Annotated in this window: 206 protein-coding genes, 2 tRNA genes and 1 other RNA gene (2 of these 209 running past the window's edge); 134 read left to right on the top strand and 75 right to left on the bottom strand. The window is 39.2% G+C overall.

The genetic code is table 11. From position 1 onward, the window contains the following. The 12 genes from ACO05G_RS10210 to ACO05G_RS10155 form a co-directional block, all read left to right on the top strand. On the top strand, positions 1-5 hold the final stretch of the coding sequence (locus ACO05G_RS10210) for a M13 family metallopeptidase (protein WP_421762695.1). It extends 2056 nt beyond the left edge of the window; the window shows 5 of its 2061 coding nt (coding positions 2057-2061); the start codon falls outside the window, past its left edge; the stop codon is at positions 3-5. Between the two features lie 109 nt (positions 6-114). Then, positions 115-342, top strand: coding sequence for a hypothetical protein (locus ACO05G_RS10205; protein ID WP_421762694.1), 228 nt, complete (start codon positions 115-117; stop codon positions 340-342). Between the two features lie 100 nt (positions 343-442). Further along, positions 443-514, top strand: a tRNA-Glu gene (locus tag ACO05G_RS10200). A gap of 471 nt (positions 515-985) precedes the next feature. Continuing rightward, complete coding sequence (locus ACO05G_RS10195) at positions 986-1606, top strand: hypothetical protein (RefSeq protein ID WP_421762693.1); 621 nt, start codon at positions 986-988, stop codon at positions 1604-1606. Between the two features lie 262 nt (positions 1607-1868). Beyond that, positions 1869-2606: a DUF4331 family protein gene (locus ACO05G_RS10190; RefSeq protein WP_348284298.1), complete on the top strand. Its 738-nt coding sequence runs from the start codon at positions 1869-1871 to the stop codon at positions 2604-2606. A gap of 13 nt (positions 2607-2619) precedes the next feature. Beyond that, a complete protein-coding gene (locus tag ACO05G_RS10185; protein ID WP_421762692.1) occupies positions 2620-3183 on the top strand; it encodes a DUF4331 family protein in 564 nt (187 codons plus the stop codon). A 66-nt stretch (positions 3184-3249) separates the two neighbouring features. Then, on the top strand, positions 3250-4521 hold the full coding sequence (locus ACO05G_RS10180; protein ID WP_421762691.1) for a tetratricopeptide repeat protein: 1272 nt from the start codon (positions 3250-3252) through the stop codon (positions 4519-4521). Positions 4522-4640: 119 nt separating this feature from the next. Further along, on the top strand, positions 4641-6461 hold the full coding sequence (locus tag ACO05G_RS10175) for a sigma 54-interacting transcriptional regulator (RefSeq protein WP_421762690.1): 1821 nt from the start codon (positions 4641-4643) through the stop codon (positions 6459-6461). Between the two features lie 130 nt (positions 6462-6591). Then, positions 6592-7776, top strand: a complete 1185-nt coding sequence (locus ACO05G_RS10170; protein WP_421762689.1) for an ATP-binding protein — start codon at positions 6592-6594, stop codon at positions 7774-7776. 14 nt (positions 7777-7790) lie between these two features. Continuing rightward, positions 7791-8180 (top strand): response regulator, encoded by a 390-nt coding sequence (locus tag ACO05G_RS10165; RefSeq protein WP_421762688.1) that lies wholly within the window; start codon positions 7791-7793, stop codon positions 8178-8180. Positions 8181-8335: 155 nt separating this feature from the next. Then, positions 8336-10177 carry a sensor histidine kinase gene (locus ACO05G_RS10160; RefSeq protein ID WP_421762687.1) on the top strand — a complete coding sequence of 614 codons (1842 nt, stop codon included), beginning with the start codon at positions 8336-8338 and terminating at the stop codon, positions 10175-10177. Positions 10178-10291: 114 nt separating this feature from the next. Beyond that, entirely contained in the window at positions 10292-10765 is a 474-nt protein-coding gene (locus tag ACO05G_RS10155) for a hypothetical protein (protein ID WP_421762686.1), read from the top strand. Between the two features lie 318 nt (positions 10766-11083). Here ACO05G_RS10155 and ACO05G_RS10150 read toward each other — a convergent pair whose 3' ends face one another. Beyond that, positions 11084-12361 (bottom strand): cation:proton antiporter, encoded by a 1278-nt coding sequence (locus ACO05G_RS10150; protein WP_421762685.1) that lies wholly within the window; start codon positions 12359-12361, stop codon positions 11084-11086. 126 nt (positions 12362-12487) lie between these two features. On the opposite strand from ACO05G_RS10150, the gene ACO05G_RS10145 reads away from it, so the two are divergent. From ACO05G_RS10145 to ACO05G_RS10135, 3 genes are read left to right on the top strand one after another with little or no spacing between them, the layout of a single operon-like run. Continuing rightward, positions 12488-17533 (top strand): amino acid permease, encoded by a 5046-nt coding sequence (locus ACO05G_RS10145; RefSeq protein ID WP_421762684.1) that lies wholly within the window; start codon positions 12488-12490, stop codon positions 17531-17533. Then, the gene (locus ACO05G_RS10140; protein WP_421762683.1) at positions 17530-17823 is read left to right on the top strand and encodes a hypothetical protein; all 294 of its coding nucleotides are present in this window, start codon (positions 17530-17532) and stop codon (positions 17821-17823) included. The genes ACO05G_RS10145 and ACO05G_RS10140 overlap by 4 nt, the downstream gene beginning before the upstream one ends. Continuing rightward, positions 17816-19108, top strand: a complete 1293-nt coding sequence (locus ACO05G_RS10135) for a hypothetical protein (RefSeq protein ID WP_421762682.1) — start codon at positions 17816-17818, stop codon at positions 19106-19108. Before ACO05G_RS10140 ends, ACO05G_RS10135 begins: the two co-directional genes overlap by 8 nt. On the opposite strand, the gene ACO05G_RS10130 is transcribed toward ACO05G_RS10135, so the two are convergent. Further along, positions 19105-19818: a DUF2490 domain-containing protein gene (locus ACO05G_RS10130; protein WP_421762681.1), complete on the bottom strand. Its 714-nt coding sequence runs from the start codon at positions 19816-19818 to the stop codon at positions 19105-19107. The genes ACO05G_RS10135 and ACO05G_RS10130 overlap by 4 nt on opposite strands. 98 nt (positions 19819-19916) lie before the next feature. Between ACO05G_RS10130 and ACO05G_RS10125 the strand changes: the two genes are divergently transcribed. The 32 genes from ACO05G_RS10125 to ACO05G_RS09970 all read left to right on the top strand — a co-directional run bounded on the left by ACO05G_RS10125 (position 19917) and on the right by ACO05G_RS09970 (position 56913). Further along, entirely contained in the window at positions 19917-20534 is a 618-nt protein-coding gene (locus ACO05G_RS10125) for a hypothetical protein (RefSeq protein ID WP_421762680.1), read from the top strand. A gap of 38 nt (positions 20535-20572) precedes the next feature. Next, positions 20573-20809: a hypothetical protein gene (locus ACO05G_RS10120; RefSeq protein WP_421762679.1), complete on the top strand. Its 237-nt coding sequence runs from the start codon at positions 20573-20575 to the stop codon at positions 20807-20809. A gap of 24 nt (positions 20810-20833) precedes the next feature. Further along, positions 20834-21658: a mechanosensitive ion channel family protein gene (locus tag ACO05G_RS10115; RefSeq protein WP_348284313.1), complete on the top strand. Its 825-nt coding sequence runs from the start codon at positions 20834-20836 to the stop codon at positions 21656-21658. A gap of 14 nt (positions 21659-21672) precedes the next feature. Beyond that, positions 21673-22527, top strand: a complete 855-nt coding sequence (locus tag ACO05G_RS10110) for a mechanosensitive ion channel family protein (RefSeq protein ID WP_348284314.1) — start codon at positions 21673-21675, stop codon at positions 22525-22527. Positions 22528-22672: 145 nt separating this feature from the next. Next, positions 22673-23293: an RNA polymerase sigma factor gene (locus ACO05G_RS10105; RefSeq protein WP_421762678.1), complete on the top strand. Its 621-nt coding sequence runs from the start codon at positions 22673-22675 to the stop codon at positions 23291-23293. Next, positions 23277-23495: a hypothetical protein gene (locus tag ACO05G_RS10100; protein ID WP_421762677.1), complete on the top strand. Its 219-nt coding sequence runs from the start codon at positions 23277-23279 to the stop codon at positions 23493-23495. Before ACO05G_RS10105 ends, ACO05G_RS10100 begins: the two co-directional genes overlap by 17 nt. A gap of 286 nt (positions 23496-23781) precedes the next feature. Continuing rightward, entirely contained in the window at positions 23782-24219 is a 438-nt protein-coding gene (locus ACO05G_RS10095) for a hypothetical protein (RefSeq protein WP_421762676.1), read from the top strand. 11 nt (positions 24220-24230) lie between these two features. Next, a complete protein-coding gene (locus tag ACO05G_RS10090; protein WP_421762675.1) occupies positions 24231-24488 on the top strand; it encodes a hypothetical protein in 258 nt (85 codons plus the stop codon). 25 nt (positions 24489-24513) lie between these two features. Beyond that, the gene (locus ACO05G_RS10085) at positions 24514-27471 is read left to right on the top strand and encodes a hypothetical protein (RefSeq protein ID WP_421762674.1); all 2958 of its coding nucleotides are present in this window, start codon (positions 24514-24516) and stop codon (positions 27469-27471) included. Beyond that, entirely contained in the window at positions 27471-28466 is a 996-nt protein-coding gene (locus tag ACO05G_RS10080) for a mechanosensitive ion channel family protein (RefSeq protein WP_421762673.1), read from the top strand. The genes ACO05G_RS10085 and ACO05G_RS10080 overlap by 1 nt, the downstream gene beginning before the upstream one ends. A 15-nt stretch (positions 28467-28481) precedes the next feature. Continuing rightward, on the top strand, positions 28482-29381 hold the full coding sequence (locus tag ACO05G_RS10075) for a mechanosensitive ion channel family protein (RefSeq protein WP_421762672.1): 900 nt from the start codon (positions 28482-28484) through the stop codon (positions 29379-29381). 263 nt (positions 29382-29644) lie between these two features. Then, complete coding sequence (locus ACO05G_RS10070; protein ID WP_421762671.1) at positions 29645-30337, top strand: hypothetical protein; 693 nt, start codon at positions 29645-29647, stop codon at positions 30335-30337. Next, a complete protein-coding gene (locus ACO05G_RS10065) occupies positions 30334-31668 on the top strand; it encodes a hemolysin family protein (protein ID WP_421762670.1) in 1335 nt (444 codons plus the stop codon). Before ACO05G_RS10070 ends, ACO05G_RS10065 begins: the two co-directional genes overlap by 4 nt. Next, the gene (gene corA / locus ACO05G_RS10060) at positions 31652-32806 is read left to right on the top strand and encodes a magnesium/cobalt transporter CorA (protein ID WP_421762669.1); all 1155 of its coding nucleotides are present in this window, start codon (positions 31652-31654) and stop codon (positions 32804-32806) included. Before ACO05G_RS10065 ends, corA begins: the two co-directional genes overlap by 17 nt. A 121-nt stretch (positions 32807-32927) precedes the next feature. Then, positions 32928-33389 (top strand): hypothetical protein, encoded by a 462-nt coding sequence (locus ACO05G_RS10055; protein ID WP_421762668.1) that lies wholly within the window; start codon positions 32928-32930, stop codon positions 33387-33389. A gap of 425 nt (positions 33390-33814) precedes the next feature. Then, positions 33815-34225 (top strand): VOC family protein, encoded by a 411-nt coding sequence (locus ACO05G_RS10050; RefSeq protein ID WP_421762667.1) that lies wholly within the window; start codon positions 33815-33817, stop codon positions 34223-34225. A 143-nt stretch (positions 34226-34368) separates the two neighbouring features. Then, a complete protein-coding gene (gene mgtE / locus ACO05G_RS10045; protein ID WP_421762666.1) occupies positions 34369-35721 on the top strand; it encodes a magnesium transporter in 1353 nt (450 codons plus the stop codon). A gap of 329 nt (positions 35722-36050) precedes the next feature. Beyond that, a complete protein-coding gene (locus tag ACO05G_RS10040; RefSeq protein ID WP_348284328.1) occupies positions 36051-36797 on the top strand; it encodes a FadR/GntR family transcriptional regulator in 747 nt (248 codons plus the stop codon). A 252-nt stretch (positions 36798-37049) separates the two neighbouring features. Further along, positions 37050-40178: a SusC/RagA family TonB-linked outer membrane protein gene (locus tag ACO05G_RS10035; protein ID WP_421762665.1), complete on the top strand. Its 3129-nt coding sequence runs from the start codon at positions 37050-37052 to the stop codon at positions 40176-40178. 19 nt (positions 40179-40197) lie between these two features. Next, positions 40198-41652, top strand: a complete 1455-nt coding sequence (locus ACO05G_RS10030; protein WP_421762664.1) for a RagB/SusD family nutrient uptake outer membrane protein — start codon at positions 40198-40200, stop codon at positions 41650-41652. A gap of 18 nt (positions 41653-41670) precedes the next feature. Further along, complete coding sequence (locus ACO05G_RS10025; RefSeq protein WP_421762663.1) at positions 41671-42672, top strand: hypothetical protein; 1002 nt, start codon at positions 41671-41673, stop codon at positions 42670-42672. 45 nt (positions 42673-42717) lie between these two features. After that, positions 42718-45117, top strand: coding sequence for a PKD domain-containing protein (locus ACO05G_RS10020; RefSeq protein ID WP_421762662.1), 2400 nt, complete (start codon positions 42718-42720; stop codon positions 45115-45117). Positions 45118-45260: 143 nt separating this feature from the next. Continuing rightward, positions 45261-45635, top strand: a complete 375-nt coding sequence (locus ACO05G_RS10015; RefSeq protein ID WP_348284333.1) for a cupin domain-containing protein — start codon at positions 45261-45263, stop codon at positions 45633-45635. 20 nt (positions 45636-45655) lie between these two features. Further along, entirely contained in the window at positions 45656-46918 is a 1263-nt protein-coding gene (locus ACO05G_RS10010; RefSeq protein ID WP_421762661.1) for an MFS transporter, read from the top strand. A gap of 26 nt (positions 46919-46944) precedes the next feature. Then, entirely contained in the window at positions 46945-47712 is a 768-nt protein-coding gene (locus ACO05G_RS10005; protein ID WP_348284335.1) for an SDR family NAD(P)-dependent oxidoreductase, read from the top strand. Between the two features lie 20 nt (positions 47713-47732). Continuing rightward, the gene (locus ACO05G_RS10000; protein ID WP_421762660.1) at positions 47733-48485 is read left to right on the top strand and encodes an SDR family NAD(P)-dependent oxidoreductase; all 753 of its coding nucleotides are present in this window, start codon (positions 47733-47735) and stop codon (positions 48483-48485) included. A gap of 58 nt (positions 48486-48543) precedes the next feature. Further along, the gene (locus ACO05G_RS09995; RefSeq protein WP_421762659.1) at positions 48544-50301 is read left to right on the top strand and encodes a polysaccharide lyase 6 family protein; all 1758 of its coding nucleotides are present in this window, start codon (positions 48544-48546) and stop codon (positions 50299-50301) included. A gap of 66 nt (positions 50302-50367) precedes the next feature. Beyond that, a complete protein-coding gene (locus ACO05G_RS09990; protein WP_421762658.1) occupies positions 50368-51447 on the top strand; it encodes a polysaccharide lyase family 7 protein in 1080 nt (359 codons plus the stop codon). Next, positions 51440-52495: a polysaccharide lyase family 7 protein gene (locus ACO05G_RS09985; RefSeq protein ID WP_421762657.1), complete on the top strand. Its 1056-nt coding sequence runs from the start codon at positions 51440-51442 to the stop codon at positions 52493-52495. Before ACO05G_RS09990 ends, ACO05G_RS09985 begins: the two co-directional genes overlap by 8 nt. 11 nt (positions 52496-52506) lie before the next feature. Further along, positions 52507-54807 (top strand): chondroitinase-B domain-containing protein, encoded by a 2301-nt coding sequence (locus ACO05G_RS09980; RefSeq protein ID WP_421762656.1) that lies wholly within the window; start codon positions 52507-52509, stop codon positions 54805-54807. A gap of 18 nt (positions 54808-54825) precedes the next feature. Beyond that, positions 54826-56064, top strand: coding sequence for an alginate lyase family protein (locus tag ACO05G_RS09975; protein WP_421762655.1), 1239 nt, complete (start codon positions 54826-54828; stop codon positions 56062-56064). A gap of 15 nt (positions 56065-56079) precedes the next feature. Continuing rightward, positions 56080-56913, top strand: coding sequence for a hypothetical protein (locus tag ACO05G_RS09970; protein ID WP_421762654.1), 834 nt, complete (start codon positions 56080-56082; stop codon positions 56911-56913). On the opposite strand, the gene ACO05G_RS09965 is transcribed toward ACO05G_RS09970, so the two are convergent. Continuing rightward, positions 56910-59762 (bottom strand): polysaccharide lyase family 7 protein, encoded by a 2853-nt coding sequence (locus ACO05G_RS09965; protein ID WP_421762653.1) that lies wholly within the window; start codon positions 59760-59762, stop codon positions 56910-56912. The two genes, ACO05G_RS09970 and ACO05G_RS09965, sit on opposite strands and share 4 nt — an antisense overlap. A 126-nt stretch (positions 59763-59888) precedes the next feature. Here ACO05G_RS09965 and ACO05G_RS09960 point away from each other — a divergent pair, with 126 nt between their 5' ends. From ACO05G_RS09960 to ACO05G_RS09880, 17 genes are all read left to right on the top strand, one after another. Further along, the gene (locus ACO05G_RS09960; protein ID WP_421762652.1) at positions 59889-62117 is read left to right on the top strand and encodes a heparinase II/III family protein; all 2229 of its coding nucleotides are present in this window, start codon (positions 59889-59891) and stop codon (positions 62115-62117) included. A 49-nt stretch (positions 62118-62166) separates the two neighbouring features. Further along, a complete protein-coding gene (locus ACO05G_RS09955; RefSeq protein WP_421762651.1) occupies positions 62167-63402 on the top strand; it encodes an NRAMP family divalent metal transporter in 1236 nt (411 codons plus the stop codon). Between the two features lie 34 nt (positions 63403-63436). Then, positions 63437-63901, top strand: a complete 465-nt coding sequence (locus tag ACO05G_RS09950) for a gluconokinase (RefSeq protein ID WP_421762650.1) — start codon at positions 63437-63439, stop codon at positions 63899-63901. Further along, entirely contained in the window at positions 63898-65289 is a 1392-nt protein-coding gene (gndA, locus tag ACO05G_RS09945) for an NADP-dependent phosphogluconate dehydrogenase (RefSeq protein WP_421762649.1), read from the top strand. Before ACO05G_RS09950 ends, gndA begins: the two co-directional genes overlap by 4 nt. Before the next feature lie 78 nt (positions 65290-65367). Beyond that, positions 65368-66033, top strand: a complete 666-nt coding sequence (locus ACO05G_RS09940) for an NUDIX hydrolase (RefSeq protein ID WP_421762648.1) — start codon at positions 65368-65370, stop codon at positions 66031-66033. 74 nt (positions 66034-66107) lie between these two features. Then, positions 66108-67157, top strand: coding sequence for a PfkB family carbohydrate kinase (locus tag ACO05G_RS09935; RefSeq protein WP_421762647.1), 1050 nt, complete (start codon positions 66108-66110; stop codon positions 67155-67157). A gap of 81 nt (positions 67158-67238) precedes the next feature. Then, complete coding sequence (locus ACO05G_RS09930) at positions 67239-68450, top strand: 6-phosphofructokinase (RefSeq protein WP_421762646.1); 1212 nt, start codon at positions 67239-67241, stop codon at positions 68448-68450. Continuing rightward, entirely contained in the window at positions 68447-69454 is a 1008-nt protein-coding gene (locus ACO05G_RS09925) for a PfkB family carbohydrate kinase (protein ID WP_421762645.1), read from the top strand. The genes ACO05G_RS09930 and ACO05G_RS09925 overlap by 4 nt, the downstream gene beginning before the upstream one ends. Positions 69455-69459: 5 nt before the next feature. Next, positions 69460-70134: a bifunctional 4-hydroxy-2-oxoglutarate aldolase/2-dehydro-3-deoxy-phosphogluconate aldolase gene (locus tag ACO05G_RS09920; protein WP_421762644.1), complete on the top strand. Its 675-nt coding sequence runs from the start codon at positions 69460-69462 to the stop codon at positions 70132-70134. A gap of 33 nt (positions 70135-70167) precedes the next feature. Continuing rightward, positions 70168-70539, top strand: a complete 372-nt coding sequence (locus tag ACO05G_RS09915; protein ID WP_421762643.1) for a methylglyoxal synthase — start codon at positions 70168-70170, stop codon at positions 70537-70539. Between the two features lie 170 nt (positions 70540-70709). Continuing rightward, complete coding sequence (locus tag ACO05G_RS09910) at positions 70710-71099, top strand: response regulator (RefSeq protein ID WP_421762642.1); 390 nt, start codon at positions 70710-70712, stop codon at positions 71097-71099. 275 nt (positions 71100-71374) lie between these two features. Further along, complete coding sequence (locus ACO05G_RS09905) at positions 71375-82771, top strand: gliding motility-associated C-terminal domain-containing protein (protein ID WP_421762641.1); 11397 nt, start codon at positions 71375-71377, stop codon at positions 82769-82771. A gap of 339 nt (positions 82772-83110) precedes the next feature. Continuing rightward, positions 83111-84028, top strand: a complete 918-nt coding sequence (locus ACO05G_RS09900; protein ID WP_421762640.1) for a type IX secretion system membrane protein PorP/SprF — start codon at positions 83111-83113, stop codon at positions 84026-84028. After that, complete coding sequence (locus tag ACO05G_RS09895; RefSeq protein WP_421762639.1) at positions 84025-86178, top strand: OmpA family protein; 2154 nt, start codon at positions 84025-84027, stop codon at positions 86176-86178. The genes ACO05G_RS09900 and ACO05G_RS09895 overlap by 4 nt, the downstream gene beginning before the upstream one ends. After that, positions 86159-87424 (top strand): PKD domain-containing protein, encoded by a 1266-nt coding sequence (locus tag ACO05G_RS09890; protein WP_421762638.1) that lies wholly within the window; start codon positions 86159-86161, stop codon positions 87422-87424. Before ACO05G_RS09895 ends, ACO05G_RS09890 begins: the two co-directional genes overlap by 20 nt. 1 nt (position 87425) lies before the next feature. Beyond that, entirely contained in the window at positions 87426-88403 is a 978-nt protein-coding gene (locus tag ACO05G_RS09885; protein ID WP_421762637.1) for a hypothetical protein, read from the top strand. After that, a complete protein-coding gene (locus ACO05G_RS09880; RefSeq protein WP_421762636.1) occupies positions 88390-91488 on the top strand; it encodes a ligand-binding sensor domain-containing protein in 3099 nt (1032 codons plus the stop codon). Before ACO05G_RS09885 ends, ACO05G_RS09880 begins: the two co-directional genes overlap by 14 nt. Positions 91489-91557: 69 nt before the next feature. On the opposite strand, the gene ACO05G_RS09875 is transcribed toward ACO05G_RS09880, so the two are convergent. Continuing rightward, a complete protein-coding gene (locus ACO05G_RS09875) occupies positions 91558-91797 on the bottom strand; it encodes a hypothetical protein (RefSeq protein ID WP_421762635.1) in 240 nt (79 codons plus the stop codon). Positions 91798-91987: 190 nt separating this feature from the next. Here ACO05G_RS09875 and ACO05G_RS09870 point away from each other — a divergent pair, with 190 nt between their 5' ends. Further along, positions 91988-92650, top strand: coding sequence for a hypothetical protein (locus ACO05G_RS09870; protein ID WP_421762634.1), 663 nt, complete (start codon positions 91988-91990; stop codon positions 92648-92650). Positions 92651-92668: 18 nt separating this feature from the next. On the opposite strand, the gene ACO05G_RS09865 is transcribed toward ACO05G_RS09870, so the two are convergent. After that, entirely contained in the window at positions 92669-93934 is a 1266-nt protein-coding gene (locus ACO05G_RS09865) for an FAD-dependent oxidoreductase (protein WP_421762633.1), read from the bottom strand. Positions 93935-93976: 42 nt separating this feature from the next. On the opposite strand from ACO05G_RS09865, the gene ACO05G_RS09860 reads away from it, so the two are divergent. The 6 genes from ACO05G_RS09860 (at position 93977) to ACO05G_RS09835 (ending at position 100088) form a co-directional block, all read left to right on the top strand. Beyond that, entirely contained in the window at positions 93977-95878 is a 1902-nt protein-coding gene (locus tag ACO05G_RS09860) for an AAA domain-containing protein (RefSeq protein WP_421762632.1), read from the top strand. 183 nt (positions 95879-96061) lie between these two features. Further along, entirely contained in the window at positions 96062-96991 is a 930-nt protein-coding gene (locus ACO05G_RS09855) for a mechanosensitive ion channel family protein (RefSeq protein WP_421762631.1), read from the top strand. A 39-nt stretch (positions 96992-97030) separates the two neighbouring features. Beyond that, positions 97031-97378 carry a hypothetical protein gene (locus tag ACO05G_RS09850; RefSeq protein ID WP_348284613.1) on the top strand — a complete coding sequence of 116 codons (348 nt, stop codon included), beginning with the start codon at positions 97031-97033 and terminating at the stop codon, positions 97376-97378. Positions 97379-97619: 241 nt separating this feature from the next. Then, positions 97620-99122, top strand: coding sequence for a 7TM diverse intracellular signaling domain-containing protein (locus ACO05G_RS09845; RefSeq protein WP_421762630.1), 1503 nt, complete (start codon positions 97620-97622; stop codon positions 99120-99122). Between the two features lie 98 nt (positions 99123-99220). Beyond that, positions 99221-99442 carry a response regulator transcription factor gene (locus ACO05G_RS09840; RefSeq protein WP_348284611.1) on the top strand — a complete coding sequence of 74 codons (222 nt, stop codon included), beginning with the start codon at positions 99221-99223 and terminating at the stop codon, positions 99440-99442. 160 nt (positions 99443-99602) lie between these two features. Next, on the top strand, positions 99603-100088 hold the full coding sequence (locus ACO05G_RS09835; RefSeq protein ID WP_348284610.1) for a hypothetical protein: 486 nt from the start codon (positions 99603-99605) through the stop codon (positions 100086-100088). A gap of 45 nt (positions 100089-100133) precedes the next feature. Here the strand turns inward: ACO05G_RS09835 and ACO05G_RS09830 are convergent, their stop codons facing one another. The 6 genes from ACO05G_RS09830 to ACO05G_RS09805 all read right to left on the bottom strand — a co-directional run bounded on the left by ACO05G_RS09830 (position 100134) and on the right by ACO05G_RS09805 (position 105982). Then, a complete protein-coding gene (locus ACO05G_RS09830; RefSeq protein ID WP_348284609.1) occupies positions 100134-100958 on the bottom strand; it encodes a CvfB family protein in 825 nt (274 codons plus the stop codon). A gap of 36 nt (positions 100959-100994) precedes the next feature. Beyond that, positions 100995-101648 carry a 3-oxoacid CoA-transferase subunit B gene (locus ACO05G_RS09825; RefSeq protein ID WP_348284626.1) on the bottom strand — a complete coding sequence of 218 codons (654 nt, stop codon included), beginning with the start codon at positions 101646-101648 and terminating at the stop codon, positions 100995-100997. 47 nt (positions 101649-101695) lie between these two features. Beyond that, positions 101696-102388 carry a CoA transferase subunit A gene (locus ACO05G_RS09820; protein ID WP_348284608.1) on the bottom strand — a complete coding sequence of 231 codons (693 nt, stop codon included), beginning with the start codon at positions 102386-102388 and terminating at the stop codon, positions 101696-101698. 80 nt (positions 102389-102468) lie between these two features. Continuing rightward, on the bottom strand, positions 102469-105156 hold the full coding sequence (locus ACO05G_RS09815; RefSeq protein ID WP_421762629.1) for an ABC transporter permease: 2688 nt from the start codon (positions 105154-105156) through the stop codon (positions 102469-102471). Continuing rightward, the gene (locus ACO05G_RS09810) at positions 105108-105491 is read right to left on the bottom strand and encodes a PadR family transcriptional regulator (RefSeq protein ID WP_348284606.1); all 384 of its coding nucleotides are present in this window, start codon (positions 105489-105491) and stop codon (positions 105108-105110) included. The genes ACO05G_RS09815 and ACO05G_RS09810 overlap by 49 nt, the downstream gene beginning before the upstream one ends. Positions 105492-105622: 131 nt before the next feature. Next, positions 105623-105982, bottom strand: coding sequence for an energy transducer TonB (locus ACO05G_RS09805; RefSeq protein WP_348284605.1), 360 nt, complete (start codon positions 105980-105982; stop codon positions 105623-105625). 176 nt (positions 105983-106158) lie between these two features. Here ACO05G_RS09805 and ACO05G_RS09800 point away from each other — a divergent pair, with 176 nt between their 5' ends. From ACO05G_RS09800 to ACO05G_RS09790, 3 genes are all read left to right on the top strand, one after another. Next, the gene (locus ACO05G_RS09800) at positions 106159-109281 is read left to right on the top strand and encodes a UvrD-helicase domain-containing protein (RefSeq protein WP_421762628.1); all 3123 of its coding nucleotides are present in this window, start codon (positions 106159-106161) and stop codon (positions 109279-109281) included. 158 nt (positions 109282-109439) lie between these two features. Further along, entirely contained in the window at positions 109440-110585 is a 1146-nt protein-coding gene (locus ACO05G_RS09795) for a T9SS type A sorting domain-containing protein (RefSeq protein WP_348284603.1), read from the top strand. Between the two features lie 108 nt (positions 110586-110693). Further along, positions 110694-113588, top strand: a complete 2895-nt coding sequence (locus ACO05G_RS09790; protein WP_421762627.1) for a PD-(D/E)XK nuclease family protein — start codon at positions 110694-110696, stop codon at positions 113586-113588. Here the strand turns inward: ACO05G_RS09790 and ACO05G_RS09785 are convergent, their stop codons facing one another. Beyond that, entirely contained in the window at positions 113589-114911 is a 1323-nt protein-coding gene (locus tag ACO05G_RS09785) for a sensor histidine kinase (RefSeq protein WP_421762626.1), read from the bottom strand. A gap of 179 nt (positions 114912-115090) precedes the next feature. On the opposite strand from ACO05G_RS09785, the gene ACO05G_RS09780 reads away from it, so the two are divergent. Both ACO05G_RS09780 and ACO05G_RS09775 read left to right on the top strand, forming a co-directional pair. Then, a complete protein-coding gene (locus tag ACO05G_RS09780) occupies positions 115091-115645 on the top strand; it encodes a DUF4251 domain-containing protein (RefSeq protein WP_421762625.1) in 555 nt (184 codons plus the stop codon). A 758-nt stretch (positions 115646-116403) separates the two neighbouring features. Beyond that, on the top strand, positions 116404-117141 hold the full coding sequence (locus ACO05G_RS09775) for a pentapeptide repeat-containing protein (protein ID WP_348284599.1): 738 nt from the start codon (positions 116404-116406) through the stop codon (positions 117139-117141). Between the two features lie 78 nt (positions 117142-117219). On the opposite strand, the gene ACO05G_RS09770 is transcribed toward ACO05G_RS09775, so the two are convergent. The 3 genes from ACO05G_RS09770 to ACO05G_RS09760 are packed head-to-tail and all read right to left on the bottom strand — an operon-like array spanning position 117220 to position 119469. After that, complete coding sequence (locus ACO05G_RS09770) at positions 117220-118083, bottom strand: ABC transporter substrate-binding protein (RefSeq protein WP_421762624.1); 864 nt, start codon at positions 118081-118083, stop codon at positions 117220-117222. A gap of 11 nt (positions 118084-118094) precedes the next feature. Beyond that, entirely contained in the window at positions 118095-119132 is a 1038-nt protein-coding gene (gene arsS / locus ACO05G_RS09765) for an arsenosugar biosynthesis radical SAM (seleno)protein ArsS (protein ID WP_348284597.1), read from the bottom strand. A 1-nt stretch (position 119133) separates the two neighbouring features. Continuing rightward, on the bottom strand, positions 119134-119469 hold the full coding sequence (locus tag ACO05G_RS09760; protein ID WP_348284596.1) for an arsenosugar biosynthesis-associated peroxidase-like protein: 336 nt from the start codon (positions 119467-119469) through the stop codon (positions 119134-119136). Positions 119470-119554: 85 nt separating this feature from the next. Between ACO05G_RS09760 and ACO05G_RS09755 the strand changes: the two genes are divergently transcribed. Both ACO05G_RS09755 and ACO05G_RS09750 read left to right on the top strand, forming a co-directional pair. Beyond that, a complete protein-coding gene (locus ACO05G_RS09755; RefSeq protein WP_421762623.1) occupies positions 119555-120562 on the top strand; it encodes a quinone oxidoreductase family protein in 1008 nt (335 codons plus the stop codon). A gap of 217 nt (positions 120563-120779) precedes the next feature. Continuing rightward, complete coding sequence (locus tag ACO05G_RS09750; protein WP_348284594.1) at positions 120780-121235, top strand: hypothetical protein; 456 nt, start codon at positions 120780-120782, stop codon at positions 121233-121235. On the opposite strand, the gene ACO05G_RS09745 is transcribed toward ACO05G_RS09750, so the two are convergent. Then, complete coding sequence (locus ACO05G_RS09745) at positions 121232-122479, bottom strand: tetratricopeptide repeat protein (protein ID WP_421762622.1); 1248 nt, start codon at positions 122477-122479, stop codon at positions 121232-121234. The two genes, ACO05G_RS09750 and ACO05G_RS09745, sit on opposite strands and share 4 nt — an antisense overlap. Positions 122480-122595: 116 nt before the next feature. Further along, entirely contained in the window at positions 122596-122760 is a 165-nt protein-coding gene (locus tag ACO05G_RS09740) for a hypothetical protein (protein WP_421762621.1), read from the bottom strand. A gap of 199 nt (positions 122761-122959) precedes the next feature. Between ACO05G_RS09740 and ACO05G_RS09735 the strand changes: the two genes are divergently transcribed. Further along, complete coding sequence (locus tag ACO05G_RS09735) at positions 122960-123391, top strand: DUF4920 domain-containing protein (protein ID WP_421762620.1); 432 nt, start codon at positions 122960-122962, stop codon at positions 123389-123391. On the opposite strand, the gene ACO05G_RS09730 is transcribed toward ACO05G_RS09735, so the two are convergent. Both ACO05G_RS09730 and ACO05G_RS09725 read right to left on the bottom strand, forming a co-directional pair. Continuing rightward, entirely contained in the window at positions 123392-123763 is a 372-nt protein-coding gene (locus ACO05G_RS09730) for a hypothetical protein (protein ID WP_421762619.1), read from the bottom strand. It abuts the gene before it with no gap. A 1-nt stretch (position 123764) separates the two neighbouring features. Then, positions 123765-126206 carry a penicillin acylase family protein gene (locus ACO05G_RS09725; RefSeq protein WP_421762618.1) on the bottom strand — a complete coding sequence of 814 codons (2442 nt, stop codon included), beginning with the start codon at positions 126204-126206 and terminating at the stop codon, positions 123765-123767. A 106-nt stretch (positions 126207-126312) separates the two neighbouring features. On the opposite strand from ACO05G_RS09725, the gene ACO05G_RS09720 reads away from it, so the two are divergent. Together ACO05G_RS09720 and ACO05G_RS09715 are read left to right on the top strand one after the other, a co-directional pair. After that, positions 126313-126915 carry a sugar transferase gene (locus ACO05G_RS09720; protein ID WP_421762617.1) on the top strand — a complete coding sequence of 201 codons (603 nt, stop codon included), beginning with the start codon at positions 126313-126315 and terminating at the stop codon, positions 126913-126915. After that, on the top strand, positions 126912-128015 hold the full coding sequence (locus ACO05G_RS09715) for an aminotransferase class I/II-fold pyridoxal phosphate-dependent enzyme (RefSeq protein ID WP_421762616.1): 1104 nt from the start codon (positions 126912-126914) through the stop codon (positions 128013-128015). Before ACO05G_RS09720 ends, ACO05G_RS09715 begins: the two co-directional genes overlap by 4 nt. On the opposite strand, the gene ACO05G_RS09710 is transcribed toward ACO05G_RS09715, so the two are convergent. Continuing rightward, complete coding sequence (locus tag ACO05G_RS09710; RefSeq protein WP_421762615.1) at positions 128012-128869, bottom strand: DUF6089 family protein; 858 nt, start codon at positions 128867-128869, stop codon at positions 128012-128014. The genes ACO05G_RS09715 and ACO05G_RS09710 overlap by 4 nt on opposite strands. 266 nt (positions 128870-129135) lie before the next feature. Beyond that, on the bottom strand, positions 129136-129543 hold the full coding sequence (arfB, locus tag ACO05G_RS09705; protein ID WP_421762614.1) for an alternative ribosome rescue aminoacyl-tRNA hydrolase ArfB: 408 nt from the start codon (positions 129541-129543) through the stop codon (positions 129136-129138). Between the two features lie 164 nt (positions 129544-129707). On the opposite strand from arfB, the gene ACO05G_RS09700 reads away from it, so the two are divergent. After that, entirely contained in the window at positions 129708-130046 is a 339-nt protein-coding gene (locus ACO05G_RS09700) for a PadR family transcriptional regulator (protein WP_421762613.1), read from the top strand. Further along, a complete protein-coding gene (locus ACO05G_RS09695) occupies positions 130039-132636 on the top strand; it encodes an ABC transporter permease (protein ID WP_421762612.1) in 2598 nt (865 codons plus the stop codon). The genes ACO05G_RS09700 and ACO05G_RS09695 overlap by 8 nt, the downstream gene beginning before the upstream one ends. A 39-nt stretch (positions 132637-132675) precedes the next feature. On the opposite strand, the gene ACO05G_RS09690 is transcribed toward ACO05G_RS09695, so the two are convergent. The 3 genes from ACO05G_RS09690 to ACO05G_RS09680 all read right to left on the bottom strand — a co-directional run bounded on the left by ACO05G_RS09690 (position 132676) and on the right by ACO05G_RS09680 (position 135467). Beyond that, positions 132676-132888 (bottom strand): DUF2892 domain-containing protein, encoded by a 213-nt coding sequence (locus ACO05G_RS09690; protein ID WP_348284582.1) that lies wholly within the window; start codon positions 132886-132888, stop codon positions 132676-132678. A gap of 154 nt (positions 132889-133042) precedes the next feature. Then, positions 133043-133666 (bottom strand): Crp/Fnr family transcriptional regulator, encoded by a 624-nt coding sequence (locus tag ACO05G_RS09685; RefSeq protein ID WP_348284581.1) that lies wholly within the window; start codon positions 133664-133666, stop codon positions 133043-133045. Between the two features lie 61 nt (positions 133667-133727). Further along, positions 133728-135467, bottom strand: a complete 1740-nt coding sequence (locus ACO05G_RS09680; RefSeq protein ID WP_421762611.1) for an ABC transporter ATP-binding protein — start codon at positions 135465-135467, stop codon at positions 133728-133730. Between the two features lie 65 nt (positions 135468-135532). Between ACO05G_RS09680 and ACO05G_RS09675 the strand changes: the two genes are divergently transcribed. After that, entirely contained in the window at positions 135533-136177 is a 645-nt protein-coding gene (locus tag ACO05G_RS09675) for a type II CAAX prenyl endopeptidase Rce1 family protein (RefSeq protein ID WP_421762610.1), read from the top strand. An 11-nt stretch (positions 136178-136188) separates the two neighbouring features. On the opposite strand, the gene ACO05G_RS09670 is transcribed toward ACO05G_RS09675, so the two are convergent. From ACO05G_RS09670 to ACO05G_RS09630, 9 genes are all read right to left on the bottom strand, one after another. Next, a complete protein-coding gene (locus tag ACO05G_RS09670) occupies positions 136189-136512 on the bottom strand; it encodes a TraR/DksA family transcriptional regulator (RefSeq protein WP_421762609.1) in 324 nt (107 codons plus the stop codon). Further along, positions 136505-136837 (bottom strand): cupin domain-containing protein, encoded by a 333-nt coding sequence (locus ACO05G_RS09665; RefSeq protein ID WP_421762608.1) that lies wholly within the window; start codon positions 136835-136837, stop codon positions 136505-136507. The genes ACO05G_RS09670 and ACO05G_RS09665 overlap by 8 nt, the downstream gene beginning before the upstream one ends. A gap of 2 nt (positions 136838-136839) precedes the next feature. Further along, positions 136840-137307: a YybH family protein gene (locus ACO05G_RS09660; protein WP_421762607.1), complete on the bottom strand. Its 468-nt coding sequence runs from the start codon at positions 137305-137307 to the stop codon at positions 136840-136842. After that, the gene (locus tag ACO05G_RS09655) at positions 137304-137654 is read right to left on the bottom strand and encodes a hypothetical protein (protein ID WP_421762606.1); all 351 of its coding nucleotides are present in this window, start codon (positions 137652-137654) and stop codon (positions 137304-137306) included. Before ACO05G_RS09655 ends, ACO05G_RS09660 begins: the two co-directional genes overlap by 4 nt. Before the next feature lie 22 nt (positions 137655-137676). Then, positions 137677-139890 (bottom strand): DUF5916 domain-containing protein, encoded by a 2214-nt coding sequence (locus tag ACO05G_RS09650; protein ID WP_421762605.1) that lies wholly within the window; start codon positions 139888-139890, stop codon positions 137677-137679. A 78-nt stretch (positions 139891-139968) separates the two neighbouring features. After that, positions 139969-140559: a 3'-5' exonuclease gene (locus ACO05G_RS09645; protein WP_348284573.1), complete on the bottom strand. Its 591-nt coding sequence runs from the start codon at positions 140557-140559 to the stop codon at positions 139969-139971. Further along, positions 140552-142042, bottom strand: coding sequence for a Na+/H+ antiporter NhaC (gene nhaC / locus ACO05G_RS09640; protein WP_421762604.1), 1491 nt, complete (start codon positions 142040-142042; stop codon positions 140552-140554). Before nhaC ends, ACO05G_RS09645 begins: the two co-directional genes overlap by 8 nt. Positions 142043-142307: 265 nt before the next feature. Then, the gene (locus ACO05G_RS09635; protein WP_421762603.1) at positions 142308-143624 is read right to left on the bottom strand and encodes an ABC1 kinase family protein; all 1317 of its coding nucleotides are present in this window, start codon (positions 143622-143624) and stop codon (positions 142308-142310) included. Next, positions 143624-144277, bottom strand: a complete 654-nt coding sequence (locus tag ACO05G_RS09630; protein WP_421762602.1) for a hypothetical protein — start codon at positions 144275-144277, stop codon at positions 143624-143626. Before ACO05G_RS09630 ends, ACO05G_RS09635 begins: the two co-directional genes overlap by 1 nt. 129 nt (positions 144278-144406) lie before the next feature. On the opposite strand from ACO05G_RS09630, the gene ACO05G_RS09625 reads away from it, so the two are divergent. Then, a complete protein-coding gene (locus ACO05G_RS09625; RefSeq protein WP_421762601.1) occupies positions 144407-146203 on the top strand; it encodes an ATP-binding protein in 1797 nt (598 codons plus the stop codon). Here the strand turns inward: ACO05G_RS09625 and ACO05G_RS09620 are convergent. After that, positions 146200-147315 (bottom strand): NAD(P)/FAD-dependent oxidoreductase, encoded by a 1116-nt coding sequence (locus ACO05G_RS09620; RefSeq protein ID WP_421762600.1) that lies wholly within the window; start codon positions 147313-147315, stop codon positions 146200-146202. The two genes, ACO05G_RS09625 and ACO05G_RS09620, sit on opposite strands and share 4 nt — an antisense overlap. A gap of 59 nt (positions 147316-147374) precedes the next feature. Here ACO05G_RS09620 and ACO05G_RS09615 point away from each other — a divergent pair, with 59 nt between their 5' ends. Continuing rightward, positions 147375-148046 carry a DUF4476 domain-containing protein gene (locus ACO05G_RS09615; protein WP_421762599.1) on the top strand — a complete coding sequence of 224 codons (672 nt, stop codon included), beginning with the start codon at positions 147375-147377 and terminating at the stop codon, positions 148044-148046. Here the strand turns inward: ACO05G_RS09615 and ACO05G_RS09610 are convergent. Then, a complete protein-coding gene (locus ACO05G_RS09610) occupies positions 148043-149656 on the bottom strand; it encodes a VRR-NUC domain-containing protein (protein WP_421762598.1) in 1614 nt (537 codons plus the stop codon). The genes ACO05G_RS09615 and ACO05G_RS09610 overlap by 4 nt on opposite strands. 20 nt (positions 149657-149676) lie before the next feature. Further along, the gene (locus ACO05G_RS09605; protein ID WP_421762597.1) at positions 149677-151947 is read right to left on the bottom strand and encodes an ATP-dependent helicase; all 2271 of its coding nucleotides are present in this window, start codon (positions 151945-151947) and stop codon (positions 149677-149679) included. 377 nt (positions 151948-152324) lie between these two features. Between ACO05G_RS09605 and ACO05G_RS09600 the strand changes: the two genes are divergently transcribed. Beyond that, complete coding sequence (locus tag ACO05G_RS09600) at positions 152325-152732, top strand: DUF1761 domain-containing protein (RefSeq protein WP_421762596.1); 408 nt, start codon at positions 152325-152327, stop codon at positions 152730-152732. A gap of 44 nt (positions 152733-152776) precedes the next feature. Here the strand turns inward: ACO05G_RS09600 and ACO05G_RS09595 are convergent, their stop codons facing one another. The 7 genes from ACO05G_RS09595 to ACO05G_RS09565 all read right to left on the bottom strand — a co-directional run bounded on the left by ACO05G_RS09595 (position 152777) and on the right by ACO05G_RS09565 (position 159626). Next, positions 152777-153832 carry a ligand-binding sensor domain-containing protein gene (locus tag ACO05G_RS09595; RefSeq protein WP_421762595.1) on the bottom strand — a complete coding sequence of 352 codons (1056 nt, stop codon included), beginning with the start codon at positions 153830-153832 and terminating at the stop codon, positions 152777-152779. Between the two features lie 59 nt (positions 153833-153891). After that, the gene (locus tag ACO05G_RS09590) at positions 153892-154857 is read right to left on the bottom strand and encodes a TolB family protein (protein WP_421762594.1); all 966 of its coding nucleotides are present in this window, start codon (positions 154855-154857) and stop codon (positions 153892-153894) included. Positions 154858-154859: 2 nt separating this feature from the next. Then, positions 154860-155750, bottom strand: a complete 891-nt coding sequence (locus tag ACO05G_RS09585) for a hypothetical protein (RefSeq protein WP_421762593.1) — start codon at positions 155748-155750, stop codon at positions 154860-154862. Between the two features lie 27 nt (positions 155751-155777). Then, positions 155778-156176, bottom strand: a complete 399-nt coding sequence (locus tag ACO05G_RS09580; RefSeq protein ID WP_421762592.1) for a DUF1761 domain-containing protein — start codon at positions 156174-156176, stop codon at positions 155778-155780. Positions 156177-156238: 62 nt separating this feature from the next. Further along, on the bottom strand, positions 156239-157051 hold the full coding sequence (locus tag ACO05G_RS09575; RefSeq protein WP_421762591.1) for an AraC family transcriptional regulator: 813 nt from the start codon (positions 157049-157051) through the stop codon (positions 156239-156241). After that, positions 157048-158400: a M24 family metallopeptidase gene (locus tag ACO05G_RS09570; protein ID WP_421762590.1), complete on the bottom strand. Its 1353-nt coding sequence runs from the start codon at positions 158398-158400 to the stop codon at positions 157048-157050. The genes ACO05G_RS09575 and ACO05G_RS09570 overlap by 4 nt, the downstream gene beginning before the upstream one ends. Positions 158401-158444: 44 nt before the next feature. After that, the gene (locus tag ACO05G_RS09565) at positions 158445-159626 is read right to left on the bottom strand and encodes a T9SS type A sorting domain-containing protein (protein WP_421762589.1); all 1182 of its coding nucleotides are present in this window, start codon (positions 159624-159626) and stop codon (positions 158445-158447) included. 149 nt (positions 159627-159775) lie between these two features. Here ACO05G_RS09565 and ACO05G_RS09560 point away from each other — a divergent pair, with 149 nt between their 5' ends. From ACO05G_RS09560 to ACO05G_RS09500, 13 genes are all read left to right on the top strand, one after another. Then, positions 159776-161149 carry a cystathionine beta-synthase gene (locus ACO05G_RS09560; protein ID WP_421762588.1) on the top strand — a complete coding sequence of 458 codons (1374 nt, stop codon included), beginning with the start codon at positions 159776-159778 and terminating at the stop codon, positions 161147-161149. A 305-nt stretch (positions 161150-161454) separates the two neighbouring features. Continuing rightward, positions 161455-162279 carry a glutamate racemase gene (murI, locus tag ACO05G_RS09555; RefSeq protein ID WP_421762587.1) on the top strand — a complete coding sequence of 275 codons (825 nt, stop codon included), beginning with the start codon at positions 161455-161457 and terminating at the stop codon, positions 162277-162279. A gap of 9 nt (positions 162280-162288) precedes the next feature. Further along, a complete protein-coding gene (locus ACO05G_RS09550) occupies positions 162289-162777 on the top strand; it encodes a hypothetical protein (protein WP_421762586.1) in 489 nt (162 codons plus the stop codon). A 48-nt stretch (positions 162778-162825) separates the two neighbouring features. Further along, positions 162826-163800, top strand: a complete 975-nt coding sequence (gene nuoH / locus ACO05G_RS09545) for an NADH-quinone oxidoreductase subunit NuoH (protein ID WP_421762585.1) — start codon at positions 162826-162828, stop codon at positions 163798-163800. Beyond that, entirely contained in the window at positions 163801-164451 is a 651-nt protein-coding gene (locus tag ACO05G_RS09540; RefSeq protein WP_421762584.1) for a 4Fe-4S binding protein, read from the top strand. After that, positions 164448-164942 carry an NADH-quinone oxidoreductase subunit J gene (locus ACO05G_RS09535; protein WP_421762583.1) on the top strand — a complete coding sequence of 165 codons (495 nt, stop codon included), beginning with the start codon at positions 164448-164450 and terminating at the stop codon, positions 164940-164942. The genes ACO05G_RS09540 and ACO05G_RS09535 overlap by 4 nt, the downstream gene beginning before the upstream one ends. Beyond that, a complete protein-coding gene (nuoK, locus tag ACO05G_RS09530) occupies positions 164935-165246 on the top strand; it encodes an NADH-quinone oxidoreductase subunit NuoK (RefSeq protein ID WP_421762582.1) in 312 nt (103 codons plus the stop codon). Before ACO05G_RS09535 ends, nuoK begins: the two co-directional genes overlap by 8 nt. After that, positions 165243-166073 carry a sulfurtransferase gene (locus ACO05G_RS09525; protein WP_421762581.1) on the top strand — a complete coding sequence of 277 codons (831 nt, stop codon included), beginning with the start codon at positions 165243-165245 and terminating at the stop codon, positions 166071-166073. Before nuoK ends, ACO05G_RS09525 begins: the two co-directional genes overlap by 4 nt. Beyond that, on the top strand, positions 166073-167962 hold the full coding sequence (locus tag ACO05G_RS09520; protein ID WP_421762580.1) for an NADH-quinone oxidoreductase subunit L: 1890 nt from the start codon (positions 166073-166075) through the stop codon (positions 167960-167962). Before ACO05G_RS09525 ends, ACO05G_RS09520 begins: the two co-directional genes overlap by 1 nt. 6 nt (positions 167963-167968) lie before the next feature. Next, on the top strand, positions 167969-169552 hold the full coding sequence (locus ACO05G_RS09515) for a complex I subunit 4 family protein (RefSeq protein WP_421762579.1): 1584 nt from the start codon (positions 167969-167971) through the stop codon (positions 169550-169552). Positions 169553-169602: 50 nt separating this feature from the next. After that, positions 169603-170982: an NADH-quinone oxidoreductase subunit N gene (locus ACO05G_RS09510; protein WP_421762578.1), complete on the top strand. Its 1380-nt coding sequence runs from the start codon at positions 169603-169605 to the stop codon at positions 170980-170982. Continuing rightward, positions 170975-172861, top strand: coding sequence for an amidophosphoribosyltransferase (locus tag ACO05G_RS09505; protein WP_421762577.1), 1887 nt, complete (start codon positions 170975-170977; stop codon positions 172859-172861). Before ACO05G_RS09510 ends, ACO05G_RS09505 begins: the two co-directional genes overlap by 8 nt. Before the next feature lie 31 nt (positions 172862-172892). Then, positions 172893-173264 (top strand): hypothetical protein, encoded by a 372-nt coding sequence (locus ACO05G_RS09500; RefSeq protein WP_421762576.1) that lies wholly within the window; start codon positions 172893-172895, stop codon positions 173262-173264. Positions 173265-173309: 45 nt separating this feature from the next. Here ACO05G_RS09500 and ACO05G_RS09495 read toward each other — a convergent pair whose 3' ends face one another. Then, positions 173310-173843, bottom strand: coding sequence for a hypothetical protein (locus ACO05G_RS09495; RefSeq protein ID WP_421762575.1), 534 nt, complete (start codon positions 173841-173843; stop codon positions 173310-173312). A 116-nt stretch (positions 173844-173959) separates the two neighbouring features. Between ACO05G_RS09495 and ACO05G_RS09490 the strand changes: the two genes are divergently transcribed. Further along, a complete protein-coding gene (locus ACO05G_RS09490) occupies positions 173960-175348 on the top strand; it encodes a sodium-dependent transporter (RefSeq protein WP_421762574.1) in 1389 nt (462 codons plus the stop codon). Here ACO05G_RS09490 and ACO05G_RS09485 read toward each other — a convergent pair. The 4 genes from ACO05G_RS09485 to ACO05G_RS09470 all read right to left on the bottom strand — a co-directional run bounded on the left by ACO05G_RS09485 (position 175345) and on the right by ACO05G_RS09470 (position 177278). Next, positions 175345-176055 (bottom strand): hypothetical protein, encoded by a 711-nt coding sequence (locus ACO05G_RS09485; RefSeq protein ID WP_421762573.1) that lies wholly within the window; start codon positions 176053-176055, stop codon positions 175345-175347. The two genes, ACO05G_RS09490 and ACO05G_RS09485, sit on opposite strands and share 4 nt — an antisense overlap. After that, positions 176052-176477, bottom strand: coding sequence for a MarR family winged helix-turn-helix transcriptional regulator (locus tag ACO05G_RS09480; protein ID WP_421762572.1), 426 nt, complete (start codon positions 176475-176477; stop codon positions 176052-176054). Before ACO05G_RS09480 ends, ACO05G_RS09485 begins: the two co-directional genes overlap by 4 nt. 67 nt (positions 176478-176544) lie before the next feature. Further along, positions 176545-176871, bottom strand: a complete 327-nt coding sequence (locus tag ACO05G_RS09475; RefSeq protein ID WP_421762571.1) for a HesB/IscA family protein — start codon at positions 176869-176871, stop codon at positions 176545-176547. Then, complete coding sequence (locus ACO05G_RS09470; protein ID WP_421762570.1) at positions 176871-177278, bottom strand: hypothetical protein; 408 nt, start codon at positions 177276-177278, stop codon at positions 176871-176873. The genes ACO05G_RS09475 and ACO05G_RS09470 overlap by 1 nt, the downstream gene beginning before the upstream one ends. A gap of 80 nt (positions 177279-177358) precedes the next feature. On the opposite strand from ACO05G_RS09470, the gene mce reads away from it, so the two are divergent. Together mce and thiL are read left to right on the top strand one after the other, a co-directional pair. Next, entirely contained in the window at positions 177359-177769 is a 411-nt protein-coding gene (gene mce / locus ACO05G_RS09465; protein ID WP_348284536.1) for a methylmalonyl-CoA epimerase, read from the top strand. Between the two features lie 81 nt (positions 177770-177850). Continuing rightward, positions 177851-178882 (top strand): thiamine-phosphate kinase, encoded by a 1032-nt coding sequence (gene thiL, locus ACO05G_RS09460; RefSeq protein ID WP_421762569.1) that lies wholly within the window; start codon positions 177851-177853, stop codon positions 178880-178882. A gap of 303 nt (positions 178883-179185) precedes the next feature. Here thiL and ACO05G_RS09455 read toward each other — a convergent pair whose 3' ends face one another. After that, positions 179186-179755, bottom strand: a complete 570-nt coding sequence (locus tag ACO05G_RS09455; RefSeq protein ID WP_348284534.1) for a YceI family protein — start codon at positions 179753-179755, stop codon at positions 179186-179188. Positions 179756-180042: 287 nt separating this feature from the next. Between ACO05G_RS09455 and ACO05G_RS09450 the strand changes: the two genes are divergently transcribed. After that, positions 180043-180606: a DUF3109 family protein gene (locus ACO05G_RS09450; RefSeq protein WP_421762568.1), complete on the top strand. Its 564-nt coding sequence runs from the start codon at positions 180043-180045 to the stop codon at positions 180604-180606. Positions 180607-180649: 43 nt separating this feature from the next. Here ACO05G_RS09450 and ACO05G_RS09445 read toward each other — a convergent pair whose 3' ends face one another. The 13 genes from ACO05G_RS09445 to pdxA all read right to left on the bottom strand — a co-directional run bounded on the left by ACO05G_RS09445 (position 180650) and on the right by pdxA (position 190443). After that, a complete protein-coding gene (locus ACO05G_RS09445; RefSeq protein ID WP_421762567.1) occupies positions 180650-181210 on the bottom strand; it encodes a VanZ family protein in 561 nt (186 codons plus the stop codon). 147 nt (positions 181211-181357) lie between these two features. Continuing rightward, a complete protein-coding gene (locus ACO05G_RS09440; RefSeq protein WP_421762566.1) occupies positions 181358-181756 on the bottom strand; it encodes a hypothetical protein in 399 nt (132 codons plus the stop codon). A gap of 106 nt (positions 181757-181862) precedes the next feature. Beyond that, entirely contained in the window at positions 181863-182192 is a 330-nt protein-coding gene (locus ACO05G_RS09435; protein ID WP_421762565.1) for a hypothetical protein, read from the bottom strand. A gap of 415 nt (positions 182193-182607) precedes the next feature. Further along, complete coding sequence (locus ACO05G_RS09430) at positions 182608-182952, bottom strand: hypothetical protein (RefSeq protein ID WP_421762564.1); 345 nt, start codon at positions 182950-182952, stop codon at positions 182608-182610. Positions 182953-182988: 36 nt separating this feature from the next. Then, positions 182989-183417 (bottom strand): hypothetical protein, encoded by a 429-nt coding sequence (locus ACO05G_RS09425; RefSeq protein ID WP_421762563.1) that lies wholly within the window; start codon positions 183415-183417, stop codon positions 182989-182991. A 10-nt stretch (positions 183418-183427) separates the two neighbouring features. Continuing rightward, a complete protein-coding gene (locus ACO05G_RS09420) occupies positions 183428-184897 on the bottom strand; it encodes a glycoside hydrolase family 19 protein (RefSeq protein WP_421762562.1) in 1470 nt (489 codons plus the stop codon). A 181-nt stretch (positions 184898-185078) separates the two neighbouring features. Beyond that, positions 185079-186425: an acetyl-CoA carboxylase biotin carboxylase subunit gene (gene accC / locus ACO05G_RS09415; RefSeq protein WP_421762561.1), complete on the bottom strand. Its 1347-nt coding sequence runs from the start codon at positions 186423-186425 to the stop codon at positions 185079-185081. A 12-nt stretch (positions 186426-186437) separates the two neighbouring features. Further along, positions 186438-186911, bottom strand: a complete 474-nt coding sequence (gene accB, locus ACO05G_RS09410) for an acetyl-CoA carboxylase biotin carboxyl carrier protein (protein WP_421762560.1) — start codon at positions 186909-186911, stop codon at positions 186438-186440. 96 nt (positions 186912-187007) lie between these two features. Further along, positions 187008-187571: an elongation factor P gene (gene efp / locus ACO05G_RS09405; RefSeq protein ID WP_348284525.1), complete on the bottom strand. Its 564-nt coding sequence runs from the start codon at positions 187569-187571 to the stop codon at positions 187008-187010. 22 nt (positions 187572-187593) lie between these two features. Continuing rightward, the gene (locus ACO05G_RS09400) at positions 187594-188592 is read right to left on the bottom strand and encodes a beta-ketoacyl-ACP synthase III (RefSeq protein ID WP_348284524.1); all 999 of its coding nucleotides are present in this window, start codon (positions 188590-188592) and stop codon (positions 187594-187596) included. Positions 188593-188602: 10 nt separating this feature from the next. Further along, positions 188603-188794 (bottom strand): 50S ribosomal protein L32, encoded by a 192-nt coding sequence (gene rpmF / locus ACO05G_RS09395; RefSeq protein WP_348284523.1) that lies wholly within the window; start codon positions 188792-188794, stop codon positions 188603-188605. A 24-nt stretch (positions 188795-188818) separates the two neighbouring features. Then, positions 188819-189361 carry a YceD family protein gene (locus ACO05G_RS09390; RefSeq protein WP_421762559.1) on the bottom strand — a complete coding sequence of 181 codons (543 nt, stop codon included), beginning with the start codon at positions 189359-189361 and terminating at the stop codon, positions 188819-188821. A gap of 38 nt (positions 189362-189399) precedes the next feature. Then, positions 189400-190443 carry a 4-hydroxythreonine-4-phosphate dehydrogenase PdxA gene (pdxA, locus tag ACO05G_RS09385; protein ID WP_421762558.1) on the bottom strand — a complete coding sequence of 348 codons (1044 nt, stop codon included), beginning with the start codon at positions 190441-190443 and terminating at the stop codon, positions 189400-189402. Positions 190444-190507: 64 nt separating this feature from the next. Between pdxA and rsmA the strand changes: the two genes are divergently transcribed. From rsmA to ACO05G_RS09370, 3 genes are read left to right on the top strand one after another with little or no spacing between them, the layout of a single operon-like run. After that, positions 190508-191302, top strand: coding sequence for a 16S rRNA (adenine(1518)-N(6)/adenine(1519)-N(6))-dimethyltransferase RsmA (gene rsmA, locus ACO05G_RS09380; protein ID WP_421762557.1), 795 nt, complete (start codon positions 190508-190510; stop codon positions 191300-191302). Continuing rightward, the gene (gene mgtE, locus ACO05G_RS09375; RefSeq protein ID WP_421762556.1) at positions 191280-192644 is read left to right on the top strand and encodes a magnesium transporter; all 1365 of its coding nucleotides are present in this window, start codon (positions 191280-191282) and stop codon (positions 192642-192644) included. Before rsmA ends, mgtE (ACO05G_RS09375) begins: the two co-directional genes overlap by 23 nt. Beyond that, positions 192641-193579, top strand: a complete 939-nt coding sequence (locus ACO05G_RS09370) for an NAD(P)-dependent oxidoreductase (RefSeq protein ID WP_421762555.1) — start codon at positions 192641-192643, stop codon at positions 193577-193579. The genes mgtE (ACO05G_RS09375) and ACO05G_RS09370 overlap by 4 nt, the downstream gene beginning before the upstream one ends. On the opposite strand, the gene ACO05G_RS09365 is transcribed toward ACO05G_RS09370, so the two are convergent. After that, positions 193580-194029 carry a hypothetical protein gene (locus ACO05G_RS09365; protein WP_421762554.1) on the bottom strand — a complete coding sequence of 150 codons (450 nt, stop codon included), beginning with the start codon at positions 194027-194029 and terminating at the stop codon, positions 193580-193582. Between the two features lie 347 nt (positions 194030-194376). Here ACO05G_RS09365 and greA point away from each other — a divergent pair, with 347 nt between their 5' ends. The 3 genes from greA to ACO05G_RS09350 all read left to right on the top strand — a co-directional run bounded on the left by greA (position 194377) and on the right by ACO05G_RS09350 (position 195511). Next, entirely contained in the window at positions 194377-194847 is a 471-nt protein-coding gene (gene greA, locus ACO05G_RS09360) for a transcription elongation factor GreA (RefSeq protein WP_421762553.1), read from the top strand. Then, positions 194847-195242 carry an HIT family protein gene (locus tag ACO05G_RS09355; RefSeq protein ID WP_348284516.1) on the top strand — a complete coding sequence of 132 codons (396 nt, stop codon included), beginning with the start codon at positions 194847-194849 and terminating at the stop codon, positions 195240-195242. The genes greA and ACO05G_RS09355 overlap by 1 nt, the downstream gene beginning before the upstream one ends. Before the next feature lie 86 nt (positions 195243-195328). Continuing rightward, positions 195329-195511 carry a hypothetical protein gene (locus ACO05G_RS09350; RefSeq protein ID WP_421765700.1) on the top strand — a complete coding sequence of 61 codons (183 nt, stop codon included), beginning with the start codon at positions 195329-195331 and terminating at the stop codon, positions 195509-195511. Positions 195512-195736: 225 nt separating this feature from the next. Here the strand turns inward: ACO05G_RS09350 and ruvC are convergent, their stop codons facing one another. Continuing rightward, positions 195737-196291 (bottom strand): crossover junction endodeoxyribonuclease RuvC, encoded by a 555-nt coding sequence (gene ruvC, locus ACO05G_RS09345; protein ID WP_421765699.1) that lies wholly within the window; start codon positions 196289-196291, stop codon positions 195737-195739. 2 nt (positions 196292-196293) lie between these two features. Here ruvC and ACO05G_RS09340 point away from each other — a divergent pair, with 2 nt between their 5' ends. The 12 genes from ACO05G_RS09340 (at position 196294) to ACO05G_RS09285 (ending at position 204819) form a co-directional block, all read left to right on the top strand. After that, the gene (locus ACO05G_RS09340; protein ID WP_421765698.1) at positions 196294-197193 is read left to right on the top strand and encodes a hypothetical protein; all 900 of its coding nucleotides are present in this window, start codon (positions 196294-196296) and stop codon (positions 197191-197193) included. 70 nt (positions 197194-197263) lie between these two features. Continuing rightward, entirely contained in the window at positions 197264-198373 is a 1110-nt protein-coding gene (locus ACO05G_RS09335; protein ID WP_421765697.1) for a glycosyltransferase, read from the top strand. Further along, positions 198370-198624 carry a hypothetical protein gene (locus ACO05G_RS09330; RefSeq protein WP_421765696.1) on the top strand — a complete coding sequence of 85 codons (255 nt, stop codon included), beginning with the start codon at positions 198370-198372 and terminating at the stop codon, positions 198622-198624. Before ACO05G_RS09335 ends, ACO05G_RS09330 begins: the two co-directional genes overlap by 4 nt. Next, positions 198621-199808, top strand: coding sequence for a PP2C family protein-serine/threonine phosphatase (locus ACO05G_RS09325; RefSeq protein WP_421765695.1), 1188 nt, complete (start codon positions 198621-198623; stop codon positions 199806-199808). Before ACO05G_RS09330 ends, ACO05G_RS09325 begins: the two co-directional genes overlap by 4 nt. Beyond that, positions 199805-200425, top strand: a complete 621-nt coding sequence (locus ACO05G_RS09320; protein WP_421765694.1) for a polysaccharide deacetylase family protein — start codon at positions 199805-199807, stop codon at positions 200423-200425. The genes ACO05G_RS09325 and ACO05G_RS09320 overlap by 4 nt, the downstream gene beginning before the upstream one ends. After that, on the top strand, positions 200422-201186 hold the full coding sequence (locus ACO05G_RS09315) for a TatD family hydrolase (protein WP_421765693.1): 765 nt from the start codon (positions 200422-200424) through the stop codon (positions 201184-201186). Before ACO05G_RS09320 ends, ACO05G_RS09315 begins: the two co-directional genes overlap by 4 nt. A gap of 11 nt (positions 201187-201197) precedes the next feature. After that, positions 201198-202262 (top strand): asparaginase, encoded by a 1065-nt coding sequence (locus tag ACO05G_RS09310; protein ID WP_421765692.1) that lies wholly within the window; start codon positions 201198-201200, stop codon positions 202260-202262. A gap of 90 nt (positions 202263-202352) precedes the next feature. After that, positions 202353-202440, top strand: a tRNA-Ser gene (locus ACO05G_RS09305). 141 nt (positions 202441-202581) lie between these two features. Next, a complete protein-coding gene (locus ACO05G_RS09300; RefSeq protein ID WP_348284506.1) occupies positions 202582-203406 on the top strand; it encodes a MotA/TolQ/ExbB proton channel family protein in 825 nt (274 codons plus the stop codon). A 19-nt stretch (positions 203407-203425) separates the two neighbouring features. Further along, positions 203426-203728: a hypothetical protein gene (locus tag ACO05G_RS09295; protein ID WP_348284505.1), complete on the top strand. Its 303-nt coding sequence runs from the start codon at positions 203426-203428 to the stop codon at positions 203726-203728. Continuing rightward, positions 203728-204348 (top strand): biopolymer transporter ExbD, encoded by a 621-nt coding sequence (locus ACO05G_RS09290; RefSeq protein WP_348284504.1) that lies wholly within the window; start codon positions 203728-203730, stop codon positions 204346-204348. Before ACO05G_RS09295 ends, ACO05G_RS09290 begins: the two co-directional genes overlap by 1 nt. Positions 204349-204357: 9 nt before the next feature. Further along, entirely contained in the window at positions 204358-204819 is a 462-nt protein-coding gene (locus ACO05G_RS09285) for a biopolymer transporter ExbD (RefSeq protein ID WP_348284503.1), read from the top strand. Positions 204820-204877: 58 nt separating this feature from the next. Here ACO05G_RS09285 and ACO05G_RS09280 read toward each other — a convergent pair whose 3' ends face one another. The 5 genes from ACO05G_RS09280 to ACO05G_RS09260 are packed head-to-tail and all read right to left on the bottom strand — an operon-like array spanning position 204878 to position 207432. Further along, positions 204878-205222, bottom strand: coding sequence for a hypothetical protein (locus ACO05G_RS09280; RefSeq protein WP_421765691.1), 345 nt, complete (start codon positions 205220-205222; stop codon positions 204878-204880). A gap of 12 nt (positions 205223-205234) precedes the next feature. Beyond that, positions 205235-205744, bottom strand: a complete 510-nt coding sequence (locus tag ACO05G_RS09275; RefSeq protein ID WP_421765690.1) for an HNH endonuclease — start codon at positions 205742-205744, stop codon at positions 205235-205237. Between the two features lie 2 nt (positions 205745-205746). After that, complete coding sequence (gene smpB / locus ACO05G_RS09270) at positions 205747-206214, bottom strand: SsrA-binding protein SmpB (RefSeq protein ID WP_421765689.1); 468 nt, start codon at positions 206212-206214, stop codon at positions 205747-205749. A gap of 23 nt (positions 206215-206237) precedes the next feature. Then, the gene (gene tsaD / locus ACO05G_RS09265) at positions 206238-207239 is read right to left on the bottom strand and encodes a tRNA (adenosine(37)-N6)-threonylcarbamoyltransferase complex transferase subunit TsaD (protein ID WP_421765688.1); all 1002 of its coding nucleotides are present in this window, start codon (positions 207237-207239) and stop codon (positions 206238-206240) included. Between the two features lie 22 nt (positions 207240-207261). After that, entirely contained in the window at positions 207262-207432 is a 171-nt protein-coding gene (locus ACO05G_RS09260; protein ID WP_348284498.1) for a hypothetical protein, read from the bottom strand. On the opposite strand from ACO05G_RS09260, the gene ACO05G_RS09255 reads away from it, so the two are divergent. The 4 genes from ACO05G_RS09255 (at position 207426) to ACO05G_RS09240 (ending at position 213758) form a co-directional block, all read left to right on the top strand. Beyond that, a complete protein-coding gene (locus ACO05G_RS09255) occupies positions 207426-211733 on the top strand; it encodes a translocation/assembly module TamB domain-containing protein (protein WP_421765687.1) in 4308 nt (1435 codons plus the stop codon). The genes ACO05G_RS09260 and ACO05G_RS09255 overlap by 7 nt on opposite strands. A gap of 66 nt (positions 211734-211799) precedes the next feature. Further along, positions 211800-212198 (top strand): hypothetical protein, encoded by a 399-nt coding sequence (locus ACO05G_RS09250; protein ID WP_348284496.1) that lies wholly within the window; start codon positions 211800-211802, stop codon positions 212196-212198. A gap of 9 nt (positions 212199-212207) precedes the next feature. Then, positions 212208-212571, top strand: an RNA gene (gene rnpB / locus ACO05G_RS09245) — RNase P RNA component class A. A 29-nt stretch (positions 212572-212600) separates the two neighbouring features. Further along, positions 212601-213758, top strand: a complete 1158-nt coding sequence (locus ACO05G_RS09240; RefSeq protein WP_348284495.1) for a sigma-54 dependent transcriptional regulator — start codon at positions 212601-212603, stop codon at positions 213756-213758. On the opposite strand, the gene ACO05G_RS09235 is transcribed toward ACO05G_RS09240, so the two are convergent. Together ACO05G_RS09235 and ACO05G_RS09230 are read right to left on the bottom strand one after the other, a co-directional pair. Beyond that, positions 213755-213883 (bottom strand): hypothetical protein, encoded by a 129-nt coding sequence (locus tag ACO05G_RS09235; RefSeq protein WP_348284494.1) that lies wholly within the window; start codon positions 213881-213883, stop codon positions 213755-213757. The genes ACO05G_RS09240 and ACO05G_RS09235 overlap by 4 nt on opposite strands. 106 nt (positions 213884-213989) lie before the next feature. Beyond that, on the bottom strand, positions 213990-214946 hold the full coding sequence (locus ACO05G_RS09230; RefSeq protein WP_421765686.1) for an acyl transferase: 957 nt from the start codon (positions 214944-214946) through the stop codon (positions 213990-213992). A gap of 47 nt (positions 214947-214993) precedes the next feature. Between ACO05G_RS09230 and ACO05G_RS09225 the strand changes: the two genes are divergently transcribed. Further along, positions 214994-215758 (top strand): hypothetical protein, encoded by a 765-nt coding sequence (locus ACO05G_RS09225; protein WP_421765685.1) that lies wholly within the window; start codon positions 214994-214996, stop codon positions 215756-215758. On the opposite strand, the gene ACO05G_RS09220 is transcribed toward ACO05G_RS09225, so the two are convergent. Further along, positions 215740-218145 (bottom strand): alpha-ketoacid dehydrogenase subunit alpha/beta, encoded by a 2406-nt coding sequence (locus tag ACO05G_RS09220; RefSeq protein ID WP_421765684.1) that lies wholly within the window; start codon positions 218143-218145, stop codon positions 215740-215742. The two genes, ACO05G_RS09225 and ACO05G_RS09220, sit on opposite strands and share 19 nt — an antisense overlap. Positions 218146-218409: 264 nt before the next feature. Between ACO05G_RS09220 and ald the strand changes: the two genes are divergently transcribed. From ald to ACO05G_RS09205, 3 genes are all read left to right on the top strand, one after another. Then, a complete protein-coding gene (ald, locus tag ACO05G_RS09215; RefSeq protein WP_348284490.1) occupies positions 218410-219522 on the top strand; it encodes an alanine dehydrogenase in 1113 nt (370 codons plus the stop codon). A gap of 148 nt (positions 219523-219670) precedes the next feature. After that, positions 219671-220702, top strand: coding sequence for a sensor histidine kinase (locus ACO05G_RS09210; protein ID WP_421765683.1), 1032 nt, complete (start codon positions 219671-219673; stop codon positions 220700-220702). Then, positions 220699-221409 carry a LytTR family DNA-binding domain-containing protein gene (locus ACO05G_RS09205; RefSeq protein WP_348284488.1) on the top strand — a complete coding sequence of 237 codons (711 nt, stop codon included), beginning with the start codon at positions 220699-220701 and terminating at the stop codon, positions 221407-221409. The genes ACO05G_RS09210 and ACO05G_RS09205 overlap by 4 nt, the downstream gene beginning before the upstream one ends. On the opposite strand, the gene ACO05G_RS09200 is transcribed toward ACO05G_RS09205, so the two are convergent. Together ACO05G_RS09200 and ACO05G_RS09195 are read right to left on the bottom strand one after the other, a co-directional pair. Further along, positions 221387-223654, bottom strand: a complete 2268-nt coding sequence (locus ACO05G_RS09200; protein WP_421765682.1) for a patatin-like phospholipase family protein — start codon at positions 223652-223654, stop codon at positions 221387-221389. The two genes, ACO05G_RS09205 and ACO05G_RS09200, sit on opposite strands and share 23 nt — an antisense overlap. A gap of 186 nt (positions 223655-223840) precedes the next feature. After that, positions 223841-224980 (bottom strand): cystathionine gamma-synthase, encoded by a 1140-nt coding sequence (locus tag ACO05G_RS09195; protein ID WP_421765681.1) that lies wholly within the window; start codon positions 224978-224980, stop codon positions 223841-223843. A 220-nt stretch (positions 224981-225200) separates the two neighbouring features. Here ACO05G_RS09195 and ACO05G_RS09190 point away from each other — a divergent pair, with 220 nt between their 5' ends. Next, positions 225201-225671: a hypothetical protein gene (locus ACO05G_RS09190; RefSeq protein ID WP_421765680.1), complete on the top strand. Its 471-nt coding sequence runs from the start codon at positions 225201-225203 to the stop codon at positions 225669-225671. 2 nt (positions 225672-225673) lie between these two features. On the opposite strand, the gene ACO05G_RS09185 is transcribed toward ACO05G_RS09190, so the two are convergent. Beyond that, a complete protein-coding gene (locus tag ACO05G_RS09185) occupies positions 225674-226153 on the bottom strand; it encodes a hypothetical protein (protein ID WP_421765679.1) in 480 nt (159 codons plus the stop codon). A gap of 74 nt (positions 226154-226227) precedes the next feature. On the opposite strand from ACO05G_RS09185, the gene ACO05G_RS09180 reads away from it, so the two are divergent. The 3 genes in view from ACO05G_RS09180 to ACO05G_RS09170 are tightly spaced (each overlapping or abutting the next) and all read left to right on the top strand, a layout consistent with a single transcriptional unit that may run on beyond the window. Further along, complete coding sequence (locus ACO05G_RS09180; protein WP_421765678.1) at positions 226228-227382, top strand: TIGR03032 family protein; 1155 nt, start codon at positions 226228-226230, stop codon at positions 227380-227382. Next, the gene (locus ACO05G_RS09175; RefSeq protein ID WP_421765677.1) at positions 227375-229792 is read left to right on the top strand and encodes a tetratricopeptide repeat protein; all 2418 of its coding nucleotides are present in this window, start codon (positions 227375-227377) and stop codon (positions 229790-229792) included. The genes ACO05G_RS09180 and ACO05G_RS09175 overlap by 8 nt, the downstream gene beginning before the upstream one ends. Further along, on the top strand, positions 229789-230686 hold the start of the coding sequence (locus tag ACO05G_RS09170) for a tetratricopeptide repeat protein (RefSeq protein ID WP_421765676.1). Its footprint extends 1220 nt past the window's final position; 898 of the gene's 2118 nt are visible here — the first part of the coding sequence; its start codon is at positions 229789-229791; the stop codon falls past the right edge of the window. The genes ACO05G_RS09175 and ACO05G_RS09170 overlap by 4 nt, the downstream gene beginning before the upstream one ends.

Genomic DNA, 230686 nt, shown 5'->3' with positions numbered 1-230686 from the left:
GGTAATGAACGTTTTTAAAGGAAAAAGACAAAAAGATCATCCATTGGATGATCTTTTTCGTTTTATTTGTAATAAATATCAATTGTTGGGTACTAATAAGTAAACAACTTGATCATGAAAAAGAATATCACCAAAAAAACCGGCTCACTTAAAGTACTTGCTCTCGTGCTGGGCTTTGCAGTAAGTGGCATCATCATCGGTCAGGGAGTCTCTCAGAATGACTCATTAATTTCTGAGGGTAGCTCATTAGATTCATTGAAAGAAACGATCAAAAGCAACAAAAACATGATCGTAAATACCTATCTGTTAGGTGTTTCTATTTACAAGGAAACAGTTGAATAATTCTCTTTAACTCTAGCTTTTAAAAATTCTTAGCTTTTTTTATTTCTCTTCTTTGCAAAACTGCATTGACATTCTATATTTGCACTCCCAAAACAAACACGGTCCGTTCGTCTAGGGGTTAGGACGCCAGGTTTTCATCCTGGTAACAGGGGTTCGATTCCCCTACGGACTGCATTCCAAAAGCCACTCAAACGAGTGGCTTTTTTCATTTTGTCCTTCTGGGGCTCACGCTACAGCCTGTCTTCTCACTAAATTGATCCACTGGATCAATTCTTCACGCTCGATCCTCCTACGGACTGCAAAAGGCTCAAGCACATTACAGTGTGAGTGCCTTTTATATTTCCACTCATTCCCAACATTTATATATCTGTATTTTTTGCAGTCCTTCGGGGGCTCACACTGCAGCCTGTCTCATGACTAAAACCATCCACCGGATGGTTTCTAAACGTCATGTCCTCCTACGGACTGCATTACCACTCATTGATTTGAGGGATTTTTTTTACATTCTAGGAGCTACATAGGGGTTACATTTCTATTTGGAAAGCTCTTGCAAACTATATTTGCTATTGCTTCGGTTTTGGAGAGTCTCACATTTACTAATTTATTTTACCTAAATTTTGAGTGCATTAAAAAAATCTTAGAAATGAAAAAATTACTTCTATTGTTTTTGTTCTTTGGTTTATTTTCTTGCATGGAAAGCGACAGAGAGCAATATGGGCCTGACCTGTCTGAAAGGTTTGAAGGGCAAAATATTGTAACGGATGCAAATGGAGTACACTATCCTGATCTGGATCCGCGGGAGGTATACTGTGGTCCGGGTTGGGGATCTAAGTTTTGTAAATTTTTACGCAAATATGATGGGACTATCTGGGCAGATTCAGAAAATTATTATAGCGACTTTTCAGACGTAAAATTTTCAAACTTTTTTGCCACTGAATATTTTATATCCTTCTTTAATCTTGATGGTGTTGCTTCATATTGTGAAGGATGGAAAGTAGGTGAAACAACTTACGATGGAAAAAAATGGAATATAGAAATCAAACAAAATGAGTGGGATGTTTTGTCGTTTGACTATTATTATTACGGGTCTGGTAAAGAAATTCAATATATTAAAAGTTATACATATGAAGTAATTGATGGTTTACTTCATTTTTCAAGTACTGACGGTGAAACATTTATTTTCCATCCTTCTGAAAAAAATTATTCAAAAGATTTTGTTGACACTGGCGAAATAATTGAATTGGAAGGATGTATGTTCTACTAATTTGTCCACTGTAATGGCTCATAATCCCTTTACAGGTGGATTAATAAAAGTCTCGTAATTTAACAGCAGAGCTTCAGTCAGTTTTATTCTTTATCACACCCGTACGGCACAAATTAAACCCTCCCCATATTTAATCAATCCCTTAAATAAAGGGAACAACTCATCTTTCAGAAAATTAATAACTATTTGATTTACAGAATTTTAAATGGTATGGCATGCCCTTTGATAATCGGAACGCCTAATATTTAAATTTAAAATTACTATGAAGAAAATGTTGTATTTATTGGTAGGTGTGACAACCCTATCATTAGGTGTGTTTTATCTGAAAGGAGCAGACCATGTTGATGCTCCAGCAGTTGGCTCACTAGCTGCCGGATCATCCGTATCGGATTTAGCAGATCTTTTTGCATTTGAAAGTCCATCTAATTCTAATAATTATGTATTCATTGGCACAGTCAATGGTCTATTATCACCATCGGCTACTGCGGAAGCACAATTTGATCAGGACGTAATGTATGAGTTCAATCTTGATACAGATGGTGACTTGGTAGAAGATCAGGTTATCCAAGTATTTTTTGAAGATGGGGACGCGGTGACTTATGGTCCTGTTACTCCATCAAGCACGGGACTTTCAAGTGTTATTGAAAAAGAAGGTACTGAAGTACGTGCTCAGATCGCTTCAACGAATGAAGGCGCAAATGGAATCAAATTATTCGCTGGCGCCACAGACGACCCCTTCTTCTTCGATCTTTTTCAATTTATTGGTATTGTAAATGGTCTTGGAGCGGCACTAAGTGATGATACAAATACAGGAGTATATAGTGCAGAACGATTAAATCCAGATACAAACGAGCCTTACCCTGCAGCATTTAATGATCCTGGTACTGATGCGTTAGCAGGCACCAATGTTTTATCATTCGTGGTTGAAGTCCCCAAATCAATGATTTCTACTTCTTCAACCTTTAATGTTTGGTTAGAAAGTAAAATGGTTCAACAATAAACTTCAAATGAAAATGGAAAATATAAGATTGATTTTTTTATTTATCTCTATAGTGTCTTTTTCATCATGTAGCAATGATGATGGGTCCAATGTTGTGGAGGAACAGAAAGTATACAATACAGTTGATCAGATGGGACGCCCAGCAATCAACACCGTATTTAATTTCTTTGGATCATCGGCAACAAAGAATTCTTTTAATGAAATACTTCCATCTGAAGGGAAAGTAGAAAGTTCAGACCATTTTAAAGGAATTTTGGAAGCTTTACAAGCATACATCTTCCTTGATCCTACATCATATGAAAATATTCTGGGGACAAATAATCAGACATTGGCTGAAATATTATCAGTAGATGTTTTGACTTGTGATCTTTCCAAAAGCCCCTCTTCATATGCGACTTTAAATGGAAGAGGATTAGGCGATGATGTGATTGATGTAACATTAGCGTTGGCTTTCGCAGATCAGTCAGCTGCGGGTGAAGATAATCCAGTAAAAGATGGTGTCTCAACTGACAATGTTGATAGCAACGACAAAAGTCATAGTAATAATTTTCCTTATATAGCTTCAGCTCATAGGTAGTTTTTTTGGTAATTAGTGCTGTCGAGATCAGTCATTACGACTGGTCTCGGCTTTTTACTTATTGATATGATACATTACTTTATCCTATTCCTTATTGTAATTCTTACTAGTTGTGACTTTGAAGAGTCTAAAAGAGAGTTTGTCGTAATTGATTCAGATTTACAAAACTTTCTAAAGCATAGCCCTCAAGATAGGCTGTTAAATGCTGAAGCGGATTATTATTTCTGGTTAAAAAAGTTAGATGAAATTCCGCAAGGATATATTTATTTACAAAAAGCTGCTAATGCATCATTAAAGCTTTTTGAAATTACTGGAAAACCTAAGTATTTAGAGCTTAATAAGGATCTTTTGCAAAAAGCCAGTTTATTAATCCAAGGTAAAAACCAAGTCAACAATCTTCTTCTTTTAAGTCATGCAGAAATGATGCTGCATAATTTTAAAGCCGCAGTTAATTATTCAGTTAAGGCCCGGTCATTGACTGATGAAAAGTTCGGGCCATTGATGATGCAATACGATGGAGAAATAGAACTTGGAAATTACCAAATTGCCTACCAACTTTTAAATAGAGCCAAGCAACCTGAATCAGTTGACTATTTAATTCGATTTGCAAAATTCAAAGACCATATTGGTCAGCTTGATTCAGCAATATATTACTGTGAAAAGGCCCTTAAATTTGTTGAATCTCCAGAAAAGAGAAATTGGATTGTTAGTAACCTGGGGGTTTTATATGGACATGCCGGACTTATAAAGAGATCATATAATAAGTACATTGAAGCCTTATCATATAATCCTAATGATTTTCATGCATTAAGGGGTATTATATGGATTGCTTTCTCATATGATCAAAATTATCCTTTAGCAAAAAAATTATGTCAGTACTTAATTAGCAATTCAGCGAATCCTGAATACTTATTGTTGCTTGCTGATATTAATGAGGCAATGGGCCAAATCGATTCAGCCACAATGCATAGAAATAGCTTTATAAATAAAGCGACTTTTCCTATATACAATAGTTATTTGATTCCTACTATGGCTGAAGTAGATAGTCAAAAAGCAGTTGAATTAGCACTTACTGAAGTTGACAGCAGGCCAACTCCCGAAATGTTCAGTTTGCTTGCCTGGGCTTATTTTAAAAATGGCGAAATTCAGAAGGCTATCTGGCTTTTAGAGGATGAAGTTAAAGGTCGAACACATGAGCCTCTTGCTATTTACAGAATGGCTATGATCTACAAAGAAGTAAAGGAGCATCAGAAATCGGATCTACTGTTTCAAGAAGTTATTGATGCCGAGTTCGAAGTTGGACCAAATATTATGCAGTATGTTCCCAAAGATTTATGAATAATAACTCAGAGGTAACTGGATTATTCGAATTCCGGTCTTAATGATTATAAGCCTCAGTGTAAAGCTGAGGCTATTTTTTGATAAATAATTACTAACTTAAATCAAAGGCTGAAAAAATGGGCGAACTGGATGCCATTGATCAAGAGGATTTGATCATCAAATTAAGAGAAGCAGAAAATCGTGTAAAAGAGTTAGAAGAGGCATTTCATCAAACAAAAACAGGTATATGGGAATATAATATTGACACAGAAGAAATAGTATGGTCTAAGGAAGTATATGAAATATATGGATTGGCGCAAGGTTTAACACCTCCCAGGCTCGAAGAGATCATAAGATATTCGTCACCAGAGGAGCAGAGTAAGGTTGAATTAATCATAATGTCAGCTATCGCTGAGGGAATTCCGTATTCGATCTTTTGTGAAATTGAAGATAATAATGGTAAACACAGATATGTCAGAGCAACAGGAGTCGCAACCAAGAATAATTTAGGCCAGGTTATACGGCTATCCGGAACAATTTGTGATTTGTCTGAGCATAATGAGAATCAGCAAAATCTTAAATTTTCTGATTTTACGATTGAGAGTATTTCGGATGGAATTTACTGGTTTGATGATGATCTCAGATTTGTTCGTGTCAATCAAGCAGCAGCAGATCTTTTGGATTATAAGAGAGAAGAATTGATTGGAAAAAAAGGTATTGATATAAATCCACGATTTTCCATGAAAAAATCTATTTCCTTATGGAAGGAAACTAAAGAAAAAGGTTCCCTGTCTTTTATTACGAATCATAGACGAAAAGATGGTTCTGAAATTCCAGTTGAGATAACCAATAACATTATTAATTGGAAAGGAAAGGAATTCAAATGTAGTGTCGTTAGAGACATCACGGAGAGAAAGAATAATGAAAAGATTTTACAGAGCGCACTAGATGAAATCAAAATACTTAAAAGCAAATTAGAAAAGGAAAACAAGTATTTGCGAGATGAAATTAATATAGAGTATAACTTCGATGAAATAGTTGCTGAAAACAAAAACTGTAAGAATCTACTGAAGAAAATTGAGCAGGTTAGCAGAACTTCAAGCACCGTATTAATTCTAGGTGAAACTGGAACAGGTAAAGAATTATTTGCAAGAGCAATCCATAATCTCAGCGATAGAAATAGCAACACTTTGATCAAAGTAAACTGTGCTGCTCTACCAATTCAATTAGCAGAAAGTGAATTATTTGGGCATGAAAAAGGATCTTTCACAGGGGCAGTTGGACGAAAAATAGGAAAATTTGAGGTTGCAGATAAGAGTTCTATTTTTTTAGATGAGGTTGGAGAGTTGCCTATGGAAGTTCAAGCTAAGCTCTTAAGAGTCCTGCAAGAAGGAGAGTTTGAACGTGTGGGAGGGAATGAAACTATTAAGGTGGATGTTAGAATCATAGCAGCAACAAACAAAAATTTAGAAGAAGCAATAAAGCAAAAAGAGTTCAGAGAAGATCTTTTTTATCGACTCAATGTGTTTCCTATCTATCCTTCTCCTCTCAGAAATAGAAAGAGTGATATACCAGCCCTCGTTGCACACTTCCTTAAGAAGTTTGAAAATAGAATGGGGAAAAAGATTTTTTCGATTCCCAATACAACAATGGAAAAGTTGCTTAAATATGATTGGCCTGGGAATATTAGAGAGCTTGAAAACATTATTGAAAGAGCTATGATTACTTCTGAAGAGGATTTAATAGTTGAAGATCCCTTGATACCAAAGTCCACTAGAAATTTTGAGAACAGCAAATTAGAAGACACTGAGAAGCAAACGATAATAGATGTTCTTATTGAAACTCAAGGCAAGGTCTCCGGACCAAGCGGAGCTGCAGAAAAATTAGGTGTCAATCCTAAAACACTTGAGTCTAAAATCAGAAAGTTCAATATCGATAAGAGGAAGATTTTCAATTGATTTATTTTAATCAATTGATTAAAATAAAGAAAAGACTATCTAGTAACTCATCTCATAAGTATCAGATTATCAAATAATTACATTCTTTGGCATCAATTTTATAAAGCATATGATATAACCCATATGCCTTATGCTTTTGCACACCATACCTGATACTGATAGAAACGAAGAAGCCAATAGAATAAAAGATCTAGATAGTTATGGAATTTTAGATTCTCTTCCGGAGAAAAAGTATGATGACATTACAAAATTGGCATCATTTATCTGCGGAACGGAAGTTTCTTTGATCACTCTGATGGATTCTGAGCGTAATTGGTTCAAATCCATTCAAGGCGATCCTTCCATAGAAGAGAAAGAAATACCACGAGATGTTTCCTTTTGCAAAGTAACAATTCAGGGGATTGGCTTATACGAAATCAAAGACGCCTCTGTAGATAAAGAATGGAAGAATAGTCCTATAGTTAAGGAGCATAATATTAAATATTATGCAGGGTATCCTCTTGTAAGTCCAAAGGGATACAAATTGGGAACACTTTGTGTAGTTGATCGTGAACCCAGACAGCTTACATTAGATCAAAAAAATGCATTAAGAACTCTTGCCAACTCAGTTGTTTCTGTTTTTGAGCTAGACAAAAACAAAGCAGAACTGCAAAGAAAGAATAAGGAGTTAGCTGAAGTAAATGCTCGTTTGTATCAATTCGGACGGATGATTGCTCATGATTTAAAAAGTCCTTTGCAAAGCATAAAATCTCTATATGAGCTCATGCGATATGATCAAGAAAATACCTCATTATATGAGGATAAAATGCAATCATACATTGATCGAATGGCTCAAATGATTGATGGTCTCCTGGCCTTTGCAAGAAACAATCTTAATTCATTAAAAAAAGAGAAAGTAGATGTCAAGAAACTCTTGGACGCTTTAATTGAAAGATTAGGGGTTAGAGAAATCAAATACACTTTGGATGATGAATTGCCGATAATTCAAACCGAAGGAGTCTTACTTGAAATTATTTTTCAAAACTTAATATCCAACGCTGTAAAATATTGCAACTGTGAATTTGCCAGAGTACGAATAGGAGTGTTCTGTTTAGAACCTCTAACCTTTTATGTTGCCGATAATGGTGTAGGAATCTCTAAAGAATCAGGTGAACGAATTTTTGATCCTTTCATACGACTGGAAAACAAGCAGGATGATGGATGTGGTATTGGACTTTATACGGTAAAAACCATTTTGCTACAGCGAGGAGGAAAGATATGGTATGATTCACAACCAGGAGAGGGTACAACATTCTATTTCGAATGGAAAATATAAACTATAAATCAACCATGAAAATATTTATTGTAGACGATGACGAGCTAGTACACAAGCTTTATGAGATGTACTTTAAAAAAGTAGTATCAATCACACATAAAGAATCTTTTTTCAATGGATTTGATGCGATTAAATTCATTGAAGATCACATTGATACGAATTTGAGTGTTGTAGACATAATTCTGTTAGACATCAATATGCCTATAATGGATGGGGTCGAATTTTTGGATCACTTCGAAAGAATTGCCCCCAGACTAAACAAAATCCCATCAATTTTCATTGTGTCATCCTGCCTTATTGAAAAGGACTTTTTAATGAGCAGAAAGTATGTAACGGGATTGCATGATAAACCACTATCAGAACTCATCCTAAAGAATATGATATTCAATCAAGTTTCAATATGATAATTCTTGATAATTATACCAAGATAGTTTGTGATCGGCAATTCCCTGATTGGCCAAAGAGAAGAGTTCTTGTTCAGACATTAACCCTCTCATTGTTGTTTCTTCTTGTCACTAGCCTGAGCTTTTATTTTATTGATTTCAAAATAGCCTCATTAATGGGGCTGTTTGGTTCACTTGGGACGATTCATGTAGCAATTAATCTCATGGTTAGAAAGAGATTGGTAGAATCGGTTAATCTACTTGCAGTATATGCAAATATCATGTTTCTTGTTGAGGTGATTTTCAGTGGAGGAATTTCTTCACCCGCACTTTATTGGTTGATGCTCTCACCATTTTATGTGCTCACTTTTTCTGATTATGAGGTTAATAAAATTAGTATTGTTTGGATTATAGTTTCGTTTACTGAGTTTATTGCACTCTATGTAGCAGATGTTCTAGTTGGTCCTCTGGAGGTCAGTTATCCACCACAGTGGCATGAAGCACTCGTATTATTATTTGCAATCACATTTATGTGCTATTGTTCTGTGGTTATTTTATTGGACGTCAAAGCCAGAAGGGAAGCTGGTAGATGGAAGGCATCCAATAAATCTAATATAGATATTGAACAATCACCCCTTGAAAACCAAAATGTAAAAGAGGTTTCTAAAACAGCCAATAAGCTACACCGTCGGATGGTTTGGATTGCTATTATATTAATGCCAATATTCCCCGATTACCTCTTTTTTGAAGATCAATGGATGTCGATTTTCTCAATGAGAATTGGTATAGTACTCTATTTAATAATGGTAGTTTATGCCAATACAGTTGGTAAGTTATCTTTTAGATCCATGGCATATGCTTGCTTACTTCCATTGGTGATTTTTTTATCATATGCAACATCTCAGGTCCCTTTGCAAAATGCGTTAGTTTATAATATTAATTATTCTGCCGTATTTATAATTTCTTCATTTTTCCTTTTATGGGAATGGAGGCATTCGCTTGTAATTCTAATAGCCTCATTGCTATCGTATTTAATTTTTGCGTATTTTTTTAACAGGCTAGATTTAGAATGCTTTATTGAGGATGGTGCATGGCTTTTATTTTCTATAGGTTTTGCAAGTATTTTTCTTACAAGGTTTAGATATATATACCACTTGAAAGAGTTGTCATTTAAAAACAACTTGGAGAAAAAGAATAAGAAATTATCCTATCAGAATAATCAGCTAAAGCAACTAAATAAAAAACTATCAAGGTCAGAGGAAAAGCTTAAGGAGTCATCTCTGATAAAGGACAAATTCTTTTCAATAATCTCACATGATTTAAGGTCTCCAATTGGAACTGTGAGCAACTTTATTAAGCTAATCAATGATGATGCCATTGAGCTCACTAAGGAAAAAGAAAAAGAGATTTTTAATCGACTAGAGTCATCATTAAAGAACGTGGAGATGTTGATTGATAATCTACTTAACTGGGCCAAATCCCAAATGGGAATTCTCAAATTGAAGTATGATTATTTTGAGATCAGTGAAGTAGCAAATAGGTGTATTGAGTTGTTTAACGAAGAATTGAATGCAAAAAGCATTATTTCGAATATTCAATTATATACAAAATCAATTGCGTATGGAGATGAGCGGATTGTTGAATTTGTAATTAGAAATCTATTAGCAAATGCTATTAAATATAGTAATGAAGGAGGTGTTATTTCAATTGAATGTATTGCTAAGAATGATTACTTACATGTGTCAGTTACGGATAGTGGGGTTGGAATGTCTGATGAGGATATAAAAAGCTTACTTGATCCTAATACACATTTTACAAAACCTGGAACAAACAAAGAGATGGGTACAGGTTTGGGAATGCAACTATGCATTGATTTTGTTAAAAAAAATAAGGGTAAGCTACTTATTGAGTCAAAAATAGGGCATGGATCCAGATTCACTTTCACACTACCATTATTTAAGGAAGATAATCGCTTAATAAAGCTCTCTGATCCATTCTTCGATATAAGCCATAATTAATAGTGAGAGTACTGTTCTTTGCTTTAGTAATTTGTAGGGGACAAAACTCATGTCAATATCCCCGCTCATATGCGAATTAGTAATGTAATCAGTAGATATTAAAAAATTCTCGGAATGATACAAGTAATGCTAAAAAAAACTCAGAATTATAAGGTGATTGCAAGATCTGCGGCAGTTTTGTTTCTGCTTGGGCTATTAACTGGAATCTACGTCACTTTTGTGGCAATAGGTCAAATTGATGGTAATTTAGGAGCAAGTGTGGCAGCCCATCTCAATGGAATTATTGGAGCTCTTATCATATTAAGTCTTCACCTTATTTTACCAATTATCAAATTCGACCATTTGTATAAGGTAAATATGATTCGGTTGTTCATCCTTGCTAATTATAGCAACTGGTTTCTTACGCTAGTAAAATCTTTTTTGGATGTAGATGGGCTAGAGATCATTCAAAAATCTCTTGCTAATAATGTAATCCATATAGCATTGGTCATGCTTGCTGTTATTCCATCATTAGTAGGAGGGGGGATGTGGGTATTTGGGATTGGAATATTAAATAACGGGAAAAGTCAAGACAAATTGAAAATATGAAAAAGCTCCGATTTTGAAGCTCAATAATTAAAAAGTAATTTGAATCTTATTCTTAAAACCAGGATATACCCTTGTTTTGATTATTTGCTATAACAAATTAAGCATCAATCAATTGACTTAATTATAGAAATTCTCCTACGGACTGCAATATTAGTCTCTCAGATATCTGAAAGGCATTTTTGGTTTTTATGTCGAGTTACTGACTAAATTCTTGCTGATCCTTCTTACCAAAGTTCGGGTGACTTTTTAAAGGCATAGAAGTCAATTAATCCAAAAACATGGCCTAAGTCAGAGAAATTTTCGGTTTTCAATCTCTGGCTACATTTCTACTCTTTCTTTTTCTCGCATCTCCGCAATCTCCTTATCTAACTCCTCCCAATCTGTAAATGATAGTTCATCCACTTCTTCAATATCTTCTTTCTTAGAAATTAAACCTGTTGTCATGATGATACTAGTTGCTAGTATTACAATGAGCAAAATAGATGGATTGAAACGATCATCAATAAACTGGATAGGAATGGAAAAGAAAAGTAGTACAGTAATCAAACCTCTTGGAGCAATCCAAAGCTGTGGTGTGATGCTCTTCCTGATGATAACCTTGAGAAGGATAAAACGAAGAACGTAAGTGATTCCAAGAACAGCCAGTGCAATATATAAAGAGGGTAAATCAGAAAGTCCCGAAAAGTCCAAGGTCATTCCAAAAATGACGAAGAAAAATGTGCGAACAACGAATGCCGTTTCCATAGTCACCACATGAAAGTCTTCTGTGATATGATCCAATGCATCGGGATTAGCCCATTTTTTCAACTTTCCACGAAAGAATAATTTGTAATTATTCAATACCAATCCAAATACCATAATGATGAGAAGAGAAGACAAATGGAACATCTTACCAGTGGAGTAGAGTAGTACCAGAATAGCTATAAGAAAAAAGAGCTTTACCTTAGATTCTAACTTCTGAAGCAGAATTACCATTAAATAGCTAATTAGTATAGAAAGTATAATCGTAATTGCAATGCTGCCAGATACTTCCATCACAATATCACTGGTTCGACTAGCTTCTGAACCACTTAGCACAAAATAAAAAAACATAATTCCGAGGATATCAGAGAATGTACTTTCGTAAATCATGAATTCTCTTTTTTTATCTAATAGCGAACTGACGCTAGGTATAATGATAGCACTGCTTAAAATGGATAATGGTATTGCATAAATTAGTGATGTTAGGAAGTCATCAAAAAGGACAAGATTGAAAATGTATGCTACCAATAGTGCAGTGCCTATGAGTGCCACCAATGCAATGATGAAGGATTGAATAAGTAAGGGTTTTTTATCCTTCTCCAATTTTAAATCAAGAGCTGCTTCTAAGACAATCATGATCAAACCTACTACACCCAACAACTCAAGTGCAGACATAATAATGTTGTCCAAATTGATTTCTACCAATTCCAATAGATATTGAAGGCCAACGCCCAAGCCTATCAACAGCAATACACTTGGAATTTTAGACTTCTTTGATATGAAATTGAATAGGTAGGAAATGATAATAATCAATGAGATTGCTATTGTTTGAGTATATGCATTTAGGTATTCCATTGATTTAATTTTGGTCTTAGGACAAGTTTTCCTCAAACTAGTCACAGTTTATAAGTAAATTTTGTGACTTAATTTAATCATTAGGGTCTTAAAGGTCGAAAAACCCAACTTAATCTCAATCACTATATGGCAAAAGTCAAAAAGTTTGGAACTTTTGGTGGCGTATTCGTCCCTTCTATATTAACAATTCTGGGTGTGATCATGTATTTGCGGCTACCGCAAATCGTCGGTGAGGCTGGACTGTGGTATACATTGGGAATCATTGTAGTTGCTCACATCATTTCAGTGACTACCGGGCTTAGCATATCCTCTATGGCCACTGATAAAAAGGTGGAGGCGGGCGGGCCTTACTACATCATTTCTCGAAGTTTAGGATTACCGATCGGAGGTACATTAGGGCTTGCGCTTTTTGTTGGTCTTTCATTTAGTATTAGTCTCTATTTGATTGGTTTTTCTGAAAGCTTTCTACCGTATTTGGGCTTTTCAATAGATATATCTAATATCAGAATTGTTGGATCACTTGCACTGATTGCTCTTACCATTATTACCTTTATTAGCACCTCTCTTGCTATTAAAGCCCAGTTTTTTATTTTGATCGCAATAGTTTTATCCTTAATCTCGATTTTTTTTGGTCAGCATGAATTCGGCACAGAAAGTCCGCTCTTCCTCAGTTCACCAAATGCGACTTCAATAATGGTTTTGTTTGGTATTTTCTTTCCAGCTGTAACCGGATTTAGTGCGGGAGTTAGTATGTCTGGTGATTTAGAAAATCCTAAAAGAGCTATTCCTAAAGGAACTATTGCAGCAATTGTTACTGGCTTCATTATTTATGTAGTTTTAGCCATTTTCTTTTCATTATCTGTAAGTCGGGAGGCGCTGACTAATGATTCGCAGATATTACTCAATACAGCCTGGATTCCTGAATTGGTGGTTGCGGGCATTTGGGGAGCCACACTTTCATCTGCTTTGGGGAGTATTCTTGGAGCTCCTAGAATTATGCAGGCTATTGCAGTTGATAAAATCGGATCAAGATTTTTTGCTAAAGGCTATGGACCAACCAAAGAACCTAGAAATGCAGTCTTGCTGGCATTTGTGATTGCAGAGGCTGGAATACTTATAGGGGAACTCGACATTATTGCTCGGATAGTGTCCATATTCTTCATTACAACTTATGGCTTTCTAAACATTAGCGCAGCATTTGAGAAATGGACAAGTACTGACTATCGGCCGGATTTTAAAGTATCAGGATGGATTAGTTTGATAGGAGCCATTGCTTGTCTAATAGTAATGATTCAATTAGATCTGCTTGCTCTAATTGGTGCCGTTTTAATATTGGGTTTGACTTACTTTCTATTAAAAAAACGCGAACTGACTTTGGACTCTGGAGATGCCTGGAGTGGTGTGTGGGCATCCTTGGTCAAAACTGGATTAACGAACCTAATGAAGGACCGTGTCCATAATAGAAACTGGAGGCCTAACATGATCATGTTCAGTGGCAATCCAAATAACCGCATGCACATGATAGAAATTGGGAAAGCTATCGCGGGCAAGCTTGGAATTCTTACTGCCTTTGAATTGGTGAAAAGTGACGATCGTATTATGGCTAAAACTGAGTCAAATCTCGAAAGGGGAAAGGATGCCATAGGGTATTTTAAACACAAACTACATTGCAGAGACATCTACTCAGGGATGGATCAAATTGCAAGAGTGTATGGATTTTCCGGAGTGGAGCCAAATACTATTTTGATGGGGTGGAGCAAAATTCCAACCAATGAAGATCGATTTCTTGATTTAATTGAAAGTTTTGCTAGTCAAAACTTTAATACACTCTTTTTAAACTATGATCATGATAAAGGGTATGGAAACGGAAGTACCATTGATATCTGGTGGAGTGGTTCAGGACGAAATCTATCACTCTCTTTTGGTCTGGTAAGATCCATTACAAGTTCTGCTTTATGGAAAAGCGCGAAAATAAGAGTGCTAATTATTAATCGGGAAGATGAGGAATCGGAAAATATTTATAAAAAAACAGCTGCTATTCTGGATCGCTTCCGGTTACCAGCAGATGTGAAAATTATCAACAATGAAAAGGATCAACTTACTGATTTGGAAATCATATCCAAGGAATCAGGAAAGGCTGATCTTGTGCTCTTGGGAGTCCCTGATCAGGAGTTCAAGAATTTCAGAAAATCTTTCAGTAAAATCAATGAAATTGTCGAGCACATCGGTAGTTCTCTAATCATTAATGCCTCAGAGGACTTTGAAGAACTCGAGGTAATAGATCAGAATAGACCGAAACTGGTTACCAAATCAGAGGATCGTATATTGGCTATGCCGCCATTACCTGAATCAAAATTTCCGGAGATAACTTCAGATATTTGGAAAATAGACCGTAACGGTCAGGAAGTTTTCAATCGGTTTTATGATCAAGCCTTCAAGCCGATTTTTGATAGTCATAGATCTTTCCTTGAAGAACTTTTAAATCGAATAGATTCAATTAAAAAAGAGGTTAAGAAAATTGAGGAAACACCAGAACTTCTAAAACGAAAGAAAGCCATTGATAAACTTAAGAATGAAAGCTTATTTAAGATGGATTTATTTATAAATGAAGAAATATCGGAAGTAAGTATTCCTTATCAAACAAAACAGATGGAGGAAGGTATATCCTGGTGTCTAGATCAGCTTTCCAAGGATTTTAGAAGGTTTCCGAAGCACTTTACAATCAAGTATGCTGATGAAGACTTTGCCATAAGTAAAGATGACAACTTTAGAATTAGGTCTATCAAAAGAGGAAAAAAGCTTAAGCACCTAATTGTTGGCAGGCCCATTACTCAGACTATTAATTACCGGGAGTTGGCTAGGTATTATCAGCTAAACACCAGAATGGTATTTCTGAAAAAGTTGCTACAACAATTGCAGAAAGATGAGACAAAATTTTACGAGAGTACCCGAAAGCTTATTGGCAATATTACAGATGCCTTAAATGATGTGGAAAGGCAAATATGGGAAGAAAGCGAGTTGGAATTACAAGAGCTGTTTCAACTTGAAGTACCAGTCAAGAAAACAAGAGATGAACTTGAGTCATTAGATTCACTTTATCAAAATAGATTACTTGCTGAATTCAGGAAAAACCTCATCCAGATGCAAAGAGATATGGAAAGGTTGGATACAGATCATGTCGTTAGAAAAAGGTCAAAGAAAAAGAAATATTACGCTCGACACGAAAGCTTCTTAAAAGACTTTTCCGAGAGATTTGAAGTAAATACTCACACAATAGTCAATCTGTTGGTTCTTGAATTGAAAGTACACGCAATTAGGAATAGACAAGAAACTCAGATAATAGATTTCTGGGAGAATATGAAAATGGTTGTTTACTCACAATACATCAAAAAAGTAGACACCATCTGTTCAAAATTAACTCAAAGTGATCCTGAAAAGGCATTAAAAATTAAGGTAGATACGGATTTTGAAGCTGACCTGCAGGAGCAGTTCGAGGAACATCAAGCGAAAATCATTTCTCTAACAGAGGAACTTCCCGAGAAAATCGAAATTTTCTCCCTTTTACATAGTGATCACGAGCCTATTTCTATTCCGGTCTCACGAATGGCTGAATATTATATTAAATCCAGGTATGAATCTCCATCGGAGGAAAACTTCGAGCAATTAATGGATGCTTTGAAAAGAGCTATTTTAACCACCCAAGATGCAATGAACCTTGCCAGATTTAATCTGGAAAATGAGGAACAGACCGCAAGCACTGAAAAGGAAATTCTTGAAGGATGTAAAGCTAAAATTGAAAAAGAAAAAGACACTTTTGTCCAGTATTTAGAAAATTTCCAAAGTGGTAGTGAAAAACTATTAGAAAGTGCCTATGAACCTCTGGAGTCTATCCGAATTGAAGAAAGTGCAGAGGATTACAGCAGCGGACTTAGGGTGTATCAAAGTCAGCAAGTCCTTTCTGGTGCTGAGGCAATACTGGAAAGAATCAAACAATTTTCCCAAGGGGCAATAGCCAAATTACTTTATAGGCAGAGTGAGGCAACTTTATTTGCAAATCAGCTTGTTAAGAGTCAAAAACAGGCTTCCACTAATAGCATGCTTCTTGATTTAAAAGAACAATTGAGTCCACCCATTAAAGGCATAGAGCCTCTGCCTCAATACTATACAAGTCTTTTCAATGGCAAATCAAATATTAGCAAGGACCTTTGGATCAAACGTCCTATTGAAGAAGCGTTGTTTAAAAAGGCTGTTAAGCGACACAGAGGTGGACATTATGGAGGAATATTACTGCTCGGTGATCGCAACTCAGGTAAAACTGCTTTTTCTAAACACGTAACCCAACAAATATTTAAAAGCAGTAGTGTTTTTCACTTGTTTCCGCCTATTCCCGGTTCCTCTTCCGTTGAGGGCTTTGAAAAATCACTTGCCAAGGCAGTGCAAAAAAGAGGCACTTCTGAGCAGATGCTTTCAAGATTAGCAAAAAACAGCATATTAATCATCCACGATTTGGAGCTTTTCTGGGAACGATCTGAAGATGGTTTAGCGGTAATTGACTTGATTGGAAAGCTGATAGATCAATTTGGAGATAGGGTATTGTTTGTGGCTAATATGAATGCCTATGCATATAAATTGATTAATGAACTTACCTCTTTTGAGGAGCATTTCATAGAGATCATCAATATGGCTCCATTTGATGCGGAAGAGCTCAGTGAGTTGGTACTCAAAAGACACAAATCAAGTGGATTGAAGATTCATTTTGATGAAAAATCTGACCAGTTAAGTGAATTGCAGTTAGCCTCCCTTTTCCATAGTTATTTTAAATACAGTCATGGTAGCCCAGGAGTAACTTTGAATGGTTGGTTATCGAATATTAAGAATGCAAACAAAGAATATATCTGTGTTCAAAAACCAGAGTATCCAACACTGGACGTATTTGATAAGTTAGGCGATGATTGGACCATGCTAATCATTCAGTTCGTTCTCCACAAGCGACTTTCTATACCAAAAATGGTTCGGATTACAGGCTGGAGTGAGGAAGAAGTAAAGGAAAAAGCACTTGCAATGCAAAGATCTGGTTTAATCACTGAGAAAACAGGTGGTATCTACAACCTCGATCCGGTTATGTACCCATTCATTCTTGATGCATTAAAAGAAAGAGAGGTGCTCCAATGAACTGGAAGAAACCATTAATTAAGATTAGTTCGTACATAAGCGGAACTAAGGCCAAGACTACCATTAAAAAGGAATCTCCCTCTTTAGAAATCTATTCATTCTTGGTTTCTGATTCGCTTGTTGATTTAAAAGATTTGAAAGCATTTATACTTAATAATCCATGGTGTCTTGATTCTCCAAGAATCAGCATCAAGGACGGTAATTATGTAATAAACGTACTTGTTTTGAGTGAAGAAAAAGGAAGGTTAATTGAAGAGGCATTGAAAACATGGATTAAAACAGATGAGTAATATTAAAAGACACCTGTTTTCACTTATAATACTATTTCTCAGCGTTGAAACGCTGGCGCAAACACAAGGATCGTCAACCGATTCATTACTCATTCAAAGGCTTAACAGATTAGAGCAGCGAGCCGATAGTCTTGAAAAGGCACTTCAGGAAACAAGAGCCAGAATGGTTACACACTCACAGTTTGAGGGAATCCTACGATCAATAAATGAAGATGATCAGGAGTTTACGGACAATGACAGAAGGTCTAAGCGCAGAGCCCTTGATTCACTTTTCAAAGCAGCGGTTAAGAAACCCAAGCAACTCACTTTTACCGGACAGTTTCTCAACGTTTTTCAATGGGATGGTAAGTTTGACAATTCTATCAATTCAGTCGTAGGCACGGTTGACCTCTTTGCTATTTCATCATTTGGACAAAATAGCCTGGTGTTTATAAACCTACAAGGCGTTGGTGGTAATGGACCTGACAAATTCTTTCCCAACTATTCAGGATTTCATGGAGGAGCAGGAACCACACAAAGTGGAGATGGGTTAGATCGCATAAATATTCTTGAGGCATGGGTAGAATATAGCATTAGCAACACATCTATCACAATGGGAAAGATTGACCTAACCAACTATTACGATCCAAATTCCATTGCCAATGACGAATATTCTCAATTCTTGAGTAATGGGTTTGTAAATAGTTCGGCTCTTGCCGCACCTGGAAACGGACCCGGCATGTCGATTAATACTGAGTTGCTCAATAATTTCACTTTTCAGGTCGGTGTTGCAAGCAATGACAACTCTGGTGATCAAATTTTTCAAGGACTTTTCATGATTGCGCAATTAACTGAATCGTTCAATATTAATAATGTGGAAAAAGGAGCAATAAGGGTGTACGCTTATAGAAATACCGAAGTGAAGGAAGGGTGGGGTTTTGGAGTAAGTGGAGACCTTCGATTAACTAACAAACTCTATTCATATGGCAGGTATGGTCAAAACCTTGATAGTCTTGCCGGAAGCTTTGGAGTAAAGCGATCCTGGAGTGGCGGCTTGCAGTTAAGGAATTACCAACTCTTCGGATCTGCGAGTATTTCCACAGGCTTGGCATACGGCCAAACTGAAGGATTTTCAACTATGGAAGGATCGGATTCAGAACAGGAAAAAATGATAGAGGCTTACCTAAGATTCAACATCAAGCAGGCATTCTTCATTTCACCACACGTCCAATCTATTTGGGATGCAAGAGGTCAAGAAGGTGAAACCATCACCATATTTGGATTACGAACAAGAGTAGCTTTTTAATCTACGAGGTTCAATTTATGCTTGAAGCCCAACCAAATAATATGGGCAGTACTTTCTGTATCTCCCTGATTTTTTCTCGCATAGGTATAGTTGTAAGTAAGAGAAACGCTCAGACCTGAGTTCAACTGCATGGCGGGACCTATCAATAGTCGGTTGCTATCAAAAATATTTTTGGCCACATCTTTACCTGCATTGAAGAGTATTTCATCACCGACATTCAAGAAAAGAGGATGTTTATCCGCTAGCGTTCCGATTGGTATGAAAACATAAAAACGATACCTAAATCGATAGTTAAAGCTATTCCTAATGCCTGACTCTTCCGTTCCGCTTCTGAAAAAACGCTCTTCGATCCTAAAACGGTGTTGTGCCTTTACTTTCCCAAGTAGCTTTGAAACGGAAACTTCCTGGTAAGGCCTGTATTCAAACCTATCCCAATCGCCATCTCTACGAAGTGTAAGAAAAGCAAAACCAGAAATGACTCTAACATCTTTATTAAAGTTGTATCCGACTCCCGTTCTAAGCAAGGTTTGGGAAAGCTCATTAAAAGTGTCTTTCCATCTAACACCTACATCACTGTATACACCAAACTTATCAGATATTTTGATGGAGTTGTAATACTGAATCCATTGTTGGTTGCCACGAACCGTTTCTCTTTGACAAAAAGCGGAGGTATTCAAAAACAGAAATACAAATAGTGTATAAAATTTCATGCCCTTGGGACTGGTATCATCCTTTTAAGTCACAAATGAATGCTGACTGTGTGACTTTATCACTAAAAGCAGTCGAAAGAGATAAATAGTTAGTAAAAATGAAAAGCCTAATATTATTATCAATGCTGATCCTCAGCCAGGCTGTGTGCGGTCAGGATACTAAACTTTCAAAAGCTGAAAGAAAGGCCTTAATCAAAGAGGCGAAAAGTTATAAGTCCAATCCAGAAAGGCTTCTGAGCTTAAAAGGGGAAATGAGTGATTTAAAATCTAAAAATCTTGAACAAGAGAATCAAATCCGCTCTTTAGTAGGTGAATTTGAAGATTTAAATAATCAGATTACTTCACTAAATAGTCAATTAAGTAACGTCAAAAGACAGCTTGTAAAGAATGAATCTGCAACATCAAAACCCAATCAAATAGCTACAATCGACAAGGGATTGACGTTTCGTGTTCAGATTGGAGGGTATACCAAACGAGACTTATCCGAATTTGCTGATCCGGAGGGACGATACATTAAGGTCGATAAAAATAATATTGGAGTACAGGAAATCACATTAGGATATTTCACTAGCTATCAAAAGGCTGACGAATTTAAAAAACACCTCAGGGCCATGGGGTTGAAGGATGCATGGATTGTGCCTTATAAGGATGGAAAACGGGTTCTTCTAAAAGAAGTATTGAATGAAGTGGTTGGGGATGGCAAAAAGTCTCTTTGATAAATTATTGATGGGAGCTTTTGCTCCCATTTTATTACATGGTTAATCCATTTGTGGAAATACGGTCCAGGACCGCAATACCAAAAGATTTAAAAATCAAAGTAGAAGCTGATATTGATTTATTAAGAATGGGTGGAAACGTTGGTGAATTATTCATAACCAACATGGGAAATACAGCTTGCAAGTTGCTTGGATTTAAGCATGAAGGAGAAAATGCTGAAAAATGTGACTTTAACGAAATGTCAGAGTCTAAACCAACAATATTTAAAACTTGAATAACCTAAACTTAAAATTAAATCATGGAAAAAATTACTGATCTAACACAAGTAGGCCTGCAGTCATTGGTTGCACTTGGAGAGAGTTTAATGTCTGCACTTCCTAATATTCTAGGAGCATTGTTTCTCCTATTACTAGGATGGATTATTGCGAAGATTGTCTCCTTTATTGTGAGAAAAGCACTAAAGGCCATTGGGTTTGATAAGCTTGTAGAAAAAGTTAACCTCGATGAAATGCTAAGTGGATCTAATATTACTATTAATCCTTCACGCGTGGTAGGTAAGTTCGTTTACTGGGTTATAATGCTTCTGTTTTTTGTAACAGCCTCTGACACACTAGGATGGTCTGTTGTATCAAATTCCATTGGTGATTTGATTGCTTATCTCCCTCAGCTATTTAGTGCTATTGTCATCTTCGTAATTGGATTTTATATAGCCACTTTCGTTCGTAAAGGATTAAAAACAATTTTGGAATCTTTGGCTGTATCCTCTTCAAGAGTAATAAGCAGTTTTGCTTTTTACCTAATCCTTGTGATTATCACAGTTACAGCTTTAAATCAGGCTGGCGTAGATACGCAGATAGTCACCTCTAATGTGACCATTATCGTGGCGGGTATCATACTTGCATTTGCTGTCTCTTTTGGTATTGGATCAAAAGATATACTTACCAATATCCTATCCAGCTTTTATACCAAAAATCACTTTCAGGTAGGTCAAAAAATCGAAATGGATGATGTAAAAGGAACCATTGAAAAAATTGACATTACCTCATGTCAAGTGAAGACTTCTTCTGAAACTATTATAGTTCCTGTAAAGCGACTACTTACTGAAAAAGTAATCATTAAATAAAGACAGCTGTTCCTATGACACTTCAAGAGATATTGGATTTTGAGCTTTTTAGCATAAGCCAGTACAGCGTTAAAGCGTCAAGTATATTTTTTCTGATCCTGGTCTATATGGTGACCAGGATCTTTTTATGGATACTTAAAAAGTCACTTTTACGGGGTAAGCTGTTTAAAAGATTAGATAAAGGCCAGGCTATGGCCTATTATCAAATTGCTAAGTATGTTGTGATAGTGATAGCAATTTCAATTGCTCTTGAAGGACTTGGCATCAAAATCACATTTCTATTAGCTGGATCGGCAGCACTATTAGTTGGTGTTGGTTTAGGATTACAACAACTGTTTAATGATTTGGTGAGTGGATTTATCATTTTAACAGAGCACTCCATCAAAGTAGAGGATATAATTGAAGTAGACGGGATAGTTGCTCGGGTTAAAGAAATCGGACTTAGAACGTCGAAAGTTGAGACGAGAAATGATATCATGATGATCTTACCAAACTCAAAGATTGTCAATGAAAATGTTACAAACTGGTCTCACAATAAAAAAGTGACCAGGTTTTCCCTCTTTGTTGGCGTTGCTTATGGATCAAATGTTGACCTGGTAGCAGAATTATTAAAAGAAGCTGCAGATGAAAATCCAGATGTGGTACCTTCTCACCAAACAGTTGTTAGGTTTATCGATTTCGGAGACTCATCACTTCAGTTTGAAGTATTATTTTGGAGTAACAATCAGTTTAGAATTGAAGATGTGAAGAGTAAAATCAGATTCGCCATTAATAGAAAGTTTATAGAAAATAAGGTACAAATCCCGTTCCCTCAAAGAGACTTACATTTAAAATCTGCAGCAGTAGCAATTCCAATAGAACAAGCATAGAGAAAAATTCATATGGAAAATTTTGAAAGGGTAGCGAAGAAGCAATTCAACTTTCAAGGAATTGAGCCTGGCAATGATGGTGGTGTTTTTATTCAAGATATCGGCTTGAATCATGATTAATAGGTCGCTCGTAAAAAAGAATTTTTTGATCAGGGAAGAAATTCTATTTTCTTTTGCCACTTACCTGGTCAACCAACTTGTGCTGGACTCACAGAAAAAGAAATTTACAGATGAAGAGCTAATTGATGCAATTTTGATTGCAGGGCAGCCTGAATGTTTTGAGGAAATCTATGATAGATATGCTGGAAAAATTTTTCAAAAATGTCTATCATTCACAAAAGAGGAGTCTGAGGCAAAGGATGTGGCGCATGATGTAATAGTAAAGATATACCTCAACCTGTCTAAGTTTAATCGAAAGTCTAAATTCTCGACTTGGGTATATGCAATTACCTATAATTATTGCGTGGACCATCAAGCGAAGCGAAAGCGGCAACTTACTTTGAGGGAAGAAATCAATCGAGAGAAAGAGGATTCTAGATTTGATGGTCCAGCCGACGAAGAAGTTTTAAGTCTTAACATTGAGACATTAAATCTTTTGATGGAGCAGCTTACTCCAGCTGAAAAATCGATCCTATTAATGAAATATCAAGATGGTTTTTCTATCAAAGACATTGCGGAACTGACAGGTTCTGGTGAGAGTGCTGTGAAGATGAAATTAAAGAGGACCAAAGCAAAACTGATGAAACTCTATGAAGAAGGAAGATAAATACAAAGAGCTAAATCCGGAGGATATTAATCCATTCGAGTACATCAATAAGGTTGATGAGCTTCCACCTTCCTTGAAAAAAGAAGTGATGGCCACCATCAATTATGCACACCTGATGATTGACCTGGGTAAATTGTTTTCAGTAGATATGGCAAATACAGCCACCAGAATGATAGACCCCTCTAGCGATACGGAAGACTGATTTCTGCTATTTTTCTTCAGGGTGTGACTAACGACTTGGTAAAGAATTAGATTAAATATGTGGGGTTAGATGCTTCGCTGTTTTTTGGCAGGACATGTTTCATCAAAGAAGAATCTGTCTTGGATGATTATGGCAATTGTAAGTACTAACTTAAGTTGGCAAGTTGAGGAGGTACTGGCGAAATCTTTTGTTGATATTGCCAGAGTATGAGGACTTAAAATAGTAAAAGTGAACTTTAGAATGTGACTTTTGCTGAAGAGGTAGTCTAAACAGAAAATATAAAACGATGACAGTATCAAAGACCCCAAAGAAAACTGGTGGTAAAAAGGACAATACGAAAAAAGCCACACCAAATCCGAAAATGAGAGTTACAAAAAAATCGGTAACCTCAAAAGAGGAAGAAGAAAAAAACAAGTATGAATCCAAGATGGTTGCCGCTATTGACGGTGTAGATGAAAAACTGAAAAATTTGAAGGAAGAAAGTTCCCGATTAAAAGATGCTACAAAGGAAAAACTAGACGAACAAATCATCTTTCTTTCCAAAAAGAAAGATGAGCTAGAGGTTTCTCTCAAAGATTTGCGTGAGCACTCTGGTGAGAAATGGGAAGGCTTTAAGGACGGAGCGGAAAGGAAGATTGAGGAGCTTGAAGAAGAAGCAAAGGAGCTATTTGAAGGGATGAAAAGTGGCTTCAAATATTTATTTTCAAAGTTTAGAAAGAAGTAGCAGATTGTCAAATGAAACTTTTTAGAATCATCCTAATCCTCGTCTTTGTTTTGGCTATTGTAGTTTTCTCAGTACAGAATGCTGAGGTAGTTGAAGTGCGATTTCTAGGCTGGAGTGTAGAAACTTCAAGAGCATTACTCATGCCTGTCTGTGTAGCGGTTGGTTCATTGTGCACTACATTAGCGTTGCTTCCAGCTTTAATTGGTAGAAGTAAAAAAGAAAAATTCTCTCCTTCAGGCTCATTGCAAGCTGAAGAAGAGTCTAATTAACTAACCAACCGATCGTTTGTCGTCTATGACCCTATTTGAAGAAGGCATTAAAAAGCAAGTATTAGACTTACTTGAAAAGCATTATATAAAATCCATTAAAAATCAATTAGGGGATGAATTAGAACAAATGCATCTGATCGTTGAAGCCGTGGATGCGTTCCATCATCTTCCGGTAGAACAACGCGATGCTCCTGTTAAACTTGCGGAATACAAAACACAGCTATACTCGCTCATTGAAGCCATGTGGGGAAAGCCTGAAAAAGGGAATTTTTCACAAATTTATGATACCCTGATTCAAACCTTTCCACCCGTTTTTGAGGCGCTCCCTTCTAGTAAATTCAAAGTACAAGATAGGGAACGATTCTATGCACAGCAGGGAGATTCTACAGTTACCAAGGTGCTTAAGTTGATAAAGCGTATCGCATTTACTTTTATGAATGCCCCGCTCCATCTCTCCAACAAACTTAAGAAAAAGAAACAGGCGATCCCTTACTGGAAGCATAAGGTTCCTGTAAGAAATCTGGCTAAGTACCATTTTCAGACCAATTTGATTGAATCGTTATGCATAGTAACGGACTTATTTTTCACTACCATCTGCGAAGCGTACCTAAGCATTAAGATTTGGGAGGAAGAGCTGATGCATGAGGACATGCCTAAGACGGAGAACCTGGAAGAGATCAGGAAGAAGCTAAAAGGCCTGAAAGCCTCTTTTTCACGAAAAGCGAAAAGTCTATTGAGCGTAATGCTTGATGAGCGGCTTGCCCAGTACGAGGAAGATGGTCAAAAGGCCGGAACAATTGAGTTTTCCAATAAAATACTTTCTAATGCTTCACTGGATGATCAATTTGAAAAGGCCGATAAGCGCTGGTCGGACAACAATTTAGAATGGAAAAACACGCTGTATGCATTGTTCGAAGAATGGCGTTCTGATCTCAATATCTATACTTTGAAATATCAGACCGTTTCTGAGTTTGAAAACTTTAAAGCCGCACAAATTAAAAAACTATTAGAGCAAATAGATCCTGAAATTGAGGCTGTTAAGTTATTCATTAATGAAAGTCGCGTTAGTGTTAGAAATAGCTCCCAAGATGATTTTAGCAAAGAGATAAAAAAGGTAGGTTATCAGGCTTTAAAAAAATTAGATAAAGAACTGTTGCCTCGATTAAGCGATACGCTTACTAATCGGTCGGTTGCCAATGCAATAAACAAACTAGAGGTGGGTATTCAAGGCCATGTCGAGGAACTTTCAGATGAACATGTCATAGTTAAAAACTGGTCATACAAATCACCAACAAAAAGCGATGAGCTCAAGAAAATCTCTCCTTATGAGCTTATTTCATTTGAAGCATTAAGCATTTTCAAGGATGAAATAGAAAGTGTTAAAACAGAACTTTTCTCTGTCCTTGAATCCGCAAATATTGACATTCAGGATGTTGGACAGATTATTTCCTTTACTACTGACTCAGCCATTTCTCTGATCGAGGAAAAACAGAATTCAACTGATGAGGCACTTCAGGTAGTAGAAGAAGGGTTACAGCGAGCATACAATCGTATTGATAAAGCCAGGCTGGAACTAGAACAAGCGATGCAGGCTAATAGTGAGAAACTAGAAATTATAATTGATGCCTTTTGCAATCGATTAATGGAACTCACAATCAATGAAAATGTGGGTGAGTTAAGACTGAGAATAGTTAGAGCAAAAGCTGCAAAGCAAGCGGATGAAATTAAAGAAGAGATTAGGGAAAAGATAAGGTCAAGGAAAAGATTTGTTTCAGGTTTACTCAGTAAATCCTATAGTTCAGCCTTTCAATTTCTTACGAATGTAAGTGAGCGTTTTGTGCTCACTGCAAGTAAACCAACAATAACCCGACAGGTTTCGGATTTTCTTCTTGAATCGCAGCATGCAATCAATAGCTTACCTCTTATATACATGAGGTTATATAGAATTGAACCCTTGGAAGACCTTGAGCTCTTCGAGGGTAGAAAAGAGGAAACTCGCCTTTTAAATGAAGCATTTCATAACTGGAATGAAGGAAGATATGCAGGCACTACTATTATAGGAGAAAAATGGGGAGGTTTAACTTCTTTTATAAACTACACCATTCATCAAAGCAACTTTCCATACTTAGTGACTCGATTTTCTTCAAAACAAAACATTTACGATGAAAGTGGACTCATCCAATTAATGAGGGAAGTTTTTCAAAATGAATCGTTTGAAAACCCGGATCAGGTTGTTGACTATCTAAACAATGGTCCTAAAAGAGTGATAATTTTAGAGGATCTACAAAACCTGTACCTCCGAAAAATTGGGGGATTCATGGCACTTCAACTTCTCTTTCAACTTATTTCAAGGACTCATAACAACATTTTTTGGATTACAACCACAACGATTTATTCTTGGCGATACCTCTGTAAGGCGATACAGATCAATGAGTTTTTTAGCTACGTTATTGAAATGGGTGATCTGACAGAGGAACAAATAGTAAATATTATCTGGAAAAGAAATCGCATCAGCGGATATAACATCAAGTTTGAAGCAAATAAGGAATTCCAGGAGGATAAAAAGTTTCTGCAGCTGGATGAAAAAGGACAACAGCAACTCTTGAAAGATGCCTTCTTCACTTCGTTGAATTCTTTTGCCAAGAGCAACGTAAGCCTGGCGCTGATCTTCTGGCTGCTATCCACTAAAAATGTAGACAAGAATACGATAACGATTGGTTCATTCAAAAGCCCCGACCTGAACTTTATCTCTGTGCTTTCGATGGAAAAGGTGTATACGCTGCATGCGCTTATACAGCATGATGGCCTTACGGAGGGGCAGCTTCAGGAGATTTTGCACCTTCCGACTTCAAAAGCACGACTAAACCTGCTGGCCCTGCTGCAAGATGGTATCATCACCCGAAAAGAGCAGGTATATCTTGTAAACCCGATGGTATACCGAGACACTATTGCCATGTTAAAATCTAAAAACCTGATTCACTGATGAAAAGATTCATTATAATCCTAATTTCAATTGGCATTTCAGGGTATTTAAGTGCCCAGCAGACTATTGTGGACAGCAGTAGTATGGATTCGCTTGTTACTATTTCTGAACAAACGGAGCAGGTCATCGACTCACTAAATGAACTTTCTGCAAATGCACAAAAAGCTGATATACAAGCACCCTCCGGGCCACCTTCTATTTCAGAGATCATTTCTTTATCTAAGATTTTTTGGGCTATTATTTTTCTAATAGGTGGCTACCTGTTTATTAGAATCACATCCAAAATTCTTGAAATTTTCGCAGAAAAGAGCACGCAATATAGAATTACGATAAAGAGCTTCATACCTGTTGTGAAAATTCTAGGCTGGATAGGGCTGGTTTTTGTAGTGGTTGCTGGAATTTTTCAGCCTCCCGCGGCTACACTACTTGCTTTTTCCGCATCTGTTGGTGTGGCTATTGGTTTTGCCTCGCAAGACATTATCAAGAATATTTTTGGAGGAGTTATGATCCTTTTTGATCGTCCATTCAAAGCTGGCGATAAAATTGACGTTGGAGGTAACTATGGAGAGGTGGTGGAGATTGGTTTGAGATCTACACGAATTGTTACTCCTGACGATAGTTTGGTTTCCATTCCGAATGGTGAAATAATGAATCATTCCGTGTCGAACGCAAATGCCGGGGAACCTAATTGTCAGGTTGTTGCTGAGATCTACCTACCAATAGACGCAGACACCACACAATGTAGAACAATTGCAACACAAGCAGCTGTAGTATCCCGATACATTTATATGAACAAGCCAATAACCATCATTTTTTCAAATGAATTTAAAGACCGTCAGTCATTGCTTAAGATGAAGATCAAGGCCTATGTGCTGGATATAAGAGATGAATTTAAATTCAAGAGTGAAATGACCGAAATAGTTATTAAGAAATTGCTAGAAGAGAAAATTCTTAAAGTCAAAGAAAATAAAAAGGTCAATACTTCAGAAGCGTAATATTATTAAGTACTGATGGAAACATTTTTAGACCAAACCATTTATGACCCCACCATAGGAAAGATAATAGCAACCATTATTGGAGTTATAATTATTTGGCTGGCGCTAAAGGTGGTCCAAAATCGATTATTCAATAATATTGAAGAATTGCACCAGCGATATCGGGTAAAGAAGGCCTCATCTTTTGTGGGATTTTTGCTTACTGTAGTGCTAATTTCCGTCATTTTCAGTGATAAGCTAGGAGGCTTTACTGTCGCATTAGGTGTGGCAGGTGCAGGCATTGCATTTGCCTTGCAGGAAGTTATCGCAAGTGTTGCAGGTTGGGCTGCAATTATGTTTGGTGGCTTTTACAAAACAGGGGATAGGGTGCAATTGGGTGGAATTAAAGGTGATGTTATCGATATTGGCGTGCTGAGAACTACCTTGATGGAAACAGGGCAGTGGGTAGATGGCGATTTGTATAATGGTAGAATTGTTCGGATTGCAAATAGTTTTGTCTTTAAGGAACCAGTCTTTAACTACTCCTCTGACTTTCCATTTTTATGGGATGAAATCAAAATCCCCGTAAGATTTGGTAGTAATTATGACTTGGCAGAAACATTCTTTAAATCATCTTTAGATGAAATTATTTCTAAATTTTCTGAAACAGCCGCGACAACATGGAAACAACTGGTAAAAAAGTACCTGATTGAAAATGCTACCACTAAGCCTATGATTACAATGATCTTTAATGACAACTGGGTCGAATTCACACTCAGATACCCTGTTGAATATAAGAGAAGAAGGATCACCAAAGACAAATTGTTCAGATCTATTTTAAAACAGATCGAGTCTTCTGATGGAGAGGTAAAACTAGCCTCTGCCACTTTTGAAATAGTTGATGGTTCAGGGATTAAAGTAAAAGTTGAAAAATAGTGAATTAAAGCCCACTACTCTTTATCTATGACTTAATGATACCTGAATTAAGTCACTTTTCTAATCTGAATAATGGCATCTCCTAATGAATAATTGTATCATTATTTCATAAAACCATTTGTGGGCGATAATGTAGCCAAGCACTTGTTTTTCTTTTACCGCATCACCATTTGCAGGACCATTAGAAGTCACAAGGTGAAATGAGCGATACTATTAATGTGACTTTACCAGTATCCAGAAGTCTCAACATTAAACACACATAGATGAAAGCAAAATTTGATGTTTCGGTACGATCGGTGAATGAGATCAATGAACTACCGAATAGTTGGACAATTGAAGATTATAAAGAGGTACTTGAATTAGCCGATTTTGAGGACTGGGATGAAATTGATGAAAATGAATTGAAAGATTATACTTTGCTTTCATTGCAAGAATTTGAGGCTGATGAGGCAGCAGAATTAATACTTCACTATAGATTGGGAGATCATCTTAAATCGGGCCAAATCCAAAACATGGCACAGGAGATGATGGATGAAAAACTCTGGGAAGAGTATCAGGATATTCGTTTGCACAAAGACCTCTTTGCATGCGCTTCATTGTTGCATGCAGCCTTCCCAAATAAATTTCCTGAGGCTGAAGCCGTAAAATGCAACATTGAAGTAACTGCGAAAAATCCTTTTGAGCTTGAATTTTTAAAGGAAACAGATAAAACCCTCCTCACAAGGTTGCTTGCAAATGGAATGGACAACCATGCCATCATTAATAGACTTTTTGATGAACAAGTTGCTGGAAGGCCATTCCCGGAAGCTGAGAGCATAATATGGCAACACGAAAAAGTTGAAAAGAAAGATAGTGTCCTTTTTACAATCTATTCATCTCAATACTGGCTTCATGGAATGGATGAAGTCACTTCGTATACATCAGAAGCATTTTCGGATCTAACAAACGCACTATGATAGAAACAGAACCTAATTATACAATGGACGGCATCAAAATTGGCCTGACAGTAGTCTTTATTATACTAAACGGCTTTTTTGTAGCTGCAGAATTTGCATTGGTCAAGCTTACGAAGAGTAAGATCAAAAAAATGATAAAGGAAAAACAGCCTTTTGCTACTACAGCCATGTGGCTTTTCAAAAGACAGAACCTTGCACTTTCAGCTTGTCAGCTAGGCATCACCATGGCGTCATTAGCTCTTGGCTGGATCGGTGAGCCAGCCATTGCTCATTTAATAACACCACTAATCCAAGACCTTGGCATTGAATCAGAAAATGTGATTCATGCTATCGCCTTTACTATTGCCTTTACAACAATCACTGCTCTCCATATTGTTATTGGTGAGCAAGTTCCAAAAATCTATGCAATCAGAAAGCCAGAGCCCGTTTTCTTAGGTTCAGCCCTTCTGCTTAAAGGATTTTACATGATATTGTATCCTTTCATGTATGTACTAAACGCAATTACCATTACAATTCTAAAGTGGTTAGGAATTGAAGAGTCTGACGAGCATGATACCCCGCTTTCTGAAGAAGAAATTCAAGCTTCTTTGAGCATTGCCTATGCCAAAGGAGAATTGACAAAAAATGAACACCGATTACTCAATGCCGTTTTCCGTTTTGACGACACAGTAGCTAAGCAGATCATGAAGCCAAGAAATGAGGTAGAATTTCTGGATATTAATGATTCATTTCTTGAGAACCTTGAATTTGCAAAAGCATCCAGGCATACTCGCTTCCCTCTTTGTGACGACTCGTTGGATAAAGTTGTTGGGGTTATTCATATCAAGGACATTGTGGGGTACAGCCAGAATGATGACATAGAGCTAAAAGCTGTCGCAAGATCCTCCATGATGGTTCCTGAAAATATTCTTCTTAGCAAATTGCTTCAAGAGTTCAGAAGCGCTCACCAACACCTTGCCTTTGTTCAGGACGAATACGGAACAGTCTTAGGCATTGTCACCCTGGAAGATCTATTGGAAGAACTAGTAGGTAGTATGCAAGATGAATTTGATGTTGAGGAGCCTGATATTGTTGAGCAGAAAGATGGAAAAATCATTGTTAATGGAGATGTTCATATTGAAGATATGAACGATCGCTTCAAGCTCAATCTTAATGCTGAAGACGCAGATACCATGTCTGGACTTATTGTAGAAAAGGTTGGACACAAGCTTGAACTAAACAAAAGGATAGAACTGGATGAAGGAGTTCATGCTGAAATCCTTGAAATAGACGGGATAAGAGCAACTAAAATAAGAATAACAATTTCAGTGGTTAATGAAGAAACAGTTTGATATAACCCAAATAGACCTGACACGTCCTGATAAATTGTTACTATCAGGGTTGTTCGGGTTGAAGTCACTAGTCACCCTTCCTTTAGATTTATACTCAGCGCAGAAGAAGGAAGGCAAGACCAAAGGAGAAATTACATTTATTGGGACCAAAAAAGTTGAAGAAGTTCAAACTCAGCTCTACGAATTTAATAGCGAAGGGTCTAAAAGTAGCCTAAATCCACAAACCTTCGATTTTCTTAAAACACGCAAGGAAAGCAAAGTCTACTGGTTGAATTTTCATGGGTTGCATGAGGTTGACTGGATTCAAGATATTGGAGAGACACTAAATTTAGATAGGATTACGGTTCGTCAGATTTTAGATACAACCTTACGTCCCAAGGTAGAAGAGTATGAGCATTATCTGTTTTTTAGTGTGAAGTCCATTTTGAAGGATAATGATGGAAATCTTCAGATTGAGCAAATGTCATTCATTTTGGGCGATAACTATGTTATTTCATTTCAAGAACAGCTTGGGGATTATTTCGATCATATTCGAAATAAGATTACCGAAAAGTTGGGTCTTGTTCGTAAGAAACCTGCAGAATTTCTTCTCTACCAATTACTGGATGCTAATCTGGACAACTATTTTGAAATAATAGAGCAGATTAATCAAGAGGTCAAACTGTTGGAGAGTATTATTTTAACCAACCCCACTCAGGATTCATTGGTAAAACTTGAACAAATGAAGCAAACGACAGAGATGATAAAAAAATCACTCAATCCATTTAAAGATTCACTTAGAGTAATAGCCAACAGAAAAACACCCTTTATCAGTAAACAGAACAACACCTACTTTCATGAACTAATGAATAGTTGCAATAGTGTGATTGAAGAGATTGAGTCAACTACTCACTCGTTAGAAAGTTTAACCAATATCTATTTTTCGTCCCTAAGTCAAAAAATGAATGAAACCATGAAGGTGCTAACCACGGTTGCTACCATCTTCATTCCACTCACCTTCATTGCAGGCATTTACGGGATGAATTTTGAGTATATGCCAGAGTTGAAATTCAGGAACGGATATTTCGTCATTTTGGGCATAATGGGACTGGTTTTCATAGGGTCTTTGATTTATTTCAAACGACGAAAATGGCTTTAAAACCGCCCTTTTAGTATCATTTAAGAGTCAGATACACTATTTTCTATGGGTTGGATTTTGCAAATTCTTCCTTGCAATACGTGTGACTTCCGCCGAAAAAGCAGTCAGAATTAATAAAAAAATGAAAACAATCTTGTTAACAATCTTGGCACTTGGGTTTGCGGCATGCGGATCCAGTCAAAATGTGCCTTCTGATGTCCTAAAATCCTTTGAGTCCAGGTATAAGAAGGCTGAAAATGTTACTTGGAGCTCGGATAATGGAGTGTTTAGTGCTTTATATAAGGAGAGTGAGCTTGTGAAAAAGTCCAGCTATCAAAAGGATGGAGAATGGATTGAAACAGTTACCGAACTGTTGGTCGATGATTTGATGACCTGCATTACTGACTATGTAGACGATGAGTACATGGATGCATCAATTTTTGAAGCCATTTTGATGGAATCACCAGAAACTAAAGAGTATCAAATCTCTCTAGAGTACCTGGATATGGATAGGGAAGGGGATGAGGATATGGATTTGGAGGGGAATGTAGTCTTCACTAAGCTCATCTTTGATACAAATTGCGAGTTTTTGAGTGAAGAATAATTGCATGGAATGGATTCATACTTTAAAAGTCGAGAAATCAAATAGAATGAAGTTTACTAACCTTAATGTACTCGTAAATCTTGTGCAAAATGAGAGTATAAGTGACGAATTAAAATCCAGGTATTTTGACAGAATCGGCGCAATCATTTTAGAAGTTAAAGCAAGGAAAGATTCAATAAATCTTTAATGTGACTTTCTGGGTATGGTTAGTCTAAAGTACAAAGTGACTTAATTATTGATAACACCTTTAAAGAGATTTAATAGAGGTATTTAAAGAAGGTGATTAGGTGGTGATAGGGTCTCCCATAGTGGAGGCCTTTTTTGTTATTGGCAAAACAGCATCGAATTAATGTGAATATGTGACTTCTAAAGAATTATTAGTCCAAGTAATAGTTTATACATCCATTTAAATAAAATTATACAATATGAAATTAGAAAAGCTTATCCCCAATTTGATGGTAGAGGATATTTCCTTTACGCTCAACTACTATCATGGAGTTCTGGGCTTTGACACAGTGAGCACCTGGCCGGAGGCTGGTGATGAAGAATTGAGGAGAGCCAAAGTGAGAAAAGGAGATGTAGAGATTATGTTTCAAAGTGAAAAAAGCCTTAAAAAGGAGATACCTGAATTGCGTCACGATGATCCGGCAGGAGGACTTACACTAGTCATTATGGTCACAGGCATAAGCGAATTCTACAATCACCTCTACTCATCTTTAGATGTAGTTGTTCCATTGAAAGACACACCTCAAGGCATGAAGCAGTTTACCGTAAGAGATGTCAATGGCTACTACCTCACATTTACTGAGTCATTAGAGCATATAGATCAAGTCTAATTGAGGCAATCTTAAAGACAAAAAAAGTTGATTCCAGCTTTTCCGTCTCCTATCAAGAGTAGACGTTTTTTTTAGCAAAGACTACTTGATCAACTAGTTCTTTAGTAAGGATTCTTATGTTTGGATTCTTAAAAACCTTCGCTATGATACAAGAAATAAAACCCTGGGAAATTCTCAAAGAGCATTTAGAGACAGAGTCAATAGATGAAATTAAGAAGTATCTGGATCTTCTGGGAGCAGAAGATATTGTAGGAGTAGTCAGCCACCTTAGTGAGGCACAAAGACTAAAGTTGTTATCTCTATTAACTCCTGAAGATGCCGCTGAATTAATAGAAGATTTACCCTGGGTTCAGGCAATCGAGCTCATCAAAGACATGAACAGCAAGGATGCTGCTGCAATCATAGCAGAACTTCCAAGTGATGAACAGGCTGATTTTTTAGGTGAAATGTCCGAGCAAGGCGCAGCAGCTATTATGCTGGAAATGCCTGAAAACGAGGCTAAAAACATTCGGGAACTCATTCAATATGAAGATGATTCCGCTGGTGGATTAATGGTGACAGAATTCCTCTCCTTTAAGGAAGAGGTCACTGTCGGAGAAGTAGTAAAAGACTTACAATCAAATGCAGAAAAATACGAAAAGTACAACCTACAATACATCTATGTAACACACAAAGGACAGTTTTCGGGTGTGCTAAATATGCGAACTTTATTATTATCAAAACCTACCGTTCTTCTCTCGGAAATAGTGCTTAGAAATGCCCTGACAGTAAAGGATAGGGACTCGCAAGAAGATATAATTAAGTTTTTTGACACTAATGATTTCTATGGCGTACCAGTTGTAGACGACCGATTACAACTTAAAGGAGTAGTTCTACGCAAGGATTTAAGAGAAGCTCAAGCAGAGCAAGAAAATGTCGAGCATCTTGAAACACAAGGAATAGTAGGAGGGGAAGAACTAAGAACCATGTCCGTGTGGTTAAGAGCTAGAAGAAGACTTTCATGGTTGAGCGTCAACATACTACTTAATATTGCTGCAGCAAGCATAATAGCGTTCTATCAGGATACACTTTCGGCTGTTATTGCCCTTGCTGTTTTCTTACCCATCATATCTGATATGAGTGGATGTTCAGGTAATCAGGCTGTGGCGGTAAGTTTAAGAGAGCTTTCACTTGGTGTTGTTCGTCCTTTCGAGGTAACACGAGTTTGGATACAGGAGATATCCGTAGGGCTATTGAATGGGCTGGTACTGGGAACACTTATTGGAGTGGCTGCATGGCTATGGCAAGGGAATATTTATCTTGGATTAGTAGTAGGAGGCGCTCTTTCAATCAATACGGTGGTTGCTGTATCTCTCGGTGGTACAATCCCCCTGATTTTAAAACGTATGAATGTTGATCCAGCACTCGCTTCCGGACCAATCTTAACAACAGTCACCGACATGTTTGGATTTTTCCTGGCTTTGACTTTTGCAGGGATGATGTTGGGGAATTTGTAATGTTCTGAAAATGAATCGATCTCCTAGGGACTGCTTAAAGCCACTCATTCGAGTGGTTTTTTTTTGTTTACAAGCTTTCTATCAAAAGGTTTATAAGAATTACAAGTTCATAAAAGCTACAAAGAACACACTCCTACACCAAGTCCATAAAATAAGCACCTTATTGTAAAGGTACTTTGCTGTTCTACAGCTTTATCTGCTGATTACAAATTCATTAAAACATCCTATTGCCACCCCCTTCTAATTAGGAATTTAATAACAAAATGATAGATATTTTTGGAATTTTAATTGGTACACCATAAATTGGTCGACCAATTAGATAGTTTCAAATGGAAATACTTAATAATTTCTCTCAAATAGAAGTTGAATCTCCGGTTGATAAGATTATCAGACAAATCAGGGATTTGATAACATCCGGCCAGTTAAAAGCAGGCGATCGTTTGCCTTCAGAGCGGAAATTGAGTGAGAAATTAGGAGTTGGCCGTACACATCTTAGAGAAGCACTCCAAAAGCTTGAATTCTACGGTATCCTTAAAACACGTCCACAAAGCGGAACAGTAGTAGCAGGGATGGGTATACCGGCATTAGAAGGTCTCATTACCGATATGCTTGGGCTTCAGGGAAGAGATTTTAAATCGTTGGTAGAAACAAGGGTGATACTCGAGACCAACATCGCGCAACTAGCAGCTCAAAACAGATCAGACGAAGATATTATCGAAATAAAGCATGCGTTGAATGCTCATCGGGTGAAGATAGAGCATAATCAAGACGCAATAGAGGAAGATTTGCTCTTTCATCTCAAAATTGCTGAGGCAGGCAAGAATTCAGTCCTTAATTCCCTCATGTTAATTATTACTCCCGACATAATGCAATATTTCAAAAAGCATAATGTATGTGGGGAGGGCAGAGCTGAACTGGCCGTGGAGCATCACGAGCAACTTTTACAACACATTGTAGATAGAAATCCTGATAAGGCTGGAGAAGCGATAAAGGAGCATTTAAGGGAAATAAGTGAATACGTCAAAACATTAAAAGATGGTATTCAGCTAAACGGAAATGGATCATTAACAACCTAATTCAAAAAAAACTATGTGTGGATTTAATACAAGATAAAAAAAGAGGACCAGCCAAGGGCTGATCCTACCAATTTGAGTGGAGCAAAAAATGAAATATCAATTTGGCGATCGGTATTTATCTCAGGCCCCCTCGATTGCTGCAAAACTATGTAAAGCACCTGCTTAAAGCAAGATCATTGCAACTCTCGTAAGGCTCCCGTTCCACTTGCAATCATTTAGTAATTATCAAATAATTAATTAAAAACCTTAATAATGAAAAGTATTTTACAATCTGTAGAATTAAAATCAAGGATGAGAGCGGTTCTCATTTTGGTTTTGGTTCTTTGCACTTCGGCGGTATCCTGGGCACAAAATTCAGTGTCAGGAACAGTTGCCGATGAGAATGGAGAAGGAATACCGGGTGTAACGGTCCTTGAAAAAGGAACAGCTAATGGGGCCATTACAAACGTAGATGGTTCCTATACCGTTTCAGTTGGGTCAAATGCCGTTTTAGTTTATACGTTTGTTGGATTTAAGAGCCAGGAAATAACGGTAGGTGATCGAACCACAATCGATGTTACCCTTCAAGAGGATCTTGAAGAATTAGAGGAAGTTGTGGTAGTTGGGTACGGTACCCAGAAGAAATCTCACCTTACTGGTGCTATTTCAAAAGTAGAAAACAAGAAACTCGATCAATTAGCTGTTTCCAGAGTTGATGATGCCCTTATAGGACAAGTTTCTGGTGTTAATATTCAAGCAACCAATGCAGAAGCTGGTGGTGCTCCTACCATCACCATTAGGGGAGTTGGATCAGTTACAGCTGACTCGGGTCCTGCAGTAGTAGTTGATGGTATCGTAGTAAACTCAGATTTCCTTTCGAATTTGGATATGAATGACATTGCATCTTTTGAAGTATTAAAAGATGCTGCATCAGCTGCCATATACGGTAGCGAAGGTTCCAATGGTGTTATCCTGATCACTACTAAAAGTGGTAAGAGCGGAAAAACAAAGTTTAGCTATCAAACCTATATAGGTAGAAAAGAAGCACACGGTAGTGATGATTACAGAAAAAGTGTATCTGACTGGCTTGCTTTCGAACAAGCGCAAACTGGAGAGCTAAGTGAAGAATCTCAGTATATGCAAAGAATTGTTGCTTTAACTGGAATTGATAGAGACTGGCAAGATGTTTTCTTCGAGGGAGGAAATATTCAAAGTCATTCATTATCCGCTAGAGGAGGCAATGATAGAACAACATTTAGTGGTTCTTTGAGATATCTACATGATGAGGGGGTTGTCATTACTGATGATTACAAGTTTTACAGTGGGCGGATAAAAGTAGATTCAAAGGTTAATGACAGAGTGACATTTGGTATTAACATGAATCCATCATACTCAGCTCAAAGACGTTTACCAACATCTATACATAATCCTACGCGGCAATCACCATGGTTGCCTATTTATCACACAGAAGAGACCCTTCAATTAATCAATAGGGGATCATACCCTGACGTAGGAGTAGGTGATTATTTCTGGGAAAATCACTTGATTGAACTAGACTTTGATGGTGATGGAAGCGATACGCGCCCACGTACCTCTGGTGACTCAAATCCCTATCAACAGTATGTGGAAAGAGAACATTGGGAGTACGAAACCAATCTCTTTGGTTCCACCTATTTAAGTGTGGATATTATAGAGGGGCTTACAGCTAAAACCTCATTAGCAACTACTATAGAGCAAAGAAAACGCGAAAGATGGGATGGTACTAATTACCATGCGGCGGGTGCGAGTAGGTCACAGTATTATCTGCAAAACAGATTCAGAACAAGAATAATATCTGATAACACATTGAATTATAATAAAACTATTGGTGATCATGAATTCGCAACTCTTGCTGGTGTTACGATTCAGCAAAGAAGAAATAATATCAGTGAGGTCACAGGAGTTGGCTATACAAATGATTTGCTTAAAAACTTAGAAGGAGCTACACTGATCACTGAACCTGCAGAGATTAATAGTCAGTATAATAAGGTTGGTTACTTCGCCAGAATAAACTATGTATATGCCGGCAAGTATTTGTTCAATGCCTCATTCAGACGAGATGGTAGTTCTGTTTTTGGTCCGAACTCTAAATACGGAAATTTCCCAGCTGTATCAGTAGGATGGAATGTTTCTGATGAGGACTTCTTATCAGGAAACAATATTGTTAGTAATCTGAAGCTGCGTGTTAGCTACGGAGAAACAGGATCAGAGCGGTTTAGCGTGGGTAACGATGTGGTGAATAGGTGGCCATATCTGGCCTTATTGGATAATACCAATGCGATCATCGATGGTCAGGTAGTAAATGGAGTTTCACCTCTAAACATTGCCAACTCTGTTTTACAATGGGAAGCATCTAGAGAATTTAATCCAGGAGTAGATTTTGGATTTTTAGAAAATAGATTCTCCGGATCTTTGGATTTTTATTCTAGAACAAGTGAGAGTTTGCTATTAGAGAATCCGGTTTCTTATGTCACAGGATTTACTTCAGGTATAGTGAATCTTGGTGAAGTAAGAAATCAAGGCTGGGAATTGGAGGTGAGAACCATAAACATGAATCAAAATGGTTTCAAATGGAGTACAACATTGATCAGCTCAACAAATCAGAATGAGTTGCTAGCATTTGGTGATTCAGATGGAGCATTGATACAAGATACATATGGTAGAAATTCACAGTGGATTAACAAAATAGGCAATCCCATATCTTCTTTCTATGGATACGTGGTTGATACTGATAAGTATAACGATGCTGAATTTAGGGTTGCCTATGTTGATAGACCTTGGAACAGGATCAATGGTCAGGCTGAGGATGTTATCGTTCGAGACCTGAATGGAGATGGTAGAATCACCGAAGATGACAAAACTATTCTAGGAGATCCTTATCCGGATTTACTTGCCAGCATAACCAATGAATTTACTTATAAGGACTTTGATTTATCATTTATGGTCCAGGGTAGCTTTGGAGCTCAGGTAAATAATATTGGCGACCAATACTTCTATAATTGGTTTGGAAACAGTACGCGATCCGGAGGTGCTGAACAAGCAGTGGTGGATGGCTTGGTTCCTCATGAGTCTTTCATACAGGAAAAAGTACTCACTAGTGAAGTTATTGCCAGTGCAGATTATGTCTCCTTAAGAAACGTGATTATTGGATATAACATGCCGGCTAAATTAACTACGAAAATCGGAGTAACCGGACTTAGGGTTTATGCATCTGGTCAGAATTTGATTTACAAAACAGCTTCTGATTATCATGGATTCAACCCAGAACACATAGATGGTACCAATCCGAGAGCTTATGGATCTCAGCGAGCAGGTACGCCGCTATTTAGAACATTCACATTAGGTCTAAATGTTGACTTTTAATTTAAAAAAGAATTTAATCATGAAGAAGTTAAAATATATAGCATTAGCCATTGTAGCTACGACTTTCACCTCTTGTGGAGATGATTTTTTAAACCCTCTGCCAGATACGGCAGTTTCAGTTGAATCATTTTTTGCATCTGATGATGACATTCTAGCTGGTATTTATGGCGTTTATGATGCCCTGCAGGGAACGAACGAGAGTACGGAAACGAATATTGGTAGGGCCAATAGAGGTGTTCAATTCGAGCATCTTTTGACTGAGCATCGTACAGATAATACGAGAAACGCAACATTAGAGGGCTCTAAGTCTGATTTTCACAGGTATGTGGTGGAAGCGGTCAACGTTGAGTCTGAAGACTTCTATCAATCCATGTATGAGGTTATATTCAGAGCCAATAATATCCTTACTTATATTGGTGTTGCAGATCAAAGTAATCAAGCACGGTACACAGCTGAAGCAAAGTTTTTACGAGCATATGCTTATTTCAAATTGGTAAGATTGTATGGTGACGTACCTCTGGTAACAGAACCAATCGATCCTACAAATGAAGCTGCTCTTTTTACCAGGATTGCAGCAGCTGAAGTTTACGGTCAAATCATAGCTGATTTACAAGAAGCAGTTGATGTTTTGGATAATTCACATAAATCCAGAGCTTCGAAAGCAGCAGCGCAGGGGATTTTAGCAAAAGTGTATTTATCACAAGCGACACCTAACTATTCTGGTGCCGAAATTTTATGTGAAGACATCATTGCCTCCGGAGGTTATAGCTTAATGTCTAACTATAATGATGTGTTTTATTCAGAATTGAATAATGAAATCATCTTTGCGATTCAGTACCAAGCAAGTAATGCTGAAGAAAGCCAAGGTTTTTCTGCTGAGTTTACATCTTTCGTTCGTGCTGGAAGAGAAGATGGTCAAAACATTGTCAATGAAAACTTGTACAATGATTTTGTGGCGATTGGAGGCAATAGGACTGCCGTCTCTATTACTGATATCAATGGAGAACTCGATAATACTGAGAACGAGGTAGCTAAATTTTTCCCTGAAGGCACAGTCATAGCACCAGGAAATATCGATTACGGAGTAGGGCGAAATGCCGGTAACGACTATATAGCGCTTCGTTATGCAGATGTATTGTTACTACACGTTGAAGCAACGATGGCTGGTGCACCAGCAACTGTTGACCCTGATGCATTAGCATCTTTTCAGGCAGTTAGAAATAGAGCGGGTTTGACGACAGCAGTGACCTCAGTTACGAAAGATGATTTAATGACTGAAAGAAGGGTAGAGTTAGCATTCGAAAATCAACGCTACTTTGATTTGAAGAGATTTGGTGAATTTGAAAATGTACTCTCAGCTCATGCAGATGAGATGGGGTATGTGTGGGATATAAACAACGCCAGATTCTTGCCAATTCCACAACGGGAAATAAACCTAAGTGGAGGCTTACTTACTCAGAATCTTGGTTATTAATATTTAAATAATAGAGTTATGAAAAATACTATTAAAAATATCAGTAAAACATTAAGATTAACCTTAATGATTTTTACAGCAGTTTTTGTAAGCTGTGAGTTTAGACCGGAACTACCTGAACCGGGCTCAATACCGGATGAGACTCCACCTTCAGCGAGCTTTGAGTTCATACCAACTGCGGAAGATTTCAGGGTGATCAGATTTACCAACACTTCCTCAGAGGCTACCGAATACATCTGGAACTTTGGCCCAGATGGAGTGGTGTGTGTGGAAGATGAAAATGGGGAAATTGTTTGTGGTACTGAGACTACCACAACAGCTGAAAATACCTATGCAAAATTTGAAGCTGGAGAAGGAACCTATTCGGTAAGCTTGACTGCTCTTGATGCTAACGATGCATCTAATACTGTGGATGTTGAAATCGACGTGATTGATGAATTTGTACCACTTCCAGTAGATGTTATAAATGGAGATTTTGAAAGTGGTAGCGATAACTGGAAAATTTCATTTTCTAATGGATGGAACAATAACGGCTTTGAGTCAAGTTCCGATGGATCCAATACCCTGTATGATGGAACTGATAATGGCTCTAAAACAAGAGGCGCAAAATGGAATGCAACCAGATCAGTAGGAAGTTTAGCATCTTCAAATACAAGAGTTGCATATCAACCAGTGGTTGTGTCTCCTTCCTCAGTTGAGCGTAACGTCGAGTATATCCTTGAATTTGAGTATGCAATCAAAGATGATATTGCAACTGATCCTCCTGAAGGAAGAATCGTTATTGCTGATATTGTTGCGGGTCATTATACAGATGGATTTGAAGCATATCAGCAGACTGACAGAGGCGGAGGAACCAGTCTCCTGCACATAGAAGTTTCCGAAAGAAAAGGAAAAGGAAACTTTACAGTAGTTACCGGAGAGTTTACCGCTCCTGAAAGTGGTTTGGTTTCCATAATGCTGTCAGCAATTACTCCTGTTGATGTTTACGTGGATAATGTTAAAATATATCCTGCAGACTAATCGTCTGGACATCAATAATTAACAAACTATAAAGATTATAATATTATGAATTTTATAAAAAAAGGAATAGGTGCTTTGCTGATGGCTGGTCTCATTATATCGTGTGGAAAGGATGATAATCCGAATCCTAGCGGTCTTACAGGGATCATCTTATCGAGCTTTGAAGCAGCAGCAGAAGGGGATGGGACAATTGTTACCGTTACTCCTTTGTCCATTGGTGCCACATCTTATGTGGTTGACTTTGGTGATCCTACAAGCGATTCTGATGTACTAAACATTAGCGAACAAGGAGGTTCTGCCACCTACGATTATCCAAATGAAAATGAGGAAGTTACATACACGATTACCGTAACAGCTCAATCAGATCAGGGTTTACCTTCTGTTTCACGTTCAAATGAAGTGACAGTGGTTCATGTACCTGAAGGTGCCATAACAACAGTTGCTGATTCTCCAACAGGGAGTATTTCAAATGTTTTTGCACTATATACAGATGGTTTAGAGCAAGATGGAGAACTGTTGGAATATAGATGGGGAGAAACAGCTTCTGGAGGTGTTGCTTTAACAGTTGATGATGAAAACCTACTTCGATTTTCCCGACTGGGAAGCGATGCGGGAGTTCTTTCAGTTGCTACTATAGATCCTTCAGCTGCATTCGGAGATGGCATTGCAGCTACTCATATTCACTTTGATGTGAATTCTGTTTTTTCAGAAGGTGTTGATATTCTAAAAGTGACTTTAATAAATACGGATGCTTCTGAAAGTTACGTAGTGGATGGTTTAGCGCTTACTGATGGTAGCTGGACTGGTTTTGATTTAGACTTAGGTACAGGTTTTTCTTCATCGGTTAGCGCAATTGATGAAATTCAATTTGAGTTAGGAACTGGAGGAACGGCCAACGATCATGCTAGTATATATGTAGACAATGTTTACCTGTATAAAGAGACCGGCTCAACCATTTTAAACGGTGATTTTGAAATCACAGGCACATATGCCACCAGTCAATGGAGGTTTACCACTTTCACTGATGGGGAAACCAACCCATTTGGTTCTAGTAGTGATGGTTCTGATTTCGATTACAACGGAAATGACACAGGGGATAAAACCAGAGGAGCAAAATGGTCATCAAGTCAGTCTGCTGGTCAATTAGCTAGCCCAAGTTCAAGATATGCATATCAAGCACTGAACTTAACTCCGAACACTGATTATGTGCTGGAATATCAATATGCAATTGATGATGATAATGATGAGATAGTCGGGGGCAGACACCTAGTTGGACTGGTTCTGAACAGCCATTACATAGATGGAGCGGATGCGGTGAGCAATGCCTCTGATAATTTAGGTAGTCACCTGGGCTATTATGCTGAAGGAAAGTTTAATACTACACCCAATGATTATGGTACGTTTGTTCAAATCCCATTTACATCTAATGAAAGTGGTGAAGTAGCTGTGATGTTTTACTCAGTAGCTCCTGATGATGCGTGGATCGATAATGTGAAGGTTCTTGCAACAGGTGATGCAACAGCCCCTAACGCAGCATTTGATTCTGAGGCAACTGCAGGAAATTTCTTGGAATATACTTTTACTAACACTTCCACAAATTCTGCGTCATTCGAATGGGATTTTGGAGATGGAAGTACTTCGACAGATAAGTCTCCAACTCATACATATGCGAGTGCTGGAGCTTACACTGTAGTGCTTACTACAACAAATGTTTCCGGTAGTATAACATCAAGTGAAACTATTACAGTTTTTGACCCATCAGGTGGAGCAACTTTTGCAGCAGTTTTACAGAATGCGGACTTTCAGACATATCCAACAGCTGAGAATAATAATAATGATCTAGTTGATGCATGGACGATAGATCCGGATAATACGTTCAATGATGGATCTGATACTCCATTTAATTTTTGGAGAAACGATGCGCTGGAAGGTTGGGTTTCAGACCCTGCTAACATTACAGGTGCATCAACTGATAAAGCCAGTTCTTCAAGCACAAATGCTCAGTCTGCCGGCGGAACATCAGGCAGGTCACTTAAGTTTGATAGTCCGGGCGAAAGAGCCTATCAACCTTTTGAGGTTGAGGAGGGTGTTGAATATACGATTTCCGCTTTTGTGAAATCAGAAACAACTCCAGTAACTGATGTAGAAGGAACTTTCTACATACTACATAGTGAGCCTGCAGATGAAACCGATTTGGCGGCATCTCTAATTACCTCTGTACCTGTCACAGCTACTGCAATCAATACGTGGCAGCAAGTATCATTTGACTTTACAGTTAATTCGACATTTAGTTTTCCTCAGAGTAGAGTGGATGAAAGTACTGCAGATATTTTGACTTCTACAGATCAAAAATTTGTCATCTTCTATTTTGTTCCGACTAATACGGTGACGTCTGATAATGAGGTATGGATTACTGATGTAGTGATAGATACTCCGGGATTTTAATTAGCACTACTTGAAGAGCTAGTTTAAAGTTTCAAGTATAGATAATAAGGAAATTGTTTTCTCATAATAGTAGTAATTGTATCTGAGGTGGTGTCAAGTAAATGACACCACCCAGGTCAATTATTTAAAAAACGCGCTAAAAAATGGATAGAAAAAGCGAGAAATACATTTTAACTGAGGGGATGGAATGGGAAGAGCTTGGGGGAGGTGTTTCCAGAAAATTCCTTGGATACGATAATCAGATCATGATGGTCTTGGTAAAGTTTGAAAAAGGAGCACTTGGTTCACCCCACAGTCACTTCCATACGCAAGCAACTTACTGTGTATCTGGTAAGTTCGAATTCGAAATAGATGGAGTCAAGCAAATTGTGAAAGGTGGAGATGGTGTCTATATAGAGCCTAATCTTTTGCACAGCGCCGTTTGTTTGGAAGAGGGAATGCTGATCGACACATTTAGTCCGGTTAGGGAAGATTTCCTGAGTGGGGTAGGTCCTTCTTATTTCAGTGATAAAAATTAATAAAGAAACAACCTAATCAAATGAAAGTAACAGGGCTTAGATGGTGGATTATTGGACTCGTTTGTCTTGCCACAATCATAAACTACATCGATCGTTCAGCTTTGGCCATTATGTGGCCGGACATCTCGAGTGATCTGGGTATGGACAAAAACGATTATGCACTTATCCTAAACATCTTTTTGGTAGCATATGCTGTCGGGCAATCTGTTTCGGGTAAAATGTTTGATAAAATCGGAACTAAATTAGGTTTTGTTGTTTCTATCACGGTCTGGGGACTTGCTACTGCTTTGCACGCTTTTGCTAGAGGAGTAGTATCATTCAGCTTTTTCAGAGTTCTTTTAGGATTAGGAGAAGCAGGAAACTGGCCTGGTGCTGTTAAGAGTAATGCGGAATGGTTTCCATCCAAAGAACGAGCTCTAGCCCAGGGAATCTTTAATTCTGGTGCTGCAATGGGCTCAATTGTGGCTCCACCGCTTATTGCTATTGTATGGGTTGCAATCGGATGGGAGATGACATTCGTGTTACTTGGGATGTTGGGCTTGCTTTGGGTCATTCCATGGGTAATTTTCAATAAAGCCCTTCCAGGGAAACATCCTTGGATTACTGAGGAAGAAAGAGCTTATATCAAATCCGGAATGGAGCAAAAGAATGAGGAGTCTGAAAAGCCGGGTCTAAGTATGGTGCAGATCCTTTCACATCGTGAATCATGGGCGGTTTTGGCATCAAGGTTCTTTGTAGAGCCCATCTGGTGGCTGTTTGTGGGTTGGATGCCTATTTACCTGGCAGATGTATACGGATTCAATGTGAAAGAAATTGGCTTTTTTGCTTGGGTACCTTATGTGGGAGCAGCTATCGGGAGTCTTTCAGGAGGCTACTATTCTGGTAGACTTATGATAAAGGGAGCAACTGTTGATCAGGCTAGAAAGAAAACCATATTATTTGGCTGTATCATCATGTTTGTGGGCATGGCAGCCACAATTCTATATGGTAATACACCTGAAAAATTCGTTGGAATTGTTGCAGTAGTTCTCTACGGTTTTCAATTTGTAATCTCCAATATTCAAACGATTCCTAGTGACTTATTTAGTGGTAAATCAGTTGGCTCTTTAGCCGGACTAGGAGGGACAGTTGGAATTTTTTCAGTTATCATTATGAACTTCCTTGTTCCTGTAATTACTGACAATTACTCATACACTCCAATTTTTATAATGATTGCTGTTTTTGTACCTCTTGGGTACCTGTCAATCAACTTTTTCGCAAAAGAAATTAAGCCTATTGGCTAGAAATAAAATTTAAAACCGAATAGAAAATGAAAAATAATTCTGAAAATAAAGTAGCTATAGTAACAGGGGCAACAGGTGGTATTGGTTTTGAGGTTGCAAAAAGACTGGGACATGATGGCTACACTGTTATTCTAAATGGTATTGAAGACGAAGCTGGAGCAGAAAGAGTGGAAGAACTTTCAAAAGAAGGAATCAATGCTGAGTACCATGGTTTTGATGTTACCAACGAAGAGGAGGTAAATTCAAATATTAAAGCCATAGGTGAAAAATATGGTAGAATAGATGTTTTGGTAAATAATGCCGGAGGCCTTGGGGGTAGATCCCGATTCGAAGAAATGACTACCGAGTTTTATCGAAAGGTCATGGCCCTGAACCTTGATTCTGTGTTTTTTACTTCCAGAGCGGCTATACCATATCTCAAGAAAGGAGAAGATGCGACGATCATTAACTACACTTCTAATGCAGGATGGAATGCCGGAGGCCCTGGAGCTGGGATTTATGGAACCTCGAAAGCGGGAGTTCATGCGATCACAAGAGCACTGGCAAAAGATTTAGCAGAATATGGAATCAGAGTTAATGCGGTCTCACCTGGAACCATTGACACACCATTTCATGCTCAGATCAAGCAAACAAAACCAGAAGTCTTTGCATCATGGAAAAATAACATCATGCTTGGAAGATTAGGTCAACCCGAAGAGGTAGCAGGTGTAGTATCATTCTTGGCAAGCAAGGACGCATCTTTTATGACTGCTGAAACCGTACAAATCGGTGGTGGTCAGGCATTAGGAATTTAGAAATATTAAAACCTGATCTAATGAAACTGAGAGGAAAAGTAGCTGTAGTCACAGGCGGAGCACGAGATATCGGGCAGGCAATCTGTATCAAATTGGCCCAAGAAGGAGCTAAAGTGGTAGTCAACTATCATGGCAGCAAGAAGGCTAGTGAAGATACGCTTGCTGCCATTAAAGCTGAAGGTGGTGAAGCCATCGCGGTGCAAGCTGATGTGACGAAACAGGCTGACATAGACAGCATGGTTGCTCAAACCAAAGAAGCATTTGGTGATCAGGTGGATATCCTGGTTAATAATGCGGGTGGTCTTTTTGCCCGTAAAACTGTCGAAGAAATTGATGAGGAATTCTATAACCTCGTGATGGATGTTAACATGAAAGGAACAGTATTCGTGACCAAGGCATTCAAGGCCCTCATGGGTAAGGGAGGATCCATTGTCAATGTGGCATCTCAGGCCGGACGTGATGGAGGTGGTCCCGGTTCTGCAATGTATGCTTCTTCTAAAGGAGCGGTCATGACTTTGACTCGAAACTGGGCTAAAGAATTTGGTCCGCAAGGAATTCGAATTAATGCGGTCTGCCCTGGTATGATAGCTACAAAGTTTCATGATGATTTCACAAAGGATGAAGTGAGAAAAAAAGTAGCTGGAAACACTCCTCTAAGACGTGAGGGGAAAGCAGAAGAGGTAGCAGATTTAGTGGCCTATCTGGCAAGTGACGAGTCCAGCTTCATGACAGGAAATAATGTGGATATAAATGGAGGATTGGCCTTTTCGTAACCATTAGATTGAGATTAAAGATGCGCATAGTTGCAGGGTCCAGTGAAAATCGTTCTTGATGAAAATGGTAATTACCACTCGCTATGAAAAAATGGTTGATAAGGATCAGTTCCTAAGAGATACTTTGATCCGATTTACTTTTACACTTATCGTAATATTTGGCCATTTTTTTTCGGTTGCCCAGCAAGTGTTAGTGACTACTCTAGGGGAATTTGATGCGGCAGTAGAAGATGCTAAGGCGGGGGATACCATTATGTTAAGAAATGGAGAGTGGGTGAATGTGGTACTCAATTTTTACGCAATCGGTGAACCTGAAAATCCCATAGTACTCAAGGCGCAGACTCCTGGAGAAGTCATCCTTACCGGATCGTCAAGGTTGAAAATTTATGGTGAACATTTAGTAGTTCAAGATTTGGATTTTAAAAATGGCAATACATCAGGAGACGGTGTTGTTGAGTTTAGGAAGAGCAGCAGCGAACTTGCTCAAAATTGTAGACTTACTAATAGTCGAATCCTTAACTACAATCCAGCAACAGATGACATTAATTATAAATGGGTATCTATCTATGGTAGTAACAATCGAGTTGATCACTGCCATTTCGAAGGGAAGAATCATGAGGGAGCACTTCTGGTAGTCTGGTTGACTGGGCAGGCTAATCATCATCAAATAGACCATAACTACTTTGCAAACATTCCAGATTTAGGTAGAAATGGAGGTGAAACCATTCGTATTGGCACAAGTGCCAATAGCATGTCAGAGTCCCGAACGATTGTCGAAAACAATCTTTTTGAGGCTTGTGATGGTGAAATTGAGATCATTTCGAACAAATCAGGATTCAATATTTACCGATACAACACCTTCAGAAATAGTGATGGCACGTTGACACTAAGGCATGGAAATGATTGTGAGGTCTATGGTAATTACTTCTTTGGTGGAGATGGGAAATCTTCAGGTGGTGTACGGATCATCGGAGAGAGACATAAGGTCTATAACAATTATTTTCAGGATTTAAATGGTGGCGGGTTCAGAGCTGCCATCAGCATGGTGAATGGCGTGCCGGATTCACCTCTGAATAGATATTTCCAAGTAAAAAATGCAGAGGTCGTCAACAACACTATCGTTTCATGTAAAGAGCCCTTTGCTATAGGCGAAGGAAATGATAGTGAAAGAACATTACCTCCATTGGATTGTATCATTGCAAACAATATTGCCATCAGTACGACAGGAAGTAGTGCCGTCACCTATACTGATACCCCATTGAACATGGCCTACCAATCGAATTATATGACTGGAAATATTGGGATCAGTGATGTGGGAATTGTTAATGATGATCCAGGCCTGGAGTTAACTGATGGGCTCTGGCGAGCAAGCAGTTCAAGTGCCGTTACTGATGCAGAGTCACTAGCAGTTGGTTATGTCCAATTTGATATTGATGGGCAGGAAAGAGACGGATCTCCTGATATTGGTTGTGATGAAGTAGCGACATCTGATATAACAAATACCCCGTTGGCCAAAGAAGATGTGGGGTTTGATTGGAGTAATTCTGGCAACCCACCATTAGCCGTTGATGGAGCAGATGACAAAATCAAAATTACGCTTATCAATCATATAATGGAGATACGAGGTTTGGAACAAAAAGACTTACCTGCCCAATTGATAATCCATGATTTACAAGGTAGAAAATTGGTTTCTGAAGATGTGGCCAAAACTGAATTTAGTATGTTAATGGATTTTGATGGTATTTGTATTATATCATTTGTTAACCAACAAGGAGAAATTCACAAAGCTAAAATTAGGATACCCAACAACAGATGATTAGAGTCTTTTACCATCTTACTTTGCTTCTAAACGTTTAAAGTGCCGTAATAGGCAAAAATGAAAATGAAAAATATCACTTCTCTGTCCACGAGCTTCATTCTCTATACATTTCTAGTTCTAACTAGCTGTTCAGGAACATCAACTAAAACAGGTGAAGAGGAAGCTCCAAAAAATGCTTACGCCAGTAACATCATCCCATTCTTTGATCATTGGAATTTAATCTTAGGAGATGGCTCAAATGCCGGTCCAGCCATCGACTTTGAGCATGATGATTTCTTTTTCACAGCAAGTGATGAAGCTGGAGATTGGGTGGTCTTCAAAGCACCGAACGCCGGAAATACGCATGGAACTTCGAACAACACAAGAACGGAATTAGCTCAATTGAAGAAATGGTATCCAATGTCCAATGCAAAATTGACAGCCACACTCAAAGTCATGAACGTTTCAGCAACAGGAGATGCACAAGTGGCAGCTACTCATGCGGTAGTGGTGGGGCAGATTCATAGCGCCGATGGACATGAGAATGAACCCCTTAAAATATTTTACAAGAAATTCCCCGGTCACACTAAGGGTTCTGTTTTCTGGCACTACGAAATCAATACCGAAGGTGACGATAATTCAGGAAGATGGGATTACTCACAGGCAGTTTGGGGACATGACTTTTCTGTGGTAGGAGATGAGGAAAATACCTACCCGCAGGAACCAGTAGATGGAATTGAACTAGGTGAAGAATTTAGTTATGTGATCGAAGTACGGGATGGGTTGATGTACCTGACTTTTTCGAGTGAAGGACATGAAACCAAAACGTTCACTAAAAATTTGATTCAATCGGAATACACAACTCCGGATGATATTCCACTGCAAACTCAAAACCTGTTTGTGCCTGCTGGGCAGGGCGGAGTGGAGCGAGAAAATGCCTATGCTGAAGAAGGTCTATTCTTCAAACTCGGGTCATATAATCAGACCAATGGAAAGTCACCGGAAGTCAACCCAATCTGGTGTTCAGGTGCGGAGACGTTTGATGGAGACATTCAAAAACAGTATGAAACCGGTAATTACGCTGAGGTTTGGTTCAAAGAAGCCACCATTCAAGTCGGTGAGGATGCTGTGTCTAATGAAGGATATTTTTTAAAAAATGATTGATAAGAAAATGATTGATAAGCTACTAAGACTACATTTTTTAATACTGCTTGCTTTCTGCGTAAGCTGTAATTCAAACAAAAAAACAGAAGAATCTGATGACGCAAATCAAAAATTCCCTAGCGATGTAATTGCTAACCTGGATGAATGGAAGATTCTTTTGGGAAATGGAGAATTGGTTGATAGTCTGCAGAACTTTGAACATGAAGACTACTTCTATGATGTGAATGACGGCAAGGATTGGGTCGTTTATAAAGCACCGAATGGTGGGATTACTTCCCCTAATTCTCACAATACCAGAACGGAACTTGGGCAAAAGCAAAGATGGACGCCTAAAGAGGGTGGAAAGCTTACCGGCACACTAAAAGTCATGCATGTTTCCACCTCCGGCGATGCAAGAGTCGCTGCATCTCATTCGGTAGTAGTAGGACAAATTCACAGTGCTGATGGACATAAAAACGAACCATTAAAAATCTTTTATAAGAAGTTTCCAGGTCATACCAAAGGTTCTGTTTTTTGGAACTATGAAATCAATACCGATGGCGATGATAATTCAGGAAGATGGGATTTTTCAACGGCGATATGGGGATATGATATGTCAGTGGTTGGTTCAGATTCAGCTTCTTATCCAGCTGAGCCGGAAGATGGGATCGAACTAGGAGAGGAGTTTAGCTATGAGATAAATGTCTATGATGGGATGATGTACCTCACTTTCATGAGCGAAGGGCACGAAACAAAAACATTTACCAAAAACCTGTTGGTATCAGATTTTCAAAGCAAAGAAGATATACCTGAGCAAACAATGAATCTATTTGTAACTATCGGGCAAGATGGCATAGAAAGATCAAATGCATATGCAGGTGAAACACAGTTTTTCAAGCAGGGCGCATACAATCAAACCAACGGGAGAGATCCTGAGACGAATATGGTTTGGAGTACCGGAGCAAATACGTATAATGGAGATGTGGAAGCACAGTATGCAAATGGAAGCTATACCGAAGTTTGGTTTCGCGAATCTTCTATTGGACCGGGAACACCTCCTAATCAGTAAAAATAAACATCATGAAAAAGCTAACCTTATCAATCCTTATTCTGAGCTTTTTAATTAGCTGTGAAACAAAAAATAGCGTTTTGGTTTCCAATGCTGCTGAGTTAGAATCGGCTATTTCAAATGCCCAACCCGGAACTGAAATTGTCATGGCGAAAGGCGACTGGAATGACGTAAGGATCAAGTTTTTCGGGAAAGGTACAGAAGCCCAACCAATAACCCTTCGTGCTGAAGCGCCCGGAGAAGTTATCATTAAGGGTGAATCTGATCTGAGATTAGGAGGAGAGCACCTGGTAGTTAATGGACTGTATTTCATGAATGGGGCTTCCCCTTCTCAGGCTGTTATTCAGTTTTTAATAAATGATGACACGCTTGCTTTCAATTCGCGTGTAACTAACTGCGTGATTGAAGACTTCAATAAAACTCAGCGAAATAAGCAGGATTTATGGGTGCGATTTAAAGGTCGAAACAATCAAATGGATCACTGCTACCTCGCAGGAAAATCAAATAGAGGACCAACCATACGTGTGGATCTGGAAGGAAATGAGAGCATTAAAAACTATCATAAAATCAATAACAATCATTTTGGTCCAAGGCCACCGAAAGGAGGTCCAAGTGCAGAAACGATCCAGATCGGAAACAGTAGCACATCCATGACACCAAGTTACACGCAGGTGTATGACAATCTGTTTGACAGATGCAATGGTGAGGTTGAGGTGATTTCAAGCAAATCCAACTTCAATGAGTTCAGAAATAATGTCTTTTACAAAAGCGAAGGGTCTTTGGTTACACGCCATGGCAACTATTGCACGGTAGATGGCAACTATTTCATCGGAGATGAAAACTCCCCACATGTGGGTGGGATCCGATTGATCGGAACGGGCCATTGGGTGACCAATAATTATTTCTACAACCTGAGAGGAGAGATTTTTAGATCTCCCTTAGCTGTGATGAATGGCATTCCTAAATCACCACTTAATCGATACATTCAGGTAACGGATGTGGTGGTGGCCTACAATACTTGGGTCAACTGCAAATCACCATGGCAATTTGGTGTGGGTTCAAATGTGGATCAAAAAGATGTATTACCACCTTCAGAAATCAGATCCGAAACTCCAGAGCGTACACTCGTAGCTAATAATGTGATTTACAATACAAATGGAGATGAACAGCCTATCGTCCGGCATGATAAGATCGATGGAATTGATTTTAAAAGCAATGTGATAAACAATCAAGGTGTTGAGTTTGGAGGGGTAGATGGGCTTATTGAAAAAGATTTTTCGATAACGGAAATAGAAGAAAATGTTTGGGTACCGTCTTCAGATTTAATTGATGTGGATGCATATGAGGGTTTCGAATTTGATCAAATCAAAAAGGATTTATTTGGTAATAATCGGAATACAAATAATTCAATCGGTGCTATAATTGGTACAGGAGCACCCAATCTCATGGATTTATTGAAATATGGTCCCGATTGGTTTGTAGCAAAAAAGGAATCCAAAGAGCCACAAATACACTCGGTCGGCTCTTCTGATGAGCTGATTCAGGCAGTTACCAATGCTTCCAGCGGAGACATTATAGAGCTTACTGCTGATAACTACGATATTGGCTCATCATTGAAAATTGACAAGAAACTCACCATTCAATCGGCTGATTCTGCAGCCCAAGCGACCATTTCATATTTAGGCACGGCTCAGACTCCAGCCTTTGAAATGAATCCAAAAGGCGAGCTTATTTTGAAATCAGTCATCCTAACTGGAAGCGGAGAAAATTATGCTTTTGCAAGTCTGAAGGAAAACATGTCCAGTCTGTATAATCTAAAGGTGGTTGATTCCGAAATATCAAATTTTGATTACGTTCTAAAGGCGTATAAATACTCCTTTTCAGAATACATCAAAATCAAGTCTTCGGTGATTAAATACTGCAACAATGGACTGGAGCTTTCAGCAGAGGACGATGATCGGGGTGATTACAATGCTGAAAACCTTCTTATTTTGGATAGCCAATTTGATGGTGTAAAGAAGAATGTACTCGACTATTACCGCGGGGGGTATGATGAATCAACGGTTGGAGGAAATCTGGTTGTTCAGGGATGTACGTTTACCAATAGCGGAGCAGCAGAAGAAAATGGTATTTTGCTGAACACGTACGGTATCATCAATGTGGATATTTCGGAAAACACATTCAGTAATAATGATGTGAACCTGGTAGCTCGGCTTTGGGGAGCGAAGAATAATTCCCATGCTGACAATGTCATTGAAAACTCTGGCGAATTGATTGTTGAGCAAAACCTTCCACTGAAATTGATGTATTGATGCTAGCATAAAGTCCAAATGAAATTCTACTATTTCATTGTTTTTCTGTCATTGTTTTTCTCCTCAAAGAGCCAAAATCATTACGATTTTGTCGTGTATGACACAGGAAGACTTTCAGCTGTAAAGAAGGATCTAAATGCAGGATCTATTTCCGGATGTGCTCAAAAAGCATATTACATGCTGCAGGCCAGGGCCAATGATTTGTTGGAAATTGAGAATCCAACGGTCATGGACAAAACAATTGATCCACCAAGTGGTAACAAGCATGATTATTTAAGCATTAGTAGATACTGGTGGCCGGACCCACAAAAGGAGGATGGCCTTCCCTGGATTAGAAAGGATGGAGTAACCAATCCTGAAACGCAAACCGATGCTGTAGATCGTAATCGCTTAGGCCTGATGACAGAAGGCGTGAAATACCTGAGTCTTGCTTATTATTTCATGGAAGATGAGCAATATGCTCGGAAAGCTATTAGTATGCTCAACACATGGTTTTTAGTAGACGACACCAAAATGAACCCTCATTTGGAATATGCACAAAGTGTACCAGGGAATCCCAAAGGCCGACGATCCGGCATATTAGATGGCCGACTAATCGCACTGGTAATACCTGATGCCATTGTTATTTTGAGAAATTCAAAATATTGGACCAATACCCTTGAGAACGGAATGAAGGAGTGGCTAACAGAATATTTGAATTGGCTTACAGAAAGTGAACTGGGGCGAGAGGGTGCAAAACAGGTTAATAATCATGGTTCGTGGTATCGCCTGCATGTCGCAACAATCGCACGCTTTGTTGGTAAGAAATCTGTAGCAGAAAATATGATCTATCAGGCTAGGGAAAGTATGGAAGAACAACTAGATGAAAAAGGGAGGCAAATTCATGAAATAGAAAGGACAAAATCCTTTTTCTATAGCTGCTTCAATCTGAAGCCATTACTGTTACTTGCGAAAATTGGTGATCAATTGGGAGTGGATCTTTGGCAATACGAAACTCCAAATGGAAAGAGTCTGGAGCTTGCCTTGGAATACCTTACTCCGGTTATTGATGGGAAAGAATGGCCATATCCTTTCTTATCTAAAAATAAGCTTGTTCACCTGATACCCGTTCTTCATCGTTTTAATTTGAATTCGGGTGACTATACTCCGGCACTTGATAAAGCGCTGAACCAGTTGGTGGAATTAAATCTTCCGGCATCAGAAATGCATGACTTATACGAACAGTGCCTTCTTTCAGGTCTTCCGATGAAAGATTAAAATGATTTCAATCTCATGAAAAACTTAAAAATCTGCATCCCTATTATTTTGCTATTGGCAGTAGCAACGGCCTGCAATCATACCAGTTCTTATTGGATCAAAATTGATGACTTTGAGTTGTCTGATCCTATGGAAAACTGGATACTTGCCGATACGAGAAATGATACGGATCCACGAATTGAAAACCCACAGGTAACGGAAGTTCGAAGTGAAACGGGCGAATTAAATCATTACCTTTTTAAAAAGCCAGCTGCTGAAGGAGTGGTTGGAAACAGGAAAGCGCTTAGCTACTGCAAGCTTCCGGTTCCGGTTCCGGTTGGAGAAACGTACACGGTTTATTTGAAATTCAAGGTTGAGTATTTTCCGAATAATCATGTATTCGGGCTGAGTAATTTAGATCCGGAAGGGATCAATGAGCAGGATTACAATGCCCTGGAGCCGAGCTTACGCGTGACCGACAAATTCGAATCCGATGGATTTAAAAACGATGGCACCTTGATGGTTCGTAAGGCGGGAGGTTATGAGAAAATTACTAATCCCTTAGAAAACCGAATAGCTAAACCTTTGGAAGAAGGTAAGTGGTATGAAGCATGGATGGTGGTTAACAATTCAATGGTCACCGATGGTGGTCAAAAGTATGACGTTTATCTGCGAGGTGGTGATGAGTTCCCACAACAGCAAAAAGTTTATACAGGTGCTGATTTTCGAATGAAAAGAGAGCGTCCACTCATTTACTTCCTGACTAATTGCAATACTGGGCCAGTGGAACAACCTTACGGTAATGGAGGTCTTATGTATGACGATTTATATATGACAGCAGGTGTACAGTTGAGTTCACCTTCTGATTAACGATCCAGAATGATTTTTAAGGATTTCGTTTCATTTCCAATGGTCATCTTAGCAAAATACAGACCGTTCGGTAGATCATTTTTAGGTGTCCATTCAACAGCATAATCTCCATGACTCTGGGATTTATTGACGAGTACTTCGACTTTCTTTCCCATCACATCATAAATACTTAATTCGACTTCTGTGATAGCGGATAATCTGTATTCGAAAGTGGCCATTAAATCAAATGGATTAGGATATGCAACCAGATCATATTTAGTTTCCGCTAAATCACCATCAACTGAAAGTGCCACACCGAATGTAGCGGTCACAGACTTGTTTGAGTTCATCGTGACAGTTATTTGATCCTCTGTTCCGGATGCATCCCCACTCCAGCTCTCCAGCTGATTGCCTGAATCAGGAACGGCAGTCAATGTTACTACTGTTCCTTCTTCATAAGTTCCACCAGAGGGACTTAATGTAATTGATCCATCTCCGACTACTGAAGTAGTAAGGGTATATATGGGAATAAAGCTTGCCTCCACGCTTTTATCCGAATCCATCGTAATACTTACAGGGTTTTGTCTTCCTGATAAATCCCCACTCCAACCGTCAAACTGGTAGCCTGATGATGGGGTAGCTGTCAAACTAACAACCGTATTTTCTGCATACGATCCGCCTGAAGGGTTGAGTGAGATGCTTCCCTCGCCGGTCGTTGATGTACTAAGTGTATATTGAACACCTAAGGAGATGTCAATGCCTAATGATTTTGAGGTTGCCCCTTCATTATCCGTGGCGATTGCAGTAAGTGTGTAATCACCAAAAGGAACATCATTCCAAATAATTTCATATGGTGCCGTAGCATCCTCACCCAATTTTTCATTTCCCTGGAAAAACTCAACCAAACTGATAGAACCATCCGTGTCAAAAGCATCTGCAGTGATCGTGATGTCACTCCCCGAATTAAAACTTTCTCCGTTTGTTGGGGAGGTAATACCCACGGAGGGTCCATGATTTATGACAGATCCATCGCCTTCATACAATTCATCAAAATACACAGTCGCCTCTCCTTCATCCTGAAGATAAACACCAGCCTTCCAGTAGCTCGGAAAAGTCCAGAAAGAAACATCTAAATTCGCTTTTTCTTCCCCATCAATGTCAATGATCATATTTCCACCCACTAACCGAACATCGAAACTGAAGTAGTCAGTTGGAGCCAATCCCAAATCGACATGTGTGGTATTGTCACCAGTAGCATCTGTTTTTACTGCCGCCCACAGATGGTTAACCGGCGATTTAGTTTGATGCTTATAAATTCTTAAGAGGGGTTTATTGGGTCCACTTCCTTCATTGGCATCATCGTGAATCTGAACCACTGTTACCTGATCACAGGTCTGCTCAACAAACGTTAAGCTTCCGTGAAACGAGCGATCACCATCAGTCAACGTCCAATTGGTTAAATGTCGGAGCTCGGTTCGCATACTGGATCCGGTTTGATTGAATGCAATTTTGTCACCATCAACCACATAAAAATTGTCAGACGAATAGCCGTTAATTAAATCAGATTGTGAGGCAATAGTCGAACTCGTTGGTGCTTGTAGCTTGCTTCCGCCGATGAAAGCCTGAAATTTGGGAATGTCGTAAGGAGCATCGTATCCGGTAGGTTGAGAATTAACAGTTATGTTGACCTCAGATGAGGTAGTGGTGGATCCTTTATCATCTGTAGCGATAGCCGTAAGCGAGTAGGAACCTTCCGCTACATTCTCCCAGTCAAATGAATAAGGGGATGACGAGTCTTCTCCAAGTTTGTTGCTTCCTTCAAAAAATTCCACTTTAGAGATGGTGCCATCACTATCCGAAGCATTTGCCGAAATGGTTATGTCTTCACTTTCAATAAAGGAGTCGTTATTAGATGGATCTGTAATACTTACAGAAGGTGCACTATTCGTACCTGAATGAGATACATTTAAAGTAAAAAACGATACTTGAGCATAATCTCCGGGATCTCCGGAATTGTTTTGATTGTAATTACCAGCTTTGAAATACATCCAGTCATCTGCGAATCCACTATCAGTCATATCTACTTCCTGCACTATATCTGCCTTGCCATCTCGCATGATGGTGACCGTAAGGGTATTCCCAACAACATCAATTTCGTAGCTAAATTTTTCTCCTAAAGCTATACCATCTGTTGGATCAGAGGCACTGCTACTCCTGCTGCCAATCATTTCGTACCATTGCTCGGAAGAGGTGGTTGGCTCATGTGCGAAATAGATTGAGCCCTTAGTGTTATTTGGCAATTTTCGATAATAGATTCGGCAAGGCTCATCATTGGAGGCATGTATTTGTCCGACGATCACACGACCCACTTTGTTGGATTCGCCTGTTGTAGATACATGATCCACTGCCACGGTGGCGGTCATAGTGCCATCCACTCCTCCAGAGGCTTCTTGATTAGCAGTGCTGGATGAAGAAAACACCCAATTATTTAGCCCAATACCCTGAGTACTAATACTTGTATTTCCCGCTCGAAGCATTTCTCGGAGTTCACTTCGAGGATAAGTGCTACCTCCCGTTTGACCGTCGTTACGACACCTAAACACCATTGCTCCAGTGGTCGGATCGGTATAAAACTCATTTTCACTTTCAAAACCATTAGAGAGCTCATTTTCTTTTATCTCAGTCTGATCTGGGAGGGTAATTTTCCATTTGGAGAGATCAAAATTTCCACTGGGTGGGAGATTGGGATCCTGCGCAAAACAGATCGTTACAGCAAAAAAAGCTAAGACGAACGATACTAAAAAGTGGTTGCATATAAACCTCTTTTCAAACCCTAATAAACAATCAAACCAACCCTTTCGAGCCTTCATAGAGCTAAATTTTATAAACTGTGTAATTATTACACAAAATAATGATCCATTTTGTATAAAACGAATGAAAATGGGATTATATTTAATCTATGTCATCTTTTTGACTCATCAACCCAATTACTAAAGATGAAACTACATGCCTTTTTAGCTACATGTATCTTAATCGTCTCTAATATTTATGCTCAAACCATTCCTTCTGAGCAGGTTATACCTGTTGATGAACTAACGAAATATTTAAAGAAAGAGGTTCAGAGAGATCTGAATGGTGAGGACCAGTCAGAATTAGCGAAGTATTTCAGAGAGCAATTCTCTGAGCGTTTTTTCTATGACTATAAAACCTTTTATGATCGCCTTCCTCACTACAATTCCGTGTTTGCCAATCAGGAGAATCATAAAAAGGGAGCACTGGATCACATGGGTAAATACAACGATTCAACCCAGTGGGTGATGCCTTTTAATTACCTAAATGGTGAGCCTGTAAATGCCTATGCAATGAGGCATCTGGCTCGTCAGCATAAGATGGTAGACATAGCCTTACATTACTTCAACTCGGGCAAAGACCCAAAGTATATCAGGTATTTTGAGAATCAAATGCGATCTTTAAATGCTGCACTTCATGCTGGTAAATATGAAACCATCGAAGATGGTAATGGCGTCTATGAGGCATTCCGCTCCGGATATCGCATACTCAACTGGTTGTGGATACATAACATGTTTCTAAATGAGGCAGAATATTCAGATCAAGACCAGTTGATGACTATTGCTACCCTCTTACAACACGGTCAGCACCTTTATGAAAGGAACGGGCAATTTAGCCCTGGGAATCATCAGACCAGAGGGGTTTCAGCATTGGCTATGTTGGCGATTTTGTTGAGAGATTTTGAAGGTACGGATCTGTGGCTCGAGCGAGCCATGCAAAGGTTGGGAGAGCATCTGGATCGGGAAATTAATGACGATGGGTTCCAGTTTGAGCGATCTGTTCACTATCACATGAGTGATATTAACAACTATTTTTATGTGTATCAGCTAGCCAAAATCAATTCCATTGAAGTAGATCCTGCCTGGGAAGAAAAGCTCAGAGGGCTGTTTACAACCCTGGTCAAAATTGCATATCCCGATCGTTCAGCACCAGTGCTTCAGGACGATACCGAAATTCCCTGGGGGGAGAAAAACGATATTTCTGAGTCAATGACTTTGGGGTATTTATTGTTTGAAGATCCGGAATTCGGCTATTTCGCTACCAATAAAGTGGATAATCGGGTGTATTGGTTTCTAAGTAATGATCAAGTCAAAATGTTGGAAAATATTATGAAGAAAAAACCTTTATATGGTTCATTGGCTTTTGAAGAAACCGGCTACTACGTCACGCGAGAAGGCTGGGGAGAAGATGACAAGATGATGATCATCACTGCTGGGCTGGATGACAAAAAACCAGACCATCAGCATGGCGACATGTTAGGGGTCCAGGCAATAGCAAATGGACATGCCATCTTACCCAATTATCAGGTTCGGTATTCACTTAGCGACTTTGAGTTTTTTAAAAACTCGATGGTCAAAAATGTAACATTGGTGGATGACGAGCTGCAAGGCAAGCAATACACCTCCAATAAAGGAGGGAGCGGATTTGGGAAGTTTTTAGAGCTCCCAAACCCAACAGTGATTGCATGGGAAACCACAAACGATTTTGACTTTTTCGCCGGGAGTCATGATGGATTTGAGAATGTAGGCGTGGATTACACACGACAAGTGATATATGTTAAAGATGATTTTTGGATCGTTAAGGACGACTTCTCCTCAGATGGATCACACGATTACAAACAGGTGTGGCAAGGTCATTATACGCATGAAGAAGGGCCTAACCTCCTAAGAGCCACTATGCCTGATGCCTGTGGTCACGACATATTTCAGATTAATAAAGCCGACGAAGTAGAAAGTGACGGAACAAGAGGCAAACACAGGAGCGTCGTTACGAAAAAGGCCCAAAAGGACTTTAGCTTTATCACTATTATTTATCCATACTGCGGATACAGCAGCCGACTGGATGAGAATGCAGATGAGATGATGATTGGCAATTGGAAAGTAAACAAGTCTCAATGGAAGTTAGATGGATCAAATCCAGTAAGTCTGAGCTCAGATGATGGTGTGTATCTTTTTAATGTGAGAGAAGCAAGAAGCGAAAAACTAACTTTAAAGTGGTCTGAAGAAGCAGATTTATTTATCAAGACTGAGGATGATCAATTTGTGATTTACTCACTTGATAAGAATGAACGAACCATTGAAATTCAAACCATAAAAGGCAAGAAAATGACGAAAACACTAAAGCCCGGAGAAGTTTTAAGACTGGATATCAACTGATGCACTAAATACGCAAACGAGAATAAGCAACTACCCAAATACACATGCCATGAAAAAGTTTTTAAAATTTCTCCTATCCTTCGGTCCGGGGATTTTTGCCATTGGTTACACCATAGGGACAGGAAGCGTTACCTCCATGATCGTGGCTGGAAATTCCTTTGGGATGGATCTACTTTGGGTGTTGTTTTTAAGTTGTCTTTTTTCAGGCGTATTGATTTATGTTTCAGGTCACTATTATCTGATGACTAAAGAGACCCTGCTCTTTTCAATCAAAAAGCATTTGAAATTTGGTCGCATCATAGCTTTGGCCATTATAGTAACTGTTGGGATTGGTCAGTGGAATTCCCTAATAGGAATCCTTGGAATTACTTCAAATGTGGTCTTTGAGATCATTCAAATCAATTTCCCAGAAGCTGCCAATCACAAGTATACCATTGTTTTAGGGCTGGCGGTATTGATCATTGGAATTTTCTACGCTCTGCTTTTAAGCGGTAGTTATACACTCTTTGAAAAGGTACTGGCAATATTCGTGTCCATGATGGGACTCAGTTTTGTCTTTACACTGTTCTTTGTTTTTCCTATGCCAACGGAAGTGATCATGGGATTAATCCCTAAAATACCACGGGTGGAGGGTGCAGGAATTCTCATTGCAGCATTTGTGGGAACAACGATGGCTGCAGCTACATTCCTTTCTCGTCCACTCTTTATCCAGGGCAAGAAATGGTCGGTGAGTGATACCAAAACTCAAAGGAATGATTCCATCGTGGCAGCCATCCTGATTTTTGTAATCAGTGGATCCATTATGGCGGTGGCAAGTGGAAGTCTCTATGGCACAGGAAAGGAAATTACACATGTACTGGATATGTCAGATACCCTGGAACCTTCAGTTGGAAGGTTTGCCGTTTCCATCTTTTTTGCAGGAACTCTGAGTGCAGGACTTTCATCGATATTCCCTTGCCTCATGATTGTGCCACTGATGTTGGCCGATTATTCATCAGGCAAGCTTGATGTAAGTTCCAGGAGATTCAGAATTGTGACTGGTGTGGCAAGCATACTTGCTCTTAGTGTTCCAATTTTTGGATTCAATCCAATCAGAGGTCAAATAATCACGCAGGTATTTAATGTATTCGGTTTACCGATCGTTGTTGGATGTTTGCTTTTCCTCTGGAATCGAAAGCACACAGAATTACCAATAAAGAAGGTTTGGACGAATGTGATAATGGCAGGAGCTTTGGCGTTTTCGCTCATTATCATGATTAATGGTTTAATGGATATTTTTTATTGAAAAAGTGACTCCTTCTAAGATTATAATTTTTGTCATGGGGGTGTCTGGATGCGGCAAGACACTAATTGGAAAGATGTTGTCAGAAGAGCTGTCAACTCCTTTTTACGATGCAGATGATTTTCATACGAAGGAGAGCAAAGGAAAAATGAGTAGTGGAATTCCATTGAATGATGAAGACCGACATCCGTGGTTAGAAAAGATCAATGAGGAAGCTAAAAAACATACTTTTAAAGGGTGTGTAATCGCATGTTCGGCATTGAAAGCAAAATATAGAAGGCTTTTGAATAAAGGAATTGAGTCAAATGTTCAATGGGTGTATCTACAAGGGGATTATGATACGATATATAGTCGGATGAATGCACGATCGGATCACTACATGCATGCAGAGATGCTGCAATCTCAATTTGATGATTTAGAAGAGCCTGAGAATGCAATAAACATCAAAGTAGCATTAGCCCCGGAACAAATAATTAAGGACATAAAACAAAGACTAAAATGAGTTCAGAGATCGGATTAATTGGATTAGGTGTAATGGGCAAAAGCCTGAGTCGCAATCTGGCTCAAAAAGGCTTTAAAATATCCATATTCAACCGTCACGTTGCTGGAAAAGAAGAGGATGTGGCAGTCAAATTTCAACAAGAGCATCAGGAGCTTAAGGAAGCTCAACCATTTGATAATCTTGGTGAATTTGTTAAGTCATTGGAAACGCCGAGGAAGATCATACTAATGGTCAATGCCGGGCCCACTGTAGACTTAGTGCTAAATGATTTACAGGAATTTCTGGAACCGCAGGATATCGTGATCGATGGCGGTAATTCGCATTACCAGGAAACCAGCAGGCGAATGAGCGAGTTGGAAGCGCATGGACTGATATTTATGGGGACCGGCGTTTCAGGAGGAGAGGAAGGAGCTCTGAAAGGGCCGTCAATCATGCCATCCGGTCAGAAGGAAGCGTATTCAAAAATTCAGAAATACCTGGAGGCCATCGCAGCGAGAGACGCTGATGGGAAACCGTGCTGTACGTATATAGGAAAAGAAGGGAGTGGTCATTTTGTAAAAATGATCCACAATGGCATTGAGTACGTCGAGATGCAATTACTTGCCGAATGCTATGCGATTTTGAAAAGGCAAGGCACATCAAATGAAGATATTGCTGCTGTTTTTGAGTCGTGGAGGCAAGATCTGGATAGCTATCTTTTACAAATCACCATCGATATTCTTCGAAAGAAGGAAGGGAATGACTATTTAATTGATAAAATCCTTGATAAAGCTGGAAACAAAGGAACTGGAAATTGGGCGACTGTTTCTATAGCAAATTATGGTCAGCCAGCCACTTTAATTCCGGCTGCACTGTTTGCTCGATACTTATCTTTTTTCAAAGAGCTACGCCTGGAATCTGCTGAAACTTTTAGCACAAAGAAATTTTCCGGTGAGATAACGAAAGATCAGCTGAAAGATAGCTATCAGTTCGCTCGCATCATGAATCATCTCCAGGGATTTGCCCTAATTCATCGTGCCTCTGAGCAACATGGATGGGACATTGACCTCAGTGAGCTAGCCAGAATATGGACAGGAGGATGTATAATAAAATCTGACTTCATGAAGGAATTGGTTGAATACTTAAAAGCTGATGTTAATCTCCTTACGAATGAGAAATTAATTAAGACTATAAACGCTACTCATAATGCTCTTCAATCCATAGCAGCAGCATGCATTCAGGGAGAAATTCATGCGCCGTGTTTGATTGAGTCAGTGAATTATTTCCATGGTCAAAAAACAGGAACATTGCCCGCGAATCTTATCCAGGCGCAGCGTGACTATTTCGGTGCACATACCTATCAACGTGTGGATGATTCATCTGGGAAGTTCCATCACACGGAATGGTGATGATAAAAGCCAAATCTTGTTTAGGCAGAAGTTGAATTCCAATTTTTGATCTTAATTCGCGACAAAGCCAAAAAGAGAATGACCAAAATAGGCCCGTTAGATACCGCTGTTTCCTTAGACTCTTACGAATGCACCATTGCTGTGGAATGTTGTGTCTTTGGTTTTCAGGATAATGAACTAAAAATATTGCTGGTCAAAAGATCTATTGAACCGTTTAAAGATCATTGGATGCTACCTGGAGGGGCGATGAGTGAAGGAAAGACGTTATCCGAATCGGTTAATCAGGTACTTAATAACCTAACGGGGATAGAAAAGATGTCACTTGAGCAAGTGGCATGTTACAGCGAAGTACACAGGCACCCGGTGAAACGGGTTGTATCCGTTTCATTTTATGCATTAGTTAAACCTGAAAACTACCCAACCATTCCTAAAAACTACATTTCTGATATTAAATGGTACGGGCTTGATGAATTACCAAAATTAGGATTTGATCATGATCAACTTTTAGCTGACGCTTTAGAAAAGCTAAAAGGCAACCTAAAAGATCATTTTGTTTTTGGTGAATTATTGCCTGATCGCTTTACGCTCACTGAGCTTCAGGAGTTGTATGAGAACATCCTTGGTGAAAGCCTGGATAGAAGAAACTTTAGAAAAAAAATTCTCCAGATGGATCTTCTGGAAGCCACAAATGAGAAGAAGGCAGGCGTTAAAGGAGGCCCCTCCTTGTATCGTCTGAAAAAATAGCAGGTGATATACTTGTATGTTTTTACTTCTGTGTATATATTACACAGAATAAACAATCTTAAATTATACCCACTATGAGCAATAAAGTCGTAACATTTGGAGAAATTATGTTGAGGCTGGCCCCACCTGGTTTTCTTAGATTCTCACAAGCAAGCAGTTTTGATGTTGTATATGGAGGTGGTGAATCCAATGTCGCTGTTTCACTTGCCAACTATGGTGTACCCGTTGATTTTGTTACTCGCTTGCCAAAGAACGACATAGGAGAATGCGCGTTGATGGAAATGAGGAAGCGAGGAGTTAACACACAAAACATCATTTTTGGTGGAGATCGGTTAGGAATCTACTTCCTGGAAACCGGAGCGGTAAGTAGGGGAAGTAAAGTCGTTTATGATCGGGCTCACTCCGCGATGGCAGAGATTGAGGCGGGAATGATTGATTGGGATAAAGTATTTGATGAAGCCACATGGTTCCACTGGACGGGAATTACGCCTGCAATCTCTCAGGGTGCTGCAGATGCATGCCTGGAAGCTTTGAAAGTGGCATCTAACAAAGGGATTACCATCTCTACAGATTTGAATTACAGAGCCAAACTTTGGAAATATTGTGATGATGCGAAGCGTGAAGAGATCATGACGGAGTTGACCTCCTATTGCGATATTGTACTTGGAAATGAGGAAGATGCTGAGATGCATTTTGGTATCAAGCCTGAGGGAATTTCTGTTCAAACAGAGGGTCATAATGTGAAAGCTGAAGCATTCCTCTCTGTATGCCAGCAAATGATGAAGAAATTCCCACGAGCAAAGAAAGTGATTACCACGTTAAGGGGATCAATATCAGCCTCTCACAATACGTGGGCAGGTGTGCTTTACGATGGAAATAAACTCTACGAAACGCGTCAGTACCAAATCACAGATATTGTAGATCGTGTGGGTGGAGGAGACTCCTTTATGGGAGGTTTGATTTACGGATTGCTGAAATACCCGGAAGATGATCAGAATGCGCTCGACTTTGCGGTGGCTGCTTCATGCTTGAAACACACAATCAAAGGTGATGCAAACCTTGTGACTGTTGCAGAAGTAGAGAAACTGATGGGTGGAGATGCTTCCGGAAGAGTTGCCAGATAAATATTTGGGGGTGATGGTTTTCAAAACACAGAATATGATTCGCTTCATAGGTTTCACCCCCATTTTTTAAAATATATTGTTATGAAACCATGTGTAGCTATCATTTGTGGTGGTGGTCCCGCCCCGGGGATTAATACAGTTATTGCTACTGTAGCCAAGGCATTCTTAGCCGATAACTATCGGGTAATAGGCATTCATCATGGATATCAGGGATTATTTTCTGAGAATTCTGAAATCAAAAGCTTCGATTTCGATCATGCCGATCGAATCTTTAGTAGAGGGGGCTCCACACTCATTATGAGTCGGTTTAAACCGAAAGATGAGGATTTTAATACCCGAATTTTTAAGAATGAAAACATAAAACTGTTAGTAACCATCGGTGGTGATGACACAGCCTCAACTGCTAATCGTATCACCAAATACCTGGCTTCTCAGAACATTTCGATAAGTAATATTCATGTTCCAAAGACCATAGATAATGACCTGCCGCTTCCGGATAGAAACCCAACCTTTGGCTTTCATTCTGCCAAAGATGAGGGAGTCCGAATAGGAAATACGGTGTATGAGGATGCACGCACATCTCGTCAGTGGTTTGTCATGTCAGTGATGGGTCGTTCTGCAGGACATCTGGCCTTTGGCGTAGCAACGGGCTGTCATTTTCCTATGATGATCATCCCTGAGATGTTCAATAAGACAAAGGTCACGTTTGATAAGATCATTAAGCTGTGCATTTCTTCTATTATCAAGAGAAAAATTGCCAGAATAGAATATGGTGTGGTGGTAATCAGTGAGGGCGTATTCCATATCCTCGATGAGGAAGAGATTAAGCGAGGTGACATCAGTATGACGTATGATGCACATGGACATCCGGAACTGGGAAATGTCAGTAAAGCGCATATTTTCAATGTTCTTTTGCAAAAAGAGCTTCAGTCATTATCACTGGACATTAAAAGTAGACCGGTTGAACTGGGTTATGAGTTAAGATGTACCCGACCGATTGGGTTGGATCTTACACTTTGTTCACTGCTTGGCCTGGGAGTAAAAAAACTTTTTAATGAAGGAGTGAGTGGCTGCATTGTCAGTGCCAACTCTTCAGGAGATATTACACCAATATTTTTGTCAGATTTCGAAAAGGATGGGAAAATACCGCCGCGTTTGGTAAATATGGAGTCTCAAATAGCGAAGCTGTTTTTCCAGGAGCTGCATTATCTGACGGAGGAAGATGCCGTTTACGCAAAACACTATTTGCCTGATCCGGAAGAATATGAATTCCATAAAATCCTGGAGTGGTGAAAAAGAAGAAGGTTGTCACATTTGGAGAGGTAATGATGCGGTTTTCACCGCCAGGCTATGCGAAGTTCTCACAAGCAACCACCGTCGAGTTGGCATATGGCGGAGGGGAGGCCAATGTGGCAATTTCACTTGCCTATTTTGGTTTAGAGGCGTTTCATATCACCTGCTTTCCAGACAATCTGGTAGGTAGGTCAGCTACTCAATACCTAAGACATCACTGGTTGCACACCAAATACATCACCTATGGTGAAGGACGTATGGGCAAGTATTTTTTGGAGAAAGGGGCTGTTCACCGTCCAAGTGAGGTGGTTTACGAACGAGATAACTCTGCATTTTCCAAAATCAAACCCGATACATTTGATTGGAAACGGATTCTACGAAATGCCGACTGGTTTCATTGGACGGGCATTACACCAGGGATTTCAGAAAATGCCGCTGAATCTTTGAGACAGGCCATTCAGGTTGCAAATGAATTAGGTGTTCCGGTCTCGGTAGACGTGCATTCCAGGAAGAACCTTTGGCAGTATGGTAAGGACAAAACAGAAGTAATGCCTGAGTTGGTTCAGGGATGCGATGTGGTCATAGCTTCTCCATATGATATGCAGGAAAATCTTGGAGTCGCCAGTGAGAATGACGACTTACAGACAGCTTCAGAAAAATTGAAAGAAAAATTTCCGAGAGTCCAAAAGGTGGTGGATAAGAAAAGGGAAACCCTAAGCGCTTCACACAATCGCATTCAGGGCTTCATCTGGAACGGAAAAGAAGTCCTTACATCTCCTTCATTTGATGTGACTCACATTGTTGATCGGGTTGGTACAGGAGATGCGTATGCTGCAGGTATGATCTATGGCTTACTCAATTTACAAGACGAGCAAAAGGCAGTAGATTTTGCTGCTGCGGCCTGTTCACTGAAGCATACCGTAGAAGGCGATGCAAATGTGATCTCGGCAGAGGCGGTAGATAGTTTAGTACAAGGAAATACATCAGGAAGAATAAAAAGATAAATAACATGGCAAGATTTACACGAATTGAAGTAGTTCTAAAAATGAAGGAAACCGGCATGGTTCCGGTGTTTTATCACAAGGATATTGACATGTGCAAAGAAGTGCTGAAAGCCTGCTACACCGGAGGTGTGCGTGTTTTCGAATTCACCAATCGGGGTGATTTTGCGCATGAGGTCTTTGCAGAGCTAAACAAGTTTGCAGAAAAAGAATGTCCTGAAATGATCCTCGGTGTTGGATCTATTATCGACGGGCCCACCACCGCACTTTACTTACAGCTAGGTTCAAACTTCATCGTATCCCCTATGATGGACGAAGAAATGGCCAAAATCTGTAATAAGCGAAAAGTAGCATGGAGTCCGGGATGCGGATCAGTTACAGAGATTGTCAAGGCACATGAATTAGGATCAGAAGTGGTAAAAATATTCCCTGGATCGCAAGTTGGCGGCCCTGCGTTTGTGAAAGGAGTAAGGGGCCCATTTCCATATGCCAGTATCATGCCAACCGGAGGAGTTTCACCGGACGAAGAGAACCTTAAAGGATGGGTGGAAGCCGGTGTGCATTGTGTAGGAATGGGCTCGCAATTATTCCCTAAGGATGTTTTAGCGAATAAAGACTTTGATGCGATCACTAAGAAATGCTCAGAAGCATTGGCAATTATCAAGCGGTTACGAGAAGAGTAAGCTGCCAATTGAATAATTAAACAATTTCAATAAATGGAAATAGCAATTATTGCTCATGATGGCAAAAAAGCGGAGATGGTTCAATTTCTTCTTGATAATAAAGAAGTCTTAAATAAAGCGAATCTTATTTCTACCGGAACGACTGGTTCCCACGTCGAAAAAGCAGGTTTTAAAGTAAGCAAACAGTTATCTGGACCGTTAGGGGGTGACGCACAAATTGCAGCTATGGCTGCTGAAAAAAAGATTGACGTTGTGGTTTTTTTTAGAGACCCCCTGGATAAACACCCTCATGAACCGGACGTACAAATGCTTCTTAGAATTTGTGATGTACATAATATTCCGTTAGCTACAAATCCGGCGACAGCCAGGTTGATTTTTAAGGCATTTGAAGCAATGAATGAATGACAAAACTAAATTTCATGACAGAAATCGGTATTTTCAGCTACTTCTTATTAAGCTTGCCAGTTGGCTCATTTAATTGCTACTTTAATTACTTCGGTATAATTTGGAATATCAACACCTGTTTTACTAGTTTGATTGCTTATTGTTAATGATATTGGGGCTCCAAGAGAAAAATGAAGAAACGTATAGTACTTATTGACGATGATAAAACCACTAACCACCTCAATAAATTTACCATTGAGAGATCGAATGTGGCAAATGAGGTTATCATCTTTGACTCTCCGCTAGGAGCCTTGGATTATTTCAAGAACAGATCCGATGAAGAGAAAGGCTCTTTGATTTTACTTGACATCAATATGCCGATTATGGATGGCTGGGAATTTTTGAAACATTACATTTCACTAAATGGCAATGCAACTGCAGATAAAGTTGTCATGTTAACATCGTCAATAGATCCCAGAGATCAAGAACTGGCAAAGGAAAGCGAATTTGTTTCAGATATTAAGTTCAAACCCCTTTCTCTCAAGACCATCAATGATTTAGTTAAGACTTATTTAAAATAAATAGGTCTTTTACTCCAATATTTTTAGCACTCATTTTTCAGTTGAAAATACGCTCAAATTCGTTTGATATCATCAAAGCTTGATTAGGATGAAATATTAATATTTATGCGGCAAAAGGTGATTTTTGAGAAAATCAAATATTTTTCGGCGTGCACATTGAGTCATTGAACTAAGAATAATTACCTACTATCGAATGATGCATTCTTAATAGCAAGAATCTTCTCATCTTTAGCTATTAGATTAAGCGGAACATCACACTTTTTTCAACCTAAGGTATGCTGAAAAGCAAACTTTTGTTTTTCCTTGGAATATGCTTTTGCATGACCGTCAATGCCACAGAAGTACTTAACTGTGGGGGAGGGGTTGCGGATAGTGATGCCGAAACAGACGGAATAGAAATAGGCAATGGCGTCTGCGCTGAACTATTTGAAGACCTTGGCGCTGTAAGTGGAGGTATACTGATCAATACAGGAGCAACGCTAACGGTATACGGAGACATAACTAGTCTAGCGGATAAGATTGAAATAAAGTCAGGTGGCACGCTTATTCTTTATGGAAATATTGGTTCAGTTTCTAACGGTATTTTGATTTCTGGCACATTGGAAATTTACAGTAATGTGACTGTAGATGGTGGCTTTGAAATTAAGAATGCATCCACACTAAAAATGGATGGAGGATATTTGACGGTAACCTCTGGGAATGGAAAGTTAAATTCCAGCTCTTCCGAACTGCAAATGCACAATGGTAGTACCATTGAGATTGTAGATGGAGCGTCAAAAATAGATAATAACGGAGGAGGCTTTATCACATCAGACAATTCAGGAAACTCCATTGAAACCCAAACATGGGATGGTGATCAGGGTGATTTTAATTGTGCATCCGGAAGTTGCTCCGATTCTGCCTCTAGTGCCAAGGTTATCATCACTGAATCAGGAGGTAGTACGATTACAACCGAGAGTGGCACAACCGACTCTTTTACAGTGGAATTATCCTCAGCACTTACTGTTGGTACTGTTCGGGTAGACTTTAGTTCCGGGAATACTAGCGAAGGAACTGTATCTCCAAGCTTTGTGACCTTTTCCTTGGGTAATATGGGTGCTAAAACAGTGACAGTTACCCCAGTCGATGATGAAGTCGATGATGGTCCGCAGTTTTATACCATAACAGCTACTACTTCTACGCCCATTGCCAGTACCCCTGATTATGATGGTGTACCCACCCCTGATGTTGGTGTGCTTAACAAAAATGATGGCCAATTTCCAAGAATAGACCTTACTGCATCTACCTTGATATCTTCTGAAAATGGATCGAATGTCACATTCGATGCAGTGATCGGCTCACAGCCGGCCTCAGGTAAAGTCGTCCAGCTGGATGTTTCCTCTGGAGATCTGTCGGAAGGCACAATCAGCCCTGCTTCACTCACTTTTGATGAATTCAATTGGGATACACCTCAAACGGTCACTGTTACTCCAGTGGATGACACACCTGTGGATGGAGATATCGATTATGATGTGACACTTACAGTAAACTCAGGGGTCGCAAATGCCGATGGAGACTACAGTGCAGTTCCTGATGCAATTGTGACGGTCACCAATCAGGATGATGAAGCAGCTGGTTTTACATTAAACACTGCTGCTACAGGCAATACAACTGAGCTTGGAGGCTCTACAACATTTACTGTAGTTCTTGATGATGAGCCCTTATCCAATGTTGTCTTACGCACCACAAGCTTAACATCTACCGAAGGCCAGGTTACCCCGACTGATCCATTTGATATTACATTCACTCCAACAGACTGGTTTACCCCTCAAACAATTACCGTAATTGGTCAAGACGATGTTGTGCTAGATGGTAATATTGCATATCAAGTGAGAGTTAGAGTTCAAGATGCTTCAAGCGATGATTTTTTTGATCCTCTGGCCGATCAGTTTGTAGACATTATAAATGAAGACGATGACGGTGGTAATGCTGCACCTGTTATAACAGGATCAACGGTCTCAACCACTGAAGATACTCCAACATCAATTGTAGAGTCAGATTTAGGTTACTCTGATGGCGATAGTGATCCACTAGTTAAAATACGGATAAGTACACTGCCGATAAGTGGCACGCTTTTTCTTGATACCTCTCCATTCGAAGGGGACTATGATGCTGGAGAAGAGGTGGTTATAAGTCAGGAAATCACCTTATCAGACATAAATAATGGCTATTTTATGTTTGTAGGAGACCAAGATGATAACGGAATCTCCTATGCTTCTTTTGATTTTCAAGCCAATGATGGTACTGATTACTCCTCTGATGCAACAATTACAATCGATGTAACAGCTGTAAATGACGCTCCTGTTTTTACGCTTGGCTCAGATATCAACGCTGATGATAATACCAAGTCATACACCATTACTGGTTTTATGAGCAGTTACAATGACGGGGATCCTGATGCGACTCAAAACCTGTCTGTTACAGTTTCGGCAGATGACGTTACTTTATTTGATGTACAGCCGGATATTAATATCTCTACAGGAAATCTGTCATTCACCGTTTCAAACAATAAATCCGATGTAGACACCATCACAGTGACACTTACCGACGATGGAGGTACCTTAAACGGAGGCGCTAATAGTACTGTTAAGAAATTTGCCATCCGGATTTTTGATGAACCTCAATCCACACTTGAAACCATTCCAACCGGTTCATATATAGTAGATATGGGCTCAGCAACGCCCACTTATGAAAATTCAATTAAACCTTATGGCCTGGTATACCAATTGACACGCGATTATTCAGTTCCAATTAAAATAGCGATAAATCAATCAAAAGGTAAAGACGGCATAGACTTTAGTCATGAAGGAAGAGATTATAAAGGAGCTCCTTTTATTATTAGTGAAGAATTCCGAACCACAGCAGTAGATTCCATTATTACTATATGGGAAGGTAAAGGGGTAGAAGGCTACACTACTACAACAGATGCTAATAATGTTCCAATATATATAACGTTTTCAGCCTACACCACCTGGACAATTGATCAGGATAATCAAGCGTTAGCTATTCAGTACTTTGATAATGCCGAAATTCCTTCAAGTGCTTACACGATTAAACTACCATCTGCACTTGATGGATCTGATGATATATTTATTCTTCCCCATGCAGACCCAGATTGGGCCAATCATGGAAATCTGCTAAACTGGAATAGAAGTGTTGAGGATGGAGGCGATGGAGGTTGGATTTGGGTTGGATGTCATGCGGCCAGTGTATTAGAGCAAATTACTAACCCTGCTGACCCATCAGAAGGGTTAAATTTTCTTACAACTAATACTCTTTATAAATACGTTAAAGATGCGCATGAGCATGTTCATCCAGTAGACCCATTTAGCTATGATTATCACTCACACCCATTTATGCAATTCATGCAAAACATGGATGGAGCGGTTGTGAATGGGTCTGAGCAAGCATACCTTCCGGAAGGTGACTCAAGCAGTTTATGGCTTTCAACAAATAAAATCGGGGTTTGGGATCCGGATTTTGACTACAGTTCGAGCAAAGCTGGAGATCCTCCGACAACCACAGAAACAGCTGCTATTTTGGTGTGGGGGCATGCCTTTGGCGATCCCCGTAATGGGAAAGTGCTTTATCAGGGTGGACATAACCTGAACGATGACAAAGGAACTCCACATCCTGAAGTTGATGCGGTAGCGGCTCAAAGAGCATTCTTCAATTTCTCAATTTTATCACCAGTAGCTAAAGTACCTGTTACAAGCACTTTTACTGTTCCATCTATGATGACTGAGGGATTGGATTATTCTTTAACAATTGATGCAACAGCTAGAGATGGATCTACACCAACTTATAGTTGGAGCTCAGGTTGTGGAGGGAGTTTTGATGATGCCACCAGTGCAACTCCAACGTTTACAGCTCCAGTTGTGGGTGGCGAAGTTACTTGTATTATTTCTGTCACTATTACCGATCTGGATGGACGACAAAGTTTTGAATCGGCTTCAGTGACCATTTCAGGAAATAATGTACCAACAGTTACAGGTTCAACGGTCTCTGTGGTGGAGGATGTTTCAAAGACAATAAAAGAGCCAGATCTGGGATATGCTGATACCGATTCAGACCCATTATCAAAAATTAAAATCAGCACACTTCCAGCAAATGGAACCTTATTCCTGGACACAACCCCCTTTGAAGGGGATTACGATACAGGAGAAGAAGTATCCATAGGTCAGGAAATTATATCCTCAGATTTAAGTAATGGCTATTTCATGTTTGTTGGAGATCAGGATGAGAATGGTAACTCGTATGCTTCATTTGACTTTCAAGCGAATGATGGGACTGATTACTCGACAAATGCAACCATTACCATAGATGTTACAGCGGTCAACGACGACCCATCCATTACTACTATAGCAGACCAGAGCACGAACGAAGACACAGATAAGACAGGGATAGCATTTACGGTAGATGAGGGAGGCGGCACAGATGAAAATGCACAAGCCTTGACCGTGACGGCCACTTCAAGCAACACGACGTTGGTACCGAATGGGAATATTACGGTGAACTATACCGACAATGGTGGGTCATCTGCTAACGCACTTAGTCCAACAATTGACATTACTCCTTCACCTGATTTGTCTGGAACCACAACTATTACTGTTACGGTACAGGATAATGGAACAGGTACCCCAAGTGTAATTGAAAATTTTGTATTGACAGTAAATCAGGTAGCAGAGTTTTCGGCTACTACAATAACCGGAAATACAGATGAATCAGGATCTACAGAAACTTTTAACGCTGTTTTAAATTCAAAACCCAATACCAATGTTGTTCTAACAGTGACTTCAGGCAACACAGGCGAAGGCACTGTAGACAAAGCAACCTTGACCTTTACGCCGGCAAACTGGGACACTCCACAGACGGTGACGGTGACGGGCGTGGATGATGACATCATTGACGGAGACATCACTTACAATGTGACGTTGAGCGTAGACGATGCGAACAGTGACAATGACTTTGATCCTTTGGCTGACCAGACGGTCTCTGTGACGAACACCGATGACGATGTAGCCGGCTTCACGATCACCGAAACGGCTGCCAGCACCGAAACGGCTGAAAGCGCCACCACTGACACCTTCGATGTGGAGCTGGATGCTGAACCTGGTAGCAATGTTGTACTAACAGTGACTTCAGACGATACAGGCGAAGGCACGGTCGACCTAGCTTCTTTGACCTTTACGCCAGCAAACTGGGACACCCCACAGACGGTGACGGTGACGGGCGTGGATGATGACATTATTGATGGCGACATCACTTACAATGTGACGCTAAGTATAGACGATGCGAACAGCGACGATGACTTTGATCCGCTGGGCGACCAGACAGTCTCGGTGACGAACACCAATGATGATGTAGCCGGCTTCACGATCACAGAAACAGCTGCCAGCACCGATACCGACGAGAGCGCCACCACCGACACCTTCGATGTGGAATTGGATGCCGAGCCAGGCAGCAATGTTGTTCTAACAGTGACTTCAGGCGATACAGGCGAAGGCACTGTAGACAAAGCAACCTTGACCTTTACCCCTGCAAACTGGGACACCCCACAGACGGTGACGGTAACAGGTGTGGATGATGATATTATAGACGGAGACATCACTTACAATGTGACGCTGAGTGTAGACGATGCGAACAGTGACGATGACTTTGATCCGCTGGCCGACCAGACGGTCTCGGTGACGAACACCAATGATGATGTAGCCGGCTTCACGATCACAGAGACGGCAGCAAGCACCGATACCGACGAAAGCGCGACGACCGACACCTTCGATGTAGAGCTGGATGCAGAACCAGGCAGCAATGTGGTTATTACCGTCACCAGTGGCGACACAGGAGAAGGCACGGTCGACCTGGCTTCTTTGACCTTTACCCCAGCCAACTGGGACACCCCACAGACGGTGACGGTGACAGGGGTGGATGATGATATTATTGATGGCGACATCACTTACAATGTGACACTGAGTGTCGACGATGCGAGCAGTGACAATGACTTTGATCCGCTGGCAGACCAGACGGTCTCAGTGACGAACACCGATGACGATGTAGCCGGCTTCACGATCACCGAAACAGCTGCCAGCACCGATACCGACGAGAGCGCGACGACCGACACCTTCGATGTAGAGCTGGATGCAGAACCAGGCAGCAATGTGGTTATTACCGTCACCAGTGGCGACACAGGAGAAGGCACGGTAGACCTGGCTTCTTTGACCTTTACCCCAGCCAACTGGGACACCCCACAGACGGTGACGGTGACAGGGGTGGATGATGATATTATTGATGGCGACATCACTTACAATGTGACACTGAGTGTAGACGATGCGAGCAGTGACAATGACTTTGATCCGCTGGCAGACCAGACGGTCTCAGTGACGAACACCGATGACGATGTAGCCGGCTTCACGATCACCGAAACAGCTGCCAGCACCGATACCGACGAGAGCGCGACGACCGACACCTTCGATGTAGAGCTGGATGCAGAACCAGGCAGCAATGTGGTTATTACCGTCACCAGTGGCGACACAGGAGAAGGCACGGTCGACCTGGCTTCTTTGACCTTTACCCCAGCCAACTGGGACACCCCACAGACGGTGACGGTGACAGGGGTGGATGATGATATTATTGATGGCGACATCACTTACAATGTGACACTGAGTGTCGACGATGCGAGCAGTGACAATGACTTTGATCCGCTGGCAGACCAGACGGTCTCTGTGACGAATACCGATGACGATGTAGCCGGTTTCACGATCACTGAAACAGCTGCAAGCACCGATACCGACGAAAGCGCGACCACCGACACCTTCGATGTGGAGCTGGATGCCGAGCCCGGCAGCAATGTGGTTATTACCGTCACCAGTGGTGATACAGGTGAAGGCACGGTAGACCTGGCTTCTTTGACCTTTACCCCAGCCAACTGGGACACCCCACAGACGGTGACGGTGACAGGGGTGGATGATGACATCATCGATGGCGACATCACCTACAATGTGACACTGAGTGTCGACGATGCGAACAGTGACAATGACTTTGATCCGCTGGCAGACCAGACGGTCTCTGTGACGAATACCGATGACGATGTAGCCGGCTTCACCATCACCGAAACAGCTGCAAGCACCGATACCGACGAAAGCGCGACGACCGACACCTTCGATGTAGAGCTGGATGCAGAACCAGGCAGCAATGTGGTTATTACCGTCACCAGTGGCGACACAGGAGAAGGCACGGTCGACCTGGCTTCTTTGACCTTTACCCCAGCCAACTGGGACACCCCACAGACGGTGACGGTGACAGGGGTGGATGATGATATTATTGATGGAGACATCACTTACAATGTGACACTGAGTGTCGACGATGCGAGCAGTGACAATGACTTTGATCCGCTGGCAGACCAGACGGTCTTTGTGACGAATACCGATGACGATGTAGCCGGCTTCACGATCACTGAAACAGCTGCAAGCACCGGTACGGACGAAAGCGCGACCACCGACACCTTCGATGTGGAACTGGATGCCGAGCCTGGCAGCAATGTGGTTATTACCGTCACCAGTGGTGATACAGGAGAAGGCACGGTAGACCTGGCTTCTTTGACCTTTACCCCAGCCAACTGGGACACCCCACAGACGGTGACGGTGACAGGGGTGGATGATGATATTATTGATGGAGACATCACTTACAATGTGACCTTGAGTGTAGACGATGCGAACAGTGACAATGACTTTGATCCTTTGGCTGACCAGACGGTCTCTGTGACCAACACCGATGACGATGTAGCAGGCTTCACCATCACCGAAACAGCTGCAAGCACCGGTACGGACGAAAGCGCCACCACCGACACCTTCGATGTGGAGTTGGATGCCGAGCCCGGCAGCAATGTGGTTATTACCGTCACCAGCGGCGACACAGGAGAAGGCACGGTAGACCTGGCTTCTTTGACCTTTACCCCAGCCAACTGGGACACCCCACAGACGGTGACGGTGACAGGGGTGGATGATGATATTATTGATGGAGACATCACTTACAATGTGACACTGAGTGTCGACGATGCGAGCAGTGACAATGACTTTGATCCGCTGGCAGACCAGACGGTCTTTGTGACGAATACCGATGACGATGTAGCCGGCTTCACCATCACCGAAACAGCTGCCAGCACCGATACCGACGAGAGCGCGACGACCGACACCTTCGATGTAGAGCTGGATGCAGAACCAGGCAGCAATGTGGTTATTACCGTCACCAGTGGCGACACAGGAGAAGGCACGGTCGACCTGGCTTCTTTGACCTTTACCCCAGCCAACTGGGACACCCCACAGACGGTGACGGTGACAGGGGTGGATGATGATATTATTGATGGAGACATCACTTACAATGTGACACTGAGTGTCGACGATGCGAGCAGTGACAATGACTTTGATCCGCTGGCAGACCAGACGGTCTCTGTGACGAATACCGATGACGATGTAGCCGGCTTCACCATCACCGAAACAGCTGCAAGCACCGGTACCGACGAAAGCGCGACCACCGACACCTTCGATGTGGAGTTGGATGCCGAGCCCGGCAGCAATGTGGTTATTACCGTCACCAGCGGCGACACAGGAGAAGGCACGGTCGACCTGGCTTCTTTGACCTTTACCCCAGCCAACTGGGACACCCCACAGACGGTGACGGTGACAGGGGTGGATGATGACATCATCGATGGCGACATCACCTACAATGTGACACTGAGTGTCGACGATGCGAGCAGTGACAATGACTTTGATCCGCTGGCAGACCAGACGGTCTCAGTGACGAACACCGATGACGATGTAGCAGGCTTCACCATCACCGAAACAGCTGCAAGCACCGATACCGACGAGAGCGCGACCACCGACACCTTCGATGTGGAGTTGGATGCCGAACCCGGCAGCAATGTGGTTATTACCGTCACCAGTGGTGATACAGGAGAAGGCACGGTAGACCTGGCTTCTTTGACCTTTACCCCGGCAAACTGGGACACCCCACAGACGGTGACGGTGACAGGGGTGGATGATGATATTATTGATGGAGACATCACTTACAATGTGACACTGAGTGTCGACGATGCGAGCAGTGACAATGACTTTGATCCGCTGGCAGACCAGACGGTCTCGGTGACGAACACCGATGACGATGTAGCCGGCTACACGTTAAGCAAAACCACTTCCACCATTACGGAAGGCAACAACGACACGTTCACGATCGTGTTGGATGCCGAGCCATCAAGCAATGTGGTGATTGACTTGAGTAGTGATGACACAGGCGCAGCTACGGTGAGTCCTTCGAGCTTGACGTTTACAAGTGGCAACTGGAACAGCACACAGCTAGTCACGATCACTTCGGTGCAGGACGATGATTTACAGGATGAGACCCCTACGATCACTGCGAGTGTGAATGCCTCGAGTGACGGAGACTTTACCGGTCTTGCTAACCAGAACGTAACGGTGACGGTTACCGATTATGATATTGCAAGCATTTCTATCAGTGCTATCAGTGGCAACACTAATGAAGATGGTACTACCGCTACGTTTACGATCGTCCTTGATTCAGAGCCCACAGCAGATGTTACCATCGGGTTAAGTTCAGACAATACAGCGGAAGGAACTGTAAGTCCTGCAAGCGTGACCTTTACGACTGCCAACTGGAATGTCGCACAAACTGTAACAGTAACAGGAGTTGATGATGCCATTGATGATGGAGATGTGGTTTATAATATTGTGACAGCAGCAGCTGCTTCATCAGATGCAAACTACAATGGACTGGACCCGGCAGATGTGACAGTAACGAATGAAGATAATGACGGAGTTGGTATCAGCGTTAGTGCCATCAGTGGCAACACCAGGGAAGATGGTACCACGGCCACCTTCACGATCGTCCTGGATTCAGAACCAACCGCAGATGTTACCATCGGTTTAAGTTCAGACAACACAGCAGAGGGAACCGTAAGTCCTGCAAACGTAACCTTTACGACTGCCAACTGGAATGTCCCACAAACGGTAACAGTAGCAGGAGTTGATGATGCCATTGATGATGGAGATGTGGTTTATAATATTGTGACAGCAGCAGCTGCTTCATCAGATGCAAACTACAATGGACTGGACCCGGCAGATGTGACAGTAACGAATGAAGATAATGACGGAGTTGGTATCAGCGTTAGTGCCATCAGTGGCAACACCAGGGAAGATGGTACCACGGCCACCTTCACGATCGTCCTGGATTCAGAACCAACCGCAGATGTCACCATCGGTTTAAGTTCAGACAATACAGCAGAGGGAACCGTAAGTCCTGCAAGCGTGACATTCACAATTGCAAACTGGAATGTCGCACAAACGGTGACGGTGACAGGGGTGGATGATAATGATGTTGATGGAGATGTTACTTACACGATTATCATATCTGCGGCAGCATCTTCGGACGCTAACTACAATGGCCTTGACCCAACGAATGTTTTTCTCATTAATGAGGATGACGATAGCATTAATGGTACTCCAGTTATAACAGGCCAGGTAAGTATTAATTCAATAGATGAAGATACAGACTTTACCATTGCTCTCACGAATTTGACTGTAACAGACCCAGATAATAATTATCCGGCAGATCATACATTGATCTTATTGACCGGTAATGCTTATGATATCAGTGGCTCCAGCATTATTCCTCAGGCAGATTACAATGGAGCATTAAGAGTTAATATCAAGGTAAGTGATGGCGTCAATGAATCAAATGTATACGAATATGAAGTAGATATTCAGCCGGTCAATGATAAGCCGATTTTGGTAGCGGATGCGCTCACTGTTCAATTCGGAAATACCTTGGAAGGAAATCTTTTAACCAATGATAGTGATGTAGAAAATGATGATTTAGTGTTGACTGATATTAGCCCACTCCCAGATGGCCTGATCTTCAATACTGATGGAAGTTTTATGTATAGTGGTGATACCGAAATTGGTACAATTGAAATGGATTATGTGGTGTGTGACAATGGAGATCCGTCAGAGTGCGCACAGTCTACTTTGACATTGACCATTGAAGGTGGAGATTTTGACGGTGATGGCATCCCGGATTCCTATGAAATACAATTTGATGATGTGGATGATGATGGTGAGCCGGAATACAGAGATTTGGATTCTGACAATGATGGAATAAGTGATTCACAAGAGGCGGGAGCTGATCCTGAAAACCCGGTTGATACCGATCAGGATGGGACACCAGATTTCTTAGATATGGATAGCGATGGGGATGGAAAATTAGACAGTGAAGAAGGAGTAGAGGACTGTGATAGAGATGGAATACTTAACTATATCGATAATGACGATCCATGTAAAATGAAAATAGCAGACGCTTTCTCACCAAATGGCGATGGAAAAAATGATGAATGGATCATTCAGGGAATTGAAGACTATCCCCGAAATAAAGTAACAATCTTCAATCGGTGGGGGAATAAAATATTTGAAATTGACGGCTATGACAATAACAGTAGAGTTTGGCGTGGTGAGATTAACACGAACATTGGATCAGATAAAAATGCTTCATACTCAACCTACTATTTTATTATCGATTTAAAGGATGGCTCCAAACCAATAGCCGGGAACATTTTAATCAGTCGATAATGACCAGAATGAGATTAAGAACTTGATTGAATATTTAACGGATCTTAATAAAAATCACTATTTATTTTTTGATTCGGATACCAGCAGAATAAGCATTCTAAGGCATAAATGTTGAGTATCTGCTGATTTCGTCTATTCATCCTCTGTGTCTGTCTTTTGATAGAAAACATCGAATAAGGGTGATTGTTTGTGTGTTAATTTGTATAAGAGTGAGTGAGAAGAACAATTACCAGTGACCTAAAGGATATTGGAATGACATCAATTTAAATCTCTACTTTTTTATTTTATCAATGATAATGAAATGCACCTAATAGCAGGGAGTTGTATAATGTGTGGATAATGTCTCGCAAGTTTCTAATCGCTATATTGATATTCTTTGTAGCTGGACATTTAAATGGTCAGCAGCAATTTGTAATGACTCAATACATGTTTAACGGATTGGTACTAAACCCAGCATATGCAGGAACACATGAATCTTGGAGCTTGACAGCAATGTCAAGGCACCAATGGAGTGGGATACCTGGTGCACCTTCTACTCAAACATTCACAGCTCATGGAGCAATTACTAGCAACAACGAATCTTCTGCTGGTATGATTTTGTCCAATGATCAATTTGGAGCCATTTCATTAAATAATTTATTCGGTGTATATGCCTACAGAATGAATTTTGATAGGGGCAGGCATCATCTTTCTATGGGATTACAAGGAGGAATATCGCTATTTAATGTAGATCTCTCAAGAGATGATTTGATAGATCCTGATGATCCGGTGCTTAATAATGATTTCAATTCTTTTATGGCCAACTTTGGCACTGGCATATTCTACAATGGGCCTAAGATTTATGCAGGCCTATCAGTACCTTTTATATTAAATAACAGACTTAATCAAAGTGAACAAGATTTAAGCAGACAGGTGAGGCACTATTACCTGACAGGAGGTGGTATTTTTCCAATCAGTCATGATATAAAATACAAACCTAGTTTCCTCATACGATACACTGATGGTATTTCTGATATAGACATTACTACCAGCTTTCTTTTTAGAGATGTTATTTGGTTTGGAGTCACTTATCGGGTCAAGAATTCAATTGATTTCATATTCGAAATTCAGTTCACAGACAATCTCCGGTTTGGTTATTCCTACGGATTAGTAACATCAGAATTAGGTCAATCCACTTCAGGCTCTCATGAAATAGTCCTTAACTACCGTCTTAGAAAACAGCATCCACGCGTTAATCATCCAAGAAGATTTAGATGAAGTTCTTTCAATACATATTGATTATACTCTCATTTAACCAGTTGATTCAGGGCCAGTCAATCAAGATATTGAATAATCTGGATCCCTTGGAGGAACGTGGCGATCGCTCATATAAAAATGGTAGTTATGAAGAAGCAGCTATTTTTTATGAAAGAGCCTTTAAAAAGGATACTTCTAAATTACCATTGGCTCTAAAAATTGCTGAGAGCTACTATCACATCGATCAGTATGAATTTGCAGAAAAATGGTTCCGGGTCGGATTGAAGGATAATAAAGATCTGACCTCTCAAAACATGCTTGACTTTGCACAGGTATTGATGGTCAATCAGAAATATGAGGAAGCGGAGCTTTGGCTGAAGCAATACAAGTCCAGTGAAGGTTCTCACCTCATCGCATCGAAAAAACTCTCATCGATAGAAAATATTCATAAACATTTTCGGGATTCAGCCTCCATCGAAATTGAGCCTTTAAGCATCAATACAAAATATGCAGAGTTTAGCCCATTTTATTATGGATTTGGTATCGTGTACTTATCAGACCACCACAGCAATGATGTGACCAATGCGATGGGTTGGAGTGCAGAAGAGTACACCACAGTTTTTTATACCGAAGAATTAGAAAGTGGACGAATGAAAGACCCTGAGGTGTTTCATCAAGGATTAAACTCTGAGTATCATGAAGGTCCACTGGTATTTTACGATAGAAATAAGATTATTTTCACCCGTGCGGGTATTCCCAATAAAAACAATGCGGAGAGTCACCTGGAGCTTTATTATGCTGAATATGATTCAAGAAAAGATCAATGGATCAATATGAAACCTTTGCCTTTCAACGATCCAAATTATTCAGTAGGTCAGCCAGCCATTTCAAAGGATGGTAAAACGCTCGTTTTTTCATCCAATATGCCCATTGGCTATGGTGGTACAGACCTTTATGTATCAAAATTTCAGGATGGTGAGTGGAGCGAACCTAAAAACCTAGGAGAGTTTATCAATTCTGTAGGGGATGACATGTTCCCATTTTTAATCAATGAGAAAGAGTTGATTTTCTCTTCTGACGGGCATGGTGGATTGGGAGACCTGGATCTTTTTAGAGCCCCACTAAATGCATCCAGCCATGATGAGGTGGAGAATCTTGGCTATCCATTTAATTCGTCATATGCTGATTTCGGATTTATCTCCGATTCTCTTGGAAGAACTGGTTTTTTTACTTCCAATCGAGAGCGTGGAGGATTTGATGATGATATTTATCGCTTTACCGCCAAATGGTCACGTGTACAATGCATTGTGCGTGCTGCTTCGGGTGAAATTTTAAGCAATGCAAAAGTTAATTTTATAGTGGGTGGGATGGTCAGAGATTCTCGTTTTACGGATGCAAACGGAATGACAGATTTTTTGGCACTACCTGGCGAAGAAATTAAACTGCAGGTCATCAAGGAAGGCTATGTTTCACAAAACGATGTGATTACTTCGAATGAACTATTTGCGGGAATGGCAATGACCTCAACCATCACACTGGAAAAAGAGCCAATTGCCAGACCGGAAAGAGTGGATCCGGATGTAGAGTTGCAGGAATTATATAACAGAAGAAAAGCCATGGTTCAGGTAAATGGACGTGTATATGAATACAGAGAGGTAGGAAATAGTCGATTCATCGTAAATGCGGACGAGAAAATTCTGCTCTCAAATACACCTGCTGATGATGGTCAATCAGTTGAGGAACGCGCTAAGCAGGCAGTGGAAGAGAAAGGTCTGGATATGCAGGAAATGTACTCACTTAAGAATATTTATTTTGATCTTGACAGCAACGAATTGACAGAGCAAGGCAAGGAGGAATTGGATAAAGTGGTAAAGATCATGACGGTAGATCAGAAGATCGCTTTTTCAATTAACTCATATGCTGACAGTAGGGGGAGTATGAAATACAATGATGAGCTGGCGTTTAAGCGATCTCAAAAGATTGCGAGATATCTTATTGAAAATGATGTTCCTGGTAGTAGATTGATTCTGGATAGCTATGGTGAACAAGGAATATTGAATCATTGCGAGGATGCTACTGAATGTGAAGAACGATTCCATGCGGTCAATCGCAGATCTGAATTAGAATTAGTAATGAGAAAGCTTTACACAAATGAAGAACAAGTGGATTAGTATAGTCTTGCTGTGGCCAATATTAGCCTCTCCAAGTTACGGGCAGGAAATTGGGTGCGAAGCTGCCAGAGCAAGATTTCTGAGCTTTGATGGCAAGTGCATCAGCAAGATCGCTTCAAATAATTGTGTAAATCTTGATATTACAGACTCATACGATTTTGAAGGAAAAGAATTTACGTTTAAGTGGGACATGGGTGATGGCACAATCCTCGAAGGACTTAACGTCAACCATTGTTATGATAATCCTGGTTTGTATGTGGCCAGACTTAGTCTTGAAGATCCAATAACCAAAGCTGTTATTCAGGAAGAAGCTGAAATCGATGTAATAATCAAAGGCTCTTTTGAGCTGATCATGAGCCAATTATCAGATGTTCGAACGGATATTGAAGAAAACGCATCATTTACTTTGGACTATCCGGATTCCGCCTATCAAATCAAATACACCTATTGGGATTTTGGAGATGGAAACTTCTCGTGTGAAGAAAGTCCAAACTATAGCTATTCGAAAACGGGCACCTATTATCGGTCATTACTGGTAAGACTTGAATCAGCCATTGATCAGGTAGTATTATGTGCCAGTGACAGTGTCAGTGTTAAGTTAGCCGACCCGACGGCAGGATTACTTACTGATGCAATTGGTCAGATAGTGATTGATTCTCGATTTTTAGAGGACAAGCCCACGTATTTTCTCATGAAGAAAAAAGGGGAAACGTATCAAGAAGTTGAGGGACAGGATGAGTTAACCGGAAACGCTACTTATAGGATTATTACTTATCGAGGCAACCTCATTTATGATTCAAAGGATGTCAATGTACCTGATGGTGCAGACCTAAAAGCAGTGCAGACGGTTATAAGTGAAGAAACAATGCAGCTAGCTGGGGGAAGTCCTTCCAAACTTCAAGCAATGTTCTTTGAATTAGATCAAAATGAACTATCCCGAAAAATTAAGAAGATCCTAGATGATAACGTCGAATTACTACTAAACCTTCCAATGATGGAGGTTGAGATAGGCGTTTATACTACTTCAGGGGGTTCTTATGCCAAAGGAGTAGCACTATCAATTAAACGTGCCCAACTCATTAAGCAATACATGGTTGATGAAGGAGTGGCGGCTGACAGAATAAAAGTGAGCAGTCCCCAGACATCAAGATCCTTAATTAATAGTTGCCTGACAGGGTCCAATTGTGATTATGTTGACGAAGCGCTCAATCGAAGGGCAGATTTTAAATTAAAAATGAGGAGGTAACATGAAAGCTGTAAAAAAATATTTGATCATTCTTTTATTGTTTACTCATTTCTTTTTGCAAGCTCAGCGAATTCCGAATGAGATAGAAAATATTGACTATTTAGTCACATTTGGAGGGGATGCCCCATTGTCATGGGGGGACGATGATCACATTCAAATCTTCTTCTTTTTGATTCCAAATGAGTTTACAGATCCAATATACTTGCGGGTTTTCGACCCGGATGTAGGGGGAGAAATTGATGAAATAAAAGGAGATTGGAACTCAGTTCACCGTATTTCTATTTTTGGTGGGAGTGGAGCTCATACTAATAAAGATGCACGAAAGGTTGAACCTGTAGGAGAGTTTAAGAGCGGCAACCTACTTGCGTCTAAAGTTTTTAGAAACAATCCTGAATTTGATGGACAATGGTACACATTTGGTCCATTCAATCCCATCGAAGGGGAGCTGGATCCGGACATACCAAATGGAAGAATATTCAAGGTGATTATGGAGGGCTTGCAAGGAGATGATGGCAACCTTTATCAGTATTATCTAAGCGCCAATCCAGATGTAAATGAAGAAGTGGAAGGCTCTAATGCTTTTACATACGAATACTCATTTCGGTTGCCCGTTGCAAGCGGTGAAATCAGTCACATTTATCCATTCATTGATAAAAATGTGGTATCAATAACTCAGCACAATTTTGATTTCGATTACGACGGTGAGTTAGTGATCTACTCAGCATCCAAGAATCGCCACAAAGTAAAAAAATCTGCTGATTTAAAATGGGCTAGCTCCATGCACGAAATCACTCCGGAAGAGCAAAACTCAACCATTGAAATTCAAATTATCAAGCAAGGGAAGCCAAACAACAACATGGTTTTCTACCTAAGAAACCAATACGAAGAGGCAGTTAGATTCTATAGTATTCCCATAGGCGGTCCGCCGAAGTACAAGTATGTTGTGAACTTGAAATATTATCAGAATGATGAGAACTAAGGCGGCAATTATTGGCTTGCTTTCCTCCTTCATGGCTTTGGCAACTGTCCAGAAGTATGACATACGGCATTTTAATCCGGAAACAGGCTTGAATGGCACCTATGTATACACCACGATGCAGGGTCCGCAAGGGTATAAATGGGTAGGGACGGATTATGGGCTCATGCGTTTTGATGGATTGAAGTTCGAATTGATGGATGCCAATGACTCCACCAAGAAAAATTTCACTACATCATCTTATATTGATGAGAATGACCGAATCTATTTTGGTTATTTCAATGGGAAAATCAAGCGTTTTAATGGAGTGGATTTTGAGAATATCTATGACGCTATGTATGAACAAAGCCCTGTGACTGCTATTGTTAAAAGCCAGGACAATCTAATTGCTGTTACACAAAATAAGGGTTTGATTCGGTTATTGAAGGATACCGTTGAGTTTCTTGAACCCTATGAATTGAAATACAAGAAAACCAATTTTGCAAGGGTGTATAAGGACTTAATCCTGGTTGGTACTAATGAAGGACTTCTTGCATTTAGGTTTAATGATGATAATAAATTGGTATATGCCGGTAGTGTAGAAGGTCTTAATTTCATAGCCACTCAAACGATCGAGCAAAATAAGGCTGCTGATAACTCATTTTGGGTAGGTACTGATTATGGAATCTATCATTTGGATCTGTATCTAGAAGGAGGAGGAATTTCTGGTGAGATAGAGAAAGCGGGTTTCCTGGAAAAGGAATCGATTAGCGCTATGAAGGAGACGAGTAATATGGATTTGTGGGTGGGGACAAAATACGATGGACTTGTCAAAATAGATTTTAATAGAGACAATGCAAAATCAATTCAGTATACCTATCTCGATAAGAAACATGATTTTCCAGGGAATTTAATCAGCACCCTGAACATGGATGAAGATGAAAGTATTTGGGTTGGAACAATCGGTGATGGGCTTGTTCAGGTATCAAAAAGAGGTCTGCTTTTCTACAATTTTGAAGAGTTCAGAGCCAGGTCGGTGAATAGCATTAGTGGTAATTCCAAACATGAATTTTATTTTGCAACAGATGTCGGAATTATACGAGGTTTTTATACAGGCGAAATTGATAGTCTAAACTTTGAGTTGATCACACATGAAACTAGTGAAGGAAACAATATAACAGCGATATATGTCGATGATAATGATCGAATCTACTATGGTGTCGAAGATTTGGGTATTTATACTGCAGATCCTGAATGGCAAAACATTGTAAAAATTGATTTTGATAGTGGAGGTGGTAAACTTTTAGCTCGGCAGATCACTAAAGATCCAAAGGGTAACCTATGGTTATCACTTAGTCAGAGGGGTGTAGTTGTTCTGGATTCTCTCCATAATTTAGTAAAGACTTATTCCACCAGTTCTGGATTTTATCACAACGAAATCTACCACATTCATTTTGATAAAGAAGGAAATACTTGGTTTGCATCGCATGGAGCAGGATTAGCTGTGGAACGTGCCGATGGACAGATCATTTACCTAACTAAAGATGGTGTTTTTCCATCGCATGACATAAATGACATCTCGGAAGATGAGTTTGGGAATTTATGGATTGGCACACATGGAGATGGCATTTATGAATATGACGGAGAAGAATTTATTAGATTTTCTACCAAAGAGGGACTATTAAATGATTTTTGTTCAGCAGTAATAAGTGATAAAAGCAATCATGTTTGGGCAACACATAGAACAGGTCTAAGTAGAGTAGATGAATTTACTGAAGCAGTATCTACCATTCAAAAAAAGGACGGTCTGGTAGTAGCAGAGTTTATTCACAACTCCATCTTTACTGATCAGGACCATAACATATGGATAGGCAACAGAAATGGGGTAACTTTTTTGAGTGCACCTGATAAGATGTTTGAGTCTAAAATATTGAATCCAATCATTTCAGATATAAAAATTGGTTTTAATTCAATTAATCTATTTAAATATTCTTCAGATTCCATTAGCGGTAGTCGTGTGCCGAACAATCTTGAATTTCCATATAACTTAAACAACCTGACTTTTGAATTTATAGCAATTAATTTACGGAATCCGGAGGCCAACTTATATCAGTATCAGCTAGTTGGTCACTATGACGAGTGGTCACCAGCCACGTCCAGTACTGAGGTTCCTTTCAATAATTTAAGTCCCGGAGAATATACCTTCAGAGTGAGGCAATCGGATAACCCCAATCATTGGAGTGATAACATTTCAAGCATAACATTTGAGATAAAACCGCCATGGTGGGGAACATGGTGGGCTATTTTACTATTTGCGTCGGTAACATTTGGACTCATTTACGGGTTCATAAAATGGCGTACAGACCGACTTAATCGAAGGTTGAATGAGAAACAACGACTGATTTCTATTGCAGAAAGTCAGAATAAAAGATTGAAAGAATTCTCCTTTATCACCTCTCACCACACCAGATCCTCAGCATCGAATATCATGGGATTAATAGCAGCCATTGAAATGGATCCTACGAATCAAGAATTCATTCACATGCTACGTAAATCTTCAAATCGATTAAATGGAACCATTAGAAATATTAATGAACTTTTAAATTTTGAAAATGATAGGGAAAATTTAAGTACCGAAGCATGTAGCGTATCTGAATCAATTGAGAGAGTAATTTCACAACATGATAAACTGATTAGTGAACAAGAGGCAGATCTTAAAGTTGAAGTGGCAGATGAATTTTATGTGCAGGCCGTTCCAACTTATCTGGATAGTGCTTTGAGCAACCTGGTATCTAATGCCCTTAATTATGGGGTGACCAAGGATAAAAAGCAAGTTTTTATCGAGACCTACGAGCAGAATAATGAAATTGTCATTAGTGTAAAAGATGAAGGGTTAGGAATCGATCTCAATAAATTTCATGACAAAGTCTTTACGCTGGGAGCTCGTTTTCATTCTTCGATTGAGCAAGGTGATGGAATTGGTATGTTTTTATCGAAGAATCAAATTGAAAGTATGGGTGGAAAGATTGCAATAGAAAGTATAGCTGGAGAAGGCACTACGATTAAATTGTATCTGAAAAAGGCTGAAATTGTTGCATTAGCTCAATAGTAGTTAAAATAAAAATGACTTAATGAGTCGTATTCGTAGGTTTTAGTCAAAAATTCTAAGGCTTGGCGCTCAGTGCTTCTTTACCTTTTGATTACCGGTGATAGCATCAATCATTTTAACGTAGCTTACTTTTTTTCCGGAGTGTTTCGAGACATAAAAAAACTGGACCCCTTCTAGTTCTACAGAGCATTCCCCAAGTTCATAACGTTCCGCAAGCACCTCATCACCTTCAAGTATTAGGTTACCATCCATATCCAATAGCTCTGGTGGGACCTTTTTCTTTGGTTTCTTTTTAAAGAATCTTATCATCTACTTATCCTCAAACAAGCGGCAATACTAAAATGATTTATTCAGGTGTCAAAAAATGATAGCAGAAGTCTGATGAATGGTAATCTGAAATGCTCTTTTATGAGCCACAGACCATGTTTTTACAACCATATTTAGCCATTCAGTTTTTTATCATGTAACTTTAATTGTGTCACACAACTAATGCGTCATCATGAATCCATTATCCAAAGATCCTCAATTGGTCACCATTGATACACTCAAAAAACTGGTAGGTTTTACTGCACTCTTTTTTCCGGCCGTTCTGATTTTGCTTTCATTTCTGTCTGGCCAGTGTACCACAGTCCAGGAAACTATTAGCCATTACTATTACTCAGTTGTCGGTAATGTCTTCGTTGGAGCATTGTCAGCTATTTCGGTTTTTCTGATTGTTTATAAAGGATACCCTGACTCGAAGGATAATCTTGCAACGAGTATAGCAGGTGTTTTTGCGTTAGGAGTGGCACTGCTTCCAACCTCCGTCCCTTGCGATACATCTTCATGCGTGGTTGTAAATTTGGAGGGTATAATGGACGTGTCAGTACCTCATTACGTCAGTGCAGCCCTCATGTTTATTACATTGGCGTATGTCAGCATTGTCTTATTTCGCAAGAAAGGGGCAAATCCAACTCCTCAAAAGATATTTAGAAACAAAATCTACCTCTGGTGCGGCATAGTCATGATTCTGGCCATCCTAGCTATCCTAATCGTAAGCATGCGTGCTACTGAAGAGTGGCTTTGTCAAACAAAAGCCGTTTTGATACTAGAATGGGTGGCTTTATTTGCTTTCGGTACTTCCTGGATGATTAAAGGTGGATTTCTATTCAAGGATAAATAGTATCGTTATAGAATACAATCAACTGAAGGTAAAAAGGGACTCTGATGTGGCTCTGTGAGCGATCTTCGCAGCATTCTCGCCTGAAATCATTGCCGCATTCAGCGATCCATTTAAATGAGTGTCGCCTGCTATTGCTATGCGCTCATTAATTAAACTTTCTCCTTCATCACGTTCATACTTTAAGTCATTTAGCTTAGGAAGCGCCCTAGTAATCTTGTAACGCTTAAGAATCGATGTGTTGGAAATAAAAAAGAGCTTACTAAGTTCATTTTGTACTTGTCTGATAAGTTCTCTTTCATTCAATTCATGGGCTTTCACTACAGTGACAGACAGTAGTGCATCTTTTCCCCTAGTAGCTGTTTCAATACTCGTGGGGAAGAAAATATTATTGATAAGCGCGTGCTCATTTGCATTCAGCCCGATAATAGGTGACCCAATCGGATCAATAGGAGTGGTGAAATAGAGGGTGTCACACGCTTTCCACTCCAGCGTTGATGAATACCTTGGAAACAGCTGTGAGGGATCTGAAGCTATGATGGTAAAATCAGTAGCCAACTCTTCTTCGTTTGCTAAAAGTATTCGTTGGTTATTGACCTCCTTGACTTTTGTGTCAAAATGAAAAGTTGTTTTCTTTAGATTGTTTTGAAGTTGTTTTGGTATGGCTTCCATTCCAGCTTCAGGAATAACCGCTTGACCTGTACCGAACATTTTATAAACAAACTCGAACATGCGACTGGAAGTTTCCAGGTTTGGTTCTAAAAAAATTCCGCTGAAGAATGGCTGGAAAAAGTTCTTGATGATTGTATCTGAGAATCCGTATCGTTTTAAGTACTGTAGGGTCGATAACTCATCCTTATTGAAAATGATATCTACCCTTTCTGATTTTAACGCTTGATTAAGTTGAAAGATTTTCCACTTATCGGTAAGTGTTCCTAAAGAAGAAAAGACAGTTGAAAATAGAAACTTAACATCTCTTAGAGAGTTGCCAAATTCCGTTGATGAGTCACCCTTAAATATCAATGCACCTGATTGAAGCGACTGCAAGCGCAGTGAATCAAAGTCCAAATATTTTTGTGCCATTGGGTAAGCATCCAAAAGAACCTGAAAACCATGATCCAATTGATAACCATCTATCACATCTGTTTTTACCCTTCCGCCTGCACGGTCGCTAGCTTCAAGTATGATCGGTGAGTAACCATAGTTTTCAAGATTTTGAGCTGCAATAAGCCCGCTTACTCCAGCTCCAACAATGTAAATCTTAGCTTCTTCCTGCACTTGATTCATATACAATCAACTAATTCCATTCATTTGTGTTTATTTTCCAATATGACAACAGAAGAAATCCGATCCAGTCTCGAACATCAGCTAGCATTACTCAAAAAAGAGAAGGCAGCAGACTATGCGCTTTACGAGGAGCGCATGATGAATACCGAGATCAAAGAGCGGGTGAAAAATGGCGTGACCTGGTATCCTATACGGATTGAAAAAGATTTTATTAGCACCGGAGAGCGAATCACGTTGGAGATCAGTCGTTCTTCTGGGAAAGAGCAGAAACATGCGTTTCAGGTTGGAGGGGTAGTCAGTATTTTTTCAGGCACAGAGGAAAAAGACAAAACGCTGAGTGGTGTAGTCAGCTATTTGCGAGATAGCAATATGCGAATTGTACTGAACCAATCGTACCTGCCTGAATGGGTACAAGAGGATAAACTTGGAGTAAATCTGTTATTTGATGATGGAACCTATCGGGAAATGAATCGGTCACTTCATCAGGTACTGAATGCTACCAATGACCGGTTGGCAGAATTGAGAGACATTCTTTACGGATTAAAACCCGCTTCATTCACTAAAGGACATAGCTATGACTTACCCTCATTAAACGAGGTTCAAAATCAAGCTTTTGACCGAATCGTTCATGCAAATGATATTGCATTTGTACATGGTCCACCGGGAACCGGGAAGACAACTACACTTGTAAAATGCATCAAGGAGACGATAAGACAGGAAAAGCAGGTACTGGTATGCGCACCAAGTAATGCGGCGGTAGACTTGTTGGTGGAGCGGTTAATTGGTGAAGGACTCAATGTATTGCGACTTGGTCACCCGGCAAGACTCACACCTGATGTGGTTGAAAATAGTCTGGATGTCAGAATAAGCAAGCATCCGGACTTTCAGCGATTGAAAGAAATGCGTAGGCAGTCTGAAGAATACCGTGCAATGGCAGGTAAATACAAGCGAAATTTTGGGAGGGAGGAAAAAAAGCAGAGAGACTTGTTATATAAGGAAGCGCGTACGCTCAAGAATAAATCTCGTCATCTGGAAAATTACATCTCGGATAATCTGGTAGATAAGGCTGAAGTAATTGCATGCACATTGACGGGCTCCAGTCACTCGCTTATTCAGGACCGTATATTCAAGACGGTATTCATAGACGAGTCTTCGCAGGCGCTGGAGGCGGCTGCATGGATACCAATTATTCGTTCGCAGCGAGTAATTATGTCAGGTGATCACTTTCAGCTACCGCCGACCATCAAATCAATGAAGGCTGCCAAGGACGGATTAGAACACACCTTATTTGCCAGGGGATTGGAAGCTCAACCGGAAGGCATAGTGATGTTGCAAACTCAATATCGAATGCATCCAAAGATTATGGGATTTTCAAGCCAGCAGTTTTATAAGGGAAAACTGAAAGCAGCACCTTCGGTACTATCTCGCGAAAATAGGTTTGACCCAGCGATTCGTTTTATTGATACTGCAGGGGCAGGGTATGATGAAAGGATAAAAAAGGAAACATTAAGCACCTACAACGAGGAAGAAGCGGCATTTTTGATTCGACTCATACAAGACGATAACCTGGAGGGATTGAAGGTTGGTATCATAGCACCATATAAAGCACAAGTAGAGATTTTGAATCGATTAGTTAATCAATCTCCATCATTGGCACAATTCAGAGAAAACATTGACGTAAATAGCGTTGATGCTTTTCAAGGGCAAGAAAGAGATGCGATTTACATATCACTCGTGAGAAGCAATCCAAATGGAGAAATTGGCTTTCTGAAGGAATACCGTAGACTCAATGTAGCAATGACCCGTGCAAAGGAGCAATTGGTTTTGGTAGGGGATTCTGCCACCTTGGGTTCGGACTACTTTTTCAATAAAATGTTGGAGTACGTTCAAGAACAAGGAGGCTATAAGTCAATTTATGAATTGACAGAGCTGATGGAGGGATAATCAATCATTGATATCTTATTACCCTTCTTTAAGCTGGAATCATTTTCTCAAAATGAGAATTTATTCATTTCATCAAAAATTCGAATTTAAATTAACTAGTTGATAGTCAATCAATTATTAATTTATTTAGTTGTTGGAACAATAATTTCAAAACAATAAGTGCATCAACGAACTTATACACTTATGGATTTTGGAATAAAACAAGCAATTAATATACTACAGGGAAAATTAGAAAATTGGCTGGAGTCAATAACAGCAATGTTGCCCAACTTTATCGTGGCAGTAGTTGTACTGGTCGTTTTCTACTTTCTTGCTCGGATAATAAAGACGATAGCTGGTAAAATATTTAGACGGTTTTATGATAAACCTGCCATTCGAAACTTATTCACCACCATTATTCACGTAGCTGTTATCATCGTTGGATTAATGGTCGCATTGAATGTGTTGCAATTGGAAAAAACGGTCACCTCTCTCTTAGCTGGTGCCGGAATAATAGGATTAGCATTAGGTTTTGCCTTTCAAGACATATCCGCGAATTTTATTTCAGGTGTGATGCTTGCTATCAGAAAGCCTATTGTGGTAGGAGATATCATTGAGGTGGATGGTTATATGGGTAAGGTTGAAGATATTAATCTTCGTGTGACCGTCATTCGAACCTTTCAGGGATTGCATGTAATAATCCCAAATAAAGAAGTTTTCCAAAATTCACTTACCAATTACACAAAGACCAATGAACGACGAATTGATTTGGAATGTGGTGTTTCCTATGGAGACGATTTAGATAAAGCGAAACAAACCGCTGTAGAAGCGCTTAAAGACAAATCATTCCTTAAGAAAAATGAAGAAATTAACTTTTACTACACAGAATTTGGAGATAGCTCTATAAATTTTGTGCTCCAGTTTTGGATAGAATACCCGGGACAACCAGGGTTCATGAACGCGAGAAGTGAGGCTATTATGGCTCTCAAAAAAGCATTTGATTCAAACGATATTTCAATACCATTCCCTATCCGAACATTGGATTTTGGAATTAAAGGTGGTGAAGCATTATCACAAATGAAAATGAACGTTGCTACCGGAAACGGTGAGTTGTCTAAAAAACCAAGTAAATAATTTTTAACAATAGATATAAATATTAACGATATGGACGAAATGAAAATATTAAACGAAGTAGATATTAATCATAAAAATAAATATGAGGAAAGCATTAAAGCTTTTGCTGATAAGTTGGAAGAGAAAATTGAACACTTGAAGGCAAAGGCAGCTGATGTGGAGCAATCTGCAAAAGATAAATTCAATGAGCAGATTGAGAAGCTAAGAGCTAAACGTGAAGAATTGATTGAGCAATACGATAAAATCAAGGATACAGGTGAAGAAAAGTGGTCTGATGTAAAAGCAGATGTTTCAAACAAAGTCAATGGAATTAAGGATGAAACGGAAGAAGCTTACACTGGAATCAAGGATGGATTCGGATATCTTTTTGATAAGTTAAAAAACTAACTCAATAATTTTCAAGAAATCAAGCCGACTTATTAGTCGGTTTTTTTTATGTACTAGCCCTGCTAATTTACCGCTCACATAATTGTGTATCGACATTTATGGATCTTCTATTGAATAGCCCTCATGAATAGCCCTCATTTACTATATTCGAAATTATGAGGAGTGAGAAGTAGTGATTAGAATAATTTTTCAACTAGCGTTTATATTTTTCTTATTAAACCAAACTGAAACTCAACTTAAGTTGAGTGGGGATGCCTCTGTTTATTATCTCAATGATGTAGTCCAGGTGAATAGCACCAAAGACACATTGGATGGACAGCAAGCATGGGACAGGATCAAAGAAGAAGAGATGGAGTTGGTTTCCGAGAAAGTGAATCCCGGGATAACCAATTTAGCCTATTGGATTCAAATTCCACTTTCTAATAAACTCGATGAGACCGAATTTTACCTTGAAGTTGATTATGCACAACTCGATTATTTACAGCTATTTGAAATAAGAAATGATTCCGCAATTCAATTATTTGAAACCGGGGACCGGTTCAAGTTTGACCTAAGACCGCTACAATACAGAAATTTTGTATTCCCCATAAAAATCAATCAGTCGGACAGTAAACTTTTCCTGTTAAATGTGGATAAGCGCAAATCGGCTGTTCGTTTTCCTTTAAAAATTTATCCGAAAAACTCCTTTTGGAGGATGTATAATCAAGAGACTATCTTCTATGGATTCTGTTTCGGTTTCCTGGGGTTGGTGGTGCTATTGTCTTTAATTGTTGGCCTTAGATTGAAGTTTAGCATCTTTATATGGTACGCGCTTTATGTCTTAACGTTTGGTTTGCGGTGTTTTGCCAAGCTTGGCTATGGATATCAGTTCATAACTTCAGATTATCCGGAATTAAACACCCACTTCTTTCCTTTTACCACCCAGCTCGCAATGGTGTTTTTGATAATGTACATCCAGCGATATTTTGACACCCACCAGACCATGCCACGGTTCAATCGAGTCATGAATATCTTTTTAGCTCTTTTCGTAGGGAGCTCCATCTTGTGGTTCTTATTTCCTTCATTTATCGTAAATGCTGCCCCGATACTCATATCAATGAGGTATATCGTGGTAATCACAATCATTGCTTTTGCGTATGCTAGTGCCGAGAATTACATGAGGATTGATCCGTTCTCTGCCCGCATATTTTTAGTGGGATATTCCGTTTTTTTTCTCGGAGTATTCAGTCAGATACTAATGGAGTATGGAGCAATCGATCGATCTCTGGTTCCTGGTGAGCCACTCTTCGCAGGATTCTTTATCGAGGTTGGCGTATTGTCTTATGCAATGATTGCTATACTGATGAACATCATTAAGGAAAAGAATAAGCTTGCCTTTACCAATATTCAATTGGGAAATCTGGTTGAGAAATTTGAAAAGGAGTCCAAAGAAAAGGAAACTCCTTATGTGGTGTTAAAAAGCAAAGCAGTAGTGGATCCACATCGTATTCGGTACATCCAGTCTGACGATCACTACCTGGAGATTTATCTAAACGATAAGGATCGACCGGAAATAGATCGAAATAAGTTGAGTTCAATCTTGGATGTTCTTCCGGCTCAATTTGTGCAGATTCACCGATCAACCATTGTCAATCTGGAGTTCGTAAAAACAATTTATGGCAACTATCTTCTGCTTAATGACGGTGAAGAACTGAAGCTCTCACGTACGTATAAGTCCAGACTTGAAGAACGGCTGGCGAAGTAACCTGCATTTCACGCTAAGCTTTCTGTCACTCACGACAAAAAGTTCGCAATACCGAATTAGGTATACTTAATTAGGGGTGTTATTATAAATCAATCCCCATGAAAGTAACCAAGAGAAATACAGGAAAAGTTGAGGATGAACTGAACAACAGAGAGATCGAACTGATTAGGTGGCTGAGCAAAGGCTACTCAAGAAGCGAAATTGCGGACAAGATGGCGATGAGTATTCATACCTATGATGGATATAGAAAGAATATCCGGTTGAAGTTAAAAATAAGAAGTCAGGCTGACTGGGCCAGAGTTCTGATGCAGGTCGCTTAATGCTCCTGTGAGTATAAAATTAAAAACTCCGTATTTTCACTAGCCGATATTTTTATCGGCTTTTTTTATGGAATTCAAAATGTTGTTTTGAGGTATTGATTTTGTAAAAATCAATGATATATACTTGCGACTTGTCAGAAAAAATAACCCTAAAATAAAGATGAAAAAAGTACTATTAATCGTTTGCTTAATCGCTGGATTTGGAAAAATCAATGCTCAGGATGAGGCCACTTTTAGTGATGAAGATCTAACCAAATATGCTACGGTGATGGCATGGGCAGAAATGGAAAAAGGCCGGATGACAGAGGTTTACAACGGATGGATCAATAACGATGAAACACTTGAGGCTACTCGGTTTGTAGAAATAAAATCTGCGAAAGGAGACTCATTGAAATTGCAAGAAATTGCAATCACGGATGATGAGATGGTTGCATTCAAAAAGATCCAAGTAAACTATGATTCGATGACTGCATCTTTTAAGGAGGATTATATTGGAAAAATTAAAGAGGATATTGGAGCTGGATTGTATAACTCATTAAAAAAAGCTTTAAAATCCGATGCAGACGTTAAAACAAGATATCAGGTTGTTTATGACGCCATTGTCGAGGAAAGTAAAGCATCCTCAGAAGGAGAGACTGAGGAATAATTTGTCAATAAATTATTGTTATAACCTGTCCTCGGACAGGTTTTTTTATGCTTTAAGTTTAATGCCCGTCTCTTCCAATAAGATCAATTTCTTCTTATACAAAATTCCAATTGACCGTTTAAAGTTCTTCTTACTCATTTGTAAGGTTGACTGGATATCTTCTGGATCGCTCTTGTCATGGAGAGGTAAAAACCCATCTGATTTTTTGAGCTCTGTTAAAATTTGTTGAGCCCCGATTTCCAGATTTTCTAATCCTTCCTTTCTCAGGCTCACATCCAATTTTCCATCTGAACGAACCGCTTTGATAAATCCCTTGATTTTGTCTCCTTCTAGCACGTCATGAAAAAGATCATTTTCATAGATCAGGCCTTTATGCTTGTTATTAACCACTACGTTGACTCCCAAGTCTGTTGCATTGGTGATAAGGAGATCAACTTCGTCACCCTCTGCTACTGAAATTTCATCATCAAAATACTTTGCCACCTTTGCTGTTGCAGCCATTCGGTCAGTCTTTTCATCCAGGAAAAGGTACACCAGGCACCATTGTCCTTTTTGGAGTTTGTTTTTTTGTTCACTGAAAGGCACGAGGAGATCTTTATCTATGCCCCAGTCCATGAAAGCCCCAACATTGCTGGCATCTTTCACTTTTAAGTAGGCAAACTCATTGACTAATGCATAGGGTTTTTGTGTAGTGCAGATGATTCGATCTTCCGAATCCCGATATACAAAGACTTTTAGTTGATCCCCTTCTCTGGTGCCTCCGGGAATATATTTGGTAGGTAATAAAACATCTTCTTCACCGTCCGTTAGAAATGCTCCGGGGCTTGTTAGACGATCTACTTCCAGGATATGATATTCACCAATGTTCATTGCTGCAAAGGTAGATCAAGATATTTCTATAGGTTGCTAAATCTTCATTTCCGGGATATCCCCCTCAACCACTAGCCTTCCTGCTGTCGCATTTTTGATTTCATCAACCGATATACCCGGTGCGCGCTCAATCAACTTAAACCCTTGTGGCGTGATATCTAGAACAGCCAGATTGGTAACCACCTTCTTCACACATTTTACACCTGTAATTGGAAGCGTGCATTCGGAGAGAAGCTTAGATTCACCCGCTCGATTGGTATGCATCATAGCCACAATGATATTTTCAGCTGATGCAACCAGGTCCATCGCTCCACCCATGCCTTTGACCATTTTACCAGGAATTTTCCAATTGGCAATATCTCCATTGTCGGCGACTTCCATGGCTCCAAGAACCGTCAGCTGCACATGTTGACCTCTAATCATGGCGAATGAAGTAGAAGAATCGAAAATAGAAGCTCCCGGAAGCGTAGTGACTGTTTGCTTACCTGCATTTATTAGGTCTGCATCTACTTGATCTTCGGTAGGGAAGGGCCCCATTCCTAATAGACCATTCTCTGATTGAAATTCGACATCTATACCCTCAGGTATATAGTTGGCCACCAAAGTTGGAATTCCGATTCCCAGATTTACATACCAACGATCCTGAAGTTCCTGTGCGATTCGTTTCGCTATTCCATTTTTATCAAGCATTTTCTTTATCATTTCTCATTTTCAAATCGAAACATTTTCAAATCCACTCATCGGGTAGTTCGTTGTTCAATCCTTTTTTCATATTTCTCACCCTGGAAAATTCGCTGAATAAAAATCCCTGGTGTGTGAATAAAATTAGGATCCAGTTCTCCTGGCTCAACGAGTTCTTCGACTTCAGCGATTGTGATTTTACCAGCCATGGCCATCGGAGGATTGAAGTTCCGCGCAGTTCCTTTAAAAACAAGATTACCGGCTCTATCTCCTTTCCATGCCTTAACTATAGCAAAGTCAGCCGTAAGTGCTGATTCGAGTATGTGTGGCTTACCGTTAAACTCCCGAACTTCTTTTCCTTCTGCCACTTCAGTTCCATATCCGGCCGGAGTAAAAAAAGCAGGTATACCTGCACCTCCAGCTCTACATCGTTCCGCTAGTGAGCCTTGTGGAATTAAGTCCACCTCTAGCTCACCACTTAGCATTTGGCGTTCGAATTCTGCATTCTCACCCACATAGGATGAGATCATTTTTTTGATTTGGCGTTTCTGAAGTAATAATCCGAGACCAAAATCATCCACTCCTGCGTTATTGGATATGCATGTAAGCCCTTTCACATTGGCCCTTACTAAAGCGGCAATGGAATTTTCGGGGATGCCACAAAGTCCAAAACCTCCAAGCATTAAGGTCATATTATCTGATATTCCACGGATTGCCTCATCCGCGCTTGTTACTACTTTATCAATCATGGTTTGAAGTTAACTACTATGCAAATTAAAAAGCCATTCATCTAATGACGAATGGCTCTAAAATTATTTTCAAAACGAATTTATTCATCTTTCAAACACTCCACCGGATTAACGCGAGTTGCTTTGATAGTTTGAAAAGCAATTGCCAAAAGTGTGAGAATAGCTGCAGCGATTATCGGTGATACAATTAAGAATATGGATATATTGGTTCGATAGACAAAACTCTCCAGCCAATCATTCATAAACCAATAGGCCAGCGGCAACCCTATCAGAAATGCGATCCCAATAAGGATCATGAAACGGTTACTAATGATCATCCAGATACTTCCAGTAGATGCACCCAATACTTTCCGAACTCCTATTTCCTTGAGCTTCGTTTCAATTATAAAACCTACCATACCGATAAGACCAAGACAACCAATCAGAATTGCTATCACCGCAAAGACTTTAATCATGCTGCCGAGTCGTTCTTCTTTTTGATACTGCTCATTAAACAGGTCATCAACAAAACGATAATTTGGATCGCTTTCAGCATCAAATTGAGCATAAACGTTTTCGATATGATCCAATGTAACTCTTAAGTCATCCGAATTTAGTTTGAGGCTAACCCGACGGTATCGATCCCTCATTAAGAATAAGGTTGGAACAATTGGACTGTAAAGTGATTCAAAGTGAAAATCTTTCATTACTCCAACTATCCTACCTTCTGAAGGGCCATACCCTAATTTTTTTCCTATTACTTCGCTGGGATCATTATACCCCAGCGCTTTACTTGCCTCTTCGTTGATAATATAATAGCCAGTTACGATGGTGTCTTCCTGAAGATTTGTTTCCATGCCCTCCCTGAAATTTTCTCCTGCCAGAATATCGATTCCATAAGTATCTAAGAAATGTTCATCTACAGTGACGATAGGTAATCTGAAATTGGTAGCGATCGCAGAGTCTCCTTTAAAGAATCGAGATCCCCAGCTATCAGCAAGCCTGCCTGTAGGTATCCGTGATGAGAAGCTTGCCTTTTCAATCCCCGGATGTTTCAAAAGTTCATTTCGTAATGTCTCGTTACTATAATCCCCACGCGGAAGCACCAAGCTCACCATGTAGTCCCTGTCAAAACCGGGATCGGAATTTCGGATAAAATTCATCTGGCTTTCGATCACTCCGATAGCGAAAATGAGACCAATAGTAACGACGTACTGGAAGGTTACCAGAAAAGATCTGAAGTTCCATTTGCTGGCATTCATAGATTGCTCACCTTTCAATGCCTGTACCAGATTGATTTTTGAGAGGAAGAGCGCCGGATACAACCCGGCCAATCCACCAACAATGACCATAAGAAGAATTAAGCCTAGGAAAATATCGGTCTGAATAAATGGGTTAAATACTAATTTCTTTTCCATGAAGTCATTGAGATATGGAAGTGCCCAAATCACCAGAATTATAGCCAGTGGTAGTGAAACGATAACTACCAATAATGATTCAGATAGAAATTGCTTGATGAGAGATGATTTAAAAGCACCAATTACCTTTCGTACTCCCACTTCTTTCATCCTCCTTGAGTAGTGGGAAGTGGCAATATTCATATAATTCACACAAGCAACGAGAAGTAGCAAGAAACCAATGATACTGAATATATAGACTTGTTCGATTGACCCATTGGTCTCGTACTCACCTTCCAGATTTGATGTCAAATGAATATCTAGGAGCGGTTGAAACTGGAAATCATAAAAATCTCGAGCATCCATACCAGACCTGAATTGTCCAATGTATTTATCCCAAAATTCGTCATTTGCTTTGGCCGTGAGCGCAGGCATGCTAGCATCGGTGGAGGTTCTTATGAAGGTCATCCAGTTATAATTACCACCTACATTATTTGCAGCATCTTCACCCATAATCATTTCGACGAAGCGAATAGGAGCCAGGTAATCAAAATGGAAGTGTTGTTGATCCGGCATATCCTCCATGACACCTGTAACTTTAAATGGAGCTTCATTTCCATCTCTGGCTAAGGTTACGGTCTCACCGATTACCCCATTTTCCTGCCAGTCGGTTCCAAAAATTTTAATTGCAGTTTTACGAGTCAAAACCAATGAGTAAACATCTGGAAATGCATTTTCAGCGCTTCCTTCTATAAATTCAAAACTGAAAATGTCAAAGGCATCAGGATCGCAAAAGATGACTTGTTCACCCAAAAATTCCTGATCCTTGTATTTAATATCCGGGAAGGCCCACGGGAAAAACCTGGTTGCATGTGATATCTCGCTGTAGTCTTCTTTTAATCGATTGGCATGACCAGCAGAAGCAAATGCCCATTGCCTGCTTATATCACCATCTGAGGTATAATTTTTTACCGTTACACGATAGGTATTAGCCGCATGTTCATGGTGTCGATCGTAGCTTAATTCATCTTTAACGAAAAGGGCAATAAGTACAAACGCTGCGATACCAGTAGATAATCCAATTACATTGATAATCGTGCTGGATTTGTATTTCCAGAGATTTCTGAGTCCGATTTTGAAGTAGTTTTTAAACATAGTAGTTTCCTTTTCAATTGAGTTTTGAGTTTCTATTTTTTTGACCATTTCCGGCTTAAACAGCCGGATAATTTGCCATGCATACCAGCGTTTGGCACGCACCAGACTGTTGCCTTGAGCTTTCAGTTGAAATTCCTCCTCCAGGTCTCCTTGCACGTCCTCGAAGTAGTCCTCTTTGAGAAACCATGCTAGGAATTTGGTAGACCAGGAAGGGGGAGAAGGCCGTTGCTTATCCATGCTTTTGTGTATTCATATGAAACATCCGGGATTGCTGACCATAACTTTGCGCGGGTTTCTTTAGCATAGTCCAAGGCAGCTTTACCTGTCTTTGTTACTTTAAAAAAACGTTTCCGTTTACCTCCTCTAATAGCGGTTGCCTCGCCAAGTTCAGATTTTAAATAGCCCTTTTTTTCCATCCTTCTCAAGGCGGTTTGCAATGCACTTACACTTACGTTTCGACTTAGTCGAGTTTCGATATCCTCTTTTATTGATACGCCATATGCGTCTTCGTGAAGAATGGCTACCGTGAGCAAAACAATCTCTTCAAATTCACCTAACTGATATTCCTTCATAGATTTAGAAGTTTAATTTCTAAATGTAAATTAAATATAAAATTCCTAAACGTAAATAATATAAGAAGGTTGGACATAAAAAAACCGCCTCGACGAATCGAGGCGGCTTACAAATTGATCCGATAATTAAATCAGATAGTTAATTTAAAATCTATAGGTACTGCAATTTTTCCAACTACAGCTTTACCTTTTGCATTTTTTGCGGGCTCAAATGTCAAATCTTTTAGAACACCCTTTACGGCATCTCTAAGATCTGTACATGGATAGGAATTGAACTGATGATTAATCACTTTTCCATCCTTATTCACTTTCAAGGTGACGATTACTTTCCCCTCTATGCCTTTCTCCATGCATACTTTTGGATATGTGATTTCAGAGATAATTTCTTTATAATTCACAGGTTTTGGATTTTCAGCTTCACCATTTCCATTACTCGCTTGTGCTGATAGCACAACAAAAACCATGGTTAGAATTAATAATTGTTTTTTCATATCTCTTACTTCTTAAATTAGTATTATCTAAATAGGTATGTAATTTTACCCAAATGTTAATAAATAGGCAAGAACTTGGTAATATTTTGTTAACATTTAGGTAACAATGGAATTTTTGTGGATAACTATTCATATAAAATCGATCAAAGAAAGGCGTTGAAGGGTATTTTCGTAGCATGTCACTTACCATCTATCGATCGTCTGCAGGTTCCGGAAAAACCTACACGCTGGCCAAGGAATATCTTAAACTTGCGCTTAGATCGAAAGATTACTATCAAAAGATTTTAGCAGTAACCTTCACCAATCGTGCAGCGGAGGAGATGAAGGAACGTGTGTTGGAATTTCTAATAGAAATTTCCAGAGGAACACATGAATTGATTCCGGTCTTTGAGAAAGACCTTGGAAAATCGCAAAAGGAAATTATAGAGTCAGCCAATAGTGCATTAACTCACCTGCTGCACCATTATGGCTACTTCAACATTACAACCATCGACACGTTCTTTCATCGTGTAATCCGATCCTTTTCCAGGGAAATTGGACTTCAAGGAAGTTTTGGGATTGAGTTGGATGTTGATAAGGTAGCGGAGTTCATTACCTCAAACGTTTATGAAGGGGTAGAAGCAAATAAGCACCTTCGTGATTGGCTGGTAGAATTTTCTATGGAAGGTCTAGCAGAAGGTGAAGGCTATGAGACGAAAGGGCAGGTAAGTAAATTGGCAAAGCAACTCTTCCAAGAGGAATTCAAAAAACTACCACAAGGTCAATTCGCTGATGAGCAGATAAAAGAAAAGATTAAGAACCTTAAAAGTGAGTTAATAAACACGAAAAAGAAATTTGAAGATCACCTGATAAAAGTAGCGGGCCAGTATGATGAGGCGATGAAAGCCGCAGGTCTTACAATAGATGACCTCAACTATAAAGCTTCCGGTCCGGGAGGCTTTTTTCCCAAGCTTGCAAAAAAGGAATATGACAGTCTGTTAACAAAACGTGTAGAGGCAGCTAGACAAGATTCGGCAGCATGGACCTCCAAGTCCAGCAAATTGCGTGATCAAATTATCGGTGTAGCTGAATCTTCATTGATTCCATTGATGAACTCGGCATTGGATTACATAGACGCTAATAAGCAGGACTATTATACGGCCGGTGCGGTACTTAAACATCTCTACACACTTGGTCTTATGACGGACCTCTCCCAAAAATTGCAGGATTATAAAAGAGAAGAGGAAATAATCATGATTTCTGATCTTCCTGATTTTCTTTCACAAATTATAGATGATACCGGCTCTCCTTTTATTTATGAAAAGGTGGGTACCTGGTATTCGCATTTCCTTATTGATGAATTTCAGGACACCTCTCAGTTTCAATGGAACAACTTTAAGCCTTTATTGGAGGAGAGTTTAGCCAATGGAAACGAAAATATTATTGTTGGCGATGCTAAGCAGTCCATTTATGGCTGGAGAGGTGGTGATCCTACTTTATTGTTAGATACGGTAGAGAAGGATATCGCACAGACGATTGTAGATCCAAGCAAGAGTACCAATTATCGTAGCGCCAAAAATATAGTAAACTTCAATAATCAGGTCTTTTCCAAACTGCCACAAATCATGGTAGCGGAAATGGGTGAGTCGATTTCTGAGGAAGAGGGGAGAATGATTCTCAAGACCTATGAAGGGGTTGAGCAAGAAGTAGCAGAAAACAACAAAGGAATAGATGGTTTGGTCCATCTTGAGTTTCTTGAAGCAGAAAGAAATGAATGGAAACAACGATCAATGGAGTGCACCATTGAACGAATGGAGTCCTTACTCGCAGAGGGTCATCGACTAAATGATATGGCTATCTTGGTTCGCACCAATAAAGAAGCCACGGACATAGTGAACCATGTGCTGGACTACCGAAGGACGCATGATACACAAATAGAAGTAATATCTGCAGAGGGAATGTTGTTGGAGAATTCAGCGATTGTCCAACTTGTACTGTCGGCGTTTAGTCATCTCATCAACCCCAATGATATAAGTATAAAAGCGGATCTGACTTACCGGTATCAGAAAACGGTAAAACAAAGAGATTTTTCGGGCCATGCCGATTTCTCCAAACTGGCAAACTCGGGATTACCGGGAAGTTTTACCAAGTACAAACAGCATTTGCTTCATCTCCCTATTTTGGAATTGGTAGAGGTACTGATCAGAACGTTTGAATTAAATAAATTGACCTCCGAGTTTGTTTATCTGCAGGCTTTTCAGGATGCAGTATTAGAGTTTACCAAAAACAACCGTTCGGATATCAGGCTATTTATGGAGTGGTGGGAGGATAATGGCAAGAAGCGATCCGTACAATTGACAGGAGCTCTGGATGCTGTAGAGGTCATCACCTCTCACAAGTCAAAAGGACTCCAATATCCAATCGTATTCGTGCCTTTCTGCAATTTTGATATGAACAGCCGTTCCAAGCCGGTATGGTATGAGTCACCCTATAATGAGGGAGAAAATTTACCTGTGGATTATAAGTCTGAATTGGAGAATACCCGATTTGTATCCAGCTATCAAAAGGAATTTGCAAAATGGCACTTAGAAAGCCTTAATGTATTATACGTAGCATTTACCAGAGCAGAAACTGCACTCTATGTTCATTGTGATCCGCTACCTGGTAAGAAGGATAAGATGTTTAGTACATCTAGTAAGTTGTTATGGAGCTATTTTGAGCTCCAATCTCCGGAAGGATGGAACTCAGGTACGAATATATATACGGTAGGAAATGTGCCGATTAAGCATAGAGAGTCACAAGACGAGATGGTTCACCTTGAATATTACACCTCCAATAAATGGAGTACGAAACTGAAAGTAAGAAAGACTGGGAAAGCGTACTATGATGATGAAATTGAAAAGAGTAGGAATGAAGGAATTTTATTGCATCAGATTCTTTCAGAAATTATTCATCATGAAGATACCAATCGTGTTTTGGATCGCTATGAATGTGGTATGCAGATCACCAATGAAGATCGAAAACGATATGAGAATTTAATTAATAGGCTTTGGCAAGATGAACAAATCAGATCCTGGTTTGATGGAAATGGTCAAGTGAAAACAGAGGTAGTGGTTCTTCCTAAAGATGGCGAGATTAAGCGCATGGATCGGGTGATCATCAATGGAAATAAAGCAACCGTAATTGATTTTAAAAGTGGTCGGCCAAAAAGCGAAGACAATCGACAACTTAAAGAATATGTGGCCCTGTTGAGTGAAATGGGATATGAAGTAGATGGGTATTTGTTGTATTTGGTAGGAGGTGAGGTAAGGAAAACATGAGTGCATACCCTAAAACAAGCTGCATCCAACTAAATAGCATACTTGTTCAGTTGCAAAGAGACCATATTTCATCGATCTGATTCACCGGATAATCGAATCATCCTCCAATTCTTAGGGGCATTTTGTAACTTCTATCTCTTTCATGTAAATATCCTGCCATGAAATACCCTGCCTTATTCACGCTATTCGCTTTTCCAATCCTCGTTTTTTCGCAACACAATACTTATTACATAGGTCATAGTGGGTTTGGCTGGGATCTTATTGTAGGAGAAATGGTCAATGATCTGGCTGCCGACGCAGGTATCGATACATATGAATATGGGTTTCAATTTATTGGTGGGACTTGTTTGGCTAATCAGTGGTTCAATCACACGGAACCTCAGGGAGGGACAGACTCACACATAGAATTACAAACAGGTGATTATGATATGCTGGTCTTGGCTGAGCAAATACCAATTCAGGAAGTGATTCTTGGAAGTCAATTCTGCAATGAGAACGTTATCACTTCGTATCAATCAGTCGATAACTTTTATGATATGGCCATAGAGGCAAATGCTTCAACACAGGTGTACTTGATGGAATTTCATAACGAAATTGATTTGACTGGTAATGATCCATACCAGACTTGGATTGATTTGAACAGCACCATGCGACCATTGTGGGAGCAGGTCGCTGACTCGGTTAGTGAAATAAATATAGGGAGTGACATAAGGATTGTGCCTGTTTCTGCTGCATTTCAAGCAATGGTTGATAGCGTGAGAGCTGGGGTGTTTCCCGGTATTACTGATTGGTTAGAGTTGTTTGATTCAAATGACGCTCCCGAAGCTACCATACATCCCACTGAAATGACTTATTACCTGGCAGCCTGTGTCCATTTTGCTACTATTTTCCAAGAGTCCCCGGAGGGACTTACAAACGAAACGTTTGCGGCGGCAGGGTGGCAGTTTGACCCGCCAACAGTTGCACAAGCAGCAATGATGCAGGCAATTGCGTGGCAAGTAGTAAGTACTGACCCATATGCCATTCCTCCAATTGTAATGTCAATTGAAACTGAGTTGGAAGCTGAAAATCATATTGAGATTTATCCGAATCCGTTTACAGATAAAATAACCATTCATACAACTAAGTCATTTAAGGACGCTTGTTTTAAAATATATCAATTAGATGGAAAATTGATCTTTCAAGAATTGAATATCACTGGCAATAAGACTTCAATTCAACCAACTATGAAACTAGAAGGGATTTACTTTTTTGAAGTTACTGATGGTAATCGACGATTTAAAGGACGTTTAATTGCTAATTAGAACTTGTCTTCCGTAAATGTGGATAACTAAACTATCTGCCTATACATAAATTCCACTGGAAATTTGGAATATTACGCTTTCAAATTAATTAGTAGGTCTTTTTAGTTAGTGGAGAAGCGAATTACATTTCTTGAGCATGTTGCCGATTATTTGATTAAAAACCATCTTAGTGATTTCGGTGATTGTACCGTTATATTTCCCAACCGAAGAGCCGGACTTTTCCTAAAAAAGCATTTATCTCAGATAATAGACAAGCCTGTTTGGTCACCAGCGACACTTAGTTTAGAGGATTTTCTTTTCACCTTTTCAACCACTAAGAAGGCAGATCCGCTCACCTTGATTTTTGAGTTGTTTGAATCTTTCAAAGCTCATCAGGGGCAAACAGAGGGATTTGAGTCTTTCTACTTCTGGGGCGAAATGCTCCTCCGTGATTTCGAGGAAGTAGATCACTATTTGGTTAATCCTCAGCAACTATTCACCTATGTGAAAGATGATCGTCAATTGGCTGAAGATTTTTATTTTCTAGATGAAGAACAGGAGAAAATCATAAAAAAATTCTGGCAGGAGTTTCTACCCACTGCAACAAAAACACAGGAGCAATTTGTTGAGACATGGAAGATCCTGATGCCTGTCTATGACACTTTCAAAAAACGAATTAAAGAAAAGGAGATAGCATACACTTCCCATGTTTATCGGGAACTTACCGAGAATCCAACCCTTATCCAGCGTGATGAAAGTAAACCTTTGATTTTCGCTGGTTTCAATGCTTTAACACCAGCAGAAGAAGTACTCATCAAACATTTTGTAACGGAGTTCAATGCAGAAATCCTCTGGGATATAGATGCTTATTACCTTGAAGATGTAAATCAGGAAGCCGGAGATTTTTTGCGTAGATATGCGAAAGACCCGATTTTTGGAACAAGCTTCCCGGACCCAATTCCTCAAAAAATTACCCAGCCAAGACAGGTAGCTGTGACTGGTGTTTCACTGGAAGTAGGTCAGGCCAAATTGATCGGAGAGGAGATTGAACGACTCATGGAAACTGGTGCAAAAAAGGAGGAAATTGTAATAGTCCTCCCTCAGGATTATATGCTTTTTCCTATTCTGAATGCGATACCAGAGCGAGTAGATAAACTCAATGTAACCATGGGGTATCCGCTTAAGGATACACCACTGTTTGGGTTATTGGAGGCGGCTATCGAGTTGCAGGAACACGCGAGTCTTTCCCCGGAAAATGGACTCTCTTTTTATCATAAGCCGGTAATAGATATTTTGAGTCACCCGTATCTATATAAAGAAGATAAAAATCCACTGGATAAACTTATAAGTGAGATTAAAAAGAAAAATCAGATCCGGGTTTTTCAGCAAGAAATTCAAACTATACAGTCAACCTTACTTAATACTATTTTCAGGCAAATAGGTGAGCAGGATAGTCTGGCCAAGTACCTACAGGACATAATTCTCTCTTTAGGTGAGCAGGTAGTTGAGCGTTTTGGCCTAGAACGAGAGTACCTCTACCATTTTCAGCAGCTATTGTCGCGATTAGGTGAAATACTGGACGAGCAGACTGCAATCATTGATATCAAAACGTTCAAAGGCTTATTTAGGAAAGCTACCCGATCAGTTAAGATTCCTTTTACCGGAGAACCGGTCGAAGGACTCCAGGTGATGGGTGTTTTGGAAACACGTAACCTGGACTTCAAGCATGTGCTCATGCTGAATATGAATGAGGATATTTTTCCAGCCTCTCAACGAGCAGGATCTTTTATACCCTATCGGATTAGAAGAGCTTTTGGGTTACCTACGTTTGAAACACAAGATGCAATCTTTGCTTATTTGTTTTATCGACTCTTTCACCATTCTGAAAAGCTATTTTTCTACTACAACATGTTTGCTGACTTTGGACTGAGTGGAGAGGTTAGCCGGTTTATCCGTCAAATTGAGCTCGAAATACCAAGGATAAACCCAGATTTCAAGATTGTGAGAAAGAAACTCAGTAATGCCATTCAAGTTGCTGAAATTAAGCCGATAGCCATTGAAACGACTCAAGAGGTATTGGATAAACTAGCCATATACACAGATACGGTTCCTGAAATGGATCAACGCAGGTTGTCAGCATCAGCACTGAACATCTATCTTGATTGTCGCCTAAAATTTTACTTCAGGTATGTGCTTAGGCTTTTTTCGGGGGATGAGATGAGTGATGATCTGGATGCAAGGCATTTCGGAAACGTCTTACACAAAACATTGGAATATCTCTACCTGGATACCATGAAAGAAAAGGGATCAAGAATTATAGATACCAATGACTTTTTTAGAATGGAAAGTTCTGTTGACGGTGCAATGGAAAAGGCATTTAAGGAGGAATTTGGGCTGAAGGGAAAAAAACGGTTTGAATTTAAAGACCGCAATGTTGTGATGGCCGAGATTATCCGAAAATTTGTGAAGCAGGTCATCGAGATGGATAAGAAGTATGTGCCTTTTGAAATTATCAGCCTGGAAGCCGAGGACAAGTATGAACGATTAGTAGAAATTACTACAAATGATAGACCCATCAAGGTAAAACTCGGAGCAGATATCGACCGGGTGGATAGGAAAGGAGAGACGGTACGGGTTTTAGACTACAAGACCGGACGTGATGAAACAGAGATCGGAAATTTTGAAAATATCTTCAACCCAGATGTTTTTTATAAGTTCCAGGCAGGTAGAAAGGCAGGGTACCAAACGTTTTTTTATGCGTGGATATATGCTTCGAAGCATGGGCTGGAAAACGCCATTGTTCCCGGACTAATAAATATCAAGCAATTCTTTCAATCTGATTTTGATTACCGGTTAAAGACAAACGGAAACCCAATTGCAGATTCTCGTGCATTCTTACCTCAATTTGAACAAAAGATGAAAGAATTGTTGGAAGAAATTTTTAATAAGGAAGAACCATTTAATCAAACCGAAGATTTGCGAAAATGTGCGTTCTGTGATTTCAAAGGTATTTGTGAGAGATGATCACTTGCCATCGATTGGAAAGATGATGGTGAATGTAGATCCTTCTCCTTCTTTAGAGGTAAAGGTTAGCCGACCGTCGAGTTTTTTCATCAAATTGTAACAAAGGGAAAGTCCCAGTCCGGTCCCTCTCTCTTTTTTTGTCCCTTTGGTAACTAGCTCATCCAAGGAGAAAATGGATGCTTTTTTTGAGTCACTTATTCCCACTCCATAGTCTTTGACATGCAATCGAAGCTCATTGAAGGTCTTCGAGACTTCTATAATGACATTTGAAAACTCCTCACTGAATTTCACAGCATTCATTAAAAGGTTACGGATTACTATTTCAAGTATTTCCGGATCTGTCTCAAGGATAAATCCCTTTTCAACTTTGTTATCAAACTTAATATTCTTTTTTGCTGCCTGGTCATTAATTAGGTCTATGATAGCTTCAACTAATGGATATATTTTGACGGATTGCTTTTTTACTTTAAAGCCATCCATTTGACTTTTAATCCATAATATGGTTCGCTCGGTAAATTTTCTAATTGTGTTTACAGAGTGGCTGACCTTATCAAAGTGATTTAAAATATCTTTTTCACTTATTAAATGCTTCTCCCTTAGCTTAAGCAAAGATTCTAAGGTAGTAAGTGGACCTTTGACATCATGAGTAAGTATGGACATTAGCGAGTCTTTAAGTTCATTTTCTTGCTTTAAGACTTCATTTTTCTCTTGGATAATGCCCGTTTTTTCCTCGATGATTTGATTATTAAGAAAGAGCTCTCGATTGTTTCGTTCAAATAAGTAACTCAGAATAGTCGCGATAATGTAAAATATGGATAAGTAAACAATCTGACTGCTGTGAACTTCCTGCGAGGTTAGAAATAAGGAATAAATGCTATAAATAATTAGAATAAGCAGATTGGTAAGTGTTGAGTGCCGAAATCGAAGGCCGATGAAAGAGGCATTGAGTATAATTGTGATTGTGGTCACATTGGGGATGAATAGGTAGTAAAATTCATCTTTTAGTAAATAGTCCATGGCGAGCAGAAAGCTATAGACTATTAGGGTTGAGAAAAAGAACAGCGATTGGTACCTCACGATTTGACCGCCCTTAATCCGGTGACTTGCAATGAAAATAAAAATCAGAATCACTTCTAGTGAAAACCTGACTCCAATGGAACTGTAAGGATCATCGAACCGAGCAATGTCAAGGAATATGAGAAAGGGATTAATCAACAGAAGTGAGCCGAACATTAGTTTGAATCCATAGATGTCCTGATCCATCCTGTTGATCATGTACCTTTTTTCTAAAGGTTCAGGAAACTTCAGGAATAGCTTGTCCAATCGATTGTTAGCGTAAGGTCCCACTCAGATAGCCGTTACTGTTCATAAGTTAGCTACAAAAGGGAGATAATTCAGAATTTTCATCAGATCGATTAAAAGCGTTATAATTAACATTTTTTAAGAAATACTGGCATTCAGATTGCAAAGGGTATAAGTGGATGACTAAAAAAGGAGGGAAAATGAAGTATTTAGGAATTGTAATAATGACAATGTTTTTTCTGAGTGTGAACGCTCAGGAATCGGAAACATCTAAGCTTGATAAAAAGGAAATTAGAGAGCAAAGAAAAGCTGAGCAAAGAAAAGTTCAAGCGGAAAAATTTGATGAAATAACAGCGTTAGTTCAAAATAAGTCTTTTGCACTCGAAGCTGATCTTTTACGAAGTAGGTATGCAACCTTTAACGTGATTCAGGATAATAATTTCATCAAAGTAGAGGGTGATGAAATAATTATTCAAACCGCCAATTTCAATCGAATAGGATGGAATGGATTGGGAGGTATAACTGTAAGAGGAAAGATCATAGATTATGATGTTTCAGAAAATAAGAAAAGAATGAATGTGTCCATTACCGCATCCACCTTTGAATTAGGTAATGTGAATATCAACTTGTCTCTAGGTAAAAATGGTAATGCAACAGCAAACCTGACTGGTAACTTTGGTTTGAGAACCACCTTTATTGGTGATATAGCCGCTCTAAATAGGTTGGACCAGTTTCAGGGAATGACACGGTATTGATTAGTGGTAGTAGTTTGAGTGAGGTCCCTGACTCCAAATGGAGCAGGGACTTTTTTCTAATATACTTTGTCAGTCCTGATTTGCTGATTGTCCTTGTCCTTGTCTTTTAGATCGGACAACTGCTTTTTCATTTATCCAGTGCTACCTGTGCGGCAGGTACAAGCACTATTCCAGAGTGGGGCCTCATCAATTTTAGCTGACCTGCAACTTTTCCGTGCTAACAATCATCTGTTAACATAAGACACTAATAATTGTTGAAATTACGAATGGAACTATCAAAATCATCGTCATTAAGAATCCGCATAGGAATGCTCATACTGATTGGAATTTTTGCATTTCGTGCATTTGCTGAAGTGATTATTTGATAGGCTGTTGATAATAATAATCCTCTTCATACTTATTATCAAAATCCAGAATCCCCATCAGTGCATGGGGATTTTATTTTTATCCAATAGGTAAATACTTTTCCAAAATGTCTTTGAATGATGAGGATTATTTCTTAACTTAATAGTGGGTTTAGTTATCAAGCTAAGTCCATAAGGTGGTTAGATTGGACCTGGTAAGAAATTACTTAGGCCACACCAACCCAAAGGCGAGTGTCACTCGCCTTTTGGATTTTAATAGCATCCACTCAGCGCTTCTTTTCAACCGATCTCTCATCCTCCTGTAACCATGACCATATTTGAAGGTATATATGGTAACGATGCAACTTTTTAGAATTCTATGCATCTATAAGTAAACACCTGAAAATAATTGACATGGAAATATCTGCTTCACAATCAACTAAAATTCGAATAGCAATGCTTTTGCTATTTAGCTTATTCATCCTCCGATCTTTCGCACAAAACTCAGTTTCAGCTTCAAGAATTATGGAGGACATCCGTGAAGGAAAAAATATATCATATGAAAATGTGACTATATCTGGTGATCTCGATTTCACCTACATGGTGGAAAAGATGCCTGACCTGCCAAAAAAGTCAAAATGGTGGAATAATGGCGGTAGTAACACAGTTGAAGAATCCATAGATGTATCTGTCTCATTCATCAATTGCACATTTGAAGGAGATGTATTAGCCTACATTCATGATGACCCATCCGGATACACGTTTACTGCAGATTTTGATAGAGATGTGGTTTTTAAAGGGTGTGATTTCAATCGTGATGCGATGTTCAAGTATTCGGATTTTGATGGAACAGTTGATTTTTCCGGATCTACTTTTCAGCGTAAATCAACGTTTAAGTATGCCGAGTTTGATGAAAAGGCAGATTTTTCTAATACAAGATTTGACGATGATGCAACATTCAAGTATGCGCAATTTGACGAAGGAGGTTCATTTAAGAATGCTGTCTTTGAAGAATCCTGGAATATTAAATACTTGAAGGCGCGCGGTGAGTTCGACATAGCCGGATTAGAGGTAAGAGACGACATTGATGCTAAGTACACAAAAATCAATGGCAGAAGCTTCACCAACTACCTGATCGATTCTAAAAACTAATTCTCTTCATACATATATACACGAATTACCAACTCGTGACTAATAAAGTCCTCATCTATTTAATTAGATGGGACTTTTTTATTGCTTTTTATTCTGAGCCCAGATAAGGTCTGCTGTAGTTTTATTTTTACTTACAATTCCGGCTTCTTTGAGGGAATACAGAACCCCTTCTAGCATTTTGTTACTTACCCATCCATTCTCGGACCATTCGGTCGCATGATACCATCGCTCAGTATCTTTCAGGTCTTGATGATACCTCATAGAAACCAATTGCGGCGCATTTTCCAGGTCCATGAATGCCTGGTTTGACCTGTGAATGATTTTAAGCGCTTTATTAATCAACTCTGGATTTGTATTAATCATTTCGTCAGTCGCGGCAATCATAAAACATGGCCATGGTGAAATGAACTCTCCAATTTTTTTTAATTGACGTTTTTCTAGGTAAGGTTTAGTAGTAAATTTTTCCCAGTAGAAAATCTCTGAAGAACCCTCGTTTAGTGATTCTATTCCTCCTTCAATGTCATTCACCTCTACAAATTGATTCTCATCAATGGTTTTTTCCTCCATCATAGCATGTACAATAGGCATCAAATGAGAACCTGATCCAAATCGACTTATTGCAATTTTTTTATCGAAAATTGAGGTTGTTCCATTTTGATTCTTTGCTCTGGTATGTATTCCCCACGTCAATGACGTCTTTACATAACCACTTACTATTTTAGAAGGATTCCCTTTTAAAATGTCAGTAACAATTCCCTCAGTAAGAAGGATGCAAAGATCTAGCTGATTACTTCTCAGGGCTTCTTTCATGAATCCTGAGCCACCTGGATAATCGGTCCATTCGATTTCAATGTTTTCTTTGGTAAACCAATCGTTTTCAATGGCTAAATGAATAGGCAGGTTGAAATGTTCGGGTACTCCACCAATTCTGATCTTATCCATAAAAGAGGTTTTTAGGTTGTAGCACCCCCACAGCTGGATCCTGCACCAGCCGTACATCCATAACAGTGCTGATTGAGAATAATCTCACGTTTTTCAAGAGCTTCGATATCGAACTGGCTAATATGACTTGGGGCATTTACTTTTAATTCTAGCATTTGATTAAAATCACAATCATATAGATAGCCATCCCAACTAACACTCAGTGTATTTCTGCACATAACACCCTCTGCGGCTACCGGATTAAATGCATTTACTAATTCATTCATATAGTCCTCATACTTCTCACTCTTCACCAAATACTCTAGAAATCTACTTACCGGAAGGTTTGTGATTGCAAATAAATCATTAAAAACGATATCATACTCTTTAAGCTTTCGCTTAAACTGAGAAGTAAGTGTCTCCTGATCTCCAGGAAGAAAAGCACCTGCAGGATTGTATACTAAATCTAACTTGAGGTCAGAGTCTTTTTTTCCATATCCGACGGCATTTAGCATTTGAAGTGCCTTAATTGATTTGTCAAATACACCATCACCACGTTGTGCATCTGTTCTTTTTGCGGTAAAGTAAGGCAGACTGGAAACTACATTTACCTTATGCTTTTTGAAAAACTCCGGCAAATCATTGTACTTGGGATTAGCCAGTATAATCGTGAGATTACAGCGCACAATTACTTCTTTACCTTGCGCTGTGAGTTGCTCAACGAACCACCTGAAGTCAGGATTCATTTCCGGAGCTCCACCCGTTAGATCCACGGTTTTGATGGAAGTATCTTTGATTGCATCCAGGCATTGTTGCATGGTTTCACGCGTCATTATTTCCTTACGATCCGGGCCAGCATCAACGTGACAATGTGCACATACCTGATTGCACATCTTCCCTACGTTTACCTGAAAGATATCGATGCTTGTAGGCTTTAGCGGTAAGAAGCCGATATCTGATAGTTTATCTTTAAACGAAGGAATGTTGATGGATTCAGCATCGTCCAACACTTCAATCTGACCCTCAGGAGATGAGAGTTTATGGTTTTGCCTCTTTAATGATTTAAGCATCTCACATTAGTTTATCATTCACATGATTCATCATTTGCACACCGTGAACCAATGCAGCGCCACTTTTGATCGCAGCAGTTACGTGTACTGCTTCCATCATTTGCTCTTCATCCACTCCTTTTTTCAACAGATCCGAAGTATATGCTTCAATGCAATAAGGACATTGAACGGCATGGGAAACCGCAAGTGCAATCAATGATTTTTCACGGGCAGTCAACGCACCTTCCTTAAAAACACTACCGTAATAATCAAAAAACTTATCTCCCAGTTCTTTTTGCCATTCAGTAATATCTCCGAATTTTTTTAAGTCTTCTTTATTGTAGTAAGTCTCTTTCATATTTTGAATTACGTTTAGTCGTGAAGTTAAAGCATTAAATTGCGAGCTTTCAAATGAATTATATGAAACGTCAGATAAGTTACGAATGAAAGCATATCAATTACGTAAAACAGGGAAGCCACGGATTTTAAAAATAGAAGAAGTAGCTGAACCTTCTCCGGATGCCAAGGAAGTGAAAGTAAAAATCGAAACGATAGGAATAAACTATGCCGAAATCCTATCCAGAAAAGGTCAATACAGTTGGGCCCCTAAGAAACCGTACGTAATGGGAATGGAATGCTATGGTGAAGTCGTTGAAATAGGGAAGTCTGTGAATAATTACAAAGTAGGGGACAAGGTCATTGTGGGACAACAATATGGTTCTTACGCAGAGTATACCTGTGCTCCGGAGCATTTGTGTTTTCCGGCGTTTGAAGGATTTACTCCCGAAGAAAATGCTGCTTATTTAGTCAATTTTATGACGGCCTGGGTTGCACTGAAAAAATTATGCCGGGTTGAGAAAGGTGAACGTGTGTTAATTCAAGCGGCTGCAGGAGGTGTTGGTACGGCAGCTGTCCAGATAGGTAACGCGTTGGGGTGTGTCGTTTATGGAACAGCAAGCAAAGATGAAAAACTCAAACTGATTGAAAGCCTTGGCGGAAAACCTATTAATTATCGAACGCATGATTTTTATCAGGAGATAATGAATGATGGCGGACCAGTTAATTGCGTTCTTGAAACAGTAGGAGGAGATGTGTTTAAAAAAAGCATGAAGCTTCTCAGCTTTTTTGGACGATTGGTGGTGATCGGATTTGCCAGTATGAATTTGAAGATTTGGAATCCTTTATCATGGATTAAAACATACAGGGACGCTCCAAAGGTGAATATGATGAATTTGGCTATGGAGAGTAAAGGTGTTTTTGCCTCCCATATAGGCTATTTGACCGCTAATGAAGATTTAACTGGTGAAATTTGGGAAGAATTGTTTTCCTTCACCAAAGAGCATCAGCTCAAACCGATTGTTGGGAAGGTTTTCTCTTTTTCAGAGCTTGCCCAAGCTCATCAGTATATGGAATCACGGGATTCTGTTGGAAAATTGGTCGTAAAATTATAATCGTCTACCGAAATATCATTTTAATCGAAAATACCGCTTTTGTATTATCAATTGATAAAAAAAAGTAAATAATCCTTTGTTAGATTGTTAAAAGCATATAAATTCGAGATATAGATAGTGAGTATCTATTTTCCATAGCTGGTTCTTAATGATGAAGGGTTGCCTACAAGCAGCCCTTCTTTTTTTTCTCTTAAAAGTATTTTATTAAATTTATCGCATGATAAATGATCGTATCCATAAATTGATAAGGGTGCTAGACATGAACCCTACGTCTTTCTCAGATAGTTTAGATGTAAGTGTTACGGTTATTTTCAATATAATTAAAGGCCGTAGAAGCAAACCTAGTTTTGACTTAATCCTCAACATTCTCAAGACGTATGATAAGCTTAACGCTGAGTGGTTGATTAAAGGTGAGGGTTCAATGTGGAATGATGATATTGTCACGTCTGCAGAGATTGCCCCAACGCATGTAAACTTGCAAGCTAGAATACGAGAGCTCTTTGTGAAAATGAGATTAGAACAACCAGATTCTCATGAAGTTTTTGAACTTGAAGAGTTGGTTAGTTACATGATGGAGGAAACGGCAGAGCAGAAGAATAAGCTTATTTTATTACACGAGCGACAAGAAGGCATGCTCAAAGTTCTCAAGCAAAAGCTGAAATTGAAGGTTTAGGAAATTACTTTCAGTTCAGTTAACTCCTCAATAATACTTCTTCTTAACCTTATTTTCTGATACCAGTTGTAACCTATAGTTAGTAGAAGGAGTGCAAGTAAACTTCCCGAGATCAATTTAGAGTAAAACAGAATGGAAGCTATGCGTTCTTGTTTGGCTACCTCATCGAAGTAGCGTTTGGTTATTAAGTCAATGTTAAATCGCTTGTCGCTATTCTTAATTTCTTCCTGAAGCTTCAGATAGCTATTTAGAGAACGAGAGTATAAGTCCTCATATTCTTTTGCCTCATTATAGTTAGCTAATTCAAAATGTACGTCAGCTATGTTTTTGTAAACGTGGAAGAAATCAACTTGCTGAGTAACCTCAGGAATTAGCTTTTCTGCATTCGTATAGTAAGTAAGTGTTGAAGTTAAATCTCCTAATTTATAGGAGGATAAACCTAAATCAACTAAGACTTCAAACACCGACTTCTTTTCTGTTTTGGTTTCTTTACTGTTGCTTAAAACCACTAAGGCATGATCAAGATATTCTTGCGCCTTTATATAATGGCCTTTTTTAATTGCTACTTTAGCAAGTATGTGATTTGAGTAACCTATTAGTTTGAGATGATCAGCACACTCGTCTAACAGCTTTTTGGAATAATAACTTGAGCGTTCATAATCCCCTAAATCAAAGTATGTCATACTCAATCGATTGAGAATTTCAAAGTACTTTTTATTTTGAATCGAAGTTAGAATCAGAATTTCTTCTAGTTTCTCTATAGCAGAGGAATGCTTTCCTTGGTCTCTTAGTAGGCTTGAAATATTATATTGTGTTCGAATGAAGGAAGTGGTATCTCCTGTGATGAGTGAGTGTTGTGTCGACTTTTCGTAATATTCTTCCGCAAGCTCAAACGATTTGAACTGGCGAAAAATGATTCCACATCTATTATAAAGAGAGGCTAAATCTGACTGATACTCCTTTTTTCCGGAGTTTTCAGCATATCTAATTGCTTCTAAATAATAGATAATTGATTTACCAAAATCACCCTCTTCCTTATAGATATAGCCCAATAAATAATTAATCCTAAATAAGGCATCCTCATTGGAGTCATTTATTGTTCTTTCTCTAAGCGAAAGAGCCAGTTCCTTAGCTTTAGCTATATCACTTGAAATCAAATTCCTAACCTGATCGAAATCATCCTGATAAGAAGCTAGACTAATAAGTGAGCTTAATAAAAAAAAGAATAGTAGAAATTTTCGCATTTCTAATAACTGATCTATTACAATAATAAACAGAATCACCGAAAGAAGTCAACCTTCTTTCGGTGAAAGTGGCTAGAGATCAGCCCAAAATGCAAATAAAATCTTTTAACTCTTTTTTAGCCTCCACCTGGGGGAATTCCACCATCATCATCATCATCAGGATCTAATGTCTGATTCAGTTCAATGTCTTCTACAAGTTCGTCCATAGCTGCGTCTTCTTGACACGCGGTGAAAGATAAAGCTCCTGCGATTATAAGAGCTGTAAATAGTTTTCTTTTCATAACATAAGGTTTTTTAATGATGGGTCAAATATAGATTAAATATTTTATTTTACACATAACTCAAAGATTTTTTTTTATTTTTACTTATTAAAGGATAACTGATTGATTGTCTTTCAGTTATAAGTGAATAAAATATTTCATCATTAAAAATTGATTGAAATTTATTTGTGAGAGTTATCTTCGCAGAAAAGAAATTATTATGAGATATCTAATACTGCTTGTTCTTACTGTAGCTTGTTCCACTCCACAAGAAAAGTTTTCTACGCATGGAGAAGTTATCACATCGGAAAAGTATCTTTCAACAGCTGAGTTTCTTGCTCAAGTAAATGAGGAAGAAGAGAACTACAAGGTGAGAGGTGTTATTGAAGAGGTTTGTCAGATGAAGGGGTGCTGGATGGTTCTTAAAAATGATCAAGGAGCAAATATTCGCGTGACCTTCAAGGATTACGGTTTTTTCGTCCCAAAAGACATCAGCGGAAGAGAAGTTATTGTTGAAGGAGTAGCTAACAAAGAAGTGTTAGAAGAGGATGTAGCTCGTCATTATGCGGAAGATGGAGGGAAGGAATACGATGAATCCATGCGAAATGCTATTTCTTTTGTTGCCAAAGGCGTTTTAGTAAAAGAAGGCTAATTAGCTATACAAGCTTCTTTTTTTATTTTTCACAAATAGTTGGCGGAAGGTTGTCCCGGTGAGTGAGGCAAACCCGCCTGCTAATCCGCCAATAAGTCCCGTTGCGAAAACCAGCAATACAGATTCATTCACTTGCATGATATCAGCAACGATATTACTAAATGATGATTCATTTAGCACATCTAAATTCCATGCGTGTCCCATCCAGACAAGCCCAATTCCAAGAAAACCAGCAACAAAGGCATTTAAACCTGAAGATGGTGAAACGTAACACACGACAAATGCGATAACCATCGCAGACCACCAGACACTCAGAGGAGATACGAAGTAGGTGAGAGCTCCAATAACAATGATCCTGATAATTAATTTCATCTTACGGTTTTAAAGTTATGCTGTGAATGATCTTTTCGTTTTTGGGGGATAAAGCTGTTTCGAAGAGCATTTTATAATATTTCCCGCTTGCCCAATCCTCAATCATATGTCCGTACAAAGGATTCCCAGGATTCCCTGATTGACTTCCAGGGTAAACACCCCAAGCGTTAACTTTTCCATCACCTAACTCAACAACCATTCGCCATGACGGACCATGACTGCTGGAAGCTGCATTAACAATCGATCGATTCCCTCCGATTTTTATTTTGCCCTTATTAAAGGGATTTATTCTCAATAAATGTCTGATCGTTGTATTTTTATAGGTATACCATAAAAGTGAATTTCCCTCTTTTTTCTGAAGGTATTCTTCTAGTGAGGTAATGGTTTCTTTAAATGTTTGTCGGTATAAATCTCCGCTGGATTCTCGTACTTCGGTAGACTTGTTGTCAACCATTTCAAAATCGGGTCTTTTCTTCAAAATTTCAATGGTATTGTACCAATTTGGTCTATAGACCGCTATATCCGCACTGTCAATTTCATCCCAAAGTTTAGTATTAAGTTTACGCCACCATACTTCATAAATGGTTGGTGCTTGTCTTTCTGGTCCATTGAAGTAATCCCAGTTTTTCAATTTGTTGTAATACTCCCACTCTAAATCAGTGAAAGATGCAGAATCCAAACTGTCCAGCATCATGGGTAAAGCTTCTGATGCATTATAGTTGAAGTTGTCATGCTGCAAATTCATCATGTCCTTCACTTCAATATTGTCCATCACCCGTAAACGGTCGTTGATTCTTCTGCCTCGGTAGTGTTCAAAACTATAATCATATTGATAATAGGGATATAGCGAGTCAGCGGCGTGTTGATTTGCCGAACTCACAAAGTTTCGAGGAGGATTCTTTACATGAAGATTGTGTGACTGGGGCATGTAGGCTTTCCATTCATGATCGATATTGCTACCATCCATTAGGAATTTTCCTTGTTCTTCCCACTTTACAGGGAATTTGCCATTGACCCAAAGCGCTATGTCTCCGCTAACCGATGCGAATGAATAGTTTTGCGGGGGGCCACTGAAATGGCTAAAAGCTTCTACAAATTCATCATAATTCTGTGCTTTATTTCCTAAATAAAGGGCTTTGATCTCTTTACTCCCTTCATGAGCTATCCATTTCATCGCAAGATTCAAGGTTTCTGTTCGCCTGCTGTTGAAATTTCTGTCATAAACAACTGGGCCATGGTGAGTATAGACTATCGTATCGAAATAGCTAAAAGATCCTTTCACTTTTATTTCCTCAATCACCTTCTTGGTAGGCACCCAATTATCATTGTAGAGATACTCATCCCGTTTCTCATCTTTAAACTGAATGTAGTACCAGTCTACCAGGTCACGTTTGGCATTGGTGTTTCCCCAGGCAATTGAATCATTGAAACCAATGGTAATACCCGGGCCTCCCGGAAGTGTTGCACCCATTACATTGATGGTTGGACTGTTTAAATGCATGACATACCAAATACTCGGGAGGTTAAGACTTAAGTCAGGCTCGTTCGTGAGAATTACTTTACCATTAGCAGTTTTTTCTCCGTTTACTACAAAGCTATTACTTCCGTTATCCGGATTTGGCTTTGATATTATTGGATCTGTGAATTCAAGTGGAAATGTCACATTCGGTTTTTCAACTACAATGGGATCAAAATTAAATTCAGTTCCTATTGGTATAACAGGATCAATGGATTCCGGACGCTCAGGATATAAAACATCAAAAACTTCGCGACCCCATTTCTTAAGCGCATTTGTATGTTCTAAATCTCGCTCTCCTCTGGATAGCATATTGTTCATGTTTGAAATCAACAAGAAACACTTAAGAGGAGTCCATTTTTCAGGAGTATAATCCAGGAGCTTGTATTCAATGGGGTAGTCTTTGTAGGCTAAGGATTCGATGTAAGCATTGACGCCAGCGGTATACGCTTCAATGATTTCATACACTTCAGGTTCTTCTGTCTTAAAAAGCTCTTCGGAGTTTTCCGCTCCATACATAAGCCCTATTCTGCGCATGCCCCGATCTATTTCAATCAAGTCGGTAGTGCCAATTTTAGGGCCCAAAATTTCCGATAATCTTCCCGCCGCAGAGTAAAGCTGAAACTCCATTTGCCATAATCGATGATAGGCAGTAATGTACCCTTGTGTAAAAAAAAGGTCTTTCTCATTTTCGGCGAAGACATGTGGAATTAGGAGATCGTCAAAGTAGACGTTGACACTATCAGTAAGTTTTTCATCTAAAGATGTTGATTCAATATCTATGATTTCATTCTCAGCATTCTGCCAAAATCCATGAAAAGGGCTCAAAAATTTACCTAGTGGAGGAATTGATCCGATCTTAGAGTTTAGGGCAATACCTAAAGCCAGCGTGATGCTTAAGGAAAGAACGAATCGAAAGGTTTTCATAAGATGCTAATCGACTTTTGTAGGTTTAAGAATAACTGATTGATTGGTCAACATAAAATGGAAGTGAAAAATATCAAATAAATAGGGTAATGCCTATTTTTAAGCGATGGTCAGAGATAATTTTTACGTAAAGTATGCGAAACCAGTAGGCGATTGGATTGTGTCCTTTATTCTGGTTCTAATTCTTTCTCCATTGATGGTGATAATTGGCTTATTGCTTTATCTACACTTTAAAAAATCTCCCATTTTTGTGCAAAATAGACCCGGGAAAAAATCCCAGGTTTTCGGACTACTAAAATTTCGAACCATGCAGACTGATTACGATGAGCAGTCTACTACTAATTTTGGTAAGTTCTTGAGGTCCAGCTCTTTGGACGAGTTACCTCAACTAATTAATGTTTTAAAGAATGAAATGTCGTTGATTGGTCCTCGACCACTTTTAATAGAATATCTATCGCACTATAATGAAAGGGAAATTTTGAGGCAAAACGTCAGACCCGGAATTACCGGATGGGCTCAGGTGAATGGAAGAAATAGTATTAGCTGGGCTCAAAGGATGGAGTTGGATATTTTCTATGCTCAACATGCTTCTCTTCTTTTGGATTTAAAAATTATTATAATGACGATTAGCCAATTGTTTAAAAGAGATATGACAACTTATCAAAATGATGAGACTATTAAGTTTAGCGATTATGCATCCAAAAGATGAATGACCAACGCATATATCTTTCTCCACCAAATGTTGGTGATGACGAATTCTTACAGGTAAAATCAGTTTTTGATGGGGGGTGGATTGCTCCGGTGGGCCCATCCATTGATGAATTCGAATCCAGGTTATCAGCATATTTTGATCGAGAAGTTATTGCTTTAAACTCCGGTACCTCAGCGTTACACCTGGCTCTTATAATAGCTGGTGTGGAGTCCGAGGATCATGTTCTGGTAAGTGCTCATACGTTTGCCGCTTGTGCAAATGTCGTTTTATATGAGCGTGCCACACCCATTTTTATTGATAGCGAATCCGAGACATGGAATATAGACCCTCATTTATTAGATAAATACTTGAGTCAATGTAAAAAGTTGCCTAAGGCAATTATTGTAACTCATATTTATGGCATGCCAGCTAAAATGAAAGAAGTGGCTGACATAGCCAAGAGATATGATATTAAGCTTATTGAGGACGCTGCTGAAAGTTTAGGTTCTAAAATCGACGGTCAAATGACTGGTGGTTTTGGAGATTATGGAGTTGTTTCATTCAATGGAAACAAAATCATAACAACAAGTGCAGGTGGGGCGCTAATTTGTAACATTAAAGAAAAGTCAAGAGGCCTCCATCTAGCAACCCAGGCAAATTCTGGAAAATTTGGCTATGACCATAAGGAGGTTGGCTATAACTACCGAATGAGTAATGTCCTTGCTGGAATTGGAATAGCGCAATTAGCTAATTTGTATTCCTTCATTGCAAGAAAAAGACAAATTTATCAACGATATGAATCTGAATTAGCATCATATTTTGCTTTTCTCCCTGAGCCATCAGGATCTTTTTCGAACCGCTGGTTGACTGCCGCATTAGTTAAGCATGAGGCATTTGATGTCGAAGATCTTATTAGTTTTCTGGATGCCAACAATATTGAATCTCGCCGATTCTGGAAACCACTAAACCTTCATGATGCTTATGCTTCCTATCGATTTATCGGGGGAGGAGTTGGTGAACAACTGTATAAAAGAGGTATCTGCCTACCTTCTGGAACAGGGCTAAGCCAAGAACAGCAAAGCTATGTTATTGATCGTGTGAAATCATTCTTTAGCTAGTAAGCAGATGGTTTTTTGATAATTGCTTTGTTCTTTCCTGTAAAGAGATCTGGTGGGAGAAAGATTTCTGCTCTTAGGTTTATTTGTAAAAAGCTGTCGTTATCGTTGGGATTGCCTCTTCTTGAACCTGGTTGAATTTGATCATAAAACTCAGGATTAGTAACTCCAACTTCGTCTTTCCTATCACTCAAGAGCCTGGCTGTTACAGACGAAAATTCAGTGCCATAGGTATTTGAAACATCATCTAAATAATCAGAAAAAGTAAAATGATAGGATACTTCGAGATTGACATTCAAAAATTCATTGACTTTAAATTTTCCACCGATACCGGCCGGAATGGTTGTTGTCCATTTCTTGTATGAAATACCTTCAGTTTGAGCATCTCTAAGTGAGTATCGTTCTCCTCCCAATATGGCGGTGGGAGTGTACCGCAAGTATCCAACACCACTGAATAGATAGGGGTCAAAGTTCCAACGCTTATAATAATCACCTTGATAGGGTTTTAGGTAATAGATGAGATGAAGTTGGGAATGAAAATTTTTAGACTCAAACGATAAATTTCGTTGACGTTGAAATGAACTGTCAGATGCGGTTCTATCATCGCCACTAAGTGTGAAGTAGGAGGCATCTATTCTTGCCCCGATTCGATTGAGAAGACGCGCCTCAATTCCAATATTGATTAAAGAGATGTTGTCACTAAAGCTATTGTTCGAATTTAATTCTCCAAAATAGCTGGTAGTACCAGTACCGACAGAAAAGGAAAAGTACCTATCCGTGTATTGCCAGGAAAGAAAGTTTTGTGCGTGAGACGCAAATAATATGAGAAGGAAAAAAGCTGTGAGAAGTTTTTTCATTAGGATTCAAAAATAAATGTAGAAAAGTTTCCGGTCTTTATGAACCGAAAACAATTTCTACAAATAATCACCCTAATCGTTTACTTTTTCTAGAAAACCATACTTTTTCTGTTATAAAAAATATGATTACTAGTGCCAATGAGAAAATTAATGTCGCCATAACTAATTGTTATACAATACAATTATACGAGATGGGACACTGGATAATGCTGGTAAAAAATCCTAAAGTTGACTAAGTAAAATGCTTATTATGTCAATTAGGTGATTTAAATCGGCTTTTGGCGTAATTTCTTCTTTTCACTGTGTTTCTTTTTTTCATCAAATCGCTTACGCTTAGCTGCTTTGGTTGGCTGAGTTGGTTTTCGTTTTTTCTTTTTGATAAATGCTTTTGCCAATAAGCGATCTAGCTTTTTGAATGCAATCTCTTTGTTTTTAAGTTGAGAACGTTTGCCGTCAGCGGTGATAATCAATTCTCCCTCTTTAGTCATTTTTGATCCATGGGCGGTTTTGATGATGCTTTTTTCCAATTCAGAAAGGATATTTGATTTCTCAACATTGAATCGAAGAACTACTTTCGTTTCGACTTTATTTACGTGCTGTCCACCCGGACCACCGCTTCGTGCAGTTGAGATTACTACTTCCTTTCGAATCTGGCTTAATGAAACACGTCTCATTTGAATATTAATTCGTTGTGAAGATAAGCTTTACGGCTGCTTAAATGTTTGTTTTTATATGCAATTGTATTTGTTTCGATAAAATAGAAACAAATAATCTATTTTACTCGTTAATAAATCTGCAAAATAGAAACTAATATTTTTTTGTGTTAACCATTACCATTATGAAAGGGACAAATCTGGGAGAATTTGAAGAGCTATTACTTCTGGTAGTACTTATTCTACAAGACGAGGCATACATGCTTCGCATCAAGGATGAAATCAAAAAGCAGGTGAATCGCGCTATCTCAATGGGCGCTTTGCATACTACTTTGAGTAGACTGGAACAAAAGGACTTTCTCAAGTCTGAAATGGGGGGTGCCACCAACGAAAGAGGGGGGAGGAGAAAAAGAATTTACGAATTAACAGCAGCAGGAAAAGCAACACTCAATGAAGTAAAAGAAATGCGAGCTAGCCTGTGGAATCAGGTACCGGCGGTGGCTTTAAAATTTAGCTATGCCTAAGGATTTTCATCCACCGAAACTTTCATTGAGACTCATTCGCTGGTTGTGTAAACAAGAGCTGGTGGAGGAATTGGAAGGGAACCTCCATGAGTACTATGCAACATTGAATAAATCAAATTTTAAAGGACTAAAATATTGGTATCAGGTAATGAACTATCTGCGACCATCTACACTCAAATTATTCAAAAGCTCAAACGCTGGACCTATGTTTATATTCAATCCGATTCTTACGTTTCGAAACCTCTATAGAAACAAGTCAACTACTTTGATTAGCATCTTCGGGTTCACGCTTGGGCTTGTTGCTACCATCTTCTTGTATTTCTATATTTCTACTGAAGTAAATACAGACCGATTTCATGCTCAGGGAGAGGAAATTTATCGTATACTTAGAGTTTCTGAGATGAATGGAACTCCATATAAAATTGGGGTTACATCTGTGCCATATGCTGCTGCGTTAATGAACGATTATCCATCTGATATCACAGCAACAACTCGAGCTGTTCCTGAAGAGGGTTTGGTTTCTGTAGGTGAGAAGCGTTTTTTTGAGAACAATCTATTATTTGCAGATCGCAATTTTTTCCAATTTTTTTCATACCCACTGAAAATCGGAGATCGGCAGACTGTCCTATCCACGGCAAATTCTGCTGTATTATCATCTGAAGCTGCCATAAAATATTTTGGTGAGGAAAACCCAGTCGGAAAATTTATTGAAGTAGATAATGAATATGAATTTATAGTGTTTGGGGTAATGGATGAATTACCCGGGAACACACACCTTGATTTTGATATTGTCTTGTCAATAGACTTACTTGAACGATTTGAATGGTTTACAGGCTGGTGGAATAATAGCCTTAATACCTATGTCAAGATACCTACTCCTCAACAAGCAGCTAACGTAGAAAATCAGCTTGACCAATTTATGGAAAAGTACATGGGTGATGATTTCAAGCAAGCAGGACAAAAGATAGGATTGGAATTAGAACCACTCCACGATATATATTTTAACGATGAGACACGCTATGATTTTTCAAAGCACGGGAGCTTCAGCAACATAGTTACTCTGGGTGCTGTGGCAATCGCCATTTTGTTCATCGCTTGCTTCAATTATGTGAACTTATCGATCGCTCAGTCATTTATGCGAGCCAAAGAAGTAGGGGTTAGAAAAGTACTTGGTGGATCAAGGGCAAGACTTGTCGTTCAATTTTTAAGTGAATCGTTTACGATTTTTCTGCTTTCGATTATCCTCTCTATTGGTATTTGTGAATTGATAAATCCAATGTTTAATGCCTTTTTTGGATTAGATATTGTACTTAATTGGCTTGACAAAAATGTGTTGATATTCTTGTTGACATTGACTGGTTTGGTCCTTTTAAGTTCGGGTGTTTACCCATCACTCTTATTATCATCATTTAAATCTGTAAGGGTACTAAAAGGGAGTAAAATCGTTTCAGGAAAGAATGTCGGATTGCGCAAAGCGCTAGTAGTGACTCAGTTTGCCATTTCGATTTTTTTGATCGTTTCATCCATCCTTATTTACGCACAAAACACCTTTTTGAATACAAAAGATTTGGGTTTTAATAAAGAGGCTATTGTTCTGGTCGAATTAAATAATTCTGAAATTAGATCGCAAAGAGAGCTTTTTAAAGATCGTTTAACTGCTAATGCTAATATCAAAGGTGTAGCGCAGATTTCCGGTGAGCCTGGTGGCTTTCACGATGCATCCAGTTTTGTAATTACTGGGATTGAAGGATCTAACAGGATGCGGACATTGTTTACTGATGCGGACTTTTTTGATTTATTTGGAATTGAAATTACTGCCGGACGTGCATTTTCAAATGAGCTCGCATCGGATGAGCAACGTACCGCAATAATCAACGAGCGAGCAGTATCAGAACTAGGTATTTTGCCAGATGAAGTGATAGGAAGGAAATTGACCATGCCAAGTTGGGACATTTCCAACGTTACCATAGTAGGTGTAGCGGCAGATTATCATTTCAGCACATTGAAGGATGAGATTGAACCCCTCGCTATTTTAACAGGTGGATTTCATAGAAAGCTTGCAGTTAAAATGAACATGAGTAATTTGAAAGAAGGTTTGTTATATATCGATCAAACGTTCAGTGAAATAGCTCCAGCCTTTCCTATGTCCTACCAGTTCTTGGATGATCGCTTAAAATACCTGTATGAGAAAGAGGAGCAGCAAGCCAAGGTTTTCAGCGCATTTTCTGGACTTTCAATTTTCTTAGCATGCCTTGGCATTTTTGGCTTGGCTGCCTATTCAGCTCAGCAGCGTCAGAAAGAGCTTGGTATTCGGAAGGTGCTAGGAGCGACTGCCAGACAAATCATAGGGTTAATATCTAAAGAATTTATGTTTCTGGTTGTTATTGCCTTTGTCATTGCAATTCCAGTGGCATGGTACTTTATACGGAGTTGGTTAGGTGGTTATGCGTATCGTATTGAAGTTCTAGACCATTGGTATGTTTTTGCTTTTGGCGGATTGGCTACCTTCCTGATTGCATTGATCACGGTAGCATATAAAACCTACGGTGCTGCTATATCCGATCCTACTGAAAGTATTAGGAATGAATAACTATTATATCAAATAAATAGCCTCATAATGAGGCTATTCTTATTTAGATTCTTTTACTGAGCATGTGCTAAAGCCAAATGGAGCATACAGAGGACAAAAGCTTACAAAACTTGTGAGAACAAAAACGCCAGCAAGAATAATTAGCACTAACCCTAAAGTTCCTGTTACAACATTGGTGAAATATAAATAAGCAACTACTGCAGCGATTATCAAACGAATAATTCTATCTGCTGATCCCATATTCTTTTTCATGGTATAATATTTAGTTAGAAAAAAATTCAATGAACAGAACTATACAGTATACTATGCTTATGCATATTATGCATATTCCTACCAGTTTAGCTGCCATTTCCCTATTCATGAGACCAAAGCTATTAACCAGGAATATCAAAATCAGTGACTATTGTCACAGCTCTTTTATTTCTATGCTATTTGTATGCTGTTGCACTTTTCTTTCAATTTCAAGCTTTTTCATTACGCGAGAAATTACTTCTCGGGCTGTTCCCAATTCATTGGCGATTTGCCTGTGTGATATTTTAATGGGATTCTGTTTAGTGAGTTTAGATTTCTCAATCAAATAATTGTAAAGTCGCTGGTCCAGTTTATCAAAGATGACATGACTGATTGTATCAAGAAGTTCACTATACCTCAAGTTATACTGCTCATAAAAAAGTGTGTTTATACTCGGGAATTGCTGAATCCAGCCATTCACCTTATCAACAGGAAGTAAAAGAACTCTCGTATTCTCCTCAGTGATCGCATGGATTTTACTGGGATTGTTTTTTAGACTTGCTGCGAAAGACATAATACAGCCTTCATTTGGGCGGATATAGTAAAGTAGAAGTTCTTTTTCTTTAAACCTTGAAAACACTTTAATTAGTCCACTAAGGACAATAGGTATGACCTTTACAAATTGTCCTTCTCTGAGTATCTCAGTGTTTTTTGGTATGTCCTTAATACTCGCAGTATCCTCAATTTTTTGAAGAAGATCTTCACTTAAAAAATGTAGTGACTGACGTATTTCATTCATCACTTAAATGTAACAAGTAAAAGAATGTACCTCTGTTAACCTTAATCGATTTCTGATTATACTATATCCTACTCTGATACGTGTATAGATCAAAGTAGCGACCTTCTTTGGCAATCAATTCGTCATGCGTACCTCGCTCTACTATCTGGCCATCTTCGATAACCAGAATCTGATCGGCTTTTTTGATGGTACTGAGTCGGTGAGCGATAACGAAGGTCGTTCGGTCTTTCATCAGTCCATCTAAACTCTTTTGAATAAAGGTTTCGCTTTCCGTATCCAAGTTAGAGGTAGCTTCATCCAGAATGATAACTTTTGGATTAGCTAATAATGCTCGAGCGATGGAAATTCGTTGCTTTTGACCGCCAGAGAGTTTAACTCCCCGTTCACCGATTACAGTGTTTAAGCCATCTTCAAATCGATCGGTAAATTCATTTACGTATGCACCTTTGACCGCATCCTGGAGTTCTTCTTCCGTTGCATCAGGTCTTGGAAAGAGAATGTTTTCTCGGATGGTTCCTTCGAACAGGAAATCATCCTGAAGGACAACACCCAGGTGTTTTCGATAGCTGGAAAGATTCACTTTGGTAATATCGTGACCGTCTATTGTCACAATCCCTTTTTTTGCGCTCAAGAATGTTGCTGCAAGACTGGCTGTAGTTGATTTACCAGAACCGGAACTACCTACTAATGCCGTAACAGAACCCGGAGGAGCTTTGAAGGAAATTCCTCTTAGTACCTCTTTACCTTCTTCATATGCAAAGGATACATTGTTAAAGGCGATATCTCCCTTCACCTTATCCAATACTATCGGACGGTCATCGGTCAAATCTTCAGGATCCATTTTCATGATTTCCTCTGTACGATCAAGTCCTGCAAAAGCTTCAGTAAGTTGACTACCGATGTTACTCATTTGGACGATCGGAGCTATCATGAAGGCCAGGAGGGAGATGAATGAAATTAACTCTCCTGATGTTAGGTCATTTTCAATCATGAAATAGCCGCCCATGGCCAGAATGCCTGCACTGGCAAATCCAATAAGGAAAGTACCGGAACTTGTTACCACTGCCGTAGCTGTCAAACTTGATTTCACATTTTCATACAATCTTCGGGCTCCATCCTCAAACGTTTTATTTTCTGATTCTTCGGCATTGAACCCCTTGATCACTCGGACCCCATTGAGTGTCTCTGTTAGTCGACCGGTAACTTCCGCATTGAGTTTACCCCGCTCACGGAAGATGGGGCGGATTCTCCCAAAAGCTTTTAGTGCAATAATCGCAAATAGACCTACCGGGACAAGTGTGAAAATCGTCATGGACGGACTGATATTGATCAGTAAAATCAAGGCGAGAACGGAGGTAATCGTACCGCCTATGAGTTGGACTAAACCGGTCCCAACGAGGTTTCGGACTCCCTCTACGTCGGTCATAATCCGGGATACAAGTGCTCCTGATTTATTATTATCAAAGAAATTGATTGGTAAGGAGAGGATTTTCTTTTGAACTTTTACCCGAAGTTCAGAGATGAGAAATTGTGCTTCTACACTTAATATCCTGGTTAATAAAAATGAAGATACAGCTTGTACGGCTAGTGAAATGACAATTACGATGACAATGAGCTTAAGCATTGCAAAGTCTTTGTTTGGGACGGCATCATCCAGAAGGTACTTGGTTGCAGCAGGTAGCACCAATCCTGCAGGTCTACTTATGATTATTAATAGCAGCCCAATGAATATGGTTTTTCTTCTTGGCCAGATGATGTTTCTGACTGCCCAGGCGAAGGTGACGTTTTTGTTTTTGCTCATTTAATTATGATGGTAGGTATATTAGAGATTTAATACTAACCTAAATAGATTAAAAATAATTCTCTGTGAATTTTATTGCTCGTTTTAAAAAGGTCAAATCTGGTTTTCTGAATTTTTGGAAATATCCTCAAGACTACAAGTATCAAGGTTTATCAGATGTCAATAGACTAAAAGATATTTTGATAATTGTCTTTTTAGAACTTCTTATTTTGGTACCTCTTGCCTTCATTATTGATGAAATGCAGAAAATTGGTTTGTTGAATTTCCCAGATCATAAACTAATGGACATGATAGATGGAATGTCAATTATCAGGGTGTTATTTATTGTGGTAATCATGGCGCCAATAATAGAGGAGGTACTATTTAGAGGTTTTATAACTTTTCAGCGATTTTATCCTGTCTTATTCCTCATTGCCATCTTAGGGGCTTTGGGAAAGAATAAGTTTAAGGCAATGCGAATAGCTAGGAGACTCTGGGAGATTTGCTTCCCTTTTCTTGTCATATTTTCAGTATTAATTTTCGGTCTTGCTCATGTCTGGAACTTTGAAGAACTAGTGAGTTTGTGGTTGATTCCTATAGCAGTTTCACCTCAATTGGTTGCAGGTTTATTTCTGACCTACGCTAGAGTAAGGTATGGGTTGATTTGGAGTATGATGTTGCATGCAACAGTAAACCTGACAGCTCTTGCTCTTCATTATTCCATTTACTAAGCCATTTCTTCTTACCTCGCACAATTCACACATTTATTGCTTTCAGGCATGAGAAGAATCCGACCGATTGGAATTGGCTGTTTGCATTTGATGCAAAGGCCAAAACCCGGTTTGTCAATGCTATCCATCGCCTGATGAAGTTTGCTGAGTTTTGCTTCGGCCTGACGAAGGGCTGACTCAGTGATACTTTTATTGTTGATGGCATCCATTCTGGAGATTCTTCCAATGGAATTGTCAAGCGTTACAGGTTTGGATTGTTCTTTATAATCTGCGATTAGTCCTTCAGTCTTGACAATCTCTTCAGCTATTTTCTGTTTGATTTCTTCTTCATTCATTGGTGCCAAGGTAGTCCTCTCTTACGGGAGCGAATACATCCATTAGTTTACAGTCGGTAATGGCCACACCAGAATGGGGAACATTGGATGGTATTACCGCTACATCTCCGGGCTTTAATCTTCTGGTTTCGCCATTTACAGTAAGCTCATATTCACCTTTCAATACGTTTGCTACCTGCTCATGTTCATGAGCATGTTCGGGTAGGGGACTGTTTGCTTTTACGTCCCAATAGGCAAAAGTCATTCGTTCGGTGTGAATAAAACGTACCTGATATCCAGGTAGAATTTCCTTAGGTACAATATCTTTTAGATTTTTAAATGACATTTTTATTCGTTTAAGCTTGTCCACATTCGCGAGGTTATCTCCCAGTTTCCTTCTTTATTCTTTTGATATATGGTGGTCGCATGGGAAGTAGACTCTTTGGTCATGGTGAATTCATTAAAGGTGAATGTGAAATTCAACGTTCCTTTTTCCAGTGAATAAGCCATTGAATCTGTTCCTTGCAAATCGATCAATTCGACTGCATACGTGTGAATGGTGGTCGTTGATCCATTATCCGGAAACCAATATTTTTCAATTTGCTCTATACCCTGCATGGGAAAAAGTCCACTGGGTACGATGGTAGCCTTTTCGTTGAAAAGACTCAGGATTTTTTGTCTATCATTATCTAACCACGCCGCTACATAATCCTTTCGAATCTGATCTACAGCATCTCTATCTTCATTGGAAAATTGTCTTTCTCCGGAACATGAAATCAAGAAACACAGGAGTGCAAGAGAAGTAAAATTTCTCATTTTTTCTTAGTTGGTTTTGGTTTTAGTGTTTTTGCAAATTCATGACTCTTTTTCAGGTACTCCACTAATTCATCTGTTTTTTTTAGCACGGAATCAGGTACATGCACATATCCTCTCATGGTGGCGCCATAAGAGATTGCAGGTCCGGCATTGTACTTATCCATAAATTCCTGTTTGTCATCTTCAGATAAACGAATGGCTACATAGCCTTCTTTCGCAACAAATGAATACATGTTGCCATTCATGGAAGTGTACGGCATGTTTTTGCCTTTTTGTTCAAGTCCTACAGCAGCTAATAGCGCTGAATAGCGCTGAAGTGTTTCCTCGGATGCTTCACTTTTAGCCATCAGTAAATAGTATTGGTTTTACCTACAAGTTAATCCAATACGTCATTTTAAGTATCAAGGCGTGGTTTTTTCTTCTCAAACCTATATCAGAAAATTGTTCCGTTCCGTAGTTGTCGGTATAGACAATAAAGAGGTCTGAAACAGGAGCAAATCGCCATTGGAAGCGCGAGTTGATGTTGATATTATCAATCTGGCTATTGTATTGAATGAAATTGGTAAAGAAAATGGATCTAGTGAGCGTTAGGTCCAGTCTTGGACCAATGAGCCAGAGGTCTGCATTGTTGTAATTTTCAGGAAGCCTGATACGATTGTAAATCATATTGACTTTTATATCCAGGATTGGTTGAAACCGATATCCTATAATAGCACCAATACTTTGCCTATTTCCATTGAAATACTCGCCTAAATAGCCATTCACTTGATAATTCAGAAGCTTCCGTTGGTCGGAAGTATAGGAAAAATTGAAACTATGGTAGGTATATCCAGTTAGCGCAGGGAGTTCTCTTCCGTCGGTTTGCGTTGGGTCAAATGGGTCGATCAGAAAAGTGTGATTTTGCTCAAGAGAAGCCGTTAACCGTCCGGTATTTGTTAGTCCTGAATTCAAATTCACCGCATATTTATGATCAGTTTTTTGTCCATCCACCGTCCAGATGTATTCAGCCTCTGCTTTCAGTTCGATCGAGTTGAAAAATCCACGAGAAGGGAAGAAATTTCTGCCAAAATCCGGATTGATGCGTATGATTCCCGGACGAGGAACAAAGCCTACTTCAGCGTTGTGATTTTTTCCCACATATACATGGGCCCAGCTTCCAATCCATTTTTTGGAAGAGTACCCAAGAAATCCGGTATGGGAGCCCTGCTGTGGTTTGGCTCCACTTTCATCAAAGGAGTGATGATACATCACTTTCCCATTCCATTTCCCATTACTTGAGGCGATATTGTAATCTACCCCGGCTAATCTATTCCATCCACTGTAAGGAGTGGTATCATTTTCAGCATAGCTTTCGAAAGTTTGTTTATTGACGAAAATGGCACCAATATTTGACCTTCCGAAAATTTTCCTTTGAATGGCACCTACGGTATAGTTGATACTAGGTAGGTTAATAGCATCGTCTTCAGCAGCCTGCATGTTAAGAATACCAATTCGCCAGTTGTTATCAAGCTTTCCACTTAATCTGGCTCCTGCATATATCTGATTTTGAATGTTCTGTCCGGTTGATTCATCCCTTGCAATACCAATTCTGCGGGAGAAGAAGGGCCTTGAATAGAAGGGGTGACCAAAACTTTCAAAAAGGTCTGCATTCTCCAGGAAGAATTGTCTTCGCTCAGGAAAAAACAGCTCAAATCGATTGAGGTCTGTTACTTGTTGATCAAGCTCTACCTGCGAGAAATCCGGATTAAATGTAAGGTCTAGATTAAGAGAAGGACTTACCGCTATTTTTGCATCCCCACCATAAGAAAAATCATTCATACGAGAGGGATCAATGGCTTCATTATCCTGTTGAGTACTTGCAGAGATATAAGGAATTAAAGACACATTCGGCCCTGATTTTTCGAGCGGTTCATCCCAAACCAGCTCCTTCATAAATGCCAAAGAGAGTATAAGGAAATTACGTGGAATTCGGGTCCACGTGGATCGTTCTCCCTGCTCTGTGTCTATGCGATAGAAATTGATGTTCCATCTGTCTGACCCTGGCTTAAACCGAAGCGTTTTGAATGGGATAGCAGCTTCAGCAGTCCAGTATCCCGGATATTGCTTGGCGTCAGCAAGCCACTTATTGTCCCAAGATAGGGCGAGATCATTTCCCCGAACACCACCATTGCTGATCAATCCTTCTCTTTGCACCCCAAATGGGTTGATACCGAATTGAAACGCATTCGTATTGTCCTGAAAAGGGTCTATCTCTATGGTGATACCATCAAAATTTCCACGATAATCTCTCCGTAGAGATGGGACAGCATATTCCCGATCTTCTGTTAGGTTGTACATTTTGGCGCTGACATACAGATAGGTCTCATCGTAGGTCATTCGGATTTCGACAGTGGAATTCGCAGGTGTTGAATCGTTGGGAAAGTATTGGGAAAAGTTTTCGATCACCTGTACATTATTCCATGCACTCTCATCAATGATTCCATCAATCTTGATAGCTTGATTTGTTCGAATGATGTGATAGGCATCTTCCTGAGCTGACAGCAAGAAAGGGGTAAGCCAAACTACCCAAAGGACTCTCTTCATTGAAAGCAAAGATATTTTTGTTTACAAATCAGAAAACTGTTTTTTGATGAATGGATTTTTTGGTTTTAAAAAACCGATTTAAATGTATCCTTGCAGAATAAGCTTTCTATGAATAGCCAAACAAATCCATGCATCGGTCGCAGCATACTTTTCTTGTGCAGATGATAGTGTTTCTGCCTCCCAGTTGGATACTTGTTGGTTTTTAGAAATGCGAGACTCGAGGAATACGGCAGCTAGTTTTTTAACCCCCATGTGTTTCACTCCTAATTCTTTTACGACATCATTCAGGTCTACAAAATTCTTATGCTTGAATTTGCGAGCCCGATTTAAATCCTTCAAATCATCATCGATGCTGATTCCTAGTTTGAGAATTGAAGGGTCTGCCATATAATCAAATAAGGAAGAAGGATAGCCCATGTTGTTTAGCCTAAAAAGATAGGCATCATCCATGGTTGAAATTTGCACCATAGCGGTGTGATTGTATTCACCTTTATTAAACGTTGGTTTTTTTTCTGTATCAAACCCAACCGTGTCAAACTTCCTTAATTCTTTGATGGCGTCTTTACATTCATCCTCCGTATTTAGCGTATGAATTTCTCCTTCGAAAGCCAGGAGCGGAAGAGCGCGCATATCTTCCTTCGTGATATGTTCAGCAAACTTACTATTCACCTTTTCCAGAAAGCTTTTTGATTTTATACCCGGTATAGGCTACTAGTATCGTCATAAATGGACTGATGATGTTAAAGAAGCAGTATGGAAGGTAGGTGCCTGTTGAAACTCCAAGTACACTCGCGTGATATGCCCCACATGTATTCCAGGGTATTAGAACAGATGTTACCGTTCCGGAATCTTCAAGTGATCGACTTAGATTCTCAGGTGCAAGTCCTTTTTCTCTGTAGGTATCAGCATACATCCGGCCAGGCACAACAATAGCCAGGTATTGATCTGAAGCAGTAGCATTAAAGAAAATACAAGTTCCAACTGTCGAGGAGATCAAGGAACCTGTTGATTTAACTTTTGAAATAATGGCAGATGCAATTCGCTTAAGCATGCCAGCTCCTTCCATCACACCCCCAAAAATCATTGCAGATAGGATCAACCAAATGGTTCCTAACATTCCTGACATGCCAGAAGCACTTAGCAGACCCTGATCATCAAGGAGTTTATTTCCCGTTGTGAAGGAAATGTCACCAAACATGGCCTGCATAGTACCAATAAATGAATTGGTCAGCCCTGGCGCAGAATTTGAAAATGACTCGTATAAAATTCCATCGAAAGATGCGGTCGATGCAACTTGATCAACCAATTCAGGTTGAAATACTAAAGCGAAAATCGCACCCAGTAAGGTCCCTATGAGCAAGGCAGGGAGTGCCGGCATTTTTTTAACTATTAATACAACAACTACAACAGGGACGATGAAAAGCCATCCTGAAATATTAAATGTGCCATCGATTGCGGAGAGAATGGCTTCTTTTCCTTCGATAGCACCATCACTGGAATTAGTAAAGCCGATGATAAGAAAAATGAGCAGTGCCAAAATGATTGAAGGCACGGTTGTAATGGTCATGTAGCGGATATGTGTAAACAAATCCGTTCCAGCCATTGCAGGTGCCAAGTTAGTCGTATCAGATAGCGGTGACATTTTATCACCAAAATATGCTCCGGATAAGATTGCTCCGGCAACCAGACCCTCGGAAATGCCAAGAGCCTGACCAATGCCAATTAACGCAATACCTACAGTAGCAGCTGTGGTCCAGGAACTTCCAGTAGCAATAGAGACTATCGAGCAAACGATGCAAGCTGCAACAAGGAAAATTGTGGGATTCAATATTTGCAAGCCGTAATAGATCATGGCTGGAACCACACCGCTTAGCATCCAGGTACCGGCAAGTGCCCCGATTAAAAGTAAGATGAGGATGGATGCCATTGCTGAACTGATGCTTTTGACAATTCCATCCTGAATTTCCTGCCATTTGTATCCAATTCTTATGGCGACAAGGGTGGCGACTCCTGCTGAAAGAATGAGAACTATTTGGTTAGATCCACCAAGTGCTTCACTACCGAAAATGCCGACATTGACAACCAGTATTAAGATTAGGAAAATAATAGGTATAAATGATTCTAATAAGGTGGGTTCTCGCTTTGTTGTCATAGGGTGTTCTTTCACGGACCCTCGAAAATAGGGCTTTTCGTAAAATAAGGACAACTAAAACTTCTAATATCCCAATTTCTTACTGGAAACGGTGGTGGAGGTATGTAAATCTACTCCCAGGCCCAACATGGTTCCCTATGATAGGCTCCCGCATTTGTTATTTGCAGCTGGTTAGAACCATCGCTATTCATCAATATATGTACTCCTTTATTCTTTTCTGAGTGAAACGTAAGAAGTAGGCTATCGATTATAACAATAGCAGTACTTACGATGCTTTTTTCAGGAAGTCGATGGTGGAACAGTCCACTTTGGCTTTCAAGGCATGAAGTATATTATATAATCCAAAAAATGTTCTGTTGAAATAGATAAAGTGCCTTGAACCTCTTGCTTGTAACCGATTCATTTCCGGATCTTTCGAGATAGCCTCTCCCTTCATGTATATTTCAGCAAAGTAAGAATCATCGCTGAAATCGAATACTCCTTCATTAAAAGGACGAGACAATAGCTTGATGAGATCCGTGAACATAGCAGTCACAATTTTTACATCTTTTTCAGAATCAGTCGGTCGTATGATTTCCAGCTCTTTAAAAAGTTCGTTTACTCTTTCTGGATTATTTAATACGTCATAGCTGGCAAGTTCAAAATAGGCTTCATAGAAATCATCAGGTATGTGTTTAATACAACCAAAATCAATGACCCCCAGGTCGTTTTTTTCATCAATGATAAAATTTCCAGGATGTGGATCAGCATGCATCATTCTCAATTCATGCATTTGAAACATGTAGAAATTCCACAGGATTTGCCCTAAGCGGTCTCTTTTTTCCCGACTTTGTTCTTTTTTCATCCAGGCACCGATAGGCTCACCTTCCAGCCAACTCATGGTCAAAATTTGAGGTGCAGATAAATTAGGATAATAGTTGGGAAAGAAGACTCCATCCATTTTATCACACTTTTCAGCGAAATTCATGGACTGTTTTAATTCCAAAGCATAGTCAGCTTCTTCCAGAAGTTTACCTTCAACTTCCTTCATATATGGCTCTACTTCCTTACCCTTCACATTCATTAGTTTGAGGGCAAAGGGTTTAGCTAGCTTTAGGTCACTCTTAATACTATCTCCAACGCCTGGGTATTGAACCTTTACGGCTAATTTTTCTCCGTTGAGTTCCGCTTTATGCACTTGACCCATGGATGCTGCGTTGCTGGCTGTTTTTCCAAATGAATCGAATATCTGATTGGGTTCTTTTCCTAAATTTTCTATGAATGTCTTTTTAACCAACGGATAGGAGAGTGGAGGGGCGCTGTATTGCGCCATGGCAAATTTGTCAGAATATGCTTTTGGAAGTACATTTTGATCCATGCTTAAAAGCTGAGCCATTTTTAGTGCACTTCCCTTAAGCTCGCTCAACGAGTCGTAAATGTCTTTCGCATTTTCACTGTCTAATTCTTCTTTATCAAGCTTGCCTTTAAAGGCTGCTTTACTGTATGCTTTAACATAGTTGGCACCAACTTTTGCGCCTGTCGTAACGAACTTACTTGCCCGTCTTACTTTTCCAATTGGAATTCGGTCTAATTCTTTAGCCATTATGCTGGGGCTTTAGAAAAGCCCATTTTTTGTAAGAAAAATTTACTTAAGTCTAGTATGGAATCTAATGCGGGTAGCTCTCCTATATCAAACGCCGTTCTTGTGGTTTTTTCTATAAATACGTCCGTATCACTTGCACTTGCTGAATCGTCTTTGACCCAAAAGATTAACGTTGCGACAGAATGAGACCATAAAACTTGCTTGTAGGCAGATTGCGTAATGCTTTGAGCTTTATCAGGTAAAAATTGAAAATTTTTGGCCCAGTCAATATCCGAATCTGTAATTACCTTTTTTGCTCCTTGAAGCTCAGGCAATTCATATGGTTTTTTGTTTTCAAGCTTATATAAGATGTATGACCTGTCAGGCTTAACAATCTCCATTAATGTATACAGGAATGATAAGTGTTTTTCACGTCCATCCATTTCTTCGAATTCAGGATCATTTTGAATCACTTTCAATGTTCGTGAGAAATAATCCTTCCAGATTGATTTTTCAATATTTTTTAATGAACCGTAATACTTATAAAAATCCTCATCTGATATTTTTAAATATTTGGTGAATATTCTTACTGTTTCAGGGATTTTACCCTCTTCCAAAAGGTAATCTTGAAAGCCTTTTTGGATGGAAGATGCAGATATTGATTTTTTTGCCATTACATTTCATGTTTGTTTTGATTTAACCAAATAGATTGGTAGAAGGTTTTATTATTTTCAACTTATTTTAATTCGCTATTACGTTATAAGAAAATAGTACTATTCATTCAAAATAGTCATCTTTAATTCATGCTCCGCCTTACTTTAATATTTATTCACCTTTGTCTGTTAGTAAATCTGACTTTTGGAACTGACATTAAAGTAGAACAGGCACGAACACTAGAGGTTCTATGGTATACATCTACGCCTTTTATTGAAGAAGATAGTAGGGGAAATGTGGTTGGGATTGAACCACAGATGTTCGAGCTTTTTCAGGATTATATGCTTAATATGAAAGGAGAGAGGGTGAATGTCGTATTTAAGAAAGCGAAAAATTTTGTCAATATTCTAGACGTAATGAGGCAAAATAGTAATCCAAACGCTGTTGGAGCTTCAGCACTTTCCATTACTTCTGAACGTAAACAATTTGCTCAATTTACAGAATCTTATTTGCCGGATGTTACAGTTCTTGTATCTAGTAAAGGTACCCCAATAGTAGATGCAAGAGAAGAGAAAACAGGGATGCTACAATCTCTTGATGCAATTACAATTAAAGGAACCAAATATGAAGCTCTGCTTGAAAATTTGAAAGAGGAAACCGGTGTAAATTTTGAAACTATTTTTATAGAAAGCGATCAAAACATTATTGATGGGATTCTTTCAGAATCTAATAGATTCGGGTTCATTGATTTACCCATTTATCTAATCAGGATAGAAGGAGGAGAGCAATTGACACGGCAAAATTTCTTCACTCACATTGGGCAAGGTTATGCTTTTATGATTCCTCAAAATAGTGAATGGAAAGATGATTTGAATGAATTTCTAATGGATCCTAACTCTCAGGTAGCTATCTCGAAGATCATCTCTGATTTTCTTGGCGAGGAACTTTATGAATTTATTGAAAATCTCTACGGTGATCCTGAATTGAGTACATCCATTCTAACCAAAGAGAAGGAATTGCAATTAGAAATGCTGAAGAATGTAAATCTTCGATTAAGTCAGGAAATTGCTGTTCGCAGAATATTGATTGTTAGTATCAGTGTTGTTACCATCTTTCTTTTTGCGATCGGATATTTATTTTATAAAAACCAGAAAAACACAAATCTCCTAATTGGTCAGAAAGGTCAAATTGAAGAGCAGGAGCAAGACATACGCCAAAAAAATGAGCAACTCATGAATAGAAATGCTCAACTAGTTGCTTTAAATGAAGAAAAGAATAACCTCGTGAAGATTCTAGCGCATGATATTCGTTCACCTGTTAGTCAAATCATTATGATAACGGATATCATCAATAAAAATATTCAACGTGATTTAACGGAGACAGAGCAAAAGATGCTTGGACAGGTAACCGTAAGCGCCGAGCGAATTAATAACATGGTATCTAAGATTTTGGATGTCGATGGGTTGGAAGAGACGCGAATAAAGGTATTGCAGGAACGTGTTGATGTCCGTTCCATAATGCGTGATGTAGCTCAGCGATATAGGCCCATTGCCGCCAACAAAAACATCGACTTATCGGTAGAATTCTGTGAAGATCACAACATCATCAGAACTGATCACCTGCTTCTTTTGCTGGTCTTGGAGAATTTGGTTTCAAATGCAGTCAAGTTTTCTGATTCAAATACATCCGTGGAACTAGTTTCCGAATGTAATTATGATAATGTAGTGTTTAAAATTACTGACGAGGGTCCGGGTTTTTCGGAAGACGACAAGAAAAAATTGTTTAACAAATTTCAAAAACTAAGCGCTAAGCCAACGGGTGGAGAAGTTTCTACCGGGCTGGGACTATCCATTGTGAAAAAATACGTACAGGACCTTGGTGGTAAAGTCTGGGTAGAGTCTGAGGAGGGCAAGGGCAGTACTTTTTTTGTGAAAATCACTGCTTAAATTAAAATCAATTCAGCTACTTCCTCACCTACCAGACTTCCAATAGCGACACCCATACCACCAAGACGAATTCCGATCGTCACTTTATCAGAAACCCTCTTCACTATTGGAGATTTGTTAGTTCCAAAGGCCATAATTCCCGACCACTCCATTTCTATTTGAAACGATTTTCCTGGTAGAATAATATTACCTAAGTCGTCAATTAGTTTTTCTTTGATTTTCTCGTTTACACCGAACGCTGTTGTTGTTTCTTCCTCTATTGCAATGTTTCTGGCACCACCGAAGAGTAGTTTGCCATAGTAGTCGCGGAAATAGTAATACCCTTCTTCATAATGGAAGGTCCCTTCGAAAGGAAGTTTCGAGTCAGGTATGATACTCATCACGATTCCTCGTCCAGGGGATAAATCATATTCACCCATAAGTAGTTGCTTGGAAAATGCGTTTGTACAGACTGCTAGCTTTTTGCATTTGAAGACAATTTCATTGCAAATAACATCCACTTGGTTTTCTTGCTCCTTGATATCAGTCACCTCACAACCCGTGTGAATTTGGATCCCTAATTCAGCACAATATTTCCAAAGTGTGGAAATCAGCTTACCTGTATCAAGCTGCCCTTCAAGGTGATTTTCTATTAGGTGATACGTATTTGCAAATCCAAATTTTGAAATCTTATTATTTGATGTTTTGAATACATCTGTTTGAAAAAACGGATAAAGTAGCTCATTTATGACAGGAATCTGTTCAACAATATTCGACTGCTCTTCAAAAATCAACTCATACCCACTTTTGGTCTGTATGTCAATCATACTTCTTCCCAGCCTTTGACAAGTTTTTTGCAAGCCATCCCATCTTTTCTCAACCAGTTGAACCATTCCTTCCGGGCCAAGGGTGTTTACATCATTTAAAAGCTCCGATATGCTTCCAAAGCAAGCAAATCCGGCATTTTTCGTACTTGCTCCTGTGGGCAACACACCTCTTTCCAGGACCGAGACAGTTAGCTCCGGAGATTGTTCTTTCAAAGAGGCCGCTGCTGATAGCCCTGTGATACCTGCACCAATAACGATTACATCGGGACTTAGAAATGATTGTTTTTCCCAAAGGCTATTTTTCATACTTAAGTTGCTTACAATAAAAGTGATTAGTTTTAAGATCGCCTAAAACTACTGGAATCATGAAAAAGATCTATCTATTTTTTGTTAGCTTAATTGTTATTAATTGTGCGATTGCACAGCAATGTGAATCATTCAGCGAAAAGAAATTTCGGGGTGTGGTTAAGAGCATGAAAAAGTATAAAACGGACAAGGGGAGATTGATAGGCTCTGAGCGATACTTGTTAGGAACTTGCTTTTCTTCGGCTCAAATGTATGAGATGGCTTTAACCTTTGATGAAGATCCGCTGAGGGGGGAATTCTTAAAGAAATATGCTTATTCAATTACGGATTATGCACAGATAGCTTTGGTTTTTGAATCATTTGAAAAAATGTATCATGCGCTAAATATCTATGAAGAGCTAAGGCCTCAAATTCTTAAGAAGCGATTTTCAGGTATTGCCAGTCATGCGGAGGCGATGGAAGAAACGGAGTTTTCTAATAGGTTGGAGCTCGTGAAATTTGAAAACTATTCCAGAGATAAAAAGGATAGAATCAGGGTTCTTTTCGGAAGCAGCTTTTTAAACCTCAAGCAAGTTGAGACACTCATGGATGAGTTTGATTATACGCGTGATAAGATATGGACTGTCAAGTTACTTTATCCACGAAGCACGGAAAAAGATCAGTTTTATCAACTTGCTAAATCTTTTGAATATCGACGGGACAGGGATGAGGTTTTAGCACTAATGGACTAGTGGGTGTATTTTATCCTCAACACATCCACCTTGATTTTTGCGGATTGAAGAAATTCCAGCCAAAACAATTGTTGTGCTGACAACTGATCATTTGGGGACTTTACTTCATAGAAATGATAATCACTTTCATTCCAAATGAAGAGATCAGGAAAGCCAGCACTATTTTCCTTCATGTTTTTAGACATCTCCAGCAGTACTTTTTTTATCCCTTTGAGCGGTAATTTTTCTACCATTACCGTAATGGCTGGTAGAAGTGATTCATGCCAGGTTACAAAACGATTAGCTATTCCATATTTTTCATCATAGATAGACTGTAAATGTTTTAATAGCTGATTCCTGGATTTGAATTTCTCAAGCAACTCAGTAATGGATTCTAATCGAGATTCGAAAAACTTAGCATCATTGAGATCAGAAGGTTGTCTCTGAAGAGGATGATGAAAAGAACCGTGGCTTGTATCAAAAATTACGGACCAAAGGGTAAGACCAAATATTCCTCGCCAAAGAAAATTTTCAGCATGTACACCATTCCATCCTTGATCGAAGTAATATTCCAACACTGCTTGCTCCACCCGGTTCTCAGGATTTGGTATTTCAATAGAAGGTGCGTTTTTTAACCGTTCAGTCATACTGCGATTTATCCGTATTCCTTTTCTATTCAGGAAATCCGTTGAAAAGGTGATTTCTGTGGCATTTTGAGGATTTTCTGCCATTTGATTCGCCATTGAAATGGCCTCATCTTTATCACCAAGTTTATCTAATAGCCTAACCTGCCTTTCTCTTGACGGTGATTTAGAAGTCAGTGAATAATGAAAAAGCGCTTTGTCATACAGTTGAATTTGCTCAAAGTGGTAGGCGATTTTTAAAAGCAATTTCTCAGCAGACTTGGCGGATCTTGGAAATGAAAGCCAGGTCTCCCATGGCATATCTTCAATATAATCGGCTAAGGGGAGGTTAGCTTCCTGCAGCTCATAGATCATACGCTTTAATTGGGAAATGTGCATGACCGAAAGAGCCTCATCTCTGGATTTAAACCATGGCTCGAAATTGCTTTCATCAAGATCTTCGACTTTTATGTTTCCCACATCTCTGATGACAAAGTCAGTCATTCTACCACCTCTATGTCCAAAAAAGAGGAGTTTGATAAAATCCACTTCCTCATTTTTCAGTACCTCCGCGATTTCTTCAGTTTCATGGACGATTTGAATTTCCTGCTCAGTTAGTTCTTCCAGAATTTCAGCTTTCTTTTGAGAAGGAAGGATAAATTCAAACAGGTTGACTAATTCCGATTTGGTAAATAAGCGAAATTGATTGGGGTCATCGCTTTCATTTATTCGAATGAATCCCTGATGCATGAGTTCCTCCTTGGCATCATGTACATCCGGTATTTCCTGATAGGAAATTTTATTGATTCGAAAGAAGTCTCCTCGTCTGTTGGAAAACCTTAAATAGAGGCATTTCGCTTGCTCAGACAAATCCCGGAATGATTGATAGAATAGATGCTCAGGCTTATCAAGGATATGATCATACTGTTTTTCAACGAATTCAAGTACGTAGTTAAAATAATCTAAGTAATACTTTTCAGGCAGTATGATTGGATCATTTTTAGGCATTTGAATTTGAAGGAGATTGATTAGTTATCCAATATCCGAAGCTTAGCAAAGCTCAAAAGTAAGGTCTTTTCACCCGCCTTCTCAAAATCAACTTTGGCTTTTTTATTAGCTCCTTGTTCATCAATATTAGTCACTACTCCAAAGCCAAATTTCGGATGTTCTACTTTCATTCCCTCGGCTAGATTTGAAGTGTCACTCGGCTCAAAATCTGCACTTGGTTTATGATTTACTTTAGCTGCAAACCGTTTAGTTGTATTCTCTTTTTTGAGATTGGAGACAAAGTTTTTGGTGACGTAGTTAATACCCGGCGAGGCTGTATCTTTTGAAGAAAACTTACGATTGACTTTAATAAACTGTGGGTCCACTTCTTCAAGAAATCTACTTGGCTCACAGTTTTTAAGTCTTCCAAAACGATATCGATTGAGCGCATACGTCATGAAAAGCTTTTTCTCTGCTCGTGTGATAGCTACATAAAAAAGACGCCTTTCCTCTTCGAGATCCGCTCTGCTGCTTAGCATCATCTGAGATGGAAAAAGTTCTTCTTCCAACCCAACGATAAACACATATGGAAACTCAAGGCCTTTGGCCATGTGAATCGTCATGAGTGTCACGGCATCATCATTTTTCTTGTTACGGTCTTCATCTGTCAGAAGCGCTACATCTTGCAGGAAGGCTCCCAAACTCTTGTCTTCCCGTTCCGGGTCGTCGGTAAATTCTTTGATGGCGTTGAGGAGTTCCTGAGTATTCTCATACCTGCTCATTCCCTCAATGGTTTTGTCTTCGTAAAGTTCCTTTAAGAGGCCAGAAGTTTTAGCAATTTGAGCTGCCGTATCGTAAGCATCTTTCTTCTCGTCCGTAAGTCTGAATGATTTGATTAGCGTAACGAAGTTTTCTACCTGTACACCTCCTTTACCACCGACATATGAGGTGGCTTTTTCCATGATTTCCCAGATGGTTTTGCCCTCTTCGTTTGAGGCCACTACCATTTTATCAATGGTGCCAGGCCCGATCCCTCTTTTTGGAAGATTAATGATTCGACGCATAGCAGTCTCATCATTTGGATTTACTACGTATCGAAAGTAGGCTAGTAAATCCTTGATCTCTTTGCGCTGATAGAAAGACAAGCCACCTACAATTCGGTACTTGATGTTATTTCTTCTCAAGCCTTCTTCAATCGCTCTTGATTGACTGTTGGTTCGGTATAGGACGGCAAAAGATTTGTCAGAGCAATGATTTTGCATTTTTGTCTCAAAGATGGCAGACGCAACCAACTTACCTTCTTCATTGTCAGAGGTTGCTTTTATGAGCTCAATCAGGTCACCGTCTTGATTATCTGTCCAGACGTTCTTTTTTAGTTGAGCAGTATTTTTACCAATTACTGCATTTGCCGCATTCACTATCGTTTTAGTTGATCGATAGTTTTGTTCAAGACGAATGGTCTTCAGATCCGGATAATCCCTTTCAAAATTTAAAATGTTTTGGATGTCAGCGCCCCGGAAAGCATAGATACTTTGCGCATCGTCACCTACCACACAGATGTTTTGCCTCACTGCCGCCAGCCTTTTTGCAATCAAGTACTGTGAAATATTGGTATCCTGAAACTCGTCAATCATGACGTAGTGAAAGCGTTGCTGATACTTGTTCAGTACATCTGGATGCTCTTGAAATAGGATATTGGTATTGAACAGAAGATCATCAAAATCCATTGCATCAGCAGCAAAACATCTTTCTGAGTAAGCTCGATAGATTCTGCCCATCTCCGGTCGCATGTTTTGCGTATCATCCTCCAGGTAAATCGGATTATTGATATACTCTTGCCATGATACCAGTCTGTTTTTGGCACCAGAAATACGATTATAAATGATGTTGGCTTTGTAGACTTTATCGTCCAGATTGAATTCTTTGACGATGAGTTTTATGAGGGTCTTGGAGTCATCGGTATCGTAAATGGTAAAATTGCTGGGATAGCCTATTTTGTTGGCTTCAGCTCTTAAAATTCGGGCAAATACAGAGTGAAAAGTGCCCATCCATAGATTCTTGGCATCACTGCCGACCATCTGCTCGATTCTTTTTTGCATTTCACGAGCTGCCTTGTTAGTAAAGGTCAGGGCCAAAATGTTGAATGGATCGACTTTGTGCGCGCGAATTAGGTGGGCAATTCGAAAGGTGAGCACTCTTGTCTTACCCGAACCAGCACCGGCAATGATCATGCTCGGTCCTTCTACATTTATAACACCTTCTCTCTGTGGGGGATTAAGTTGATCGAGATAATCTGCCTGCGCTTCTGCCATTCGGCAAATCTATCTGTTTTGGTTAAAAATATTTTGAGATAAAAAGGTTTCAACCAACAAAATGAAAAATCTTGTTGAGTACAATAAAGCCCAGGAATGCAAGGAAAATGGTAACCTCAATGATTAAAATGATATTGCTAGCTCTAAAAAATGGCTTTTTCACAACAGGGACGGTAGAACGCGGATTTAATTTTTAAAGAATAAAAATAGCAACATTAATTAAATGCTATCGCAATGTTAAAAATAGGTGTATCAAATAAGAAAGAAAATTTTGATTCTTATTCCATAGAAAGCCTTATTCATAAAATTTGAAGACTGATTAAATGCTTGAAATTCAGTATCTTGATCAGACATAACCAACTTAACTATTCTTAATTATGGATTTTTCTTCAATCAATTGGCTGGCAGTTGTGATAGCAGCTGTTTCAGCATTCGTAGTGGGTGGACTTTGGTACGGTCCTATTTTTGGAAAAGCCTGGATGGCTGAAATGGGGTACTCAGAGGATGATTTGAAAGACGCAAACATGGTCAAAATCTATGGCACTGCGTTTGTCCTTGAGTTTATCATTGCCCTACAACTGGCGCTTTTCCTCAATCATGGAGATACGTCACCATCGATTGGACAGGGAGCTGCCTACGGTTTTCACATTGGCTTCTTTTTTATCGCATTGTCAATGGGAGTAAATGCGTTGTTCTCCAGAACTTCACTTAAACTTTGGTTTATTAATGGGTTTTATTTTGTAGTACTCTTAACCTTGATGGGAGTGATTTTAACTGCCATGTAGGAAGTAATAATTATACAGATATAAGATTTACCATTTTCTTTGACTTAGTCGGAGAAACTGGTAAATGTCTTACCGTCGAATCGGAATAGACCGGTACTTCTTGTACCTATCCAAAAGTCCCCATCGATATCTTCAAGGATAGACCAGACAGCTTGATTGTTCAGCCCATCTCTTGTTGTGAAGTTGGTGAAGTATTGGCCATCATATCGACAGATACCCCCATTTCCACCGAACCAAATATTCCCGTTTTTATCTTCTATGATTCTTGTAATGGTGTCAAAACATAATCCATCAAACTCTACAAAGCTTTTGAATGTCTTTCCGTTATACCGATACACACCTCCCCAATTGCTGAACCAGATGTTTCCGTTTTTATCCTGTAAGAGCGGCCAAGCCCATCGATGACCCATTAGCTCTTTTAATGGAAAATTGACAATCGAATTACCATCATAGCGATATACACCATCATTAACCCTTCCCCCAAACCAAATATTCCCTTCATTATCTTCTAATATATACTCCACATTATTTGTATCACTCATAAAGCCTTTTCCGCTTTCGTTGATTGGAAAATGAGTGAAGGATTTTCCATCATAGGTATAGACACCATCAACTGTAGCTAGCCACAGTTTTCCAGTACTATCCTGCATGATATTGAAAATATCAGGACTATTTGATGGCCTACTGGTTTCTGAATCAATTTCAATTTTATAAAATGATGTACCATCATAGATACTAAGACCGGCCTTGGTTCCGACCCAAATTTTACCATCACTGTCTTCCAACATACAGTATACTCCATTGCTGGCAAGTCCATTCCTTGTTGTGAACTGGGTGAATTTTTTTCCGTCAAATTTATAAACACCCTCTCCGGTGGAGCCAAACCAAAGGTTACCTCCTTTGTCTTGCAAGCTTGAATTAATGTTGTCACTAGCTTGAGAGCCAAGCGTTTGTTTTAGTTTAGGCAGATTATTAGCGGGTGTTACTTTGCTTTTTTCCTCAGCTTTTTTTGACTGGCTTTTCTTTGCTTGTCGTTCACAAGAGCTTATGCAAATGATTAATGGTACTAGTAAGGCACAGATGAATAGCCGCTTAATCATTGTCTCTTATGATAAATGCTGAAAATTTTGCGTGGAACTTAACCCAACGAAATTTTTGGTCATTTGGGTGTATGTATTTCCACAAAAACAGGCGCTTGTTCAAATAAGGTATCAGTAGTAACCTGTGTGATCTCACCAGTTTCATAATCCATTGTGAAGATGTCAAAATTCATCTTACCATCCTTGCCACCAGAGTTAGCATCAAACGCAATCATGTTTCCATCAGGAGACCAGGAATGCCAGCCAACCAGGATAGAATCCGGTGTTAGCTTCTTTAGGCCAGTACCATCGGGATTGATTTGGAAAAGATATGATCCGCCTTGTTGTTTTGAGTGATAAGTAATAATGTTTCGATTAGGTTCCCAGAAGGGCGGGCCAGCATGGTAACTGTACCAATCTGCTGTGGTGTCTCCTTTTGGATAATAGGTTAGTTGTCTTAAGTTGCTACCATCTACGCCAACAATATACAGTTCATCCTGATAGCCTATGTTAGGGCGAAAACGTTTCTCTGATCCTCTGAATACAATCTCTGATCCATCAGGCGAAAAGGATGGATCGCTGTAGTAGGAGAGGCTGGTATAGACTTTTTTTACAAGTTCACCGGATCTATTGATGATATAGAAGGCGCTATCGCCTTGTACTCTGGGATTTACAATGATCTCTTCTCCACTTTTTCTGGTACTCATCCAGCTATCTTTTAGTTGCGGCCCGCCAATCTTTGAGTGTTCTATACCATAAGCATCTGTTGAGTAGAGGAAGTAACACCTGGCGCAAGTGTCTTTGTCAGAGATATAGAGTACGTCTGAACCATTCGCAGAATACGTCCATTCAACGCCTGAAAGGTTGGTAATATTCCTTGCTTCAGAGCCATCAGAGTTCATGCTGAACACCTCATAGTTATCTCCTTCCTGATCAGTCCATACATTATAGGCAATGCGATAATTATTGGTTTCAGCTTCTTCATTAGTCGGTTGTTGACATCCAAATAAGATAAGGAGGACAATACATAAATTGATCTTTTTCATTTTTAGTCGATGTTTAATATCCATTCTGCGATCTCTTCACGTTTTGGAGATTTGGTGATTTTTCGTTCTTCAGAACCATCAGGCTTTATAATATGGATATCGGTTTGTTCATTTTGGGTTGAAGTAAACGCGATCCATTCTCCATCCGGAGACCACCTCGGCCAGCGATTGTCATTCTCATTCGTTATTTGTCTGGTCCCTGTGCCGTCACTATTGATAATGAATATATGACAACCACCCTCAACGCAACCATGAAATACAACCTGACTTCCATCAGGCGACCAATCGGGTAACGCGTCAAATCCTTTCTTATCAGTCAACCTTGTTTCAACTTTTTTTACCAGGTCATAAATAAACAACTCTCCATTTCCGGTTATATCTGTAGAATCTGGGGAGGTAATTTGCCTGCTAAAAACGATTCGTTTACCATCAGGTGAGAATTTTGCCGAGAGTTCCCAAAAATCATTGGAAGTAATTCGTGTCTCTTTTCCATTGGCATTTATATAATAAACCTCAGGTTTTTCACTGTCCTTATTAGAAACGTACACAACACTTCCATCTTCTGTAATGTCCATACCGCCTTCTTTGTATTCCGTTGCAATGAAATCAGAGATATCACCGGATTTGACATCATATTTTTTCAGATCCGGAGTGGTTCCTTTAAAATCCCGAAAGTAGATAAACTGGCCGTCCTTGGAAGGAGCCAAACCGTAAACATAGTATGAAGTATCACCAAACAATTTCGTTGGTTCATTGATTAGATCAGTTTTGTAAACCTCCATTTCCTGAATATTAGCATCCGTGACGTATACAAGCGAGTAAGATTTTGATTGCTCGCTACATCCATTGATACCAATGCAAATAGGGATTAATAAGATCCTCAGATATTTCATGTTCTTATGATGATTGGTTAATAGGAATTATCTCCAGATTCCTAATATAAACCCAATCAAAGTGAAATACACAACAATGTAACCTCCATTGATCAGCATGTAGCGAATAGATTTTTGCTCATACATGGCAATGATGACAAAGATCATTGCTGCCCAACCGAATCCTGTAAGAAATCCTGCTGTTGTTCCCCAGACCCAATCTGTGTTTGAATCTCCCAGAAAGAAGGCCATGTTGTAACAAATGATGACGGACAATATGGTGGAAATACCGTAGATTTTTCCAATATTGATGTCTTTAAAATCATCATCTGTTTTGTTGTTTTCACTTTTCCAGGCATTGTAAAACAAAGCCGGTGAATACCAGATTGCACCTACTATAAGATTAGCGATAGCTGCTACAAACACAGCCCAGTGGTTGATGTTCATGTCTTCCATACGTTTTTTAGGATAAAAGTAGGTGGTGCAGGAGACTCTGTATTGGAAAAAATTTACCTAAGAGGAATATAGTTGAGGTCAGGCCCCTTTTCGGAGAGATATTGTTGTGGATTATACCCGGAGAAGGTTTTAAACTCATTGATGAAATGCGCCTGATCGTAGTATCCGCAATCAAGAGCGAGTTGAGTCCAGTTGATGGTTTTGATTGATTCGAGATCTTTCACCACCTTCTGAAATCGCATGATTTTTTGAAAGCCCTTCGGAGTGAGGCCTAGGTATTTCTTAAATAGCCCAATGAAATGTTTTTGGCTATATCCACTGTTTTCAGATATCCATTTCAGTGTTCCAGCTTGGGGGTTAGAGGCAATGAGATTAGAAGCACGTATGATAGCCTCCGGTGGGCTTTGGTCCAGTAAGTGCCGTTTCAAAAAATGCTCGGTTATGGAAAATTTAGTTTGAACTTCTTCAGTGTTGAGCAATTGCTCTCTTAGAGAATGGATTTGAAAAAAGACATCTGCGTCTATGACCTGACTTTTTGTTTGCTCCGAAGGATGATGAATAAACTGAAAGGCGCCCGTAAAAGTAAAGTTGATCACCAGCATGCTGGAGTTGATCCCTCCGGCATCTATGGTAAGTAGTTCACTTCTAGCTCCCGAGAACCAATAACGTTTACAAACCTGCTTAGCAGTCAGGTCAATATTATCGAAGATGCGCTTCGGTGTTTCTGTGAGATCAATAATCAGTGTCTGGCATCCATCTGGAAGCAAACGTTCCTTTTCATAATCCGGACTGTAGGCATCAAAATAAGCAATTGATTGAATATGTAGGGCTAATTGTCCTTCTGGTATGTGACGGTGAAAATTCATTCGTTTGGATACAAGGCTCTAGGAATGGTCATGATTTCTGTAGCTCTTCCATCAATATATCTCACATTTTCACCGTCAAAGAATGCGTCTTCTTCCAGCATAATTCGAATTTCTTTTCCCCATTCTTCCAAATATACTCCGGCATTCAATTCTATGGAATGAGCCGTATTCGGATAAAGTGGATAATCACCTTTTCCTGGAACGCCACCTTGTTGATCCCATAACCCGATAGTAGGCCCGGCCGCATGTCCATGAAATCCGATGGGGTGGGTGTAAATGACGCCTTTTAAGCCTTCAGCTTCACACTGATTGAGCGTGGCTTTTAGTATCTCATTGCCACTTCTGCCAGTTTTGAAATTAGCTGTTAAAATATCCTGCACTCGATTTCCTTTTTTGAAAGCAGCCTTTAAGAAGTCGGGAACTTCTTTTTCACCAGGTTTTAGTACGTATGCATGTTGTTGAGTATCTGTATTCAATCTCAGATACGTAATGCCGAAATCAACATGGAGTAAATCACCGGGATAGATCACTTGCTGTTCCGGTCGTTCTGAGAATGATTGGAGATGATCAAAAGATTCGGGATCCGCTCGCTGAATAGAAACAGATGGATGAAACCATGCAGTGAACCCCAGCTCACGAATGCGGTCCCGATACCACCAGACCACATCGTCAGTAGTTGTGACTCCAGGTTGGATCACTTTTTCTGAAAAGCCTTCTGCAATGATTTGATGCGCCATTCGAACAATGTTTTGATAAACCATCATCTCACTTTCCGTTCGAGTTTCCAGCCAACCAATGGCAATGTTTTCTGCACCAACTATACGATCCTGATACTTCTTTGGAAGCACATCCATCAACATATCATGATGAGTTGACGAGATGCCATCAGCCAGCGCAAACGTCTCAGACTTGTTGATGCCAATCTTTTTTGGATCTTTATTGATGATCATATCGGCAAGGGCTTTCCATTGATCGGGTTGTTCTTCTTTGTTCCAAGCCGTTTTGAAAAGGTCTCCGGTATTGTATCTGGATATTCCGAATGTTTCAAGAGCCTGACTTTCGCCCGGGTCATAAGCCACTAGAATAGTTGTTCTCCTTGCCGATTGCCATGTGGCAGGAAGCAGTGTTTTGATGACTGGGTCTTCATTGTATTCCCTGGCTATAATAATCCACATATCTATTTCGGATCGCCTCATCACTTCAGGAAGTACGGTTTGCACCCGTTCTTCCAACCATTGATCGATTACTTCAGCCCGCTCTTTCATCGAGAGTGTCTTTGGGAAGTAAGGATTCTGTGCGGTTAATCCAAATGAAAATAAAAGAAAGAACAGAATGTATATATGCCTCATACTTTAGTGTTTAGACACTAAAGATAATGATTCAGACAAACCAGTTATTCAATAATTATTCGGGAAGACATATTTTGATTTTCGGCGGTAGTAATCTTTATTAGGTAAAAACCCTTTTGTATACCGCTAACATCTATGGAATAGCTCAACGCATTCGTTCTTTCGACACGACCTTGAAGGTCATAAGCTTCTCCTCCTGATAAACTGACTAAAGCAATTTCCCGAATGACAATAGGCTGATTGGAACTGTAATTAAGAATTGCATTTTTAACTACGGTAGGAAAAACTTTGATTTGAATGGCATTTTCCTTAATTCCTGTAGCTACGCGCTTCACTTCCAGGTATTCGAATTGACCATCAAAATCAACTTGTTTTAATCGATAATAGTGAACAGGGGCAGTTGGCGAGCGATCAGTAAAAGTATAACTAATGGTCTCATTAGAATCCCCATTTCCACCAATTTTTCCAATTTCGTAAAAGGTTATTCCATCTTCTGATCGTTGAATGACGAAATGATCATTATTGATTTCGCTGGCTGTTGCCCACATCAATTCAATATTGTCATTGGCGTTAACATTAAAATAAATAAGCTCAACGGGAAGCGGGGTAGATCCTTCATCATCAACGAATACCTCTATTTCTGTAAACCCATCATCAGACAGATCATCAATCGTTTGCTGTTGATCTCCACCCGTTCCAGTATCTCCCGGGATGAATGAATCAGCGCTTCCTGAATATGAACCTGCATAAACCGCTCCGCCACCACTATAGGAACCTTGAGATCCTGATTTATTAAAATTTCCTGAAACGACAAGCGTTCCAGATGTTGCTATGTCAATTTTATTAGAAAATGAAGCATCTCCAAGTACGATCACAACAGAGTTTGAACCAATGTTTAAGTCCATTGACTTGTTTGCAAAGACCCAATCTCCATAAACAATCAATGTATCATTATCCTCTATTGTTAAAGAACCAGTACTATTAGAGTTAGCAAAATTCATATCTATTCGATCATCACTCGCACCAACAATGACATAATGATCGATTGAAATGGTTTGATTATTTAAGTCTAAATCGTCATCACCAGCATTTACAGTTAGCGTTCCTGGGTAGGAGCCCCCAATCCAGGTACCATTGGTAGTCCATTGACCATTTTGCGTAGTTGTCTGACCTAAAAGAGTTAGATGCAGAAGAGAAATGAAAGAAACGATTAAAAATCGCGACATAATAATTAATTGTTATTGCAAATATACGGATGCGTTGATCTATATGGATTTTTTACTAGCCATAAGGATGCAAATCCTCGATATATGGTAATTATTAGTTGTTGAAGTGCTTTTTTCTACCTTTGCGCTATCATATCTAAAACTTGTAAATGAAGTATCTAAATAATTTAACGGAGGGAATAGGAAATACCCCACTCCTCAAATTGAATAGTGTTAATAAGGGCATAAAAGGGACGATTTTAGTCAAAGTAGAGTATTTCAACCCTGGCAACTCCATTAAGGATCGAATTGCCCTAAAAATGATTGAAGATGCGGAAGAAAAAGGTATTCTGAAGCCAGGTGGTACCATCATTGAAGGCACGTCTGGAAATACCGGCATGGGATTGGCTCTAGTGGCAATCTCAAAAGGCTATAAATGCATTTTTACACTTGCAGATAAGCAGAGTAAAGAAAAGATGGATGTGCTCCGAGCGATGGGTGCAGAAGTGGTTGTTTGTCCCACTAACGTAGCACCAGATGATCCAAAGTCTTACTATTCTGTAGCTAAACAATTAGAAAAAGATATTCCTAATTCTTTTTACCCAAATCAATATGATCACCCGGCAAATGCGCAATCACACTATGAAACCACCGGGCCGGAGATTTGGAAGGATACGGATGGAAAAATTACCCATTATGCTGCAGGGATGGGCACTGGAGGAACGATCAGTGGAACTTCCAAGTACTTAAAAGAACAAAATCCTGATGTAGTTACAATTGGCTTGGATTCATACGGTTCTGTTTTTAAAAAATATAAAGAAACAGGTGAATTTGATGAAAAGGAAATCTACCCGTATTTGACAGAGGGTATTGGTGAAGATATTCTCCCTAAGAATGTTGATTTCGATATGGTTGACCACATTGTGAAGGTGACGGATAAAGATGCTGCAATCATGACGCGTAGATTAGCAAGAGAAGAGGGGCTATTTATTGGATGGTCATGTGGTTCAGCGGTACATGGAGCCTTAGAGTATGCCAAAGAAAATCTGAGCGAGGAGGATGTCATGGTGATCATTCTTCCCGATCATGGGACGAGGTACCTTGGCAAAGTATACAACGACGATTGGATGAAGGATCATGGATTCCTGGAAGATAGAAAGTTTGCTACGGCAAAAGACATCATAATGAGCAAAAACGGATCATCTGATTTAGTTACAATAGATCAAGCCATGAAGGTAGGGGATGCCATTAGGTTGATGAATAAGAAAGGTATTGACCAAGCCCCGGTTGTAAATGGGAATGAATTTGTTGGAAGTGTATCGGATAGCTTGTTGCTCAAAAGCCTGGTTGAGAATCCAAAATTGAAGGAACAATCTGTGTCTGAAATAATGGAAGCTCCGTTTCAGTTTATCTCTTCTTTAGAGCCAATTGATGTGATGTCTTCCATGTTAAGAAAAGAAAAGAAAGCGTTGATGATTAGAGACGAATCAAACAACGTGCATATCATTACGCAGAGCGACCTTTTGGTTGCGATGACGAATTGATTAAATTTGGAATAGCACAATTAAATTTTAACTCTTTACTTGCAGCCCTGACGTTTACGTCGGGGTTTTTTATGGTTTTCAGTTTCACGACTAAATTTAAAAATGAGGCGGTATTCCCTTGAGAGGTTGACTGGTAAGGAAACCGAGTCATGGGAATACCATCGATTTGGAAATCAGATTCTCAAGTCTCGTTCGTCCCTCTCTCGCAAGCCTGCCTGCGGTAGGCAGGGGAATAGGGTTTGAGAACGTTAAAGTGATCTGTTCTTAACATATTTGTTTAAAAATTTCAACTGGTATTTTAATACATGAAATCAAACCAACCCATCGGGATTTTTGATAGTGGTATTGGAGGTCTTACAGTGGCCAAGGCTGTAAAAAAATCACTTCCCAATGAATCTATAATCTATTTTGGAGATACTGCACATCTTCCTTACGGAGATAAATCAACTGCCGCAATTCAGGCTTATTCCGTACGAATCGCTGAAATGCTTTTGCAACAAAAATGTAAAGTCATTCTAATTGCTTGTAATTCTGCCTCCTCTGCTGCATTTGATTTAGTAACTGAATATGTAGGTAAAAAAGCAAAGGTTTTTGACGTAATTAATCCAACTATTGATTTTATCAGAGAACATCATAGTGATGATAAGATTGGACTAATAGGGACAAAGCAGACAGTTTCAGCAGGTGTGTATGAAAAAAAGATCAAGGAGTTAAAATCAAATATTGAATTTACATCTTTGGCGACTCCTCTTTTAGTGCCAATGATTGAAGAAGGTATTTATGATGATTCGATCAGCAATAGTATCATTGAGCGGTACCTAAATGATCCGGCTTTACAAGGCATTAAGTCATTGATTCTTGGGTGTACACATTACCCAATCATTAAGGATAGCATCAGTGCACATTATCTAAAAAATAATAAAGTTGTTGAGGTGATTGATTCTGCACAAATGGTAGCAAAGGCATTAAAAGCCTTCCTCGAATACAATCAATTGAATGCAGTAGGAAAAACGTTTAAAGACAAATTTCTGGTTTCTGATTTCACCGCCTCTTTCGAACACACAACAAAGACATTTTTCGGTAAAGAAGTACACCTTGAAAAGATTCCCATTTGGGATGAATTAAATTAGATTTACAACATGAAGAATATCTTGATTTTCACATCACTTATTTTATTGACAGCTTGTGCCGTGAATAAAAATACCAAGTCTACAAATCCATATACTGGTGACACTGTCGGTTGTGGAAATTTCATTGTTTACAAGCTAAATGAAGATAATTCTGAATTTGTTTCTATTGTCATCGATGCAGGATCTGTCGAACTTGAATCCACTCAGTCTTATGGAATTGGAAAAGCTGATATCGTTAAGGTTGCGCGTAAAAAATATGCCGGTTCGATTGCTGCTTCTTTATGCAATGATGTAATGATGGATAAGCCGGATGAGTTGCTAGATGAAGTAGCCACTAGTGGAACGGTCGAATTGCTAGTTGACGAATTAGAAATAGAGAAAGCGAAGAAAAATGAGGCATATAAGGTGACTGTGATTCTTCGTAAAGTTGCTTTTGGCGACACTACGATCGATTATGTCAGACTCGAGGACGTAATGGTAGGTTGGCTCCCCGGATAATTCTGCTTTTAATATTTTGTTAACCAAGGTTGCGAAGTAAATTCGAGTGTGATTTCATTCGTTTTCTACCTTACATTCCTTCTGATATTTGTAGTTGTGGCTGTTTACGCCGAGCGGAAGACTGCTGCATTCATACAAAACCGACTAGGTCCGATGGAGGTAGGACCCAAGGGGATTTTGCAAACGATTGCAGATTTGTTGAAAATGCTTCAAAAAGAAGATATAAGGGCTACTGCAGTTGATAAAGTTCCGTACCTGATAGCACCCATTATTGTATTTGCTGCCATTTTCACTGGCTATTCAGTACTACCTATCAATTCATCAATGAATGATGTAGGTATTTCGAGTGGGGTGTTTTTTCTTTTAGCCATAATCTCATTGGATGTCTTGGGCATTCTTATGGCAGGCTGGGCCTCCAACAACAAGTACAGCTTATATGGAGCAATGAGATCCATTGCACAGATTGTTTCGTATGAGGTCCCGTTAGGTTTAAGTGTACTAAGTGTAATTGTTTGTGCTGGCACACTTGATCTTCATCAAATGAGTGTACTTCAGGGTGGTGGGATTCTATCCTGGCATATCATCAAGTACCCTGTACTTATCATACCATTCGTTATATACTTCATCGCCGGCTTGGCAGAGTCCAATCGAACACCCTTCGATTTACCTGAATCAGAATCCGAGCTTATTGGCGGGTATCACACAGAATACTCTGGTTTCCGATGGGGCATTTTCATGCTTTCAGAATATGGTATGATGCTGTTAATATCCATCTTGGGAACTGTTTTATTTTTTGGGGGATGGAACTCGCCCGTAAACGGCTTGGCTGACGGACCTATTTGGGGTGCGATTTGGTTATTGTCCAAAGCACTAATTCTGATTTTTATTCAGATGTGGGTCAGGTGGACTTTACCACGACTTAGAGTAGACCAATTAATGAACTTGTCCTGGAAGTACCTAACACCTATCTCAATAGTGATGTTATTTGTTTGTTCACTCTGGAAACTTTGGTTAATTAGTTAAGTGAGTTATTTCAAAAACATATCACAGGGAATTAAAACCACATGGAAAGGAATGAGCCTTTCCATCAGGTATTTTATTCAAGCCAGAAAGAGTAGAAAAAAAGAAGCAGTTACAGATGCTAACTATTTTTCTGATGCTAACAGAACATTTACAGTTCAGTACCCGCATGAGGAAATTCCAATCCCAGATCATGGAAGATATCAGCTTCATAATGAAATTGATGATTGTATAGTTTGTGATAAGTGCGCCAAAGTCTGTCCTGTAGATTGCATTGAGATTGAGCCAATTAGATCGCCCGAAGTTTTTGGACAAACATCAGACGGAACACCGCTAAGGATTCATGCGGCAAAGTTTGATATAGATATGTCTAAATGCTGTTTTTGTGGCCTATGCACAGTTGTTTGTCCAACTGAGTGTCTGACAATGACCAAAGAATTTGATTTCAGCACGACAGATATACTGGATCACAACTTTTCTTTTAGCAAAATGACCGATAAAGAAATAACTGAAAAAAGTAAAGAATTTGAGGATTATCAGGCGGCAAAATTAAAGGCGAAACCTGAATTGCCTACGATTAAGAAAGAGGTTGATGTAATGAAGAAACCTGCTGCGAAACCTGTTTTTAAACCGCGAATACCAAAGAAGAAATGATTGAAGTAATATTCGTATTTCTTATTTTGATGATACTGGGGGGTGTTGCTATCATCCTCATCACGAAAAATATTGTTCATGCAGCTTATTCGCTATGTTTGACTCTTGTAGGAGTCGCAGGTCTATATGTGCTCCTCATGTCCGAGTTGTTGGCCGTGGTACAAATAATGCTTTATGCAGGTGGTGTCATTATACTCCTGGCGTTTGGGGTCATGATGACGAATAGATTGAGAGGCGAAAAAGTTCTTTCTGAATCTAAGAATCAGATTTTAGGTGGCATGATTGCCCTCGGGACGTTATCGGGATTGATATATTTAATCTCGTCAACCTCTTTTGACAAGTCTACTCAGTTGGTAAAAAGTGATCAGGTGAGACAGCTTGGAATTTCTTTTTTAACGGATCACATCGTTGCTTTTGAATTGATTGCATTCATATTATTGGTAGCATTAGTTGGTGCAGCATACTTAGCTAAAATGTCAGCAAATGAGTGAGTCAATAATTCCATATTCTTTATACCTCGCTGCTGTGCTTTTTAGTTCTGGCATCTATGTAGTGATCACCAAACGGAATTCCATATTTGTATTGATTGGAGTTGAATTAATGCTGAATGCGGCTAATATCATTTTGGCCACCTTCTCCCATAATGATCCCAACCTGAATGGACAGATATTTGCGATTTTTGCAGTTGCACTAACAGTTTGCGAGGTGTCTATAGCATTGGCTATTCTTCTGAATATCTATCGCAAATCCCGTATTTCTAATCTGGACGAACTTAACCAAATTGGAAATTCATGAATGGATTGATAACAACAGATTGGTTGCAAAAACACTTAGCAGATAATGATCTGATTATTCTGGATGTAAGTCAATCCACGAGTGTAAATAACCAGAATGATGTCCACTCGGCTATTTATATCCCCGGGGCTATCAGCCTATCATTAAAGGATTGGTCTGACTCCAAAAGCCAACTTCCAAATACGTTCCCATCACCCGAACACTTTGCTGCCAAATGCCAGGAGATTGGGATAAAAAACGATAGTAAAATTGTTGTTTATGATGATCAGGGCTTGTATTTCAGCCCCAGAATCTGGTGGATGTTTAATGCAATGGGACATAATAAAGTAGCAGTTTTGGATGGGGGCTTACCCAAATGGATAAATGAAGCAAGAGAAACAGCCTCTGAGACAAGAAAGACCTCACTTAAAAGGAATTTTGAACCCAAATTGACAAAGGGTTTGATAAAGTCATATGATCAGATTTATCAGAATATTGACTCAGATGAATTTGTTGTTGTAGACGCCAGATCAAAAGGCCGATTTGATGGGACTGCTCCAGAGCCAAGAGAAGGATTAAGTTCAGGTCATATTCCTAAATCCGTAAATCTTCCTTATACAGAAGTATTGAATGGTACATCTCTCAAAAATCAGGATGAACTTCAGAATATTTTTAATCTTAAAGGGCTCTCGGATAGGAAAATGGTTTTTTCCTGCGGATCTGGTCTGACTGCATGTATTGTTGCCTTAGCCCGGCACCAGTTAACGAACCAATTGAGTCCAATTTACGACGGTTCGTGGACGGAGTGGGCACAGATTGTTTCATCACCAATAGCAACAGCTGATTGATGGGTGCGGAGATGATGATATTGTTCATATTTGCTCTGCCAATCATCGGCGGGTTAATCACCTATTGGACAAAGCAGCCTGCTTTTTCAATCGTATCTATTGTCATTTCATTACTTCTTTCACTTGGAGCTATTATAATCAAGGGTTACACATCGATTTCATTTGAATGGTTACCAGAATATTTCATTGGCGTTCATTATGATAAAGTGGCTGCTATCCTGATCGTTTTGGTACTTTTAATCTCACTATTGGTGCATTTCTTTTCACTCGAATATGTAAAAGAAGATTCGGGAAAAAATCGATATTTCGCAAAGCTGGGATTGTTCACATCTTCAATGATTGGGCTATTAGTTGCTGATCACCTGATCCTTCTTTTTGTTTTTTGGGAGCTGGTTGGATTGTCTTCTTACTTACTTATCGGATTTTGGTATAAAAAGGAAGGAGTTCCAAATTCAGCACGCTTGGCCTTCATGGTTAATCGGGTTGCAGATGTGGCCTTACTGGCTGGCATTTTGATACTCAACCAATCCGGATCATTAAACATATCAGAAATGGAAGGATCTATCTTATTCCTTCCTTCTCTATTGATCGCTATAGGAGCATTTGGTAAATCTGCACAGTTCCCTTTTTCAGGATGGCTGACAAAAGCCATGGTTGGACCAACACCTGTTTCAGCTTTAATCCACGCTGCAACCATGGTTGCAGCCGGCGTATATCTACTTTTCAGGGTAGCACCTTTTTTAGATCGGGAAGTACTAACTTTCGTAGCTTTAGTTGGGACGTTTACTGCGTTTTATGGTGGCATTAGCGCACTATTCCAGAATGATATCAAAAAAGTACTGGCTTATTCAACCATATCTCAATTGGGTTATATGGTGATAGGGATGGGTGTAGGAGCAGCTGATGCAGCTCTTTTCCATCTGGTTACGCATGCTTTTTTCAAAGCAGGCCTATTTCTTGGGGCCGGGTCTGTCATTCATTACTTGCATCAATCATCGGATAAAGACGGTCAGGATATGAGGTTTATGGGTGGGCTGAAGAATAAACTCCCCTGGACTTTCAGGTCGTTTTTGATTTGTGGACTGGCCTTGGCCGGAGTTCCGTTATTTAGTGGATTTATGTCTAAAGAAGGAATTCTCATCGCCGGATGGCAATGGGCTGAGCAAATGGGCACCTGGGCCTATCTGGTTCCGGATATAGCATTGATAACCGCAATGATCACTGCTTTATATGTAGGCAGGATGCTTCTATTGGTATTTTATGGGAAGTCTCGATTTGTAACAAAAACTCCCTCATTCAAGGAAAATAGACTTGTGGTCTTACCGTTAGCCATTTTAGCAGTAGGATCTATGTGGTTTGTTTTTAATTTAAATCCGTTTGAACATCACTCATGGTTGGATGCATTTTTGAATTTTGAAATTGCCGAGACCTCTGGCTGGATAGGAAGGGTAGTGATGCTTTTATCAGTGCTTATGACTGGAGTTGGTTTGGTATTAGCGTATTCTTTTTTTAAGCCTGGATCAAATTATAACCGTAATTATCCTGTACTTGAATCACGTTTTAAGGCTGCAGAAAATGGTTTTTATATTGTTCAACTCTATCAGGTCATAGCCATTGGATTTCATTCGTTGGCGGTGCTTGCTCTTCAATTGGATCAAAAGATAGTCGACAGAGTTGTTCATTTTGCAGGCATTGGAACAGTGGTAGTTTCGAAAGTCATCGCACTAATTGATCGCTTTTTAGTAGACGGTCCAATTAATCTTTTTGGTTACCTGTCATCTTTCCTAGGTAGACGGTTTGCAGGACTAAGCGGTAGAGATTTGCAAACTCAATTATCATGGTTGTTAGTGTTTGTTATTTTGATTTTAAGTTGGATACTGTTTTTTTAGCGTCGAATGGAAAATACCCTTAGCTACATTTTTCTTTTTCCACTATTGGTTGCCTTTGGGATGCTTTTTATTCCAGTGGACAGGTGGCGATTATTTAGGCAACTATCATTCGCTGCTGTCGCTATTCAGCTCGTACTTTCCATGGTGTTGATGGTCAACTTTGATCAGTCACTTACCTCAACGAATTGGAATGGACTATTCCAGTTTACCGAGCAAATGGATTGGATATCCATGTCGCTGGGATCGATTGGAAATATTAAGATTCAATACTTTATTGGTGTTGATGGCATTAGTATGCCATTGGTATGTCTTTCCACTTTCGTCTTGTTGATCGGCGTAATTTCCTCATGGAACATCCGGGAAAAAGCAAAGGGATACTTTATACTTTACCTTGTTTTGAGCTCAAGCATCATTGGATGTTTTATCGCCTTGGACTTTTTTCTTTTTTACCTCTGCTTTGAGTTTATGCTCTTGCCGATGTTTTTCCTGATCGGTATATGGGGAGGGAAAAATCGGTCGTATGCTTCTATTAAATTTTTCCTATACACGTTACTAGGGTCTTTATTCATTTTAGTAGTAATGATAGGACTTTATTTGAGTGTGATAGATGGAGATAGCAATACCTTTAGTTTAGTCCAAATGCTTGATGGAAACTACCGGTCAGGAAGTGTATTAGATCCCGGATCATCTGAACTGATTTTTGGTTATTCAGCCAGAGTATTAGCATTTATCTTCCTCATTATTGGATTCGGAATAAAATTACCAGCTGTGCCTGTGCATACGTGGTTACCAGATGCTCACGTAGAGGCACCAACACCGATATCGGTTGTTTTAGCGGGCCTATTATTAAAGGTAGGGGCCTTCGGCTTACTTCGAATAGCATACGGGATTTTCCCCGATATCGCTGTTGAGTATGCAGGATTTGTGGCAATAATTGGTGTGCTCTCGATCATTTACGGAGGATTAAATGCCCTAGCACAAAGAGACCTTAAGCGGATGGTCGCTTACTCTTCAGTCTCGCATATGGGCTTTGTGTTAGTTGGGCTAGCATCAATCACTGCAATAGGATTTTCAGGCTCATTTTTTCACATGGTATCTCACGGGCTTATTTCTCCAGCTTTATTTCTTATTGCTGGTGTGATTTATGACCGTACAGGAAATCGTCAAATGGAAAACTTTAGTGGTCTTGCTGGCAAGATGCCAGTCTATACTTTTTTCATGGCCATCTTCTTTTTTGCCGGGCTTGGACTTCCCGGCCTTTCGGGATTTGTGGGGGAGCTAATGGTGCTAATGGGCGCCTTTGGGAGTAGTCAGTTATCGCTTTGGATAGGCATCATAGCATCAACTGGAATAGCTATTTCAGCAGCGTACTTTCTGTGGACCATTCAGCGCATGTTTTATGGAAAGTATTTCGTTCGTGAGTCCGGTTGGGAGCAGAACATGATTGACCTTACTATTCGTGAAAAGTTGATGCTTATTCCTTTGACAATACTGGTAATTCTACTTGGTGTATTTCCACGACTTCTCTTGGATTATAGCAACGAGACCATCACTTTTTTCATCGATCAGTTTAGTCGATACCAACCATGAGTTTGAGTGATCAATTAACCAGCATCCTCAATGATCTCCAATCGATTTGGATGGAAAGCTCACTTATGCTTGGGGCTATTCTTGTGCTAATAATTGGACTTTTTCGCCCTAATCAGTACCTGATTAAAGCCATTTTTTTAATTGTTTTGATAGTTGCCTTTGCTTTTAACCAAGCGAACAGCATCACTGGAATTCTGATGATGGAAAGTATACTGCTGAGTCCAATCTCAAAGGTTTTTGGGGCACTATTTTTAATAGCTTCTTCGCTTATCGTTTTGTACAGGCGAAGCAAAGAACACGCCCCTGAATTTTACTTTTTTATCATAGCTATGATTGTGGGTAGTCTATTTATGATCAAGGCCAATAACCTGTTGGTTATCTATTTAGCAATTGAGTTGGTTTCATTTGGATCCTACATTCTCACGAACTTTTCTTTTCAGAAAAAAAGCTTTGAGGCCAGTTTAAAGTATCTCTTATTCGGAGCAATCAGTTCCGCCATTATGCTCTTTGGTATTGGACTAATTTATGGCTCTACAGGTACCTTGTATCTAAGCGAATGGGCCACTCTTTCGTTTGAAGGATTAGTGCCTCAGGTCGGATTTTTAATGTTGCTATTCGGAATCTTCTTTAAAATTTCCATTTTCCCATCGCATGTTTGGGTTCCTGCTACCTATGAATCAGCGCCTGTAGATGCGACTGCATTTATGTCTGTTGTACCAAAGCTTGCCGGATTGGTCTTATTAAAGCACCTGATGGAGATAGGGTTTTTCCCAAAGGATCACATCGTTTACGAATTGATTTTAGTACTTGGTATTGTGACTATAATAATCGGCACGCTGGGAGCATTCATGCAATCAAACGTCCGTAGAATGATCAGTTTTGGAGCAATTGCTCATTCCGGGTTTTTGTTGCCATTTGCCATTATGTCTTCGGAGACTTCCTATGAAGCTTTCTGGTTTTACAGTGTGATTTATATGATAATGAATTTTGGAGTTTTCTATTTGTTGGATGAATGTGAACGAAAAGACTTAACCTTATTAAAGGATTATTCGAATAGCAGTATCTCCGTGTGGATTGGAGGTGCTTTTACATTGATTTTGATCTCACTGGTCGGGTTGCCTCCACTCTCCGGTTTCTCTGCTAAATTTTTCCTTTTCAGCACATTATGGGAATATTATCAATCCAGCAATAGTGGATATTTTCTTTCCTACCTGATAGTCACGCTATTAGCTACTGTTGGATCACTATTTTTCTACCTTAAAATACCAAAACACATTTTCTTGAGTAGTCAGGCTGACAGCCAGTCTATCAATTTCAGTTTCTCAACGAAAATTATAGCAACTCTTTTCTGTATTGTGTTGTTATTGTTGTTCTTTGTACCTCAATTGGTAATGGAAGCGCAACACTTGCTTAATAACGTCCATGAGTGACCCGATAAAACACGAATGTGGCATAGCCCACCTCCGCCTCAGAAAACCCCTCCAATATTATATTGACAAATACGGCACGCCTGCCTATGCAGCCAAAAAGATGTACTTGCTGATGAAGAAGCAAAGTAATCGTGGACAGGATGGTGTAGGTGTTGCAAGTATTAAAATAGACCTGCCGCCAGGACTTAGGTATATTTCCCGATATCGTACTATCAACTCAAATCCTATTGAGGAGATATTCGGTAAAATCAGCAAGAAGTATGCAAAAGCCAAAAAAGATCCAACTGGTGATGAAACCAACGCGGAATGGCTAAAAGAAAATTATGCTTTTACCGGTGAGTCATGGCTGGGACACCTTCGATATGGTACCCATGGAAAGAACAGCATCGAGAATTGCCATCCTTTCTTGAGACAAAATAACTGGAGGAGCAGAAACCTGGTCATGGCCGGGAACTTCAACATGACAAACGTGGAGGAGCTCTTCAATATACTTGTAGGACTTGGTCAGTTCCCGAAAGATAAGGTGGATACTGTGACGGTGATGGAAAAAATTGGTCATTTCCTGGATGAAGAAAACCAAATGATCTTTGACAAATACAAAGATGAACTATCCAATGAGGAGATCACCTACAAAATAGAAGAGGAGATAGATCTACAGCGAGTATTACACCGATCGTGTCGTGATTTTGATGGTGGCTATGCAATGGCAGGGATCATAGGGTACGGGGCTTCATTCGTTGCAAGGGATCCAGCTGGTATTCGACCGGCCTATTATTATGCAGACGATGAGGTTGTGGTTGTGACGTCAGAAAAGCAAGCCATCAAAACGGCTTTCGGTTGTGAATACTCCGATATCGAAGAAATTAAGCCTGGCCATGCTTTGATAATCTCAAAAGATGGGAGCTATGAGCAAAAGCAATTTATTGAGCCTATTGAAAGAAAATCATGCTCTTTTGAACGAATCTATTTTTCACGAGGGACGGATCCGGATGTTTACAATGAGCGACGAAAACTAGGTGAGCTATTGGTCCCTCAGGTTTTAAAAGCAATTAATTTCGATCTTCGAAATACAGTTTTCTCTTACATTCCAAATACAGCAGAAACTTCCTTTTTAGGTCTGATGCGTGGCGTTGAAAAATACCTCATCGCAAAACGTAAAGAAGTTATTTTAGAAGGTAAACCTTCTGCCGATTCAATCGAAGAAATGCTCAACTTCCAACCGCGAGTTGAGAAGTTAGTCTTGAAAGATGCAAAGCTGAGAACATTCATTACCGATGACAGTAGTAGAGATGAATTGGTGTCTCATGTGTATGATACAACCTATGAGGTGATCAATAAGCACATGGATACTTTGGTTATTATCGATGACAGTATTGTCAGGGGGACAACTCTTGAAAAAAGCATTCTTACCCTATTGGACCGGTTAGAACCTAAAAAGATTGTTATCGTCTCTTCAGCCCCTCAGATTCGTTTTCCGGATTGCTATGGGATTGATATGAGTAAAATGAAAGATTTCCTCGCTTTTAGAGCTGTTTTAGCATTACTCAAGGACCACAATAAGGAAGAATTATTAGATATCGTTTTTGATAAATGTCTGGTAAGTCAATCTGATCCCAACCCTGCAAATCATGTAAATGAATTGTACAATCAATTCACCTATGATGAAGTTTCAGAAAAAATTACTGAGATCGTAAAACCTAAAGGAATGAAAGCTGAGGTTGAGGTTGTTTATCAAACTGTGGAGAATCTGCACAAAGCGTGTCCTAATCATTTAGGAGATTGGTATTTCACAGGGGATTACCCGACTTCTGGAGGCAATAAGGTTGTTAATAAAGCCTTCGTCAACTTCATGAAGGGAATAGAGGTACGAGCATATTAAAACATTTTCCTTCTAAATCGCTTAATGTGTTATGAAGGTTAGTGAAAAGGAAATTCTGTTCATCTATAATTCTGCAGATTTACAACAAAGAGAAGCTTTGGCATACGCCAAGTCGTTAAAGCATTATGTAATTAAAGAGCTTGAAATCCAGAAAGACCAATTAACTCAATTGCATCTTGCTACGCTTGCAAAAAGGCTGAGTGTTCCAGAAAAAGATCTCATTAAACCAGATTTTGAAATGCCGGTAAGCGGGGTGCTGGATTTAGATACCCATGATTTTTTGGACTATCTGTCCTCTAATTTGAGAATGCTTCGAACACCAATAGCCGTTTTTCATGATCATGCAATCTTTATTGAATCTCCTTATGCTTTCATAAAAGAAGATAACATCAATAGCACCTGAAATACTCAAACTTCCAAAACGATTAGACAAAGAGACAAAGATTAGTCATTCTAATTTTTTAGGAATATCAGTACCGTATTTTTGCACCATCCACTTTTCTCCGTATACAGAACCATACACAAATTCTATTTCCGGGATTTCTTTTCGGTTTGGATCACCTCCTGAAAACCATGACCACATCTTGCTTGCGTTGATGCTATCCTTTGTCACCTGTATTAATTCAATCTGAGTTCCGGCAGGTACGAGCCTACCTTTACTAATATTAGAATATCCCCATCTGGTTATTGAATCAATGGGCATAATTACTTCCTGTGCAAATTCTGCAGGATCAAGTGCATAGATGCTATCCTGATAAATAACCTTCACTTCCTCTATGAATGCCGGACCTATACCATTATTAATTAGGATAAGTCGATAAGAATCGTCATTTCTAGAGTTCCAGACTTCCAAATAGGGAAGCACAGAAGCGTATTGTTGCTTCCGATATAGATTCGTTTGATAAACGATGACAAAGAGGGTGCCCAAAGACGCTAAGATTGCAAGCACGCCTACCCATCGATCAGATGACCATTCTTTCATACCCTAAAAGTATAATAACTAGTGATAATGTACGGGGATCAGAATTCTATGTCCTGATGATTATTTTGATCCAATTCTAGCTTGCTTGCTATATTGCTTTTCAAATAAACTGTATCATGGCATCTAGAGGAGGTTTTTCAAGTAAAGCAGGATTCATTGCAGCTGCTGCGGGCTCAGCTGTTGGATTAGGAAATATCTGGGGATTTCCATACGAGGTAGGGGCCGGTGGCGGGGCTATCTTCGTATTGGTTTACCTGTTCTTTTGCTTTGTACTTTGCTTTCCTGTGATGATCACAGAGATAGCAATCGGCAGAAAATCAGGCAGAAATGCAGTCGGGGCATTCAATGCGCTCGGACATAAGAAGTGGAATTTTGTCGGAAAAATCGGAGTTCTCAGCGGTATACTTATTCTATCCTTTTATAATGTGATTGCCGGCTGGGCTTTTGGGTATACGTTCCAGCTTGGATCTGGAAATTTTGCTGTTGCTGATAATTTCACTGCATTTACCTCAAACGTTTTTGAAGTAGGTACTTATGGAATGCTATTCATGATTGCGACAGCTTTCATTGTTTCTAAGGGCATTTCCGGCGGTATAGAAAAAGCAGCTAAAATTCTTCTTCCAACGCTGATTTTTATGATTTTAGGTTTGGTCATTTACTCGTTATTCTTACCAAATGCAATGTCAGGATTAAAGTTTTACCTGTTACCTGACTTTTCAAAATTTTCATTTAATGTGGTGTTTAATGCTATGGGACAAGCCTTCTTTTCGCTTTCTCTAGGTATGGGAGCGCTCATCACTTACGGTAGCTATGTAGGAAAGAATGACAACATTGTCTCTTCAGCAGCATTGATTACGTTAGCAGATGTAGGTATTGCTTTTATAGCTGGCATGATGATTTTTCCTTTTATCGGCTACATCAGCAATGGAGAATTGACCGGAGTTGGTGGTGGCCCTGAGCTTATATTTGTGACACTTCCTCAAATATTTGGAAGTATAGGAGGGGTAACCGGGTCAATACTAGGAGCTTCATTTTTCGCATTACTATGCTTTGCTGCACTAACCTCTACCGTATCTCTATTAGAGGTACCGGTATCCTACCTAGTGGATGAGTACAAACTAACACGGACAAAGGCTGCCTGGCTGATGGCAGGGATTGTATATGTCATTGGGATTCCATCCTTGGTTGGAAATGGTTACTCTGAATACTTTACGGAATTCATTCAATATTTCAATGCAGAGACGAAAACTAATTTTCTCAGTTTTGTAGTAAACCTGGCTAATGATTCTTTCTTACCCCTTGGCGGATGCCTTATTGTGTTCTTTGCAGCTCATATCTGGAAAAAAGAGAACATTGATGCTGAGATTTCTATCGGTGCGCCAAATTATGAGAAATCTTTTGTGAAAAAATACTTAAGTATCGCACTTCCCTACCTGGTTCCAATTCTCTTGGCTACCATCTTTATTATGACCGTTCTGGTAACTTTCTTCGGAGTTGATTTCTAATTCCTTAGTATTCTGTTGAGCTGAGCAATCGAAAGTACATGCATAAAAACAGCAACAGGCATTAGGCAGCCTGCAACAAGACCATAGGGATAAGTGATAGCCTCTAGTGGTAATAGTGGTTTATCAGCTCCATATAACTCCGGTGCATAGATGGAGGTCATGAAAACAAATATGACAGAAGCTAAGACCACCAGTCCTAAATAATTCCAGAACCTAATTAGCTTAAGATTGGAAGACTGCCTGCTAAATGCAATAAGTCCAACAAAAGGAACGGTAAGGGCATAGACCATATCAAAGTTGTAACCTTCAATGCTAGCTTCCTTGTGTAAAATGCCCGCCCCAACTGAGGCCACAAACAAACTCTCAACCAAAATCCTAAATGATTGAAAGAAGAAAACCTGCTTGGTAGGGAGGTTAAGTAACCACGCTTTATTCCTGTTTCTATAGACGAATACACCTGTAAAGATGAAAGCCGGAATGATCATAGTTATGGCAAATCGAGGCGGGAAAGAATAGGAGAGTATGAATTCTGTTGAGCCGACTATTCCAAGGTATACTTGCCATAGAATAATACTCAAGACCAATATGGTTTTCTTTCGTTTTCTTGTTGGTTCATCGTAAGACTTATTTATAGTGGTGAACCCAAAATAGATGAGCAGTATGCATACTGCCAATGTCAAGGTCAGGTATCCGAGTTGTAGCGTCATGATGTAGTTTGTTTAAGCTTATATAAAATGGAATCAACAGCCGCTTCGCCATTCTCGTTAAGTAGAGAGCGTATTTCATTCATTGCCTCGTTCCAGGATGGGATAGCCTTTTCCAATAAAAGTTTTCCATTCACGGTAATGTTGATTTCAGGGAAATCCTTTTTTGATGCATAATCTCTCTCGAATAGTCGCTTGAGATTTCGATTCAAAGTAGATTTTTCCATATACAGTATGTCACAAATTTCTTTCTGTGTGAGTCCTTGCCTTTTTGATAGGAGGAAGAGTAGACTCATTTGGCTATTAGATAATCCAAATGGCTTTATATGTTTTCTGAAAATCGAAGAGGTGATTCTGCTGATTCGACTCATCTTACCTGATATACAGGTAGTTGGATCAGTCGCATGTAGAAGAGGGAATTCCATAGGTTGTATATACAACTTCTTATACGTAAAAAAATAAAAATTGTTTTTACATCATCAAATTGTTTATTTATACAGAGAAGCTCTCACCACATCCGCAGGTACGGGATGCATTTGGATTCACAAACTGAAATCCTTTACCATTAAGTCCGTCAGAGAAATCCAGCGTGGTGCCTAGCAAATAGAGGAGACTTTTTTTGTCTACTAAGATTTTCACTCCCTTGTCCTCAAAAACCTCATCGGCATCATGAACCTCTGGATCGAAGGATAAGTCATACATTAAACCTGAACATCCACCTCCTTTTACAGAAACACGAATGTTGTGTTCCAATGATTTCCCTTCATTACTCAACAGGGTTACTATCTCTTCTCTAGCTTTGTCCGTTACATTTATCATCAGGCCACAGGGTTTAATACAATACTAAATACAGTCAAATTATTCATGTCACGTCCATAGTACAGCTTGTCCATGGCATCATACATGTTCTTTGCTCGGAAATAGGAGGTTTGCAGCTCATTCATTCCTTTCATCATCCATTGAATGGTAAAAGAGCTTTCCTTGTCTTTATGTGTGCGCACGTACTCCAACATTTTGTGAAGCACATCTGTCTTGTCAAAACCGGTGATGGTCTTGAATAGAAAAGATTGGTTGTGCCTGGGATTGATGGTAATTAAGTCCAACTTGAGTTTACCATCGGTATTGGTAAACTCAAAGATGACCTCATCACTTCTCAGTCCTAGAAAGTTCTTTATTTCGTTTTGAATCTTTGCCGATTCAACATGAATGTCTGATCGTAACTCCATTTCGTTCAATATATCGGTAAACTTTTCAGATCGACTGAAAGTTCCTGCATTTTTGCAAAGTTATATAGACTATAAGCAAAATGTGGAAAAACGTAGAGCATATCGGCATTGCGGTCAAGGATTTGACTCATGTAAATGAAGTATATACCAAACTATTCGGCCAAGCTCCTTATAAAATGGAGTCGGTTGAATCTGAGCAGGTGGATACTTCTTTTTTTAAAATAGGAAATACAAAAATTGAGTTTCTGTCCGCTAATGGAGATGAAAGTGCAATTGCAAAGTTCATTGAGAAGCGAGGTGAAGGTATCCATCATATTGCTTTTGAGGTAGAGGATATTCATCATGAATTGAAAAGATTGCAAGAAGACGGTTTTCAGTTTACAAGACCGGAAGTATTCAAAGGCGCAGACAATAAACTTGTGTGCTTTGTCCATCCCAAGTCAGCGAATGGCGTGTTAGTAGAGTTGTGTCAGGAAATAAAAAGTCATTAATATAAATAGATGCTTCGTTCCTCAGCATGACATTTCCCGAAGAGTGTCATCCTGAACGAAGTGAAGGATTTCATCAAAATTATGTCAGAAGAAAAAAGAACTGAAATTGGGGAAATAGGCGAGTTTGGTCTAATCGATCGAATTGCCGAAAAATTTGAGCCAAAAAATGAGAAAACGGTAAAAGGCATAGGCGATGATACCGCCGTTTTTGATCTTGGAGATCGATACTTACTTACAACAACGGATATGTTGTTGGAAGGTGTGCATTTCGATCTGTCTTATATGCCACTTCCTCATCTAGGATATAAAGCAGTGGCAGTCAATATCTCCGATATCGCAGCAATGAACGGCACTCCAAAGCAAATCACAGTAAACCTGGGTTTAAGTAATCGCTTTTCTGTGGAAGCCGTTGAGGCCATATACGATGGGATTAAAGCAGCTTGTGATGAATATAACGTAGATCTGGTTGGTGGCGATACGACCTCATCATCGACAGGGCTGGTGATTTCGGTGACCGCACTAGGAGAAGTAGATAGAGATAAAGTAGTGTACCGAAATGGTGCAATGGAAAATGATATCCTCTGTGTCACGGGAGATCTTGGTGGAGCATTTGTCGGACTGCAGGTGCTGGAGCGGGAAAAGGCCGAATTTATGGCCAATCCGGATATGCAGCCAAAGCTGGATAAATATGATTATGTGGTGGGTAGGCAACTACGACCGAAGGCCCGCATGGATATCATCCATGAATTCAAAGATTTGGGTATTCGACCTACATCCATGATTGATGTATCTGATGGACTGGCATCTGAAGCGTTTCATTTATGTAAGCAATCCGGTTTGGGTGTTGCTATCTATGAGGATAAGCTACCGATAGAAAAACAAGCTTATGAGACTGCTGCTGAGTTTAGCATAGATCCTAATTCATGTGCCATGAATGGGGGAGAGGATTATGAACTCCTCTTCACTATCGGTCAGGAAGATTTTGAGAAAATAAAGAATCATGCGGACATTCATACCATCGGCTACATGCAGAAAAAGGAGAAAGGAAAAACGTTTGTGACCAGAAGCCAGAATATAGTGGAACTTCAGGCTCAGGGGTGGAAACATTTTTAAGCACTCTTTGGTGACCGCTGTTCCATTATAAATTGTTGGCATTTGGCTTTGCTACCTAGAAATAGCAAGGTATTTTCATGATAAACCCTCCATTCATCATTGAGATCATTATAGATCAATGTAAGTGTAGGCTTTAAGCGTTCATTGAAATTCATTTTACAGTTAGTTGATGACTACCGCAAAAATTGACCAAACAAACTTTAATATTCTGCCTGATGAGTTAGAAATCCTGCATAAAAAAGGCCGCCCGGAAAAATCCGTAGCGGCCCAAATCACCTAATCACTACTACTAGTATTTTAACCCTATTTACCTACAATAAGTTTGATCGATAGGTCAATATTATTTTCAATTACATTGTCACCCAGGTTATCGAAGAATGAATCCGATCCGTATCTCACATCAAATTTTGATCTGTCAAATGACAAATCGGCTGTTGCTTCATATGTACCATCCACTTCTTTGATGGTTGCTGGAAAAGAAATCGTTTCAGTTTTTCCTTTAATCGTAACATCTCCTGTTACGTTGTAAGAACCTTTTCCAGTGCTTTTAGCTTCTGTTATTACAAACGCTGCAGTCGGATATGTCTCTACTCCAAAGAAATCATCAGACTTAAGGTGTCCTTCCAGCTTTGCTTTCCACTCGCCGGATAAATCTGTATCTTCCAAAGTAGACATGTCGATCACAAAAGATCCCCCGGTCAACTTATTGCCATCCATCTGCAAAGTGCCTTCCTGCAATTTCAAAGTCCCAGTGTGACTTTTTCCTACTACTTTCTTTCCTGTCCAGGTAATTACACTCTCAGTGGTGTTTACCTTCATTTCTTTAGCCTCGCCATTCAGTAGCGCTGCGAAAATGATAAATGCTTTAATCATGGTTTTGTGTGTTTAATTTTTCTTCAAAATAAATGTATGTACATATAATGTACAAGCAAGTAACGCATAAAGTCCAAAATTGTTCCATAGTTTTGTAGAAAATTTTGGGTATTTGAGCAAATTGATATGCTATTGATTGGAGTTTTATAAAAGTTAAAGATGTTTCGACAGGCTCAACATGACATTGTTAGAAAAAAGGTCGATCATATTGAGTTTATCGAAATATCTATCAATAGAATATCAAGGATTACTGTTTAAGGACGATATTGGATGACAATTTGAAATATATGATTGAGGTCGGAAAGACGTTGGTATCAGATGATGTAATAGAGGAAGCATTTGTTTGTGACCTAACCAAATGTAAGGGTGCCTGCTGTGTGGAGGGGGATCTGGGTGCACCATTATTGGAAGAGGAGCTGGAGGAAATAGATAAAGCTATAGCGCTGGTAAAACCTTACCTCACTCAGGAGGCCATTGATGTACTGGAAAAGGAGGGAGGCTACCTGTTGGATGAAGATGGTGATCTATCTACCACCACAATCAACGGTAAAGAATGTGCTTTCGCCTTTTATGATGAAAACAAAATCTTGAAGTGCAGCATAGAGCAGGCTCACAAAGAGGGAAAGACCGACTTTAAGAAACCGATCTCCTGTCACCTCTATCCCATACGCATTGCAAAGCTTCCAGATTTTGAAGCGCTAAATTATGATCGATGGCAGATCTGTTCACCAGCATGTGATTTGGGTAAAGAGTTAAAAGTACCGGTCTATAAGTTTCTCAAAGATGCCTTGATCCGTAAGTATGGAGCAGACTGGTATAAAGAGCTGGTGGAAAAAGTAGAGAACCGCTAAGTAGAGAGATATTGATTAAATGTCTTTTTCATATGAATTATCATCAATTTGCCTTCGATTTAACCCGTTCGCGTATCCAATTTAAGAGTAGACTGGTCCCAATAGCAAAAGAGGTAACGATACCATTGAAAAGAATGTCCTGCGGGTCAAACACCCGGTTTGGTAAAAACAGTTGAATGCTCTCATCAATTACTCCAATCGAGAATGTAATCAAAAACGCACCAAGTGCTTGCTTCAATTTTTGAACTCCTTGAACTTTGGTTCGCTCCTGCAATGCACTGTGTATGAAAATCGCTAAAACACTATATTCAATCAAGTGGCTCCTTTCGGGAGCTCCTAGCCGTAGAAAAAACATCACATAAACAGCCATTACGCCAATCAAAATCGTAAATTGAAATCTTCCGGGTTTTGACCTCAACCCATGGATCAAAATGGTTACCCCTACGAACAACATGCCAAGTACAAAAATTATTGCTTGTACGTTCTGATCTCTCAATTGGTGCTGTAGAGGCTTTCCAAGAAAAAGGCTTAAGAATATGGTTATACTGATAAGCAATGACCATATCCAAAGTCGTTTTTCCCGAGGTGTGGAGAATTGGATCATTCTTTACTATTTAACAATGCTAAAAGTACAGGAAATCTTAGGACCATTTTAGAGGTGAATGCTTTGCTTGCTAATGCAGTACAAGATCAAATAGAGAACTCCAGGGGCTAGGAACGACTTGTTTAGCGTACGCTTATTACTGGTTATTTACTTACGTTTCAACTGGTACAAATCCGTAATATCTCCATTTTTTCGCTGCAGCGTCAGCGTATTAGCTTCAAACTCAATGTAGAATTCGCCTGAGAGTATCAAGGACCAGTCAAATTCAGCGGTCCAGATACAGGCGTTTATAAACTCCACTTTGTCTCCTTCTACTTCATATGTTCCATTGCATATTGCCGGATATTTGGTTTTCTCGTTGGCTCCCTGAAACTGACCGTTTGCAAAAGTGAGCGTAACCTGAGCGGGGGCATATTTTGCATAAGGAGAAGATCTGATGAAGTTTCCTTCATACGTGCCATCCAGATCAGCAAGAGTTAGGCGTTCATCATCACATGAGTTGATAAAAACAATGGTTATATGTAATAATAGGAGTTTTACTCGCATGCTAATTTCTTAATAGATCCAAGAATAAGATTCATGATTTGAATCTTAGGTTGGAATGCACTGAGCATGATTTGTTGAAGACAAATAAATAAAAAGATTATAAAAATCACCGCTGATACTTCGGAGCATCTACGATAAGTTCTTTTCTTAGCTCCGGAAATTTCTTGAAAAAGTCTTTGGCTTGTTGGTCTGTTTTGAATGTTGCCTCGTATTCTCCCTGGCCGTGTTTGACATAAAATCGCATCACCACATATTTCAGTGTTCGGATCTGTACTTTGAGAAGTACTTCCTCATAGGTGAAGTTCGCATTGTACATTTCATGCATTTGGGCGCGTTCAGGTAGTGATAATTCATGTTCATCTAAAAGTTCTTTGACCCTTTCAGCCCATGGTCGATAAGAAACGCCTCCTTGCCTGTTCGAATTGATGTACTTCACATAGCGAAGATAGAAAGCAAATTATCAATTGCTAATATTTTTAGCAAAATAAAATTTAGACTGATGAAATTGATGCTTTAAAATTTATAAAATTGTTAATCACCCAGAAACAATGAGAAAGAGGGAGATTCTTCATCTCATATTAAAACTTTTGAGGGCATTAAACTCTTCTTATTCTTGTAACAAGACTTGATTCATCCATGTGAGTACATAGTAACTTATTTCGGTAATAACGCCCGTAATTTGATCGAAACCAATTGATAAGTAAATTGTTTCATCATTGTTAGGAGTAAAAAGAATCCCCTTTGTACCATCTTTATTCGTATTGAGTTTTACAATCCCAAGTTTCGAATATTTATCTCCGATTCTGATAGTTACTCCTTTGATAGATATTGTGGGAGTAGAATTGGTCAATTCAAAACCACCCAAATTCCCATTTGCTGTTGTTATAGAATCCCAATTCAAGACCGTTATAGTAAAAGTCTCTACTTATAATTCCATCCGTAAATTCTCCTTCTTTATTGATAGATAAAGGAATACCAAGGAGGTTTTTTACTTGAGCCTCATTCCCATTTGTCTCCCAAATAGATTTAAGAGTTACCCCATTTAGCTTAATGTTTGCAAACTGTTCAGGGGATAGATCATTAGTTTTAGGTTGGCATTTCGTGCAAAGAGGCGCAAAACCAAACGGACCTAGCCCTCCAATAGTAATAATAAAAACGAGAATTCTTTTTCTTAGATAAAGATTCTTTTTTATCATTTTTAAATAAAAAGACAGCTTATCAAATCGACAGGTTTAAAGCTTCAATCGTTTAAATGTGGTTGGACTATAAGATGCACCACCAACATAAATAAGACTTAAACGGTCTTCAGTTACTCCATCAAGTTCGTAGCAGAAAATCCATTTACCACCATCAGTTCTTTCAAGTGGAAAATCTATTGGTTCTATGACTATATAGTATAAACCACTTTCTTCTGTAACAGGTTTTTCACAAATTGGATTCTCAGTAACAAAGAATTTGGATTTTTGATCCAAATTCCCGTCACTATATTGTTCCAAAACTCCATCACTTTTAAATACCCATCTATAATCATAACCATCCTCATCTGGTATCCAAGTACCCACTATTTTGTCTTTTGGATTTTGGAAAATATTGCTTTTAATAGTGAATGCGGCTGTTAAAAATAAAATACCAATTAATGATATAAATCCTAATTTTTTCATTTTTTCAATTTTAGATACAATTAATGTGTTCTTTTGCTTTTTTCAAATTGTCTCTTCGTTCCTCTAAACCATTATCACCCCCGTTAATAATTTTACTAAGAATATCAACTGAGGTGTTTGATTTGATGGTCGTTTTATTCAAAATGTTCTCTTTGAAAAACCAAAGCGCAGAAATTACTCCAATTTCTTTATTACTTGTTAGTAAATCAGGATTGGCTAAGCAATCCACTGAACTATCATAATTTTCTTTGTAGAAACTAGCAAATGCGGTGTAGTTATCCTTTCCTGTTAACTGCATAAGACCTCTTCCTCTATACTTATAACCATCACCAGTTTTATTGTTTCCCATTCTTCCACCATAGACGAAGTTGGCAAACTTATCTTTAATTACATATATAGGCTTGTCAGTTCTTTTATAATCATTCGGATTTTGTTTATTCGCATCAGCTGTAGGATTAGATGCAGGATTAAACCTTCTTATCCAATAATCCACGCCTAGCTTTGCAATCCGATAATTTAAATTTTCCTCAAATGCTCCGAATGGTTTACCGTCATATCGCTTACTCTCATGAGCTGTTTGAGCTAGAAAGTGTTGTAACTCATACTTATTATCAATCCCAAAGTCTGCAGCATGTTTATTTACATAGTCAGCAACTTCCTTAGCATCAGTATCTTTTGCATTTGGAAATGCGTCAAGGATATCGGTTTTTGAAGTATTACAATCTTCTTCATCGACCACTGGTAGTTTAAGCTCATCAGATTCATCATCCTCTTCTCCAGGGGAACCGCCACCTCCTTCATCAAGTATTCCATCTACCCACTCTTCATTTGGACCATCGCCATAGCCTGAACATTCTCCACACAATGTAATTCTAATATAGGTAGGTGGTCTTACAATGATATCAAGACTTCCGTCGGCTAGTTGACGAATCTCATTATTATTCTTTTTCACAAGTACAGTATTGCAGCATTCGCTAGTAGTTCTTCCTGTACTACTTGTTCTAGATTTATTTGAATGATATGTTTTACCAGTAAATAAAGATATCAGTTTAGTTTCCCCGTCTAGTGGATTTTCTGACTGAAAGACCAAATCGTTTTTCCACTTTTCTGATGGGTTAAAAGTAAATAAATAAGGATAGAGCTTATTATTTTGGCTAAAAATCACAAGATTGTTTAGATAATCATCCGTTTCAATATCTAAAACCATACCAAATGCATCATACTCATTTCGCTGGTCGTAAAGTTTACGAACCTTATTCCAGTTAGCAGCTTCAATCAGATCTGAGGTGTTCATTGGAGTTCTACCATTCTGAAAAACTAAATCATCATTTTGTAAACTTGATTTTATTTGCTGCAATTCAGGATTATCTAAAATGGAGATAAATTCAGATTGTTCGGGTTTTATAAATTCATGATTGTCTGATTGACAAGAGATAAAAAATGCTAATAAAATAATTAGGCATAAAAATTTTTGTTTCATTTCTAATAATTTGATGGTGGGTAGTTATTTCAGTCATTGTACGGCTAGTTAATATAACATACAGTTATTTAAAAATAAATATAATTTCTTATAACTCCATGGGGTACATGATTTTCAATAAAATAAAGAAACCCTCACCGAATCCGGCGAGGGTTTTTGTTTTATTCTTATTGACTTTCTATCACTTCAGCACGCTGAAATCCCACGTATCCAAATACTTCGTAGTGAAGTTTCCGGACCTGAACGCTTTATCGTCCATCATCTTAAGGTGAAACGGAATCGTGGTTTTGATGCCTTCAATCACCGTCTCTTCAAGTGCACGTTTCATTTTAATGATCGCTTCCTCACGTGTCTGTGCACTCACGATCAACTTACCGATCATGGAGTCGTAGAAAGGGGGTATGGTATAGCCCGCATATACGTGACTATCGATACGTACCCCGTGTCCTCCTGGGAAGTGAAGGTTAGTGATCTTACCAGGACTAGGTCGGAAACCGTTTGCCGGATCTTCAGCGTTGATTCGTACCTCAATCGAGTGAAGCTGCGGATAATAATTTCGTCCTGAAATTGGTTCTCCGGCGGCCACTTTGATCTGTTCTTTGATCAGATCATAATCCGTTACTTCTTCTGTGATCGGGTGTTCCACCTGGATACGCGTGTTCATCTCCATGAAGAAGAAGTCACCATGTTTGTCTACCAGGAACTCTACCGTACCTGCACCTTCGTATTTGATGGCTTCAGCTCCTTTGATCGCTGCTGCTCCCATTTTCTCTCGTAGCTCTTGCGTAATGATAGGCGAGGGGGTTTCTTCGATCAACTTCTGGTGTCTTCGTTGGATCGAGCAATCTCTTTCTGAAAGGTGACAGGCTTTTCCATTGCTATCGCCCACGATCTGAATTTCTATGTGACGGGGCTCTTCTACGAATTTCTCCATGTACATGCCGTCGTTACCAAATGAAGCCGCTGCTTCCTGACGAGCACTATCCCATGCCTTTTTGAATTCACCTTCTTCTTTGATGAGCCTCATACCTTTGCCACCACCTCCGGCAGTCGCTTTAATCATGACAGGGTAGCCAATATCCTTGGCTAGTTTCATGCCATGTTCAGCTGACTCTAGGAGTCCATCAGACCCTGGGACAACAGGAACACCAGCAGCAATCATTGTCGCTTTTGCTGTGGCCTTATCACCCATTTTAGAGATCATTTCCTCACTTGCACCGATAAACTTAATGTTGTTTTCTGCACATACACGAGAGAACTCCGCATTCTCAGATAAGAACCCGTATCCCGGATGTATAGCGTCTGCATTGGTTACCTCTGCTGCCGCGATGATGTTAGGGATTTTCAGGTAGGAGTCTTTTCCTGGTGGAGGACCAATACACACGGCTTCATCTGCAAATCGCACATGAAGACTATCTGCATCTGCTTTGGAATAGACGGCCACCGTTTTGATACCCATTTCCTTACAGGTACGGATGATACGTAAAGCAATCTCGCCTCTGTTGGCAATTAATATCTTGTTAAACATGCCTTAAACGGTTTAAGATGGATCAACAAGGAAAAGTGGCTGATCGTACTCAACAGGCTGAGCATTCTCAACAAGCACTTTCACAATTTTTCCGGAAACTTCAGATTCGATTTCGTTGAATAGCTTCATCGCCTCAATGATACATACGGTATCTCCTTGCTTCACGCTGCTTCCTATTTCTACAAAAGCAGGGGATTCAGGGTTAGCAGATCGGTAGAAAGTACCAATCATGGGTGATTTTATTTCAACAAGGTTGCTATCAGAAGCAGGAGCATTTCCACCATCTGCAGGTGCTGCCTGAGGAGCAGGTGCTGGAGCAGGTGCGGCTTGTGGCGCAGGAGCTGCTGCCATAGGAGCAGATGCAATCACATGTTGCTCAGCACTTCTCTTGATGCTTACCTTAAAGTCATCTGTCTCAATATTCACTTCTTCCAAACCTGACTCGGAAAGGAAGTTTATTAATTCTTGAATTTCTTTGGCCTTCATAGGTTAATTGTTGATTAATAAATCTTAAGAACTAAGGTATAAAATTTTCTTTTGCCCGAACATAAATTTCTTCATCAGATAAATCCGAATCTGCATTTACTTTACTCGTTCTACATAGCTGCCGTCCACCGTATTGATTTTGATCACTTCATCTTGCTCAATAAACATAGGGACCTGGATGGTAGCTCCTGTTTCTACAACTGCATTTTTGGTTGCATTGGTGGCCGTGTTTCCTTTTACGCCGGGATCCGCCTGTGTTACAGTCATAATCACATGTTGAGGAAGTTCGCATCCGAGAATTTTTTCTTCTTCTGCGTGGTATAGGATGTCGACTTCTTGCCCGTCTTTCAAAAACTTGGGTGCGTTGATAAGTTCTTCCTGAACGGCCACCTGCTCATAGGTATTGGTGTCCATGCAGTGATAGCCCATATCATCCTTGTAAAGAAATTGATAAGGTCTTCGCTCTACACGTGCAGTCGTGATTTTGTGCCCTGCGGAGAACGTATTATCAATCACCTTTCCGGTGGTTATACTTTTCAACTTGGTTCTAACGAACGCAGGACCCTTGCCAGGCTTTACGTGTTGAAACTCTACTACACTAAACAAATCGTGATTGAATTCAATCACAAGTCCGTTTTTGATGTCTGAGGTAGTTGCCATGAATTTTTTGGATGTTAATTAATTATTTAGGATCGTACGCCCATTTTACCCAGATAGATCCCCAGGTAAATCCACCGCCAAATGCGGCAAGGATCAGGTTGTCACCCTTTTTTAGCTTGCTTTCATAATCGAATAAGCAAAGTGGAATTGTGCCACTTGTTGTATTGCCATATTCTGCAATATTAAGCATCACCTTTTCGTCGCTTACGCCCATTCTGTTGGCTGTGGCGTCAATGATTCGTTTGTTTGCCTGATGAGGGACCAGGTAGGCCACATCGTCTGAAGTAAGGTTGTTTCGCTCCATAACCTGAGCAGCAACGTCAGCCATGTTTTTTACTGCAAACTTAAATACGGTAGAACCTTCCTGATAGGCAAAGTGCTCACGGTTCTTTACGGTTTCCTCTGTTGCAGGTCTTCGGCTACCGCCGGCCTTCATATGAAGGAAAGGCTCACCTGAACCATCGGATTTCAAGATCGAGTCTTTAATTCCAAAGTCTTCTTCAGTAGGCTCCAACATAACCGCACCAGCCCCATCTCCAAAAATGATGCAGGTAGCCCTGTCAGTGTAATCAACAATGGATGACATTTTATCTGCTCCAATGACGACCACCTTCTTGTATTTGCCCGTTTCTATGAACTGAGATCCGGTAGCGAGCGCATACAAAAAGCCAGAACATGCGGCCTGGATATCATATCCAAACGAATTAACTGCGCCGATTTGATTGGCTATAATGTTGGCTGTGGCAGGAAAAACAAGATCTGGTGTTGTAGTAGCACAAATCACCAGATCAATATCTTCTGCTTTGGTATTGGTTTTTTTCAGAAGTCCTTCGACGGCTTTTACAGCCATTACGGAAGTACCCTGGTCTTTACCTTTTAGTATGTGACGTTTTTTGATGCCTGTTCTACTGGTGATCCACTCATCGTTGGTGTCCACTATCTTCTCAAGGTCTTTATTGGTTAGCACGTCCTCCGGAACGTAACCATGAACGCCAGTTATGGCTGCTTGAATTTTAGGCATCTTGCTTAGCTTAAGCTAAAACTTCTTTTTCCATCACTACTTTACCTTTATAGTAAAGTTTACCTTCATGCCAGAAGGCTCTGTGTGGAAGGTGAGCTTCACCTGTAGTAGGACAGATCACAAAGTTTTTTGGAGTCGCTTTGTAATGCGTTCTTCTTTTGTCTCTTCTGGTTTTCGAAATCTTTCGTTTTGGATGCGCCATCTTCTTTCTCTATCTAAATTTTTCTTATTTCAACTTTTTTAAAGCTTCCCATCTGGGATCGACACTTTCTTCTTGTGATTCTTCCTCGGCTTCAGAAATGTAAATCATTCCATCACTTTCGGACTCATCCTGAAATTTTGGATGAAGCTTTTTCATCGGTATTTCCAGGCTGATTGATTCGTACAAAAATGAAGCGATATTAAGTTCTTGTTCTCCTTTTAAAATCACAAATACGTCCTCACTTAACTCTTTCTCCTCGTCTCCGTATTTATAAATGATTTCCTTTTCAACTGCTATTGGGAAATCGAAAAGTTCCAAACTTCTATCACATTCCAGCTCAATAGATCCGCTAATCTTTAAGTTTAGCGTAATCATTGCATCTGTTTTTGTCAAAATCACATCACAAGTGCCTTTGCCCTTGTTTACCAGACTATTTTCAAAATGATTGAAAAAATCGTCATTAAACGTGAAATTGAAGTCGTGAGTGCTATTACTCAATCCAAAAATTTCAATCTTATACGCTTTCAATTCCTTCATTTCCGTCCACTTCCCGGTAAAGACCCGCAAATTTAGATAGAATCCAAGTACTACAAAAGCTTTATGAATTACTTTTCTTCAGCGCTTTCATACTGATTTTCATTTCTTTGACGAATAATGTCATTGGCGAGGTATAGTGCGTTGCGAAATGACGTCTCATCTGCCTCATTTTTTCCGGCAATTGCGAAGGCTGTGCCATGATCAGGAGAAGTCCTCACAAATGGTAATCCAGCCGTGTAATTTACTCCTTCCTCAAACGCCAAAGTTTTAAATGGAATAAGTCCTTGATCATGATACATAGCCAGGACACCATCATATTGTTTGTACGAACTCATCCCAAAAAAACCGTCGGCAGGGAAGGGTCCCATCACAATATGATGGCCGCTTCTTACCTCGTCGATTGCTGGAGTCACTACTTTTTCTTCTTCTTCTCCAAGTAGGCCATTTTCACCGGCATGTGGATTCATTCCTAGCACAGCTATTCGGGGTTTTTTTATCCCAAAATCCTTTTGCAGAGATTTGATCATCTTCTTCAACTTGATGACTATTTTTTCTTTGGTCACTTTCTGGCTCACTTCGCTCAGAGGTATGTGGCCCGTGACCACACCTACACGTAGTGCTTCGTGGACCAAGAACATCAGACTTTCTTTTTCACCAGCTTCCTGAGTCAGGTATTCGGTATGTCCGGGAAAGTTAAAATCATCTGATTGAACCAGGTCTTTACTTAGCGGAGCTGTCGTAATGGCATCAATTTTACCTTCTTTGAGATCGGCTACTGCTTTCTGGAGGGATAATACCGCATATTTTCCGCCAGTCTCATTGGCTTGCCCGGGATTAATTTCAATGGCTTCTTCCCAGACGTTAAGGACATTCACCTTTCGGTGAACTATCTTTTCAATGGAACCTATCTGTTGGTAGTTGAAATTCTCCTTGTTTAAGTTTTTACGATAGTAGGAGATGACTTTACCCGACGCATAAATTACTGGAGTGAATTGTTTGAGGATACGACTGTCTTCCAGTGATTTGATAATAACCTCTGGCCCAATACCATTTACATCCCCAATAGTAATTCCTATGATAGGTTTATTTTTTTTGCCAGATGATTCACCCATTTGCAATGTATTTTTAACGAATCGGAAGATAGCCTGAAAAATTCGGGCCAACACAATATTATAAATGGAGGATAAGTTGGCAAACGTAAAACCCAAAAAACATTTAGGTCAGCACTTTTTAAAGGATGAGAATATCGCCTTCAAGATTGTAGAAGCTTTGAAGAATGAGCAACAATTGCCGGTACTGGAAATAGGACCGGGGACTGGAGTTTTGACCAAGTATCTAATAGCGCAGGAAGGGGTTGAGCTATATGCCCTTGATGTGGATAAAGAGTCAATCGAATATTTAAAATCAAATTACCCGTCCAACGCAGATCAATTTCTGTTTCAGGATTACCTTAAATATGACGTTCCGTTTGAAAAATTCAATGTCATTGGAAATTTCCCATATAATATTTCCTCACAGCTTTTCTTTAAAATATGGGACGATAGAGACAAAGTAGAGGAGGTCGTCTGTATGATTCAAAAAGAGGTAGCCGACCGTATTTGTGCTACTCATGGAAATAAGACTTATGGAATACTGAGTGTATTGCTGCAGGCATTTTATGATATCGAATACTTATTTAAAGTAGCCCCCGGGGTTTTCAATCCACCACCCAAAGTGCAGTCAGCTGTGATTAGGCTAAAGCGAAACTCCGTTTCGAAATTATCATGTGATGAAAAGCTTTTTAAACGAGTGGTTAAAGCAGGCTTTGGTAAGCGAAGAAAGACCTTGCGCAACGCTTTAAAAGACCTAAATTTGTCTGATTCTGTCAACGCTCTTGACATGCTGAACCAACGAGCGGAGCAGTTATCTGTTCAAGAATTTATCTCGCTTACTGAAAAAATTTCCGAGGATGGAGGCAGTAATGACTTTTGAATTATCCGTAGAGTTTAAAGATCGATTTCAACAGGCGCTGGATGAACAGGATACTGCATTCATAAAGTCTAGTCTGGAAGGAGTTAACCCAGCGGATATTTCTGCATTGCTGGATGAGTTTGATTCGGAAGAGTGCAAATACGTCTTTGATTTATTATCTCCTGAAATAGGTGCCCGAATTTTGGAGGACCTGGAGGAGGACGTTCGTGAGCAGTTTCTGCAGGAATTTTCTGCTCCTGACCTGGCTTCCTTTGTTGAGCTGATGGATTCTGATGATGGCACGGACATCTTATATGAGATGGGGGTTGCCGACAGAAATGAAGTGATCCGTCAAATCTCCGATGAGGAGAAAGCCTCTAACCTGATGGAACTCCTTGAATACGATGAGGATGTGGCCGGTGGATTGATGGCAAAAGAGCTAATCAAAGCAAATCTGAACTGGAGTATTTCTCAATGCATAGATGAAATCAGGTTACAGGCTGAAAATGTTCAGAAAATCTATTCGGTTTATGTGGTAGATGACAAAGAGAACTTACTTGGTAAAGTTGGAATCAAAAATCTCATACTTGGAAAATCTGGAGCCAAAGTGGCAGATATCTATGATGATCAGATTATATCTGTTGAGACTTCTACAAGTGAAGAAGAGGTAGCCAGCATTATGCAGAAGTATGACCTGGAAGCAGTTCCTGTGGTAAATGCGCGAGGGAGATTAGTTGGAAGAATTACGATTGATGATGTCATTGATGTGATTCGGGAAAATGCGGAAGAAGAACGCCAACTAATGACAGGAGTGAGCTCCGATGTGGAGGAGGATGATACCGTCTGGAAGATTTCTCGAGCCCGTTTACCATGGCTAATTATAGGAATGGCCGGAGGTCTGGTAGGTGCCCAGTTTATGGGTTTTTTCAAAAATGAAATCATCATCGTCCCGGCATTGGCTTTCTTTATTCCACTTATTACTGCATCCGGTGGCAATGTGGGTATTCAATCATCTTCTATCGTCGTTCAAAGTCTTGCCAATCCAAATGTTTTTGCCGATAGTATGTGGAAAAGATTGTTAAAGGTATTTATGGTTGCTATTGTCAACGGATTAATCCTTTCTTTAATGGTATTTGGGGCAGTTATCTTATTTATGCGTGAGCAACCCCTGGCGGCAACAGTAGCGATCGCCTTATTCGCCGTGGTATTACTCGCATCATTTATGGGGACAATAACTCCATTATTATTAAATCGTTTTGGAGTTAATCCAGCGTTAGCTTCAGGTCCTTTTATTACCACAACGAACGATTTGCTGGGTTTGGCTGTCTATTTCTCGACGGCACACCTATTATATAACTTATGACGGCTAAAAAACGCATACTCATCGCAGATGACATGCATGAATGTATACTTCCGCTCCTGAAAGAGGCAGGATATGATCCGGTCTATCTTCCTGTTATAGACAGGGTGGGGATTTTAGAAATCATAGAGGGATTTTACGGGCTGGTCATCAGAAGTAAAACCTCTGTCAATAAAGAATTAATTGATGCTGGCAAGAATCTGGCTTTTGTGGCTCGTGCAGGAGCGGGGATGGATAAAGTAGATGAGGACTATTTAGTGTCAAAGGGGATTGCAGCAATTAATGCACCTGAGGGTAATAGAGATGCACTTGGAGAGCATGTCCTGGGACTTCTGCTTTCCTTGTTACACAAAATCCCATCTGCTTTTGAGGAGATAAAAAAAGGAATTTGGGACAGGGAAAATAATCGAGGTATTGAACTCAAAGATAAAGTCGTTGGGATCTATGGGATGGGAAATATGGGGATGTGTTTCGCCAAAAAACTCCAGGGGTTTGATTGTAAGGTTATCGGTTATGATAAATACAAAGATGTATTAGATGAAACGTTTATCACGCGTGTGGACCTGGAAGAACTATTCGAGAAAACTGAAATTTTAAGTATTCACATCCCACTTAATACAGAAACCAACCAACTCTTCAAGGAATCTTACTTGAGGAAATTCAAAAACCTTAAAGTATTGATAAATACCGCAAGAGGAGAAGTTCTGGACACAGTTGGGTTAATTAATCTACTGCAAGATGGGTCACTGTATGCAGCAGGGTTAGATGTTTTGGCGAATGAAAAACTAGAAAGTTATTCAAATGAGGAGGTAGCGTTATTAAACACACTAACCTATTTACCCAATGTACTAATCACACCGCATGTAGCTGGATGGACATTTGAGTCATATCAAAAAATAAGTGAAGTGGTAGCAAGTAAAATTATTGAGCTTGGTTGATTAAATAAGCCAGCCTATTGCCTCCCCTACATTATCAAATCTTTTTCTGCGTAGGTCCGGCATCTCTGATTTTAGAAGCTCACTTGCAAAGTTGCTAAACAATAAACCACTTGCGGTTTGTGGTTTGACTGATCCAAGCTTTATTACTTTTTTATTATATCCTTTTGCGTTGTTTTTTAAAAAATGTTTCAGCCAAATCCTGGATTCTGTTGAAAACTCTACCAGATTAGATTGATCCAATAAAATCTTAGCACAGTTTTTAAATTCTTCAGAATTGATGCCTGCGAAAATAATTTTCTTAGTGGTTCCAATATCTACTTTACCAACCCACCGTATCAAAGCAATACGATAGATAGAGTCTATCTCTATGGAGCTACTACCAAACTGACTGATTTTTTTGAATTCAGGACCCAGAAAATTTGCTGCCCGATTTGATTCAGGTCTTTTCATGAATGTGGGGTTTTGAAAGAAATCATCATTTAAAATGTTGATCACATGTGTTGGTAGTTATTAATTCTAATACAATCTTATCGCATTAAAAGGGTAATTACGAACGTCTTCCGACAGATGAATAATACAATGAGGTGAACCATGCTTATTTGACGATTAACTTTTAGTGGAGTTTTGAAAATTAACAAATGATCTATTGATGTGAGTTTAAACTGATTTGGATTTGGTCTTAGATTTTTGATTTCAGGTCCAGCTTCCTATATATTTGCATTATCAAAATACGACAACACGGGAAAACGGCTTCAATGTGAGGCCGTTATTTTTTGTTTAAAGGGGTAAGAACAATTATGGCAGTTAATTACTACACAAAGGAAGGACTTGATAAGTTAAAGACAGAACTAAACGAACTCAAGACTAAAGGAAGGGCGGACATGGCAAAGCAAATAGCTGAAGCTCGTGATAAAGGGGATTTGAGTGAAAATGCTGAATATGATGCGGCCAAGGAGGCCCAGGGGCTATTGGAGTTGAAAATCTCTAAGCTCGAGACAGTTGTCGGAGATGCCAGGGTAATTGATGAGTCAACCATTGACACATCAAAAGTTTCTATTCTTTCTACCGTGAAAATCAAGAACAAGAAGAATAATATGGAAGTGACCTATCAATTGGTTGCAGAGGAAGAGGCTGACTTGAAAAGCGGTAAAATTTCTGTGCAGTCACCAATTGGTAAAGGTCTTTTAGGTAAGAAAAAAGGAGAAAAGGCTATGATCAAAGTTCCTGCTGGTGACATTGAATTTGAAATACTAGACATTACCGTCTGATGTCGAGCATCTTTACCAAAATCATTGAGCGGGAAATCCCAGCACACATTGTGGCAGAGGATGATAATTACCTGGCTTTTTTAGATATCAACCCACTGACTGAGGGACACACGCTGGTGATCCCCAAGAAAGAAGTGGATTACATTTTTGATTTGGATGATGATACACTGGCAGGGCTTCATTTGTTCGCTAAAAAAGTAGCCGGTGCTATTGAATCAGTCATAGACTGTGAAAGAGTAGGTGTGACGGTGATGGGACTGGAGGTGCCACATGCACACGTTCATTTGATTCCCATGCAGACCATGGACGACATGAACTTTGCCAACATGAAGCTTTCACCAAGCAAGGAAGAAATGGCTGAGACAGCTAAGAAGATCAGCAAGGCGATTAAGTAATTGGATTTTAGATTTTTAGAGTTTAGATATTGACCCACCTGTAGGTGGGTTTTTTGTTTTAATTACACCACATTAATTTACCTACCATGGATGCAGGAATGATCAAGAAAATAGATGAGGTTCGTTCACTTCTAACCGATCCGGGAGAGTTTGATAAAGTAGTTGCTAAATACGAAGCTGACCCTTGCGAAGAGACTCTTCGAGCAGTCATTGATCAGATGACTATTGAGATTGCAAAGAGGCGTGTGAAGGGTATGGAGAAAGAGTAGTTATTAGAATTGAACTTAGCGGAAGGTAGATTTTTTCTTACAGAAGAAGCCTTTTCTATTCTCACATTAATCGTAGTTAATCTTTATGATTGGAAACTGATTGAGTTTTGGAAGTAGTCAAAATCACGTGTTGGCAAGTGGGTTGGCTGGATTGATGCTGACCGGAGCGGCGGACCGTAAGATTTTTTTGTTTCGTTTTTTCATCGAATGGAAAAAATGAAGGAACTATTTCACCCTCCCTGGATTATCAGAAATAAACGCTTTCCAGCTTTTCTTGCCACTACCACCTATTGCCGTTTTGGATGAATAATGGTGACAAATTGCTACGGCAAGTGCGTCCGTGGCATCCATTAGTTTAGGGGCATCTTCAAATTTCAACAACATCTGAATCATGTTGGACACCTGTTCTTTGCTCGCATTACCATTACCGGTGACAGATTGCTTCACCTTCTTTGGGGCATACTCATGAATGGGCATATTTCTGTTAAGTGCGGCTGCCATTGCCACTCCTTGTGCACGCCCCAGTTTTAGCATGGATTGCACATTCTTCCCAAAAAAAGGGGCCTCCAGTGCAACTTCATCGGGGAGGTATTCTTTCAAGAGCTCCGTCACCCGATCAAATATTTTCTTCAGCTTAATTTCATGATTTTTATACTTGCTCAAATGAATCACACCAAATTGAATCACACTCATCTTCTCACCTTTGCAATGGATCAACCCATATCCCATTACATTCGTGCCTGGGTCTATGCCTAATATGATGCGCTCTTTTATCGCCACAGATGCAAATTAAGAACAACCATTCAAACTATCTTCAAAACCCATGGTTCACATGGACATTCAAGGTGCTGATAACGCTTGGATGTCTGTATTTTCTAATTTCAAAACTTCGAGATCAACCAATTTCTTTAGATCACTTTTTTGTCCCAAACAGATTCGTCCTAAACCTGACCATAGTTATTGCTTTGATGATAGTAAACTGGTACCTGGAGGCATTACGATGGAAAATATCTGTTGATCTTTTTGAAGAAATTAGCATGAATGATGCCTGGAGGGCAGTCCTTGGAGGCCTGGCGCTCAATTGGGTATTGCCGTTGACTTCAGGTGACCTGCTTGCTCGCATTTCTCAGCAGAAAGATAAATATCAGGCAACTTCTGCAGCAATTCTCAATCGGGGAATAATGCTTGTGTTGACCCTTTGCTTTGGATTATATGGGATCAGCTTTTTAGCAATCCAATACGACTTCAATGGTTGGTTTTTGCTTGTAATACTTTTTGGAATTCCACTATTGAGAATACTTTTCAGAAAATCAATCAATCGTTTTTCTACTTATTTTCAAGAACTAGCTAAAAGTCTTTTGATTAAAGTGGTCGCGCTTTCCTTACTCAGGTATGGAGTATTTGTCTTTCAATTCTACCTTCTTTTGGTAATTTTTCTTCCATCTCTCAGTGCTAATTTGTTAATCGCTGGAATTGGTTGGGTTTTTCTGATTCGTTCAGCTCTGCCTCTGTTTTTTGGTGGTATCGGTGTGCGGGAAGCATCAGGCATCTTGTTCTTTAAACCACATGTTGACAACCTACAGCTAATCATTGTTCCTGTTTTTCTTATTTGGGTCATCAATACGGTAATTCCTTCACTTGTGGGATTGTTTTTTATTTGGAAAATGAAGTCGTCCAAGTAAGACTTTAGTACTTACTTATTTTTTCTAAACTTGAATTCACCCCTACAATTATAAAAGCTAACATTGCGTAATGATGGGTTTGATCGCAGCATTCACACTGCTTCATGTTTTATTTTATTTGAGACTGGCCAGAGGTTGGAAGAAAATACCCGCTATTCAGTCAAAAGAATCCATGATTCCTTTTTCAGTAATCATCCCGGTTAGAAATGAGGAAAACACCATTGAATCCATACTGAGAAACCTTAACATCCAGGACTATCCGAAAGAGCTTTATGAAGTGATTGTGGTGGATGATTTTTCGGAGGATGAGACTATTAATAAGTTGAAGCAACTATCAGGGTCTTTGGATTTTACTTTGCGGGTAATCCATTTGGAGGACAAAAAAATCAATGGAAAAAAGCAGGCACTAACTGCTGGAGTTATTGCTGCTGTACATGAAACAATACTAACCACAGACGCAGATTGCGAATTAGATAAAAACTGGATCAGATCATATAATGATGCATTTGATGAATTGACCAACATGGTAGCCGGCCCTGTTGCGATTCGAGGCAAAGGTTTATTTGCCCGCCTTCAGCAAGTGGAGTTTGCCGGACTGATGGGGTTTGGAGCTGTCACTATTTCAGATGAGAATCCGAGTATGTGCAGTGGGGCAAATTTGGGATTTAGAAAAAAGGCCTTTGAGGAGGTAGGGGGGTATGCGAATAATTTATTTACCCCATCTGGAGATGATGAATTTTTGCTTTTTAATATCATGAAGAGATTCCCTCGGAGTACACGCTTTTTAAAAGCTAAAAATGCTGTGGTTAATACACCGGCTCATGTTAACATAGGGTCATTTATTAACCAAAGATCAAGATGGACTAGTAAGTGGAAGCACAATAAGAATTGGAAAGTCAGACTGAATGCTGTTCTGTTTTTCTTTGACTATTTGGTATTCTATGGAGCTATTGTTGGTGTCTTCCTTCAGTTAATTGATCCAATATTCATAGCTGGAATCGCCCTACTTAGGTTCTATTCCATGTACATATTTGTTGCTCCTGTTAATACCTTTATGAATGGTAAAAAAACCTTTTTGCCGCTGCTTGTTTTCCAAATAATTTACCCTTTGCATGTTTTATTCATGGGTATGAATTCTATCTTTGGTTCATACACCTGGAAAGGAAGAAAATACAGATGACCGAGGAAGAATTTGATATAATTGATGAGCTTTATTTTGTTACTTCTTATGTGGATTTAAAGGAGGCTACAGAGCTAGCTGATGATAAACTGAAGCGTAATTTGATGAATATGGCTAAAAGAGGATGGATAAGAGTGTATAAGAATGTAGACGAAGAATCAGAGCTTGATCAGCTAGATCTGGAAAACGACTTTCAATCTTATTTCTACCTTGCATCAAAGAAAGGACTATTTAAACACAACTCTCAGTGAAGGAAACTTCCATAGATATAAAGGATTTACAACTCAACGCATTGCTAGAGGTCACGCAAGCCGTCAATAATAACTTGCCTGAAGATGATCTATTGAAGATTTACAAATTTACGTTATTAGCAGACCTTAAGATCAATAAACTGGCGCTTTACGCCCAACAAAAAGGAGAGTGGGTTTGTAGAGTGAATTTCGGAACAAAAAACAATTTGATGGGAGAGAAGCTCCCGGATAAGTATCAAGAATTAAAAAATCAAATGGGATTAACTGAAACCTCATTTGATGAATTCAATTCGGTCTTTCCTGTCTATCATAAGAATAAGATTCTGTCTGTAGTATTCATTGAGTCTGACAATGAGTTGGGAATCCAAAATCGGTTTTTAAATGCATTGACTAATATCATTTTAGTAGCAATCGAAAATAAGCGATTGGCACGCCAGCAAATGGAACAAGAGGCGTACCGGAGGGAACTGGAAATTGCTAAGAAAGTCCAGAATTTCCTTTTTCCTAAAGAGCTTCCAAAGATCGAGAGGTTACAGATTGAGGCCTATTACTTACCTCATCACGATGTAGGCGGGGACTACTATGATTATATCCAAATAGATGAAAATAAGTTTCTGGCTTGTATAGCTGATGTTTCCGGTAAAGGTGTTCCAGCGGCATTACTTATGTCCAATTTTCAAGCCTCCCTGAGAGCATTGGTTAGACAGACGAAAGATTTATTGGAAATTGTCACCGAATTGAATCACACAACTTTTGTGAGTGGAAACGCTGAGAACTTCATTACTTTTTTTGCAGGGATTTATGACTTCAAAACTAAAAAACTGGAATACATCAACTGCGGGCATAATGAAATTGTACTACGTCACGGTGATAAAATTGAGTTGCTGAATGATGGAACTACGGTATTGGGAATGTTTGATCCGTTACCATTTATTGAAACAAAGTTTTTGGAGGGGTTAGATGAGTTCTTCCTATTTACCTATACCGATGGATTGACAGAGACATTTAATGAAGCTGATGAAGCTTTTGAATTTGATCGTTTACTCGAAATCTTAAAGGGAGATTGCCCTCATGATTTGACAGAACTTCACAATATAATACTAGAAGCGTTGCATGCATTTAAAGGAACCAAGCCGTTTCATGATGATATAACAATGCTTTCCTGTCGTATTCAAAACAAATGATTCGTTTTTACAAAACTCCGTGGTTTACCAGGGTTTTGCACCCTTCTTGCACATTTACAATACCCTCTCATAATAAAATTTACCTCACGTTTGATGATGGCCCGGATCCTGAAGCTACCCCCTGGGTATTGGATGAATTGGATAAGTTCAATGCCAAAGCAACTTTCTTTTGCATTGGAAAAAATATGGAGGTCAATCCAGAGATCACTAAAAAAATTGTCCGTAAGCAACATCTCATCGCTAATCATACATTCAACCATCTGAAGGGATGGGACTCAGCCGATGAAGTATATATACAGGATGTCGAAAAATGTGAAAAATTGATTTCACAATTTACCTCCTGCAAGAGATTATTCCGTCCGCCGTATGGCCGTGCTAAAAGGAGCCAGATACGAAAACTTACGGGATTCAAATCAATTATGTGGAGTCATTTGTCCTGGGATTTTGATCCATCACTGAATACTAGATTGGCTGTAACTAAGTTAAAGAAAGCTAAAGCTGGAAGTATTATTGTTTTTCATGATAGTCAGAAAGCTTTCAAGAATCTTAAAATAATTTTACCTGAAATTCTGAATCACTTTCAACACAAGGGAATGAAATTCGATACACTAGCATGATAGATACTCACGCACATATATACCTTGAACATTTTCAGGAAGATATCGATCAGGTTGTTGAAAGAGCACAGGAGCGCGGAATAGATAAAATTTTGATGCCAAACATCGATCAAACCTCGATAGATCAAATGCTTTACCTGGAAGAGAAATATCCGAATATCTGCTATCCCATGATGGGATTGCATCCATGTTCGGTTAAAGAAGATTTTGAGAGAGAGCTGAAGCTGGTAGAAGATTGGTTCGAAAAAAGAAAGTTCATTGCGGTCGGGGAAATGGGGACTGATCTTTATTGGGACAAAACTTTTTGGGAGCAGCAGCAAGAAGCCTTCCATTTTCAATGCCAATTAGCACTCAGATATGATATCCCAGTGGTTATCCACTGTCGCGAGACCATAGATGAAACGATTGAGTTGGTGGAGGAGTATAAAAATGACGGACTCAAAGGAGTTTTTCATTGCTTTACAGGATCGGAGCAGCAAGGGAAACAAATCACTGATTTAGGCTTTTACCTTGGTTTAGGAGGCGTTAGCACGTTTAAAAATGGCGGAATGGATAAGATTATTCCTCAACTAGATCGCACCAGAATTATATTAGAAACTGATAGTCCCTACTTAACTCCAGCACCTCACCGTGGTAAGAGAAATGAACCTGCGTATGTCTCAATCATTGCGGGGAAAGTATCCGAATACTTAGGTATCTCGAAAGAAGCATTGGATGAATTAACTACGGCTAATGCAAATGCACTATTTTTCCCTACTTAAAATCTTAACGATTGAAATATAAGATTGTAAATATCAATGATACGGGAGTCCGTTCGGTGTTGATCATTTATACCGGAGGTACATTCGGGATGATTCAGGATGCATCAGGCTCCTTAGCTCCTTTCAATTTTGGAAAAGTTGTGGATCGGGTTCCTGAACTACGTCAGCTGGATATAAAACTAACGGTAATCTCTTTTCCTAAGCCAATCGATTCCTCCAACATCGGCATTCAGGATTGGAAAGATATGTCGTATATAATTGAAGAGAATTATGCACAGTATGATGCTTTTGTAATTTTACATGGCACGGATACGATGGCATATTCTGCCTCTATGCTAAGCTATATGCTGGAAGGCTTGAATAAGCCGATCATATTCACAGGCGCACAAATGCCGATTGGGTCTATTCGTTCAGATGCAAGAGAAAACCTCATTGCGGCTTTGGAGATCGCCTCAGCTCATAACAATGGTAATCCTATCATAAGTGAAGTATGCGTGTATTTCAACTATCTTTTGCTGAGGGGTTCGCGATCTCAAAAATTGAGAAGCAGCACCTTCGCTGCATTTGAATCAGAAAATTACCCTGTGCTTGCCGAAGCGGGAATAGAAATAGAGTTTAATTATGCAGCATTAAAACCCCATGACGAGAATGCTCAATTGAATGTGATCAATAATCTGGACGCTAATGTGACGATTCTTAAAATTTTTCCTGGCATCACTGAGCATTCTGTCAAGTCTATTTTAAGCGATCCTCAAATAAAAGGTGTTGTTCTCGAATCATTTGGTTCGGGTAATACCATGAATTTTGATTGGTTTATCGATTGTCTGATCAAGGCAATCGAAGGTGGAAAAATTATTCTTAATGTGAGTCAATGCATAGGAGGGGAAGTGGAACAAGGGAGGTATGAGACCAGTAAAAAATTGAATGAGATAGGGGTTTTAAGTGGTGGAGACATTACTACTGAGGCTGCTGTGACCAAGATGATGTTTTTGTTAGGATCAGTAGAAGACGTGAATGAAGTGAAAAAGAAACTGACATATTCTTTGGCCGGAGAGATGGACATGATGGAGGAATGATGAAGAAGAATAGCCTTGATGTTAAATAAAACTTGCATAAAGGTATTTTTCATGATTTATTTGTAGCCCGTCAAAAAGGTGATGGGCTACAGAGAGGTGGCCGAGTGGTCGAAGGCGCACGCCTGGAAAGTGTGTATACCCCAAAAGGGTATCGAGGGTTCGAATCCCTTCCTCTCTGCGATTTTGCAGAGTCCAGGCCTCTGAATTCGACATTTTTTGATGAGTGGTGCGAATTTTGTGGGAATGAAAATGCAAATTTGGATTTTACTAAAACTTAAATATTTAACTAAACCGAAGACTTAACTTACAAGACTGAATTATGAAAAAGTTATTGACTCTCTTAATGTTGGCAGGTGTATTTACCTTCAGCGCTACAGCGCAAGAGTTTTCTGACTCTGACGCTGCAACTGATTCTGCAGCGGTAGACTCAGCACAAACAGAAGAAGTATATGAAGCGCCTGTAGAAGAAATCGCTGAGATTGTTGCTCCTGTAGAGGAAGCACCATCAAAAGGATTTCACCAAGTAGTAAAAGAACAATTCATTGATGGTGGACCAACTTTCATGGGTATCGTTCTTGCATGTTTGATTCTAGGTTTAGCCATTGCTATTGAAAGAATCATTCACCTAAACATGGCATCTACCAATACGAAAAAGCTTTTAGCTGACGTAGAAGATGCATTAAACTCAGGTGGGGCAGATGCTGCTAAAGAAGTTTGTAGAAATACAAGGGGCCCTGTGGCTTCAATCTTTACCCAAGGACTTATGAGAATGTCTGAAGGTGTTGAAATGGTTGAAAAATCAATCATCGCTTACGGATCTGTTGAAATGGGTAAGCTGGAAAGAGGTATGATTTGGATATCGCTATTCATCTCGCTTGCTCCTATGCTTGGTTTCATGGGTACCGTAATTGGTATGATCGAAGCTTTTGACGCGATTGCTGAGGCCGGTGATGTTTCTCCTGCACTAGTTGCGAGTGGTATTAAAGTAGCACTATTAACAACAGTAGGTGGTTTGATTGTAGCTGTAATTCTTCAGTTATTCTATAACTATCTTGTTTCTAAAGTGGATTCAATTGTGAACAGCATGGAAGATGCTTCTATCTCTTTGGTAGACCTTCTTGTTAAGCACAATCTTTCTAAGTAATTCTAAAATAGATTAGAATATGGTTGATGTAGGATTATTTATATCATATATACTCATTGGTGTTTGCATACTTGCTGCTGTAGGTATGCCATTGGTGAAGGCATTCGGAGATCCGGACTCATTGAAAAAAATGGGTATGGGTGTAGGCGCTCTAATAGTAGTTTTCTTAATTGCTTTCTTTACAGCGAGCGGAGATAACTCAGGAGACGCAACAGAAACAACAGCTAAGCTCGTAGGAGCAGGATTGACAACTTTTTACATTCTTGCGATCGGAGCTATTGCTGGTATCGTTTATACAGAAATTAAAAAAGCAGCTGAATAATGGCGAGGAATAAAGATAGAGGCACTCCGGAAGTGAGTTCAGGCTCTATGGCGGACATTGCGTTCCTATTGCTCATTTTCTTCTTGGTTACTACCACGATAGCAAATGACAAAGGAATTTTGATGCAGCTGCCACCTCCACCAGAACCTGATCAGCCAATTGTAGAGTTTCAGGAAAGAAACATCTTCAAAATATTGGCTAACTCAAATGATCAGCTTTTGGTAGAAAATGAGCCATTTGAAAAACCCATGTCGGAATTAAAGGAAGAGATAAAGGCATTTATTTTGAACTTTGGAGATCCTGACCAGGCTGGCATTGATACATACAATAGCCTTCCTTCTCAGATGAAAGCCAGAGCTAAGCAAAGCCCTGAGTCTTCTGATCATCCTGGCAAAGCGGTAGTTTCGTTTAAAGCAAATAGGGGTACTAGCTACGAGCTCTATATAGATGTATTGGATGCGGCGCAAGCAGCATACAATGAGATTTATGGGGAGCGTGTGGGACTTACGAGTGACGAGTTTCTACAACTTGACCAAAGTGTAGATGTAGAGCTTCGTATGTATAAGCAGGCACGAGCGGGTATTCCACGAGCAATCTCAATCGCAGAACCAGATAAATAAGTTATAACTATGTCGAAGTTTAAGAAAAATTCAAAAGCATCACAGGATATCCCAACGGCAGCATTGCCTGATATTATCTTCATGCTTCTTTTCTTCTTCATGGTGACAACTGTGATGAGAGAGCAGGAAATTTTAGTAAAACAAGTTCTACCTAAAGCAGAGCAGCTTTCTAAAATTCAGAAGAAATCCTTGGTGAGTCACATCTACATAGGAGAGCCTAAAAATATTGGCACCTATGGTGAAGAGCCTAGAATTCAAACCAATGATGTTTTCATGGAGCCGGATGAATTGACCCTTTTTGTAAATCAGGAGAAAGACAAACTTTCTGAAGCAGAAAGAGATCGTATTACCATGGCCCTAAACATTGACTCTGAAGTTAAAATGGGAATTGTCTCAGATGTTGAGCAGACCCTTAGGAAGTCAAATGCGCGAAAAATCCTTTACAAATCATTAAAGGGAATTAAGAACTAGATAAATAACTTTTTCAGATATAGCTAAAACCCTGATCAACTGATCAGGGTTTTTTTATTTATTCCTGAAGCTGCTTTTTCTTCTCTTTCAACCACTTTTCGTATTCCCTTTTAGCTTCATCTAACGCATTTTCCAACTCTTTCTTAGTGGCCTTTCTTAGCTTATCAGCTTCACTAATTACTTTTTTTCGTTGCTTTCTAAGTTTTTTTAGAGCGGTCTCTACATCTCTCTTTGCATCTTCTATCGCTTCTTCAGAATCCTTTTCCAACTGCTCGATTTTATCGTCGATCTCTTTCTTCTGCTCTTCATACTTATCTAGTATTTTTTCCCTTTCAGTTTCCTCATTATTAGAGGTACAAGCAATTAAGAGTAATCCGAAGAGAAGGAATATATAATGTTTCATTACTGTATGATATTAAGCACTGAACTTTTTTGGATTTAAATATGGAGCCCAATCATCCCGATAAATCCCCGTATTCATACGTAAGAAAGTGACGTAAGAAGGCTTTACAGGAGCTTTCATTAGCTTCATACCAACTTTATCTAAAGAATAATCACTCTTTCGTGAATTGCACTTCTTACATGCTGTTACCAGGTTGGTCCATGAGGATTTTCCCCCTTTAGATCTGGGCACTACGTGATCTATGGTAAGTTCTTTATTTGTTCCACAATACTGGCATTTTCCACCGTCTCTTTTAAAAATATTATGTCTGCTCATGACCACTCCTTTATAAGGAATGCTGATGTAATATTTGACTTTGATAATAGATGGAAAAGGAAAGGATTGACTGATAGATCTTAATTTTTTTTCCTGGACTTCACTTATGAGATCGGCTTTCTTTAAAAACATTAACATAAAGGCTCGCTGTACTGAACATACGGTTAATGGGGTATAATCTTGATTAAGTATCAGTACGGAATTCATCTTTAAATTTTTAAGCGATCAAGTTCTCTCTTCTGATCTTTCTGTTTGATGCTATCTCGCTTGTCATAAATCTTTTTCCCTTTAGCCAGAGCTATTTCTAATTTAGCCAGTCCTCGACTATTAATATAAATCCGAACAGGAATAATTGTTAGCCCTTTTTCATCCATCTTAGATTTAAATTTTTCTAACTCCCTTTTTTTCAGGAGCAGCTTTCGATCTCTTGTCATTTCATGACTTTCAAAGCTGGCCTGTGAGTAGGGTGAGATATTCATCCCTTTTACAAACAGCTCATCTTTCTTGAAGTAACAGTAAGCTTCCTGAATACTCGCTTTTCCTTCTCGAAGTGATTTTATTTCAGTTCCCTTGAGCATTATTCCTGCTTCTACTTTTTCTACAAATTCATATTCGTAACTCGCTTTACGGTTCTTTATCTGAATATTGTTAGAAAATCTACTCTTATCCTTACTCATAGGTTAAATATATAATAGAGTTTTTAAAACGGCATCCTTGGTAATGGACTGTCTGATAACAGACCAAAGGCCTTTTTCTCATAAAGAAGATGACCACTGATTGCAATCATCCCCGCATTGTCAGTGCAGTATTGAAAATCGGGAATAAATACTTCCCAGTCATGCTCAATAGCATATTCATTCAATACCTTCCTTAGCCTGCTGTTTGCCGATACACCTCCTGCTATCGCAATTTGATTCACTTTTTCTTGCTTTGCTGCCTGGATGAGTTTTTCTAAGAGCATAGAAATTAAGGTATCCTGAATACTCGCAGCTAAATCGTTAATGTTTTCAGAAACAAAGTTTTGATTCTTTTGAACTTCTTTTCTCAGAAAATAAAGAATTGAGGTTTTTATTCCACTAAATGAATAATTGAGATCCGGGACATCAGCTTTCGAGAAATCGAATTTAGTTGCGTCACCTTCTTGCGCAAGCTTGTCTATCATGGGGCCACCGGGGTAAGGTAAACCAAGAAGTTTGGCAGCCTTATCAAATGCTTCGCCTACTGCATCATCAAGCGTTTGTCCGAGGATTATCATATCAGTTGGGCTGTTGACTCGTAAAATCTGTGTATGTCCTCCACTTACGGTAAGGCAAAGAAAGGGATAAGTTGGTTTAGGATCATCGATAAAATGAGCCAAAACATGGGCCTTCATGTGGTGAATAGGAATCAATGGAATTGATAGGGATGCCGCCATCGATTTCGCAAAACTGTTCCCAATCAAGAGCGCACCAAGTAAACCCGGCCCCCTTGTATATGCAATTCCATCAAGCTCATTTGCGTTAATATTAGCATGCTTCAATACATGATCTACAACTGGCACGATATTTCTTTGATGTTCCCTGGAGGCTAATTCGGGAACTACACCACCGTACTGTTCATGAATAGCTTGGCTAGCAATTTCATTATTGATTACTTTGCCGTTTATACAGATTGATGCTGAAGTTTCATCACAGGAGGATTCTATGCCAAGAATGACTGCCACTTTTTTTTGAAGGCCAAGATAACTATATCGCAAGTTCGCAGGGTCCTCTGGAAGATTTTTTCAGGGGTTTTCTTTTATTCTCTGCTTTTACTGTTGCTCGCAATGTTCCTTGTACAGTTGCGGCCTGTTCAAACATTCCTTGCGCATAAAGCTTTAAATCTTGTTTCTGATAAGACTGATCACGAAATGTCATTAAGTAGACTGAAAATTTCATGGCTCGATCAGGCCAGTTTAGAAGAAATTTTAATCAAAGACCTGGAAGGCGATACCATGCTCTATGCAGAGAGTTTAGAAATCAACTATCGCATTTGGGATATTATTCAGCAAGAGTATTTGAATATCGAAGAGATCTCAGCAACTAAATTGGATTTGAATTTGATAAAACATGGTGAGGATGAAAAATTAAATCTGACTAAGTTCATTAACGCATTAAAAACGGATACAGTAAAGAAGGAATCCAAGCCGGTTCGATTAGATAGAATAAACTTGACCAATCTCACATTGAGGTTAAATGATATAACTAAAAAACCGAAACCAACGCGGCTTGATTTTGCAAATTTAGATTTTACTATTCCCGACTTCTCATTAACAAATTTTCATCTACGGGCGGATACAATTTCTGGGAACATCATTAATATGAGAGGAATAGAACGTAATTCCGATTTTACAATTGAGGAGTTTAAAACGGTATTTTGGGTTTGTAATAGTTCCCTTAGTATTGATGATCTCAATTTTAGGACACCAACAAGCCAGGTCAGCGACAGTTTAGCGTTTTTTTACAACGGACTTGATGATTTAGCATATTTTCAAGATAGTGTCTCTTTTATTCTTCACTTTAATAAAACCCGAATTTCTAAAGAGGATATTAAGATCATCGCTGGGACAGACAAACTCGAAAACGATATCACCATAGATGGAATTATTTGGGGTACTATTGGAGATTTCAATATTGAAGAAACTCGTTTTGGATATGGGAGTTCTTATTTTGTTGGTGGGGTTAGTTGTTTTGGCCTTCCTGATTTGTCCAAAACATTTATTTTGGCTGACATAACAAAGTCACACGTATTGCCTCGAGATCTCCGTCCATACCTTGGGGAATACACGGATAATCTGAGACAGATGGGGCGGATCGATTTCAGCGGAAGTTTCGCTGGATTTTTTAAAGACTTTGTGGCGCGGGGTGACTTTGTCACAGATCAAGGATCTGTTCATTCAGATATAAACATTAAGATTCCGGATGATCCGAAAATGATGTCTTACGTTGGAAACCTTGAATTCAAGAACCTCAACGTTGGCGCCTTTTTAAAGAATGACATAGCTCAAATAGTAAATTTGAAAGCTACCATAAATGGAGTCGGCATTACTCCCGAAAATGCCGATTTTGATCTCAAAGCACTGATTTACAACAGTGGTCTCAATGGATATGTGTATGATAGTGTTTCCGCTGATGGAAGGTTTGCTAAGAATTTCTTTGAAGGCTCATTTTTCGTAGAGGACCCAAATTGTGATTTAAAAGGCAATGCTCAAGTTGATTTTAGAAAAAATCAAGAAGTTCTAAATGTTGATGTTAAAGTGAATACGTTCAATTCGGATGAACTACAAATTTCCAGAAGAAATCTTGGAGCTTTTGGGAATATCAACCTGGAGGTCAAAGATTTGGACCTTGATCATTTCATTGCGCGATTGGAAATTGATTCTGGAGAAATAGAGCTGGATGAGAGGCGAGTTCCCCTCGACTCCATTCGATTTATTGCCGATTTGAAGGACAGCACTCGAACCATAAAATTGGCATTTCCTGGGTTCTGGTCTAAGGTGGAGGGCGAGTTTAGGATAACGGATGTCCTTAAAGATGTAAAACTAATGGCTCAAAGCTATGCTTCTGAACTGATGATTATTGACGATACAGTTGATGCTGAAGGAAGTGGTAATACGTATAAATTAAAATTGGAAGCAAGAATAGATAATGTGTCTCCTTACTTGGATTCATTGAAAATACCTGTTGATATAGGAGGTAAAACGATTATCGAAGGTGATTTTAGGCAAAGTAAAAACGCCAATATCTCTTTATACTTCAAATCAGATTCACTGGAGCTCGGAAAAAATTTGTTTTTGAACCCTATCGTTGAATTGAACGGATCTCGAGATGATGAGACTAAGTCTATACTTACCAACTTTATCTTTCAATCGAATGAACAAGTAATCCCGGGTGTTCCAAATACGCAGGAATTACTTGTTGAAGGAGTTTGGTATGATAATGAAATTGATTTAACAACAATGGTTAATCAACCCCAGACTGAAAGCGAGATTCGATTGGAAAGTGCAGTGACCTTGTACGAAGACTCAATAATTTTTAAAATGCTTCCATCTGATATGCGTCTTCTAGGAGATAATTGGAAATTTAAGGAAGCAAATAAAATTGTCCTTACCTCTAATAAAATTGACATTCAAGACCTTGAAATATTTGATGCAAGTGAATCTATTATTTTAGAAGGGGTTTATGCTGATTCAATTCCTACTTCAATCACTGTTTCGACAGAGGGATTGAATATGAATAAGGCTGAGTTATTTTCGAAAGCATCAGTTGGTGGACTACTAAACGGTGAGTTTAAGATGTTCCGAGAGAACAGTGATGAGTCATTCAAGTTTGATGGAGGGTTTCTTCTTAAGAACTTATCCTATGATGAAATACAGCTTGGGGATGTTAGGGGATCATCAAATTGGAATCCATCAAATCAAAGCATCTATACAAAGGTTGATGTAGAGCGTCAAGATGTCAATACCATAGAAATAGAGGGGTATTATTACCCCCTTGCTGAGTCAGAACAATTGGATTTTGATATTAAGTTTGATGAGGCCGATTTAAAGATGGGGCAGCCTTTTTTGCAAGAAAATTTTTCCAACATTTCCGGACTTGCTAAGGGATCACTAAAACTTACGGGTAGTGTAGAAAAACCAAAAGTAATTGGCAATTGCAATATTTCCGATGGAAGTGTATTGATTAATTACCTAAATACCTTTTACGTGTTTGATGGAGGGGTAGATTTCAATTCCAGCTCGATAACGTTTAACAATTTTAATCTTACAGATAGAAAAGGATCTAATGCTAGAGTTTCAGGATCAATTCGCCATAATAGCTTTAAAAACATGGCTATGGATCTTAAGATAAGAGCTAGCACTTTTGAATTTCTCAATACAACATCCTTGGATAACAATCTTTATTATGGTACCGCATATGGTTCGGGAACAATTGACGTTACAGGCCCACTAAATGATTTGAATATAGCAGCTAGTATTAGGACAGAAGCGGATACTAAGTTTTTTATTCCAATTTCAGATGGTACTAACTCAACACAGCAGGAGTACATCACTTTTATTGACTTCTCAGATTCAACCAGAGCTGACGTTGAGGAAGAATTCAACATTTCGGGTTTAACCCTTGATTTTGATATAGAGGTAACTCCTGATGCGTATTGTGAGCTGATTTTTGATATTAAGACTGGAGATATCATCAGAGGGAGGGGGAGAGGAAATTTGAAATTGCGACTAGATACCGATGGTGAATTCAACATGTTTGGTCCTCTGGAAATTACGGAAGGAGCTTATAATTTTACTGTTCCAAATTTCATTAATAAGGAATTTGAAGTTGTGTCGGGCAGTATGATAACCTGGTATGGAGAGCCGTATAATGCAATTTTAGATTTAGATGCTACATATTTACAGCGTGCTTCCTTTGCGGAGTTGGAGAATCCAGATAAGCAAACCCAAGAAAACCTTGCTAATAAGGTGCCTATTTTGGTGGTCCTAAGACTTGAAGGAGGTATGCTATCTCCTGAAATAGATTTTGATTTACAATTGCAAAATGAATCTGATGCGACCTCTGCAAATGTTTCAGAACTATCACAAATCACCTCTGATGAACAAGAGCTGAAACGACAAGTAATAAGCTTATTGTTTTTGAAGCGGTTTTCTCCAAGGCAGAGTTTTACATTAAGTGGGGGTGGCACTGTCGGTAATAGTGTAAGTGAATTCCTGTCTTCTCAAGTGAGCTATCTCGTGAGTCAAATTGACGAAAACCTGGAGGTAGAGGTAAACCTAGCAGATTTAAACAGGGAAGCTTTCAACACCTTTCAATTAAGATTTGCTTATACCTTTTTGGACGGCAGACTCAAAGTTACCAGAGGTGGCGATTTTGGGAATCAGAACGACAATAATGATAATGTCTTAAATGATATAGTCGGTGATTGGTCAGTAGAATATAGTCTTACTAAAGATGGCCGTCTACGGGCTAAAGTATTTAGAAACTCAAATCAACGTATTCTGACTAACCAAAATCAACAAAATCAAGAAACAGGGATAAGTCTACGGTTTGTGCATTCTTTTAATGATTTCGCAGAATTGCTTTCTTTGAAGAGGGATGAGGCTATTCAAAAGCGCGAGCAGGAGAATAAAAAAGCTGCTGAAAGCGGTGCATCTGAGAAGAATTCCACTCAATAATTGAATTTTATATTCATGACAATTGGATAGTAATCATTAACTTATGAATACAAAACCCAATACCGCATGAATTACAGAAAATTTAGTGAAAAGTATGCCAAAGAAATCGGTGGAGAATTTCGGGAATATGACGACAACCAGTCCGTTATTATTGTTCCTTTGAAGACCGGCAGGTTTCAAACAGTAACAGGACATATTGTTGAGCATTCAGGCTACAACCGGGAGGTTGTTCACCTAAAATCTAAGGTTTGTAAACTGACATATGATATACCTTTTGTTGAATGTCTTGAGGCATCCAAAGAGTACCCGTATACCAAGTTTATCACCGAAGATGGCTTTTTAAAAGTTGAGGCAATTAATTTCCTGGTGAACCTGAAAGACGAGATGGTGAAAGAAATGATTATGGAGATAGCACAACATGCAGATGATTGGGAATTAAAAATCACCGGAAAAGATATTCATTAATATTTTTGCAACGCAAGCTGACTCATCGCCCTTCACTTTAGTGTAGGGGAGGAAAGTCCGGGCAGCATAGAGCAACGTACTTCTTAAGCGGAAGCGTCTTGATTTAGATCAGGACAGAGAAAGTGCCACAGAGAATAAACTACCTTATTGCTAGTCAGTAAGGAAAAGGTGAAAAGGTGAGGTAAGAGCTCACCGGGTAGGTGGTGACATCTATTGCGAGGTAAACCTTACGTGCTGAAAGACCAAATAGGTTCTGCATTCGAAGATTGCTCGTCTGAGTAGAATTGGGTAGGTCGTTAGATCCTGCTGGTGACAGTAGGGCTAGATAAATGATGGGATAAAACAGAACCCGGCTTACTGGCTTGCTTTTTGTTATTAGAATCGCCAAAACCAAAAAATTAAATGGCTAAAATTCTTGTTGTAGACGATGAAAAGAGCATAAGAGATGCGCTTGCAGATATCCTCACCGAGGAAAAGTATGAAGTTCTTACCGCAGAAGATGGTGAGGATGGATGGAATAAACTTCAAGCTGAGAAAATAGATCTAGTCTTGTGTGATATAAAAATGCCCAAGATGGACGGAATGGAGCTTTTAGGCAAAGTCTCGGATGATGGACTGGATGTGCCTTTTGTGATGATATCTGCGCATGGCACCATAGATACCGCTGTTGACGCTACAAAAAAAGGAGCTTATGATTTCATTCAAAAGCCACCTGACTTAAATCGCATTTTACTGACTGTTAGGCATGCTTTAGAAAACTCACAACTATCTACAGAAACCAAAGTTCTTAGGAAAAAGGTAAGTAAAGGCTATGAGATCATAGGAGAGTCTAAATCAATACAAGAGGTTAAATCAACAATCGAGAAAGTTGCACCAACAGATGCTAGGGTATTAATTCATGGTGAAAATGGGACCGGCAAAGAACTTGTGGCTCGTTGGCTTCATGAGAAGAGCTCAAGATCAAAGGCCCCACTCATTGAAGTTAATTGTGCTGCCATTCCTTCTGAGTTGATTGAAAGTGAACTCTTTGGCCATGAAAAAGGATCATTTACATCAGCGCATAAACAACGCATTGGAAAATTTGAACAGGCACATGGTGGCACACTTTTTCTAGATGAAATTGGTGACATGAGTCAGTCTGCTCAGGCTAAGGTCTTAAGAGCTCTTCAGGATAAGAAAATTACTCGGGTAGGAGGAGATAAATCAATCAGTGTGGATGTTCGGGTTCTAGCTGCTACCAATAAGAATCTGAAAAAGGAAATAGAGGAAGGAAATTTTCGAGAGGATTTATATCACAGATTAAGTGTAATGGTAATTAATGTGCCTCCATTAAGAGAAAGAAAAGAAGATATTAAGCTATTGATAGATCATTTCCTTGATCAAGTGGCATCTGAATATGGAACCGCTAAGAAATCTATCGATGATAATGCCATCAATCAATTAGAAAAATACGACTGGACTGGGAATATCCGGGAACTAAGAAATGTTACCGAAAGACTCGTTATTATGTCTCAGGAAACAATAACTGTAGAGGATGTTAAAAAGTATGTGGAAGCTTAAGCGTCTGCTTGTTGCTCAGTTTTTACTTCTTGTGTGTCTTCCTGAGCATATGTAGGGCATGTTCTTTGCGTGCAAGCGCTCATTGCCAGAATTATTACTGCTAGTATGGTAAGTTTTAATTTCATAAGCGGTTTTCTTATATAAAGCGAATTATTTTTCAGATCCTTTCAAAAATAGGAGAAATAATCTTCTTAACAACAGCTTAAAGTGTAAAATATTTCATGTTTTTCGCTAAATCAACAGGTTACACCCACGAACGTCGCTATTATCAAAACGACCAAGGACTTCAAAATATTTTCCGGTTGCTCTTCCAAGGTCTTTAGTTTCAATGAAACAGCACGTATCAATATTGGCTAAATCGATAATGTTAATACCGCCAGACTTACCATCAGGGAGATATGAAAACGGGTCGTTTATATCCCTGATCAAACATTTTGCCCATAATGGGAGTTCAAAAAGCCCTTTATTCCCATACGCCTGACTCATAAGTTCAGTCATGCCGTATTCAGACCATATTTCAGTTAGATCAAAACTTTCGATTAGAAGGTTATGAAGTTCGTCTCTGATGATTTCCTTTCTTCTACCTTTCATCCCACCGGTTTCTATCACAATTGTGTCTACTACCTCGGCCTTATCACTTGCAAGTTCTAACAATGCATATGAGACCCCAATGATTATTTTTTTACCCGGTTGCCTTAAAAGGTCTCTAACATTACTGTTAAGAAAATACCCTGAATCCTTATTTCCCATGCTTATGAGGTGATCCACCATGCTTATTAGGGAAGAGTCACCTTGCTCTTGATAGGATGGTAGTAAAGCAATGATTCTCATCTCTTTCAGATCCCCAAATTTCTGAATGAACACTTCGCTTGATTTTTCCTGGTAGAAATGTTCGTTTTTAACGAAGTGTTGACTTCTCCCGGTTCTGGTAGTGCCGCTGCTTTTAAATACTTTAGTTTCTTTCCAATCACCAGATTTTATAGCATGATTTTTGAAGAACTCAATGGGCATAAAAGGAATATCATAAAGCTCTTTAACGTTATTTGGAGTTTTGTAAAGGGAGTCACAATATTGTCGGTATATAGTACCATGACGATATTGGTACTCAAATGCTTTTAACGAACTATTGACAAAGGTTTGTTCGTTAATAGCTGAAAGAGAGCGCTTAAAATCCTCAGAGAAACTCATATTATAGTTTCTTTAGGGGCAAAGTAGATTAATTTTGTTTTCATCAAATGAGACACGCTGCGAAATTATTGAGTTTAGTAATACTTCTGGCATTAAGTGGATGCTTTGAGAAGGAAGTATTTTCAGAAGTCCCACTTTTGTCTTTTGATGATGTGGTTTTTATTGACGCACCGAATGATGGGCCGAATAGGGCTGTCGATACCTTAATTGTCACGTTCTCTTTTGAGGATGAAGGCGGTGATTTTGGGTTAGATCCTTCGCTGGATGTTGGTCCACCACATCATATTTTTGATGGAGTTTTCGATTCCTTGGAAAACGTAGTTACGATTAACGGAAGTGGATATACTCCACCCTTTTATTCAATACCGATTGGACTTTTTAATACAAACGAAGGTGCCCAATACTTTTATTTCCCGGATTCAGCCGAATTGATTGGTAATACTATTTCACCACCTCCTTATAATTGTGATGAATATTTAGTAATTGAGAACGACACGATTTATGGAAAGCAAAATCCCTTTTATAATAATTTCTTTGTTATCATAGAAAGAAAGATTGGAGAGGATGAATACGAGCCATTATTGGTTGATCCGTGTGCCCCGGGGTTTAATGGTAGAATACCCGTTTTTGACCCTGAAGGCAAGGAAGGTCAAATTGTGTGGAAACAAACAACCAACACCTTAAGGTTAACTTTGGGGGATGATATCTGGAGGGTCCGTATTTATGTTTACGACCGAAGCTTAAATAAGAGTAATGAGGTCTTTTCTCAAGACTTCATAATAACAGACATCACTCAGAAAATAGCCGGATAACGTTCCGGATTCGATTCAGATAGCATACTATAAATCTTATCAAAAATTTCTTCGACATTAGGTTTTGAGAAGTAATCTCCATCACTACCATACGCTGGTCGATGATTCTTGCCTGTAATTGTGACTGGTTTTGAATCAAGGTGGAAGTATCCACCATCACGCTCAAGAATTTGCTGAAGGATAAATGCAGAAGCTCCACCTTCAACGTCCTCATCAACAACAACTAACCTGTTGGTTTTCTTCAACGACTCAACCATCATTTGTGGACGGTCAAATGGAATTAATGTCTGAGCATCGATTACTTCTGCTTCAATTCCTTCTTCTGCAAGTTGATTAGCCGCTTCCATCACAACTCTGCATGTAGAGCCGTAGGTCACTATGGTTACATCAGTTCCAGATCTTAGAGTTTCAGGTTCTCCAAGAGCTAACCTAAATTCAGTTAGATTATCTGGGACACGTTCTTTAAGTCGATATCCATTTAGTGATTCGATGACAAGTGCGGGATCATCGGACTGCATGAGTGTGTTATAAAAACCAGCTGCCTGCGTCATGTTTCGAGGTGTCAATACGTACATCCCTCTGAGCGAATGCAGGATCATTCCCATTGGAGATCCGGAATGCCAAACGCCTTCTAGTCTATGACCCCTTGTTCTAATAATAAGTGGTGCCTTCTGGCCGCCGTAAGTACGGTATTGTAATGTTGCCAGATCATCAGACAATGTTTGCAAGGCGTACAGTAAATAATCCAAATATTGGATTTCGGCGATGGGTCTTAATCCCCTGATTGCAGCACCAATTCCCTGACCGATAATAGTGGTTTCCCGAATACCCGTATCAGTCACTTTTAGCTCACCATATTTCTCCTGCAGTCCGGCAAAACCTTGATTTACATCTCCGATCTTACCTACATCTTCACCAAAAGCGAAAATTCTGGGATCGGCTTCCAGTAAATTATCAAAGCACGCGTTGAGTACTTCCCGCCCATCAACCAATTCACTTGAGTCAGAATACGCAGCGGGAACAGATTCCACATTGATTGCTGAGTCCAATGATTCACTGTAAAGCTTAGAGCTGAATTGTTCCTCATATTGTGCGGATTTCTCAGACAGCCAATTCAATAGATGTTGCTTTTCCGTAAATGATTCATTCTTAATAAGTCTCAATGCTTTTTTAGCAACCTTTATTATATGAGACTTTTCAGGATTCAACTCTTTTCTTAGAGCCTCCGCTAAATCAGTAATTTTCGTTTTATGAGTGGATGGAACAGCAACCTTATCTATTAAATTCAATACTTCCTCGACATCCTTTTTGATGTCTGCAGAATATGCTTTCCATGCCTCATCTTTGGCTTGTTTAGCAGCTTGTTTTGCTTCTTTTTCTATCTGATCCAGTTCTTCGGGACTAGCCAACTTCTCTTTTTCAATCCACTGACGCATTTGAAGGATACAATCATACTCTTTTTCCCAAACGAGACGATCCTTGGGTTTATATCTTTCATGTGAACCCGAAGTTGAGTGGCCTTGGGGTTGAGTAACCTCTATTACATGAATCAAACATGGAATGTGTTCTTTTCTGGATATTTCAGCAGCTTTTTTATAAGTTTCAAGAAGGGCGACATAGTCCCATGCCTTTACTTTAAAAACTTCAAATCCGGCCTTTTCTTTTGTTCGTTGAAACCCACTTAATGCCTCTGAGATACTTTCCTTTATCGTGTGATATTTTTGAGGAACAGAAATACCGTATCCATCATCCCAAACCGACATAATCATGGGTACCTGGAGAACCCCCGCTGCATTCATGGTTTCCCAGAAGTGACCTTCTGAAGTTGAGGCATTACCAATTGTACCAAATGCTACTTCATTGCCCTTGATTGAGAAGTCCTCAAACTCGCTTAACGATTTATTTTTCCGATATAGTTTAGAAGCATAAGCTAATCCAAGCAAACGAGGCATTTGTCCAGCGGTAGGGGATATATCAGCACTACTATTCTTTTTGTCTGTCTGAGTCAACCATTCACCCTTTTCGTTTAAGTACCTGGTTGCAAAATGTCCGTTCATCATCCTTCCAGCAGATGCAGGATCTGCTTCAACGTCGGTGTGTGCATAAAGCTGAGCAAAAAACTGTTGGGTATTAAGCTGGCCAATGGCCATCATGAAGGTTTGATCTCGATAATAACCAGATCTCCAATCGCCATTTTGGAAGTATTTGGCCATCGCTATTTGTGGTAGTTCCTTGCCATCACCAAATATTCCGAACTTGGCCTTACCCATGAATACTTCCTTTCTGCCTATCAAACTTGCTTCACGACTTTCTACGGCCAGTTGATAATCGTTTAAAACCTCCTTCTTGGTGATAGGTAATTTTGAAGTATTCTTTGTTTCGCTCATAATTTGTAATTAAAATAAAATTTAGCGTTTGGCCACTTTCAAAAATACGAAAAACGATTCACTTTTAAAAGTGAATACTCCGTATAAAACGATGTTTAAATGAAAATAAGAGCCATTTAAAGTTATAATATTCTGATAAATTATATTTTAAAGAATATTATTTGTTAAATAACATAATTTTAAAGTCTCCTGTTTCGTATTTTCTTATGTTGGGATTTCTCCCACAAACAAATCCTATATTTGCCAACCTTAATAACCAATATCATGATAATAGGCGTTCCAAAAGAGATTAAAAACAACGAAAATAGAGTGGCAGTCACTCCTTCTGGAGTGGTTGAATTCACCAAAAGAGGTCATGAGGTCTACATCCAAACAACAGCAGGTGATGGTAGTGGATTTTCGGATGATCAATATGTAGATGCGGGTGCTAAAATTCTTCCATCGATTGAAGAGGTTTACGGTATTGCCGAGATGATTATTAAAGTGAAGGAGCCCATTGAACCTGAATACAAGTTGTGTAAAAAAGACCAACTAATCTTCACTTATTTCCATTTTGCTTCACATGAACCACTTACCAAAGCAATGATTGAAAGTGGAGCTGTTTGTCTTGCTTATGAAACAGTAGAGCGCCCTGATCGATCGCTTCCTTTGTTGATTCCAATGTCAGAAGTAGCGGGTAGAATGTCTGTACAAGAGGGGGCTAAATACCTGGAGAAACCACTTAAAGGTAGAGGAATTCTCTTGGGAGGTGTTCCTGGTGTGAGGCCAGCTAAAGTAATGATTTTAGGCGGTGGTATCGTTGGCACAAATGCTGCAAAAATGGCGGCAGGTATGGGTGCGGATGTAACTATTCTTGATTTAAATCTTCAAAGACTCAGACAATTGGATGATATCATGCCAGCCAATGTTAATACCTTCATGAGTAGTGAATATAATATTCGTGAACTCATCAGCACACATGACCTGATCATTGGTGCAGTTCTTATACCCGGAGCTAAAGCACCAAATCTTATTACAAAGGATATGCTTAAAGAAATGCAACCAGGGACTGTATTAGTTGACGTTGCTGTTGATCAAGGTGGCTGCATTGAAACTTGTAAGCCTACGACGCACGAAAACCCAACCTACATCATTGATGATGTTGTTCATTATTGTGTTGCCAACATGCCTGGAGCGGTACCTTACACTTCTACGCTTGCGCTTACCAATGCAACTTTACCATATGCTATACAGTTAGCCAATAAAGGATGGAAACAAGCATGTAAAGAGAGCAAGGAGCTTAAGTTGGGCTTAAATGTTATTAATGGGGAAGTGGTATACAAAGGAGTATCTGAAGCTTTTGATATGCCTTATACGGAAGTTGATAAATTCTTGTAAGTTCAATTTTCATAAAAAGCACAAAAAGCCCGCCTGATCTGGACGGGCTTTTTAATTTCCATTCATCATATTCTTATGACCACTCGCTGCAAAGCGTAAGTGTACCAATATTTATACCCCTTTATTTGTGAGTAGGATTTGATAAGAAATGACAAGGAATAACTCGTATTGGCTTTTTCAATCGGTAGGTTGGTTTATCTACGGGATGATAGGTGTGGTTGTGGCTATGCTATTTTATGACAATGTCGATATATGGGTCATTCTTGCTCAGTTTTTTAGTGCAATAGTCATGTTTCTCTCGACCCATTTGCTTCGATTTAAAATGAAGACGGATGGCTGGCTTAAACTGAAGCTTCAGAAATTAATCTTGCGATTACTTATTGCATTAATTATTCTGGCAGTTTTAGCAAATGGAATAGTGGTTGGATACACTATTTTAACCACAGAAATTATTGATGTTGAGAATTTTAGCATTACCGTTTTCTTTCTTTTTACTTTTCAAACGTTTGTCTATTTCGCATTATGGACCGCTGTATATCTGATTATTTACTTTTTCAGAAACTACAAGAAGGAGGAGGTAGAGAAATGGCAGTTGGAGACAGCAGTAAAAGATGCTGAACTTATTGCGCTAAAGGCACAAATTAACCCTCACTTTCTTTTCAATGCTTTGAATAATATACGTGCATTGATACTTGAAGATCCTATGAAGGCAAGAGACATGGTTTCTCATATTTCCGAGTTGCTTAGATACTCTATTCAGTTTAACGACAATGAGAAAGTGACAGTGGAGGAGGAACTTCAAATTGTGAATAAATACCTGGAGTTGGAGAGCATTCATTATGAAAATAGACTTCATTATGAAATTTTAACCAAGGAGGGACTGAACAAGTGTAGAATACCGCCTATGCTGATCCAGCTAATGGCGGAGAATGCTGTAAAGCATGGGATTTCGCAGATAAAAAATGGGGGTGATATATTAATCTCAGTTGATCAGGAAGATTCATATTTAGTTTTGGAGGTGAGCAATACCGGAAAACTGAAAAAGAACCTGGGAAATGGGATTGGCCTCAGAAATGCTACCGAAAGAATAAGAATCTTGTTTGATAGCGAACCGGATATTGAACTAATACAGGAAGGAAACATGGTTCGATCTAAACTTAAACTACCAATAACAAAATGAAAGCTGTACTTGTAGATGATACGCGATTAGCAAGGCAGGAGCTTCAGTTTCTCCTGCAGAATCATAAAGATGTAGAGGTAATTGGAGAGGCCGAGAACGCTGATGACGCAAAAGAAATGATTGAGAATTTAAAGCCGGATTTGGTGTTTCTGGATATTCAGATGCCTGATAAGGACGGTTTTGAATTGCTGGAAATGTTGGATGAGGTACCACAAGTTGTGTTCACAACCGCATACAGCGAATACGCAATAAAGGCTTTTGACTACAACGCACTGGACTATTTGAAGAAGCCGATTACCGATGACCGACTGACATTGGCATTGCAACGAGTGAGAGAAAACTTGGAGAAAACGGATGAGCCAAAAGATGTGCTTAATGAAAATAGCCAGGTTTTTGTGAAGGATGGTGAAAAATGTTGGTTCGTGACATTGAAAGATGTTAGGCTTTTTGAGATATGGGATAATTATACAAGGATTTACTTCGAGGACCATAAACCAATGATTCCCAAAACGCTTCAATATATGGAGAGCCGCTTAGACCCTAAGGTCTTCTTCAGAGCGAACCGACAGCAAATCATTAACATGAAGTGGATAGAAAAGATCGAACCGTGGTTCAGCGGGACCATAAGACTTTATCTTAAAGATGGTACAGAGGTAGAGGTAAGTAGGAGACAAACTTCCAGATTTAAGGATTTGATGAGTTTTTAAGCAGACGTTGTAGCTCCTGGATAGCCATTTTGTTACTTTCAATATTGATATTTTGTAGGATATGCTGTTTCTCTTTTGTAGTTAGATGCCAGCTTAGGGATGCCCGGTCAACATCGGAAGTCGTGCCATTTTTTTCGAATGAATCATAGGCAATTTCCACGACATCCATTTCGCCTTTGAACCACGAGCGCATTTGTTCAAGTCTTGCATCATTATTTATGTCTTGCATGTTGGTTAAGTTATTGTAGACACTGGCAATAGGGTAGGTTAACCTATCAACAACTGAAGGGTCCGGTCTCTTCTCGATTGGTGAATTGGGTTTGGTATCTCTCACTACTAAAAAAATCACGCCATCGGTGTTTTCTGAGATCCAATCATTGAAAACACTAACGAATCTAATGGCATCAGAAATTCCAAAATTATCAGAGATACCAGCGTCCATAATTTCTACACGAGGTTCGGCTGGTAAGCTTACATTTGGTGTTATGTAAGGGAAGGATGCTGACATTCTAAGTGCAGATAGATAGCTTAGTTCATCCGGTTCATTGACCCTGAAAAGGGCTTGAAAATCTACCCCACGCACCCGAGCTTCTTTGTCATCAACTATTTCTGATGTGACACCAAGAAATGAAACAGGCTGTGAGGATATATAGAGCTTTCTACCATCATTAGCGATGGTCGGCGACATGATAAGCGTGGGAATCTCAGAATTCTCTTCCAACTCACGGTAAGCACCTATTGAGCTGCCGAAAATATTTCCAAGGTTCTTATTTAGGTTTTTCTCAAAAACATACCCACGATCAACACTGTATGTTCTTCCGGCATATTCATGCGTTCTAATTTTAAAAAACAGGTCGTTTACAAGAAGACCAAAAATGACGGGATTGAGGTTGTCTTTACCCATTTGAATGAGTAAGTCATTTTTATTTTCCGATAGCGCTATTCTACTATTTCTGCGAAACATCTCTCGGTAAAAAGCCGCACCAATGACACCTCCGGAAGCTCCGGTGATGAGAAAGGTTTGATCCATTAGGTTACCATTTAGTGCACTGTCGGCCTTTAGTAAAGAATTAGTCGTCCACAATGCTGCCCTCTGTCCACCACCGCTAACGCACAGAAAAACCATCTTTTGCTTTTTTGAGTCAGGCCATTTCGCTTTCCAATTCTCCAGGGTCTGAAGCATATGCCACTTGTCATGGATGTATTGCTCCTTTGAATGAACAGCTTCCAGGTTTTCTATCGAGTAGGAGGTTAGAGTAGTGTCATAATTAAGGCCCGTCGCTTGATTGATTCCTTTACCAAATCCGGATTTAGCAGCTATGTTTACCAAAATGAAAATAGCAAGCGCGAATGAAAGCCCCCAACCCTTGAACCAATAGCTGATAGCTCCCACCAGCATAACTGCAATGGCGAAAATCAATAGTGAGCTGGCCGCAGCAGGAATCTGTAGAAACTCCACATTCATAAAAAAACCAAGAAGTAAGATCACCCCAATAATACATAGCTCTACCACTACTGAGTTAAAATGATTTTGATCAAAGACTCTAACAATCGCTTCTTTATTGCGAAAATCAACTATCTGTTCTGTCGATCTTACCTTGAGCTTTAAATCGAGGTAATTAGATACATTATATTTATCGGCTCTGTTTTCTCGCACTCTATTCATGACCCGATCTCTACTTAGCACATTCTTCCTCAATTTTCTATCGACAGTTCCAGCAACAAAAATGAAAATATCCTTGTTGGTAAATCTGAAATAGAGAATCATCAATAGGTGCATGCAGACTATCCCCAAAACCAGCCCTAACACGAAAAGGAAGATTTCACTTGTTTCAGCCAATCCATTATTAACCTGGAAGCGAATCAGAAAGACAATATAAATAATCAGAATCAGGACAGGTATTAGGCTATTGTTGATTGAGAATTTAGTGAATGGCCGCTGTAAAACTCCAATAAATCTAAATCTATGCGCATCCAAAATATAGGTAGTGATGTGCCAGGCCATCATCAGGTTTCCGAATGCAATTCCAACGATAAAGAAGCTCCAAAAGCTAACAACGCCAAGGTATTCAGGGTCCAAAAACAAATAATGGATACCATAAACTTTTCCTAACCCTCCAGAGAAAGCAGAGACTATAATTAACCAAACAGCCATTAATGCAAGATTCTTTTTAAGATGGTGAAATGCGAGTTGCACCATAAGTGATTGGAGAATCTGATAAGCCGTTTGTTTAAGTTTGCTCATTTTCGTTTTGTCGAATATAATCTAGACCAACATAGATGCTTCTAGTAGTTTGATCGAATTGGAAGTCATTCCGCCGAATATAGTTACTATCTTCATATTATCAATTCACCACTAATTCTGCCGAAAGATCTTTTCGACGTAGCATAAGAAGCCCCGCATTAAGCGGGGTTATTTTTTGCCTGATGATCAGTTGATAGCCTGATCTAAATCAGAAATCAGATCTTCTACGTCTTCAATTCCCACACTTAGTCTAATCAAAGAATCAGTTAACCCTTCTGCCAATCTTTTCTCTCGAGGTATACTCGCATGTGTCATGCTTGCCGGATGACCAACTAAAGATTCGACACCTCCCAGCGACTCAGCCAGACTAAATAGTTTGAATTTGCTTAAGGTATCTTTCGCTTTTTCAACGGTATCCTCCTTTTGAATAAACGAGATCATCCCGCCAAACCCACGCATTTGCTTCTTAGCAATTTCGTGGTTTGGATGATCTTCAAATCCTGGCCAAAAAACTTTGTCTACTTTAGGATGTTTTTTGAGGTACTTGGCAATGACCTCTCCATTTTCGCAGTGTCTTTGCATTCTTAAATGAAGTGTTTTGATACCTCTCAAAGTAAGAAAACAATCTTGAGGACCGGGAACAGCTCCACTAGAATTTTGAATGAACCCAAACTTGTCATCCAGGTCAATATCATTCGTTCCAAGAAACCCCATGATTACATCTGAGTGTCCGGCTATGTATTTAGTCACCGAATGCATTACGATATCAGCACCTTGGTCTAATGGATTTTGAAGGTAAGGCGAAGCAAAAGTGTTGTCGACAGCAACCTTAGCTCCATGATTATGCGCAATCTTGCATATCGTTGAAATATCAATAATACTCATCATCGGATTTGTTGGGGTTTCCAGCCAGACTAGTTTGGTCTTGTTGGAAATGCAATCCAGAATCTTGGTTGGATCACTCATATTTATGAAGCTGAATTTGATGCCAAACTCCGCAAACAATTTGCTAAACAAGCGAAAACTTCCTCCGTAAAGATCACTTGTACAGACTACTTCATCACCTGGTCGAAGCGTTTTTATGACTGTTTCCGTTGCACTCATGCCAGAGGCGAAACATCTTCCAAATTTTGCATTTTCTAATGAAGCAATGTTTTTCTCCAAAGCACTTCTTGTTGGATTTTTTGTGCGAGCGTATTCAAATCCTTTGTTTACTCCTGGTCTTTCCTGAACATAAGTAGAGGTTTGAAAAATAGGAGTCATTATTGCTCCGGTGGATGGATCCGGTTCAATTCCCGAATGGAGTGCTTTTGTGCCGAATTTCATAGATAACATTTTAAAGGGGTTGAGTATTAAAGCGAATTTATCAACTCATATTGGGAGCACGAAATAGACGAAATATTGCAATTCATTGTTGCTAATCTTGTTTTTGTCGAAATTTTCTAGCCCGGAATATCAATTTCAATAGTATTGTATAAGAATATTTCTATTCTTGTAGTGTCAGCTGCTATTAAAAATTTGTGATACTACATGAAAAAATATAGCAATGAAAACAGTCACCGTCATACTCCTTTCCATACTCTCCTTATGTAGTTCGGCCCAATTTTATTCAGGGTATTACGTAAGTGACCCTCAAGTGCATTCCTTTGATCATTTTAAAATCAAGCATAAGCATGATCATACCCAATTAGATGGAGATCTCATTATCCATGCCTATTTAGACAATGATGAACTTTGGGAACAGTCGGCACATTATGTAGAAGATGATGAGTTAAGATCTAAATTGATTGAAGATTACAGTCATGGGGAGGATGTTATATCTGTTCATCTTTTAAAATTTATGTGGGATGGCAATGAATGGGAATATATTTTGCTTGGCTACATAAATCCCGATAAGCATCGACATTTTATCGTCATTGAAGAAATTTTTAATGATGAGACTGAGACGCGATTGCTAGAATTTAATCGTTTTGATTGGATAAAAGGACACCACATTCTAAGTTCAGAAACGAACTAAAATCACTCAATTTCAGCTTCATCGAAGTACGCAACACGTAGCTGAATCCCATGTTCATTGAATCCTATTAGTGTTAGATTGTGACATTCGGTAACAACAGCCCGGGTTTTGTTATTTAACATCTTATTTTCAAAAGAAACGAAAATTCCGATGATATTTTCTGATTTAGATATTTCATTGAAATAATCAAAAGTCGCATTGAAAAGAGATTTGGATAATCCTTTGATACGATGATTTTTGCCAATGAAAGATCGATAAAACAGAAAACGCTGATTCATTAATTCATAAATTCCTTTTACACCTGAGGAGACGCCAACTATTTCTTTACCTTTTTTAGCAATAGCGATAACTTCTTCAACTCTTTTTTTAGCAATTCTTACATCAGAAAATGCTCCTTCTTTTTCCCAAAATGCCAAAATATCTTTTTTCTGTTTATCAGTAATGGATGAATGAGTGATGACAATTTCAAACTCTTTCTGCATGTTGCTTTAATTTGTGAGCTAAATATATCTAATGTATTATTATCTACGTTTTTTCGAGCTAATACAAAAACTACATGCAAACTGAAGAACCCCAGGAAACCATAGAAAAAGATGGAGAGAATCCATTTACCTATCAGCACTCAAAGTCATTCGCTCAGATACTTAATCAATTAAAAAGTAGTTTGGTACTGAGTACCTATCAGACAGGAAAGGTGGTGATGTTTAGTCCGAAGGATGACCAACAGATGATTCAGCTACCTAGAAATTTTAGAAAGCCTATGGGAGTCGCTTCACACGATAAGTACCTTGCAGTTGCGTGCTTAAATGAGATTGTATTAATGCATAGATCTGCGAATGCGGCAAAGTCATATCCTAAAAAGCCAAATACATATGATGCGATGTATTTACCTCGATCCACTCATTATACTGGTTCGGTTGACACGCATGATATAAGCTATGGGAAAGGTGGGTTGTGGGCGGTAATTACGCAATTTTCCTGTATTGCTCAATTAGATCCACGCTTTAGCTTTCTTCCAAAATGGAAACCACACTTCATAACAGATATCGCACCTGGAGATAAATGTCATTTGAACGGTATGACCTTAAAAAATGGGGTGCCCAAATATGTAACAGCACTTGGGGTTTCAGATAAGCCTGGAGGGTGGAGAGAAAATAAATTGAAAGGTGGAATCTTGATGGATGTTGAGACCAACGAAATTTTGCTAGATGGTCTTGCTATGCCACATAGCCCTCGGTTGGTAGGAGATGATGTCTTTTATTTACAATCTGCAGATGGTGAACTTTGGAAATACAATATCCCATCCAAATCAAATGAGCGTATTTGTGAAGTCCCTGGTTTTGCCAGAGGAATGTCTTTTTATCAGAATTTCTTATTCATTGGATTATCCAAAATAAGGGAAGACAGTAAAGACTTTGGCAAAATGCCGATAGCTTCAAAAAACCCGAAAGCAGGAGTGGCTATCGTCAATCTAAGGACAAATAGGGTTGAGGGTATATTGGAATATCAGAACGCTGTTAAAGAATTGTATGATGTACACATTCTCCCCGGAATTACCCGACCCAACATATTAAACAACCTTAATGATGTTCATAGTCGTGCGATAATTACTCCAAAGAAAATCTACTGGCAAGAACCAAAGGATGAAAGCAATAAAAATGATCTTTCGACTAAAAATTCGAATACCACTCAGGTAGATCAAAATGAGTAAGGCAAACATCAGTACTTATTTTGATACTGCACAAGCTTTTTTAAATGAGGGAAAGCTGAAAGAAGCTAAAAATCTGTTTAATGAAATCCTTAAAGTAAAACCTAATCACCTTCCATCCCTGCTCATGAAGGGAAGAATCTTATCGATGGAGGGAAAGTATAAGATGGCAATTGAGCATAACAATCAGGCGCTATCCATTTTCCCATTAGATATAAATTTAAGACTCCAATCGGGTAAACTTCACTTAAGAATCAATGAACTAAAAAAAGCTAGGGTCATATTTGATTCACTAGAGCAGGAATTTCCGAATATTCCTCAGATTCATTTTCAATCTGCAATCTGCTACCGTAAACTAAATAGACTTGCCGAAGCAGAATCAAGCTATAAAAAGGTATTACACGTGCAGCCCAAACACCTTCAGTCTGTTAATAATTTGGCCAATATCTATCAGTTGAGCCATCGTTACGAAGAGGCTGAAAGTCTTTATGATACCTTGATAAGGTCTGGAATTAGAGACAGCATGGTTTATGCCAATAAAGCGAGCGTTCAATTTAAAAAAGGTAATGAATATGAAGCAGAGGAATGTTTTTTGGAGGCAATCAAGCTAAACAATCAAAATGTGCTGGCGCTTTATAATTTATCCTTAATCTATTATTCCAGCCATAAGCAAGAACAATCTTATAAATTCTTGGAAATGGCTCTCACTATCGAGCCGAAAAATGTGAAGTTATTAAGCTTAAAAGCACTTTTTTCTTATTCGAATGGTGAGAGGGAATCAGCCAAACAACAACTTAAGACGTTGTTGAAAGAATATCCGAATGAAGAGGAACCTCATTTAAAATTAGCCAGAATATATGTAGAGGAATTGAGGTTTGAATCAGTGATTCAGTTATTACAACCTTTAAAAGGGAATGAATTATTGTCAGATGAAACTCATTTTTTATTGGGCATAGCATATGATCAACTTCAACTTTTTTCAGCTGCTATTGACCAGCTTTCAAAACTTGCGGGTCATCCAAAATTCGCACTAAGAGCATTGATGACGATTCAGATGATATATTCTAAATGTGGTGAAGTGGACAAATATGATGAAATGATGTCCAGGGTTATAAAAGCTCTTAACCAGTTCCTTGAAGGCAGTTTCGGAGAAGCTGATATTCCCGTTTATAACCTGGCTTATTATCCATTTGATCATAACTTGATAACCAAAATATTAAAAAAACATGCGAGTAACCTTGAAAGACGTATTAACCCCATAAAGGAAGAACTAAATTTTTCATACAACTTAATTGATTCGAAAAGAATAAAAATTGGATATCTATCTCCCAATTTTAAGGTTCACCCGGACTCTCAACTCATTAAGGATTTTTTTAAGTACCATGACCGTGACAGGTTTGAAGTCTATGCTTTCTCATTGCAAAAGAACGATGATGACATGTATAGATTTATAGAGAAGGAATCTGATCATTTTGTTGATCTTTCCTATTGCAGTGCCACTGAAGCGGCAAGAAATATCAATCAATTAGGTGTTCAAATTTTAACATGTCTTTCCGGATATAATCTTGGAATGCGAATGGACATTCCTGCATTAAAGCCAACCCCTGTTCAGACTATGTTTATGGGATATAATGAATCCACACAAGCATCTTTCATTGACTATGTTTTTGGAGACTGTGTTACCATAACGGAGGAAACCAGATCATTCTTTAGTGAATCAATTATTGAGCTACAGACTAGCTATTTCTCAAACTCGCAGATGATTCCCAGTAATAAAAATGTAACCAAAGAAGCCTATGGAATTCCGCATGATGTATTTGTTTATGGATGTTTAAACCATCCACGTAAAATTGGTCCGCAAATTATCCATACATGGGCTGAGATATTAAAGAAACATTCCGAAAGCATACTTTGGCTTTATAGGATAAATGAATTCACTGAGAAGAATATTAAGAAAGCTTTCGTGAACTTTGGTGTAGCAGAAAATAGGGTGATCTTTTGTGGAAAGGAGCCTTTTAGAGACCATATTAAACGTTTAACGCTAATCGACTTATTTCTGGACACACCGGTTTATAATGGTCATACAACTTGTTTGGAGGCATTATGGATGGGGATTCCCGTTTTGACAATAAAAGGAAATACAGTTAGTTCTCGTTTATGTGCTTCTTTTTTAACCTCACTAGAACTTGAGCAATTCATAAGCGACGATTTAAAGGCTTATACCAATAAAGCGGTGGAATTTGCTAAGGATTTAACTGTACTCAATCAAACAAAAGAATACCTGGAGAAGGCAAAAGGTGGAATAGGTATTTTTAACGTAGAAGGTCAGGTAAGAAAGATTGAGGCAGCTTACGAAACCATTTGGGAACGACACTTAAAAGGACTGGAGCCAGTTCATCTAAAGATACCTTGAAAACTGAAGAGTATATCCATCGAATCAAATCGATTAAATCGAGACTTCAACAGGATGATTTAGATCAGCTTGAAGCAGAAATCGAACAATTGACAGAAGCAAGACCTGAGAGAGTCGGAGGGTACTTGTTGAAAGTTGAGATAGCACTACGAAATAGTGATATAGAAAAAGCAATTGCTGTTCTTGAGAAAGGTAGCTTAAAATGCGCTGATGAGCGTATAAAGATTCAACTAACTATTTTATACAGTAAAGAGCGAAGATTTGAGGAATCAATTGATTTAGGGAAAGAGCTAGTAGAAAGAAATCCTGATAATTTAACGCTCTGTCTAGCTTATGCTAAGTCACTTGGAGCAATAAAAAAAATAACAGAATCAATTCGTATTCTGAAAAAATGCTTAACCATTGATTCCAATCACATAGGAGTTCTAAATGAATTGGCTCACATATATTTTAAGATTGAGGATTTCGAAAAAGCGAAATCACTTTATCAACAAATTCTCGAAATATCACCTTCAAAAGGTATTTCATGGGTTAATATTGGGAATATTCAGGTGAAAAATGCTGAATATCGGGATGCGATAACATCCTATCAGAAGTCACTTGAACTAGATCCCACATTATCGGAAGCCTATTACAATCTGGGTCAAGTTTATTCCAATATTCTTGGTGACAAAGTAAAAAGTTTAGAGTGGTACCAGAGAGGTTACCGATTAGGTAAAGGGAATAGCAGTACGGTACTTGAAATTTTGGCAATTGTCACTAAGTGGCAGCTTGCTGACTGGTCAAGCTATATATCAGAAAATGAGCGGTTGGGTAACTTACTTTTAGATTACTTAAATCAAGAGATAATTCATAATTTGGTTCCTTATGAGTTGAGCTTTGCTGGCATACACC

The organism is Ekhidna sp. (assembly GCF_965227465.1).
Taxonomy (GTDB): domain Bacteria; phylum Bacteroidota; class Bacteroidia; order Cytophagales; family Cyclobacteriaceae; genus Ekhidna.
This window is presented reverse-complemented; position numbering and strand designations above follow the sequence as displayed.

What these genes read in the sequence shown, in the direction of transcription:
- ACO05G_RS10205 (WP_421762694.1), top strand. Translation starts at nt 115, where the DNA reads ATGAAAAAGAATATCACCAAAAAAACCGGCTCACTTAAAGTACTTGCT.
- ACO05G_RS10195 (WP_421762693.1), top strand. Translation starts at nt 986, where the DNA reads ATGAAAAAATTACTTCTATTGTTTTTGTTCTTTGGTTTATTTTCTTGC.
- ACO05G_RS10190 (WP_348284298.1), top strand. Translation starts at nt 1,869, where the DNA reads ATGAAGAAAATGTTGTATTTATTGGTAGGTGTGACAACCCTATCATTA.
- ACO05G_RS10185 (WP_421762692.1), top strand. Translation starts at nt 2,620, where the DNA reads ATGGAAAATATAAGATTGATTTTTTTATTTATCTCTATAGTGTCTTTT.
- ACO05G_RS10180 (WP_421762691.1), top strand. Translation starts at nt 3,250, where the DNA reads ATGATACATTACTTTATCCTATTCCTTATTGTAATTCTTACTAGTTGT.
- ACO05G_RS10175 (WP_421762690.1), top strand. Translation starts at nt 4,641, where the DNA reads ATGGGCGAACTGGATGCCATTGATCAAGAGGATTTGATCATCAAATTA.
- ACO05G_RS10170 (WP_421762689.1), top strand. Translation starts at nt 6,592, where the DNA reads ATGCTTTTGCACACCATACCTGATACTGATAGAAACGAAGAAGCCAAT.
- ACO05G_RS10165 (WP_421762688.1), top strand. Translation starts at nt 7,791, where the DNA reads ATGAAAATATTTATTGTAGACGATGACGAGCTAGTACACAAGCTTTAT.
- ACO05G_RS10160 (WP_421762687.1), top strand. Translation starts at nt 8,336, where the DNA reads ATGGGGCTGTTTGGTTCACTTGGGACGATTCATGTAGCAATTAATCTC.
- ACO05G_RS10155 (WP_421762686.1), top strand. Translation starts at nt 10,292, where the DNA reads ATGATACAAGTAATGCTAAAAAAAACTCAGAATTATAAGGTGATTGCA.
- ACO05G_RS10150 (WP_421762685.1), bottom strand. Translation starts at nt 12,361, where the DNA reads ATGGAATACCTAAATGCATATACTCAAACAATAGCAATCTCATTGATT.
- ACO05G_RS10145 (WP_421762684.1), top strand. Translation starts at nt 12,488, where the DNA reads ATGGCAAAAGTCAAAAAGTTTGGAACTTTTGGTGGCGTATTCGTCCCT.
- ACO05G_RS10140 (WP_421762683.1), top strand. Translation starts at nt 17,530, where the DNA reads ATGAACTGGAAGAAACCATTAATTAAGATTAGTTCGTACATAAGCGGA.
- ACO05G_RS10135 (WP_421762682.1), top strand. Translation starts at nt 17,816, where the DNA reads ATGAGTAATATTAAAAGACACCTGTTTTCACTTATAATACTATTTCTC.
- ACO05G_RS10130 (WP_421762681.1), bottom strand. Translation starts at nt 19,818, where the DNA reads ATGAAATTTTATACACTATTTGTATTTCTGTTTTTGAATACCTCCGCT.
- ACO05G_RS10125 (WP_421762680.1), top strand. Translation starts at nt 19,917, where the DNA reads ATGAAAAGCCTAATATTATTATCAATGCTGATCCTCAGCCAGGCTGTG.
- ACO05G_RS10120 (WP_421762679.1), top strand. Translation starts at nt 20,573, where the DNA reads ATGGTTAATCCATTTGTGGAAATACGGTCCAGGACCGCAATACCAAAA.
- ACO05G_RS10115 (WP_348284313.1), top strand. Translation starts at nt 20,834, where the DNA reads ATGGAAAAAATTACTGATCTAACACAAGTAGGCCTGCAGTCATTGGTT.
- ACO05G_RS10110 (WP_348284314.1), top strand. Translation starts at nt 21,673, where the DNA reads ATGACACTTCAAGAGATATTGGATTTTGAGCTTTTTAGCATAAGCCAG.
- ACO05G_RS10100 (WP_421762677.1), top strand. Translation starts at nt 23,277, where the DNA reads ATGAAGAAGGAAGATAAATACAAAGAGCTAAATCCGGAGGATATTAAT.
- ACO05G_RS10095 (WP_421762676.1), top strand. Translation starts at nt 23,782, where the DNA reads ATGACAGTATCAAAGACCCCAAAGAAAACTGGTGGTAAAAAGGACAAT.
- ACO05G_RS10090 (WP_421762675.1), top strand. Translation starts at nt 24,231, where the DNA reads ATGAAACTTTTTAGAATCATCCTAATCCTCGTCTTTGTTTTGGCTATT.
- ACO05G_RS10085 (WP_421762674.1), top strand. Translation starts at nt 24,514, where the DNA reads ATGACCCTATTTGAAGAAGGCATTAAAAAGCAAGTATTAGACTTACTT.
- ACO05G_RS10080 (WP_421762673.1), top strand. Translation starts at nt 27,471, where the DNA reads ATGAAAAGATTCATTATAATCCTAATTTCAATTGGCATTTCAGGGTAT.
- ACO05G_RS10075 (WP_421762672.1), top strand. Translation starts at nt 28,482, where the DNA reads ATGGAAACATTTTTAGACCAAACCATTTATGACCCCACCATAGGAAAG.
- ACO05G_RS10070 (WP_421762671.1), top strand. Translation starts at nt 29,645, where the DNA reads ATGAAAGCAAAATTTGATGTTTCGGTACGATCGGTGAATGAGATCAAT.
- ACO05G_RS10065 (WP_421762670.1), top strand. Translation starts at nt 30,334, where the DNA reads ATGATAGAAACAGAACCTAATTATACAATGGACGGCATCAAAATTGGC.
- corA (WP_421762669.1), top strand. Translation starts at nt 31,652, where the DNA reads ATGAAGAAACAGTTTGATATAACCCAAATAGACCTGACACGTCCTGAT.
- ACO05G_RS10055 (WP_421762668.1), top strand. Translation starts at nt 32,928, where the DNA reads ATGAAAACAATCTTGTTAACAATCTTGGCACTTGGGTTTGCGGCATGC.
- ACO05G_RS10050 (WP_421762667.1), top strand. Translation starts at nt 33,815, where the DNA reads ATGAAATTAGAAAAGCTTATCCCCAATTTGATGGTAGAGGATATTTCC.
- mgtE (WP_421762666.1), top strand. Translation starts at nt 34,369, where the DNA reads ATGATACAAGAAATAAAACCCTGGGAAATTCTCAAAGAGCATTTAGAG.
- ACO05G_RS10040 (WP_348284328.1), top strand. Translation starts at nt 36,051, where the DNA reads ATGGAAATACTTAATAATTTCTCTCAAATAGAAGTTGAATCTCCGGTT.
- ACO05G_RS10035 (WP_421762665.1), top strand. Translation starts at nt 37,050, where the DNA reads ATGAAAAGTATTTTACAATCTGTAGAATTAAAATCAAGGATGAGAGCG.
- ACO05G_RS10030 (WP_421762664.1), top strand. Translation starts at nt 40,198, where the DNA reads ATGAAGAAGTTAAAATATATAGCATTAGCCATTGTAGCTACGACTTTC.
- ACO05G_RS10025 (WP_421762663.1), top strand. Translation starts at nt 41,671, where the DNA reads ATGAAAAATACTATTAAAAATATCAGTAAAACATTAAGATTAACCTTA.
- ACO05G_RS10020 (WP_421762662.1), top strand. Translation starts at nt 42,718, where the DNA reads ATGAATTTTATAAAAAAAGGAATAGGTGCTTTGCTGATGGCTGGTCTC.
- ACO05G_RS10015 (WP_348284333.1), top strand. Translation starts at nt 45,261, where the DNA reads ATGGATAGAAAAAGCGAGAAATACATTTTAACTGAGGGGATGGAATGG.
- ACO05G_RS10010 (WP_421762661.1), top strand. Translation starts at nt 45,656, where the DNA reads ATGAAAGTAACAGGGCTTAGATGGTGGATTATTGGACTCGTTTGTCTT.
- ACO05G_RS10005 (WP_348284335.1), top strand. Translation starts at nt 46,945, where the DNA reads ATGAAAAATAATTCTGAAAATAAAGTAGCTATAGTAACAGGGGCAACA.
- ACO05G_RS10000 (WP_421762660.1), top strand. Translation starts at nt 47,733, where the DNA reads ATGAAACTGAGAGGAAAAGTAGCTGTAGTCACAGGCGGAGCACGAGAT.
- ACO05G_RS09995 (WP_421762659.1), top strand. Translation starts at nt 48,544, where the DNA reads ATGAAAATGGTAATTACCACTCGCTATGAAAAAATGGTTGATAAGGAT.
- ACO05G_RS09990 (WP_421762658.1), top strand. Translation starts at nt 50,368, where the DNA reads ATGAAAAATATCACTTCTCTGTCCACGAGCTTCATTCTCTATACATTT.
- ACO05G_RS09985 (WP_421762657.1), top strand. Translation starts at nt 51,440, where the DNA reads ATGATTGATAAGAAAATGATTGATAAGCTACTAAGACTACATTTTTTA.
- ACO05G_RS09980 (WP_421762656.1), top strand. Translation starts at nt 52,507, where the DNA reads ATGAAAAAGCTAACCTTATCAATCCTTATTCTGAGCTTTTTAATTAGC.
- ACO05G_RS09975 (WP_421762655.1), top strand. Translation starts at nt 54,826, where the DNA reads ATGAAATTCTACTATTTCATTGTTTTTCTGTCATTGTTTTTCTCCTCA.
- ACO05G_RS09970 (WP_421762654.1), top strand. Translation starts at nt 56,080, where the DNA reads ATGAAAAACTTAAAAATCTGCATCCCTATTATTTTGCTATTGGCAGTA.
- ACO05G_RS09965 (WP_421762653.1), bottom strand. Translation starts at nt 59,762, where the DNA reads ATGAAGGCTCGAAAGGGTTGGTTTGATTGTTTATTAGGGTTTGAAAAG.
- ACO05G_RS09960 (WP_421762652.1), top strand. Translation starts at nt 59,889, where the DNA reads ATGAAACTACATGCCTTTTTAGCTACATGTATCTTAATCGTCTCTAAT.
- ACO05G_RS09955 (WP_421762651.1), top strand. Translation starts at nt 62,167, where the DNA reads ATGAAAAAGTTTTTAAAATTTCTCCTATCCTTCGGTCCGGGGATTTTT.
- ACO05G_RS09950 (WP_421762650.1), top strand. Translation starts at nt 63,437, where the DNA reads ATGGGGGTGTCTGGATGCGGCAAGACACTAATTGGAAAGATGTTGTCA.
- gndA (WP_421762649.1), top strand. Translation starts at nt 63,898, where the DNA reads ATGAGTTCAGAGATCGGATTAATTGGATTAGGTGTAATGGGCAAAAGC.
- ACO05G_RS09940 (WP_421762648.1), top strand. Translation starts at nt 65,368, where the DNA reads ATGACCAAAATAGGCCCGTTAGATACCGCTGTTTCCTTAGACTCTTAC.
- ACO05G_RS09935 (WP_421762647.1), top strand. Translation starts at nt 66,108, where the DNA reads ATGAGCAATAAAGTCGTAACATTTGGAGAAATTATGTTGAGGCTGGCC.
- ACO05G_RS09930 (WP_421762646.1), top strand. Translation starts at nt 67,239, where the DNA reads ATGAAACCATGTGTAGCTATCATTTGTGGTGGTGGTCCCGCCCCGGGG.
- ACO05G_RS09920 (WP_421762644.1), top strand. Translation starts at nt 69,460, where the DNA reads ATGGCAAGATTTACACGAATTGAAGTAGTTCTAAAAATGAAGGAAACC.
- ACO05G_RS09915 (WP_421762643.1), top strand. Translation starts at nt 70,168, where the DNA reads ATGGAAATAGCAATTATTGCTCATGATGGCAAAAAAGCGGAGATGGTT.
- ACO05G_RS09910 (WP_421762642.1), top strand. Translation starts at nt 70,710, where the DNA reads ATGAAGAAACGTATAGTACTTATTGACGATGATAAAACCACTAACCAC.
- ACO05G_RS09905 (WP_421762641.1), top strand. Translation starts at nt 71,375, where the DNA reads ATGCTGAAAAGCAAACTTTTGTTTTTCCTTGGAATATGCTTTTGCATG.
- ACO05G_RS09900 (WP_421762640.1), top strand. Translation starts at nt 83,111, where the DNA reads ATGTCTCGCAAGTTTCTAATCGCTATATTGATATTCTTTGTAGCTGGA.
- ACO05G_RS09895 (WP_421762639.1), top strand. Translation starts at nt 84,025, where the DNA reads ATGAAGTTCTTTCAATACATATTGATTATACTCTCATTTAACCAGTTG.
- ACO05G_RS09890 (WP_421762638.1), top strand. Translation starts at nt 86,159, where the DNA reads ATGAAGAACAAGTGGATTAGTATAGTCTTGCTGTGGCCAATATTAGCC.
- ACO05G_RS09885 (WP_421762637.1), top strand. Translation starts at nt 87,426, where the DNA reads ATGAAAGCTGTAAAAAAATATTTGATCATTCTTTTATTGTTTACTCAT.
- ACO05G_RS09880 (WP_421762636.1), top strand. Translation starts at nt 88,390, where the DNA reads ATGATGAGAACTAAGGCGGCAATTATTGGCTTGCTTTCCTCCTTCATG.
- ACO05G_RS09875 (WP_421762635.1), bottom strand. Translation starts at nt 91,797, where the DNA reads ATGATAAGATTCTTTAAAAAGAAACCAAAGAAAAAGGTCCCACCAGAG.
- ACO05G_RS09870 (WP_421762634.1), top strand. Translation starts at nt 91,988, where the DNA reads ATGAATCCATTATCCAAAGATCCTCAATTGGTCACCATTGATACACTC.
- ACO05G_RS09865 (WP_421762633.1), bottom strand. Translation starts at nt 93,934, where the DNA reads ATGAATCAAGTGCAGGAAGAAGCTAAGATTTACATTGTTGGAGCTGGA.
- ACO05G_RS09860 (WP_421762632.1), top strand. Translation starts at nt 93,977, where the DNA reads ATGACAACAGAAGAAATCCGATCCAGTCTCGAACATCAGCTAGCATTA.
- ACO05G_RS09855 (WP_421762631.1), top strand. Translation starts at nt 96,062, where the DNA reads ATGGATTTTGGAATAAAACAAGCAATTAATATACTACAGGGAAAATTA.
- ACO05G_RS09850 (WP_348284613.1), top strand. Translation starts at nt 97,031, where the DNA reads ATGAAAATATTAAACGAAGTAGATATTAATCATAAAAATAAATATGAG.
- ACO05G_RS09840 (WP_348284611.1), top strand. Translation starts at nt 99,221, where the DNA reads ATGAAAGTAACCAAGAGAAATACAGGAAAAGTTGAGGATGAACTGAAC.
- ACO05G_RS09835 (WP_348284610.1), top strand. Translation starts at nt 99,603, where the DNA reads ATGAAAAAAGTACTATTAATCGTTTGCTTAATCGCTGGATTTGGAAAA.
- ACO05G_RS09830 (WP_348284609.1), bottom strand. Translation starts at nt 100,958, where the DNA reads ATGAACATTGGTGAATATCATATCCTGGAAGTAGATCGTCTAACAAGC.
- ACO05G_RS09825 (WP_348284626.1), bottom strand. Translation starts at nt 101,648, where the DNA reads ATGCTTGATAAAAATGGAATAGCGAAACGAATCGCACAGGAACTTCAG.
- ACO05G_RS09820 (WP_348284608.1), bottom strand. Translation starts at nt 102,388, where the DNA reads ATGATTGATAAAGTAGTAACAAGCGCGGATGAGGCAATCCGTGGAATA.
- ACO05G_RS09815 (WP_421762629.1), bottom strand. Translation starts at nt 105,156, where the DNA reads ATGGATAAGCAACGGCCTTCTCCCCCTTCCTGGTCTACCAAATTCCTA.
- ACO05G_RS09810 (WP_348284606.1), bottom strand. Translation starts at nt 105,491, where the DNA reads ATGAAGGAATATCAGTTAGGTGAATTTGAAGAGATTGTTTTGCTCACG.
- ACO05G_RS09805 (WP_348284605.1), bottom strand. Translation starts at nt 105,982, where the DNA reads ATGAAAAAACAATTATTAATTCTAACCATGGTTTTTGTTGTGCTATCA.
- ACO05G_RS09800 (WP_421762628.1), top strand. Translation starts at nt 106,159, where the DNA reads ATGTCACTTACCATCTATCGATCGTCTGCAGGTTCCGGAAAAACCTAC.
- ACO05G_RS09795 (WP_348284603.1), top strand. Translation starts at nt 109,440, where the DNA reads ATGAAATACCCTGCCTTATTCACGCTATTCGCTTTTCCAATCCTCGTT.
- ACO05G_RS09780 (WP_421762625.1), top strand. Translation starts at nt 115,091, where the DNA reads ATGAAGTATTTAGGAATTGTAATAATGACAATGTTTTTTCTGAGTGTG.
- ACO05G_RS09775 (WP_348284599.1), top strand. Translation starts at nt 116,404, where the DNA reads ATGGAAATATCTGCTTCACAATCAACTAAAATTCGAATAGCAATGCTT.
- ACO05G_RS09770 (WP_421762624.1), bottom strand. Translation starts at nt 118,083, where the DNA reads ATGGATAAGATCAGAATTGGTGGAGTACCCGAACATTTCAACCTGCCT.
- arsS (WP_348284597.1), bottom strand. Translation starts at nt 119,132, where the DNA reads ATGCTTAAATCATTAAAGAGGCAAAACCATAAACTCTCATCTCCTGAG.
- ACO05G_RS09760 (WP_348284596.1), bottom strand. Translation starts at nt 119,469, where the DNA reads ATGAAAGAGACTTACTACAATAAAGAAGACTTAAAAAAATTCGGAGAT.
- ACO05G_RS09755 (WP_421762623.1), top strand. Translation starts at nt 119,555, where the DNA reads ATGAAAGCATATCAATTACGTAAAACAGGGAAGCCACGGATTTTAAAA.
- ACO05G_RS09750 (WP_348284594.1), top strand. Translation starts at nt 120,780, where the DNA reads ATGATAAATGATCGTATCCATAAATTGATAAGGGTGCTAGACATGAAC.
- ACO05G_RS09745 (WP_421762622.1), bottom strand. Translation starts at nt 122,479, where the DNA reads ATGCGAAAATTTCTACTATTCTTTTTTTTATTAAGCTCACTTATTAGT.
- ACO05G_RS09740 (WP_421762621.1), bottom strand. Translation starts at nt 122,760, where the DNA reads ATGAAAAGAAAACTATTTACAGCTCTTATAATCGCAGGAGCTTTATCT.
- ACO05G_RS09735 (WP_421762620.1), top strand. Translation starts at nt 122,960, where the DNA reads ATGAGATATCTAATACTGCTTGTTCTTACTGTAGCTTGTTCCACTCCA.
- ACO05G_RS09730 (WP_421762619.1), bottom strand. Translation starts at nt 123,763, where the DNA reads ATGAAATTAATTATCAGGATCATTGTTATTGGAGCTCTCACCTACTTC.
- ACO05G_RS09725 (WP_421762618.1), bottom strand. Translation starts at nt 126,206, where the DNA reads ATGAAAACCTTTCGATTCGTTCTTTCCTTAAGCATCACGCTGGCTTTA.
- ACO05G_RS09720 (WP_421762617.1), top strand. Translation starts at nt 126,313, where the DNA reads ATGGTCAGAGATAATTTTTACGTAAAGTATGCGAAACCAGTAGGCGAT.
- ACO05G_RS09715 (WP_421762616.1), top strand. Translation starts at nt 126,912, where the DNA reads ATGAATGACCAACGCATATATCTTTCTCCACCAAATGTTGGTGATGAC.
- ACO05G_RS09710 (WP_421762615.1), bottom strand. Translation starts at nt 128,869, where the DNA reads ATGAAAAAACTTCTCACAGCTTTTTTCCTTCTCATATTATTTGCGTCT.
- arfB (WP_421762614.1), bottom strand. Translation starts at nt 129,543, where the DNA reads ATGAGACGTGTTTCATTAAGCCAGATTCGAAAGGAAGTAGTAATCTCA.
- ACO05G_RS09700 (WP_421762613.1), top strand. Translation starts at nt 129,708, where the DNA reads ATGAAAGGGACAAATCTGGGAGAATTTGAAGAGCTATTACTTCTGGTA.
- ACO05G_RS09695 (WP_421762612.1), top strand. Translation starts at nt 130,039, where the DNA reads ATGCCTAAGGATTTTCATCCACCGAAACTTTCATTGAGACTCATTCGC.
- ACO05G_RS09690 (WP_348284582.1), bottom strand. Translation starts at nt 132,888, where the DNA reads ATGAAAAAGAATATGGGATCAGCAGATAGAATTATTCGTTTGATAATC.
- ACO05G_RS09685 (WP_348284581.1), bottom strand. Translation starts at nt 133,666, where the DNA reads ATGAATGAAATACGTCAGTCACTACATTTTTTAAGTGAAGATCTTCTT.
- ACO05G_RS09680 (WP_421762611.1), bottom strand. Translation starts at nt 135,467, where the DNA reads ATGAGCAAAAACAAAAACGTCACCTTCGCCTGGGCAGTCAGAAACATC.
- ACO05G_RS09670 (WP_421762609.1), bottom strand. Translation starts at nt 136,512, where the DNA reads ATGAATGAAGAAGAAATCAAACAGAAAATAGCTGAAGAGATTGTCAAG.
- ACO05G_RS09665 (WP_421762608.1), bottom strand. Translation starts at nt 136,837, where the DNA reads ATGTCATTTAAAAATCTAAAAGATATTGTACCTAAGGAAATTCTACCT.
- ACO05G_RS09660 (WP_421762607.1), bottom strand. Translation starts at nt 137,307, where the DNA reads ATGAGAAATTTTACTTCTCTTGCACTCCTGTGTTTCTTGATTTCATGT.
- ACO05G_RS09655 (WP_421762606.1), bottom strand. Translation starts at nt 137,654, where the DNA reads ATGGCTAAAAGTGAAGCATCCGAGGAAACACTTCAGCGCTATTCAGCG.
- ACO05G_RS09650 (WP_421762605.1), bottom strand. Translation starts at nt 139,890, where the DNA reads ATGAAGAGAGTCCTTTGGGTAGTTTGGCTTACCCCTTTCTTGCTGTCA.
- nhaC (WP_421762604.1), bottom strand. Translation starts at nt 142,042, where the DNA reads ATGACAACAAAGCGAGAACCCACCTTATTAGAATCATTTATACCTATT.
- ACO05G_RS09635 (WP_421762603.1), bottom strand. Translation starts at nt 143,624, where the DNA reads ATGGCTAAAGAATTAGACCGAATTCCAATTGGAAAAGTAAGACGGGCA.
- ACO05G_RS09630 (WP_421762602.1), bottom strand. Translation starts at nt 144,277, where the DNA reads ATGGCAAAAAAATCAATATCTGCATCTTCCATCCAAAAAGGCTTTCAA.
- ACO05G_RS09625 (WP_421762601.1), top strand. Translation starts at nt 144,407, where the DNA reads ATGCTCCGCCTTACTTTAATATTTATTCACCTTTGTCTGTTAGTAAAT.
- ACO05G_RS09620 (WP_421762600.1), bottom strand. Translation starts at nt 147,315, where the DNA reads ATGAAAAATAGCCTTTGGGAAAAACAATCATTTCTAAGTCCCGATGTA.
- ACO05G_RS09615 (WP_421762599.1), top strand. Translation starts at nt 147,375, where the DNA reads ATGAAAAAGATCTATCTATTTTTTGTTAGCTTAATTGTTATTAATTGT.
- ACO05G_RS09610 (WP_421762598.1), bottom strand. Translation starts at nt 149,656, where the DNA reads ATGCCTAAAAATGATCCAATCATACTGCCTGAAAAGTATTACTTAGAT.
- ACO05G_RS09605 (WP_421762597.1), bottom strand. Translation starts at nt 151,947, where the DNA reads ATGGCAGAAGCGCAGGCAGATTATCTCGATCAACTTAATCCCCCACAG.
- ACO05G_RS09600 (WP_421762596.1), top strand. Translation starts at nt 152,325, where the DNA reads ATGGATTTTTCTTCAATCAATTGGCTGGCAGTTGTGATAGCAGCTGTT.
- ACO05G_RS09595 (WP_421762595.1), bottom strand. Translation starts at nt 153,832, where the DNA reads ATGATTAAGCGGCTATTCATCTGTGCCTTACTAGTACCATTAATCATT.
- ACO05G_RS09590 (WP_421762594.1), bottom strand. Translation starts at nt 154,857, where the DNA reads ATGAAAAAGATCAATTTATGTATTGTCCTCCTTATCTTATTTGGATGT.
- ACO05G_RS09585 (WP_421762593.1), bottom strand. Translation starts at nt 155,750, where the DNA reads ATGAAATATCTGAGGATCTTATTAATCCCTATTTGCATTGGTATCAAT.
- ACO05G_RS09580 (WP_421762592.1), bottom strand. Translation starts at nt 156,176, where the DNA reads ATGAACATCAACCACTGGGCTGTGTTTGTAGCAGCTATCGCTAATCTT.
- ACO05G_RS09575 (WP_421762591.1), bottom strand. Translation starts at nt 157,051, where the DNA reads ATGAATTTTCACCGTCACATACCAGAAGGACAATTAGCCCTACATATT.
- ACO05G_RS09570 (WP_421762590.1), bottom strand. Translation starts at nt 158,400, where the DNA reads ATGAGGCATATATACATTCTGTTCTTTCTTTTATTTTCATTTGGATTA.
- ACO05G_RS09565 (WP_421762589.1), bottom strand. Translation starts at nt 159,626, where the DNA reads ATGTCGCGATTTTTAATCGTTTCTTTCATTTCTCTTCTGCATCTAACT.
- ACO05G_RS09560 (WP_421762588.1), top strand. Translation starts at nt 159,776, where the DNA reads ATGAAGTATCTAAATAATTTAACGGAGGGAATAGGAAATACCCCACTC.
- murI (WP_421762587.1), top strand. Translation starts at nt 161,455, where the DNA reads ATGAAATCAAACCAACCCATCGGGATTTTTGATAGTGGTATTGGAGGT.
- ACO05G_RS09550 (WP_421762586.1), top strand. Translation starts at nt 162,289, where the DNA reads ATGAAGAATATCTTGATTTTCACATCACTTATTTTATTGACAGCTTGT.
- ACO05G_RS09535 (WP_421762583.1), top strand. Translation starts at nt 164,448, where the DNA reads ATGATTGAAGTAATATTCGTATTTCTTATTTTGATGATACTGGGGGGT.
- nuoK (WP_421762582.1), top strand. Translation starts at nt 164,935, where the DNA reads ATGAGTGAGTCAATAATTCCATATTCTTTATACCTCGCTGCTGTGCTT.
- ACO05G_RS09525 (WP_421762581.1), top strand. Translation starts at nt 165,243, where the DNA reads ATGAATGGATTGATAACAACAGATTGGTTGCAAAAACACTTAGCAGAT.
- ACO05G_RS09520 (WP_421762580.1), top strand. Translation starts at nt 166,073, where the DNA reads ATGGGTGCGGAGATGATGATATTGTTCATATTTGCTCTGCCAATCATC.
- ACO05G_RS09515 (WP_421762579.1), top strand. Translation starts at nt 167,969, where the DNA reads ATGGAAAATACCCTTAGCTACATTTTTCTTTTTCCACTATTGGTTGCC.
- ACO05G_RS09510 (WP_421762578.1), top strand. Translation starts at nt 169,603, where the DNA reads ATGGAAAGCTCACTTATGCTTGGGGCTATTCTTGTGCTAATAATTGGA.
- ACO05G_RS09505 (WP_421762577.1), top strand. Translation starts at nt 170,975, where the DNA reads ATGAGTGACCCGATAAAACACGAATGTGGCATAGCCCACCTCCGCCTC.
- ACO05G_RS09500 (WP_421762576.1), top strand. Translation starts at nt 172,893, where the DNA reads ATGAAGGTTAGTGAAAAGGAAATTCTGTTCATCTATAATTCTGCAGAT.
- ACO05G_RS09495 (WP_421762575.1), bottom strand. Translation starts at nt 173,843, where the DNA reads ATGAAAGAATGGTCATCTGATCGATGGGTAGGCGTGCTTGCAATCTTA.
- ACO05G_RS09490 (WP_421762574.1), top strand. Translation starts at nt 173,960, where the DNA reads ATGGCATCTAGAGGAGGTTTTTCAAGTAAAGCAGGATTCATTGCAGCT.
- ACO05G_RS09485 (WP_421762573.1), bottom strand. Translation starts at nt 176,055, where the DNA reads ATGACGCTACAACTCGGATACCTGACCTTGACATTGGCAGTATGCATA.
- ACO05G_RS09480 (WP_421762572.1), bottom strand. Translation starts at nt 176,477, where the DNA reads ATGGAATTCCCTCTTCTACATGCGACTGATCCAACTACCTGTATATCA.
- ACO05G_RS09475 (WP_421762571.1), bottom strand. Translation starts at nt 176,871, where the DNA reads ATGATAAATGTAACGGACAAAGCTAGAGAAGAGATAGTAACCCTGTTG.
- ACO05G_RS09470 (WP_421762570.1), bottom strand. Translation starts at nt 177,278, where the DNA reads ATGGAGTTACGATCAGACATTCATGTTGAATCGGCAAAGATTCAAAAC.
- mce (WP_348284536.1), top strand. Translation starts at nt 177,359, where the DNA reads ATGTGGAAAAACGTAGAGCATATCGGCATTGCGGTCAAGGATTTGACT.
- thiL (WP_421762569.1), top strand. Translation starts at nt 177,851, where the DNA reads ATGTCAGAAGAAAAAAGAACTGAAATTGGGGAAATAGGCGAGTTTGGT.
- ACO05G_RS09455 (WP_348284534.1), bottom strand. Translation starts at nt 179,755, where the DNA reads ATGATTAAAGCATTTATCATTTTCGCAGCGCTACTGAATGGCGAGGCT.
- ACO05G_RS09450 (WP_421762568.1), top strand. Translation starts at nt 180,043, where the DNA reads ATGATTGAGGTCGGAAAGACGTTGGTATCAGATGATGTAATAGAGGAA.
- ACO05G_RS09445 (WP_421762567.1), bottom strand. Translation starts at nt 181,210, where the DNA reads ATGATCCAATTCTCCACACCTCGGGAAAAACGACTTTGGATATGGTCA.
- ACO05G_RS09440 (WP_421762566.1), bottom strand. Translation starts at nt 181,756, where the DNA reads ATGCGAGTAAAACTCCTATTATTACATATAACCATTGTTTTTATCAAC.
- ACO05G_RS09430 (WP_421762564.1), bottom strand. Translation starts at nt 182,952, where the DNA reads ATGATAAAAAAGAATCTTTATCTAAGAAAAAGAATTCTCGTTTTTATT.
- ACO05G_RS09425 (WP_421762563.1), bottom strand. Translation starts at nt 183,417, where the DNA reads ATGAAAAAATTAGGATTTATATCATTAATTGGTATTTTATTTTTAACA.
- ACO05G_RS09420 (WP_421762562.1), bottom strand. Translation starts at nt 184,897, where the DNA reads ATGAAACAAAAATTTTTATGCCTAATTATTTTATTAGCATTTTTTATC.
- accC (WP_421762561.1), bottom strand. Translation starts at nt 186,425, where the DNA reads ATGTTTAACAAGATATTAATTGCCAACAGAGGCGAGATTGCTTTACGT.
- accB (WP_421762560.1), bottom strand. Translation starts at nt 186,911, where the DNA reads ATGAAGGCCAAAGAAATTCAAGAATTAATAAACTTCCTTTCCGAGTCA.
- efp (WP_348284525.1), bottom strand. Translation starts at nt 187,571, where the DNA reads ATGGCAACTACCTCAGACATCAAAAACGGACTTGTGATTGAATTCAAT.
- ACO05G_RS09400 (WP_348284524.1), bottom strand. Translation starts at nt 188,592, where the DNA reads ATGCCTAAAATTCAAGCAGCCATAACTGGCGTTCATGGTTACGTTCCG.
- rpmF (WP_348284523.1), bottom strand. Translation starts at nt 188,794, where the DNA reads ATGGCGCATCCAAAACGAAAGATTTCGAAAACCAGAAGAGACAAAAGA.
- pdxA (WP_421762558.1), bottom strand. Translation starts at nt 190,443, where the DNA reads ATGGGTGAATCATCTGGCAAAAAAAATAAACCTATCATAGGAATTACT.
- rsmA (WP_421762557.1), top strand. Translation starts at nt 190,508, where the DNA reads ATGGAGGATAAGTTGGCAAACGTAAAACCCAAAAAACATTTAGGTCAG.
- mgtE (WP_421762556.1), top strand. Translation starts at nt 191,280, where the DNA reads ATGGAGGCAGTAATGACTTTTGAATTATCCGTAGAGTTTAAAGATCGA.
- ACO05G_RS09370 (WP_421762555.1), top strand. Translation starts at nt 192,641, where the DNA reads ATGACGGCTAAAAAACGCATACTCATCGCAGATGACATGCATGAATGT.
- ACO05G_RS09365 (WP_421762554.1), bottom strand. Translation starts at nt 194,029, where the DNA reads ATGAAAAGACCTGAATCAAATCGGGCAGCAAATTTTCTGGGTCCTGAA.
- greA (WP_421762553.1), top strand. Translation starts at nt 194,377, where the DNA reads ATGGCAGTTAATTACTACACAAAGGAAGGACTTGATAAGTTAAAGACA.
- ACO05G_RS09355 (WP_348284516.1), top strand. Translation starts at nt 194,847, where the DNA reads ATGTCGAGCATCTTTACCAAAATCATTGAGCGGGAAATCCCAGCACAC.
- ACO05G_RS09350 (WP_421765700.1), top strand. Translation starts at nt 195,329, where the DNA reads ATGGATGCAGGAATGATCAAGAAAATAGATGAGGTTCGTTCACTTCTA.
- ACO05G_RS09340 (WP_421765698.1), top strand. Translation starts at nt 196,294, where the DNA reads ATGCAAATTAAGAACAACCATTCAAACTATCTTCAAAACCCATGGTTC.
- ACO05G_RS09335 (WP_421765697.1), top strand. Translation starts at nt 197,264, where the DNA reads ATGATGGGTTTGATCGCAGCATTCACACTGCTTCATGTTTTATTTTAT.
- ACO05G_RS09330 (WP_421765696.1), top strand. Translation starts at nt 198,370, where the DNA reads ATGACCGAGGAAGAATTTGATATAATTGATGAGCTTTATTTTGTTACT.
- ACO05G_RS09320 (WP_421765694.1), top strand. Translation starts at nt 199,805, where the DNA reads ATGATTCGTTTTTACAAAACTCCGTGGTTTACCAGGGTTTTGCACCCT.
- ACO05G_RS09315 (WP_421765693.1), top strand. Translation starts at nt 200,422, where the DNA reads ATGATAGATACTCACGCACATATATACCTTGAACATTTTCAGGAAGAT.
- ACO05G_RS09300 (WP_348284506.1), top strand. Translation starts at nt 202,582, where the DNA reads ATGAAAAAGTTATTGACTCTCTTAATGTTGGCAGGTGTATTTACCTTC.
- ACO05G_RS09295 (WP_348284505.1), top strand. Translation starts at nt 203,426, where the DNA reads ATGGTTGATGTAGGATTATTTATATCATATATACTCATTGGTGTTTGC.
- ACO05G_RS09290 (WP_348284504.1), top strand. Translation starts at nt 203,728, where the DNA reads ATGGCGAGGAATAAAGATAGAGGCACTCCGGAAGTGAGTTCAGGCTCT.
- ACO05G_RS09285 (WP_348284503.1), top strand. Translation starts at nt 204,358, where the DNA reads ATGTCGAAGTTTAAGAAAAATTCAAAAGCATCACAGGATATCCCAACG.
- ACO05G_RS09280 (WP_421765691.1), bottom strand. Translation starts at nt 205,222, where the DNA reads ATGAAACATTATATATTCCTTCTCTTCGGATTACTCTTAATTGCTTGT.
- ACO05G_RS09275 (WP_421765690.1), bottom strand. Translation starts at nt 205,744, where the DNA reads ATGAATTCCGTACTGATACTTAATCAAGATTATACCCCATTAACCGTA.
- smpB (WP_421765689.1), bottom strand. Translation starts at nt 206,214, where the DNA reads ATGAGTAAGGATAAGAGTAGATTTTCTAACAATATTCAGATAAAGAAC.
- ACO05G_RS09255 (WP_421765687.1), top strand. Translation starts at nt 207,426, where the DNA reads ATGTCATTAAGTAGACTGAAAATTTCATGGCTCGATCAGGCCAGTTTA.
- ACO05G_RS09260 (WP_348284498.1), bottom strand. Translation starts at nt 207,432, where the DNA reads ATGACATTTCGTGATCAGTCTTATCAGAAACAAGATTTAAAGCTTTAT.
- ACO05G_RS09250 (WP_348284496.1), top strand. Translation starts at nt 211,800, where the DNA reads ATGAATTACAGAAAATTTAGTGAAAAGTATGCCAAAGAAATCGGTGGA.
- ACO05G_RS09240 (WP_348284495.1), top strand. Translation starts at nt 212,601, where the DNA reads ATGGCTAAAATTCTTGTTGTAGACGATGAAAAGAGCATAAGAGATGCG.
- ACO05G_RS09235 (WP_348284494.1), bottom strand. Translation starts at nt 213,883, where the DNA reads ATGAAATTAAAACTTACCATACTAGCAGTAATAATTCTGGCAATGAGC.
- ACO05G_RS09230 (WP_421765686.1), bottom strand. Translation starts at nt 214,946, where the DNA reads ATGAGTTTCTCTGAGGATTTTAAGCGCTCTCTTTCAGCTATTAACGAA.
- ACO05G_RS09225 (WP_421765685.1), top strand. Translation starts at nt 214,994, where the DNA reads ATGAGACACGCTGCGAAATTATTGAGTTTAGTAATACTTCTGGCATTA.
- ACO05G_RS09220 (WP_421765684.1), bottom strand. Translation starts at nt 218,145, where the DNA reads ATGAGCGAAACAAAGAATACTTCAAAATTACCTATCACCAAGAAGGAG.
- ald (WP_348284490.1), top strand. Translation starts at nt 218,410, where the DNA reads ATGATAATAGGCGTTCCAAAAGAGATTAAAAACAACGAAAATAGAGTG.
- ACO05G_RS09210 (WP_421765683.1), top strand. Translation starts at nt 219,671, where the DNA reads ATGACAAGGAATAACTCGTATTGGCTTTTTCAATCGGTAGGTTGGTTT.
- ACO05G_RS09205 (WP_348284488.1), top strand. Translation starts at nt 220,699, where the DNA reads ATGAAAGCTGTACTTGTAGATGATACGCGATTAGCAAGGCAGGAGCTT.
- ACO05G_RS09200 (WP_421765682.1), bottom strand. Translation starts at nt 223,654, where the DNA reads ATGAGCAAACTTAAACAAACGGCTTATCAGATTCTCCAATCACTTATG.
- ACO05G_RS09195 (WP_421765681.1), bottom strand. Translation starts at nt 224,980, where the DNA reads ATGAAATTCGGCACAAAAGCACTCCATTCGGGAATTGAACCGGATCCA.
- ACO05G_RS09190 (WP_421765680.1), top strand. Translation starts at nt 225,201, where the DNA reads ATGAAAACAGTCACCGTCATACTCCTTTCCATACTCTCCTTATGTAGT.
- ACO05G_RS09185 (WP_421765679.1), bottom strand. Translation starts at nt 226,153, where the DNA reads ATGCAGAAAGAGTTTGAAATTGTCATCACTCATTCATCCATTACTGAT.
- ACO05G_RS09180 (WP_421765678.1), top strand. Translation starts at nt 226,228, where the DNA reads ATGCAAACTGAAGAACCCCAGGAAACCATAGAAAAAGATGGAGAGAAT.
- ACO05G_RS09175 (WP_421765677.1), top strand. Translation starts at nt 227,375, where the DNA reads ATGAGTAAGGCAAACATCAGTACTTATTTTGATACTGCACAAGCTTTT.